This window comes from Variovorax robiniae, assembly GCF_037889955.1.
Taxonomy (GTDB): domain Bacteria; phylum Pseudomonadota; class Gammaproteobacteria; order Burkholderiales; family Burkholderiaceae_C; genus Variovorax; species Variovorax robiniae.
In genome coordinates this window covers 615772-838523 of sequence record NZ_JBBKZS010000002.1, presented here as the reverse complement: position 1 = coordinate 838523, position 222752 = coordinate 615772, and the positions used below count along the sequence as shown (strand labels likewise).

At 66.1% G+C, this 222752-nt stretch carries 215 protein-coding genes, 2 tRNA genes and 1 pseudogene (1 of these 218 running past the window's edge); 119 read left to right on the top strand and 99 right to left on the bottom strand.

Annotation, left to right across the window (positions count from 1 at the left end; all coding sequences use genetic code 11):
- Nucleotides 1-480, top strand: a 480-nt coding sequence (locus tag WKW79_RS08205) for a hypothetical protein (RefSeq protein WP_340334605.1), incomplete at its 5' end; no start/stop codon positions are given.
- Complete coding sequence (locus WKW79_RS08200) at nt 389-1066, top strand: SMP-30/gluconolactonase/LRE family protein (RefSeq protein ID WP_340334604.1); 678 nt, start codon at nt 389-391, stop codon at nt 1064-1066. The genes WKW79_RS08205 and WKW79_RS08200, both read left to right, overlap by 92 nt.
- Here WKW79_RS08200 and WKW79_RS08195 read toward each other — a convergent pair.
- Nucleotides 1063-1899 (bottom strand): IclR family transcriptional regulator, encoded by an 837-nt coding sequence (locus tag WKW79_RS08195; RefSeq protein WP_340334603.1) that lies wholly within the window; start codon nt 1897-1899, stop codon nt 1063-1065. The genes WKW79_RS08200 and WKW79_RS08195 overlap by 4 nt on opposite strands.
- A 110-nt stretch (nt 1900-2009) precedes the next feature.
- Here WKW79_RS08195 and WKW79_RS08190 point away from each other — a divergent pair, with 110 nt between their 5' ends.
- From WKW79_RS08190 to WKW79_RS08175, 4 genes are all read left to right on the top strand, one after another.
- On the top strand, nt 2010-2690 hold the full coding sequence (locus WKW79_RS08190; RefSeq protein ID WP_340334602.1) for a hypothetical protein: 681 nt from the start codon (nt 2010-2012) through the stop codon (nt 2688-2690).
- A 62-nt stretch (nt 2691-2752) separates the two neighbouring features.
- Nucleotides 2753-3763: a TRAP transporter substrate-binding protein gene (locus WKW79_RS08185; RefSeq protein ID WP_340334601.1), complete on the top strand. Its 1011-nt coding sequence runs from the start codon at nt 2753-2755 to the stop codon at nt 3761-3763.
- 48 nt (nt 3764-3811) lie between these two features.
- Entirely contained in the window at nt 3812-4447 is a 636-nt protein-coding gene (locus WKW79_RS08180; protein ID WP_340334600.1) for a GDSL-type esterase/lipase family protein, read from the top strand.
- Between the two features lie 120 nt (nt 4448-4567).
- Nucleotides 4568-5425, top strand: coding sequence for a TauD/TfdA dioxygenase family protein (locus WKW79_RS08175; RefSeq protein ID WP_340334599.1), 858 nt, complete (start codon nt 4568-4570; stop codon nt 5423-5425).
- Between the two features lie 15 nt (nt 5426-5440).
- Here the strand turns inward: WKW79_RS08175 and WKW79_RS08170 are convergent, their stop codons facing one another.
- The 5 genes from WKW79_RS08170 to WKW79_RS08150 all read right to left on the bottom strand — a co-directional run bounded on the left by WKW79_RS08170 (nt 5441) and on the right by WKW79_RS08150 (nt 10195).
- A complete protein-coding gene (locus WKW79_RS08170; protein WP_340334598.1) occupies nt 5441-6433 on the bottom strand; it encodes a Bug family tripartite tricarboxylate transporter substrate binding protein in 993 nt (330 codons plus the stop codon).
- Nucleotides 6434-6787: 354 nt separating this feature from the next.
- Entirely contained in the window at nt 6788-7840 is a 1053-nt protein-coding gene (locus tag WKW79_RS08165) for a ketopantoate reductase family protein (protein WP_340334597.1), read from the bottom strand.
- A gap of 12 nt (nt 7841-7852) precedes the next feature.
- Nucleotides 7853-8668, bottom strand: a complete 816-nt coding sequence (locus tag WKW79_RS08160) for an IclR family transcriptional regulator (protein WP_340334596.1) — start codon at nt 8666-8668, stop codon at nt 7853-7855.
- Nucleotides 8669-8705: 37 nt separating this feature from the next.
- Nucleotides 8706-9578 (bottom strand): amidohydrolase family protein, encoded by an 873-nt coding sequence (locus WKW79_RS08155; RefSeq protein WP_340334594.1) that lies wholly within the window; start codon nt 9576-9578, stop codon nt 8706-8708.
- A gap of 125 nt (nt 9579-9703) precedes the next feature.
- On the bottom strand, nt 9704-10195 hold the full coding sequence (locus tag WKW79_RS08150) for an Lrp/AsnC family transcriptional regulator (RefSeq protein ID WP_340334593.1): 492 nt from the start codon (nt 10193-10195) through the stop codon (nt 9704-9706).
- A 64-nt stretch (nt 10196-10259) separates the two neighbouring features.
- Here WKW79_RS08150 and ilvB point away from each other — a divergent pair, with 64 nt between their 5' ends.
- Entirely contained in the window at nt 10260-12026 is a 1767-nt protein-coding gene (ilvB, locus tag WKW79_RS08145; protein WP_340334592.1) for a biosynthetic-type acetolactate synthase large subunit, read from the top strand.
- A gap of 90 nt (nt 12027-12116) precedes the next feature.
- On the opposite strand, the gene WKW79_RS08140 is transcribed toward ilvB, so the two are convergent.
- The 5 genes from WKW79_RS08140 to WKW79_RS08120 form a co-directional block, all read right to left on the bottom strand.
- Entirely contained in the window at nt 12117-12827 is a 711-nt protein-coding gene (locus WKW79_RS08140; protein ID WP_340334591.1) for an RraA family protein, read from the bottom strand.
- Between the two features lie 14 nt (nt 12828-12841).
- On the bottom strand, nt 12842-13729 hold the full coding sequence (locus WKW79_RS08135) for a TauD/TfdA dioxygenase family protein (RefSeq protein WP_340334590.1): 888 nt from the start codon (nt 13727-13729) through the stop codon (nt 12842-12844).
- A gap of 57 nt (nt 13730-13786) precedes the next feature.
- Entirely contained in the window at nt 13787-14752 is a 966-nt protein-coding gene (locus tag WKW79_RS08130; RefSeq protein ID WP_340334589.1) for a Bug family tripartite tricarboxylate transporter substrate binding protein, read from the bottom strand.
- Nucleotides 14749-15981, bottom strand: a complete 1233-nt coding sequence (locus WKW79_RS08125; protein WP_340334588.1) for an alpha-hydroxy acid oxidase — start codon at nt 15979-15981, stop codon at nt 14749-14751. Before WKW79_RS08125 ends, WKW79_RS08130 begins: the two co-directional genes overlap by 4 nt.
- A 115-nt stretch (nt 15982-16096) precedes the next feature.
- Nucleotides 16097-16921: an IclR family transcriptional regulator gene (locus tag WKW79_RS08120; protein ID WP_340334587.1), complete on the bottom strand. Its 825-nt coding sequence runs from the start codon at nt 16919-16921 to the stop codon at nt 16097-16099.
- Nucleotides 16922-17107: 186 nt separating this feature from the next.
- On the opposite strand from WKW79_RS08120, the gene WKW79_RS08115 reads away from it, so the two are divergent.
- Nucleotides 17108-17863, top strand: coding sequence for an IclR family transcriptional regulator (locus WKW79_RS08115; RefSeq protein ID WP_340334586.1), 756 nt, complete (start codon nt 17108-17110; stop codon nt 17861-17863).
- A 2-nt stretch (nt 17864-17865) separates the two neighbouring features.
- Here the strand turns inward: WKW79_RS08115 and WKW79_RS08110 are convergent, their stop codons facing one another.
- From WKW79_RS08110 to WKW79_RS08080, 7 genes and pseudogenes are all read right to left on the bottom strand, one after another.
- Nucleotides 17866-18288 carry a universal stress protein gene (locus WKW79_RS08110; RefSeq protein WP_340334648.1) on the bottom strand — a complete coding sequence of 141 codons (423 nt, stop codon included), beginning with the start codon at nt 18286-18288 and terminating at the stop codon, nt 17866-17868.
- Nucleotides 18289-18357: 69 nt separating this feature from the next.
- A pseudogene (locus tag WKW79_RS08105) lies at nt 18358-19023 on the bottom strand (TerC family protein); the annotation flags it as partial.
- 40 nt (nt 19024-19063) lie between these two features.
- Nucleotides 19064-20194, bottom strand: a complete 1131-nt coding sequence (locus WKW79_RS08100; protein ID WP_340334585.1) for an ABC transporter substrate-binding protein — start codon at nt 20192-20194, stop codon at nt 19064-19066.
- Entirely contained in the window at nt 20191-20700 is a 510-nt protein-coding gene (locus tag WKW79_RS08095) for a universal stress protein (RefSeq protein WP_340334584.1), read from the bottom strand. The genes WKW79_RS08100 and WKW79_RS08095 overlap by 4 nt, the downstream gene beginning before the upstream one ends.
- Before the next feature lie 13 nt (nt 20701-20713).
- Nucleotides 20714-22027 (bottom strand): CitMHS family transporter, encoded by a 1314-nt coding sequence (locus WKW79_RS08090; RefSeq protein WP_340334583.1) that lies wholly within the window; start codon nt 22025-22027, stop codon nt 20714-20716.
- Between the two features lie 19 nt (nt 22028-22046).
- A complete protein-coding gene (locus WKW79_RS08085; protein WP_340334582.1) occupies nt 22047-24767 on the bottom strand; it encodes a CoA-binding protein in 2721 nt (906 codons plus the stop codon).
- 14 nt (nt 24768-24781) lie between these two features.
- Nucleotides 24782-26092 (bottom strand): ATP citrate lyase citrate-binding domain-containing protein, encoded by a 1311-nt coding sequence (locus WKW79_RS08080; protein ID WP_340334581.1) that lies wholly within the window; start codon nt 26090-26092, stop codon nt 24782-24784.
- Between the two features lie 254 nt (nt 26093-26346).
- Here WKW79_RS08080 and WKW79_RS08075 point away from each other — a divergent pair, with 254 nt between their 5' ends.
- Together WKW79_RS08075 and WKW79_RS08070 are read left to right on the top strand one after the other, a co-directional pair.
- The gene (locus tag WKW79_RS08075) at nt 26347-27600 is read left to right on the top strand and encodes a papain-like cysteine protease family protein (protein WP_340334580.1); all 1254 of its coding nucleotides are present in this window, start codon (nt 26347-26349) and stop codon (nt 27598-27600) included.
- Nucleotides 27601-27621: 21 nt separating this feature from the next.
- Entirely contained in the window at nt 27622-28275 is a 654-nt protein-coding gene (locus WKW79_RS08070) for a hypothetical protein (protein WP_340334579.1), read from the top strand.
- A gap of 82 nt (nt 28276-28357) precedes the next feature.
- Here WKW79_RS08070 and WKW79_RS08065 read toward each other — a convergent pair whose 3' ends face one another.
- From WKW79_RS08065 to WKW79_RS08045, 5 genes are read right to left on the bottom strand one after another with little or no spacing between them, the layout of a single operon-like run.
- On the bottom strand, nt 28358-29317 hold the full coding sequence (locus tag WKW79_RS08065; RefSeq protein ID WP_340334578.1) for a Bug family tripartite tricarboxylate transporter substrate binding protein: 960 nt from the start codon (nt 29315-29317) through the stop codon (nt 28358-28360).
- 19 nt (nt 29318-29336) lie between these two features.
- Complete coding sequence (locus WKW79_RS08060; protein ID WP_340334577.1) at nt 29337-30212, bottom strand: amidohydrolase family protein; 876 nt, start codon at nt 30210-30212, stop codon at nt 29337-29339.
- On the bottom strand, nt 30212-31408 hold the full coding sequence (locus WKW79_RS08055) for a CoA transferase (RefSeq protein WP_340334576.1): 1197 nt from the start codon (nt 31406-31408) through the stop codon (nt 30212-30214). The genes WKW79_RS08060 and WKW79_RS08055 overlap by 1 nt, the downstream gene beginning before the upstream one ends.
- 8 nt (nt 31409-31416) lie before the next feature.
- The gene (locus WKW79_RS08050; RefSeq protein WP_340334575.1) at nt 31417-32394 is read right to left on the bottom strand and encodes a tripartite tricarboxylate transporter substrate binding protein; all 978 of its coding nucleotides are present in this window, start codon (nt 32392-32394) and stop codon (nt 31417-31419) included.
- Between the two features lie 31 nt (nt 32395-32425).
- Nucleotides 32426-33292, bottom strand: coding sequence for an HpcH/HpaI aldolase/citrate lyase family protein (locus tag WKW79_RS08045; protein ID WP_340334574.1), 867 nt, complete (start codon nt 33290-33292; stop codon nt 32426-32428).
- A gap of 76 nt (nt 33293-33368) precedes the next feature.
- On the opposite strand from WKW79_RS08045, the gene WKW79_RS08040 reads away from it, so the two are divergent.
- A complete protein-coding gene (locus WKW79_RS08040; protein WP_340334573.1) occupies nt 33369-34256 on the top strand; it encodes a LysR family transcriptional regulator in 888 nt (295 codons plus the stop codon).
- Here the strand turns inward: WKW79_RS08040 and WKW79_RS08035 are convergent.
- The 3 genes from WKW79_RS08035 to WKW79_RS08025 form a co-directional block, all read right to left on the bottom strand.
- Complete coding sequence (locus WKW79_RS08035; protein ID WP_340334572.1) at nt 34228-34593, bottom strand: hypothetical protein; 366 nt, start codon at nt 34591-34593, stop codon at nt 34228-34230. The two genes, WKW79_RS08040 and WKW79_RS08035, sit on opposite strands and share 29 nt — an antisense overlap.
- A 136-nt stretch (nt 34594-34729) precedes the next feature.
- A complete protein-coding gene (locus WKW79_RS08030; RefSeq protein ID WP_340334571.1) occupies nt 34730-35017 on the bottom strand; it encodes an acylphosphatase in 288 nt (95 codons plus the stop codon).
- A gap of 16 nt (nt 35018-35033) precedes the next feature.
- Nucleotides 35034-35888 (bottom strand): helix-turn-helix transcriptional regulator, encoded by an 855-nt coding sequence (locus tag WKW79_RS08025; protein WP_340334570.1) that lies wholly within the window; start codon nt 35886-35888, stop codon nt 35034-35036.
- A gap of 162 nt (nt 35889-36050) precedes the next feature.
- Here WKW79_RS08025 and iaaH point away from each other — a divergent pair, with 162 nt between their 5' ends.
- The 8 genes from iaaH to WKW79_RS07985 all read left to right on the top strand — a co-directional run bounded on the left by iaaH (nt 36051) and on the right by WKW79_RS07985 (nt 45455).
- Nucleotides 36051-37454: an indoleacetamide hydrolase gene (gene iaaH, locus WKW79_RS08020; protein WP_340334569.1), complete on the top strand. Its 1404-nt coding sequence runs from the start codon at nt 36051-36053 to the stop codon at nt 37452-37454.
- 38 nt (nt 37455-37492) lie between these two features.
- Nucleotides 37493-38644 carry a substrate-binding domain-containing protein gene (locus WKW79_RS08015; RefSeq protein ID WP_340334568.1) on the top strand — a complete coding sequence of 384 codons (1152 nt, stop codon included), beginning with the start codon at nt 37493-37495 and terminating at the stop codon, nt 38642-38644.
- 9 nt (nt 38645-38653) lie between these two features.
- A complete protein-coding gene (locus WKW79_RS08010; protein WP_340334567.1) occupies nt 38654-39508 on the top strand; it encodes a branched-chain amino acid ABC transporter permease in 855 nt (284 codons plus the stop codon).
- A complete protein-coding gene (locus WKW79_RS08005) occupies nt 39486-41282 on the top strand; it encodes a branched-chain amino acid ABC transporter ATP-binding protein/permease (protein WP_340334566.1) in 1797 nt (598 codons plus the stop codon). Before WKW79_RS08010 ends, WKW79_RS08005 begins: the two co-directional genes overlap by 23 nt.
- Nucleotides 41279-41974: an ABC transporter ATP-binding protein gene (locus WKW79_RS08000; RefSeq protein ID WP_340334565.1), complete on the top strand. Its 696-nt coding sequence runs from the start codon at nt 41279-41281 to the stop codon at nt 41972-41974. The genes WKW79_RS08005 and WKW79_RS08000 overlap by 4 nt, the downstream gene beginning before the upstream one ends.
- A 57-nt stretch (nt 41975-42031) precedes the next feature.
- The gene (locus tag WKW79_RS07995; protein ID WP_340334564.1) at nt 42032-42361 is read left to right on the top strand and encodes an NIPSNAP family protein; all 330 of its coding nucleotides are present in this window, start codon (nt 42032-42034) and stop codon (nt 42359-42361) included.
- Between the two features lie 104 nt (nt 42362-42465).
- Complete coding sequence (locus WKW79_RS07990) at nt 42466-44256, top strand: protein kinase domain-containing protein (protein WP_340334563.1); 1791 nt, start codon at nt 42466-42468, stop codon at nt 44254-44256.
- Entirely contained in the window at nt 44253-45455 is a 1203-nt protein-coding gene (locus WKW79_RS07985) for an OmpA family protein (protein ID WP_340334562.1), read from the top strand. The genes WKW79_RS07990 and WKW79_RS07985 overlap by 4 nt, the downstream gene beginning before the upstream one ends.
- Nucleotides 45456-45582: 127 nt before the next feature.
- Here the strand turns inward: WKW79_RS07985 and WKW79_RS07980 are convergent, their stop codons facing one another.
- The 4 genes from WKW79_RS07980 to WKW79_RS07965 form a co-directional block, all read right to left on the bottom strand.
- On the bottom strand, nt 45583-46149 hold the full coding sequence (locus tag WKW79_RS07980) for a hypothetical protein (protein ID WP_340334561.1): 567 nt from the start codon (nt 46147-46149) through the stop codon (nt 45583-45585).
- 134 nt (nt 46150-46283) lie between these two features.
- The gene (locus WKW79_RS07975) at nt 46284-46673 is read right to left on the bottom strand and encodes a hypothetical protein (protein WP_340334560.1); all 390 of its coding nucleotides are present in this window, start codon (nt 46671-46673) and stop codon (nt 46284-46286) included.
- Between the two features lie 137 nt (nt 46674-46810).
- The gene (cphA, locus tag WKW79_RS07970; protein WP_340334559.1) at nt 46811-49378 is read right to left on the bottom strand and encodes a cyanophycin synthetase; all 2568 of its coding nucleotides are present in this window, start codon (nt 49376-49378) and stop codon (nt 46811-46813) included.
- A gap of 4 nt (nt 49379-49382) precedes the next feature.
- Nucleotides 49383-51623 (bottom strand): cyanophycin synthetase, encoded by a 2241-nt coding sequence (locus tag WKW79_RS07965; RefSeq protein ID WP_340334558.1) that lies wholly within the window; start codon nt 51621-51623, stop codon nt 49383-49385.
- A 126-nt stretch (nt 51624-51749) separates the two neighbouring features.
- Here WKW79_RS07965 and WKW79_RS07960 point away from each other — a divergent pair, with 126 nt between their 5' ends.
- Nucleotides 51750-54023, top strand: coding sequence for a cyanophycin metabolism-associated ABC transporter (locus tag WKW79_RS07960; RefSeq protein ID WP_340334557.1), 2274 nt, complete (start codon nt 51750-51752; stop codon nt 54021-54023).
- Nucleotides 54024-54110: 87 nt separating this feature from the next.
- A complete protein-coding gene (locus WKW79_RS07955) occupies nt 54111-54575 on the top strand; it encodes a cyanophycin metabolism-associated DUF1854 family protein (protein ID WP_340334556.1) in 465 nt (154 codons plus the stop codon).
- A gap of 153 nt (nt 54576-54728) precedes the next feature.
- On the opposite strand, the gene WKW79_RS07950 is transcribed toward WKW79_RS07955, so the two are convergent.
- From WKW79_RS07950 to WKW79_RS07935, 4 genes are read right to left on the bottom strand one after another with little or no spacing between them, the layout of a single operon-like run.
- Nucleotides 54729-55703 (bottom strand): Bug family tripartite tricarboxylate transporter substrate binding protein, encoded by a 975-nt coding sequence (locus WKW79_RS07950; protein WP_340334555.1) that lies wholly within the window; start codon nt 55701-55703, stop codon nt 54729-54731.
- Nucleotides 55704-55741: 38 nt separating this feature from the next.
- Nucleotides 55742-56506 (bottom strand): SDR family oxidoreductase, encoded by a 765-nt coding sequence (locus tag WKW79_RS07945; protein ID WP_340334553.1) that lies wholly within the window; start codon nt 56504-56506, stop codon nt 55742-55744.
- Nucleotides 56503-57228, bottom strand: coding sequence for a fumarylacetoacetate hydrolase family protein (locus tag WKW79_RS07940; RefSeq protein ID WP_340334552.1), 726 nt, complete (start codon nt 57226-57228; stop codon nt 56503-56505). The genes WKW79_RS07945 and WKW79_RS07940 overlap by 4 nt, the downstream gene beginning before the upstream one ends.
- Before the next feature lie 8 nt (nt 57229-57236).
- Nucleotides 57237-58190 (bottom strand): 2-hydroxyacid dehydrogenase, encoded by a 954-nt coding sequence (locus WKW79_RS07935; RefSeq protein ID WP_340334551.1) that lies wholly within the window; start codon nt 58188-58190, stop codon nt 57237-57239.
- Nucleotides 58191-58298: 108 nt separating this feature from the next.
- Between WKW79_RS07935 and WKW79_RS07930 the strand changes: the two genes are divergently transcribed.
- The 3 genes from WKW79_RS07930 (at nt 58299) to WKW79_RS07920 (ending at nt 60211) form a co-directional block, all read left to right on the top strand.
- Nucleotides 58299-59462, top strand: coding sequence for a citrate synthase family protein (locus WKW79_RS07930; protein WP_340334550.1), 1164 nt, complete (start codon nt 58299-58301; stop codon nt 59460-59462).
- 81 nt (nt 59463-59543) lie between these two features.
- Nucleotides 59544-59771, top strand: coding sequence for a hypothetical protein (locus tag WKW79_RS07925; protein ID WP_340334549.1), 228 nt, complete (start codon nt 59544-59546; stop codon nt 59769-59771).
- A complete protein-coding gene (locus tag WKW79_RS07920; RefSeq protein WP_340334548.1) occupies nt 59768-60211 on the top strand; it encodes a TA system VapC family ribonuclease toxin in 444 nt (147 codons plus the stop codon). Before WKW79_RS07925 ends, WKW79_RS07920 begins: the two co-directional genes overlap by 4 nt.
- Before the next feature lie 91 nt (nt 60212-60302).
- Here WKW79_RS07920 and WKW79_RS07915 read toward each other — a convergent pair whose 3' ends face one another.
- Complete coding sequence (locus WKW79_RS07915) at nt 60303-61511, bottom strand: AGE family epimerase/isomerase (protein ID WP_340334547.1); 1209 nt, start codon at nt 61509-61511, stop codon at nt 60303-60305.
- A 123-nt stretch (nt 61512-61634) separates the two neighbouring features.
- Between WKW79_RS07915 and queC the strand changes: the two genes are divergently transcribed.
- The gene (gene queC, locus WKW79_RS07910) at nt 61635-62354 is read left to right on the top strand and encodes a 7-cyano-7-deazaguanine synthase QueC (RefSeq protein WP_340334546.1); all 720 of its coding nucleotides are present in this window, start codon (nt 61635-61637) and stop codon (nt 62352-62354) included.
- Here the strand turns inward: queC and WKW79_RS07905 are convergent.
- The 5 genes from WKW79_RS07905 to gspF form a co-directional block, all read right to left on the bottom strand.
- Nucleotides 62315-62656, bottom strand: a complete 342-nt coding sequence (locus WKW79_RS07905; protein ID WP_340334545.1) for an antibiotic biosynthesis monooxygenase family protein — start codon at nt 62654-62656, stop codon at nt 62315-62317. The two genes, queC and WKW79_RS07905, sit on opposite strands and share 40 nt — an antisense overlap.
- On the bottom strand, nt 62653-64407 hold the full coding sequence (locus tag WKW79_RS07900) for an ABC transporter ATP-binding protein/permease (protein ID WP_340334544.1): 1755 nt from the start codon (nt 64405-64407) through the stop codon (nt 62653-62655). Before WKW79_RS07900 ends, WKW79_RS07905 begins: the two co-directional genes overlap by 4 nt.
- A 146-nt stretch (nt 64408-64553) precedes the next feature.
- Nucleotides 64554-65882, bottom strand: a complete 1329-nt coding sequence (gene argG / locus WKW79_RS07895; protein WP_340334543.1) for an argininosuccinate synthase — start codon at nt 65880-65882, stop codon at nt 64554-64556.
- Nucleotides 65883-66002: 120 nt separating this feature from the next.
- Nucleotides 66003-66902 (bottom strand): 5'-nucleotidase, encoded by a 900-nt coding sequence (locus WKW79_RS07890; RefSeq protein WP_340334542.1) that lies wholly within the window; start codon nt 66900-66902, stop codon nt 66003-66005.
- A 6-nt stretch (nt 66903-66908) separates the two neighbouring features.
- Nucleotides 66909-68144, bottom strand: coding sequence for a type II secretion system inner membrane protein GspF (gspF, locus tag WKW79_RS07885; RefSeq protein WP_340334541.1), 1236 nt, complete (start codon nt 68142-68144; stop codon nt 66909-66911).
- A gap of 101 nt (nt 68145-68245) precedes the next feature.
- Here gspF and WKW79_RS07880 point away from each other — a divergent pair, with 101 nt between their 5' ends.
- Nucleotides 68246-68812 carry a hypothetical protein gene (locus tag WKW79_RS07880; RefSeq protein WP_340334540.1) on the top strand — a complete coding sequence of 189 codons (567 nt, stop codon included), beginning with the start codon at nt 68246-68248 and terminating at the stop codon, nt 68810-68812.
- Here the strand turns inward: WKW79_RS07880 and WKW79_RS07875 are convergent, their stop codons facing one another.
- The 10 genes from WKW79_RS07875 to gspG all read right to left on the bottom strand — a co-directional run bounded on the left by WKW79_RS07875 (nt 68813) and on the right by gspG (nt 78475).
- Nucleotides 68813-70204 carry a GspE/PulE family protein gene (locus tag WKW79_RS07875; RefSeq protein ID WP_340334539.1) on the bottom strand — a complete coding sequence of 464 codons (1392 nt, stop codon included), beginning with the start codon at nt 70202-70204 and terminating at the stop codon, nt 68813-68815.
- Nucleotides 70205-70228: 24 nt separating this feature from the next.
- Nucleotides 70229-72532, bottom strand: a complete 2304-nt coding sequence (gspD, locus tag WKW79_RS07870; protein WP_340334538.1) for a type II secretion system secretin GspD — start codon at nt 72530-72532, stop codon at nt 70229-70231.
- A gap of 7 nt (nt 72533-72539) precedes the next feature.
- Nucleotides 72540-73340 (bottom strand): type II secretion system protein N, encoded by an 801-nt coding sequence (gene gspN, locus WKW79_RS07865; protein ID WP_340334537.1) that lies wholly within the window; start codon nt 73338-73340, stop codon nt 72540-72542.
- Between the two features lie 7 nt (nt 73341-73347).
- Nucleotides 73348-73974 (bottom strand): type II secretion system protein GspM, encoded by a 627-nt coding sequence (gspM, locus tag WKW79_RS07860; RefSeq protein ID WP_340334536.1) that lies wholly within the window; start codon nt 73972-73974, stop codon nt 73348-73350.
- Nucleotides 73971-75182 (bottom strand): type II secretion system protein GspL, encoded by a 1212-nt coding sequence (gene gspL / locus WKW79_RS07855; protein ID WP_340334535.1) that lies wholly within the window; start codon nt 75180-75182, stop codon nt 73971-73973. Before gspL ends, gspM begins: the two co-directional genes overlap by 4 nt.
- Nucleotides 75183-75309: 127 nt before the next feature.
- A complete protein-coding gene (gene gspK / locus WKW79_RS07850) occupies nt 75310-76446 on the bottom strand; it encodes a type II secretion system minor pseudopilin GspK (protein ID WP_340334534.1) in 1137 nt (378 codons plus the stop codon).
- Nucleotides 76443-77147 carry a PulJ/GspJ family protein gene (locus tag WKW79_RS07845; protein ID WP_340334533.1) on the bottom strand — a complete coding sequence of 235 codons (705 nt, stop codon included), beginning with the start codon at nt 77145-77147 and terminating at the stop codon, nt 76443-76445. The genes gspK and WKW79_RS07845 overlap by 4 nt, the downstream gene beginning before the upstream one ends.
- Before the next feature lie 2 nt (nt 77148-77149).
- Entirely contained in the window at nt 77150-77542 is a 393-nt protein-coding gene (gspI, locus tag WKW79_RS07840; RefSeq protein ID WP_340334647.1) for a type II secretion system minor pseudopilin GspI, read from the bottom strand.
- Nucleotides 77543-77571: 29 nt separating this feature from the next.
- On the bottom strand, nt 77572-78060 hold the full coding sequence (locus tag WKW79_RS07835; protein ID WP_340334532.1) for a prepilin-type N-terminal cleavage/methylation domain-containing protein: 489 nt from the start codon (nt 78058-78060) through the stop codon (nt 77572-77574).
- On the bottom strand, nt 78035-78475 hold the full coding sequence (gspG, locus tag WKW79_RS07830; protein WP_340334531.1) for a type II secretion system major pseudopilin GspG: 441 nt from the start codon (nt 78473-78475) through the stop codon (nt 78035-78037). Before gspG ends, WKW79_RS07835 begins: the two co-directional genes overlap by 26 nt.
- A 102-nt stretch (nt 78476-78577) precedes the next feature.
- Here gspG and WKW79_RS07825 point away from each other — a divergent pair, with 102 nt between their 5' ends.
- Nucleotides 78578-79162: a type II secretion system protein N gene (locus tag WKW79_RS07825; RefSeq protein WP_340334530.1), complete on the top strand. Its 585-nt coding sequence runs from the start codon at nt 78578-78580 to the stop codon at nt 79160-79162.
- Nucleotides 79163-79213: 51 nt separating this feature from the next.
- Here WKW79_RS07825 and ilvA read toward each other — a convergent pair whose 3' ends face one another.
- Nucleotides 79214-80758 (bottom strand): threonine ammonia-lyase, biosynthetic, encoded by a 1545-nt coding sequence (ilvA, locus tag WKW79_RS07820; RefSeq protein WP_340334529.1) that lies wholly within the window; start codon nt 80756-80758, stop codon nt 79214-79216.
- A 253-nt stretch (nt 80759-81011) separates the two neighbouring features.
- On the opposite strand from ilvA, the gene WKW79_RS07815 reads away from it, so the two are divergent.
- Complete coding sequence (locus WKW79_RS07815) at nt 81012-81461, top strand: OsmC family protein (RefSeq protein ID WP_340334528.1); 450 nt, start codon at nt 81012-81014, stop codon at nt 81459-81461.
- 82 nt (nt 81462-81543) lie between these two features.
- Here the strand turns inward: WKW79_RS07815 and coq7 are convergent, their stop codons facing one another.
- Nucleotides 81544-82173, bottom strand: coding sequence for a 2-polyprenyl-3-methyl-6-methoxy-1,4-benzoquinone monooxygenase (gene coq7, locus WKW79_RS07810; protein ID WP_340334527.1), 630 nt, complete (start codon nt 82171-82173; stop codon nt 81544-81546).
- Nucleotides 82174-82458: 285 nt separating this feature from the next.
- Between coq7 and WKW79_RS07805 the strand changes: the two genes are divergently transcribed.
- The 7 genes from WKW79_RS07805 to WKW79_RS07775 all read left to right on the top strand — a co-directional run bounded on the left by WKW79_RS07805 (nt 82459) and on the right by WKW79_RS07775 (nt 90970).
- Nucleotides 82459-83757, top strand: a complete 1299-nt coding sequence (locus WKW79_RS07805; RefSeq protein WP_340334526.1) for a porin — start codon at nt 82459-82461, stop codon at nt 83755-83757.
- A gap of 137 nt (nt 83758-83894) precedes the next feature.
- Nucleotides 83895-84875: an ABC transporter permease gene (locus tag WKW79_RS07800; protein WP_340334525.1), complete on the top strand. Its 981-nt coding sequence runs from the start codon at nt 83895-83897 to the stop codon at nt 84873-84875.
- Nucleotides 84875-86128: a M20 aminoacylase family protein gene (locus tag WKW79_RS07795; RefSeq protein WP_340334524.1), complete on the top strand. Its 1254-nt coding sequence runs from the start codon at nt 84875-84877 to the stop codon at nt 86126-86128. Before WKW79_RS07800 ends, WKW79_RS07795 begins: the two co-directional genes overlap by 1 nt.
- Nucleotides 86129-86219: 91 nt before the next feature.
- Entirely contained in the window at nt 86220-87815 is a 1596-nt protein-coding gene (locus WKW79_RS07790; protein ID WP_340334523.1) for an ABC transporter substrate-binding protein, read from the top strand.
- Nucleotides 87816-88032: 217 nt separating this feature from the next.
- Nucleotides 88033-88944 carry an ABC transporter permease gene (locus WKW79_RS07785; RefSeq protein ID WP_340334522.1) on the top strand — a complete coding sequence of 304 codons (912 nt, stop codon included), beginning with the start codon at nt 88033-88035 and terminating at the stop codon, nt 88942-88944.
- Nucleotides 88941-89933: an ABC transporter ATP-binding protein gene (locus WKW79_RS07780; RefSeq protein WP_340334521.1), complete on the top strand. Its 993-nt coding sequence runs from the start codon at nt 88941-88943 to the stop codon at nt 89931-89933. The genes WKW79_RS07785 and WKW79_RS07780 overlap by 4 nt, the downstream gene beginning before the upstream one ends.
- A complete protein-coding gene (locus WKW79_RS07775; protein ID WP_340334520.1) occupies nt 89930-90970 on the top strand; it encodes an ABC transporter ATP-binding protein in 1041 nt (346 codons plus the stop codon). Before WKW79_RS07780 ends, WKW79_RS07775 begins: the two co-directional genes overlap by 4 nt.
- A gap of 45 nt (nt 90971-91015) precedes the next feature.
- Here WKW79_RS07775 and zwf read toward each other — a convergent pair whose 3' ends face one another.
- Entirely contained in the window at nt 91016-92491 is a 1476-nt protein-coding gene (gene zwf, locus WKW79_RS07770; RefSeq protein WP_340334519.1) for a glucose-6-phosphate dehydrogenase, read from the bottom strand.
- 138 nt (nt 92492-92629) lie between these two features.
- On the opposite strand from zwf, the gene WKW79_RS07765 reads away from it, so the two are divergent.
- The 3 genes from WKW79_RS07765 to WKW79_RS07755 are packed head-to-tail and all read left to right on the top strand — an operon-like array spanning nt 92630 to nt 96945.
- Entirely contained in the window at nt 92630-93640 is a 1011-nt protein-coding gene (locus WKW79_RS07765; protein ID WP_340334518.1) for an ABC transporter substrate-binding protein, read from the top strand.
- 11 nt (nt 93641-93651) lie between these two features.
- Complete coding sequence (locus WKW79_RS07760) at nt 93652-95871, top strand: ABC transporter permease (protein WP_340334517.1); 2220 nt, start codon at nt 93652-93654, stop codon at nt 95869-95871.
- A gap of 24 nt (nt 95872-95895) precedes the next feature.
- Nucleotides 95896-96945: an ABC transporter ATP-binding protein gene (locus tag WKW79_RS07755; RefSeq protein ID WP_340334516.1), complete on the top strand. Its 1050-nt coding sequence runs from the start codon at nt 95896-95898 to the stop codon at nt 96943-96945.
- Here the strand turns inward: WKW79_RS07755 and WKW79_RS07750 are convergent, their stop codons facing one another.
- The 4 genes from WKW79_RS07750 to WKW79_RS07735 are packed head-to-tail and all read right to left on the bottom strand — an operon-like array spanning nt 96946 to nt 101307.
- Nucleotides 96946-97935 (bottom strand): oxidoreductase, encoded by a 990-nt coding sequence (locus tag WKW79_RS07750; protein WP_340334515.1) that lies wholly within the window; start codon nt 97933-97935, stop codon nt 96946-96948.
- 23 nt (nt 97936-97958) lie between these two features.
- Nucleotides 97959-99137 carry an acyl-CoA dehydrogenase family protein gene (locus WKW79_RS07745; RefSeq protein WP_340334514.1) on the bottom strand — a complete coding sequence of 393 codons (1179 nt, stop codon included), beginning with the start codon at nt 99135-99137 and terminating at the stop codon, nt 97959-97961.
- Nucleotides 99134-100108 (bottom strand): Bug family tripartite tricarboxylate transporter substrate binding protein, encoded by a 975-nt coding sequence (locus WKW79_RS07740; protein ID WP_340334513.1) that lies wholly within the window; start codon nt 100106-100108, stop codon nt 99134-99136. The genes WKW79_RS07745 and WKW79_RS07740 overlap by 4 nt, the downstream gene beginning before the upstream one ends.
- A gap of 35 nt (nt 100109-100143) precedes the next feature.
- The gene (locus tag WKW79_RS07735; RefSeq protein WP_340334512.1) at nt 100144-101307 is read right to left on the bottom strand and encodes an acyl-CoA dehydrogenase family protein; all 1164 of its coding nucleotides are present in this window, start codon (nt 101305-101307) and stop codon (nt 100144-100146) included.
- Nucleotides 101308-101408: 101 nt separating this feature from the next.
- Here WKW79_RS07735 and WKW79_RS07730 point away from each other — a divergent pair, with 101 nt between their 5' ends.
- The 4 genes from WKW79_RS07730 (at nt 101409) to WKW79_RS07715 (ending at nt 103821) form a co-directional block, all read left to right on the top strand.
- Nucleotides 101409-102206: an IclR family transcriptional regulator gene (locus tag WKW79_RS07730; RefSeq protein WP_340334511.1), complete on the top strand. Its 798-nt coding sequence runs from the start codon at nt 101409-101411 to the stop codon at nt 102204-102206.
- Entirely contained in the window at nt 102203-102487 is a 285-nt protein-coding gene (locus tag WKW79_RS07725) for a helix-turn-helix domain-containing protein (protein ID WP_340334510.1), read from the top strand. The genes WKW79_RS07730 and WKW79_RS07725 overlap by 4 nt, the downstream gene beginning before the upstream one ends.
- A complete protein-coding gene (locus tag WKW79_RS07720) occupies nt 102484-102981 on the top strand; it encodes an IclR family transcriptional regulator domain-containing protein (RefSeq protein WP_340334509.1) in 498 nt (165 codons plus the stop codon). Before WKW79_RS07725 ends, WKW79_RS07720 begins: the two co-directional genes overlap by 4 nt.
- A gap of 165 nt (nt 102982-103146) precedes the next feature.
- Complete coding sequence (locus WKW79_RS07715) at nt 103147-103821, top strand: hypothetical protein (RefSeq protein ID WP_340334508.1); 675 nt, start codon at nt 103147-103149, stop codon at nt 103819-103821.
- 34 nt (nt 103822-103855) lie between these two features.
- Here the strand turns inward: WKW79_RS07715 and WKW79_RS07710 are convergent, their stop codons facing one another.
- From WKW79_RS07710 to WKW79_RS07700, 3 genes are all read right to left on the bottom strand, one after another.
- The gene (locus tag WKW79_RS07710) at nt 103856-104251 is read right to left on the bottom strand and encodes a hypothetical protein (RefSeq protein WP_340334507.1); all 396 of its coding nucleotides are present in this window, start codon (nt 104249-104251) and stop codon (nt 103856-103858) included.
- Between the two features lie 243 nt (nt 104252-104494).
- On the bottom strand, nt 104495-105709 hold the full coding sequence (locus WKW79_RS07705) for a CaiB/BaiF CoA transferase family protein (RefSeq protein ID WP_340334506.1): 1215 nt from the start codon (nt 105707-105709) through the stop codon (nt 104495-104497).
- A gap of 86 nt (nt 105710-105795) precedes the next feature.
- Nucleotides 105796-106509 carry a lipocalin family protein gene (locus WKW79_RS07700; RefSeq protein ID WP_340334505.1) on the bottom strand — a complete coding sequence of 238 codons (714 nt, stop codon included), beginning with the start codon at nt 106507-106509 and terminating at the stop codon, nt 105796-105798.
- Between the two features lie 180 nt (nt 106510-106689).
- Between WKW79_RS07700 and tal the strand changes: the two genes are divergently transcribed.
- From tal to WKW79_RS07630, 14 genes are all read left to right on the top strand, one after another.
- Nucleotides 106690-107640 (top strand): transaldolase, encoded by a 951-nt coding sequence (gene tal / locus WKW79_RS07695; protein WP_340334504.1) that lies wholly within the window; start codon nt 106690-106692, stop codon nt 107638-107640.
- Nucleotides 107637-109184, top strand: a complete 1548-nt coding sequence (gene pgi, locus WKW79_RS07690) for a glucose-6-phosphate isomerase (protein ID WP_340334503.1) — start codon at nt 107637-107639, stop codon at nt 109182-109184. Before tal ends, pgi begins: the two co-directional genes overlap by 4 nt.
- Before the next feature lie 108 nt (nt 109185-109292).
- Nucleotides 109293-109640, top strand: coding sequence for a TA system antitoxin ParD family protein (locus tag WKW79_RS07685; protein WP_340334502.1), 348 nt, complete (start codon nt 109293-109295; stop codon nt 109638-109640).
- Nucleotides 109640-110437 (top strand): hypothetical protein, encoded by a 798-nt coding sequence (locus tag WKW79_RS07680; RefSeq protein ID WP_340334501.1) that lies wholly within the window; start codon nt 109640-109642, stop codon nt 110435-110437. Before WKW79_RS07685 ends, WKW79_RS07680 begins: the two co-directional genes overlap by 1 nt.
- Before the next feature lie 106 nt (nt 110438-110543).
- Nucleotides 110544-110876 (top strand): DUF805 domain-containing protein, encoded by a 333-nt coding sequence (locus tag WKW79_RS07675; protein WP_340334500.1) that lies wholly within the window; start codon nt 110544-110546, stop codon nt 110874-110876.
- Between the two features lie 222 nt (nt 110877-111098).
- A complete protein-coding gene (locus tag WKW79_RS07670; protein ID WP_340334499.1) occupies nt 111099-112406 on the top strand; it encodes an ABC transporter substrate-binding protein in 1308 nt (435 codons plus the stop codon).
- Between the two features lie 155 nt (nt 112407-112561).
- Entirely contained in the window at nt 112562-113419 is an 858-nt protein-coding gene (locus tag WKW79_RS07665) for a carbohydrate ABC transporter permease (RefSeq protein ID WP_340334498.1), read from the top strand.
- A 13-nt stretch (nt 113420-113432) separates the two neighbouring features.
- Nucleotides 113433-114254, top strand: coding sequence for a carbohydrate ABC transporter permease (locus tag WKW79_RS07660; protein ID WP_340334497.1), 822 nt, complete (start codon nt 113433-113435; stop codon nt 114252-114254).
- A gap of 167 nt (nt 114255-114421) precedes the next feature.
- Nucleotides 114422-115453: an ABC transporter ATP-binding protein gene (locus tag WKW79_RS07655; protein ID WP_340334496.1), complete on the top strand. Its 1032-nt coding sequence runs from the start codon at nt 114422-114424 to the stop codon at nt 115451-115453.
- A complete protein-coding gene (gene dalD / locus WKW79_RS07650; protein WP_340334495.1) occupies nt 115453-116880 on the top strand; it encodes a D-arabinitol 4-dehydrogenase in 1428 nt (475 codons plus the stop codon). Before WKW79_RS07655 ends, dalD begins: the two co-directional genes overlap by 1 nt.
- A gap of 5 nt (nt 116881-116885) precedes the next feature.
- A complete protein-coding gene (locus tag WKW79_RS07645) occupies nt 116886-117839 on the top strand; it encodes a carbohydrate kinase family protein (RefSeq protein WP_340334494.1) in 954 nt (317 codons plus the stop codon).
- Nucleotides 117840-117849: 10 nt separating this feature from the next.
- Nucleotides 117850-118788 carry an AraC family transcriptional regulator gene (locus WKW79_RS07640; protein ID WP_340334493.1) on the top strand — a complete coding sequence of 313 codons (939 nt, stop codon included), beginning with the start codon at nt 117850-117852 and terminating at the stop codon, nt 118786-118788.
- Nucleotides 118789-118964: 176 nt separating this feature from the next.
- The gene (gene xylB, locus WKW79_RS07635) at nt 118965-120422 is read left to right on the top strand and encodes a xylulokinase (RefSeq protein ID WP_340334492.1); all 1458 of its coding nucleotides are present in this window, start codon (nt 118965-118967) and stop codon (nt 120420-120422) included.
- 461 nt (nt 120423-120883) lie between these two features.
- Nucleotides 120884-121264: a hypothetical protein gene (locus WKW79_RS07630; RefSeq protein WP_340334491.1), complete on the top strand. Its 381-nt coding sequence runs from the start codon at nt 120884-120886 to the stop codon at nt 121262-121264.
- 141 nt (nt 121265-121405) lie between these two features.
- On the opposite strand, the gene msrA is transcribed toward WKW79_RS07630, so the two are convergent.
- The 4 genes from msrA to WKW79_RS07610 all read right to left on the bottom strand — a co-directional run bounded on the left by msrA (nt 121406) and on the right by WKW79_RS07610 (nt 125655).
- Nucleotides 121406-122089: a peptide-methionine (S)-S-oxide reductase MsrA gene (msrA, locus tag WKW79_RS07625; RefSeq protein ID WP_340334490.1), complete on the bottom strand. Its 684-nt coding sequence runs from the start codon at nt 122087-122089 to the stop codon at nt 121406-121408.
- Nucleotides 122090-122336: 247 nt separating this feature from the next.
- Nucleotides 122337-123989, bottom strand: a complete 1653-nt coding sequence (gene groL, locus WKW79_RS07620; protein WP_340334489.1) for a chaperonin GroEL — start codon at nt 123987-123989, stop codon at nt 122337-122339.
- Between the two features lie 30 nt (nt 123990-124019).
- Nucleotides 124020-124310: a co-chaperone GroES gene (locus WKW79_RS07615; protein ID WP_340334488.1), complete on the bottom strand. Its 291-nt coding sequence runs from the start codon at nt 124308-124310 to the stop codon at nt 124020-124022.
- Between the two features lie 190 nt (nt 124311-124500).
- Nucleotides 124501-125655 carry a DUF5624 domain-containing protein gene (locus WKW79_RS07610; protein ID WP_340334487.1) on the bottom strand — a complete coding sequence of 385 codons (1155 nt, stop codon included), beginning with the start codon at nt 125653-125655 and terminating at the stop codon, nt 124501-124503.
- A gap of 158 nt (nt 125656-125813) precedes the next feature.
- Here WKW79_RS07610 and WKW79_RS07605 point away from each other — a divergent pair, with 158 nt between their 5' ends.
- Nucleotides 125814-126803 carry an ABC transporter substrate-binding protein gene (locus WKW79_RS07605; protein WP_340334486.1) on the top strand — a complete coding sequence of 330 codons (990 nt, stop codon included), beginning with the start codon at nt 125814-125816 and terminating at the stop codon, nt 126801-126803.
- Nucleotides 126804-126818: 15 nt separating this feature from the next.
- Here the strand turns inward: WKW79_RS07605 and WKW79_RS07600 are convergent, their stop codons facing one another.
- The 10 genes from WKW79_RS07600 to WKW79_RS07555 form a co-directional block, all read right to left on the bottom strand.
- Nucleotides 126819-128366 carry a M20/M25/M40 family metallo-hydrolase gene (locus WKW79_RS07600; RefSeq protein ID WP_422823833.1) on the bottom strand — a complete coding sequence of 516 codons (1548 nt, stop codon included), beginning with the start codon at nt 128364-128366 and terminating at the stop codon, nt 126819-126821.
- A gap of 67 nt (nt 128367-128433) precedes the next feature.
- Entirely contained in the window at nt 128434-129135 is a 702-nt protein-coding gene (locus tag WKW79_RS07595; protein WP_340334485.1) for a phosphatase PAP2 family protein, read from the bottom strand.
- Between the two features lie 126 nt (nt 129136-129261).
- Nucleotides 129262-130944, bottom strand: a complete 1683-nt coding sequence (locus tag WKW79_RS07590; RefSeq protein WP_340334484.1) for a hypothetical protein — start codon at nt 130942-130944, stop codon at nt 129262-129264.
- Between the two features lie 112 nt (nt 130945-131056).
- Nucleotides 131057-131959 carry a polysaccharide deacetylase family protein gene (locus tag WKW79_RS07585; RefSeq protein WP_340334483.1) on the bottom strand — a complete coding sequence of 301 codons (903 nt, stop codon included), beginning with the start codon at nt 131957-131959 and terminating at the stop codon, nt 131057-131059.
- Between the two features lie 8 nt (nt 131960-131967).
- Nucleotides 131968-133011: a bifunctional UDP-4-keto-pentose/UDP-xylose synthase gene (locus WKW79_RS07580; RefSeq protein WP_340334482.1), complete on the bottom strand. Its 1044-nt coding sequence runs from the start codon at nt 133009-133011 to the stop codon at nt 131968-131970.
- Between the two features lie 24 nt (nt 133012-133035).
- Nucleotides 133036-133986 carry a formyltransferase gene (locus WKW79_RS07575; protein ID WP_340334481.1) on the bottom strand — a complete coding sequence of 317 codons (951 nt, stop codon included), beginning with the start codon at nt 133984-133986 and terminating at the stop codon, nt 133036-133038.
- On the bottom strand, nt 133983-134975 hold the full coding sequence (locus tag WKW79_RS07570) for a glycosyltransferase (protein WP_340334480.1): 993 nt from the start codon (nt 134973-134975) through the stop codon (nt 133983-133985). The genes WKW79_RS07575 and WKW79_RS07570 overlap by 4 nt, the downstream gene beginning before the upstream one ends.
- Nucleotides 134976-135060: 85 nt before the next feature.
- Nucleotides 135061-136200, bottom strand: a complete 1140-nt coding sequence (locus tag WKW79_RS07565) for a DegT/DnrJ/EryC1/StrS family aminotransferase (RefSeq protein WP_340334479.1) — start codon at nt 136198-136200, stop codon at nt 135061-135063.
- On the bottom strand, nt 136197-136586 hold the full coding sequence (locus WKW79_RS07560) for an SMR family transporter (protein ID WP_340334478.1): 390 nt from the start codon (nt 136584-136586) through the stop codon (nt 136197-136199). The genes WKW79_RS07565 and WKW79_RS07560 overlap by 4 nt, the downstream gene beginning before the upstream one ends.
- The gene (locus tag WKW79_RS07555) at nt 136583-138235 is read right to left on the bottom strand and encodes a glycosyltransferase family 39 protein (RefSeq protein WP_340334477.1); all 1653 of its coding nucleotides are present in this window, start codon (nt 138233-138235) and stop codon (nt 136583-136585) included. Before WKW79_RS07555 ends, WKW79_RS07560 begins: the two co-directional genes overlap by 4 nt.
- Nucleotides 138236-138461: 226 nt before the next feature.
- Here WKW79_RS07555 and WKW79_RS07550 point away from each other — a divergent pair, with 226 nt between their 5' ends.
- On the top strand, nt 138462-138806 hold the full coding sequence (locus WKW79_RS07550) for a hypothetical protein (RefSeq protein WP_340334476.1): 345 nt from the start codon (nt 138462-138464) through the stop codon (nt 138804-138806).
- 50 nt (nt 138807-138856) lie between these two features.
- Here the strand turns inward: WKW79_RS07550 and WKW79_RS07545 are convergent, their stop codons facing one another.
- Nucleotides 138857-139138 (bottom strand): hypothetical protein, encoded by a 282-nt coding sequence (locus WKW79_RS07545; RefSeq protein WP_340334475.1) that lies wholly within the window; start codon nt 139136-139138, stop codon nt 138857-138859.
- Between the two features lie 222 nt (nt 139139-139360).
- On the opposite strand from WKW79_RS07545, the gene WKW79_RS07540 reads away from it, so the two are divergent.
- Nucleotides 139361-141475: a TonB-dependent receptor domain-containing protein gene (locus tag WKW79_RS07540; RefSeq protein WP_340334474.1), complete on the top strand. Its 2115-nt coding sequence runs from the start codon at nt 139361-139363 to the stop codon at nt 141473-141475.
- Between the two features lie 134 nt (nt 141476-141609).
- On the opposite strand, the gene metK is transcribed toward WKW79_RS07540, so the two are convergent.
- Nucleotides 141610-142836 (bottom strand): methionine adenosyltransferase, encoded by a 1227-nt coding sequence (metK, locus tag WKW79_RS07535; protein WP_340334473.1) that lies wholly within the window; start codon nt 142834-142836, stop codon nt 141610-141612.
- 182 nt (nt 142837-143018) lie between these two features.
- Between metK and WKW79_RS07530 the strand changes: the two genes are divergently transcribed.
- Both WKW79_RS07530 and WKW79_RS07525 read left to right on the top strand, forming a co-directional pair.
- The gene (locus tag WKW79_RS07530; RefSeq protein ID WP_340334472.1) at nt 143019-143891 is read left to right on the top strand and encodes a lysophospholipid acyltransferase family protein; all 873 of its coding nucleotides are present in this window, start codon (nt 143019-143021) and stop codon (nt 143889-143891) included.
- Nucleotides 143892-143952: 61 nt separating this feature from the next.
- Complete coding sequence (locus tag WKW79_RS07525; RefSeq protein ID WP_340334471.1) at nt 143953-144837, top strand: lysophospholipid acyltransferase family protein; 885 nt, start codon at nt 143953-143955, stop codon at nt 144835-144837.
- A 9-nt stretch (nt 144838-144846) separates the two neighbouring features.
- Here the strand turns inward: WKW79_RS07525 and WKW79_RS07520 are convergent, their stop codons facing one another.
- Nucleotides 144847-145758: an alpha/beta fold hydrolase gene (locus tag WKW79_RS07520; RefSeq protein WP_340334470.1), complete on the bottom strand. Its 912-nt coding sequence runs from the start codon at nt 145756-145758 to the stop codon at nt 144847-144849.
- Between the two features lie 70 nt (nt 145759-145828).
- On the bottom strand, nt 145829-146548 hold the full coding sequence (gene yihA / locus WKW79_RS07515; protein WP_340334469.1) for a ribosome biogenesis GTP-binding protein YihA/YsxC: 720 nt from the start codon (nt 146546-146548) through the stop codon (nt 145829-145831).
- A gap of 76 nt (nt 146549-146624) precedes the next feature.
- Between yihA and WKW79_RS07510 the strand changes: the two genes are divergently transcribed.
- From WKW79_RS07510 to WKW79_RS07490, 5 genes are all read left to right on the top strand, one after another.
- The gene (locus tag WKW79_RS07510; protein ID WP_340334468.1) at nt 146625-147284 is read left to right on the top strand and encodes a c-type cytochrome; all 660 of its coding nucleotides are present in this window, start codon (nt 146625-146627) and stop codon (nt 147282-147284) included.
- Nucleotides 147285-147393: 109 nt separating this feature from the next.
- A complete protein-coding gene (locus WKW79_RS07505) occupies nt 147394-149550 on the top strand; it encodes a cytochrome c biogenesis protein ResB (RefSeq protein ID WP_340334467.1) in 2157 nt (718 codons plus the stop codon).
- Nucleotides 149547-150863 (top strand): c-type cytochrome biogenesis protein CcsB, encoded by a 1317-nt coding sequence (gene ccsB / locus WKW79_RS07500; protein ID WP_340334466.1) that lies wholly within the window; start codon nt 149547-149549, stop codon nt 150861-150863. Before WKW79_RS07505 ends, ccsB begins: the two co-directional genes overlap by 4 nt.
- 325 nt (nt 150864-151188) lie before the next feature.
- Nucleotides 151189-152187, top strand: a complete 999-nt coding sequence (gene msrP, locus WKW79_RS07495) for a protein-methionine-sulfoxide reductase catalytic subunit MsrP (RefSeq protein WP_340334465.1) — start codon at nt 151189-151191, stop codon at nt 152185-152187.
- Nucleotides 152188-152195: 8 nt separating this feature from the next.
- On the top strand, nt 152196-152840 hold the full coding sequence (locus WKW79_RS07490) for a protein-methionine-sulfoxide reductase heme-binding subunit MsrQ (RefSeq protein ID WP_340334464.1): 645 nt from the start codon (nt 152196-152198) through the stop codon (nt 152838-152840).
- Between the two features lie 35 nt (nt 152841-152875).
- Here the strand turns inward: WKW79_RS07490 and lysA are convergent, their stop codons facing one another.
- The gene (gene lysA / locus WKW79_RS07485; RefSeq protein ID WP_422823832.1) at nt 152876-154147 is read right to left on the bottom strand and encodes a diaminopimelate decarboxylase; all 1272 of its coding nucleotides are present in this window, start codon (nt 154145-154147) and stop codon (nt 152876-152878) included.
- Nucleotides 154144-154407: an LPS translocon maturation chaperone LptM gene (lptM, locus tag WKW79_RS07480; RefSeq protein ID WP_340334463.1), complete on the bottom strand. Its 264-nt coding sequence runs from the start codon at nt 154405-154407 to the stop codon at nt 154144-154146. Before lptM ends, lysA begins: the two co-directional genes overlap by 4 nt.
- Before the next feature lie 12 nt (nt 154408-154419).
- Here lptM and cyaY point away from each other — a divergent pair, with 12 nt between their 5' ends.
- A complete protein-coding gene (cyaY, locus tag WKW79_RS07475) occupies nt 154420-154758 on the top strand; it encodes an iron donor protein CyaY (RefSeq protein WP_340334462.1) in 339 nt (112 codons plus the stop codon).
- On the opposite strand, the gene WKW79_RS07470 is transcribed toward cyaY, so the two are convergent.
- Nucleotides 154748-157165: a penicillin-binding protein 1A gene (locus WKW79_RS07470; protein ID WP_340334461.1), complete on the bottom strand. Its 2418-nt coding sequence runs from the start codon at nt 157163-157165 to the stop codon at nt 154748-154750. The two genes, cyaY and WKW79_RS07470, sit on opposite strands and share 11 nt — an antisense overlap.
- A 242-nt stretch (nt 157166-157407) precedes the next feature.
- Here WKW79_RS07470 and WKW79_RS07465 point away from each other — a divergent pair, with 242 nt between their 5' ends.
- From WKW79_RS07465 to hisA, 31 genes are all read left to right on the top strand, one after another.
- Entirely contained in the window at nt 157408-158487 is a 1080-nt protein-coding gene (locus tag WKW79_RS07465; RefSeq protein WP_340334460.1) for a pilus assembly protein PilM, read from the top strand.
- Complete coding sequence (locus WKW79_RS07460) at nt 158484-159110, top strand: PilN domain-containing protein (RefSeq protein WP_340334459.1); 627 nt, start codon at nt 158484-158486, stop codon at nt 159108-159110. The genes WKW79_RS07465 and WKW79_RS07460 overlap by 4 nt, the downstream gene beginning before the upstream one ends.
- A gap of 5 nt (nt 159111-159115) precedes the next feature.
- Entirely contained in the window at nt 159116-159796 is a 681-nt protein-coding gene (locus tag WKW79_RS07455) for a type IV pilus inner membrane component PilO (protein ID WP_340334458.1), read from the top strand.
- Nucleotides 159793-160335 (top strand): pilus assembly protein PilP, encoded by a 543-nt coding sequence (locus WKW79_RS07450; protein ID WP_340334457.1) that lies wholly within the window; start codon nt 159793-159795, stop codon nt 160333-160335. The genes WKW79_RS07455 and WKW79_RS07450 overlap by 4 nt, the downstream gene beginning before the upstream one ends.
- Nucleotides 160332-162464 carry a type IV pilus secretin PilQ gene (locus WKW79_RS07445; protein ID WP_340334456.1) on the top strand — a complete coding sequence of 711 codons (2133 nt, stop codon included), beginning with the start codon at nt 160332-160334 and terminating at the stop codon, nt 162462-162464. Before WKW79_RS07450 ends, WKW79_RS07445 begins: the two co-directional genes overlap by 4 nt.
- A gap of 22 nt (nt 162465-162486) precedes the next feature.
- A complete protein-coding gene (locus tag WKW79_RS07440; protein ID WP_340334455.1) occupies nt 162487-163047 on the top strand; it encodes a shikimate kinase in 561 nt (186 codons plus the stop codon).
- Nucleotides 163048-163078: 31 nt separating this feature from the next.
- A complete protein-coding gene (gene aroB, locus WKW79_RS07435) occupies nt 163079-164179 on the top strand; it encodes a 3-dehydroquinate synthase (protein ID WP_340334454.1) in 1101 nt (366 codons plus the stop codon).
- A 46-nt stretch (nt 164180-164225) separates the two neighbouring features.
- Nucleotides 164226-165362 carry a deoxyguanosinetriphosphate triphosphohydrolase gene (locus WKW79_RS07430; protein ID WP_340334453.1) on the top strand — a complete coding sequence of 379 codons (1137 nt, stop codon included), beginning with the start codon at nt 164226-164228 and terminating at the stop codon, nt 165360-165362.
- Nucleotides 165359-166582 carry an MFS transporter gene (locus tag WKW79_RS07425; RefSeq protein WP_340334452.1) on the top strand — a complete coding sequence of 408 codons (1224 nt, stop codon included), beginning with the start codon at nt 165359-165361 and terminating at the stop codon, nt 166580-166582. Before WKW79_RS07430 ends, WKW79_RS07425 begins: the two co-directional genes overlap by 4 nt.
- A 19-nt stretch (nt 166583-166601) precedes the next feature.
- A complete protein-coding gene (locus tag WKW79_RS07420; RefSeq protein ID WP_340334451.1) occupies nt 166602-167162 on the top strand; it encodes a DUF1415 domain-containing protein in 561 nt (186 codons plus the stop codon).
- On the top strand, nt 167159-168058 hold the full coding sequence (locus WKW79_RS07415; RefSeq protein WP_340334450.1) for a class I SAM-dependent methyltransferase: 900 nt from the start codon (nt 167159-167161) through the stop codon (nt 168056-168058). Before WKW79_RS07420 ends, WKW79_RS07415 begins: the two co-directional genes overlap by 4 nt.
- Nucleotides 168059-168067: 9 nt before the next feature.
- Nucleotides 168068-168769 (top strand): transposase, encoded by a 702-nt coding sequence (locus tag WKW79_RS07410; RefSeq protein ID WP_340334449.1) that lies wholly within the window; start codon nt 168068-168070, stop codon nt 168767-168769.
- 184 nt (nt 168770-168953) lie between these two features.
- Nucleotides 168954-173693 (top strand): glutamate synthase-related protein, encoded by a 4740-nt coding sequence (locus WKW79_RS07405; protein WP_340334448.1) that lies wholly within the window; start codon nt 168954-168956, stop codon nt 173691-173693.
- Between the two features lie 186 nt (nt 173694-173879).
- Entirely contained in the window at nt 173880-175358 is a 1479-nt protein-coding gene (locus WKW79_RS07400; RefSeq protein WP_340334447.1) for a glutamate synthase subunit beta, read from the top strand.
- A gap of 88 nt (nt 175359-175446) precedes the next feature.
- Nucleotides 175447-176268 carry an ABC transporter ATP-binding protein gene (locus WKW79_RS07395; protein ID WP_340334446.1) on the top strand — a complete coding sequence of 274 codons (822 nt, stop codon included), beginning with the start codon at nt 175447-175449 and terminating at the stop codon, nt 176266-176268.
- Nucleotides 176265-177047 (top strand): lipid asymmetry maintenance ABC transporter permease subunit MlaE, encoded by a 783-nt coding sequence (gene mlaE, locus WKW79_RS07390; RefSeq protein ID WP_340334445.1) that lies wholly within the window; start codon nt 176265-176267, stop codon nt 177045-177047. Before WKW79_RS07395 ends, mlaE begins: the two co-directional genes overlap by 4 nt.
- 14 nt (nt 177048-177061) lie before the next feature.
- Nucleotides 177062-177550 (top strand): outer membrane lipid asymmetry maintenance protein MlaD, encoded by a 489-nt coding sequence (gene mlaD, locus WKW79_RS07385; protein WP_340334444.1) that lies wholly within the window; start codon nt 177062-177064, stop codon nt 177548-177550.
- Nucleotides 177551-177585: 35 nt separating this feature from the next.
- Entirely contained in the window at nt 177586-178299 is a 714-nt protein-coding gene (locus WKW79_RS07380) for an MlaA family lipoprotein (RefSeq protein WP_340334443.1), read from the top strand.
- Nucleotides 178300-178417: 118 nt separating this feature from the next.
- Complete coding sequence (locus tag WKW79_RS07375; protein ID WP_340334442.1) at nt 178418-179080, top strand: MlaC/ttg2D family ABC transporter substrate-binding protein; 663 nt, start codon at nt 178418-178420, stop codon at nt 179078-179080.
- 5 nt (nt 179081-179085) lie between these two features.
- The gene (locus WKW79_RS07370) at nt 179086-179358 is read left to right on the top strand and encodes an STAS domain-containing protein (protein ID WP_340334441.1); all 273 of its coding nucleotides are present in this window, start codon (nt 179086-179088) and stop codon (nt 179356-179358) included.
- Between the two features lie 34 nt (nt 179359-179392).
- Nucleotides 179393-180340, top strand: a complete 948-nt coding sequence (locus WKW79_RS07365; RefSeq protein WP_340334440.1) for an ABC transporter ATP-binding protein — start codon at nt 179393-179395, stop codon at nt 180338-180340.
- 82 nt (nt 180341-180422) lie between these two features.
- Nucleotides 180423-181187 (top strand): ABC transporter permease, encoded by a 765-nt coding sequence (locus WKW79_RS07360; protein ID WP_340334439.1) that lies wholly within the window; start codon nt 180423-180425, stop codon nt 181185-181187.
- Nucleotides 181188-181306: 119 nt separating this feature from the next.
- On the top strand, nt 181307-181546 hold the full coding sequence (locus tag WKW79_RS07355; protein WP_340334438.1) for a BolA family protein: 240 nt from the start codon (nt 181307-181309) through the stop codon (nt 181544-181546).
- A gap of 38 nt (nt 181547-181584) precedes the next feature.
- Nucleotides 181585-182865 (top strand): UDP-N-acetylglucosamine 1-carboxyvinyltransferase, encoded by a 1281-nt coding sequence (murA, locus tag WKW79_RS07350; RefSeq protein ID WP_340334437.1) that lies wholly within the window; start codon nt 181585-181587, stop codon nt 182863-182865.
- Nucleotides 182862-183506: an ATP phosphoribosyltransferase gene (gene hisG, locus WKW79_RS07345; protein WP_340334436.1), complete on the top strand. Its 645-nt coding sequence runs from the start codon at nt 182862-182864 to the stop codon at nt 183504-183506. Before murA ends, hisG begins: the two co-directional genes overlap by 4 nt.
- Before the next feature lie 4 nt (nt 183507-183510).
- Nucleotides 183511-184899 (top strand): histidinol dehydrogenase, encoded by a 1389-nt coding sequence (gene hisD / locus WKW79_RS07340; protein ID WP_340334435.1) that lies wholly within the window; start codon nt 183511-183513, stop codon nt 184897-184899.
- A 65-nt stretch (nt 184900-184964) separates the two neighbouring features.
- The gene (locus tag WKW79_RS07335) at nt 184965-185354 is read left to right on the top strand and encodes a hypothetical protein (RefSeq protein WP_340334434.1); all 390 of its coding nucleotides are present in this window, start codon (nt 184965-184967) and stop codon (nt 185352-185354) included.
- A gap of 8 nt (nt 185355-185362) precedes the next feature.
- Nucleotides 185363-186451 (top strand): histidinol-phosphate transaminase, encoded by a 1089-nt coding sequence (hisC, locus tag WKW79_RS07330; RefSeq protein ID WP_340334433.1) that lies wholly within the window; start codon nt 185363-185365, stop codon nt 186449-186451.
- Nucleotides 186448-187077 carry an imidazoleglycerol-phosphate dehydratase HisB gene (hisB, locus tag WKW79_RS07325; RefSeq protein WP_340334432.1) on the top strand — a complete coding sequence of 210 codons (630 nt, stop codon included), beginning with the start codon at nt 186448-186450 and terminating at the stop codon, nt 187075-187077. The genes hisC and hisB overlap by 4 nt, the downstream gene beginning before the upstream one ends.
- Nucleotides 187078-187126: 49 nt before the next feature.
- Nucleotides 187127-187783 carry an imidazole glycerol phosphate synthase subunit HisH gene (hisH, locus tag WKW79_RS07320; protein WP_340334431.1) on the top strand — a complete coding sequence of 219 codons (657 nt, stop codon included), beginning with the start codon at nt 187127-187129 and terminating at the stop codon, nt 187781-187783.
- Between the two features lie 25 nt (nt 187784-187808).
- A complete protein-coding gene (gene hisA, locus WKW79_RS07315) occupies nt 187809-188555 on the top strand; it encodes a 1-(5-phosphoribosyl)-5-[(5-phosphoribosylamino)methylideneamino]imidazole-4-carboxamide isomerase (RefSeq protein WP_340334430.1) in 747 nt (248 codons plus the stop codon).
- 86 nt (nt 188556-188641) lie between these two features.
- On the opposite strand, the gene WKW79_RS07310 is transcribed toward hisA, so the two are convergent.
- The 4 genes from WKW79_RS07310 to WKW79_RS07295 all read right to left on the bottom strand — a co-directional run bounded on the left by WKW79_RS07310 (nt 188642) and on the right by WKW79_RS07295 (nt 193410).
- Nucleotides 188642-189589, bottom strand: a complete 948-nt coding sequence (locus WKW79_RS07310; RefSeq protein WP_340334644.1) for an amino acid ABC transporter substrate-binding protein — start codon at nt 189587-189589, stop codon at nt 188642-188644.
- 8 nt (nt 189590-189597) lie between these two features.
- On the bottom strand, nt 189598-190905 hold the full coding sequence (locus tag WKW79_RS07305; RefSeq protein WP_340334429.1) for a dicarboxylate/amino acid:cation symporter: 1308 nt from the start codon (nt 190903-190905) through the stop codon (nt 189598-189600).
- 262 nt (nt 190906-191167) lie between these two features.
- On the bottom strand, nt 191168-192028 hold the full coding sequence (locus WKW79_RS07300; protein WP_340334643.1) for an amino acid ABC transporter substrate-binding protein: 861 nt from the start codon (nt 192026-192028) through the stop codon (nt 191168-191170).
- Nucleotides 192029-192102: 74 nt separating this feature from the next.
- Nucleotides 192103-193410 (bottom strand): dicarboxylate/amino acid:cation symporter, encoded by a 1308-nt coding sequence (locus tag WKW79_RS07295; RefSeq protein ID WP_340334428.1) that lies wholly within the window; start codon nt 193408-193410, stop codon nt 192103-192105.
- A 226-nt stretch (nt 193411-193636) separates the two neighbouring features.
- Here WKW79_RS07295 and WKW79_RS07290 point away from each other — a divergent pair, with 226 nt between their 5' ends.
- From WKW79_RS07290 to tatC, 9 genes are all read left to right on the top strand, one after another.
- Nucleotides 193637-194467, top strand: a complete 831-nt coding sequence (locus WKW79_RS07290; protein ID WP_340334427.1) for a D-hexose-6-phosphate mutarotase — start codon at nt 193637-193639, stop codon at nt 194465-194467.
- A gap of 11 nt (nt 194468-194478) precedes the next feature.
- Nucleotides 194479-195279, top strand: coding sequence for an imidazole glycerol phosphate synthase subunit HisF (gene hisF, locus WKW79_RS07285; RefSeq protein ID WP_340334426.1), 801 nt, complete (start codon nt 194479-194481; stop codon nt 195277-195279).
- An 84-nt stretch (nt 195280-195363) separates the two neighbouring features.
- Nucleotides 195364-195753 carry a phosphoribosyl-AMP cyclohydrolase gene (gene hisI / locus WKW79_RS07280; RefSeq protein WP_340334425.1) on the top strand — a complete coding sequence of 130 codons (390 nt, stop codon included), beginning with the start codon at nt 195364-195366 and terminating at the stop codon, nt 195751-195753.
- A gap of 8 nt (nt 195754-195761) precedes the next feature.
- Nucleotides 195762-196127 (top strand): phosphoribosyl-ATP diphosphatase, encoded by a 366-nt coding sequence (locus WKW79_RS07275; RefSeq protein WP_422823830.1) that lies wholly within the window; start codon nt 195762-195764, stop codon nt 196125-196127.
- 14 nt (nt 196128-196141) lie between these two features.
- The gene (locus tag WKW79_RS07270) at nt 196142-196531 is read left to right on the top strand and encodes a DUF4870 family protein (protein ID WP_340334423.1); all 390 of its coding nucleotides are present in this window, start codon (nt 196142-196144) and stop codon (nt 196529-196531) included.
- A complete protein-coding gene (locus WKW79_RS07265) occupies nt 196521-196880 on the top strand; it encodes a histidine triad nucleotide-binding protein (protein WP_213953164.1) in 360 nt (119 codons plus the stop codon). The genes WKW79_RS07270 and WKW79_RS07265 overlap by 11 nt, the downstream gene beginning before the upstream one ends.
- Before the next feature lie 46 nt (nt 196881-196926).
- Nucleotides 196927-197169: a Sec-independent protein translocase subunit TatA gene (gene tatA, locus WKW79_RS07260; RefSeq protein ID WP_340334422.1), complete on the top strand. Its 243-nt coding sequence runs from the start codon at nt 196927-196929 to the stop codon at nt 197167-197169.
- Between the two features lie 6 nt (nt 197170-197175).
- On the top strand, nt 197176-197631 hold the full coding sequence (gene tatB, locus WKW79_RS07255) for a Sec-independent protein translocase protein TatB (protein WP_340334421.1): 456 nt from the start codon (nt 197176-197178) through the stop codon (nt 197629-197631).
- Between the two features lie 53 nt (nt 197632-197684).
- Nucleotides 197685-198479, top strand: coding sequence for a twin-arginine translocase subunit TatC (gene tatC / locus WKW79_RS07250; protein WP_340334420.1), 795 nt, complete (start codon nt 197685-197687; stop codon nt 198477-198479).
- 12 nt (nt 198480-198491) lie between these two features.
- On the opposite strand, the gene WKW79_RS07245 is transcribed toward tatC, so the two are convergent.
- Nucleotides 198492-199655 (bottom strand): S1C family serine protease, encoded by a 1164-nt coding sequence (locus tag WKW79_RS07245; protein WP_340334419.1) that lies wholly within the window; start codon nt 199653-199655, stop codon nt 198492-198494.
- Nucleotides 199656-199796: 141 nt separating this feature from the next.
- On the opposite strand from WKW79_RS07245, the gene WKW79_RS07240 reads away from it, so the two are divergent.
- Entirely contained in the window at nt 199797-200570 is a 774-nt protein-coding gene (locus WKW79_RS07240; protein WP_340334418.1) for a Nif3-like dinuclear metal center hexameric protein, read from the top strand.
- Nucleotides 200567-201598, top strand: a complete 1032-nt coding sequence (gene pdxA / locus WKW79_RS07235) for a 4-hydroxythreonine-4-phosphate dehydrogenase PdxA (protein ID WP_340334417.1) — start codon at nt 200567-200569, stop codon at nt 201596-201598. The genes WKW79_RS07240 and pdxA overlap by 4 nt, the downstream gene beginning before the upstream one ends.
- On the opposite strand, the gene mscL is transcribed toward pdxA, so the two are convergent.
- Nucleotides 201585-202016, bottom strand: a complete 432-nt coding sequence (mscL, locus tag WKW79_RS07230) for a large conductance mechanosensitive channel protein MscL (protein WP_340334416.1) — start codon at nt 202014-202016, stop codon at nt 201585-201587. The genes pdxA and mscL overlap by 14 nt on opposite strands.
- 161 nt (nt 202017-202177) lie before the next feature.
- On the opposite strand from mscL, the gene petA reads away from it, so the two are divergent.
- From petA to WKW79_RS07200, 6 genes are all read left to right on the top strand, one after another.
- Nucleotides 202178-202792, top strand: coding sequence for a ubiquinol-cytochrome c reductase iron-sulfur subunit (gene petA / locus WKW79_RS07225; protein ID WP_340334415.1), 615 nt, complete (start codon nt 202178-202180; stop codon nt 202790-202792).
- Between the two features lie 14 nt (nt 202793-202806).
- Entirely contained in the window at nt 202807-204243 is a 1437-nt protein-coding gene (locus WKW79_RS07220; RefSeq protein WP_340334414.1) for a cytochrome b, read from the top strand.
- A gap of 17 nt (nt 204244-204260) precedes the next feature.
- Nucleotides 204261-205016: a cytochrome c1 gene (locus tag WKW79_RS07215; RefSeq protein WP_340334413.1), complete on the top strand. Its 756-nt coding sequence runs from the start codon at nt 204261-204263 to the stop codon at nt 205014-205016.
- A gap of 90 nt (nt 205017-205106) precedes the next feature.
- On the top strand, nt 205107-205718 hold the full coding sequence (locus WKW79_RS07210) for a glutathione S-transferase N-terminal domain-containing protein (protein WP_057596959.1): 612 nt from the start codon (nt 205107-205109) through the stop codon (nt 205716-205718).
- Nucleotides 205719-205749: 31 nt separating this feature from the next.
- On the top strand, nt 205750-206307 hold the full coding sequence (locus tag WKW79_RS07205; protein ID WP_340334412.1) for a ClpXP protease specificity-enhancing factor: 558 nt from the start codon (nt 205750-205752) through the stop codon (nt 206305-206307).
- Between the two features lie 49 nt (nt 206308-206356).
- A tRNA-Thr gene (locus WKW79_RS07200) sits at nt 206357-206432 on the top strand.
- A 124-nt stretch (nt 206433-206556) separates the two neighbouring features.
- On the opposite strand, the gene WKW79_RS07195 is transcribed toward WKW79_RS07200, so the two are convergent.
- Nucleotides 206557-206862, bottom strand: coding sequence for a hypothetical protein (locus WKW79_RS07195; protein WP_340334411.1), 306 nt, complete (start codon nt 206860-206862; stop codon nt 206557-206559).
- Between the two features lie 179 nt (nt 206863-207041).
- On the opposite strand from WKW79_RS07195, the gene secA reads away from it, so the two are divergent.
- The 4 genes from secA (at nt 207042) to WKW79_RS07175 (ending at nt 212495) form a co-directional block, all read left to right on the top strand.
- Nucleotides 207042-209822 carry a preprotein translocase subunit SecA gene (gene secA, locus WKW79_RS07190; protein ID WP_340334410.1) on the top strand — a complete coding sequence of 927 codons (2781 nt, stop codon included), beginning with the start codon at nt 207042-207044 and terminating at the stop codon, nt 209820-209822.
- Nucleotides 209823-209961: 139 nt separating this feature from the next.
- Nucleotides 209962-211191, top strand: coding sequence for a bifunctional glutamate N-acetyltransferase/amino-acid acetyltransferase ArgJ (gene argJ, locus WKW79_RS07185; RefSeq protein ID WP_340334409.1), 1230 nt, complete (start codon nt 209962-209964; stop codon nt 211189-211191).
- 15 nt (nt 211192-211206) lie between these two features.
- The gene (locus WKW79_RS07180) at nt 211207-212082 is read left to right on the top strand and encodes an ATP-binding protein (RefSeq protein WP_340334408.1); all 876 of its coding nucleotides are present in this window, start codon (nt 211207-211209) and stop codon (nt 212080-212082) included.
- A complete protein-coding gene (locus WKW79_RS07175; protein WP_340334407.1) occupies nt 212079-212495 on the top strand; it encodes an NUDIX domain-containing protein in 417 nt (138 codons plus the stop codon). Before WKW79_RS07180 ends, WKW79_RS07175 begins: the two co-directional genes overlap by 4 nt.
- Nucleotides 212496-212499: 4 nt before the next feature.
- On the opposite strand, the gene WKW79_RS07170 is transcribed toward WKW79_RS07175, so the two are convergent.
- From WKW79_RS07170 to WKW79_RS07120, 11 genes are all read right to left on the bottom strand, one after another.
- Nucleotides 212500-212709, bottom strand: coding sequence for a DNA gyrase inhibitor YacG (locus tag WKW79_RS07170; RefSeq protein ID WP_340334406.1), 210 nt, complete (start codon nt 212707-212709; stop codon nt 212500-212502).
- Nucleotides 212706-213461, bottom strand: a complete 756-nt coding sequence (gene zapD / locus WKW79_RS07165; protein ID WP_340334405.1) for a cell division protein ZapD — start codon at nt 213459-213461, stop codon at nt 212706-212708. Before zapD ends, WKW79_RS07170 begins: the two co-directional genes overlap by 4 nt.
- A 47-nt stretch (nt 213462-213508) precedes the next feature.
- Complete coding sequence (locus WKW79_RS07160) at nt 213509-214558, bottom strand: alginate O-acetyltransferase AlgX-related protein (protein ID WP_340334404.1); 1050 nt, start codon at nt 214556-214558, stop codon at nt 213509-213511.
- Nucleotides 214559-214571: 13 nt separating this feature from the next.
- Entirely contained in the window at nt 214572-215594 is a 1023-nt protein-coding gene (locus WKW79_RS07155; protein ID WP_340334403.1) for an alginate O-acetyltransferase AlgX-related protein, read from the bottom strand.
- 57 nt (nt 215595-215651) lie between these two features.
- Nucleotides 215652-217142 (bottom strand): MBOAT family O-acyltransferase, encoded by a 1491-nt coding sequence (locus WKW79_RS07150; RefSeq protein WP_340334402.1) that lies wholly within the window; start codon nt 217140-217142, stop codon nt 215652-215654.
- Between the two features lie 85 nt (nt 217143-217227).
- Nucleotides 217228-217833 (bottom strand): dephospho-CoA kinase, encoded by a 606-nt coding sequence (gene coaE / locus WKW79_RS07145; RefSeq protein WP_340334401.1) that lies wholly within the window; start codon nt 217831-217833, stop codon nt 217228-217230.
- Between the two features lie 11 nt (nt 217834-217844).
- Nucleotides 217845-218807, bottom strand: coding sequence for a prepilin peptidase (locus WKW79_RS07140; protein WP_340334400.1), 963 nt, complete (start codon nt 218805-218807; stop codon nt 217845-217847).
- The gene (locus WKW79_RS07135) at nt 218807-220027 is read right to left on the bottom strand and encodes a type II secretion system F family protein (protein ID WP_340334399.1); all 1221 of its coding nucleotides are present in this window, start codon (nt 220025-220027) and stop codon (nt 218807-218809) included. The genes WKW79_RS07140 and WKW79_RS07135 overlap by 1 nt, the downstream gene beginning before the upstream one ends.
- 20 nt (nt 220028-220047) lie before the next feature.
- Nucleotides 220048-221775, bottom strand: a complete 1728-nt coding sequence (pilB, locus tag WKW79_RS07130; protein ID WP_340334398.1) for a type IV-A pilus assembly ATPase PilB — start codon at nt 221773-221775, stop codon at nt 220048-220050.
- Between the two features lie 128 nt (nt 221776-221903).
- A tRNA-Pro gene (locus tag WKW79_RS07125) sits at nt 221904-221980 on the bottom strand.
- Between the two features lie 49 nt (nt 221981-222029).
- Nucleotides 222030-222752, bottom strand: the 3' portion of a protein-coding gene (locus WKW79_RS07120; protein ID WP_340334642.1) for a polyprenyl synthetase family protein. Its footprint extends 207 nt past the window's final position; 723 of the gene's 930 nt are visible here — the last part of the coding sequence; its start codon lies off the right edge, out of view; it ends in the stop codon at nt 222030-222032.

The following is a 222752-nucleotide window of genomic DNA, read 5'->3' as shown; positions in this document are numbered from 1 at the left end:
TTGATGGTCCAGGCGGCCATCGACGTCAACGGCATGGGCCAGGAACAGAAGGTGCGCTTGGCCGACGAGATCTTCGCTCAGCAGCCCAACATGCTCGCCTCGATCCTTGCGTTGCCACGCATGGGAGTCGGCATGGTGGAACTGGAGGTGCCGCTGCACATCCTGTTGGTGACGTTCCAAGCGATGAAGCGCAGCGGCCACGAGTGGCCGATCGTCTCGGAGGACGTACAGGACAGTTGCATGCAGCGATTGACGGCCCGCGCGCGCTTCAATGAGGGCTTGCCGGGCGCCTTGGCGAACCAGGTCATCCAGCAGTTCTGCGACGAACACCTCGAGCGCTACCTGCTCGCGTTCGTCTACGGATACTTGGGCGACCACGACTTGCTGCGTGTGCGCACCGAAGCCGAAAAATACCTACTACTGGCCGCCCTCAACCTCGTGGAGTGCGTCGCCTTCGTTGGATCCACGATCTCATCCTGATGTCACCGGCACGAAGCCGGGTCAAGGTGGAACGGCCGGACGCTCACTGTGGATCGGCACCATGGACGCCGCCATCCAGCAACCGCTGGGCAGCTTCTATCGCGTGGCGCCTTCCGGGGCCGTGCAACGGCTGTTCGACGACATCATCGTGACCAACTCGGTGGCCACGTCGCCCGACGACCGCACGCTCTACATGTCCGACACGCGGCGCTTCAAGATCTGGGCCTTCGACCTGGATCCCGACGACGGCGTGCTGACGAATCGCCGCGTCTTCGCCGACTACTCGAACGGCAAGGGCCGGCCCGACGGCGCCGTGGTGGATAGCGACGGATGCCTGTGGAACGCCGTGTTCGCAGGGCATCGGGTGATTCGCTACACGCCCGCCGGCAAGGTCGATCGGGTGATCGAAGTGCCGGTGACCAACCCCACGTGCGTGTGCTTTGGCGGGCCGGACTTGCGGACCCTCTACATCACGACGGCCACGAAGATGATTGCGCCCGACGTGCTTGCGCAGGAAACCCTCGCCGGCGCCTTGCTGGCGCTCGACGTGGGCGTGCAGGGACTGCCGGAGCCGATGTTCGGTTAGCGTCCCACCCTGGGTGCGCGCCGCTTGACCGCGACGTTGCCCCACGTGCCGACGTTCGCCGACTTCAGCAGTGCGGATGAATTCCCGGACACCTTCAGTTCCTCCGCCGCCGACAGCAGGGCCGGCCCGAACTGCACCATGCGCTTCATCGTGAGACGCGCCGACGGGCCGGCAATGATGACCACCCCCGTGGTCTGCTCGTTCACGCGCTGGATGGGCGCGGCCATGGAACTCATGCCGGGCGCGTACGCGTCCTGGATGATGCTGAAGCGCCGCTTGCGGTGCTCGTCCAGGACCTTCAGCAGCGCCTTCATGCTGGTCGGTGCATTGGGGCCGAAGTCCTTCGGCTCGCCGATGCCCTGTCGCGACACGTACTCGATGGCCACGTCTTCCGGCAAGGTCATGAGCCAGGCCTGCCCGGCCGCGCTGCATGACAGGCGCAGGTCGATGCCCATGTCCGGGTCGTAGAGAAGGCCGGATTTGGCGCCCTGTGCCTTGGCGACGAGGGTGAGCCGGTCGCCGTCCACGATGGCCAGTCGCACCAGTTCGCCGGTGGCCTTGGCCAGGCGGTCGATCACTGGCTGGGCGATGTCGAGCACGCCGGACTTGCTCAGGAAGCTGAGGCCCATCGACGCCATCTTGGTGGTGAGCGCGTAGTCGCCGCGCTGCGGCATCTGGCGGACATAGCCGTAGCGAATGAGTTCCTGCAAGGCGCGGTGGCAGCCGCTGCGCACCTGGTTGAGGTCCGTGGCGATCTGGACCAGCGCCACGCCGTCGGGGTAGTCCGTCAGGTATTCAAGGATGTCCAGCGATTTCTCGAGTGCTCCGCTCATGACTTTCCGCGTTGGTTCATTCAAATTTTGAATGGTATAGAAAATTTGAATGCCATTCAACTTTCTGAGATCATCCGGCGCATTCAACAGCAGGCGATGCGGGAACACGGATGGCTTTACCTGGAAATGCGGCACTCGCCATGTGGTGGGACATGGCGCCCGAGATGCGCCCGGAGTTCGAGCACTGGCACTCGCACGAGCACTTTCCGGAACGCCTGGCCATTCCCGGCTTTCGCCGCAGTTCCCGCTGGACCAGTGCAACCGGAGGCGAGGGGATCTTCGTGATGTACGAACTGGAAAGCTACGAGGTGCTGTCCTCGCACGGCTACCTGGCGAGCCTCAACGCACCCAGCCCATGGTCCACGAAGATGATGCCGCACCACCGCAACATGGTGCGCTGCCAGTCGCGCGTGCTGGCATCGCGCGGCGGTGCGGTGGCGCGCCAGGCGCTGACTGTGCGCCTGTCGCCCGCGCCCGGCCGCAGCGAGGAACTTCGCGCAACGCTGCGCCGGCTGACCGACGCGCTGCCCCTGCAACCCGGACTCACCGGCGCGCACCTGATGCAGCACGAGACGCCACCCATCGCGCAGACCACCGAGCAGAAGATTCGCGGCAGCGACCAGGTGGCCGACTGGGTCTTCGTCGCCATGGGCTATGACGCGACCGCGCTGGACGCACTGGCGCAAGCGGAACTGTCGGAAGCGTCGCTGGTCGCCCAGGGCGCTGCGCCGGGCGCCTTCAGCGGGCGGTATGCGTTGTCGTACTCGGCCATTCCGGGGGACATGCAATAGATGCCTCACAACACTTTCCCAACGGCCTGACCGGCCTTCTTCGTGCAGACAGGAGACATCCCTTGAAAGCAATCCGCAGCCTCTTCACTCTCGCAGTTCTCGTCGCGGCCTGCGCCGGCGTCACGGCGCAGGCACAGGAGCAGACCATTCGATTCGGCCACGTCGTGCAGGCCGGCCATCCCATCTCGCTGGCCACCCAGAAGCTCGCCGAGATCGTGGCCGCGAAGAGCGGTGGCCGCATGAAGATCCAGGAACTGGGCGGCGGGTCCGTCGGTGGCGAGCAGCAACAGTTGAGCGCCGTGCAAGGCGGCGTGCAGGACATGACGCTGCCCTCGGCCACCGTGATGGGTGCGGTGGTCAGGGAGTTCACGCTGTTCGACGTGCCCTTTTCCTTCAGCAAGGCGGAGCAGGTCGATGCGCTGGTGGCGAGTCCGTTCGGCCAGGCACTGATGGCCAAGCTGCCGGAGAAGGGACTGGTCGGCCTCGGCTTCTGGGAAACGGGCTTTCGCAACTTCACCAACAGCAAGAAGCCCATCGTCAACGTCGAGGACCTGAAGGGACTGAAGCTGCGCGTCATCCCCAATCCGCTCTTCATCGAGAGCTTCAGCGCGCTGGGCACCAACCCCGTGCCGATGCCTTTCCCCGAGTTGTACGGCGCGCTGGAGTCCAAGGCGATGGACGCGCAGGAGAACCCGTTCAGCGTGGTGCTGACCAGCAAGTTCTATGAAGTGCAGAAGTACATGAGCGTGACCAACCACGTGTACACGGCCAACCCGGTGGTCATCAGCAAGAAGGTGTGGGACAAGATGTCGCCCGCCGACCAGAAGATCATCCAGGAAGCCGTGGCCGAAGCCGGCGCCTACCAGCGCAAGCTGAGCCGAGATGCATCGTCGGGTGCGCGCAAGGAACTGGAAGTCAAGGGCATGCTCATCAACGACGTGCCGCAGGCCACGCTGACGAAGATGCGCGAACTGACCAAGCCGGTGGCGGACAAGTTCGCGGCTTCGTATGACCCGACGCTGGTGCAGAGTTACCGGACCGAACTGGCCAAGGTGCAGGCTGCGATCCAATAGCCTGTCGCTGCGTCAGGTGATCGGGCACGCGTGCTAACTTCGCGCCCGATGAACCGACGACACCTCCTCCTGCTGGGCGGCCTGACGCCGGCCTTTTCGCTTGTGGCCTGTGGAAAGGGCAAGCCTTCTATCGCTCCGCTGAAGTCCGATGCGCGTGTGCTGGCGCTGGGCGACAGCCTGACCGCGGGCTACGGTGCCTCTCCCGAGCAAGCCTGGCCTTCGGTGTTGGCGCAGTTGACGGGTTGGCAGATCGACAACCAGGGCGTGAATGGCGATACCTCGGCGGGAGCGCTGGAGCGCCTGCAAGCATTGCTTGCGGCCAACAGCTACGACGCGATCCTGGTGGGCATCGGCGGCAATGACATGCTGCGCGGCGTGTCGCAGCAGGCGACGAGGGAGAACGTGGCAGCCATCGTCCGCGCCGCGCTCGCGAAGACGAAGTACGTTGCGCTGATCGCCACGCCGGCACCGGACGCGCTGCGGGCAACCGTTGGTTCGTTGAGCGATGCCGGCTTCTACAAGGAAGTGGCTTCCGTTGAGAAGGTGCTCCTGGTTCCGGATGTGTATGCCAACGTGCTGTCGGATGCGGCCTTGCGCTCGGATCGCATCCATGCCAATGCGCAGGGCTACGCGGTGATCGCGCAGAAGCTTGCGGACCAGTTCAAGGCTGCGGGCTGGCGCTGAGTTGCGGATGAGGCGGCCCATCCGCAACCAGTCGTTTGCCGCGAAGTTCGATGTTTGAAAATTGCCTGTTCGTTCGAAATACGGAACCATTTTTCTCGATGCCGAACCTAGCATTCGGTCATGAGCACAACACATGACACACGAACGCATGCCCTCCAAGCCCGGAAAGTCGCCGGCGCCCTGGGTGCCGAACTCACCGGCTTCGATCTCGCCGAGGGACTCGATCCAGCACAGGCCTCTCAAGTCCGCGAGGCGTTGCTGGAGCACCAGGTCATCTTCTTCCGCAACCAGGATCTGACCCCTGCGCAGTTCATGCGCTTCGCAGAAGCCATGGGCGAGCCGATCGAGTACCCGTTCGTGAGCGGCATCGAGGGCTACCCCTGCATCATCGAAGTCAAGAAGCTCGAGCATGAGCGGGTCAACTTCGGCGGCGTGTGGCATTCCGACACGACCTACCTCGAGGAGCCGCCTATGGGCTCCATGCTGCTGGCCCGCGAGATTCCGCCGTATGGCGGCGACACCCTGTTCGCCAACCAGTACCTGGCCTACGAGACGCTCTCCACCGAGATGAAGCGGATCGTCGACCCGTTGATCGGCATCTCCTCCTCGGCCCAGGCCGATGTCAGCAAGACCCGCGAGGATCGCATCAAGAGCGATGGCAAGTCGGACAAGGCGCAGCAGTTCATCGCGGAGCATCCGGTGGTACGCACGCACCCCGAGACGGGACGCAAGGCCTTGTACGTGAACGCGGCGCACACGGCGGGCTTCAAGGGGATGACCGAGGCCGAGAGCAAGCCCCTACTGCAGTTCCTGTTCCAGCACCAGGTCAAGCCCGAATTCACGTGTCGGTTCGTGTGGGAGGCGAACTCCATCGCGTTCTGGGACAACCGCTGCACGCAACACAACCCGGTCAACGACTACCACGGCTTTCGGCGGGTGATGCAGCGCATCACGCTCAAGGGCGACCGGCCGAGATGATCGGCGGAAGGCCGGCTATTCGAGCTGGATCTCCGCCGCCTTCACCAGCGCATCCCACCGCGCTTCTTCCGCCACGATATGCGCGCCGACCTGCGCTGGCGTCTGCGGTTTGGAAAGCTCCACGCCGCCGACGGACTTGACCTTGCTGTAGAAGGCGTCGCTCACGATCACCTTGTTGGCCGCGGCGTTGAGCCTGGCTTGCGTGTCTGCAGGCATCTGCTTCGGGCCCACGAGCACGAAGTTGACCGTGGCCTTGAAGTTGCGCAGGCCGCCTTCCTCCAGGGTCGGCAGATCGGGCCAGGCCGCGTCCCGCTTGTCGGACGCGAGGCCGAAGGTCTTGATCTTGCCGGCGCGCACGAATTCCATCGAGCCCGTGGGCAGGAAGGCATAGGTGATGCGATCGCTGACCAGGTCCATCTGCACCTGGTTGCCGCCCTTGTACGGCACATGCAGTGTCTTGACGCCGATCTCCTTGTTGAACATCTCGGCCATCAGGTGGATGGGCGTGGAGATGCCCGAGGAGCCATACGAATACTTCGACGGGTCGGCCTTCAACATCGCCACGAACTCCTTGAGATTCGTCGCCGGCACGCTGGGCGAGGTGACCAGGATGAAGCCGATGGTCATGACATCGGAGACGGGCGCGAAGTCGCGCAGCGCGGTGTAGGGCAGCTTGCTCAGCAACGAAGGCGCGACCACCGCGGGCAGGTTGGCGAACAGCAAGGTGTAGCCATCGGCCGGCGCACGCGCGACGAAGGAGCCTGCCACCGTCTGGCTCGCGCCCGGCTTGTTGTCGATGATGACCGGTGTGCCGAGCGCGGCGCCGAAGTCGTCCGCGAAGGCGCGTGCGACCACGTCGGTCGGGCTGCCGGCGGCGAAGGGCACGACGATGCTGATGGCCTTGTTCGGGAAGCCCTCGGCCTGCGTTGCCGTGGACAAGGCCAGCAAGGCGAATGTGCCTGCCAAGCCGCGAATGAAAGCTCTCTTGCTCGGCTTGGGGAAGTGCATGTTGTCTCCGGAGAAGTTGTTGGCGTTGTCTCTCTTTCTCAGGATAGGAGCCGCTTGCACGGGTGCCCAGAGGGCCGCGCGCCGGAGTTTCATCGCATGAACTTCTCGATAGTCGAGGTCGGCGTTGCCACCTCGACCTATCACCGGCGAGGGCAGGCGCATCCGGCCCTGGGCCTGTGAAGGTGTGAAGATTTCGTAGCGAGGGCGCCGAGGTCGGGTCTGTGGCGCGGAACCGCACTCTCGTGCGGTGACAACGAAGTTGTGGCGAGGCTGACAACTGCGCGAAGCGCTTGTCATGCCGGAGCCAACACCGCAGGCCCGAGATCGGTGGCCGCAGTAGAAAGATTCGCGCCTTCAGCCCGCGATCTGTTCCAGCAGCGCCGGGTGCGGTGCGAACTCGCCCTTCTCGATGCGCTTGATGATCTCGTTGACCTGGCGGTGGCAGGTGACGTCGACGCCGACTTCCGCCCCGCGCCGCGCGACCAGTCCGTTGATGTAGTCGGTCTCCGTGCGGCGGCCCTTGCGGATGTCCTGTCCCATGGAAGGCCGCTGCGCGTCGCTGCGGGAGTTCGCCACCGCCATGATCATTTGGGTGATCGCCTCGCGCGCAGCGCCGTCGTCCTCGGCCCGCGCGAGCAGGTCCAGATCGAGGCCGCCGACCGGCTCCAGCGACAGGCCCAGTGCACGGCCCACGCGCACGCAGGAACTGCCCAGTCGGATGGTCAGCTCGCGCGCCCTGTCGTTCGTGTCGCGCTGCTTGCCGGTCATGCCGGTCAGCGCGCACACGCCGTTGCGCATCGCGTTGATGGTCAGCTTCGACCAGCGCTCGCCCCAGAGATTCGGCGTGACCTTGCAGGTGTCGCCATGCGCCAGCAGGCCGGCAATCATTTCCGCGCGCGGCGTGATCTGTCCGTGCAGCTCGCCGATGCGGATGCCGGCCTTCTTGTCGTCGCCGAGCGGCGAGTTGCGCACGATGCGCCCCGGCTCGACCAGCTCCGCAGCCAGCGCGCTCACGGAGCAGCCCAGCGTGCGCTCCCAGCCGGCAATCGCGGCAATCGCGTGCTCGTTGATCCCGTTCTGCAGTGAAACGACGCAGCCGGTCGGGGCGAGGTACGGAAGAATCATTTGCGTGGCCCACTCGGTGTCGTAGGCCTTCACGGCGACGAACGCCACGTCGAAGGGCTGCTCCCGCACGAGCTGCGGCACGTCGCCGACGTGCAGCACACGCACCGGGGTCTGCACCGAGCCCGCCCCGTTCATGCCCTCGACTTTCAGGCCCTTGTCGCGCATGTGCACGACGTGCTCCGGCCATGCGTCCACGAAGGTGGTGTCGATGCCCGCCCGGGTCATGTGTGCGCCGACATAGCCCCCGACCGCGCCGGCACCGACGATGCATACCCTTGTCATTCCATGGTTCCTTCAAAGGTTGAACTTGCGTGCATCGGCGGCGAGTGCCTCCGCGGCTTCGAACAATTGCGTGCGCAACTCCGGCAGTCGCTCCTCGGGGTAGAGCTCGGGCGAACCCAGCAGGCACAACGCCGCGATCGCATCCCCGTCCACGCCGCGCAACGGCGCACCGAATGCATGCACGCCCGGGACGACGTCGCCAAGGTTGACGCCGAAGCCATGCCGGTCGGATCGCTCGCGCATCTTCTGCAGCGAGGCTAGGCGGCCGGTGCCGCAACGCGCGATCTCCTGCGCCACGTTCTCGCGCAGCACCGCACGCGCCTCGTCGGCCGGCAGCGTCTGCAGGATCGCCACGCCGCCCGCGGCGGTGAACAGTGGCCGGCGATTGCCCGGGAACAGCACCGATCCGGACAGCGCGACCGTGCCCGCGCGCACGCTGCAGACGTACTCATTGCCGCTGCGCAGCAGCAGCACCGCGATGCCGGCCATGCGGCATGCGAAGGCGTTCACCATCACTTCGGCACGGCGCTGGAACTGGAGGTGGTCGGGCAACGCGAGTCCCAGTTCGAACATCAGCGGGCCGGGCAGGTAGTGCCGGTCGCTGGCACGCTGTGCCACCAGTCTTTCCTCCACCAGGAAGGCGAGCATGCGGTGCACCGTGGCACGGTCGAGATTGCAGGCGGCCGAGAGGTCCGACAGGCGCCAGCCGAACTGCGGCCGCGAGGCCACCATGCGCATCACCTTGATGACCCGGCCGAGGCTGCGCGTCCCGGGGCGTTCGGCTTCCGGCGGGGCGGGGTGCGGGCGCAGAAGAGCGTCGAGATCCATGATGGCGTTCCTTGATGCCAGAGATTGCGGCGCCCGTTCAGGCGTCGAAGCCGTAGAGCCGGCGCGGGTTGTCGACGAGGATCTTTCGTAGCGTGGCGGCATCGGGCGCCCACGATGCCAGGGCGTTCAATGTCTTGCCGAGGTCGACCTCGAACGGCGGGCAGACATCCGAGGCATTCGGCCGCGCGCCGGGCTGCGGGTGCGGCCAGTCGCTGCCCCACAGCATGCGATCCGGGTTGCGGTCGATCAGCAGCCGGGTCAGCGGCTCCTGGCTTTGAAGCGCGTCAGGGCTTGCACAGCGATACGGCGCGGAGAGCTTCACATAGGCGCATCCGCTCTCCACGAGCTTCAGCACTTCGGCCAGCCCTTCCTGCTGCAAGCCAAGTTGCGCCTGCGCGCCTGCGTAGTGGTCGAACACCAGCGGAACGGGCAGGCTGCCGAGCATGTCCGCGCATGCGCCCAGAAGCGAAAGGCTTGCATAGAGCTGCACATGCCAGCCGAGCGGCGCCACGCGCTCGACCGTGCGGCGCAACCATTGGGTCGCCTTTTGCGCGTCCCGCTCCCCGTCGACTTCGAGATTGACGCGAACGCCGCGAATGCCAGCGTCTGCCATCGCGGCCAGTTCCGCATCGGAGGTGTGATCGTCGATGACCGCGACGCCGCGGGCTCGGCCCTGGCCCAACGTCCGCAGCGCATGGAGCGTGGCGGCGTTGTCGGAGCCGTACACGCTGGGTTGCACGATCACGACGCGCTCGACGCCCAGCCTGTCGTGCAAGGCGGTCAGCGCTTCGATCGATGCCGGCGGTGGCGTGTAGCGGCGCGCGGCCCAGAGGGGAAACTTCGCCTCGTCCAGGAAGACATGCGTGTGGCAGTCGCATGTGCCTGGCGGAAGCTGCGGGGAGCTTTTCATGGATCGGGGATTCACGCTCACCGGGGCGAGCGGCCTGTTTTGTCTCTGCGCAAACCATAGCGGCTTACCCCCGAACGAGCGCGCAGTTGCCACCCGCAAGTTTCATGGGTTGAACTTTTCCCCTTTCAGAGCGGCACGCTGGCCTCCTTCAAGACGCGCAGCACGAAGCTCGACTTGCTGTGCCGGATGCCGGGGATCTTGTAGAGCTTCTCGCGCAGCAGCCGCTCGTAGTCGCGCGTGTCGCGCACGGCGATGCGGATGTAGTAGTCGTAGTCGCCCGACACCAGGTAGGCCTCCTGGATCTCCGGAATGGTGGCCAGCACGCGGCCGAACTCGTAGAGCGTCTCGTCCGTGTGGCTCTCCAGCGTGAGCTGCACGATCACGAAGTCGTTGTAGCCGAGCTTCGCAGGGTCGAGGTCGACGGTGTAGCGCTTGATCACGCCCTGCGACTCCAGCTTCTTGATACGCGTCCAGCAACTCGTGGGCGAGAGGCCGACCATCGCGCCGATCTCCTGCAGCGTGTGGCGCGAGTCCTCGCGCAGCACGCGCAGGATGGCGAGATCGATCGGGTCCGTGGATTCTTCGGCTGGATTGGGTGTTTGGCGATTGCTTTTCATCATTCGGCCCAAATGAGACGGAAATATGAAGCCTATTCTGCGCCAAAGGGCGAAGAATAAAGGCATGGAACTCCTCGCACCCGAACGTCTTTCCCCGGCCACGCCGGCCCGCCTGCGCAATGGCGCCGTCGCCCTGCTCGACACCCTGATCGAATGCGGCGTCGACACCATCTTCGGCTACCCCGGCGGCGCCGCCTTGCCGCTCTATGACGCGCTGCATGGCGAACCGCGGCTGCGCCACGTGCTGGTGCGGCACGAGCAGGCGGCGGTGCATGCGGCGGAGGGCTATGCCCGCACCACCGGACGCGTCGGCGTGGTGCTGGTGACCTCGGGGCCGGGCGTGGGCAACACCATCACAGGCATGCTCGATGCGATGAGCGACTCCGTGCCGGTGCTGTGCATCAGCGGGCAGGTCGCCACCGCCGTGATCGGCACCAATGCGTTCCAGGAGAGCGATGCGCTCGGCATGTCGCGGCCGGTGACCAAGTGGAACCACCAGGCGCGCGTGGCCGACGAGATCCCCAACGTGATCCGCAAGGCACTCGACATCGCCGCGTCGGGTCGGCCGGGGCCGGTGCTGGTCGATGTGCCGAAGGACGTGCAACTGACTCCGCTGCGCAATGCGCCTGTCGCCGTCTCGAAACGCTCGCGCACGCTGCGTGCGTCGATGCCGCCCGCTGCGATGCTGCAACGCGCCTCGGACCTGCTGTCGACCGCGCGCCGTCCCGTCTTGTACGGCGGCGGTGGCCTGGTCAACTCCGGCGCCTCCGCGTGCGAAGCCTTCACGCGCCTCGTGCAAAAACTCGACGCGCCGTGCACGCTCACGCTGATGGGCCTCGGCGCCTTCCCCGCGTCCGATCCGCGTTTCATCGGCATGCTCGGCATGCACGGCGCGCTGGAGGCCAACCTCGCGATGCATGAGGCCGACCTGGTGGTCTGCGTCGGCGCGCGCTTCGACGATCGTGTCACCGGCAAGCTCGACGAGTTCTGCCCGCATGCGCGCAAGATCCACATCGACATCGACCCGAGCAGCATCAACAACGTGGTGAAGGTCGACGTGCCGATGGTCGGCGACTGCGGCGCGGTGCTCGACGCACTGCTCGCGATGCCGCAACTCGACAGCCTCGCGCCGCAGCGCCTGGTGCCCTGGTGGCAGCGCATCGATCGCTGGCGCGGCGAGCGTTGCTTCGACTTCGCGCCGCGCGCGGGCGAGATCCTGCCGCAGCAGCTCATGGCTAGCTTGCAGCAGGCCGTGCAGGGCCGCGACGCGATCGTCTCCACCGACGTCGGCCAGCACCAGATGTGGGCCGCGCAATACCTGCGCTTCGAGCGGCCGGGTCGCTGGCTCACCTCGGGCGGTGCCGGCACGATGGGCTACGGGCTGCCCGCGGCCATCGGCGCGCAGGTCGCGCATCCGGACGCGCTGGTCGTCTGCGTGAGTGGCGATGCCTCGGTGCTCATGAACATCCAGGAACTGTCGACCGCCTCGCAGCATCGCACGCCCGTGAAGCTGGTGCTGTCGAACAACGGCTACATGGGCATGGTGCGCCAGTGGCAGGAGCTCAATCACGGCAATCGCCTGAGCCACAGCTGGAACGAGGCGCTGCCGGATTTCGTGGCGCTGGCGAAGGCCTTCGGCTGGGGTGCGCGGCGCGTGTCTGATCCTGCCGAGCTGGAAGACGCATTGGCCGAATGCCTTGCGTATGACGGGCCGTTCTTCCTGGATGTGCAGGTGGCGGCGCAGGAGAACTGCTTTCCGATGATGCCCTCGGGGCATGGGCATCACCGTGTGATGCTGGCCAAGGACCGGTGGTACGAAGAAAAGACGTAAGGGCTCTCGAACTCGCTGAGCCTTCGCAAACTACAAAGCCCTGTGCATCGGCACAGGGCTTTTCATTTTGTCTTGCGGTGAGTAGGTGGCTCAGTGATCGTCGAACGCGGCGTCGATCTCTTCGATGTTCTTCATCGCGGCGTAACTGGCCGCCGCGCCGCCCAGGTCCCAGATGGCTTCGCCACGCTCGATCGCCTTCGCCATGTCTTCTTCCCTGCGCATGCGGGCCAGCGCACCCGCGACGACCGTTGAAGCCTCCTGCCTCGCGATGCAGATCACACCGTCCCCATCGGCCACGATCAGGTCGCCGGGGTTCACCGTCACGCCATCGCAGACGATGGGCGCGTTGACCATGCCGTGTCCGCACTTCTCGGAATGGATCGATCGAACCTGTGTGGCCCAGACCGCGCAGCCCAGCGCCTCGACCGTGTCGGTGTCGCGTGCGCTGCCTTGCACCACCACACCCGCGAGCCCCTTCTTCATCGCATAGCGCGTCGCCATGTCGCCCCATTGCGCGCCGGCGTTCTCGCCATCGACCACCACGACCAGCACGTCGCCGGGCTGCGCCAGGTAGAGCGCGCGATGCATCATGAGGTTGTCGCCGGGGGCGCAGAAGGCCGTCACGGCGGGGCCGGCGATCTTGCGGCCCTTCTGCAATGGACGCATGCGGCTGGACATCAGTCCGCCGCGCCCGTTCAGCCATGCGGCTTCATGCAGGTCCGACACCGTGGCTTCGAGCGCTTGCGCACAAAGCGCGGCGTCGACGCGGTTCACGCGCAGATAGACCTTGGAACTGTTCAAGGTGCCTTGCTCCTTCAGTGGGGCACGCAGTGCGCGTCGGCGGACAGGCGGAAGGTGGTCCGCTTCATGAGCCGAGGCTGGTCCACGCTCATCTCGTCGCGGCGGTGCATGGTGCAGCCGTTGTCCCAGAACATCAGGTCGCCGTTGCGCACCTTGTGGCGGTAGACGAAGGCCGGGTTGCCGCCGGCCTTGAACAGGATGGGCAGCACACGCGCGTTCTCTTCCTCGCTCAGGCCATCGATGGACACCAGCGTGGTCGGGTCGGCATAGAGCGCCTTGCGGCCCGTCACGGGATGGGTCAGCACCACAGGATGCTGCACCGGCGGCAGGGCCGCCATCTTCTTGCCCTGTTCCGTGTTCTTGAGTTCCGGCGCGTTCAGGATCGCGAAGCGCTTGGCATAGTGGAAGGTGCCGGTGCGGCCTTCGACCAGTGCCTGGATGTCGGCCGGCAGGCTCTCCCAGGCGGCATATTGGTCGGCCCAGTAGATGTCGCCGCCGCCCTTGGGCACTTCGACGCCGTACAGGATGGCGCCGGTGGCGGGCCGGCCGATGAAGGTCTGGTCCGAATGCCAGTCCACGTCGTCCCCGCCCGCGAAGCCGCCGACGAAGCGGCCATCGGCATAGCGCAGGGTGCTGAAGTAGATGATCTCCTCGTGGTACGGCGACTGGATGTCCTTGCGGTTGGCCGTCTCGCACTTGCCGAACATGCCGGTGAAGCGCACCTGGTCGGCTTCCTCCAGGCATTGGCGCGGGAAGATGATCAGCGGCGAGGTCTGCCACAGCTGGCGGATCTGGTCGATCGCATCGGCGTCGTTCATGATTTCATCGATGCGCTCATCGATCTCGATGGCGAAGTCGGAATGCAGCGCGCGGACTTTCAATTCGGTGGCGATGTCGGACATGGTGTGTCTCCTTGGAGGGGGTGTCTGTGGGATGTCTTTGCGAGAGTGAGTGCCGAGTCAATCAGCCTTCATGTTCGCAGTGCGAATGGTTGTGGCGGCATTGGTGCGCTCGGAGCGCAGCCACGCGACGAGTTCCTTGTGATCCATCGGCGGCGCCGGCTCGAAGCCAAGATCCTGCAGCGCCTTCAGCGTCTCGGGCAGCGCGAGGATCTTGCGCATTTCCGTCTCGAGCCGATCACGGATCTCGACCGGGATCCCGCGCGGCGCCATCAGCGCATTCCACGCAACGATGTTGAAGCCGTCCAGGCCCTGCTGCGAGACGGTCTTGAGCTCGGGCAACGCGCTCATCGGCTTGGCCGAGGTCACGGCGAGCGGCTTGATCTTCCCGAACTGTGCGCGCGACGCCGCCACGGTGTCGATCAGCACCGGCACCTGGTTGCCGAGCAGCGCTGTCATGGCCTCGCCCGAGCCCTTGTACTTGATGGCGAACAGCGGCACCTTCTGCAGCTTGATCGTCTCCAGCACCAGTTGCGCGGTCACGCTCGGCACCGCGACATCGATCTTGTCCGGCTTGGTCCTGGCCATCTGGATGAGCTCGGACAGCGAGTTGATGTTGGCCGACGGGTTCGTCGAGATGACCATCGGGATGAAGGCCGTGGCCGCGATCGGCTCGAAGTCCTTGTCTGCGTCGAAGCCGGTGTTGTCGTACAGCGCAGGGTTCAGCGCGTGCGTGCCGGAGGCGCCCATGATGAGCGTGTAGCCGTCGGGCGTGGCACGCGCCGCATAGGCCGTGCCGATGTTGCCGAAGGCGCCGGCGCGGTTCTCGACGACCACGCCCTGATTCAGCGCGGTGGACAGCTTGGCGGCGAAGTAGCGCGTCGCAATGTCGGTGCTCTGGCCCGGCGGATAGGCCACGATGATGCGCAGCGGCCTGTCGGGATACACATCGGCCATGGCGGTGCCGGCGAGCACCAGGGCCATCGGTATCGCAGCGAGCCAGCGCCTGAGCCTGGAAGAAGTCATCGTTGTTGTCTCCTTATCGTTGGAATGTGCTGTTCGACGGCGGCCCGGTTCAGCTCGGAACCCCATTCGGGGCCGGCGCCTTCGGTGCGCAGGTAGCGTTCGTCCAGCGCGTCGAAGGAACTGCAGCCGATCTGCGCCATGACCATGTCGATCTCGTTGCGCACGATCTGCAGTGCGCGTGCGATGCCGCGTGCACCACCTGCGGCGGCGCCGAACAACGTGGGCCGTCCGAAGGTCGTGAAGCGCGCGCCGAGGCAGCGCGCAATGACGATGTCGGAGCCGCGCCGCACGCCGCTGTCCAGCATCAGCTCGACCTTGTCGCCGACGGCCGCGCGGATGGCCGGCAGCATCTCTAGCGGCGAGGGCGCCGCGTCGAGCTGGCGTCCGCCGTGGTTGGAGACGATGAGCGCATCGACGCCCATGGCCGCGGCCTGACGCGCGTCCTCGGGGTGCAGCAGGCCCTTCACCACCAGCGGGCCCTTCCACTCGGCGCGGATGCGCTCCAGCGTCTGCCACTTGATCATCGGCGCGGGCGTCAGCGTGCCGTACAGGTCGGCCACCTCGGCGGCCGACGCGCCGGCATGGCCGTAGGGCGTCCAGTTGCTCATCATCGGGATGCCGCCGGTACGCAGGTAGCGCAGCACCCAGGCCGGGTGGCCGAGCGCCTCCAGCACGACCGGCGGCGTCATGCGGAAAGGGCGCGAGAAGCCGTTGCGGCGATTGCGCTCGCGGTTCGAATTGACGGGCACGTCGACCGACACCACCAGCGTGCTCACGCCGACATCGCGTGCGCGCTTCACGAGGTCGGTGTTGATGCGCTCGTCGCGCGTGCCGTAGATCTGGAACCAGACATGGTCGGGCGCAAGCTTCGCCACCACTTCGATCGAGGCATTGCTCGCGCTTGAAAGGAGGAAGGGAATGTTGGCGACCTTGGCCGCCTGTGCGAGCAACTCGTCGGCCCCCGGGTAGAACAGGCCAGCCAGGCCGGTCGGCGAAATGCCGAAGGGGCTGGCATAGCGACGGCCCAGCAGCTCGGTTGACTGGTCACGCCTGGACACGTCGACGAGGTAGCGCGGCACCAGCTGGTAGCGACGGAAGGCCTCGCGGTTGCGGCGCATGCAGTCTTCATCGTCGACACCGCCGTCGATGAAATCGAAGGCGATGCGCGGGAGCTTGCGTCGGGCCATCAGCCGCAGATCCTCGAGGTTGACGGCGCGGTCGACGTTCATGGGTTCTCGTTCAGAAGGTGTCTCTGATTTCGAGAATATCGACCGTCCCTTGGGCTGCCCATAGGGCTCGGCATCCGAGTTTCAATATGTGAACTTCTCGGCGGGGCCGCTTTTTCTAGTTGGGCGATGCCACCTTCATCACCGAGCCAAGCAGTTGCCGTGCGTCGTCTTCCACGCCTTCCGCGACCTCGCTGAGCAGCTTGCGGATCTCCGGGATGCGCGCCTCGCTGAGCTGTTCGGGCAGGCCGGTGAGACACACCGCCGCGACCGCATGACCGTTGTCGCCGCACACGGGCACCGCGAACGCATGCACGCCGGGCGCCACGTCGCCAAGGTTGACGCCGAAGCCATGGCGCTGCGAGCGTTCGCGCATCTTGCGCAGCGCTTCCAGGCGGCCAGTGCCGCGCGTCGCGGTTTCCTGTTGCGCGTTGTCGTGCAGGATGTCCTCGGCTTCCAGCGACGGCAGCGTCTGCAGGATCGCGACGCCGCCGACCGACGTGAACAGGGGCCGTCGCGTACCGACATGCACCATCAACCCGCGCAGTTCCAGCTCGCCCTCGCGTACCGCGCAGACGTACTCGTTGCCGCTGCGCAGGATCATCCAGGCGATGGACTCGGTCTGCGCGGCGAACCGGGCCAGGCGACGCTCGCAGGCTTGCTGGAAGGCGGCATGGCCGGGCAGCGACAGGCTCAGCTCGTAAAGCATCGGGCCGGGAAAGTAATGCTTGTCCACCGCGCTCTGCTGCACGAAGCGCTCGCGCATCAGGCATGACAGCACGCGGTGCGCCGTGCCCTTGTCGATATCGCAACGCGCTGCCAGATCCGACAGGCGCCAGCCAAATTCGCCGCGCGCGGCGAGTTCGCGCAGGATGCGCAGCGCGCGCTCAATGCTCTGGGTGCCGCTGCGATTGGGCGCGGGCGCCTTGCGCGAGGTTTTCACGTGAGCAGTTCCTTCTGAAATGCCCGCCGTCGTCCACAAGTGACAAGTGCGCGGGCAGGCGGCGAGTTTACGTATTCCTGGGAAAGAACAGGCGTTCCGTATTTCGAAAATATTGCCGATACTCGGGCGATTGGATGCCGCGCCTTCCGCGCCAGTTCAACCCGTTTATTGCCACAAGGAATGTCCATGACCGCAGCCGCCAGTGTCGTCTCCGTCGAACGCGTCATCGACATCTTCGAAGCCTTCCAGGCCAGCCAGCGGCCGCTGTCGCTCACAGACCTGGCCGATGCGGTGAACATCCCGAAGAGCACATGCCATGCGATCGTCGCGACGCTGACCGCGCGCGGCTACCTGTACTCGCTGGCCCGGCCGCGTTCGCTCTATCCGACCCAGCGCATGTACGACGTGACGCGCGCCATCCTCGACAAGGATCCGTTCGTCGAGCGCATCACGCCCATGCTCGAACAGTTGCGCGATGCCACGCGCGAGACGGTGATCCTCGGCAAGCGCCAGGGCGACAGCGTGGTCTACCTGCAGGTCGCGGAAAGCGCGCACTCGATCCGCTATTCGGCCCGGCCGGGCGACATCAAGCCGCTGCATTCGAGTTCGATCGGCAAGGCATTGCTGGGCGCACTCAAGGAGCCAGACTTGCGTGCTTGGTTCGCGGGCAGGACGCTGCCAGCCGTGACGCCCGCGACGATTACAGACCCCGAGGCACTGATCGCCAACATCCTGAAGAGTCGTCGCGCCGGCTATTTCCAGACGCGAGGGGAAAACGTCAGCGACGTCTGGGCCGTGGCTGCCTTCTTCGCCGTCCACAACGAGACCCTCGCCATCGCGGTGGCCGGGCCGAGGCATCGCATGGAGGCGAGCCTGAAGGCGTGCGCGCAACAACTCGTCGCGACCTGCAGCGCCATTTCGCGGCAGTTCCAGCCAGGGTAGGGCTACTTCACCACCATCACCGGCACGGCCGAAAGCTCGATCGTGCTGCGCGCCACCGAGCCGAGCGGCGCACCGGTGTGCGTTCCGATGCCACGCGCGCCCATCAGGATCAGGTCGCAGGCCTCAGTGCGCGCCAACTCGGCGATGACGGTGCCGGGATCGCCGACGCGTTGATGGTCCGCATGCTTGATTCCCGCGGCGTCGAGCAGCGCACGCGCCGGCATCAGCGCCTGCTCGCTGCGCTCCCGGTGGTAGTCCTCCAGCGTGCCGCTGGCGACGAAGCGTGACACGTCGCCCGAGACGGGGCGCTGCACGTTGAGCAGATGCACGTTCAGCGTGGTGCCCTCGCGCAGGTCGTCGCGCAGTGCAACGAGCCGCTGCGCGGCTTGCAAGGCGCCTTCCGAGCCGTCCGATGCGAGAAGCACGTTCTGCAGGCCCGGGGCGCCGGCAGCCCTCGCGACCGGCGCATGCGCCGCCTCCACGACGGCCGGGGCCTTGCGCGCCGCGAGCCACTTGCCGACCAGCACCACCCCGATCGCACACACCGCCGGCGCACCCCAATGCAGGAAGGCGGCGTTCAAGTCGACCCAGGGCTTGTCGATCGGGTCGGTGACCGCCATGTCGCCCGCCACCCAGCCGAGCAGTGCGGCGCCGAGCGTGATGATGATCGGAAAGCGATCCATCAGGGTCAGCAGCAGGCGGCTCGCAAACACCACCAGGGGAATCGAGATCGCCAGGCCGACGACCAGCAGCACCGTGTTGCCCTTGGCCGCCGCCGCCACCGCGATGACGTTGTCCAGGCTCATGACCAGGTCAGCGAGCAGGATGGTCTTGATCGCGGCCGCCAGGCTGGTGCCTCCGCCGCCATGGCCTTCGCCTTCTTCCTCGGGGACGAGCAACTGCACCGCGATCCACAGAAGCAGCGCCGCGCCGACGAGCTTGAGGTAGGGCAGCCGCAGAAGTTCGACGGCGACGATCGTCAGGCCGATCCGCATCACCACCGCCGCGGCGCTGCCCCACAGGATCGCGCGCTTCTGCTGGTCCACCGGCAAGCCGCGGGCCGCCAGCGCGATCACCACCGCGTTGTCGCCCGACAGCACGATGTTCACGCCGATGATCTGCAGCAGCGCGATCCAGAACTCAGGACTTGCGTAGTTCATTTGTTATTCCTGTTGGTTGACGCAATAAATCCACTCACCGTCATCTGCCGGCCGCATTCTCGGTCGCTTTGCGCCACTGGACAATGAAGTCGCGGTAGTTCTGGTTGTTGAGGTAGCCGATGAGGCTCGGCCCCACCGCGATGGCGCGAAGGCTGCCGCCCAGCGTCTGCGTCAGGCGGGCGGCCGTCGTCTCGCCGCTCACGTCCGCACGCACGGAGTAGAGACCCGCCTGGTTGGCGATCACCGTCTGCCCGCGCTGCGAGAGGATGTAGTCGACCCACAGCCGTGCGGCATTCGGATGCGCCGCCTTCCTGTTGATGAGCTGCAGGCGCGACATCACCAGCGTGTAGTCCGAAGGAAAGACGTAGCCGATGTTCGCGTCCTTGCGCGCCTGTGCCACGGCATAGGAGCCGAGCACGTTGTAGGCGATCGTTGCCTTGCCCGATGCGACTTGCCTGAGCATGGCGTCGGTGGTCGCGGCGAAGCGCACGTCGACCTTGCCGAAGCCCTGGGCGATGTCCCAGAACACGGGTGCGACGCCCACATCCTGCGTGGCCAGGAAGAAGCCGAGGCCCGACTTCTCGATGTCGTAGCTCATGACCTTGCCCTTGAAGCGATCGGCCGACCCATTCAGGAGTTTCGCCAGGTCGGCATGCGTGCGCGGCACCTCGGCGGCAGGCAACAGGGCCTTGTTGTAGGCGATGGCGATCGGCTCGAAGGTCGTGGCCCAGGCTTGGCCCTTCCACTTGGCCCATGCGGGCAAGCCCGCGGCCTCGGGCGACTCGTAGGTTTGCGCATAGCCGAGGCTGACGAGGTTCGACTGCAAGTCCATCGAGGAACTCCAGACCACGTCGGCCGAGCCGCCGCCCAACTGCGTCTCGGCGACGAAGCGGTAGTGCAGTTCGGTGCTGGTCAGGTCCTCGTACTCGATGGTGATGCGCGGATACATCGCCTTGAAGTCGTCGATCAGCGGTTGGGCGACGGCCGTGTCGGTGGTGGCGTAGACCACCAGCCTGCCTTCGTCCTCGGCGGCCCGGATCGTCGCGGCATACGTTGCCGGGTAGCCGCGCGGCACCTGCGCACGCGGCGCGTAGCTCATGAGTTCTTCCGGGTCTTGTGCGGCGGCCAGCGAGGCCAGCAGCGCAAGTCCCAGGCACATCCGGCGCTTCATGGCTGCGCTCCGGCTTCCGCGTCTTCACGGATCGGCACCAACAGCAGCGGCACCGGGCTCTTCCGGGTGACTTCGTTGACCACTGAGCCGAACAGCAGGCCCATCAGCAGCCCCTCGCCGCGAGAAGCCATCAGGATCAGGTCGGCCGATCCCGTGCGGGCTTCGTCGAGGATCAACTCGGCGACGTCGTCGCCCTCGTTCACGATGATCTCGGCGATGGGCCGCCGGGGCGTCTTGTCGGCGCGCACGGCGTAGAAGGCCGCCACCTGGGCCTCGATGTGCTGCCGGACCCGCAGGGCCCGCGCATCGTGGTACTGGTCGAGCATGTCCTGTGGCACGTGCGAGTCGACTTCGATGAGGGACTTCTCGCGCTGGTCCGGTATGACGGTCAGCACCTGCAGGCTGGCGCCCAGGCGGTTCGCCATGTCGATGGCGTAGGCCAGCACGCGCTCGGAATCGTCGCCGAGGTCGGCAGCGTAGAGGATGGTCTTGATCTGGTTGGTCATGGCGCGCCTCCGGCTATCCAACATGACCCATGATCGGGACCACACCCAGGACGATGGTCGCCAGCAGCATCACCAGCGCCGCGGAAAGCGCCCAGAGCAGGGTGTAGCGCTGGTGGTCGCCGAACTCGACCTCCGCCAGGCCGACCAGCAGGTAGGTCGAAGCCACCAGCGGACTCAACAGGTGCACCTGCTGGCCGATCAGCGATGCGCGTCCGATCTCCACCGCGCCGATGCCGTACACCGCAGCGGCCTTGGCCAGGATCGGCAGGATGCCGAAGTAGAACGCGTCGTTGGAGATGAAGAAGGTGAAGGGCACGCTCAACACCGCCGTCACGATCGCCAGGTAGGGGCCCATCCAGTCCGGCACGGCGCTGATGACGCTGGCGGCAATCGCGTCGACCATCTTCGTGCCCGAGAGGATGCCGACGAAGATGCCCGCGGCGAAGATCAGCGACACCACCGGCACGATGTTGGCGGCATGCGCGGTCAGCCGCTCCTTCTGGTCCTGGAGGCTCGGGTAGTTGATCATGAGTGCGATCGCGGACGCGACCATGAACAGCACCTGCAAGGGGAAGGTGCCGAGGATCAGCAGCACCATCAGCCCGACGGTCAGCAGGAAGTTGACCCAGAGCAGCTTGGGCCTGGCGATGCTCGGATCGCCCGCGTTGACCTCCGGCAAGGGCTCGCCCGGCGCGGTCGCCGACAGCGCAAGGCCCCCCAGCCGGGTGCGTTCACGCCGTCCGAGGATGTAGGCGACGAAGACCCCCCACGCGCCGGTGATGACCATCGGCAGGATCATCGGCACGAAGATCTGCCCCACGTCCACACCCAGCGCACTGGCAGCCCGCGCCGTCGGGCCGCCCCATGGCAGGATGTTCATGAGCCCGCCCGCCATCATGATCACGCACGCCAGCACCAGCCGGCTGATGCCCAGTCGCTTGTAGAGCGGGAGCATCGCCGCGCAGGTGATCATGTAGGTGGTCGAGCCGTCCCCGTCCAGCGAGACGAACACCGCCAGCACGAAGGTGCCGACCACGATCTTCATCGGGTCGCCGCCGACCACCTTGAGGATCGCACGCACGGCCGGATCGAACAGCCCCGCGTCGATCATCACGCCGAAGTAGAGGATGGCGAACATCAGCATGACGCCCGTCGGCGCGAGCTTCTTGATGCCGTCCAGCATCATCGGGCCCAGCCCCAGTCCGAATCCTCCGATCAGGCCGAACACGATCGGCACCAGGATCAGCGCGACCATCGCGGACAGCCGCTTGGCCATGATCAGCGCCATGAAGACGATGATCATCAGGTAGGCGAGTGCGGTCAGCATCGTGGGGCTCCAGACTTGGTCAGGCCACGAACTTGCAGCTGGAAGCCACCGTGCGCGTGTCCATGTTGCGGCCGCGGTTCAGGTGGTCGTCGATCTCGGCGGCGCAGCCCAGCATGCGCGGGTACAGGAAGATGGTGAAGGCGGCCGTCTCCAGTTCGCGCTCGCCGATCGTGCCGGCCTGCAAGGGCTTCCACAGCATCTTGAGCAGCAAGGCGGCGATCACCGCATCGATGTTCACGCAGTAGACGTTGCGCGACACGCCGGCCTCATAGAGTTGCTGCACCAGCGCACGGTAGAACTGGTGGAACACGTTGGTCTCTCCGCGCGCCTCGAACAGCTGGGCGATGAACACCTCGCGCGGGTCGTGGTTGACCGGCTTGTCCTTGAACACCGGATGGTTGACGCCCGGCAGCTTGGCAATGTCGAGGCTGCCGAGCGTCTTCTTCTGCGTCTTGTACTGCGCGTACTGCTCGACCGCCTTCACCGCCAGCGCCTGCAGGTCGATGCCGTGATCGGTGCGGCTCGGATCCTTCAGCCCGCTGTCCTTGAACTGGTCGACCAGGTAGGCAATGCCCTCGTAGCCGTTGCCGCCGTGCGCATAGCCGGTGTGCGTGAGGAAGCCGATCAGCGCCTTGTTGAGCTGCACGCGATCGGGCTGCTCCGGTCCGTCGGCCGAGACCGCGCCCTTGGCGCCCTGCGCGGAGATCGCACCGGGGCCGTTGGTCAGCAGCAGGCCGACCAGCGTCTGGAAGGCGAACAGGTCGTCTTCGCCCGGCGTGTGGCCCAGCAGCGCCGCGAAGGCGATCTCGCCCAAGCTCAGGCGCCCCAGCAACTGTTGCTGCTCGATGCCGCAGAAGCGACCCGGCTCGTGCTTGCTTGCGTCGGCCGACGCGCCGATCAGCGTGCCGAAGAGTTGCAGCCACCACGGGAAGCTCTCGGCCGTGGCGCGCGAGATGCGCTTGCGTGACAACGGGCCCCAGGCCAGGGTGGCCGAGATCGCGGCCAGCACGGCCGCTTCGGTCGGGTGGCCGGGCAGGCTCTTGAGCCAGCGCAGGAACACCGAGCGGCCACCACGCGCCTTGACGCCTTCGATCAAGGCCTGGGCGCGAGCGTCCGGCGTGTCGCTGGTCAGGCCGGCGCCGGCATCGACCTTGGAGACGTCGAAGTCCTCGCTGAGCGAGGCGCCGAACTCCATGCCCAGTCCGGCCGCGTGGAAGCGCTCGATCATGAACTTGAGTGCCGCACGCGCCGCTTCCTGGCGCTGCGGCCCGACGATGCCGGCGGCCGTCGCCAGCACCGCATTGGGCGCATTGCCGGCCTCGCGGCTGGCTTGCGCCGCGGCCAGTTCGGGCTGGCCGTAGAGGTTGACGTAGGCAGCAACGGCCGGCGCGATCAGCTTGCGGTCGTTCTCGCCACCGGCATCGTGCACCAGCGCCAGCGCCACGTTCGATTCCAGCGAGAAGGTCGCGGCGTTCAGCATGGTGGTCCCATGCAGGCTGCTGACCTGCGTCCTCGGGTCCATCTGCGAGGCGCCCGAGGCGTCCTTCATGGTCTGGCGCGGCACCACGCCGCCGATCTGCGTGTTGAGCAGCGCGACCTGCTCGTTGTAGGGCGTCAGTGCCTCCACCACGGGTAGGCGGAGCTCCGCGGGCAGGTCCAGTCCTTCGTCCGAACCGAACCACGGCTTGAGCGCCAGGTTCCCTTCGGCCGCAAAGTCCGGCATGGTGGCGTTGGCGCGCATCACCGCCGTCAGCGCGGCAGGGATGTGGGCGATGTTGGTCACCACCGCGCCCTTGGCCGAGACCACGGGGTTGTCCGGCGTGAAGAGCGCATCGACGCCGAACTTGTTCATGAACCAGCGTTCCTTGGCCTGCGCGTCGTCGTTGCCGCCGGCCATGGCGCCGGCGTGGCCAACGGCGCGCGTCAGCTTGCTCTTCCAGCGGCCGACCACGCAGGCCACGACGGGCTTGGTGAAGTTCGCGTCGTCCTCGTAGTAGCCGCCGGGTTCGCAGTACAGCACGGCCGCCTTGCTGCGCGCATCGTTGGCCAGCGCGAAGGCGAACTCGGGCGCCGCGTAGTGGATGTAGACATCCTTGCCGCTGGAGATGACCGTGGTGGTGCCCCAGCCCGCCATGCGCAGATATTGCGCGATGGTGGTGGAGAAGCCGCCCGAGTTGGAGAAGATGGCGATCGAGCCCGGGCGCAGCGAGTCGCCCGGCTTGTCGCCACCCAGCGCGCCACCGATGCGCACCTGGTTCCATGAGTCGGCCACGCCCAGGCCGTTGGCGCCGAAGATGTCGATGCCGTTCTGCTGGCCCATGGCGCGGATCTCGCGCGCGTCGTGCACCGAGATCTTCTCGGTGATGATGAAGATCTTGCGCAGCTCCGGGTTGACGCGGATCAGCTCGGCCACGCCGTCACGCGCCGCCGAGGGCGGCAGGTAGACCACGCCGCAGTTGAAGCGGTGGCCCGCGGCCAGCGCCTCGCGCACGTTGTTGTAGACGGGGATGTTGCCGATGCTGGTCTCGAGCACCGCGCCGCCCTTGCCGGGCGCGGTGCCGCAGACCACGTTGCCGCCCGAGTAGACGTGGCTCACCGGCGTCACTTCGCTCGATTCGCCGCCCAGGATGTTGAGCACGCAGACGCGGTCGTCGCGCGATGCGACCTGGGTGAGCGAGCTGACGCCCACGTGGTACTTGAAGCCGCCGACGGTCTGGCGCTGGAAGGATGTGGCTTGCATGACGTGTGTTCTCCTCAGGCTGCTGCGATTTCGGCGACGGGGGCTTCGACGACGGGACCCAACCCCAGGCGCTTCGCGATCTGCTCGCGGCCGCCATCGCGCATCCACAGGTCGACCTTCTTGGCGAACTGGATCACCTCGCTCATGTCGGAGTCGAAGCCGAACAGGCGATAGGGCAGGCCCAGCGCATCGCAGGTGTCGCGCAGCGCGCCCATGCCGCGCACCAGGTTCGGTCCGCCGCGGCCCACCACCACGTAGAGCGGCGTCGGCCCATGCGCGCTGAAGTGCTCGCGCAGCGCATCGGCCATCGCGCGCAGGGTCTCGAAGATGTCGGTGTTGTTGCTCTTGCCGCCGATGATGAACAGCACGTTGGCCTGCTTGAGCCAATGCTTGAAGCAGATGCGCGCCACCTCCTTCATCTTTTCGTAGGGCGGGTTGCCGCCGAAATCGGAGCTGATGATGGCCGCGTCACCCAGCATCTCGGTCACCAGCGAGTTGGCGCCGCCGCCGAAGGTCGGTGCCAGCACCGTGCCCTTGTCGTTGATCACGTAGACGTCGCTCTGGCCCTGGTGGGTGCGCAGCGTGTTGATCTCCTGCTCGAAGTTCGAGTAGTCGGCCGCGAACAGGTGCGGCGGCAGCTTCAGGCGAGCCCAGCGCGGATCGTCGCGGTCGAAGCCGCACTTGAAGTCGCAGGCCACCGGCGTGAGCCGGCCCTTCTTGTCCTCGCGCATGCGGATCGGATTGAGCTCCAGGGTGGTCATGCCGAAGTTGTGGAACAGCTCCCACAGCTTGGGCAACTGTTGCACCAGGGGGGAAATGATTTCCTTGGGCGCGCCGATCTCGGTGAGCGCGTTGGCCACCACGAAGGCCTTCAGCCCCGTGAGCGGATCGAAGGGCACCATCGCGACCTGGCTCTTGTCGAGCTCCTCGATGTCCATGCCGCCCATGTGCGTGAGCGTCATTGTCGGTGCGCGAAAGTGGGTCGAATCGCTGATCGAGAAGTAGACCTCGTGCTTGGCCGGCACGCCGGCCTCGAAGGTCACGCCGTTGGCCTTGGCCTTGACGTGGCCGACCTGATGCTCGGCGAAGTAGAGGCGCTCTTTTTCCGCGAGCGCGGTTTGCAAGTCCTTCGCGCGGCCGAGCAGGCCCGCCTTGCCCTTCTTGCCGATGCCGCCCTTGAACACGGGCTTGATGAAGATCAGGCCGTGCTTGTCGAGCATGGCCTTGATCTCCTCTTCGCTGGCCGCGGGGCCAAGCACTTCGGTGGTGGGAAAGCCTGCGAATTCGAGCAGGCGCGCGCCGTGAAGCATTCCGGTGATTTGCATTTCAAGGTCTCCAGGTAGTTGCTGATCTGGCGCCGCTGAGCGGCCGTTGCCTTGATGCTAGAAATCGAAACTGTCGATCCGCCGTCACGTCATTCAGGGTATGCCCGGGGGGTGTGGCCAATGGATCGCTGTCGTGTATTTCTGGGCGCGATGCGAGCAGCCACTTCGTCCCAAATCGTGATGACGACAGCATTGGGTGCTTGCGAGAAGATCCGTTGCACTGCACGCATCGCCGCAGACAAGGAGGTATTGAGATGACAGTACGGGCTCTCTTCGTCGCATCCTGGGAACAAGCCGGTGGCACCTGCGTCGCCCGGCACGGAATGACCGCTGCCCAATACCAGACCGCTTTCGACCAGAACGCGAGCCAGGGCTTTCGGCTGCGCAATGTCAGCGGCTACAAGGTCGGTACGACGACGCGCTACACGGCCATCTGGGACAAGGTGTCAGGGCCTGCCTGGACGGCGCGCCACGGTCTCACCGCCGCGCAGTACCAGCAAGCCTTTGATGAGAATGCCAAGCAAGGCTACCGCCTGAAGATGGTGAACGGGTACTCGGTGGGCACGAGCCCGCGCTTCGCCGCGCTGTGGGACAAGTCGACCGGGCCCGCATGGACCGCGCGCCATGGCTTGACCAGCGCGCAATACCAGCAGACCTTCGATGAACTCAAGGCGCAGGGCTATCGCCTGCGCTGGGTCTCGACCTATGCCCAGGGTGGCGCGGCGCGCTACGCCGCCATCTGGGACAAGTCGACCGGGGCCGCCTGGGTGGCGCGCCATGGCCTGGAAGAAGCAGCGTTTCGCACCGCGGCGCAGGGCTATGTCGCCGACGGGTATGACCTCATCTGCGGCAACGCCGTGACGCTGGGCGGCAAGGACTACTACGCCGCCTTGTGGGAGAAGAAGGCGGTGGCGAGCGTGATGCACCACGGCATGACCGCGCCGACCTATCAGATCAAGTTCGACGACCTGGTGGCGCAGGGATGGCGGCCGGTCTACGTGGCCGGCTATGCGGGCGAAGACCCGGTCGACGTGGTGCTGCGCTTTCCCGTCCAGGCGCAGCTGCAGAGCCAATGGTGCTGGGCCGCCGTGGCCGCCAGCGTGTCGCGCTACTACGTCCCGGCCACGACCTGGACCCAGTGCAGGGTGGCCAATGTTCAATGGGGGCGCACCGATTGCTGCGGCACGGGCGCCTCGGGCCCCTGCAACAACCCCTCGGTCCTCGGCACTGCGCTGACCACCGTGGGCCATTTCGATCATCAGACCTCGGTGCAGGAATCCTTGCAGACGCTGGAGAACGAACTCGTGGTGGGCCGTCCGCTCTGCATCCGCATAGGATGGTCGGGCGGCGGCGGGCACTTCATCGTGGCATCGGGCGTCGAGGACGACAGTTTCGTGTGGGTGTCGGACGTGGGCGGCGGCACCACTGCGCTGGTGGCGTACGACACCTTGCGCACCAACTACCGGGGGTCCGGCACCTGGACCCACAGTTATTTCACCCATGCCTGACCCGGCAACAGGAGAGCAGCCGTGCCCATCGAAATCCCCGACATGCCGCCCGCCATCGCCAAGGCACTGCAAGCGGGCCTGCGCAAGTTCGCGGTGCCCGCCAGCCCCGCGACGCCGGACGCAACGGCGCCCATGTCCGTGAAGCCCAGCATCGCGCGCAACAGCCGCGTGATCTCGCGCTCCATCGAGGCGGCCCTGGCCGCCGACAAGCCGGCCGGCGTCGGCGCATCGACGATCGTGCTGGGCCTGGACGAACTGGCTGCGACCAACTCGATTCGCAAGTCGAAAGCCAAGCTGTGGCTGCAACTGTTGCCCACCGGGGAGAGTGGCGAGGCGGCCATGGCCGAACTCGACAAGGCGGCCGCGAAGCTCACCTCCATTGCCGAGGGTCCGGAAGTGAAGTCACTGGCGAAACGCATCGACGGCGTGGTCGCCCAGCGGACGCGCTCGGCCGTGCGGCAGGAGCTGACGCTGATCCGTGTCCCTGCGCTGCACCTCACCGCGATATGGCTGAAGGGCGCCGATGGTGAGGCCGACGATGTGGTGATTCCGAACGATGGGCCGATCGCACCGCTCGTCCCTGGCCAGCGCTACGCGCTGGCGGAGTTCCAGCGCATCGTCGCGGAAATGGCGGCCGAGCGGCTGGCGAAGACGAGCGACGAGATGGGCGGGTGAATCGGCTGCTGCAGAGCCGCAGACAGTGCTTCAGCACGGCAAGGCAACCCAACGCAGTCATGCGGTTGAAGGCGAAGTCGTATCAATCCACCTGGATGTTGCGTGCCTTGACCAGTGCGCTCACCCGCGCGCTTTCGTCCTGTACGAACTTCGCGAACGATTCGGGTGACGTGCCCGCAGGCACCAGTCCCAACTGCAGCAGCTTGTCGTTGACCTTCGGATCGTTCACCGCGGCCTGCACGGCCTTGCCCAGCTTCTGCACGATCTCCGGCGGCGTGCCCTTGGGCAGGAACACGCCGTTCCATTCGACCACGTTGTAGCCCGGCAGGCCCGATTCGGCGAGCGTCGGCGTGTCGGGCAGGCTCGGCACCCGCTTCGCTGAACTGACGGCCAGCGCACGCAGCTTGCCGGACTTGACGTAGCTGGAGGTCGACGCGACGTTGCCGAAGTAGACCGAAACCTGCTGGCCCATCACGTCGGTCAGTGCCGGTGCGCCGCCCTTGTACGGCACATGCAGCAGGTTGATCTTCGCCTGCTCGTTCAGCGCCTCGCCCGCCAGGTGCGAGCCGGTGCCGCCGCCCGCCGATGCGAAGGTCAGCTTGCCCGGGTTCTTGCGCGCGAAGTCGAGGAACTCCGCGACGTTCTTGTACGGCGCGCTCTCGGGCACCACGAGGATCTGCGGCGCCGTGGCGACCAGCGAAACCGGGATGAAGTCCTTCGCGGCATCGAAGGGCAGCTTGCGCAACGACGGATTGACCGAGAAGGCCGAGGCGTCGTAGAGCACGGTGTAGCCGTCGGCGGCTGCCTTCGCCACGTTGTCGGCACCGATCACGCCACCTGCGCCGGGCTTGTTGTCGATGATGATCTGCTGGCCCAGCGCGGCGCTCATCTGCTGCGCGACGATGCGCGCGGTGTTGTCCGCGCCGCCGCCCGCCGCATAGGGGACGACCATGCGGATGGGCTTGTCGGGCCAGGCTGCCGCGGCCAGCAGGGGGACGCAGGCCGCGAGGGCCACGACGGACTTCAGGAGATGCTTCTTCATGGGATGTCTCGGTGTGGGTTCAGGAAAATTGGTAGAGCTGCGCGGGGTTCTCGACCAGCACACGGTGGCGCGTGGCTTCGTCGGGAACCCATCGCGCGAGCAGATCGAACAGCGCCGCGTCGTCGGGCTTGTTCATCGGCTCGGTCGGGTGCGGCCAGTCGCTGCCCCAGACCAGGCGCTCGGGTGCCTGTGCGACCCAGCGGTGGGCGACCGCGTCGGTGTCCGCATAGCTGCCTGCGGCGCCGACGGCCGAGTTGAGGTACGCGCCGGACAGCTTGATCCAGGTGCGCCCGTTGTCCAGCAGGCGGCGCACGATCGCAAACGCGGGATGCGCCAGCGGGTCCGGTTGCGGCAGGCGGGCCAGATGGTCGAACACCAGGGTGCAGGGCAGGCGCTGCAGCAAGGCGGCGTGTTCGGCAACCTGGTCCGCGCTCCAGTGCAGTTGCACATTCCAGCCGAGCGCATGCACCCGGTGTGCCAGTGGCTCGACCATCGAGAAGTCGACGGCCGCATGCGTGGCCGTGTAGAGCGTGAACCGGATGCCACGGATGCCGCCGGCGTGCAATCGCTGAAGTTCGTCGTCGGTCACATCGGGTCGCACCACCGCGATGCCGCGCGCATGCTGCAGCCCGAGCGACTGGATGGCCGCCAGCGTGACCGCGTTGTCCGTGCCATGCACGCGCGGCTGCACGACCACCGTGCGCCGCGTGCCGATGCGTCGCTGCAGCCGTCGGTAATCGTCGACGGTCGCATGCTCGACCAGCGCAGCCGGTGCGCCGATGGTGGCGAAGCGAGGGTCGTAGATGTGCATGTGCGCATCGCAGGCGCCGTCGGGCACAGCGGTGCGCGGCGTGTGCGTTCCGCTGCTGTTGGGGACTTGCGCTTGCAGGTTCATCAGGCGCCTGCGACGCAGTCCTGCTTTTGCGCGGCGACCACCAGGTCCGTGTGCTGCCCGAGGGTCGGCGCGGCAAAGGGCAGCGGACCGGGCGTGCGGTCGAACTTGATCGGCCGCGTGAAGCCGCGGTAGGAGCCCAGCGTCGGGTGTTCGAAGGTCGCCACCATGTCTTCCGCCAGCACCTGCTCGTTGTCGAACATGTCCTCGACGGTGCGCGCTGCGGCACAGGGCACCTCTTCGCCGAAGAGCGCCTCCCATTCGAGCGCCGTGCGCGAAGCCAGCGCCTGGTGGAGCTTCGGCACGATCTCGGCGAAGTGCTGGGCCCGCTTGCGCACGCTGTCGTAGCGTTCGTCGGCGGCCAGTCCGGGCAGGCCCACCTTGTCGCACAGCGCCTTCCAGAAATGCGGCGTGTTGGCGGAGATGTAGATGTGGCCTTCCTTCGTCGGATGGATGCCGGTGATGCCGCCGGAGCGCATGTCGCGCCCGACATCCTTCGCCTCGCCTTCGGCCCACACCATGCGGGCCGATTGCATGGTGAGCGCCGCGCGCAGCAGCGACACGCCGACGAACTGCCCCTGGCCGCTCTTCTCGCGCTCATACAGCGCGGAAGCGACGCCACCTGCGACCAATGCGGCGGCGTAGTAGTCGACCACCGAGCCATAGAGGATCTCCGGCGGCTCGCCGCGCTTGCCCTGCAGGGTGCACATGCCGGTCATGGTCTGCAGCACCTGGTCGTAGCCGGCCTTGTCCTTCATCGGGCCGGTTTCGCCGTAGCCGGTGACGCTGCAATAGATCAGCCGCGGGTTGATGGCCTTGAGCTGTTCGTAGGCGATGCCGAGGCGTGGCGGCACCGAGGGCCGGAAGTTGTGTACCAGCACGTCCGCGCTGCGCACCAGCGCCATCAGGGCCGCATGGTCCTCCGGCGCCTTCAGGTCCAGCACCACGCCCAGCTTGCTGCGGTTGACGCCGACGAAGGCGCGGCTCTCGGCCTCCAGCGTCGAAGGGTACTTGCGCAGGTTGTCGCCTGCGGGCGGTTCGATCTTGATGACCTCGGCGCCCTGGTCGGCCAGCAGCGAGCAGCCATAGGGGCCTGCGATGTAGGCGCTCAGGTCGATCACGCGCAGCCCGGAGAGCGGGCCCTGAGGTCCGGTGCGTGGCGGCAGGCTCATGTCGTCGAGGTCGGCGTGGGCGTTCATGATGGTCCTCAATCCGCGGTGATGTTCTGCTGGATGGCCAACTTTTTCCAACGCGCCACGTCGTCGGTGATGACCTTGCCGAACTGGTCGGGCGACATCGGCGTGGCGATCGCGCCCTCCTTGAGGAAGTTGGCGGCCAGCGCCGGCTTGGCCAGCGCCTTGTTGACGGCGACATTGAGCTTGTTGACGATGTCCGGCGGGGTGCCTGCGGGTGCTAGCAGTCCCCACCACAGCTCGAATTCGTAGCCGGGCACGGCCGTCGAAATCGGTGTCAGGTCCGGCGCAATCGGGCTGGGCTTCAGGCTCGTGATGCCGACCGCGCGCAACTTGCCGGCGCGCACCATCGGCAGTAGCGACGGGCCGCTTGAGATCAGCAACTGGGTCTGCCCGCCAACCAGGTCGGTCACGGCCGGGCCCATGCCCTTGTACGGGATGTGCGTGATCTCCAGCTTGCCGACCTGCGCCTTGAGCAACTCGGTGCCGAACTGGTTCACGCTGCCCGAGCCCGAGGAGGCGTAGTTGTACTGGTTGGGCTTGGCCTTGATGGCGGTGATCAGTTCGGCCGGCGTCTTCGCGGGAAACTCGTTGTTCACCGCCACGATGAACGGGCCCTTGGCGAACATTGCCACCGGCGCAAAGCTCTTGCCGGGGTCGTAGGGCAGCTTGGCTTGAACCGCCGCATTGGTCGTCATGCTCGACGACACGGCCACCAGCGTGTAGCCGTCCGGCGCGGCCTTGGCGACCTGGCCGGTGCCGGTGTTGCCGCTGGCGCCAGGACGGTTGTCGATGATCACCGACTGCTTCAATTCATCGCCCAGTTCCTTGGCGACCTGGCGGGCAAAGGTGTCATTCGATCCGCCGGCAGGGTAGGGCACGACGATGGTGATCAGCTTCGTCGGGTAAGCACCCTGCGCGAAGGCGAGCGTGGGGAGGAGGCAGCAGGCCAGCGCGATCTTGCGCAGGGGCGATGAAGTGAGCTTGGGCATGGTGTGTCTCTGAGGGGTTTGAAGGAGGAATTCAGGCGGCCAGCAGGCCGAGGCTGCGCGCGCTGGCGACGATGGCGTGGGCGCGGCGCACGAAGGGGATGTCGATCATCTTTCCGTCGACCACGTAGGCGCCGACGCCCCGGGCATCGGCGTCGCGTGTGGCCTCGATCACCTTGACCGCGTGCGCGATCTCGTCATCGGTGGGGCGGAATACTTCGTTGGCAATGGCGACCTGGCTGGGATGGATGCAGGTCTTGCCGAGGAAGCCCATGCGCCGCGACAGCATGGCCTCGGCGCGGAAGCCCTCGGCATCGCGGATGTCGGCGAAGGCGCTGTCATAGGCGTAGATGCCGGCCTCGCCCGCCGCCACGCGTGTTGCGAACATGGCCTGCTGGATGGCGGCGGATTCGCGACGGGCGATGCCCAGCGGCTCGAACAGGTCGCCGAGGCCGAGCTGCAAGCCGACCACGCGAGCGTCGGCCGAGGCCAGCGCCGCTGCGGTCCGCAACGCCACAGGCGTTTCGATGTTTAGCAGCAGGCCCAAGGGCTTGTCGACGCCGTTGGCCTTTTCGGCGCGTTCGATCGCCGCAACGGCGCTGCGCACATGCTCGGCGCTCTCGGGCTTGGGCAGGTTGATCAGGTGCACGCCGGGCCGCACCACGGCCTTCACGTCCTGCGCGAAGTGCAGCGTGTCCATGGCATTGACGCGGACGATCACGGTCTTGCCGTGGTGGGTTGTGTTGCCTTGCAACAGTTGCTTCACCGCGCGGCGGGCTTCTTCCTTGCGCGACTCGGAGACGGCGTCTTCCAGGTCCAGGCAGATGCCGTCGGCGTCGCTGGCCAGCGCCTTGGTGAACAGCTCGGGACGGGTGCCCGGTACGAACAGTTTGCTTCTCATGGCGGCAAGTGTCTGCCGCCGGTGAAGAAAGAAAAACACATGCTTCGTATGATCAGATCATAGAAAATCTATCTTCATGGAAACGGCCTACCTGCAGAGCTTTCTTCTTGTGGTCGAGTGCGGCTCGATGTCCGAGGCGGCGCGCCGTCTCGACCTCACGCCGGCCGCGGTGGCGCAACAGATCCGCACGCTGGAGCGTGAACTCAAGGCACCTCTGCTGGCACGCGCCGGCCGCACGGTGCAGCCGACCGAGGCCGGCCATCAGCTCGTGCAACGGGCGCGCGGCGTGCTGCGCGAGGTGAGCGACATCAAGGCGCTTCTGGGCAGCGAGGCGGCCGGCGGGGAACTGCAGATCGGGACCATCAACACGGCGCTGCACAGCGTGCTGCCGGACATCCTCGCGCACTTCGTGAAGGCGCATCCGGGCGTCAAGGTGTTCCTGCAATCGGGCGCTACCGCAACGCTGCACAAGGCGGTGCAGCAGGGTGAACTGGATGCGGCGGTGTGCCTGTACCCCAACTTCGCGTTGTCCAAGACCTTCGGCTGGTCCTTGCTGCGCGAAGAACCCCTGGTGCTGCTGGCGCCAAGCCGGCTCGCACGGCGCGACCCGCACGAGCTGCTGCGCACGTCGCCCCTGATCCGCTACGACCGGAACCTGGGCGGCGGCAAGCAGGCCGATCGCTACCTGCGCACCGCGGGCATCGTGCCGCAGGAGCGCTTCGAGCTGAGTTCGCTGCTGGCCATCGCGATGATGGTGAACCGCGGGCTGGGCGTATCGATCGTGCCGGACATCGCCTCGCCGCTGCTGGATGGGCTGCTTGTTGCGAAGATCGCGCTGCCGCTCGGTTCGGAGGCGCGCCGCTTCGGCATCCTGTGGTTGCGCTCGTCGCCGCGGCTGCGGCTGATCCAGGGGCTGGTGGCCAGCGCGAACGCGGTCACTTCGCCGGTGCCGGCACGGTCGTGACCGTTTCCCGGATGACCCCGCCGCCCATCACGCTGCCGCTGGTCGTGGTGGTGCCGCTGCCGGTGCCCTGCATGCGCGCCTCGCAGTCGGCGCGCTCATTGGCGGGCAGGACCTCGCAGCGCGCGGATGCGTTCTGGTTGGCTGCCGCGCCGGGCTGCGTCAGGCCGCCACGCGCCGCCTCCTGGCGTGCCGCGCCGGCCTCGCGCAGGCAGGCCGCCGTGTCCTGGCGGGCATCGCAATTGGCCGCGTTGCTTGCCTGCGACCAGGCCGCGCCGGAGGCGAGGACGCCGGCCACCGTGAACAGGATCGAGGCTGCGGACGAGCGAAGAGTTTTCACTTGGTTCTCCTTGAAGTGCCGATGCAGCATGCGCCGATCTTCACGGCTGGCTGTCAGCGCGAGACGCGACTTCCGAGAAGTGTTCAGCGGATCCTGGACGGACAGGGGGAGTGCCAAGGGAACTGCTCCCGGCCGATCAAAGCGTCTCGCGTGCCTCGAATCCCTCGAACGCCTCTTCTGGCGAAGGTGCCTCCGCCAGGTCCACGCGCTCGACATGCGCATCCAGCGGGCCTTGCCGGGCCCACGCGACCAGGGCCTCCACGGCGTCTGCGTCGCCCCAGGCCATCGCCTCCACTGTGCCATTGCGCCGGTTGCGCACCCATCCCTGCACGCCCAACCGCTCGGCAGCCTGCACCATGGACCAGCGATAGCCCACGCCCTGGACCCGGCCATGCACAGTGAGATGCCTGTGAACGGTGGTCACAACTTTGCACCGGTCGTCAAGCCGCTGCGGGGCACTGCGGGCTGTGCGTCGGCGGCAGGGGACTGGCAGGCGGCACAAGCGCAGTGGCGCCCAGCGCCGGCGCATCGCTGACCAGCGCCTGCACCCTCGCCGCAAGCTGCGTCCGGTTCTCCACCCGCAGCTTGCGGAATGCATTCGCGAGGTGAAAGCGAACGGTCGGCAGGCCAACGGCCATGCGCTTGGCAATGAGCTTGTCGGGGCAGCCGGAGAGCACCAGCGACGCTGCCTCCGCCTCGCGCATGCTGAGTGCGGACTTGCGTTGCAGCAGTTCGGTCACGCTCTCGCAGGCCACCGGTGACATGAGCGGTTCGGATTCCCAGCGAAGGCGCGCCAGCGCCGCCGCGAAGGCGGGCTCGACCAGGCGCAGCGCATCGATCTCGTTGGCATCGAAGTTGCCGCGTTCCCGCTGCCGCCAGATGCGCATGTCGCCGGTGCAGGCGCCCTGCGAGAACACATACAGGTTGACACCCCAGTGCATGTGGTCGCGCGCCAGGAAGTCGTTGAAGAACTCGGTGCGCGACAGGTCGCTCTGGCACAGGATCTGGGTCGCGAGCGTGGGATGGCGGCGCTCCATCATCGGGAAGGTGAGCGGGTCGACGAAGCGGTAGTACTCGTCCCAGGTGCGCAGGTTGTCCAGCGACATGTTGACCGCCTTGACCCGGTCGAAGCGATGGGTGGCGGTGTTCCAGGTGAAGGAGACGTAGGTGTCGGCCTGCAGCAGGTCGAGCATCGGCAATGCGAGGTCGCCGCGCAGCGCGTCGGCGTCGGTCGCCTCGGCCAGCAGGCGCATGACGTCACCGAGCGCGCGGGTCTGCGACGTGTTGAGGTGCATGGTGTGGTTGAAGCAAGGACCGTGCAGGGTCGTGTCTGGCGGCCATGCTAGTCCTGGTGACTGCCTCGGGAATCGGTGGCGACCCGTAGGCCCCCTATCTATCGTGATAGGTGTGCGGCCAATTGCCCGTTCCTACGATGCGTTGGACATTCGGAGAAAAGCATGAACCTGACCCAAGCGGGCGTCGTCGAACTGCGGCGCCAGATCCAGGAGCGATCCGTGACCAGCGCGGCGCTGGTCGAGGCACTGATCGAGCGAACGCAGGCGCAGGCCGCGCTGAATGGCTACGTGGCCTTCGATGCCGATGCCCTGCGCGCACAGGCCCGCGCGGCCGATGCGCGCGTCGCGGCGGGAGAAGACCTGCCGCTGCTCGGCGTGCCGATCGCGCTCAAGGACAACATCGATTCCGTCGGCCTGCCGAGCTCCGCCGGCACCGGCGCGCTGAAGGGCAAGGTGCCCGGTGAAGACGCCGAAGTGGTGCGCCGCCTGCGTGCGGCCGGGGCGCTCATCGCGGGCAAGGCCAACATGCATGAGCTGGCCTTTGGCATCACCAACAACAACGCGGTCACCGGCGCGGCGCACAACCCGTGGGACGCGACACGCATTCCGGGGGGCAGCAGCGGCGGCTCCGGCGTGGTGGTCGCGGCCGGGTGGGTGCCGGCCGCGCTGGGCACCGACACCGGCGGATCGGTGCGCGTGCCGGCTGCGCTGTGCGGCCTGGTGGGACTGCGGCCGACGGTGGGGCGGGTGTCGGGGCGGGGCATCGCGCCGATCTCCACCACGCGCGATACGGCTGGGCCGATCGCCCGTAGCGTCGTGGATTGCGCCTTGCTCGACGGCGTGCTCACCGGCGACAACAAGCCGCTTGCCGTCGTATCGCTCAAGGGTGTGCGCCTGGGTTTGCCCAAGCCGTACTGGGACCCGATCGAACCGGGCGTTCGTGAGGTCATGAACGCGGCCGTCGATCGCCTGCGCGCGGCGGGCGCCGAGTTCGTCGAGCTGCCGATGCCCAGGCTGTTCGAACTCGCGGGCGGCGTCGGATTCCCGGTCGCCCTGTTCGAGTTCGTGCGCGACATGACCGACTACCTGCGCTATGCGAATCGCGGCATCGACTTCAAGCAGTTGGTCGCAGGCACCGGCAGCCCCGATGTCTCTGGACTTGCACAGTCGCTGCTTGGCGCCGGGGCGGTGCCAGAAGCGGTCTACCAGGAGGCGCTGAAGACGCGCGTTCAGTTGCAGGCGCTCTACGCCGAGACCTTCTCGTCCACCGGTGTGCAGGCCCTGCTGTTCCCGACCACACCCCTGACGGCCGCGCCGATCGGGCAGGACGAGACGGTGCTGTTCAACGGCCAGCAGAGCCCGACCTTCACCACTTTCATCCGCAACACCGACCCCGGCAGCAACGCCGGCATCCCCGGCGTCACGGTGCCGGCCGGCCTGTCCGGCGGCTTGCCGGTGGGCCTCGCGCTGGACGGGCCGGCCGGCAGCGACCGCGCCTTGCTCGCGCTCGCCGCGGCCATCGAAGCGGTGCTGCCGCCGCTGTCGTCCGCCCCCTGGCAACGCTGATCGCGCCGCCTCCACAACATCACCACAGAGGAGCTTCCATGAACCGTCGTACCTTTCTTCATGGCGCTGCCGCCGCCGCGGCAGCGATCAGCGCGCCGGCCGTGCGCGCCGCATCGCCGCTGAAGGTGGCCGTGATGCTGCCCCTGAGCGGACCCGCCGGCCTGTTCGGGCCATCCTCCAAGGCCTGCACCGAACTCGCGGTGGAGACCCTCAACGCCCGCGGTGGCGTGCTCGGCCGCACGCTCGAGGTGTCCTTCGGCGATGCCGGCCTGCCGCCCGCGGAAGCCTCGCAGGCCGCGCTCAAGCTCTGGAAGGGCGGCGGCGCGCAGGTGGTGATCGGCATGCATGACAGCGCGGTGCGCGGCGCGCTGGTCGGCCTGTTCAAGGGCCAGGTGCCGTACTTCTACACGCCGGTCTACGAGGGCGGCGAATGCGCGAAAGGCACCTACGTCAACGGCGAGACGCCGGCGCAGCAGCTCGCGCCCGTCATCCCCTGGATCGCCGCGGAACGCAAGCCGAAGAAGTGGTACATGATCGGCAACGACTACATCTGGGGCCGCAACACCAACGCCGCCGCCAAGGACTACATCACCAAGACCGGCGCGCAGGTCGTGGGCGACGAGTACCTGCCCTTCACCGTCGACAACTTCGATTCGAGCCTGACCCGCATCCGCGACAGCGGCGCCGATGCAGTGCTGGTGTCGTTGGTGGGTGGTGCGTCGGTGACCTTCAACAAGGCCTTCGCTAGCTTTGGCCTCGCCGACAAGGCGCTGCGCCTGGGCACCTTGATCGAGGAGAACACGCTGGCCGGCATCGGCCTGGCCAACGCGAAAAACCTCTACTCGAGCGCCGGCTATTTCGCCAACATCCAGACGCCCGCCGCCAAGGCCTTCTCCGACGCGTACTTCAAGAAGTTCGGGCCGCAAGCCCCCGCACTCAACGGCTTGGCCGAGTCGGTCTACGAAGGCTTCCTGATGCTGGATGCGATCGCGGCCAAGGCCAAGTCGCTGGACGTGGCGAAGATGGACCCGGCCAGCGAAGGCGCCAGCTACAACGGCCCGCGCGGCGCGGTCACGATGCGCTCGCGGCATGTGGAGCAGGACGTCTACGTGGCCGATGTGGATGACAAGGGCTTCCGCGTGGTGAAGACCTTCCCGCGCGTCGCATCAGGTCAAAGCTGCAAGGTCTGAAAAGACGACATGGATTCGAGCTGGCTGCTGCACGGCCTGAACCTCCTCTACGCGCTCTCGACGCTGGCCCTGACCACGCTGGGCCTGGCGGTGGTCTTCGGCCTGCTCGGCGTCATGAACATGGCGCATGGCGAGTTCGTGATGCTGGGCGCGTATTCGGTCGTGACGGTGCAGTCCTGGGGCTGGCCGATCGCGACCGCGATGCCGCTGGCCATCGTCGTGTGCGGGCTGCTCGGCTACGTGGTGGAGCGCTGGCTGATCCGGCCGTTGTACTCGCGGCCCTTCGACACGCTGCTGGCGACCTGGGGCCTGGCGATGGTGCTGCGCAAGCTGGTCGAGGCGGTGTATGGGCGCGGCTATCGCAACATCGAGAGCAACCTGTCGATGCCGGTCACGCTGGGCGGCGTGCAGTACCCGGGGTATCGGCTGGCGCTGATCGGCTTCGCGATCGTCGTGATGATCGGACTGGCCTTCTGGTATCGCCGCAGCGCCATGGGCCTGCGCGTGCGCGCGATGACGGGCAATCCGCTGCTGGCGCAGGCGCTGGGCATCGACACGCGCCGCCTGGCTTCGCAGACCTTCGTGATCGGCGTGGTGCTGGCCGGCGCGGCCGGCGTGCTGTTGGCGCCGCTGGTGCGCATCGAGCCCGGCATCGGCGTGGACTACCTGCTCGATTCCTTCTTCGTGCTGGTGGTGGGCGGCTTGGGGACGCTGGGCGGCTTCGGCGGCGGCGTGGGGCTGATCGGCGGCACGCAGTCGATCGTCAGCAGCCTGGTCGGCCAGACCAGCGGCTATGCGGTGGTGCTGATCCTGTCGATGCTCTTTCTGTGGCTGAAGCCGAATGGACTCCTTGGACGCCGCTGAACTTCCCCGCAAAGCCGCATCGCGCACCGGCGTCCGCAAGTGGCGGATGCCGGCCCTCGAGCCCGTGCTGCTGGCGATAGCGCTGGTGGCGCTGCCCTTCGTCACGAACGATTTCGTCGCGTACCAGATCGCGCTCTTCCTCATCTACGGCATCGCGACCCAGGGTGTCGCCTTGTGCTGGGGACGGCTGGGCTTCCTGCCGCTGGGGCATGCGCTGTTCTTCGGCCTTGGAGCCTACCTGGCGGGTGGTGCGCTCAAGGCGGCGCAGCAGCAACCAGGCTGGTGGCTCGCACTGCCGCTCGCGCTGTTGCTGCCCGCTGGACTGGCCTTCATCGTTGCGCGGCTGGTGTTTGCGCGCAGCCACCGGAGCGGGCCCTTCTTCTCGCTCATCACGCTCGCGATGACGATGCTCGGCTTCCTTGCCGCGCAGCAGTGGAGCGCCGTCACCGGCGGCTTCAACGGCATGGCCGACATTCCCGAGTTTCCAGGGACCGACCGCTACGGCACCTACTACTGGGTCGTGGCCGCCTGCGCCGTCGGCAGCACGACGCTGCTGGGCATCGCCTTGCGCCGGCCGCTGGGCCTGCTGTGGAGCGCGGTGGCGCAGAACGAAGACCGGCTGCAGTTGTTTGGCTACGCGACCGATCGCATCAAGGCCTTTGCCTTCGCCTGCTCCGCGCTGCTGGCGGCCGGTGCAGGCGCGCTGTTCGCCATGCACCAGGGCATCGTCACGCCGCTCACGATGGGCTTCGTGCTGTCGACGGAGTTCGTCATCTGGGCGGCGGTCGGCGGCAAGGCGAGCCCGCTGGGTGCGCTGCTCGGGGCGGTGTTCGTCGGCTATGCGTCCTCCGAATTGCGCGACCACTTCGCGTACTGGGAGGTGGGGGTGGGCGTGATCTTCATCGCGGTGGTGCGCTTCCTGCCGGAGGGGCTGGCCGGGCTGGGCAGGCGGCTGAACCTGGGTCGATTCGACACGTCGCCCGTGACGACGACGCCTGCGCCGCCTGTCGCCTCGCAGGCGCGCGATATCGGCCTGGCTTTCGAGGAGGTCGAGGTTTCGCAAGGCGGCGTGCGGATCCTCGGCGGTCTTTCATTCAGCCTGGAGGGGCCGGGCTTGCGTTGCGTGATCGGCCCCAACGGTGCGGGCAAGACTTCCGCCTTCAACGTGATGACCGGTCGGCTGCCGCTGCGCGCGGGTCGCATCGTGCTCGATGGCGCCGACGTCTCCGGTGCATCGGCATGGCGCGTGGCGCGGCGTGGCGTCGGGCGCAAGCTGCAGATTCCCTCGGTCTTTCCCGAGTTGAGCGTGAGCCAGAACCTCGACATCGCCTTGTGGGCCGGCCGGCTGGGCCTGCTCGCGTCGATGACACGCGCGCCGTTGGGCTGGACCAGCGCCTTGCGCAACGAATTGCTGGACCTGTTCCCGGCGCTGCGCGAGCAGTTGGACCAGCGCGCGGGCAGCCTGTCGCAGGGACACCGCCAGGCGCTGGAGTTCGTGATGACGGTGCTGCCCCAGCCGCGCCTGGTGCTGCTGGACGAACCTTGCGCCGGCCTGTCGCCCGCGGAGACGCACCACATGATCGAGGCCATCAAGACCGTCGTCGGCAAGCTGGGCGCGGCGGCGCTGGTCATCGAGCACGACATCAGCGCGGTGGCTGCCATCGGTGGCGATGTGTACGTGCTGCACCAGGGACGCTTGCTGACGCAGGGCACGCTGGCGCAGATCCAGGCCGACCCGGCAGTGCGGGCGGTGTATGCAGGGGCGAGGAAGTGAGCGCGCCGTTGCTGGCCTTCGACGACGTCGTCTGCGGCTACGCCGATGCGATGGTCCTGCGTGGCCTCAGCGGCGCGGTCGCCGGCGGACGCGTGCTCGGCGTGCTGGGCCGCAACGGCGTCGGCAAGACCACGCTCATGCGGGCGCTGGCCGGCTTCCTGCCGCTGCGGCAAGGCACGGTCCGCCTGGATGGCCGCGACCTCGCGCGGGTGCCGCCGCACCAGCGACTGGCGCTCGGCATGGCCTACGCCCCGCAGGAAGACATCGTCTTCGGCGACCTGAGCGTGCAGGAAAACCTGTGGCTGCACCTGCCCGACCGCGATGCCGGCCGCTATGCCGCCTGCCTCGAAGCCTTTCCGCGCCTGGTCGAACGCATGAACCAGCGCGCCGGCTCGCTCAGCGGCGGCGAGCGCAAGCTCCTGTCCTTCACGCGCACCCTGGGACTGCGCGCCACGCTCAGCATCCTCGACGAGCCCAGCGAAGGCGTGCAGCCCGAGAACATCGACCGCATGACGCAACTGTTGCGTGCACGCAAGGCGCAGGGTGCGGCCTTCGTCATCGTCGAGCAGAACCTGGAGTTCCTGCAGGCGGTGGCGGACGACCTCATCGCCATCGACCATGGCGAGTGCCTGCTCGCCGGCGAGGCCGCCGCCTTTTCAAGGGAAACCCTGGAGGCGCACCTGATGGTATGAACCTGGCGATTGGCCGAAGATGCACGCCCACCTTCACCACCATCTCTGGAGCCCTGGATGATCTACGAACTGCGGATCTATCGCACGCTGCCCGGCCGCATGCCCAACCTGCTGGCCCGCTTCAACGATCACACCATCCACATCTGGGCCCGGCTCGGCATCCAGACGGTCGGCTTCTGGACCACGCTCGTGGGCGATTCGGAACTCAACGTGCTGACCTACCTGATGGCCTGGGAATCGCTGGCCGATCGCGAGGCGAAGTGGCCGGTGTTCCTGGCCGACCCCGAGTGGCTGCGCGTGAGGGCGGAAAGCGAGAAGGACGGACCGATCGTCGCCAACATCACCAACGAGTTGCTGACGCCGACGAAATTCTCGAAGCTGCAATAGCATCGACCTCGGCAAACCGGCGCAGGCCCCCGACGCCGATGGCGTGACGGCCGATGGCCAAACGGTCATCGCCACGGCGGCCGGCCTGTGCAATGCTTCGTGCCATGACTTCGCGCCCGCCGCCAGACGACGATGAGCGCACCGTGTGGCCGGGTGCGCCGCACCCTGCTGGCTCCGCGGACGCCGGCCATGCCTTGCCGGCCGGCGCGCTGATCGAGGGCTATCGCATCACGCACGTGCTCGGCGAAGGCGGCTTCGGCATCGTCTACCTGGCCTGGGATGTGGCGCTGGATCGCCCCGTTGCGATCAAGGAGTACATGCCCTCCGCGCTGGCGGTGCGGACCCATGCCTCCTTCGGCGTGTCGGCGCGCTCGGAGCAATACCGCGACACCTTCGAGGCCGGGCTGAAGAGCTTCCTCAACGAGGCCCGCCTGCTCGCACGCTTCGACCATCCTGCGCTGGTCAAGGTGTTCCGCTTCTGGGAGGCCAATCGCACCGCATACATGGTCATGCCCTACTACGAAGGGCCGACGCTCAAGGCCGCGCTGGCAAAGATCGGCGGACCCGTGCCCGAGGCCCAATTGCGCGAATGGCTGAAACCCCTGCTCGACGCGCTGGCGGTGATCCATCGCGAGCAGTGCTACCACCGCGACGTCTCGCCGGACAACATCCTGCTCACCGACGGCGGCCCGCTGCTGCTGGATTTCGGCGCGGCCCGGCGCGTGATCAGCGACATGACGCAGGCGCTGACGGCCGTGCTCAAGCCCGGCTACGCGCCCATCGAGCAATACGGCGGCGCCACGGCGCAGGGGCCGTGGACCGATCTCTACGCGCTCGCCGGCGTGGTGCACTTCGCCATCACCGGGCGACCGCCCCTGCCGTCGGTGGAGCGCGTGGTCAATGACACCCAACCGCTCCTGGCTACCACCCATGCCGGCCACTACGGAGACAGCTTCCTTCGCGCGATCGACACGGCGCTGTCGATGCGACCCGAGGCCCGGCCGCAGGACGTGGCGCAGTTCGTCGCGATGCTGGACGTGGCACCGTCGCCAGCCGCGTCGCCAGTCTCGTCGCCCGCGCCAGTGGTTGAGGCGCCGAAGACGACGTCGGTGTTCCGGCGTGCGAGCAAGGCGGTCACGGAGCGCCTGTCCCGGACACGCAACCTGACGCGCACCCGCGCTAGTATCCCCACGCCCGGGCAGCCGCCCATCGCCGGCCCTGCGTCCCGGCCGGCGACGGTGAAGGCAGCACCGAAGGCAAAGGCGACCCTGGCTGCGAAGGCCACCGCGACGGCGCAGCGCCAGGCCGCACCGGCGCGCGGGACGGGCAAGGCCATCCTGGCATTCGCAGCCGCGGCCTTGTTGCTGGCGGGTGGGGCGGCATGGTGGTGGAAGATGCGCATTTCTTCTCCGCCCGCAGCATCGGTGCCCGCCGCGCCGGAAGCCGTGGCGCCGACAGAGCCAGCGCCCGAGCCGCAGCCAACGCCCGCCGCCATCGCGGCACCGCCAGCGCCTGCGACGGCACCGCCCCCGGCAGCCGAACGTCCGGCGGCCCCGCCCCCGGTCGCCGAGCGCCCGTCCACCCCGGAGCCGGCGCCCGCACCCACGCCTTCGCAAGCGCCGGTGGCGGAACCACCCGTTGCCAGCCAGGCCCCGGCATCCGCCGCGCGCTCGCGCCCCGCCAGGCCGCCCGCAGCCGCGGTCGAGCGATCGAGGCCCGTCGCCAGCGGTCGCGCGGTCGCCGAATCCCGACCCGTCCCTCCGTCCGAAAGCCCATCCACCACTACACCCAACGTGGGACGCAGGCCCGCAAGGTGCAGTGATATCGTCCTGAAATCGTCGATGGAATCGCTCAGCCCGGAAGAAGTCGCTTTCTTGAAGAGGGAATGCAGATGACACGCACCAGAATCCTTTCGATCACCGGACTCTGGCTCGGCGCGGCGCTGGCCTTGCTCCTGCAGGGCTGCGGAACGCCGACCGCCACCTCCAGCAGCAACGCGCTGCCCTTCGAAGAGGCCATCGCCGTGGCCACCGACGGGCTGGTGCAGCAGACCCGCAGGATTCCCGGCATGCCCGCCTTCCTGGCCAAGGTCGAAGCCAAGGTGAACAAGCATCCCATCGTGCTCGACCCGACGCTCGATGCCGGCACCGGCCAGCAGACCGCCGCGACACAGCAACTCGACCGTGCCGTCACCGAGCGCATGACGAAGAACTTCGAGCAGATCGAGGTGCTGCCGTTCCGTGCCGCCAACCTGGCCAAGGCCGAGTACCTGCTGACCGGCACGTTGGCGCGCGTGCAATCGGCCTACCGCCTGAACCTGGCGCTGGTCGACATCAAGGCCGGCACGGTGGTGGCCCAGTCTTCCGCGCTGGCGCGGGCGGACACGGTCGACATGAAGCCCTTGCCCTACTACCGGGACAGCCCCGTGCTGATCAAGGACCCGGTCATCGATGGCTATGTGCGCACCAGCGCCCTGACGCCGGGCCAGCAGGCCGATCGGACCTACCTCGACCGCATCGCCACCGCGACCGTCATCAACGACGCCACCAACCTCTACAACAACGCGCAATACCAGGAGGCCCTGGGCCAGTACCGCAGTGCGCTGGCAACACCGGCGGGCGAGCAGATCCGGGTGCTCAACGGCATCTACCTCAGCTACGTCAAGCTGGGCCAGATGCAGGAAGCGGAGACGGCCTTCGGGCGCGTGGTGGCCTTCGGCATCGTCTACAACCAGCTGGGCGTGAAGTTCCTGTTCAATCCCGGCAGCACCGAGTTCTGGTCCGACCCCAACATCAGCAGCGGCTACAACATGTGGTTGCGGCAGATCGCGAAGGAAAGCGGCGCCGCGAAGGTCTGCATGAACATCATCGGCCACACCAGCAAGACCGGCTCCGAGCAAGTCAACGACGCCCTGTCGCTGCGGCGCGCCACCTACATCAAGCAGCGGCTCACCACCGAGTCGCCGGAGGTCGGCAACCGGACCCGCCCGCTGGGCATGGGGTTCAAGGAAAACATCGTCGGCAGCGGGACGGACGACCTGGTCGATGCGCCGGATCGGCGCGTGGAATTCAAGATCCGCGACTGCAGAACTTGACCCACCCCCGATGCGCCTGCGGCGCCTCCCCCTCAAGGGGGCGCACCCAGCGGCCCGGCAAAGCCGGTTCCGCGGGTGCCCATGAACAGACAGTGCTCTTGTTCATTTTGCGGGTTACGCGAGTCATTTACGCCGTCTCGCGCCCGGTGACCCACTGGCGAATGGCGCCGAGCACCTTCGATCGCTCGGGTGTGCTGGAGCCGATCGGCCGCTTACGGTATAGCGCGCGCTCCTCCTCCAGCACCTGCTTCAGCGCGGCCAGGTTCTGTTCGCTGTACGCCCAAACGCCGGAGACCACGAAATGGCCCGGCAGGGCGTTCGGCTTGGGACGGATCCGCACGTTGATGGCGCCGATGCGCTCCATCGACTCGGCGCGCCGCATCGCTTGCTGTTCGCCTCCGCCAAGGATGTCGACGCGGCGCGACAAGGCGAAATTGATGGCCTGGATCTGGGGGAAGCGCTCGGAAATGAAGGCGCAGATCTCCAGGAAGATCAGCCGGCCCACATGCCGGTAGTCCTGGCGCACGAGGTGGGTCGGGTTGAAGGCTTCGACGTGGATCTCGGTGCCGCTGTTGAGCAGGGGGACGGGTTCCAGCGTGGCCAGCAGCAGGTTCCGGTCGTAGACAAACATCGGCTGGTCCAGCGCATAGGGCTGCGCGCCGGGGCCGGTGATCCGGAGTTTTCGGAAGTGCATGGACGACGGTGTCGGGCGCCACGCAACAGTTGCCAGGAAGCAACCCGCCGCGATGCGCGTACTAACTCCCTGGACCGTCGATTATTGCCCGGGCGCCAGGAAGGCGTCTGGTTTCCCGACGGATGGCCCGGGGCTTAGTTGACAGGCGTCACCGTCTCGCGGATGACCCCGCCGCCCAGCACGCTGCCGTCGATGCTGCTCACGCCGGTGCCCATCACACGCTGCTCGCAGGCGGTGCGGTCAGCCGGCGGCTGCAACTGGCAACGGGCCAGCGCGTTCTGCTGGTAGTCGATCGGCGCGGCGCTGGTCAGTCCGTTCCGGCGTGCCTCGTAGCGCGCTGCGCCGGCCTCGCGGATGCAGGCTGCACGGTCTTGCTGAATGGTGTTGCAAACGGCCAGTTCGTTTTGATAACGGGCGTCGGACCCCGGGCCTCTCGCTGGCGGTGCGGCGAAGGCGGCGGCGCTGGCGAGCGTCGCGGTCATCGCCAGCGTCAGCAGTCGGGTACGTGAAAGGATGGCAGTCATGTGAACACTCCTGTGGGGTGGGTCCGACCGAAGGATCGAACCGGTGCGCACAGCATCGCTTGCGCACCATCACATCACTGTCGGACGAGACGCCCCGCCACCGGCACTGGCGCGGGAATGCCCGTCGGACAAATCCTTCAGCCGGCTGCGATGCGCTTCGCCAGATGAGCAAGCGCCTCTTCGACCTGGTCGACCAGGATCAAGGACAAGTCCCCCGGCTGCAGGCGTTCCAGCGCCAGGTCGATCGCGATGAATTCCCCGCGGATCTCCTCGATGAAACGGGTGCGCCCCGCACCCACCAGCCCCTGCCGCAGCAGCGCCATCACCTCGCCATCGGCACGGCCGCGCTGGGCCGCGTCCTGGTAGAGGATCACGTCGTCGAAGGCTTCGCCGAGGATGGCCGTCTGGTCGCGGATGTCGCTGTCGCGCCGGTCGCCCGCGCCGCTGATGACCACCGAGCGGGTCTTCGCCGGCATGGTGTCGACGGCGGCCACCAGCGCCTTCATGGCGTCGGTGTTGTGGCCGTAGTCGGCGATCACGGTCGCGCCGCGGTATTCCATGACGTTGAAGCGCCCGGGTACGCCGGCCGCGTCGTTCTTGAAGCTCGCCAGGCCGCCGCGGATGGTGTCCCAGTCCATGCCGATCGACCATGCCGCACCCACCGCCGCCATCACGTTCTCGACCTGGAAGGGCAGCGTGCCGTTGCGGGTGATCGGCACGTCGCGCAGCGGCACGCGCTCGCGCCAGGAGCCTTCGGCCGCGACCAGCGTGTCCTGGTCGACGTACACGGTGCGCTTGCCCTGTGCGCGGTGCGTGGCCATCACCGGATGCTGCCGGTCGGCCGTGAAGAACACGATGCTGCCGGGGCAGCCGGCCGCCATGGCCGCCACGTTGGGATCGGCCGCGTTCAGCACGGCGTAGCCCTTGGGCGCCACGTTGCGCACGATCACGCGCTTGAGCACGGCCAGGTCTTCCACCGTGGTGATGTAGTTGAGCCCGAGGTGGTCGCCACTGCCGACGTTGGTTACCACCGCCACTTGGCAACGGTCGAAGCCGAGGCCTTCGCGCAGCACGCCGCCGCGCGCCACCTCGAACACCGCCGCATCCACGTCGGGATGCAGCAGCACGTTGCGCGCGCTCTTGGGACCGCTGCAATCGCCGCTGTCGGTCTGCCGGCCGTCGACGTAGACGCCGTCGGTGTTGGTCATGCCGGTGCGCAGGCCGCTGGAGGCGAGCAGGTGGTTGATGAGCCGCGCCGTGGTGGTCTTGCCGTTGGTGCCGGTCACGGCGACGACCGGGATGCGGCCGTCGTCGCCGGGCGCGAACATGGTGTTGATGACGGCCTCGCCGACCGCGCGGCCCCGGCCGAACGATGGCGAGATGTGCATGCGCAGCCCCGGCGCTGCATTGACCTCGACCACGCCGCCATGCTGCTCCTCGAGCGGGCTCAGCACGTTCTCGCAGACCATGTCGACGCCGCAGATGTGCAGGCCGACCATCTGCGCCGCATCGACCGCGCGCGCGGCGACCTCGGGGTGCACGGTGTCGGTCACGTCGGTGGCGCTGCCGCCCGTGGAGAGGTTGGCGTTGTTGCGCAGCACCACGCGCTGGCCGCGTGTGGGCACGCTGTCGGGCGTCAGGCCCTGTGCTTCCAGCCGGCCGATGGCGATGTCGTCGAGACGAATCTTGGTGAGCGAGGTGGCATGGCCTTCGCCGCGACGCGGGTCGAGGTTCACGGTGGCCACGAGATGGCGCACCGTGGACGTGCCGTCGCCGATCACCTGCGGCGGATCGCGGCGGGCCGCGGCCACGAGCTTGTCGCCGACCACCAGCAGGCGGAAGTCGAAGCCGGGCAGGAATTTCTCGACCATCACCTCGCCGTACTCGGCCGCCGATGCGAAGGCCGCATCGAGCTGCTCGCGCGAGGTGATGTTGACCGTGACGCCCTTGCCCTGGTTGCCGTCCTGCGGCTTGACCACCACCGGCAGGCCGACCTCCTGTGCTGCCGCCCAGGCATCGTCCGGATCGGCCACGGGGCGGCCCAGCGGCACCGGCACGCCGGCCGCGTTCAGCAGTTGCTTGGTGAGTTCCTTGTCCTGCGCGATCGACTCGGCCACGCCGCTGGTGCTGTCGACCTCGGCGGCCTGGATGCGCCGTTGCTTGGAGCCCCAGCCGAACTGCACCAGGCTGCCCGTGGTGAGCCGACGGTACGGAATGCCGCGCGCCACTGCCGCATCGACGATGGAGCCGGTGCTGGGGCCGAGGCGTTCCGACTCGTCAAGGTCGCGCAATTCGGCGATCGCGGCCTTGGCATCGAAGGCGGTGTCGTCGAGCGTGGCCTGGATCAGTTGCTCGGCCTGCTTGAAGGCGAGTCGGCCCACTTCCTCTTCCGTGTACTGCACCGTGACCTGGTAGATGCCGGCCTCGGTGGTCGGCGCGGTGTGGCCGAAGCTCACCTGGCAACCGGCCTGCGTCTGCAAGGCGATGGCCGCGTTTTCCAGCACATGGGCCAGGGCCAGCGGATGGCCGTGGACGATCGGATGCAGTTCACCGATGTCCGGGAACAGTGCGCGCAGGCGGGTCTCAAAGCCGGGCAGTTTCTCGATCGCGTTTTCGTCGCCGGGACAGGCCACGATGGCTTCGATGGCGGTGTGGCGACTCCAGAGGTTCGGTCCGCGCAGGGCGCGAGTGCGTGTGACTTCCATGGGGTCAGGCGTGTTGTTTTTCTTGAGGGAAAGCGGTCTGCGACAGCTGCAACGATGCGAGCGCGGCCTGCAGGTCGGACTCGAAGGCTTCGACGCCGGCGCCGATGAGGTTGAGCGGAATGCCCAGCGCCCAGGCCGCCGCCACCGCGGCCAGCAGGCTGTCGATGCTCACGCCAGCGTGGCTGGCGCGCCAGAGGGTCAGGCGGCCCAGGCCGGGCAGAAAAGATTCACTGCTGCCGGTGGCCAGCACCACGCGGTCCTGCCGCACGATGACCGACTTGCCGCCCGCCTCGCGATGAGCGGCCAGCGGCTCGGCCCCCGGATCGGTGGCGTAGAGGATCACGGCGCCATCGCACAGCGGCGCCAGGCCGGCCACGCGCGGATCGGCGGCATTGAGCACCGCCGTGCCCTCAGGCAGCACCACGTCGACCTGCGTGCGCAGCACCTTGACCATCTGCTCGCTCTCGGTGATGTCGTAGTCGGCCAGCGTTTCGGCGCCTTCCAGGTCGGTCACGATGCCGATGTGGCAGCGGTCATAGGCGAGGCCATCGCGCAGGATGGTCTCGGCGCCGCTTTCGATCACCACGGCCTGCACCGCGCGATTGACCAGCAGGCGATGCCCGGCTTCCCAGTTGGCGCTGTCGCGCGCATCGACGCGGCGCCGCGCGAGGAACAGGCCGTCGCGGCAGGCCAGGCCGGTGTGCCGTCCACCCAGGTCGATCAGCCAGGCCACCAGGCGTGCCAGCACGGCGGTGTCCTGCGAGCCGGTGACGCCGACGACCGGAATGCGGCCGGCCGCATCGTCCGGGAACAGGTGGTCGCAGATCGCGCGGCCCACCGGGCGCGGCGAGCCGACGGCCGGCTTCAGGTGCATCAGCAATCCGGGGCCGGCATTGACCTCGACGATGGCGCCGCCCTGCGCGGCCAGCGGGCGCGAGATGTCCTGCGCGACCATGTCGATGCCCGCGATGTCCAGGCCAACCACGCGTGCCGCCAGCGTGGCCGCATGCGCCACTTCCGGATGGACCTGGTCGGTGCAATCCACGCCGAGGTTGCCGTTGCGCTGGATCACGACCACGCGCCCGGCCTCGGGCACGGACTTGGCGTCGAGCTTCTGGCGTTGCAGTTCGAGCAGCAGCTTGGAGTCTGTGTTGACGTCGATGTAGTCGAGCGGGTATTCCTCCTCGACGCCGCGGCGAGGGTCGCTGTTGAGCTGGGTGTCGATCAGCGACGCCACGTTCGCCTGGCCATCGCCGGTCACCGTGATGATCTCGCCGCGCGCCGCCGCCACGACCTGGCCGCCGACCACCAGCAGCCGGTGCTCCGAGCCGCGGATGAAGCGCTCGACCATCACGTCGCTGCCTTCGGGCTCGGCCACCGCGAATGCCGCCTCGACTTCTTCGCGCGTGGTCAGGTCGAGCGACACGCCGCGGCCATGGTTGGCATCCGATGGCTTGACCACCACCGGCAGGCCGATGTCTTCCGCGGCCTCCCAGGCCTCGGCCGCATCGGCCACGACCTGGCCTTCTGGCACCGGCACGCCGCAGCTCGCGAGCAGCGACTTGGTCAGTTCCTTGTCGCTGGCGATCGATTCGCCGATAGCACTGGTGTAGTCGGTCTCGGCCGTCCAGATGCGCTGCTGCGCCGAGCCGTAGCCCAGCTGCACCAGGTTGCCGCTGTTGAGCCGGATGTGCGGGATGCCCCGGTCGGTGGCCGCGCCGACGATGCAGGCGGTGCTCGGGCCGAGGTAGCAGTCCTCGACCTTGCCCTTGACCACGTCGACGCAGGCCTGCACCTCGGCGGCGCCGAAGGGGTCGTCGTTGATCGCGGCCATCAAGAGTCGATGACCCTCGGCCAGCGCGGCGCGCGCCACTTCCTCGTCACGGGCGCGGAACACCATGCGGTAGACGCCGGTCTTCGAGGTGCTGCGGGTCTGGCCGAAGCCGGTCGGCATGCCGGCCAGGTTGAGCAGCTCGATCACCACATGCTCCAGCACATGGCCGGCCCAGGTGCCTTCGACCAGGCGCTGGATGAAACCGCCGCGTTCGCCCACGCCGCAGTGGTGCTCGATGAGGGCGGGCAGCAGGGCGGTCAGGCGGTCGGTGAAACCGGGGATCAGGTTGGACGGAAAGTCTTCCAATCGGCCCAGATCGAGCCACACTTCGAGCACGGGACGGTAGGTCCAGAGATTGGGACCGCGCAAATAGCGGATGCGGGGCAGCTGGATGTCGTCGAAACGGGTCATGAAAACGTTCGATGTGTTTGTTCTATTGCGGGGGCGCTTTCAGGCGCGTCCTTCGCGATGGGTCAGAATCGGCGCCCATCTGGCGCCATGATGCGGCCTGCTGCGGGCCAGGGATACGAAATCACAATGCAACATCACGATCCAGTCGGCACCCCGGAGGGCGAAGCAGGAGCGGCTTTGAAAAGTCGGCTCACAGCCGCGGAAAACGTTCTGGCCACGCTCACGGTTGACCTCGACGGCGAACTCCGCTTCGGCAACGGCCTGCTCGCGCTGACCGATTCACGCCTGCTCGCACGCGACCCCGATGGTAGCTGGCGCGAGTGGGCTTTGGCAGACACCGGCCAGGTCCTCCATCTGACCGACCATGCCGGCGTCGGCACGCTCGACTTCCTTGACGACCATGCCTTGTTAGGTCGTTGGCGTTACACGCTGGCCCATCAGGTGGCGGCGTTGCGCCTGCTCAAGCTGTTCGAGCAACGCGCCGCCAGTGCCGCCCAGGTCAGCGCCGCCGCCGCCGAAGCCGCCGAGCGCGACGACATCGCCGCCGGCGAGACCGAGGCGCAGAAGCCGCCGTCGACCTGGGTGCTGCTGCGGCTGGGCCGCTTTGCCAAGCCCTATCGCAAGCAGCTCATCATCGGCTTCCTGCTGACGCTGGCCTCCACCGCGGCCACGCTGGTGCCGCCTTACCTGACCATCCCGCTGATGGACGACATCCTGATCCCGTTCCAGAACGGGCAGCAGATCGCGGTGGCGAAGGTGGTCATGTTCCTCGGGGCGCTGCTGTTGTCGGCGCTGGCCGGCTGGGCCTTGGGCTGGGCGCGCACCTACCTGCTGGCTTTGGTGTCGGAGCGCATCGGCGCCGACTTGCGCACCACCACCTACGAGCACTTGCTGACCCTGCCGCTGGACTACTTTGGGGGCAAGCGAACGGGCGACCTGATGGCGCGCATCGGCTCCGAAACCGACCGCATCAACGTTTTCCTCTCGTTGCATGCGCTGGACTTCCTGACCGACGTGCTGATGATCGCGATGACGGCCGTCATCCTGGTGTCGATCAATCCGCTGCTGGCGGTGGTCACGCTGGTGCCGCTGCCCTTCATCGCGTGGATGATCCACGTCGTGCGCGATCGCCTGCGCACCGGCTTCGAGAAGATCGACCGCGTGTGGAGCGAGGTCACCAACGTGCTGGCCGACACCATCCCCGGCATCCGCGTGGTCAAGGCTTTTGCGCAGGAAAAGCGCGAGGCCGATCGTTTTCGCGAGGCCAACAAGTACAACCTCCAGGTCAACGACAAGCTCAACAAGACCTGGTCGCTGTTCACGCCGAGCGTGTCGCTGCTGACCGAGATCGGGCTGCTGGTGGTCTGGGGCTTCGGCATCTGGCAGGTGGCGCGCGGCAGCATCACGGTGGGTGTGCTGACGGCCTTCATCGCGTACATCGGGCGCTTCTACACGCGGCTGGATTCGATGAGCCGCATCGTCTCGGTCACGCAGAAGGCCGCCGCCGGGGCCAAGCGCATCTTCGACATCCTGGACCATGTGAGCAATGTGCCGGAGCCGGCCAACCCGGTGAAGGTCGACCGGATCAAGGGGCAGATCGAGATGAAGGGGCTGGGCTTCCGCTACGGCTCACGTGCGGTGATCCGCGACCTGGAGCTGGTGATCGAGCCGGGCGAGATGATCGGGCTGGTGGGACACAGCGGCTCGGGCAAGAGCACGCTGGTCAACCTGATCTGCCGCTTCTACGACGTGACCGATGGGGCGATCAAGGTCGATGGCACGGACATCCGGCGCTTTGCGGTGGCCGACTATCGGCGGCATGTGGGGCTGGTGCTGCAGGAGCCCTTCCTGTTCTTCGGAACCATCGCGCAGAACATCGCCTACGGCAAGCCGGATGCGACGCGCGAGGAGATCGTGGCGGCGGCACGAGCGGCGCATGCGCATGACTTCATCCTGCGGTTGGCGCATGGCTACGACTCGCTGGTGGGCGAGCGCGGGCAGGGCCTGTCGGGTGGCGAGCGGCAGCGCATCAGCATTGCGCGTGCGTTGTTGATCGACCCGCGCATCCTGATCCTCGACGAGGCGACATCGGCGGTGGATACCGAGACCGAGAAGGAAATCCAGAAGGCGCTGGACAACCTCGTGAAAGGCCGCACCACCATCGCCATCGCGCACCGTTTGTCGACGCTGCGCAAGGCCGATCGACTGGTGGTGATGGACCGCGGCGAAGTCGTCGAGGTCGGGCCGCATGATGCGTTGATGGAGAAGCAGGGCGCCTACTGGCGGCTGTACCAGGCGCAACTGCGGCAGGCCGATGACGAGGAAGAAGCGCAGGAGCAACGCAGCGAAGTTTCCGCCGTGCTGCACACGCACGCGGCGCACCCGGCGGGGCAGGCATGAGGCCGGTACGTTCGAGTTTCTCCCTCTCCCCCCGGGAGAGGGCAGGGGTGAGGGCACGCCGTCGTCATCAGATGCAGGAGAACTGACGTGCTGGACATTCAACTGAATCGGGATTCTTTCGGGCGCCTGGTACTGACCGACCTCGATGGCGAGCGCCACGTCGGCATCGTGCCGGTGCGTGCATTTCCGCTGACGGCGCCGGACCACGGCATTTCGCTGGTCGGCAGCGACGGCCGCGAGCAGGTGTGGATCGACAACATCGACGACCTGCCGGCCGCAACGCGCGCGCTGCTTCAGGAAGACCTCGCCGCACGCGACTTCGCGCCCACGCTGCTGAAGCTGCACCGCGTGTCCACCTTCGGCGTGCCGAGCACCTGGCACATCTCCACCGACCGCGGCGAGACCAGCTTCGTGCTGAAGGCCGAGGAAGACATCCGCCGGCTCGAAGGCGGCGCCTTGCTGATCGGCAGCGCGCAGGGCGTGCAGTTCCGCATCAACGATGTGAAGGCGCTGGACCGGGCTTCCAAGAAGTTGCTGGAGCGGTTCCTGTAAATTCGGGATCGGACTTCCGGACGCAGAGGACGCGAAGGTTTCGCGAAGGACGCTAAAGAACATCCGAAATTTCTTTGGACTTCGTTTGCGACCTTTGCGTCTCTTCGCGCCCTTCGCGTCCGGTCAAGTCCGCATTGCCTGCTTGGCCTTCACTTACTCCGCATCGATCCCCGCCGACTTCACGACCTTCTGCCACTTCGCCAGGTCGGACTTGATCAGTGCCGCGTACTCCTGCGGCGTCCCGCCCTGGATCTCGATGCCGGCGGCTTCCAGCTTGCTGCGCACGTCGGGCATCTTCAGGGCCGCGTTGATCTCGGCATTGAGCTTGTTGATGATCGGCTTGGGCGTACCGGCCGGCGCGAGGAAGCCGCCGTTGGTGTTGGCGTCATAGCCCTTGAGGCCTTGCTCCTCCGCGGTCGGCACATCCGGCAGCGATGAGGCGCGCTTGCGCGTCGTCACCGCGACGGCGCGCACGTTGCCGCCCTTCACCTGCGACTGGATGGCGCTGACCGTGTCGATGTAGAGCGCAGTGCGACCGGCGATCAGGTCCGGCTGCGCGGCGGAAGAGCCCTTGTAGGGCACCAGCAGCATCTGCGTGCCGCTCGCCAGGCGGAACATCTCGGCGGCCATTTCCTGCGCGCTGCCGCGGCCCGAGGTCGCGACCTTGGCCTGGTCCGGATGCGCCTTCATCCATGCGATGAACTCGGGCAGGGTCTTGGCGGGAATCTGCGGATAGATCGCGAACACGAGCGGCACCTCGTGCGTGTAGACGATGGGCTCGAAGCTCTTCTCCGGGTCCCAGCCCAGGTTCTTGAACAGGAACTTGTTGGTGTTGTGGCTGCCGCCGACGATGCCGATGGTGTAGCCGTCGGGCGGCGACTTGGCGAGGGCATCGGTGCCCAGGTTGTTGGAAGCGCCGGGCTTGTTCTCGACGACCACGGGTTGGCCCAGCGAGTGCGTGAGCTTTTCGCCGACGACGCGGGCGATGGTGTCGATGGCGCCGCCCGGCGGGGCGGGCACGATGATCTTGATGGGGCGGGTCGGATAGTCCTGGGCCGATGCCAGGGTGGACGCCACGGCCAGGGCGGCCGAGAGGGTCACGAGCTTGAACAGTGATTTGAATTGCATGGTGGAAGTCTCCTCTGGGGGTGGATGGTGGGAGGCGCTCAGCCGCGCCCGACGAAGGGCATGGCACTGGCCATCACGGTCATGTTCAGCACGTTGGCCGCGAGCGGCAGCGCGGCGATATGGCGCACCGCATCGGCGACGTGGGTCGCGTCCATCATGGGTTCGGGCGCGGTGCTGCCGTTGGCCTGCAAGACGCCGCGCGTCATGCGCTCGGACAACTCGGTGAGCGCATTGCCGATGTCGATCTGGCTGGCCACGATGTTGAAGGCCCGGCCGTCCAGTGCCAGTGCCTTGGTGATGCCGCTGACCGCGTGCTTGCTGGCGGTGTAGGGGGCGGTGAAGGGCCGCGGCGTGTGCGCCGAGATGGAGCCGTTGTTGATGATGCGACCGCCCTGCGGCGACTGGCGGCGCATGAGCCCGAAAGCCGCTCGCGCGCACAGGAACACGCCGGTCACGTTGGTGTTGATGACGTTGAACCACTTTTCCAGCGGCAGTTCGTCCATCGGCACGGCCGGAGCGTTCACGCCCGCGTTGTTGAAGAGCATGTCGAGCCGGCCGAAGCTGCGCTCGATGGTGTCGAACAGCGCTTGCACGCTGTCGGGGTCGGTCACGTCGGTGGGCACGGCCAGTGCCTGCTTGCCATCGCGCTCGGCCTCGGCGGCCAGTGACTGCAAGGGTTCCGCGCGCCGGCCTGCGAGCACGACGGTCCAGCCGTCCTTCAGCAGGCCGAGGGCGACGGCGCGGCCGATGCCGCTGCCTGCGCCGGTGACCAGCGCGATTCTTGTCGAGGGGGTTGCGTTCAAGAGCTTGTCTCCAGTGATGGTTGTTGTCGAGTGGCGGGGATGCCCACGGTCATCGAGAACGCGCCGATGCCCGACACGCCCCCGCTGACCACGTCCCCCGGTTGCAAGGAGCCGACGCCTACGGGCGTGCCGGTGAAGACCAGGTCGCCGGGCGCGAGCGCCACCGAGCGCGACAGCATCGCCACCAGTTCGTTCACGGGCCACAGCAGGTCGGCCACGTCGGCACGCTGCCGGTCGATGCCGTTGACCGAGAGCCAGATCGCACCGGTCCGCGGATGCCCGCAGTCGGCAGCGGGCACGATGGGCGAGCACGGCGCGGAACGGTCGAAGGCCTTCGCAGGTTCCCAGGGTCCGCCGACGCGCTTGGCTTGCTGTTGCAGGTCGCGCAGCGTGAGGTCCAGGCCGGCGGCGTATCCCCAGATGTGGTGCGCCTCGACGCGCGCCGGGTCGATGTCCCGCCCGCCGCGTCCGATGGCAACGACCAGTTCGATCTCATGGCAGAAGTCGCGGGTGCCGGGCGGATACGCCAGGGCGCCATGCGCCGGCACCACCGCATTGGCGGGCTTCATGAACCAGGCGGGCAGTTCGCGAGGCGCGGGTTCGTTCGCGTCCCATCGGTAGTTGCGGCCGATGCAAAAAACGCGGCCCACCGGGAAGCGCGACGCGCTGCCGGCCACGGCAAGGGCGGTGGGCGCCGGTACGGGGATGACGAAGTCGGTCATGCAGGCGCTCAGGTCGTCAGGCTCATCGACGGGCGTTCGCCGGCCAGGGCCTGCGCGAGGCTGTCCAGCACCATCTCGGCCATCGCGGTCCGGGTCTCCCAGGTGGCGCTGGCGCGGTGCGCCTGCAGCGTCACGCTGTCCGACTGGCGCAGGGCAGGGGGAACGCGGGGCTCGTCGACGAACACGTCCAGGCCCGCGCCCGCAATGCGGCCGGCGGCCAGCGCGTCGGTCAGGTCGGCCTCGTTGACGAGCCGGCCACGGGCCACGTTGACCAGGAAGCCGCGCGGGCCGAGCGCGTCGAGCACGGCTGCGTTGACGATGCCTTCGGCCTTGTCCGCCGCCGCGCACAGCACCAGCGCGTCGGACTCGCGCGCCAACTCGACCAGGTCAGCCACGAAGCGGTGCGGCACATCGTTCATCTGCTGCAGGTCGGTGTAGCTGATCGGGCAGCCGAAGGCTGCGGCGCGCACCGCGACGGCGCGGCCCACGCGCCCCATGCCGACGATGCCGACGCGCATGCCGCTGAAGCGCCGCGCCAGCGGAATCGCGCTGGGCTGCGGACGCAGTTCCCATTCGCCGTCGCGCACAAAGCGATCACCAGCGCACAGGTTGCGGCAGGCCGCGATCAGCAGGCCGATGGCCAGGTCGGCCACGTCCTCGGTCAGCGCGCCCAGGGTCGCGGTGACGGGCACGCCGCGGCCGCGGCAGTAGGCCAGGTCCACCGCGTCGGTGCCGACGCCGTTGACGGCCACGACCTTGATGCCGGGCAATTGTTCCAACATCCCCCGCGAAATGCCGGTGTGGCCGCCGGTGATCACGGCATCGATGGAGGCGCCGTGCTCACGCAGCCAGGCCTCCGGGTCGGCGATCTCGAAGTGCTTGTGAACGGTGTAGAGCGATGCGAGCTTGTCGTTGATCGCGGGGATCAGGATCGGGTTGAGTTGGAGGACGCTGGGTTTCATGTCTGTTTGTTGATAAGGGGCGGGGTGGGCGCATGGTATGAATGCATTGATGAAATCGTCAATATTGATGTATAAAATCAATATAAATTGACTCCCCACCCGCAAACCATGGCTTCCTGGATCTCGATGGACGAGGCTTGCCGCCTCCTCGGCGTGCGCCCGCAAACGGTCTATGCCTACGTGAGCCGCGGCAAGCTGGAGGTCGCGCCCGATCCGGCCGATTCGCGCCGCAGCCTGTACCGCGCCGAGGATGTCGCCGGCCTGGCCAAGCGCAAGCAGGCCGGCCGCAAGCACGAGACGCTGGCCGCCAACACGCTGTTCGGCGCTGAGCCCAGTGTGCCGACGGCCCTGTGCGCCTTCGTTCGCGGGCGGCCGTACTACCGGGGCCAGGATGCGGTGGGCCTGGCCCGGTCGGCGAGCATGGAGGAGGTCGCACGACTGCTGTGGGCGGCCGAGCAACCCGTCGACTTCTCATGCGCGACGCCGTTGCGCACGCGCACGCCCGGGCGAGAAGCCGCATTCACGGCGCTGGCCAGCCTGGCGGCCACCGGCCATTCCACGCGCGGACGCCTGACCCGGGTGCTGCACTCCGAGTGCCAGGACCTGGTTGGCCGGGTGGCTGGTGCGTTTGGCGCCCGGCAGGGCAGCGAGCCGCTGCATCTGCGTTTCGCCCAAGGCTGGAAGCAGTCGGCCGAGGTGGCGGAGTTGTTGCGAACGGCCATGGTCCTGCTGGTCGACCACGAGCTGACGAGTTCGGCCTTTGTCACGCGCATCGCGGCGTCCACCGGCGCCTCCTTGCCGGCCTGTCTGCTGGCCGGGTTGACCACGCTGTCAGGCCCCTTGCACGGCGATGCCTCGGGCCGCGTCCAGGCGCTGTTCAGCGAAGTGGAGCGCTTGGGCGAGGACCAGGTGCTGGCCCACTACCTGTCGACCGGCCTTCCCCTGGCCGGCTTCGGCCACCACCTCTACCCAGATGGCGATCCGCGCGCTGCGGCCTTGCTGGCGCTGTTCGAGCCGCCGGAGGCGATCGCCCGCTTTGTGTGGAAGGTGACCGAACAGACCGGCATGCAGCCCAACATCGACGTGGCCCTGGCCGCGCTGGTGGCGCATTACCGGCTGCCGGCGGATGCGGCCTTTGGCCTGTTCGCCACGGCGCGCAGTGTCGGGCTGCTGGCGCACGGGCTGGAGCAGTTGGGGGAGACGCAGGTGATCCGCCCACGGGGGCGCTATGTGGGCCCGTTGCCCGAGATGCCGCAGGGGCTCAGGACGTAGGCATTCGTGCGTCGCATTCAATCGCCGTGCGACGCGATCAAATCCGATAAACTGCATCAGTTTCACAAAAGTGCATCAATCATGCGAACCACGATCACTCTCGAGGATGACGCGTTTGGACTGGCGCAAAGCTATGCGCAGGCGCGAGCGCTCAAGTTGGGCCAGGCCATCTCCGAATTGATTCGACGGGGCAGCGGAGAGCGCCTCCCGATGCGCAAGGTGGCGGGTGCCTGGGTCTTCGATCTGCCGGCTGACACTCCCAAGGTGACCGAGCGCCAGGTCAAGAACTTGTTGGATGAAGCTCCTTGAGTTGGTTGCTGGACGCGAATGCGCTGATCGCCTTGGGTTGGCCGGCGCACGAACATCACGAGCGGATGATCCGCTGGTTCAAGTCGCATGCGCGGCAAGGCTGGTCGACCTGTGCGTTGACGCAGGCAGCATTCCTGCGTGTCATCTGCCAGCCAGCGTTTGCCGGTCGACTCGTGGAAGTCGCTGAAGTGGCCGAACTCCTTGCGCGCAACACCGCCCATCCTCGTCACCAGTTCCTGCCGTTGGATTTCGGGTTCGAAGAGGTCCTTGGCCATTGCACTGGCGGGGTGCGGGGGCATCGCCAGATCACGGACGCCTGGTTGCTGACGCTCGCGGCACGGAACGGCATGAAATTGCTGACCTTCGACACGGCGATTTCTCAATTGCTTGCCAGCTCTGCCGAGCGGGAGCGATATCTGAGCACTCCGGCGGCGGACTGAGCCCGGCTCGCCCGCCACGGAGGTCAAATCGAGCAACGAGAAGACAACGCCACATCGACGAGATTGCGTGCCCACGCAGGCTGCATGAGAGTCAACGCAATCCCAGCCCGCGCAGCACGTCGTAGCAAGCCCCCATCGTGTGATAGTCGGTCTTGCCGGCGGGGCTCTTGTGGTCCGACAGCGCGCGGTTGTCGTTGCCGCGCTTGAAGTACCAGGCGCCGTGCTCGTGGTCGATCATGTGGGCCCAGCTGTAGGCCCAGATGCGGTCGTACCAGTCCCAGTACGCCGGCTCGCCGGTGCGCACCGCCATCAAGGCCGCGGCGGCAAGGCTCTCGGCCTGCACCCAGAAGTACTTCTCGCCGTCGCACACCTGGCCGTCGGGCGCGCTTCCGTAGACCAGGCCGCCGTGCACTGCGTCCCAGCCGCGCTGCATGGCGATGTGGAAAAAATGGCGGGCAGTCGGCAGCAGCCATGCGGGGCGCTGGCCTTCGGGCAATCGTGCCTCCAGCTGCAGCAGTAGCTTGGTCCATTCGGTGAGATGGCCGATCTGGTAGCCCCAGGGGCGGAAGATGTTGGTGTTGTCGTGGCGGTTGTAGTCCCAGTCGACCGACCAGTCGCTGCGGTAGTGCTCCCAGACCAGGCCACCGGCCAGCGTGGCCTGGCGTTGGGCGATGTGTTCGGCCAGCGTCACGGCGCGGGCCAGGAAGGCTTCGTCGCCGGTCGCTTCGTGGGCCGCGAGCATCGCTTCACAGCCGTGCATGTTGGCGTTCTGGCCGCGGTAGTCGCTGAGCTGCCAATCGGGCGTGGCATCGTCGGCGTAGAGGCCGTGGGGCGGTTCCCAGAAGCGTTGCTCCATCAGCGCGAAGGTTGCATCCAGTCCTGCGCGTGCCTCGCTCGCGCCGGCCATCAAAGCATGCGCATGGGCCAGCAGCACGAAAGCGAGGCCGTAGCAATGCTGAGTGCCGTCCTTCACTGTGGCGCGCTGGCCGTCCCAATCGATCATCCAGGCATAGCCGCCCTGCGGCTGGGCGTGCGCCTGTTGCAGGAAGCGCAGGCCGTGCCGCACGGCTTCCAGGTCGTTCGGTCGTTCTGACGCACCGAATTGCCGCAGCGCCATCGCATGGTTGAACACGAAGCGCGTGCTGCTGACCAGATGCCGCGAGCGTGCGTCGAACACGTGGCCGTCGTCGCGAAAGTAGTGAAAGTACCCGCCGCTCGGGTCGATGTCGCGACCGTCGTAGAAGGCCAGCGTGTGGCGGATGTGGTCCAGCAGGAAGGCGGGCGATCTGAAGTCGGGCATGGTGGGACTCGGTGCTGTCTGGCGCCAGTGTCCTCGAATCTCCGCGCGTCGAGCGGTGGGATTCACGCGATGCTGCGAAACTTGCGCGCTCGGCCTGCAGCGCTTCATCGGGAGATTCTCAAGATGCACACCACCGCACTCGTCCTGTTCTCCGGCGGCCAGGATTCCACCACCTGCCTTGCGCAGGCGTTGTCGAAGTACGAGCGCGTCGAGACGCTGGGCTTCGACTACGGCCAGCGACATCACATCGAGATGGACACGCGCCGTGTGGTGCTCGCCAACCTGCGCGAGCGATTCCCGCAATGGGCGCCGCACATGGGCGAGGACCATGTGCTGACGCTGGCGGCCCTGCAGCAACTCGGCGGTTCCTCGCTCACCGACGAGGTGGCCTTTGCGATGCAGGCGGATGGCCTGCCCAATACCTTCGTGCCGGGGCGCAACCTGCTGTTCCTCACGCTGGCCGGCGCGCTGGCGTATCGACGCGGTTTGCAGGTGATCGTCACGGGCGTCTGCGAGACCGACTTCTCCGGCTACCCCGACTGCCGCGACGACACCATGAAGGCGATGCAGATCGCGCTGTCGCTCGGACTGGAACGCAGGCTGCTGATCGAGACGCCGCTGATGTGGATCGACAAGGCCGACACCTGGGCGCTGGCCCATTCACTCGGTGGACAGGCCCTGGTCGACCTGATCATCGAGGACACGCACACCTGCTACCTCGGCGATCGCGTGCACCGCAACGCCTGGGGCTATGGCTGCGGCACCTGCCCGGCTTGCGAACTGCGCCAGCGCGGGTGGGCGCGCTATTCGGCGCGCGATGCGAACGCGTCGTCAAGTCCGTAGTCGCGCTCGACCTTGCAGATGCGCGTCTTGTAGTCGCTGTACCAGGTGCTGCGGCCGGTCTCTTGCGCGATGCGGTGCTCGGCATTGGCCTTCCACGCGCGGATCGATTCGAGGTCGCGCCAGTAGCTCACCGTGATGCCAAGCTCCTCGCGCGCAGACTCGATGCCGAGGTAGCCCGGCTGCTGCGCCGCGAGTTCGTCCATGCGATCGGCCATCGCGCCGTAGCCGTTGTCGCCGTCTGTGCGCAACGACGTGAAGATGACCGCGTAGTAGGGCGGCTTGGGTGTGTTCGCGATGGTCATGCCGGTGCCCTCTGCGTGACCAGACGATAGCGCGACGCGTCGCCCTCGGCTTGCGGCGCAAGCGTCCAACGCTGCCGATGATGGTCGCCGACGGCCGCGCGGTGGGCAATCGACACCATCGCGCCGCCGGCTTGCTGCACCGTCGCGGCAAGCCGCTGATACAGCGTGCGCTCGGCCTCGGCATCGAGCGCGCTGGTGGCCTCGTCAGCGAACAGCCAGGCCGGCTTCTTCAGCAGCACGCGCGCAATCGCAAGGCGTTGCTGCTCGCCGCCGGACAGCTTCTGGCTCCACGCATCGCTGTCGTCCAGCCGACTCGCCAGTTGCGGCAGCAGCGCATCGTCGAGCGCCTTGCGCAAGGCTTCGTCGCTGTAGTCGGCGGCGGGGTTCGGATAGGCCAGCGCGTCGCGCAAGGTGCCATCTGGAACATAGGGCCGTTGCGGAATGAACATCGCGTTGTCCGGCACGTTCACATGCCCGCGCGCGAACGGCCAGATGCCGGCGAAGGCGCGGAACAAGGTGGACTTGCCGCTGCCCGACGGGCCTTGCAGCAGCACGCTGTCGCCCGGTTGCACGCTGAGCGCGGCATTGGCCAACAGTTGCGTACCGTTGGGCAGTGCCACGCTGAGGTCGTCGGTGTGCAGCGACGATGCGCCCTGTTCGCGGGCCAGCGCCTCGTTGCGTGTCGAATGGGCGCGCATGGCGTCGTCGAAGGTGGTGAGACGGTCGGCGGTGGCGCGCCAGACGGCCACGCGGTCGTAGTTGTCGACGAACCACGAGAGCGCGTCCTGCACCGTGTTGAAGGTGCGCGAGACCTGCATCAGTTCGCCGAACTGGATTGCGCCGCTGAAGAAGCGCGGCGCGGCCAGGAAGAAGGGGAACACCACGGACAACTGCGCGAAGGACGCGGTGAAGGCCACCAGGTTCTTCTGTTGCTTGATCAGCGACAGGTAGTTGCGCAGCACGCTGCTGAAGCGCATGTCGAGCTGGCCGTGCTCGACCTTTTCGCCGCGGTCGAGCGCGATCGCCTCGCTGTTCTCGCGCACGCGGATCAGGTGGTGCCGAAAGTCGGCTTCGTAACGCTGCTGGTTGAAGTTGAGCCGGATCAGCGGGCGCCCGATGTAGTGCGTGAGGGTCGTGCCGATCACGCAATAGATCACCGCCACCCAGACCATGTAGCCCGGTATGGTGAAGTCATGGCCACCGAGCGCGAACGAGAACGCCCCCGACAGGCCCCACAGGATGCCGATGAAGGTGACCAGCGTCACGACCGAGTTCAGGATGCCCATCGACAGCGTCACCGTGTAGTCGGTGAAGAGCTGCATGTCTTCCTGCAGGCGCTGGTCGGGGTTGTCAGCAGTGGCGAGGCCGTTGCCGGCGGACGCCGTGTATCGCGCGAGTTCCAGCCGGTAGAAGGTGCGGTTCTTGAGCCAGCGCGTCATGTAGCTGCGCGTCATCCAGGCACGCCAGCGCATCTGCAACAGTTGCGTGAGGTAGTACTTGAAGACTGCCACCAGGATGCCGCCCATCGCCAGATAGGTGAAGCGCAACAGTTGCTGCCAGAACACTGTCTGGTCCTTGGCCTGCAGCGCGTCGTAGAAGACGCGGCTCCAGTCGTTGATGAGCACCGTGACGTAGACCGTGCCGAGGTTCAGCGCGACCACCGCAATGAGCAGGGCGCGCGCCTTCCATTTCTCCTCGGACTGGAAGTACGGTGCCGCGAGCCGGCCGATGCGGCGCAGGGCACCGATCATCGAGGTGCGAGGGGTGGGGGGAGGAGCAGTATTAGTGGCTGTGGGAGACATGGACCGCCATCGTTGTGTGCACGCGGGCGCGTGCGATGGCGGTCATCCTAACGGGGGCTGCAGGGCCTGTCTTAGGCGGCCCTGAAGGCTCGCCCTCAATCGGCCTTGGGTTTCGGCAACACCGGCGTCGAGCCCGGTGCGAGCAAACCAGTGCGCGTGTACGTCATGAGCTTGTCGCGCGTGTCGACGATGTCCAGGTTGCGCATCGTCAGCTGGCCGATCCGGTCCTGCGGCGAGAACGCGCCCGCCACCTTCTCCATGCTCAGGCGTTCCGGCTTGTAGGTGAGGTTCGGCGAATCGGTGTTCAGCAGCGAGTAGTCGTTGCCGCGGCGCAGTTCCAGCGTCACCTCGCCGGTGACGGCGCTCGCCACCCAGCGCTGGGCCGTCTCGCGCAGCATGATGGCTTGCGGGTCGAACCAGCGGCCCTGGTACAGCAGGCGACCCAGCTTCAGGCCGTTCATGCGGTACTGCTCGATGGTGTCCTCGTTGTGGATGCCGGTCACGAGGCGCTCGTAGGCGATGTGAAGCAGCGCCAGGCCAGGGGCCTCATAGATGCCGCGGCTCTTGGCCTCGATGATGCGGTTCTCGATCTGGTCGCTCATGCCCAGGCCGTGGCGGCCGCCGATGCGGTTGGCTTCCATCATCAGGTCGACCGGATTGGCGAAAGTCTTGCCGTTCAGCGCGACCGGCATGCCTTCCTCGAAGCGCACCGTCACTTCTTCGGCCTTGACGACCACGTCGTCCTTCCAGAAGGCCACGCCCATGATCGGATTGACGATCTTGATGCCGCTGTTGAGGTGCTCCAGGTCCTTGGCTTCGTGCGTGGCGCCGAGCATGTTGGAGTCGGTGGAGTAGGCCTTCTCTGCCGACATCTTGTAGCCGAAGCCGTGCTGCGTCATGAACGCCGACATCTCGGCGCGGCCGCCCAGTTCGTCGATGAACAACTGGTCCAGCCAGGGCTTGTAGATGCGCAGCGACGGGTTGGTCAGCAGGCCGTAGCGGTAGAAGCGCTCGATGTCATTACCCTTGTAGGTGCTGCCGTCGCCCCAGATGTTGACGTCGTCTTCCTTCATCGCCGCCACCAGCATGGTGCCGGTCACGGCGCGGCCGATGGGGGTGGTGTTGAAGTAGGTGATGCCGGCCGTGGAGATATGGAAGGCGCCGGCCTGCAGCGCGGCGATGCCTTCGGCGACGAGCTGGCTGCGGCAGTCGATCAGGCGCGCTTGCTTTGCGCCGTATTCCATCGCCTTGCGCGGGATTTCGTCATAGTCCGGCTCGTCGGGCTGGCCGAGGTTGGCGGTGTAGGCATAGGGCACGGCGCCCTTTTGCTTCATCCAGAGCAGCGCCGCGCTGGTGTCGAGGCCGCCGGAGAACGCGATGCCGACCTTCTGGCCGACGGGAATGGATTGGAGGATGGTGGACATGGGCAAATGGTGGGCTCTGGCGAGCCGTTGTGGGCCGTGCGACCACGGCGCAGTGGGAAAAATCGGGAACCGCGTATTTTCTGCGCTTTTTGGGGCGCCGCCGAAAACGCGCCTTCCGGGTCAGCCCACGTTGCTGATCCCGCTTGCCACATGCCCCGACGGCACATGCTGCGCAGCCGAGTTCACGTGCCCGGTCTGGTCGTCGAAGAAGAAGTCCGGCTCGAACTCGCGCAGGAACTCGCCCTTGGGCAGCCCGCCGAGGAACATCGCCTCGTCCACCTTGATGTTCCAGTTCATCAGGGTGCGGATCGCGCGCTCGTGCGCCGGCGCGCTGCGCGCGGTGACCAGGGCGGTGCGGATGCGCATGTTCGCATTGCCGGCCTTCTGCAGCCGGTGCAGCGCGGCCAGCAGCGGCTTGAACGGGCCGCCGGGCAGCGGCAGGGTGGCCTTGCTCAACTCATGCGCCTGGAACGCGTCCAGCCCCTGGCTCTGGAACACGCGCTCGGCCTCGTCGCTGAACAGCACCGCGTCACCGTCGAAGGCGATGCGGACTTCATTCGGCCAGGCGTCGCTGGCCTTGACCGATTCGACCAGCACCCGCGCCGCCGGGAAGCCCGCGTTCAAGGCTTCGCGCACATCCTCCGCATTCACCGACAGGAACAGATGCGCCCCCAGCGGCCGCAGATAACCATACGGCGGCCGCCCCTGCGTGAACACGCCGCGCTGCAGCTTGATGCCGGCCGCGCCGCCCGAGCGGAACACGCGCATGCCCGACACCGGATCGTTGCGCGAGAGGATCACGACCTCGACCCGCTCATTGCCGTCATCGTTGAAGCGCAACAGCTTCTGCACCAGCTGGTATGCGATGCCCGGTTGCGCCGGCACGTCGAGCCGCTCGAATTGCAGCCGCATGTAGCCCTCGGAATCGCCCGACTCGAACAGGCGGTTCTCTTCCTCGAGGTTGAAAAGCGCGCGCGATGAAATCGCTACGACCAGCTTGTCGCCAAGGCTTGCGGGCATGTCAGATCACTTCACGAACTGGTTGAGCTGGATGATCGGCAGCAGCACCGCCAGCACGATCAGCATCACGACCGCGCCCATCGCCACGATCAAGAGCGGCTCCAGGATCGTCGCCAGGTGCATCGCGCGGCGCTGCACGTCTGCGCCGAGCTGATTGGCGGCTCGCTGCAGCATCTGCGGCAGCTGGCCGGTCTGTTCGCCGAGCCGCGCAAACATCGGCACGATGCCGGGAAAGCGCTTCTTCTGCGCCAGCGCCGAGGCCAGCGGCGCGCCTTCGCGCACCAGCACTAAGGCATCGAGCGCGTCGGCCCGCATCGCGTGATTGCCCAGCGTTTCCGCCGCCGCCTGCAAGGCACGCAGGATCGGCACGCCGGCCATCGCGAGCATCGCCAGCGTGCTGGAGAAACGTGCCGCGTTGTAGCCGCGCGAGAGCTTGCCGACCAGCGGTAGCTTGAGCCACGCGGCATCGAACCGGAGCCGCAGCTCGGGTCGGGCCAGCGCCACGCGCACGCCGATGCCGATCAGCACCAGCGCGATCAGCATCACCCAGCCGTATTCGCGCACGAAGCCGCTGATGGCGAGCATCGCGGAGGTCAGCATCGGCAGCGCGCGCTTGGTGCCGGTGAACACGTTGGCCACCTGCGGCACCACGTAGGTCACGAGGAAGATCACGATCACGATCGCCACCAGCGTCACGATGGCCGGATACAGCGCGGCGCCCACCAGCTTCTGCTGCAGGGCCTGGCGTTGCTCCAGGTCGTCGGCCAGGCGTTCCAGCACCAGCCCGAGGTTTCCGGTCTGCTCGCCAGCCGTGATCACCGACGAATAGATGAGCGAGAACTCGCGCGGATGACGGGTCAGCGCGCGCCCGAAAGAGGAGCCCGCATTCACCTCGGCCCGCAGCGATGCATTGAGATTGCGCTCGGGCTCGGTCTCCGATTCCTCCATCAAGGCCGTGAGCGCGCGTTCCAGCGTGAGGCCGGAAGACACCAGCCCGGCCAGTTGCCGCGTCCACACGGCCAGGCCGCTGGCGCTGAACACCCGCGCACCGCCGAACCAGCGTGACAAGCCGCCCGGGCTGGCCGAGCCGGCGGCGCCCTGGCTGGCGACGGAAGTCACCTCGATCGGGATCAGCTTCTGGGCGCGAAGCAGCCCACGCGCCGCGCGCGCGGTGTCGGCCTCCAGGACGCCCTTGCGGGACTGTCCCTGAGGGTCTATGGCTTCGAAAGAATAGGCGGGCATGGTCGTTGTCGGCAAAATGCGCGAAGCCGCATTGTCGATGCTTGGCACACCCCGGCGCTTTCGCAATGCACCCTGCAACCGCGATCCAAGGAGTATTTGTCATGTTGCTTCGATCCCTCGCCGGCGCCGCCCTGCTCGGCACGCTCTCGCTGGCGGCGCATGCCCAGGAGACATTCGACGGATTCCTTTGCTGCAATTTGCGCACGGACGGCAGCTGGATGAGCGACGCCAACTACGCGGAAAGCGGCAAGCGCGTCGTCCCCGCCGGCACGCCGGTCCGCGTGACGGGCTACGGCCGCCAGCGCGTGCTGGTGGAAATCAACGGCGGCAAGCAGGCCATCGGCAACGACTACAGCCGCGACCTCGACCTCCCCACCTTTGCCCGACGCTGGGTGGTCAAGGACGACCCCAACGTCAAGATCGCCAGCTACCCGCCCAAGATCCGCGAAGCCATCAAGTCCGCCCGCATCACCAAGGGCATGACCCGCGAACAGGTCGCCATGGCCGTCGGCTGGCCGATCACGAGCGAGAACCCGAACCTCGACGTCGCGCTGTGGCGCATGTGGATCAGCAGCTTCGGCGGGTACAGCGTGATGTTCGACAAGGCCGGCAAGGTGACCGGCGTGGATACCGACCCGCAGACCAAGGTGCTGGTGTACGTGGATTGATCAGTCCCGCGTCACCCGCAACAACTCCGCGCGTGACGTCACCCCCGCCTGCACCAGCCGCTCGCCATCCTCGCGCATCGAGCGCAGACCGGCCTTTTCGGCGGCCACGAACAGCTGACTTTCCGCCGCGCGGTTGTGGATCAGCGATTGCACGGTCTCATCGGCCACCAGCAATTCGAAGATGCCGGTGCGACCCTGGTAGCCGGTCTGGCCGCAGGACTCGCAGCCGGTGCCGCTGCACACCGGGCACACCTTGCGCACCAGCCGCTGGGCCAGCACCCCGAGCAATGACGAACTCAGCAGGAAGGGCTCCACGCCCATATCGGTGAGCCGCGTCACGGCGCTCACCGAATCGTTGGTGTGCAGCGTCGCCAGCACCAAATGCCCGGTGAGCGAGGCCTGGATGGCGATCTGGGCGGTCTCGAAGTCGCGGATCTCGCCGATCATGATCACGTCCGGGTCCTGCCGCAGGATCGCGCGCAGAGCCTTCGCGAAAGTCAGGTCGATCTTGGAATTGACCTGCGTCTGGCCCACGCCGGCCAGCTCGTATTCAATCGGGTCTTCCACCGTCATGATGTTGCTGCGCGCCGCGTCGAGCCGGGCCAGTGCCGCGTAGAGCGTGGTCGTCTTGCCCGAGCCCGTGGGCCCGGTCACGAGGATGATTCCGTGCGGCTGGCCGATCAGGCTCTCGAAGCGTGCCAGCGTGTCGCCCTGCATGCCCACGGCTTCCAGCGTGAGCTTGCTCTCGCTTTTGTCCAGCAGCCGCAGCACCGCGCGTTCGCCGTGCGCAGAAGGCAGCGTCGACACCCGCACGTCGACCGCGCGCGTGCCGATGCGCAAGCTGATGCGCCCGTCCTGCGGCAGCCGCTTCTCGGCGATGTCCAGGTCGGCCATGATCTTCAGCCGCGAGATCAGCGCGGCATGCAGCGCGCGATTGGGTTGCACCACCTCGCGCAGCGTGCCGTCGATCCGAAAGCGCACCGAAGACGTCCGCTCGTAGGGCTCGATGTGGATGTCGCTGGCGCCGTCGCGCGCGGCCTGCGTCAGCAGCGCGTTCAGCATGCGGATGATCGGCGCGTCGCCGGCGTTCTCCAGCAGGTCCTCCACGGCCGGAAGCTCCTGCATCATGCGCGCCAGGTCGGCATCGCCCTGCACCTCGGTGACCACCGCCGCGGCGCTCGATTCGCCCTTCGCATAGGCCGCGCTGATGCGCTGCGCCAGCTCATTCGGCGCGAGCGGCTCGAAGGCCGTCACGGCGTACTTGCGCACCACCTCGCCGAGCGCACTGCGCGGTGGGTTCTGCGGCATCCACAGCGTCGCGCTGCCGTCGTCGGCCTGCTCCAGCAACAGTTGCTGGCTGCGCGCGAATGCGTAGGGGAGGGGGTAGCGCATGCTCGGGCTCGTTCCGTTGGGCGCCTAGGGGAGTTCGCGCGACGAAGCCGGGTCGGCCGTGGGGGGCAGCGCGCCCCGCAGCGGGCCGCTGTCCAGGCGGCGGCCGTTGTACGGCGCCATGGGCGGTGGCACCAGCCGTGTGCCATCGATGCGTTGCTGCGCGGGCACGTCTGGCGTCGGCGACGTCGAATTCAGCGGCGGGATGATGGCCGACTGGTCGACCGAGTCCAGCGGGAAGTTGCGTTCGGGCTGGTTGCCCTGCTGCAGCGACCGGATGTTGTTGTACCGGTCGGCCGAGAACGCGTCGGTGCTCGCGGCGTCGCGCATCACCGTAGGCCGCAGGAAGACCATCAGGTTGGTTTTGTTGCGGCTGCGCTTCTCGCTCTTGAACAGGCTGCCGAGCACTGGGATGTCGCCGGCCAGCGGCACCTTGTCGGTGTTGTTGGAATAGTCGTCCTGCAGCATGCCGCCGAGCATCACGACGCTGCCGTCTTCCACCAGCACGTTGGACTCGATGCTGCGCTTGTTGGTGGTGGGGCCATTCGGGTCGGCCAGGGTGCCGGGGGCGACGCTCGACACCTCCTGGAAGATCGTCATCTTGACGGTGCCGTTCTCGTTGATCGTCGGTCGCACGCGCATGGTCAGGCCCACGTCCTTGCGCTCGACGGTGGTGAAGGGGTTGACGGTGGAGGCGACACCGTTGGTGCTGGCGTAGGAGCCCGTCGGGAAGGGCACGTTCTGGCCGACCACGATCTTGGCTTCCTCGTTGTCCAGCGTCAGCAGGTTGGGTGTGGACAGCACGTTGCCGGAGCCGTCGCTGGCCAGGAAGCTGGCGATGAAGCCCAGGATGTACTGGCCCGCCGTCATGTGCGCGACGCCAAAATTCAGGCCGGCGCTCAGCTGGCTCACGGCATTGGCGGGGGTGGTGCCGGCGAGCGCAGCGGACAGTGCCAGGATGTTGGCGCCCGCCACGCTGGAATTGGTGCCGATCACGCCCACGTTGGTGTCGCCCTTGCGTCCCAGCGCGCTTTGCCACTGCACGCCGAACTGCGCCGCCTTGGTCGCGTTGACCTCGACGATCAGGGCTTCGATCATGACCTGCGCACGCCGCCCGTCGAGCCGGTCGACCACTGCGCGGATCTGCCGGTACTGCGGTTCGCTGGCCGTGATGATCAGCGAATTGGTGGCCGGATCGGCCTGGATCTGCCCGCCCGTGGAGGGCTGGTTGGCGTTGTTGAGCGGCGAGGTGGCTGGCGTCGCGCCCTGCTGCAGGCCGGTCTGGTTCGCAGCTACGTTGGCCGCGGCGGCGCCCGCGCCGGTGAGCCCGCCGCTGCCGCCGCGTGCGTCACTCGCGATGGCGGCGCGCAAGGTGGTCGCGAGCTTCACGGCATCGGCGTTCTTCAGGTAGATCACGTAGATGTTGCCGGCCGCCCCGTTGGTGGTGTCGATCGGCGCGCGGTCGAGCCGGTCGACCAGCGTGCGCACCAGTTGCGCACGTGCCGGGTTGGCCGCACGCAGGATCAGCGAGTTGCTGCGCGGCTCCGCGATCAGCGTCGTACGGAATGCGGTGTCCGCCGACCCGGGCGCCGCGCCGGCGCCACCGCCGGCCACGTTCGCCGCGCCGCCGCCGTCGACGAGGCGCTGCACCAGCGGCACCAGGTCGGTCGCCACCGAATGCTTCAGCGGGATCACCTCGATGTCGGACGCATTCGGCACGTCCAGCGCCGCGATGATGCGGGCGATTCGCCGCATGTTGTCCGCATAGTCGGTGATCACCAGCGAGTTGTTGCCGGCGTTCACGTTGATCGTGTTGTTCGGCGGGATCAGCGGGCGCAGCACCGGCAGCAGATTGTTCGGCGATTCGTAGTTGAGGCGGAACACCTGCGTCACGATCGAGCTGCCGCCGGCACGGGCCGTGGCGCTGGTCGAGGTGGTCACGTTGCTGGCCAGCAGCTTGGCATCCGCTTCCGGCACCACCTTGTAGAGGCCCTCGGTCTCGACCACCGCAAAGCCCTGCAGCCGCAGCGCCGCGGCGAACTGGTTGAAGGCGGTGGCGGGCGCGATGGCGCGATCGGTCTGCAGCGTGATGGTGCCCTTCACGCGCGGGTCGACCACCACGTCGCGCCCGGTCACCACAGCCATCGTGCGGGCCACCGATTCGATCTCTGCATTGGTGAAGTTCAGCGTGATCGGCTCGCCGCGGCGAGGCGCGTCGGGATTCAGCGGCTGCGGCTGCGCGAACGCGAGGGGCATGCAGGTGGCGAACAGCAGATGCGCGGCGAGTGCGACGATGCCGATGCGAGCGCCGTGTCGGAACGGGTGCTTCATGGTTGGATCAACCCAGTGTGATGAGCGAGCGGGCGCCATCGCGCCGCCCGATGATGTTCAGGAGATTGGAAAGCGCGTCTTCGCGTCCGGGCGCGGCACGGGCTTCACCGTCGAATCGCAGCGCGCGGCCGTTCCACTGGCCGTTGCCGCTCAGTTCCAGGCTGCCTTCCTGCGTGGCCAGCAGCAGCGTGGGTTGCGCGCCGCCTTCCATCGTCAGGCGGTAGCTGCCCAGCGGCTTGAGCGTGGAGAGTGCTGTCGAGATGTCCATCGCGTTGAGCGCGGCACGCCCGTTCAAGGCGAGTTGGGGGCCGCTCCAGCGCATCGAGAAGGCTTGCGTGGTGATGTCGAGCATGCCCTCGGGCTTGAGCGAGTTCCACGGCGCGCCGAGGCCGGTCAGCATCGCGGCCGGCCAGCGCGACTGGCCGTCGCGCCAGTTGAGTTCCAGGCCGTCGGCATGCGGCAGGGCGTCGAATTCGAGCGGCTTGGTCGCGCAGCAGGGCACCGTGAGCGCGGCCTGCACGCCATTCCACGCGGGGCGCAGCCGCCAGTCGACCGTGCCCGGCAGCGACACCGGCTGGGCGCCGCCCGGTCCGCTCGCGAACACCACGCCGGCGGTGCCGTTCCAGACCGTGCCCTGGGCGTTCACGAGGAGCAGGCGGCCGTTGGTGGCTTCGCGCAGCGCCTGCGCCAGCCAGCGCGCGGGTGCATAGGCCGCCAGCGCGACCAGTGCGCCCAGCAAGGCGCCCAACACGGCCCAGCGCCAGCCGGAGGCGGGGCGCTTGGAGAGGGCGTGGGCGCGGGCGATCATCGGCGGGTCAGCGCGGGGCGGCGGGCAGGGTCATGACCAGCGTGCCGTCCCAGCGCGGGCGGGTGTCGTCGGAGGTGTCGGCTGCGGCGGCGCTGTTGCCTGCACCGGCGCGGGCGCCAGGCTGCAGCGGGCCGCCTGGCGTCCTCGACAGGCCGGGCAGCGCCGGGCTTGGGGAAGCGGCGGAACCGCCGCCCGTGGCCGTGGCGCGCGTCAGGTGCGCCTCGCGCGGCACCGCGCGCGCATTGTTCCGGGCCTGCGCCAGCCATTGCGCCAAGGCCTCGGCCGGTGCGGCGCGCATCATCACGTTGGCAGCGTCACCGGCATTGACGACCTGGGCGCTGCTGCCCAGGGACTGGCGCACGGAGGTCTCCAGCGCCCGCAGGGATTCGTCGCGGTTGGCGCGCGGCTGCGACTGCAGCGCCTTGGCCTGCGCCTGGAGCGTGCTCATCCGCTGCAATTGGGCGTCGAGCCGCTTGTGCTCCTCGCGCGCGGCCGACAACGTATTCAATGCGGGCGCCAGCGCCACCCACCACACGAGGGCCAGCAGCACCAGCGCCACGGCCACCGTCACCAGCCGACGCTCGCGCGTGTCCATTTCGGCCCAGCGCGCCTGCATGACTTCGCGGAACTTCATCGCTTCGCCTCCGCCTGCACCAGCAGCAAGTCGCCTTCGCCGCGCGCCGTGTAGCCGCGCGCGGCCATCGTGTTGGTCAATGAGCCGATTTCCGTGGCCGAGAGATTGAGCCCGCGCAGCCGCAACTGGCCGGCGCTGTAGTCGAGCGCGGTCGGCACCCGGCCGGGTGGCAGGCTTGCGCCGAGGGCAGCCAGCATCGGTTCCAGGTCGAGCGTGGCCACGCCGCCGGTGGACTGCTGCAGCGCGGCCACTTCACTCGCCATCTGCAGCGGCGCATCGAGCACCACCTTCACGGACGGAAAGGTCTGCACCAGGATCGCATTGATGCCGGCGCGCTTGGCCTCCAGCGCATTGCGCTCCTTCCAGGCCCAGGCATTGAGGCCGACCAGTTGCGCCAGCACCAGCACCGCCGCGCCCCAGCGGGCGGCACGCCATTGCGGCGCATGGCGCAGCGCATTCAGCAGCGCGCCGAACTTCTTGCCGGCCCGTGCGCGGCCGCTGCTGGCCAGGTCGAACTGGCCCAGGTCCCAGGAACTGCGCGCCGCCTGCAGCCAGCGCTCGGGCGTCTGGACGATCGGCAGGCGCTGGCCCAGCAGGGCCTCCGCCTGGGCCGCGACGGCGGGCTCCGCGCTGGCCACCGCGGTGTCGAGCGGGGCGCTGTCGACCAGCGCCAGGCTGGCCGGGCTGAGCGGAAGCGTGGCCACGCCGTTGGCGTCGCAGACCGTGAGTTGCGCGGACTCGGGCTCGCCGGTGGCGAACAGCATGGCCGGGGCTTCCGCGGGCTGCGGTGCGAACTCCGGGACGATGCGCGTCACGCGCCGCCCGGCGGATTCGAGTGCCTGGACCGCCGCGCGCAACTCGATGCGCTGGCTGGCTGCCACCCATACGGTTGCACCGGGCTTGGCACCGGGTTCCAGCGCGAAGTGCAGCGACTCGGGCTCGTCCAGCAGGCGCTCTTCGAGCAGGCCATCGAGCACCGAGCGCAGCCGCGCCGCGCCGCCGAGGTTGCCCGGCGGCAAGGCCACCGCGTGCCAGGACAAGGCGGTGCCCGGCACCAGCAGGGTGACGTCGTTGCCCGCCGGCAACAGCGCCAACGGTGCGCTGCCATGCGAGAGCAGCGTGCGCCCGTCATCGGCCGCCAGCACCCAGCCGTGCTCAGCGCCGCCATGGGCGCGCGACAACGGTGGACAAACGATCAGTTCAGGCATGGGCGATCCGGGAAAGGGGGGTCATTGTAGAAGGGCGTCCGGCCTCGCTATTTTTTTGATAGCGCGGGTTGCAGGCAGGACGGGCACTTCACAAAAGTACTAAAAATAGACGCCATCGCATCCCCGATCAACGCGGGGCCGCGGTCAACGTTGCGCCTGCGCCACGCTCGCGCCACAGGACGGTGACGTTGATGCCGTTGCGGTTGAGCAGCGAATGCTCCTCGACGAAGGTGTTGTCGAGTCGCAACTTGCCCTCGACCTCAAAGTAGCTGGTGCCGACGCTGTGGCGTTGGTCGGTGAACGCATCGGCCTGGTCGCGCAGCACGCTGTCGGCTTCCTTGACGGCGGTGAAGGACTTGAGCGTGCGCCGCGCCACCACCTGCTTGGCGGTGGCCATGTCCATCTCGGGCACGCTGGCATAGATCGCCTCCGCGCTGGCAGTGTTGATGTTCAGCCTGGTATTCGCTGCAGGCAGCACCGTGACGTAAGGCTCCAGCGCGGCCACCGTCTGCGGCGACAGGCCGAGCCAGACCAGTTGCGAGGTGCGAACCGGCATCAGCGGCACGCTGGGCGCCTGGCCGTCGTCACCTGCTGACGTGCTCGTGGTCACCGTGGTGGTCGTGGTTGTCGTCGTGGTCGCCGGTGTCGTGCTCGTGTCGGTTGCCGCGCCGGCCGTGGTGGGCGCGGGCGTCGTGGTGGTGACCGTCGTGATCCCGGCCGTCGCGCGCTGCACGCCGCTGGCAAGCAGGTCCACCTCGCCGACCGGCAGGCCGAGCAGGGCGAACAGCTTCTTGAAGGAAGCCAGCGCCGCCGGGTCCGGCTTGTTGTTGGCGCCCACCAGGTTTCGCACGTTGAGCTTCGATTGCGCATCGACGATGCGGCCCGACAGCAGCGCATCGGGCAGGCCTTCGAGATCCGCGCTCGAGACGTTCTTCTGGGCCGACAGGAAGCTCGACAAGCGCGCCTCCTCCAGCGGAAAGGCCCAGACTTCGGTCAGGGTGTCCGGCCCGCCGGTGCGGCCGTCCTCCCGCAGGATCAGGCGCGACCAGTCGAGCCCGCCGATCAGTATCCAGGCCGACTGCATGCGCGCGCGCTCGGCCTCCTCCACCTCGACCGCGCGCCACTGCTGCCACAGGGCCGCCGCGGCGAGGGTGGCCACCAGCGTCACGGTCAGCATCGCGGCCAGCAGCGCCGCGCCGGCCTGGCGGGCCTTCGGCCGCGCGGATCGCTTGTTGAAGCGGGGGAAGGGATTGCGCGGCGTCATGTCTTCGGAATGCTCGAGGAGGGCCGCACCCAGTCGCGCGACAGCAGGCCGGTCAATGCCGGGCCCGGCGGCAGGTTCAGCACCAGTCGCACGCCGTCGGGCAAGGCGCCGGCGTTGGGGTTGGCACCGGAAAGTGCATCGGTGCCCACGGCAGGGCTCCAGGTGTCGTTGCGGAAGTAATAGAGCTGCCAACTGTCGACCGGCATCAGGCGCACGTCGACGCCACCCGCGGAGGAGCCGGAGGCGTCGCCCTGCGCCCAGCTGGCGGCGCCGCGCCAGGCTGCCTGCCATTCGTCGCGCCGCGTCAGCGGGGCCGATTGCCAGCGGCTCCAGTAGCTGCCTTCGGCCTGGGTGCGCAGCGTCCAGGCGACCACGTAGACCACCGGCCGCAGGTCGTCGGTGCCGCGCCGCGTGACCCGCAGCAACCGACCGTCCCAGTCGATGGTGCTGGTGCCGGCCAACTGGGTCATGGCGTCGAGGTCGGCGGTCCATTGCGACAGCGTGGTCTGCAACGTCAGCACCGCATCGCCGCGGGCGCGGTTGTGCTCCTGCGCGCGCGCCATGCCATCGATGCCGCGCCAACTCATCAGGGCCAGCATCGCCATGACGGCGATGGCCACCATGAGCTCGATCAGCGTGAAGCCGCGCTGGCCTTTCTTGGGGAGCGGCGAGGACACGACGTGCCGGACGTGGGGGCGCATGGTCAGAAGCGGCCCACGACGGTCGACACGCGCAGGATCGGTGCATCCTGCGCGTCACGCACCTGCACGTCGACGCGGCGGAAGGCGGGATTCAGCGTGGGGGTGGTCGACACGCCCACGCTGAAGTTGTTGCCGGCCTGCGTGCACACCGACGCGCTGTCGCCCACCGCCGGCATCGCACGCGCCAGCCGGACCTTGGCCAGCTCGTTCTCGGCGCAGATCTGGGCCAGCATCGCATCGGACTGGCGCTGCGCGTTGCGGGTCAGCGCACTGGTGGCCTGCGAGCCGGCCATGAGCGCGATCGCGACGATGCCGAGCGCGACCAGCACTTCGATCAGCGTGAAGCCTTGGTCGGCAGAGCGGCGCTGGTGCGCGGCGCCTGCGCGTCTTCGCAGCGCTTGCCCGGAGCGGCCCGGCGCCGCGCTCACGGCGACACCACCGCGAATGGCCGCAAGCCATCCGTCGCGATGCGAAGACTGCGTGCGGGCGGACCCTCCGTCGTCAGCACGACCTGCTGCGCCGCGATGATCGGATCGGGTCCGAGCAGCAGTGCCGGGGTGGTCTGCCCGTTGGCCAAGGAGGGTTGCGCGGTGACGCCGTTCTCGAGCCACGTGCCCGGCAGCGCATTGGGCGGCAGGCCATCGAAGGTGAAGCCTTCGGGCGTCGTGCGCCACCGCACCGTCGCGCCGCTGGCGCGTGACTGGGCGCGCGCCGCGTCGAGCAACACCGACAGCCGTTCGCCTTCGCGTTCGAGCGAGCTTTGCCCGCTGTCGCGCATTGCGAAGCCGAGGCCGGCCGTGGCGATCGCGATGATGGCGACCACCACCATCAACTCGAGCAGCGAGAAGCCACTCGCGTGGCGGGAGCTACCGAGCGGAACGCAAGGCCTACTGCCAGCTGCCGATGTCGGCATTGTTGCCTTCGCCACCCGGCTGGCCGTCGGCGCCGAACGAGAACACGTCGATCTCGCCCTTGATGCCGGGGTTCAGGTACTGGTAGGGCTTGCCCCAGGGGTCGTTCGGAAGCTTGTCGATGTTGGGCTTCCAGTTGGGTGCGGCGGGGCCGGAGGTGGGCTGCGCGACCAGCGCCTGGAGGCCTTGCTCGGCCGTGGGATAGCGCTGGTTGTCGAGCTTGTAGCGCTTGAGCGCCTGCATCAGGTTGGCGATGTCGGTGCGCGCGCTCTGCACGCGGGCTTCGTCGACGCGGCCGATGACGTTGGGCACGATCAGCGCGGCCAGCACGCCGATGATGACCAGCACCACCATCAACTCGATCAGGGTGAAGCCGCGTTGCAGGGAGGCACGCATTGGGCGGGGCGAAGGTGTCATGGGGAAGTCGGGCTTGGTTCGTGCGGCGCTGCATGATAATCCGCCCACATGTCGGTCCCGTCCACTCTCCAGGCCCCGTTTGCCACATCTTTACGCTGGCCTGTGGCCGTTGTCACGCTACTGCTGTGGGGGGTGGCCGCCGCGAGCATCGTGTTCTGGGGCCTGCGCCTGTCTGCACCGGCCGACTCCGCCCCGCCGCCAGCGGTGGCCAGCGCGCCGGTGGCGGTCGACGCGGCCTCGGTCGCACGCTTCCTGGGCGCCGTCAACACACCGGTCGCTGCGGCGGCCACGCCCGACGCGGCCAGCCGCTTCGTGCTGCAAGGCGTGATCGCCGACACCGATGGGCAGGGCGCCGCATTGATCGCCGTCGATGGCAAGCCGGCGCGCCCGTTCCGCGTGGGCGCCAGCATCGGCGACAGCTACGTGTTGCAGTCGGTCGGAGCGCGCGCCGCATCGCTCGGCACTGGGGCGCGCGGGCCGGTCGCCTTCACGCTCAAACTGCCTGATCGCCCATTGGCCATCCCTGGCGTCGCTGGTCCGGCCAGCCCCGTATCCGCCAGCCCTGCCAGCTTTCCCAGCCCGGCGAACCCTGCCGGGTTCCCCGCGCCCGGCAACCCCGCCGGATTCGCGAATCCCGGCAACGCGGCCGGACTCGTCAACCAGGCCAATCCCACCCGCGGGCCCTGAGCCGGACAGCCATCTTGGCCGAGGCTCCGTCGCGGGTAGCGGCCTGGTTTCCTACGCCTTCAGGAACAACTGGTAGACGGGATTCGCGGTCTCCTCGACATACGGATAGCCCAGCGTCTTCAGAAAGTCGTCGAAGGTCGCATGGTCGGCCGCCGGCACCTGCACGCCGACCAGGATGCGTCCGTAGTCGGCGCCCTGGTTGCGGTAGTGGAACAGGCTGATGTTCCAGCTGGGCTGCATCAGGCTCAGGAACTTCAGCAACGCGCCCGGCCGTTCCGGAAAGACGAAGCGCAGCAGGCGTTCGTCATGCGCCAGCCCGGTGCGCCCGCCCACCATGTGGCGGATGTGTTCCTTGGCCAGTTCGTCATGCGTCAGGTCCAGCGCGCCGAAGCCGTGCTCGACGAAGGTGTTGGCAATCGTCGTCGACTCGCCGCGCGTCGAGGTGGTGAGGCCGACGAAGACATGGGCCTCGGCCGTGTCGCTGATGCGGTAGTTGAACTCGGTCACGTTGCGCGAGGCACCCGGCAGCTCGCCGACCAGTTCGCAGAAGCGGCGGAAGCTGCCGCGCTCCTCGGGAATGGTCACCGCGAACAGCGCCTCGCGCTCCTCGCCGACCTCGGCCCGCTCGGCGACGAAGCGCAGCCGGTCGAAGTTCATGTTGGCGCCGCAGAGGATCGCCGCGTAGGTTTCGCCGCGCGTGCCGTGCTGCTCCACGTACTGCTTGATCGCGGCCACCGCCAGCGCGCCGGCCGGCTCGACGATGCTGCGCGTGTCGACGAAGATGTCCTTGATGCCGGCGCAGACGGCATCGGTGTCGACGGTGATGTACTCGTCGACCAGTTCGCGTGCGATGCGGAAGGTTTCCTCGCCGACCAGCTTGACGGCGGTGCCGTCGGAGAACAGGCCCACGTCGGGTAGCGTGACGCGCTCCTTCGCGCTGACCGATTGCATCATCGCGTCGGAGTCGTTCATCTGCACGCCGATCACCTTGATCTCGGGCCGCACGGCCTTGATGTAATTGGCCACGCCGGAGATCAATCCACCGCCGCCGATGGCGACGAAGACCGCGTCGAGCCGGCCCTGGTGCTGGCGCAGGATTTCCATGGCGATGGTGCCCTGGCCCGCGATCACGTCGGGATCGTCGAAGGGGTGCACGAAGGTCAGGCCTTGCGCGGCCTGCAGTTCGAGCGCGTGGCCGTAGGCGTCGGAGTAGCTTTCACCGAACAGGGCGACCTCGCCGCCGAGTGCGCGCACGGCGTCGATCTTGAGCTGCGGCGTGGTCACCGGCATCACGATCACGGCGCGCGTGCCGAGCGTGCGGGCGCTGAGCGCAACGCCCTGCGCATGGTTGCCGGCCGAGGCGCAGATCACGCCCTTGCCCAGTTGCTCCGCGCTCAGGTGCGCCATCTTGTTGTACGCGCCGCGCAGCTTGAAGCTGAACACCGCCTGCTGGTCCTCGCGTTTGAGCAGCACTGTGTTGCCCAGGCGCTGGCCCAAGGCGCGTGCTGGTTCGAGCGCGGATTCCACGGCCACGTCGTAGACACGGGCGGTGAGGATTTTCTTGAGGTAGTCGGCGGGAGTGAGCGGGCTGGGCATAGGGCCGCGATCATAGGTGGCCCGGCGGGCTGGCCGCCCCGACGCATAAAAAAGCCCCGAGTCTTGCGACTCGGGGCTAAATCCACCAATTGGGAGGGTGGAGGAGACAACCGGGGCACAAACTTTGTTGTGCGATGAAATAAAGTATATCGACTGTTTGTTGCAACGCAACACGCAATAGTGTTTTTCCCCACACAAACTGTCGGCTGCGTGACTTTTTTCGCGGTCGCCTTCAACCGGAGTAAGTCTTTCGATGGAATGCACAGTGAGTTGGACCGGCGCGGCCGGAACGCGGTCGCCGATGGGCTTTGTCGCGGAGACCGGCAGCGGCCACGTTTTGACCATGGACGGCGCCCCGGACGAGGCCAAGCCGGAGAACGGCGGCCGCAACCAGGCGCCCCGGCCGATGGAGACCCTGCTGGCCGGCACCGGCGGTTGCACCGCCTATGACGTGGTGCTGATCCTCAAGCGCGGTCGACACAAGGTCGAGCGTTGCAGCGTCAAGCTCACCAGTGAGCGGGCGGAGAAGGACCCGAAGGTCTTCACCAAGATCCACATGCATTTCACGGTGGCCGGCAAGGGCATCCCGGAGGCGGCTGTCGCCCGCGCCGTCGCGCTGAGCCACGAGACCTACTGTTCCGCCACGATCATGCTGGGCAAGACGGCGGAGATCACGACCAGCTTCGAATTGCTGGAGACCTGAAGAAGGCAAGAATCTTTCTACTGCGGCCACCGATCTCGGCGCCCCTGCTACGAAATCTTCATGCCTTCTGTCCGCGGGGCGGTCAGATGCGGTGCGCCACGGTCGTCATGACCTTGGCGGCCAGGCGCATCGCCGCGCGTGCGGGTTCCGGCAATTCCATGGCGCCCGCACTGCGGGCCTGCGCGCCGTGGCGTGCTTCGTCATCCTTCATGCGCGCCACGACCGCGCGCGAGGCGGAGTCGGCCGCCGGGATGCGATCGAGGTGGCCATCGAGATGCGCCTCGACCTGGCGTTCCGTCTCGGCCACGAAGCCCAGGCTCAAGGCATCGCCAAGCCGCCCCGCCACCAGACCCAGTCCGAACGCGCCTGCATACCAGAGCGGATTGAGCAGCGAGGCGCGTGCGCCCAACTCGTCCATGCGCTGCTGCGTCCAGGCGAGATGGTCGGTTTCCTCGTGGGCAGCTTCCAGGAGCTGCTCGCGCAAGGCCGGGTCGCGCGCGACGGCGGCCTGCGCGGTGTAGAGCGCCTGGGCGCAGATCTCGCCGACATGGTTCACGCGCATCAAGGCGCCGGTCTCGCGGCGTTCGGCTGCCGTCAACTGCCCGGGCGGGGTTTCCGGGGTCGGCGCCGGCCGCGTCGCGCGGGGGCGTGTGAACAAGGTGCGCAGAGCCGCATCCGCCGCGGTCAGGAAGGGGTCGAGTGAACGGGTCATGGCGCCATTGGAACGCAACTTGCCGTGTGGCGAAGGCAAGCGCGTCATCGTTTCACATCGTGAATTGGACGGCGCCCGGACCCTTTGTTGCACTGGTGCAACGAAACGCGGAAGCCAGCCGCGATTTAGGCCGAATTCTTTTGCCCTGATGCGGCGCGTCTGGTGCAATAGCGACAACTTCCCAAAAGGAGGTTGGCCCGGGGTCCGGTGGGAGCACAGAAAAGTGCCCAGTCACGGTGAGCCCTCTGCACCGGAGCCCTATGTTTAACCTTGGAGAAACTTGCAATGAAAAAATCCCTAGTTGCTCTGGCTGCCCTGGCTGTTGCTGGTGTTGCCTCGGCTCAGTCGTCTGTCACGTTGTTCGGCGTGGTTGACGCCGCTGTCAGCTACTACCAAACCAACAGCAAATTCGTCGGCTTCGCCGGCACCCCCGTGCTCAACGCAGTTGGCACCGGTGACCTGAAGCAAAGCCAATGGGCTCTGACCAACTCGGGTTACAACTCGAGCCGCATCGGCTTCCGTGGCACGGAAGACCTCGGCGGTGGCTTGGCTGCAAGCTTCTGGCTCGAATCGCCGATCACCAACGACGACGGCGCTACGGGTGCTTCGACCTTCGCACGTCGCTCGACCGTGAGCCTGTCGGGTGGTTTCGGTGAAATCCGTCTTGGCCGTGACTACACGCCCACGTTCTGGAACGACACCGTGTTCGATCCGTTCGGCACGAACGGCGTCGGTACCAACCTGATCTTCACGTTGAACGCTGGCCCGCGCTCGCTGGTCCTGAACAACGGCGTGCAAGTCAACCGCGGCCTGTTCTCGAACACCAACTACGTTCGCGCCAGCAACTCGGTCGGCTACTTCCTGCCGCCGAACCTGGGTGGCTTCTACGGTCAAGTCCAGTACGCCTTCAACGAAGCCATCAAGTACGATCCGGGCACCACGACCCCGAACGTCCTGAACAGCCAACGCGCTGGTCGTTACGTCGGCGGCCGTTTCGGCTACGCCAACGGCGGCCTGGACGTTGCAGCTTCGTACGGCGAAAGCACGACGGGCGACGACTTCTACGCTGGCTCGACGACCACCGTCAAGATCGCCAACCTGGGCGCTTCGTATGACTTCGGCGTCGTCAAGCTCTTCGGCGAAATCTCGCGCACCAAGAACGACATCGAAGTTGACAGCTTCATCACGCCGGCTTTCGGCACGGGTTCGTTCAAGGGTGACGGCTACCTGCTCGGCGCTACCGTGCCGGTCGGTCCTGGCCTGATCCGCCTGGCCTACTCGTCGGTCAAGCTGAACTACACGTCGACCCCGACCCTGGCTGCATTCGCGCTGTCCACGAACACGGACAAGCCGAAGGCTGACAAGTTCGCGATCGGCTACGTGCACAACCTGTCGAAGCGCACCGCCCTGTACGCAACGGCAGCTTTCGTGAAGAACAAGAATGGCCTGAACCTGACCGCCAACAGCGCGTTCAACTCGACGACCAGCCCGCAGTTCACGAACACCTTCCTGCTGACCCCCACCGGTGGTTACCAAGCAGACAAGGCCTACGGCTACGACTTCGGTATCCGTCACGCTTTCTGATCTGACGCTGGCTACCGCCAGTTGAAGTTGAAAGACTCAAAAAGCCACTCGATGAAAGTCGAGTGGCTTTTTTCATGGTTAGTCCTCTGGCAGGCACGCGGATTGCTCTGCTACTGTAGGTAACAAATAGTTTCTCGATGCTGGTTTTCGTACTGCGCCGTCTTATTCAAGCCGTGATCGTGATGGTCGCGGTGGCATTCATCGCGTTCCTTTTGTTCCAGTACGTGGGGGACCCGGTGGTGTTCCTGCTGGGCCAGGACGCCAAGCCAGAACAGATCCAGCAACTGCGCATCGACCTGGGGCTGGACCAGCCTTTCGTCGTCCAGTTCTGGCATTTCATCGTCAATGCGGCGCAAGGCGAGTTCGGCCTGAGCCTGAGGCAAGGCGCCAAGGTGTCGCGCCTGATCGGTGAGCGCCTGCCGGCGACGCTCGAGCTGTCGGTGATGGCGGCCCTGTTGGCGCTGGCCGTGGGCCTGCCCATGGGCGTCTATGCGGCCTTGAAGCGTGGCTCGGTGGGCAGCCAGACGGTGATGGCGCTGTCGCTGCTGGGCGTGTCGCTGCCGACCTTCCTGATCGGCATCCTGCTGATCCTGGTGTTCTCGGTCTGGCTGGGCTGGTTGCCGAGCTTCGGACGCGGCGAGGTGGTCAAGCTCGGGTGGTGGAGCAGCGGCCTGTTCACGCGTGACGGCTGGAGCCACCTGGTGCTTCCGACCGTGACGCTAGCGATCTTCCAGCTCACGCTGATCATGCGGCTGGTGCGCTCGGAGATGCTGGAAGTGCTGCGCACCGACTACATCAAGTTCGCCCGCGCGCGCGGCCTGTCGGACCGCGCCATCCATTTCGGGCACGCGCTGCGCAACACGATGGTGCCTGTCATCACCATCACGGGGCTGCAGCTGGGCTCGCTGATTGCGTTCGCGATCATCACCGAGAAGGTCTTCCAGTGGCCCGGCATGGGCCTGCTGTTCATCGAGGCCGTGACCTTTGCCGACATTCCGATCATGTCGGCCTACCTCTGCCTCATCGCATTGATTTTCGTGACGATCAACCTCGTGGTGGACCTGCTGTATTTCGCGGTCGATCCGAGGCTGCGGGTTTCAACAACAGGGGGGCATTGATGGGTTCGGTACGTTGGCAGGTGGCGGGGAGGGCGTTTGCACACATCGCCCGGTTTCATCCGGAAATCACGGCATTGCGGCGCGATTTGCATGCGCATCCGGAATTGGGTTTCGAGGAGGTCTACACCGCCGGGCGGGTGCAGGAGTCCTTGCGGGCCTGCGGTGTCGACGAAATTCACACGGGCATCGGCAAGACCGGTGTGGTCGGTGTGATCCGCGGCCGCTCCACGGCGAGCCGCCGCATGATCGGCCTTCGTGCCGACATGGATGCGCTGCCGATGTGCGAGGACAACGGCTTCGACTGGCGTTCGGGCAAAAAGGGCCTGATGCATGGCTGCGGCCATGACGGGCACACGGCCATGCTGGTCGGTGCGGCGCGCTACCTGGCGGAGACACGCAATTTCGACGGCACGGCGGTGCTGATCTTCCAGCCCGGCGAGGAAGGCTTTGCCGGCGCGCGCGTGATGATCGAGGACGGGCTGTTCGATCGCTTTCCGGTGCAGTCGGTGTTCGCGATGCACAACTGGCCGGGAATGCAGCCCGGCACGATCGGGCTGAACAACGGGGCAATGATGGCGGCGGCCGACCGCATCACGATCGAGGTCACGGGCAAGGGCGGCCACGGCGCGCATGCCTACCAGACCATCGACCCGGTGCTGGTGTCGGCGCACATCATCACGGCGGTGCAGAGCATCGTCTCGCGCAATGTGCGGCCGATCGACGCGGCCGTGATCAGCATCTGCGCGGTGCAGGCCGGCGACCTGGGCGCGATGAGCGTGGTGCCGGGCAAGGCCACGCTGGTGGGCACCGTGCGCACCTTCAGCGACGCGGTGCAGGAGCAGGTCGAGCAGCGGCTGGCGGAGTTGTGCGCCGCTGTCGCTACGGGCTTTGGCGCCACGGCCACGGTCCGCTTCGAGCGCATCTATCCCGCGACCATCAATACCGCCACCGAGGCACTGTTTGCCGGCGACGTGGCGCAGGGGCTGGTGGGCGCGCGCAACGTCGAGCGCAACATGGAGCCGAGCATGGGCGCCGAGGATTTCTCCTTCATGCTGCAGAAGAAGCCGGGCGCCTACATGCGCATCGGCCAGGGCGTGAAGGACGGGGCCTTCCTGCACAACAGCCGCTACGACTTCAATGACGAGATCCTGCCGCTCGGCGCCGCCATGCATGCGAGCCTGGTCGAGCAGGGCATGCCGCTGCAAGTCACCGCCGCGCCCAAGGAAAACGCCAAGGCCCGCGCCTTGCAATAGACCGCATCATCGGGCTGTGCGCTGCATCGGCCGCGCGCTTGCGCAGCCATCCCAAGAGTCTCTGTTTCAACCCACCGAGGAGTGCCTTCCCATGAGTTTCAAGTCCAAAGTGCTGACCGCCGCTGTCCTGGCGGCGCTGGGCGCGACAAGTCTGCTGGCCAATGCGCAGACGATCCGCATTGCCAACCAGGGTGACGCGCTCTCGCTGGACCCGCACTCGCTCAACGAGTCGCTCCAGCTCAGCACCGATGCGAATGCGTATGAGCCGCTGGTCGGGCGCAACAAGGACCTGAGCCTGGCGCCCTTGCTGGCCACGAGCTGGAAGCAGAGCACGCCGACTGTCTGGACTTTCGAACTGCGCAAGAACGTCAAGTTTCACGACGGCACGCCCTTCACCGCCGACGACGTGATCTTCAGCTTTGCGCGCGCTTCCGGTGAGGGCTCGGACGTGAAGACCAACACCGCCGACATCAAGGAGGTGCGCAAGGTCAACGACTTCGCCATCGAGATCGAGACCAAGGGCCCGTTCCCGATCCTGCCGGACGTGATCTCGCAGCTCATGATCATGAGCAAGAAGTGGTGCGAGGAGAACAAGGCCACGATGCCGGTGGACCGCCGCAAGGGCATCGAGAACACGGCCTCGTTCAAGGCCAACGGCACCGGGCCGTTCCGCGTGCGCGAGCGCCAGCCAAACGTGCGCACCGTGTTCACGCGCAACCCGACCTACTGGGGCAAGATCGAGGGCAATGCGCAGGAAGTGATCTTCACGCCGATTTCCAATCCGGCGACGCGCGTGGCGGCCCTGCTCTCCGGCGAGATCGACGTGATGGAGCCGGTGCCGGTGCAAGACATCGAGCGCATCAACAAGAGCGCCAACGCGCGCGTGATCAGCGGGCCGGAGCTTCGCACGATCTTCCTGGGCATGGACCAGAAGCGCGACGAGTTGCTCTACTCCAGCGTGAAGGGCAAGAACCCGTTCAAGGACAAGCGCGTGCGCCAGGCCTTCTACCAGGCGATCGACATCGTGGGCATCCAGAAGACGGTGATGCGCGGCGCCTCGCGACCGACCGGGCTGATGGTGGGGCCGGGCATCAACGGCTGGACGGATGCGCAGGACAAGCGCCCTGCGTATGACGTGGAGGCCGCGAAGAAGCTGCTGGCCGAGGCCGGCTATCCGAACGGCTTCGAAGTGACCATGAACTGCCCGAACGACCGCTACGTGAACGACAGCCAGATCTGCCAGAGCGTGGCGGCCAACCTGGCGAAGATCGGCGTGAAGATCAACCTGGCCGCCGAGACAAAGGGCACCTACTTTCCGAAGATCCTGCGTCGCGACACCAGCTTCTACATGCTCGGCTGGACGCCGACCACCTATGACTCGCACAACGCACTGAGCGCCTTGATGGCCTGCCCGGACGACAAGACCGGCACGGGGCAGTTCAACCTGGGTGCGTACTGCAATTTGAAGCTGGACGACCTGACCAAGAAGATCCAGTCGGAGACCGACAAGCCCAAGCGCGACGCGATGATCAAGGAGGCGTTTGCGATCCATATCGACGACATCGGCCACCTGCCGCTGCACCAGCAGACGCTGGCTTGGGGTGTGAGCAAGAAGGTGGAGCTGACGCAGATGGCGGACAACTACATGCCGTTCAAGTGGATGAGCGTCAAGCAGGTCGCTCCGTAAGCTCGCTGCGTACACTCCTCCGCGCCCCCTGCCAGGGGTGACAGCGGCCGGAAAGCTCCCAGGCTCCGTGCACTGAGCGCGCAGCCGGGGAGGACGCACCCGGGGGCCGGCCACGCCGGTTCCTCGGTGTCTCTGGAATGGGGCTGTTGAGGAAGGATCAGGTGGGGCAGGTTTGCGGGAGTGGCGTGAACCTTGCGGTGTCTGGTTGAAACCTACGATGAAAAAAATACTGTTCCGCTGGTTCGACGGCGATGTGGGCTACAGCTTCCGGCATTCGCCAATGGCGATCGCCGCGGCGGTGGTGGCGTTCGTCTGCATCTTCTGCGCGGTGTTCGCGGGCTGGGTGGCGCCGCATGATCCGCACGACCTCGCGACGCTCGAACTCGGCGACGCGCGCCTGCCGCCGGTGTGGATGGAGCAGGGCACGTCCAAGTACCTGCTGGGCACGGATGAGCAAGGGCGCGACATCCTGTCGGCGTTGATGTATGGCTCTCGGGTGTCGCTGGTGGTCGGCTTCGTGTCGGTGCTGCTGTCGATGCTGATCGGTGTGACGCTGGGCTTGCTGGCGGGCTTTCGCGGTGGCTGGTTGGACGCCTTCCTGATGCGGCTGTGCGATGTGGTGCTGTCCTTTCCGGCGATCCTGGTGGCGTTGTTGATCGCGGGCGTGGGGCGGGCGCTGTTTCCGAACGCGCCCAACTCGGTGGCCTTTGGCGTGCTGATCCTGGCGATCACGCTGACCAAGTGGGTCGACTACGCGCGCACGGTGCGTGGCTCCACGCTGGTGGAGCGAAACAAGGAATACGTGCAGGCGGCGCGCGTGACGGGCGTGTCCTCGCTGCGCATCATGCGCAAGCACGTGCTGCCGAATGTGCTGGGGCCGGTGTTCGTGATCGCGACGGTGCAGGTCGCGACGGCGATCATCACCGAGGCCACGCTGTCCTTCCTGGGCGTGGGTGTGCCACCGACTTCGCCGTCGCTGGGCACGCTGATCAGCAACGGCAACCAGTTCCTGTTCAGCGGCGAATGGTGGGGCGTGGTGTTCCCTGGCGTGATGCTGGTGCTGATCGCGCTGAGCGTGAACCTGCTGGGCGACTGGCTGCGCGATGCGCTGAATCCGAGGTTGGGATGACGAAGCAAGCGTTGCTGCAGGTGCAGAACCTGGTGGTCGAGTTTCCGGGGCGGCGCGGCACGCTGCGGGCGCTCGACGACATTTCCTTTTCGATCGCGCCGGGTGAGATCCTGGGCGTGGTGGGCGAATCGGGCGCGGGCAAGTCGCTCACCGGCGCGGCCATCATCGGCCTGCTGGAGCCGCCGGGCCGCATCGCGGGTGGGCAGATCCTGCTGCAGGGCGAGCGCATCGACAACCTCGATCATTCGAAGATGCGGCACATCCGGGGGCGGCGCATCGGCGCCATCTTCCAGGACCCGCTGACCTCGCTGAACCCGCTCTACACGATCGGGCGGCAACTGACCGAAACGATTCGCACGCACCTGCCGGTGACCGAGGCCGAAGCGCGCAAGCGGGCCATCGGGCTGCTGGAGGACACCGGCATTCCCGGCGCGGCACAGCGCATCGACCACTATCCGCACCAGTTCTCGGGCGGCATGCGGCAGCGCGTGGTGATTGCGCTGGCGCTGGCGGCCGAGCCGATGCTGATCGTGGCGGACGAGCCGACCACCGCGCTGGACGTGTCGATCCAGGCGCAGATCATCACGTTGCTCAAGCGGCTGTGCCACGAGCGCGGTGCGGCGGTGATGCTCATCACGCACGACATGGGCGTGATCGCAGAGACCTGCGACCGCGTGGCCGTGCTGTATGCGGGGCGCGTCGCGGAGATCGGGCCGGTGCACGAGGTGATCCATGCGCCGGCGCATCCGTACACCGGCGGGCTGATGGCGGCGATTCCGGACATGGCGATCGAGCGCGAGCGGCTGAACCAGATCGACGGGGCGATGCCGCGGCTCAATGCCATTCCCGACGGGTGCGCATACAACCCGCGCTGTCCGCGAGCGTTCGACCGCTGCAAGCGCGAGCGGCCTGAGCTCATCGACGCCGGTGCCACGCGGGCGGCTTGTTGGCTGCACGATGCGACGCAAGTTGCGGGAGCCGTGCAATGACTTCCACCGCTGTCGAGCACATCGACCTCGCCGTGCCGCCCGAAAACAAACCCCTCGTCGTGGCCCATGACATCGCCCGGACCTTCGACGTGTCCGCGCCATGGCTCAACCGTGTGATCGAGCGCCAGCCGCGGCTGCTGCTGCATGCGGTCGATGGCGTCAGCTTCACCATTCCGCGCGGGCAGACGCTGGCGCTGGTCGGCGAATCCGGCTGCGGCAAGAGCACCGTGGCGCGCGTTCTGGTCGGGCTCTACAAGCCGAGCCGGGGCCATGTCCACTTCGCGGGCAAGGACGTGCACGAGACCTTTGCGTCGCCGCCGGGCCGGGCCTTGCGGCAGCACATCCAGATGATCTTCCAGGACCCGTATGCGAGCCTGAACCCGCGCTGGAAGGTCGAGGGCATCGTCGGCGAGCCGCTGGTGGAGCATGGCCTGGTGACGGAGAAAGGTGCGTTGCGCGACCGCGTGGGCGAGTTGCTGCAATCGGTGGGGCTGAGCCCGCACGACATGGTGAAGTATCCGCACCAGTTCTCGGGCGGCCAGCGCCAGCGCATCTCGATCGCGCGCGCGCTGGCGACCGCGCCGGAATTCCTGGTCTGCGACGAGCCGACCTCCGCGCTCGACGTGAGCGTGCAGGCCCAGGTGCTCAACATCATGAAGGACCTGCAGCGCGAGCGCGGGCTGACCTACCTGTTCATCTCGCACAACCTCGCGGTGGTGCGCCATGTGAGCGACCAGGTCGGCGTGATGTACCTGGGCCGGCTGGTCGAGGTCGCAGACAAACGCACGCTGTTCGCGACGCCCCGGCACCCGTACACGCGCATGCTGCTCGATGCGATCCCGCAGATGCATGCGACCGGGCGCGCGCGCACTCCCGTGCAAGGCGAGGTGCCGAATCCGCTGTCACCGCCGACGGGCTGCGCCTTCCATCCGCGCTGCCCGCATGCGAATGCGAGGTGCTCGGCGGAGCGGCCGAAGCTGCAGACCTTCGAGGGGATCCAGGTGGCTTGCCACGCTGTTGAAGAGCGGCGGATTTGAAGCCTTGAATCCGGCAGCCGATTTCGGCTGTTCGGTCCCGCGCTTCTACTGCTCCTCGCCCCAGGCAAACCCATCCCGCGCAATCATCGCGCTCGACGCACTCGGCCCCCAGGTGCCCGCTGCATAGGGCCGCGGCCCGCCGTCCATGCCCCAGCTGTCGATCAGCGGCTCGACCCAGTGCCAGGCGGCTTCCTGCTCGTCGCTGCGCACGAACAGGTTCAAGCGGCCCTCGATCACGTCGAGCAGCAGACGCTCGTAGGCTCCGACGCGCTCGGTGCCGAAGCGCTTGTCGAAGTCGAGGTCGAGCTGCACCGGCGCCAGCGGCAGCATGCCGGCGCGGACGCCGGCCTTGGTGCTGACGCGCTGGTCCTGCGCTTGCGCGAGCAGGTGCAGTTCCAGGCCGTCCTTGGGTTGCAGGTTGATGACGAGCTTGTTCGCCACGCCGGCGGGCGAGCGGAAGATGGCATGTGGCGCGGGGCGGAAGTTGATCTCGATGCGTGCGTCGCGCGAAGCCAGGCGCTTGCCGGTGCGGATGTAGATCGGCACGCCGGCCCAGCGCCAGTTCTCGATCTCGGTGCGCAGGGCGACGAAGGTCTCGGTGCGGCTCTCGGGATCGACGCCGGGCTCTTCCTTGTAGCCTTGCACGCGCTCGCCGTAGGCAGTGCCGGCGGTGTACTGGCCGCGCACGGAATGCAGGCCCAGTGAATCGGGCGTCCAGCGCTTCAGCGAACGCAGCACCTTCAGCTTCTCGTCGCGGATCGCGTCGGCATGCGCGTTGATCGGCGGCTCCATGGCGATCGCGCAGACCAGTTGCAGCGCATGGTTCTGCACCATGTCGCGCAGCGCGCCGGTCTGGTCGTAGAAGGCACCGCGCTTCTCGACGCCGAGGTCTTCGGCAATCGTGATCTGGATGTTGGCGATGTGTTCGCGGCGCCATATCGGTTCGAACAGCGCATTGCCGAAGCGCATCGCGAACAGGTTCTGCACCGAGGGCTTGCCGAGGTAGTGGTCGATGCGGAAGACCTGGTTCTCCTTCAGCACCTTGCCCACCGCCTCGTTGATGGCGCGGTTGGAGGCGAGGTCGTGGCCCAGCGGCTTCTCGAGCACCACGCGCGTCTTCGGTCCATTGAGGCCGGCGACCGCGATCTGCTCGACCGTCTGCGTGAAAAGTGCCGGTGCCGTTGCGACATACATGATGATGCTGTCGGCATTGCGCGTGTTGAGCAGGTCGGCGAGGCGCTTGTAGTCGGCCGGCTTGGACAGGTCGAGCCGCAGGTAGTGCAGCATCGAGGCGAAGGCCTTGAACTCTTCTTCGGTGGGGCGCTTGGCGCCTTCGACCGCCTTGAAGCGCGACTGGATCAGCTCGCGGTACTGGTCATCCGACAGGTCGTCGCGGGCCACGCCGATGATGCGGCCGTTGGCGGGAAGGCTGCCGTGGCGGAAGGCCTGGAACAACGCCGGCATCAGCTTGCGCCATGCCAGGTCACCGGTGCCGCCGAACAGAACGAGATCGAAACTCATGAGGTTTTCCGTGAGGTGGGGAAGCCGATACTTGCCACTGACTTTAATGGTAGTTGTACGGATGACTGATACGTTCAGGCGCTACTAAGCTGGTTTTTCGCCAGGGGAGGCGCTTCTCTTTCCAAAGTCATTCATCATATGAAAAAGCTCCTGTTCACGGCTGCGCTCCTGGGCGTGTCATCGATGGCTTCGGCGCAGCAGGTCAACGTGATCTGCTCGGTGCAGGCCGACTGGTGCAACATGATCGCCACCGTCTATGCGCGCACCACCGGCGTCAAGATCAACCTGGCGCTCAAGGGCTCGGGCGAGGCGCTCGCGCAACTCATGGCCGAGAAGGAGAACCCGAAGACCGACGTGTGGTTTGGCGGCACGGGTGACCCGCACTTGCAGGCGGCTGAACTGGGCCTGACACTCGAATACAAGTCGCCGACGTTGATGCAGCTCTATCCGTGGGCGCAGGAGCAGGCGCAGCAGTCGGGCTACAAGACGGTGGGCATCTATTCGGGGCCGCTGGGCTTTGGCTACAACACCGAGTTGATCAAGAAGAAAAAGCTCGACATCCCGCGCAGCTGGGCCGACCTGCTGAAGCCCGAGTACAAGGGCGACATCCAGGTGGCGAACCCCGCATCGAGCGGCACGGCCTACACGATGATCGCGACGCTGGTGCAACTGATGGGCGAGGAGAAGGCCTTCGACTATCTCAAGGCACTGCACAAGAACGTCGGCCAGTACACGCGCACGGGCGTCGGCCCGATCAAGGCGGTGGCGCGAGGCGAGACGGCGGTGTCGATCAGCTTCATCCACGATGCGCCGCAGGAGCGCATGGCGGGCTTTCCGGTCGAGACGGTGACGCCCTCCGAAGGGACCGGCGCGGAGATCGGCTCGATGAGCATCGTGAAGGGCGCGCGCAACCTGGCCGAGGCGAAGAAGTTCTATGAATGGGCGCTGACGCCGCAGGCGCAGACCTTTGGCGCCAATGCCAAGCAGTACCAGTTGCCGTCGAACAAGGCGACGCCGGTCGATGCCAACGTGCCGGACTTCAAGAAGATCAAGATGATCAACTACGACTACGCGAAGTACGGCAAGAGCGAGGAGCGTCGGCGCCTCATCGGGCGCTGGGAGAAGGAAGTCAACTCGCTGCCGCGATAGGCACCGGCCTTGTGACACGCAAGCCCAACGCCGCGATCGCCTTCTGCGTTGCGGCGGGCCTCGTCGGCTATCTGCTGCTTCCCTGGTATGCGATCCAGGATACGAGCTGGTATGAGGCCTTGCCGCGCATCTTCAGCGACGGGGATGCGGCGAATGGGTTGCTGCAGGCGCTGACGCAGGGGCGGGGCTGGTTGTTGGTGGGTTTGATCGGGCTGGTGCTGTGTGGCGTCGGTGCGATGTCAGCGCCGGGGCGGGCGCAGGGGCGCTGGCTGCTGATCGGCGGGCTGATTGGCGCGCTGGGGTTGGCGGTGACCGGCTTCACCATCGGCGCGCGGGGGTGGAGCGTGGCGGCGCTCAACGGCGTGTTCGGCGAGCTGTCGGTCAACCAGTTCGGCATCGGGGCCGGGGGCTTCGTGGCGATCGCGGCGCTGGTGCTGCTCTTCGCGTTTGGCTTGGCGCGGCTGGGGTACTTCAAGGGTGACCTGTTCGTCGCGGGTGCGGTGATCGGCTGTGGCGTGACGATGGCGCTGTTCATCGCCTATCCGGTGAGCAAGGCGCTGTCCGGAGCGTTCTTCGACGAGGACGGGAAGTGGTCGCTGGCCGCGTTTGCGGCGCGTGTGTTCACGGAGAGGATCTGGGGCCTCGGCTGCCTCGCCGGCGGCGTGCGCTGCGGCGTCGCGTGGAACACGCTGGTACTGGCCTTGCTGACGGCGGCAGGGACCACCTTGCTGGGCACGCTGATGGCACTGATGGCGGAGCGCGGCGGCAAGCGCTGGCAGACGCCGTTGCGCGTGCTGGCGTTGCTGCCGATCATCACGCCGCCCTTCGTGGTGGGGCTGGGACTGATCCTGTTGTTCGGGCGCGCGGGCGTGGTGAACCAGTTGCTTGAATCCTTCTTCGGCATCGAGCCGACGCGCTGGTTCTACGGCATGCTGGGTGTGCTGGTGGCGCAGCTGTTCGCCTTCACGCCGATCGCCTTCATGATCATGCGCGGCGTTGTGCAGGGCATCGCGCCGAGCATGGAAGAAGCCGCGCAGATGCTGCATGCGGACCGGCGCCAGACCTTCTTCACGATCACGTTGCCGCTGATGAAGCCGGGGCTGGCGAATGCCTTCCTGGTCGGCTTCATCGAGAGCATCGCGGACTTCGGCAATCCGGTGGTGGTGGGCGGGCAGTTCTCGGTGCTGTCGACGGACATCTTCTTTGCGATCGTCGGCGCGCAGTACGACCAGGGGCGCGCGGCGTCGCTGGCCTGGGTGCTGACGATCTTTGCGCTGGGCGTGTTCGCCTTGCAGCGCGGCGTGTTGGGCAGGAAGAACTACACGACGGTGAGTGGCAAGGGCGATGCGGGCATTGCGATGGCGCTGCCGGATGGCGTGCGGCGCACGGTCTATGCGATTGCGTTTCCGTGGATCGTGTTCACGCTGGTGGTGTATCTCTTTGCGTTCGCGGGTGGGTTCGTGCAGACGTGGGGGCGGGACTACAGCCTGACCTTGAACCACTTCAAGACGGCGTTTGCGCTGGAGTGGGGGCAGTTCGGGCTGGTGTGGGCGGGCACGGCTTGGAACTCGTTGCTGACCACCTTGAAGTTGGCGGGCATTTCGGCGCCGATCACGGCGGCGTTGGGGTTGTTGATTGCGTGGCTGTTGGCGCGCAACGAGTTCAAGGGGCAAGGTGCCTTCGAGTTCGGGGCGCTGTTGGCCTTTGCGATACCGGGTACCGTGCTGGGGGTGAGCTACATCCTGGCTTTCAACGTGCCGCCGTTCGAGTTGACGGGCACGGGGCTGATCATCGTGCTGTGCTTCATGTTCCGGAACTTGCCAGTGGGCGTGCGGGCGGGTACTGCCGCGTTCAAGCAACTGGATCGGTCGCTGGATGAGGCGTCGTTGATGCTGCGTGCGTCGACATCGCAGACGCTCTTCCGAGTCGTGCTGCCGCTGTTGAAGCCCGCACTGGTGGCGGCGCTGGTCTACAGCTTCGTGCGTGCGATGACGACGGTGAGCGCGGTGATCTTCCTGGTGACGGCCGAGAACGAACTGGCGACCACGTACATCATCGGGCGCGTGGGCAATGGCGACTACGGCGTGGCGCTGGCTTACTGCACGGTGCTGATCGTGCTGATGTCGGCGGCGATCGCGCTGATCCAGTTCGTGGTGGGCGAGCGCAAGCTGGGGCGGCGCAGGGCGACGGTCGGGCATCAAGGACATCACAAGATGGAGCCGCTGGCCTGAGCAGGAAGGCCGCTGGAAAAACGCATGAGCAAGGGCATCGAATTTCGCAACGTCACCAAGCGCTACGGCAGCGACCCTTCCGCACCGCTGGCGGTGAAGGGCATCAGCTTCGAGGTGCCGGTGGGGACGCTGACCACCATCCTCGGGCCGTCGGGCTGCGGGAAGACGACCACGCTGCGGATGATCGCGGGGCTGGAGTCGCCGACCTCGGGCGCGATCTTGATGGGTGGGCGCGATGTCACCACGCTCGGGCCGGCCGAACGCAACGTGAGCATGATGTTCCAGAGCTATGCGCTGTTCCCGCACATGAACGTGATCGAGAACGTGGGCTACGGGCTGAAGATGAGCGGCGTGAAGAAGGACGAGATTGCACGACGTGCGCGGGAGACGCTCGCGAGCGTGGGCCTGGTCGACTTCGACGAGCGCTTGCCGAGTGAGTTGTCGGGCGGGCAGCAGCAACGCGTGGCGTTGGCGCGCGCGCTGGTGCTGGAGCCGGCGGTGCTGCTGTTCGACGAGCCGCTGTCGAACCTCGATGCGCGCCTGCGTCGCGAGATGCGCGAGGAGATCCGCGGGTTGCAGCAGCGGATGGGCCTGACGGTGGCCTATGTGACGCACGACCAGAGCGAAGCGCTCGCGGTGAGCGACCAGATCATCGTGATGGACCACGGCGTGATTGCGCAGACCGGCACGCCGGAGCAGCTCTACAGCCGGCCCGGGAGCGAGTTCGTCGCGGGCTTCATGGGGGAGGCGTCGGTGTTTCCGGCGGTGGCGCAGGCGGATGGGCGGGTGGTGCTCGGGCCGCTGATGCTGGCGCCGCGTCATGTGGCGGCAGAGGGGCCGGTGAAGGTGGCGGTGCGGCCGGAGGCATGGGTGATCGGCGAGCCGGGTGGGCTGCCGGCCACCTTGCGCAAGGCGGCGTATCTGGGCGGCTACTACGAGTATGGATTCGATACGGCGCTGGGGCCGGTGTTCGTGGTGTCGAACGACCTGGCGCGCAAGTTCAGCGTGGGGGCGGAGACGACGCTGACGCTGGGCACGCACGGGGTGTCCGTGGTGCCCGTCGGCACGCCGTAGTTACCGGCGCATATCGATCACGGTGCGCCCTCGCACCTTCCCTTCCAGGGTGCGGTCCAGCCACTCCGGCAGTTCCTCCAGCCCGATCACATGGGCAATCTGCGCAAGATGCGCGGGCCGGTACTCATTCGCCATCTTCTGCCATACCACTTCGCGCAGCGGCATCGGCGAGTTGGCGTTGATGCCGAGCAGGCTCACGCCGCGCAGGATGAACGGCAGCACGGTGGTGTTAAGTTCCGCGCCGCCCGCGTTGCCGAAGGCCGCGATCACGCCGCCGGGCAGCATCGTGCGGGTCAGCCAGGCCAGCGTGTCGCCGCCGACCGAATCCACCGCGCCGGCCCATTGGCCCTTCTCCAGTGGCTTGGGCTTGGCCTGCGCATCGATGCGGCCGATGACCTCGCTGGCGCCCAGCGATTGGAGGTAGGGCATGGCTTCCGGCTTGCCGCTCATCGCGGTCACCTTGTAGCCGCGCCGCGTAAGCATGTCGATGGCCACGCTGGCCACACCGCCCGTCGCGCCGGTCACCAGCACCGGGCCTTGTTCGGGCGCGAGGCCGTTGAGTTCCATGAGGTGCAGCGAGTAGCCCGCGGTGTAGCCGGCCGCGCCCAGCACCGCGGCATCGAAGAGGCTGAAGCCGTTCGGAATGCGCATGCACCAGTCGCCCGACACGCGCGCCCTCTGCGCATGCCCGCCGTCATGGTCGACGCCGATGCCGAAGCCATGCACCACCACTTCGTCGCCTGCTCTCCAGCGCGCGTCGGCTGATTCCAGCACCGTGCCGGTCAGGTCGATGCCGCCGATGCGCGGCCAGTTGCGGATGATGCCGTTGAGGCCCCTGGAAGCCAGCGCGTCCTTGTAATTGATGCTGGAGTACGCGACCTCGATGAGGACGTCGCCGGGGCTCAGGTCTTCCGTCGTGAGTTCGCTGATGCTGCGCACCGGCGCGGGATCGCCGGCCAGCAGGCGAAGGGCATTGAATGTGTGTGCCATGTCGTTGGTTTTCAGTGAGGTGTTCAGGCGCGCAAATTGCCCTTGAGGATGCGTCGCGCCAGCGTGGCCCGATGGAGTTCGGTGGCGCCGTCGTAGATGCGGAAGGGCCGGAGTTCGTTGAAGATCAGCGCGACAGGCGTGTCTTCCGACATGCCCAGCGCGCCCATCATCTGCGCGGCGCGGTCGGCCACGCGAAAGACCGCCTCGGATACGAAGACCTTGGTCATCGCCGATTCATGGCGGACCGATTCGCCCGCGTCCATCAACGCGGCCGTGTGCCAGGTCATGAGGCGGCAGGCATGCAGGTCGATGTGCGAGTCGGCCACCATGGCCTGGATCTGCTGCTGGTCGGCCAGCCGCTCGCCGAAGGAGATGCGTGTGTTGACGTAGTCCTGCGCGATGCTCATGGCGCGCGAGGCGCGGCCGATGTAGCGCATGCAGTGCGACAGCCGGGCCGGCTCCAGGCGCACTTGCGCATCGACCAGGCCCTGGCCCACTTCGCCCAGCACCGCGTCGTCGCCGACCTCGCAGTTGTCGAAGCGGATCTCGCCGTGCCCGCCAAGCTGGAAGCCGCCGAGGCCCGGGATGTTGCGCACCAGCCGGTAGCCGGGGTTGTCGGTGTCGACGATGAAGGTGGTGGCGCCTTCGTCGGTCTGGGCCAGCACGAGCGCGAAGGCCGCGCCCACCGCGCCGCTGATGAACCACTTGTGGCCGTCGATGACCCAGCCGCCGCCTCTGCGTCGCCGGGCACGCGTGCGCAGCATCGAAGGATCGGAGCCTGCGCCGGGCGCGGGCTCGGTCATGGCGAAGCAGGAGCGGACGTCGCCGCGGATCAACGGGGCGAGGTACTTGTCCTTCTGCGCCGTGGTGCCGTGGCGCAGCAGGTTGATCATGTTGGGCTGGTCGGGTGGCGCGCAGTTCATCGCGGCCGGCGCCAGGAAGCTGCGGCCGGCTTCCTCCAGCACCACGGCGCGCTCGCGCCAGGTCAGGCCGAGACCGCCCAGGTCCACCGGCACCTGCGGCGCGTAGATGCCAGCGCTGCGGGCGAGCGGGCGCAGCGTGCGCATCACTTCATCCAGCGCCTCGACGTCATGCGCAAGCGCGGGGCTCTCGCGCGGAATGCACTCGCGCTCGACGAACTCGCGCACCCGGTCGCGCAGCTCGGCCATGCGGACGGTCAGCGCGAAAGGGTTGGTGGTCATTCCAGGACGGCGCCGGTGGACTTGACCAGCGCGCTCCACTTCCTTGTCTCGGCCTGGATGAACTGGCCGAACTGTTCCGGCGTGGTGCCGGCCGGCTCGGCGCCGAGGTCGATCATGCGCTTCTGCACGTCGGGCATGGCCAGCACCTTGACCACCGCGGCATGCAGCTTGTCGATGACGGGGCGGGGCGTGCCGGCGGGTGCCATCAGGCCTTTCCATGCCGTCACCACGTAGCCGGGCAGGCCGGCTTCCGAGACGGTCGGGATGTCGGGCGCCGCCGCGGTGCGGCGCTCGCTGGCCACAGCCAGCGCGTTCAGCTTGCCGGCCTTCACGTGGGGCATGTAGGCCGGCATGTTGTCGATGGCGACCGTCACGTTGCCGGCCAGCAGGTCCGTGATGGCGGGGGCGGTGCCCTTGTACGGGACGTGCACCATCTTCAGGCCGGCCATCTGGTTCATCAGCTCGCCGGCCAGGTGCGCGGGCGAGCCGTTGCCGGGCGATGCGAAGGTCACCTTGTCGGGATGGGTCTTGGCATAGGTGATGAACTCCGCGAGGTTCTTCACCCCGATGCCGGGCGTGGCCACCATCAGGTTGGCCTCGTTCTGCACCAGCGAGACGGGTGCGAGGTCCTTGACGGGGTTGAAGGACATCTTCGGATAGAGCGCCGGGTTGATGACGATCTGGGCCGTCGACGCCATGAGCAGGGTGTAGCCGTCAGCGGGGGCGCGCGCCACGGCCTCGGCGCCGATGTTGCCGCCGGCACCGGCGCGGTTCTCCACGATGATGGGCTGCTTGAGCTCGGTGCCGAGCTTTTCAGCCATCAGGCGCGCCGAGATGTCGGCCGAGCCGCCCGGCGCGAAGCCGACGATGATCTTGATCGGCTTGCTGGGGTAGGCGTCCTGCGCGAAGGCAAGGCCGGAAGAGGCCAGGAGCGTGGTGGCGACGGCGGCGATCAGGGTTCTGCGGTGCATGGTGCTTGTCTCTTTCTGTTCTGGTTGTCTTGGTCTCAGGCGCGCAAGTCGTGGCCAGCCGCGGCGTAGGTGCGCTTGGCGATGTTGAGCTGGTGGATCTGGCTGGTGCCTTCGTACAGGCGGAACAGCCGCACGTCACGGTAGAAGCGCTCGATGCTGTTGTCGGCGATGAAGCCGTAGCCGCCCAGCATCTGCACGCAGCGGTCGGCCACGCGACCGCACATCTCGGAGGCGAAGTACTTGCAGATCGAGGCTTCCATCGTCACGTCCAGCCCCTGGTCGCGCTTGCGTGCGGTCTCCAGCACCAGCGCGCGTGCGGCGTGGATCTCGGTCTGGCAGTCGGCCACCAGCGCCTGCACCAACTGGAAGGCGCCCACGGGCTGGCCGAACTGTTGGCGGTTGGCGGTGTGCGCGACGGCGTCGTCCAGCATGCGGATGGCGGGGCCGATGCACAGCGCGGCCAAGTGGATGCGCTGCTTGTTGAGCACCCGCATCGCGATGCGGAAGCCTTCGCCCTCGGCGCCGATGCGCTGGCCGACCGGAACCCGGCAGTTGTCGAAGTGCACTTCCGACACCGGTGAACCGGCCTGGCCCATCTTGGCGTAGGGCGCGCCGGTGCTGAGCCCCGGCGTGGCGCGCTCGACCAGGAAGGCCGACACGCCGGCGGCGCCGGGCTTGGACTTGTCGGTGCGCGCCATCACGGTGAACAGGCCGGCGATGGGCGCGTTGGTGATGAAGCACTTGGTGCCGTTGAGCACATAGTGGTCGCCGTCGAGCACGGCGGTGGACTGCAGCGCCACGGCATCGGAGCCGGCGCCGGGCTCGGTGAGGGCAAAGCAGCCGGTGAGTTCGCCGGAGGCCATCGAGGGCAGGTAGCGCCGCTTCTGTTCCTCGTTGCCGTCGACCACCAGCGCCTCGGAGCCGATGCCGGTGTTGGTGCCGACGCGTGCGCGGAAAGCCACCGAGCACTGCGACAGTTCCATCGCCGCGCAGACCAGTTCCTCGGTCGTCATGCCGGCGCCGCCATAGGCCTCGGGGATCGAATAGCCGAACAGGCCCTGCGCGGCCATCTCGGCGACCAGGTCGGCCGGTACCTCATCGTTGCGGGCCACCTCGGCCTCGCGCGGGATCAGGCGTTCGCGGCAGAAGCGGCGCAGGTTGGCGAGGTAGGCCTCGAAGCCCTGGGGGTCACGGATCACTGGCTGTCTCCTGTTGATGCCGTCATTGGGTGCGCACGGCTTGGATTCAGTCTAGGGATAGGCGTGTTTCGCCGGAATGCTTGTTTTGCTAGATTAAACAGATGCCTCCCGCCCCGGCCGATCGCCCGCACCAGATGTTTGCCACCAGCCTGGCCAATGGGCTGCGGCTGCTGGCCAGCTTTGAGATGGGCGAGCCGGCGCTGGGCAACCGGGACCTGGCGGAGCGCACCGGGCTTTCCAAGGCATCGGTTTCGCGGCTGACCTACACGCTGTGCGAGCTGGGCTTCCTCAAGTACGACGCACAGGCACGGCGCTACCGGTTGGGCTCGGCGACGCTGGCGGCGGGCTATCCGCTGTTGGCCAGCCTTTCGATCCGGCAAGTGGCGCGGCCTTTCATGCAGGCCTTGGCGAGCGAGGCGGGTGGCTCTGTGTCATTGGGGCTGCGCGACCGCACGCACATGGTCTACGTCGAGACCTGCCGCGGGCATGAGGGAATGGCGTTTCGGCCGGACATCGGGGGCGCCATGCCGGTCTGGGCCACGTCGATCGGGCGGGCCTGGCTGGCTGGCGCGGCGGCGGACTTGCGCGAGGAAGTGCTGCACCGCATCCGCACCGACCATGCCACCGCATGGAAGGCGCAACGTGGTGCGGTGCTTGCCGAGTTGGAGGCATTTCCGCGCCGGGGCTTTTGCCTCGGCCTGGGCGACTGGCAGAGGGACGTGCATGCGGTCGGCGTGCCGATGCGCGTGCCCGTGGATGGCGAGACGCTGGTGTTCAACTGCGGCGTGCCGGCGGTGCAGTTGGGTCCGCGGACCATGGAGGAGGTCATCGGGCCGCGCCTCGTGCGAATGGTGCGCGAGGTGGAGCAGGCCTGGCTTGCGGGGGCCGGTCTTTCATGAACGCTGCTGCGCAAGACAAGCAATTCGCCAACACCCTGGCGCGTGGGCTCGAACTGCTGATGTGCTTCACACCCGAGCAGAGCGTGCTCGGCAACAAGGAGTTCGTCGCGCGCACCGGGCTGGACAAGGCGACCGTCTCGCGCCTGGCCTACACGTTGGCGCAACTCGGCTACCTGCGGCACGACAAGGCGATCGGCAAATACCGTCTCGGCGCGCCGGTGCTGTCGATGGGCTATCCGCTGCTGGCCAGCATGAGCTGCGCCAGCTCGTGCGGCCCATGATCAAGCAACTGGCCGACGAGGTGCGCGGCATGGTCGGCATCAGCATCCGCGACCGCACCAGCATGGTCTACATGGAGACCTGCCGCTCCGAGGACGACAGCGCGCCGCCCATCGACATCGGCGCCGCCTTTCCGATCATGGTCAGCGCCAACGGCCGCGCCTGGCTGGCCCGCGCCGCGCCCGAGGAGCGCGACAAGGCGCTCAACCAGATCAAGGTGCTCTATCCAAAGCTGCATGCCGAGCGTATTGCGGAAGTGCGACACGCACTGCGCGACTTCGTGCAACTCGGCTATTGCACCAGCCCGGGCATCCTGCGGCCCGACCGGCTCGCGCTGGCGGTGCCGATGGCGCGGCCAGTCAATGCGGAGATCGTGGTGTTCAACTGCACCGTGGCGCTGCGCGGGCGCGCTGTGCCGCCGTTGCGGGCGGAGATTGCGGGGCGGTTGGTGACGCTGGTGCGTGAGGTGGAGGCGGCGATGGGGGCGGGTGCGTAGTGTTTGCTTCGAGTCAGTGAACTTGAACGCCGAGCGCCGTGGGCGCCTCCAGCGTGGAGCTTGCATCGCTGCGCCGGCGCCGCTGCTGCAATCGGGGTAGCCAATTCCTTGGCAAGCGGGGATACTGCGGCGAGCCTCCTCATTGGAGGCTTGCAGGGGTGCGTCATGCGTACGAAGTTCTGTGCAAACGCTTGGCAAGTGGCTTTAAGCTGCGGCCTTGCCGCCGGCGCATTGCTGGCATGCCCATTGGTCAGAGGCGCTCCCCCAAAATCCACAGCGCCATCGAGCGCAGCCGCCGCGGCGCCCGAACCGCCCGCGGGCTACACGCGCTTCAAGGCTGACTCGTACTCTCTTGATCATCCCACTGCCTGGACATACCAAAAGACGGAGCAAGGTGGGCGAGTCAACCACATGTTTCAAGGCGAGCCTGATCAAAATGCCATGCCTTACTGCATGTCATCTCAGCAAAAACCAGCGCCTGGTGCTCCCGGAAACAAGATGAGTCGCAAGGAGCGCATTGACTATTTCATGAAAAATTCTGACGAGGATTTGCTGTTCAGATCCCTGAACACACTGGCCTCTGCCCAGGCTTTCAGGCTCGTGCACATGCAGGCATCTACCGTTGGAACTGAGATGCCAGGATTCATGGCGGACTTCTTCTTCAGAGTGCCGCAGGGGTTCGTGTACCGGGTGCGCGTGCACTACACGTTCTGGCGATCTGGAGTCTTTCTTTTATGGTGCGCTGCCGCGGCGAAGAATGAGCGAGACGCGGATTCGGGGTTTCTGCGAAACTTGGCAGCCTTCCAGACCGTTGCCACGAGCGTTCGCATCCGCGAGTGATGTGCTTGCCCTTGGATTCTGATCTGGGCGCCAGCTATCGCGCGGCCGGGCGCCGGATGCGCGCTCCGAGCTCTTGCGCGTACAAGAAGGCCCCTGTGGTGATGCGTCCCTTTGGGTTCTCCGAGCAGTACCGCTTCAGATAGGGCTCCATGCCCTCGAAACTCGAGATCTGGGACTTGATGGCCGCGTTGTACGCATTGACGCCCGTGAGATAGCCGTTTGTCCAGAACCGAACAGCTTGGGCCAGTTGTGGCTGGCTTTTGGAGTCCAGATAGTCCGTACAGTCGTCTATGGGTGGAGACATGACGATGGTGCCTGCTTCGGGATACTTGAGGGTCACATCCGTCTGCGCTTTTTCGCACCCCGCAAGCAAAGCGGCAAGCGCGAGCAGCACGGCGGATGGGTATGGCCTGGTTCCAAAAGTCGTCATGATTACCTCCTGGGCCCGAAGGGTATTGCACTGGCTGCGATCGCGAAACAGGAATATCGCAAGACCAAGCCACCCGCGATGCTCGCATCGCGCCACCCGTGCTTGAACAACAAGAACGCCCCCGCCCGAGGCCAAACTTGGAGTCGGCAAGCTGATGCCCCGGGACGCAAACGTCCCATGCGAGGACGGCCGGCCGACGTGGTGATGCGTCACGCATTGGCCGTCACCTTGTCGAGGTCTCGTTCAGATGACCCCATCAGCTTCCAGCGCCCGCAGTTCATCGTCACTCAAACCCGCCTCGGAAAACACCGCACGATTGTGTTGCCCCGTCGCGGGTCCCGTGCGCGGCGCTTCCTCGCTGCATCCCGAGAAGCGCGGCACGACACACGGCGCGGGTACGCTGCCCAGTTCTTCATCCGGCAGCCGGATGATCGCCCCGCGCGCCTGGAAGTGCGGATCGGCCAGCACATCGTCGATGCCGTAGACCTTGCTGAAAGGCACCTCGTGCCGCTGCAACGCGGCGGAGAGCGATGCGAAGTCCAGCGTGCCGCACCAGGCCGAGACAAGGCCATCGATCTCGTCCAGATTTCGCACGCGCGCCGGGTTGGTGGCAAAGCGCGGATCGCCCGGCAACTCGGGGCGCCCCATGGCCTCGCAGATGCGGCGGAAGATGGCATCGGAAGAGCCGACCACCGTCACCCACACGCCGTCGGCGCTCTTGTACATGTTGGACGGCGCCGTATAGGTGGCGCGTGAGCCGGCGCGCTGGCGCACCTGGCCCAATTGCTCATGCTCGACCGCCAGCGTTTCCAGCACGCGCATCAGCGCCTCGGTCGCGGACAGGTCGATCTCCCGCCCGGCGCGCTCGGGGTGCTGGCGCGTTTCCACCATCGCCGATGCAATCGAGAAGGCGCCGAACAGGCCCGCGACCGCATCGCCGACCGGGTAGTTCATGTGCTGCGGGCTGCCATCGGGCTCGCCGGTGAGATGCGCAAAGCCGCTCATCGCCTCGAAGATGCGCGCGAAGCCGGGTCGTCCCGCGTAGGGCCCCGTCTGCCCGAAGCCGGTGAGCCGCAACACCGTGAGCCGCGGGTTGGCTGCATGCAGCGTCTCCATGTCCAGGCCCCAGCGGTCCAGCGTGCCGGTGCGGAAGTTCTCCACCAGCACGTCGAACTTTGGCAACAGGCGCAGGAACAGCTCGCGCCCCTGCGGCTTGCGCACATCGAGCGAGATGCCGCGCTTGCCGCGATTGGTCACCTTCCAGTGCAGGGCATGCTCGTCCTTCACCGGCGCCAGGCCGCGCAGTGCATCGCTGCCGTCGGGCAGTTCCAGCTTGACCACGTCCGCGCCCAGGTCGGCGCACAGCGTGGCGGAGAAGGGCGCGGCGATGACCGTGGCCATGTCGAGGATGCGGACGCCGGCCAAGGGGCCGGAGCGGGGCAGGGTGGTGCTGTTCATGGGTGCGAGCATCCCGCACCCGGGCTGCGCACTACAACGCCAGTTTTGGCATGTTAATCAACGTCGCCGTTGCGGGGGCACAGCGTTCAAGCGGGCGCGGTGTCCAGGACCGGCAGCGCCTGGCCGGTGCGAACCACCTTGTCCACGTCGAAGCCGAGCGTGCGTGCGTATTCGAGTTCCGCCTCCAGCGTGGCCGCGTTGAGTTGCGGCACGCGCGACAACACCCAGAGATATTCGCGGTTGGGCGTGCCGACCAGCGCCACCTGGTAGTCGCGGTCGAGCTTGAGGATCCAGTAGTCGCCCCAGACCATCGGCAGCCACGACAGCCATTCGGGCGCGAAGCGCACTTCAAGGCGTCCCGCGCCGGGCTGTCCAGCCACCGGGACGACGCGGGCCGTGCCGATCGATTCATCGAAGGTGCCGTCGGCCAGTTCGCAACGATTGCGCACCTCGACGCTGCCATCGTCAAGCAGCGTGTATTCGGCGGTGACCGGCCCGTCGCACTGCTTTTCGAAGCGGTTCGGCAGCCGGGCCTGTTCATGCCAGAGGCCGGCATAGCGGATCAGGTCGACCGGCGCCACCACTTGCAGCGGCGCGCGCATCAGCGGCGCGCCGTCAGCCGGACCGGCGGGCGGGCCGATGCGCGCATTGCGCGCCTTGTTGAATGCGTACAGGGTCAATGCGCCGCCCACGCAAAACGCAGCGGCCAGCGTGCCGATGGATGAACTGGTGGCCTGGTCATCGAAGGGTGCGGGCGCCGCGGGCAGGGACGCGCGGCGGCGCGCGGAACGATAGGACATGGGGTGGCTCCTCGGAAGTCGAATCGCTCATGTTCCGCGCCTGCGCGAGGCGCACCGTCAGCGGTGGACCACAGCCTTTGTCGGCGCGCTGGCCGCATCGACTCGCAATCAGCCGGAAAGCGCAAGGCCGCGGGCATGAACGTACATGTGGACTGCATACGGAGGTTTCATAATGGCCCGATGAACCAACTCGATGCCCTCCGCCAATGGACCACCGTTGTCGCCGACTCCGGTGATTTCAAGCAACTCAGCGCCAGCAAGCCGCAGGATGCGACGACCAATCCGTCGCTGATCCTCAAGGCGGTGCAGAAGCCGGAATACCGGCCGCTGCTCGACGAAGCCGTCAAGAAGCATGCCGGCAAGCCGATCGACGAGGTCATCGACCGCCTGCTGGTGCGCTTCGGCACCGAGATCCTGACGCTGATCCCGGGCCGCGTGTCCACCGAAGTCGATGCGCGCATCTCCTTCGACACCGCCGCGACCATCGCGCGCGCCGAGCGCATCGTCGCGATGTACCGCGCCGAAGGCATCGACACCGGGAAGCGTCTGCTGGTCAAGGTGGCCTCGACCTGGGAAGGCATCCAGGCCGCCAAGGCACTGGAGCAGAAGGGCATCCACACCAACCTGACGCTGCTGTTCTCCTTCGCCCAGGCGGTCGCTTGCGGCGAAGCGGGCGTCAAGCTGATCTCGCCCTTCGTCGGTCGCATCTACGACTGGTACAAGAAGTCGGCCGGCGCCAAGTGGGACGAGGCCGCCAATGCCGGCGCCAACGACCCGGGCGTGAAGTCGGTGACCGAGATCTTCAACTACTACAAGCACTTCGGCATCCAGACCGAGGTGATGGGCGCGAGCTTCCGCAACACCGGCCAGATCGCTGCGCTGGCGGGCTGCGACCTGCTGACGATCAGCCCCGAACTGCTGGCCGAACTGGCCGCGAGCAATGAACCGCTGAAGCATGCGCTCGATGCCAGCGCCGCGAAGTCGCTCGACATTCCCAAGAAGAGCTTCGACGAAGCGAGCTTCCGCTTCGCGCTGAACGAAGACGCGATGGCCACCGAGAAGCTGGCCGAGGGCATCCGCGCATTTGCCGCCGATGCGGTCAAGCTTGAAAAGCTCATGGGTGCCGCATGAGCGCCCGTCTTCGGTGTGACAAGGCCCCGTCGTGGGCCAAGCTGCAAGCGCACTACGACAGCAAGGGCCGCAGCCTCGACCTGCGCGAAGCCTTTGCCAGCGACGCCGACCGCTTCGCCACCCTGAGCCAGGAAGCGCCATACGTCTTCGGCGACCTGTCGAAGAACCTTATCGATGCGCCCACCGAGGCCTTGCTGATGTCGCTGGCCCGCGAATGCGGCCTCGAAGCCCATCGCGCCGCGATGTTCGCCGGCGAGCACATCAACAACACCGAAGACCGCGCCGTGCTGCACACGCTGCTGCGCGCGCCGGCCGATGCATCCAGCACCGACGACAAGCTGCGCGACGTGCACGCCACGCTCGACGCGATGCTCAAGTACGCCGACCAGGTGCGCGCCGACCACACCATCACCGACGTGGTCAACATCGGCATCGGCGGCTCCGACCTCGGCCCGCAGATGGCGGTGCTGGCGCTGGAGGAGTTCGTCGCGCGCGGCAAGCGCTTCCACTTCGTCTCCAACGTCGACGGCCACGAACTGGCAGGCGTGCTCAAGGGCCTCGCGCCGGAGCACACGCTGTTCCTCATCGCCTCGAAGACTTTCACCACGGCCGAGACGATGACCAATGCGATCTCGGCCAAGCGCTGGTTCCAGCAGTCCAGCCGGCTCGACGTCGCGAAGCATTTCGCGGCGCTCACCACCAACGTCAAGGCGGCCAAGGACTTCGGCATCGACACCACCTTCGGCTTCTGGGACTGGGTGGGCGGGCGCTATTCGCTGTGGTCGGCCATCGGCCTGCCGATCGCGCTGGCCATCGGCTCGGACGGCTTCCGCCGCCTGCTGGCCGGCGCCCATGCGATGGACGAGCACTTCCGCACCGCGCCGCTCGAGCAGAACCTGCCGGTGCGCCTCGGCCTGCTCGACGTCTGGTATCGCAACTTCCACCGCTTCACCACGCGCAGCATCGCGCCGTACCACAGTGCGTTGAAGCGTGTGCCGGCCTACCTGCAACAGCTCGAGATGGAAAGCAACGGCAAGCAGGTCGATGCCAACGGCCAGCCGCTGCCTTACGGCACCTCGCCTGTGCTGTGGGGCGAGCCCGGCACCAACGGCCAGCATGCCTACTTCCAGATGCTGCACCAGGGCACCGACGTGACGCCGCTCGAATTCGTGGCCGTGCGCGACGCCTCGCACGACCTGGAAGGCCATCACAACAAGCTGCTGGCCAACGCGCTGGCGCAGGCCCAGGCGCTGATGCAGGGGAAGGCCGACGCGGGCGGACACAAGAACTTCCCGGGCAACCGGCCCAGCACCTTCTTCGTGTTCGAGAAGCTCACGCCGGAGGCGCTGGGCGCCTTCCTCGCGATGTACGAGCACCGCGTGTTCACCAGCGGTGCGCTGTGGGGCATCAACAGCTTCGACCAGTGGGGCGTGGAATTGGGCAAGGTGCTGGCGAAGGACATCGAGCCGCGGTTGGCGTCGGGGGATGCGAGCGGGCTGGATGCGTCGACGGCGGGACTCCTGGAGCGCCTCCGGCCCGTGTGAGCGGGACAGCTTGGTCTTGCGACGGCCGAGCGTCCGGCGAGTTCTTCAAGACGCGCATTCGCTTGTTGGCGGTGGTAAATTGCTGCAACTTGCCACAGTGAGGTTGCGATGTCCTCGAATTCGATTCGCGTCGGGTCAGTTCTCTTCGCCTCTGCTCAGCAGAAGGGCGGCCTGATGTCTCGCTCGGCTGCACAGCAGATCGAGCATTGGGCGCGGCTTGGGAAGGCGCTGGAAGATGCAGGCCTGTCCGTGCCGCAGATGGTCTCCATGTTGCAAGACCAACATTCCTCCACGGGAACGAGCGAAACGACCGAGCAACAGCTCTGGCAATTCAAGCGGGCCAATCAAGCGCGCGACCTGGAGAATGTGCGCGCCGGTCGCATCCCCGGCGAGCGAATGAGCTGGTTCTCGGGCGGCAGGGCCAAGGCGGCGAAGTTGATCGACTCGCCGTACTGATGATGGCCACGCGCCCCTCACTGCCCGCTGACGAAGAGCCTCTCGACGCCGCAACCGTTGATCTGCTGCTTTCGAACCTGGGGACCGACATGGTGCTGGTCGGCGGCCAGGCCTTGGCCTTCTGGATGGATCGCTACGGGATTGGTTCGGGCGGCGCGGACATCTCGAATGACGGCGACGTGCTTGGAAATGTTGGGCGGGCGCACGACCTGGCCGAAGCCCTGCGAGCCAGGTTGATCGTGCCCCCAGCGACGGCCCGTACGGCGATCGTGGGTCAGATTCGACTTCCAACGGATGAAGGAAAGGCTCGAAACATAGACGTGCTGCACAAGCTCTTCACCAACAGCGGCCTCAGGAAGTCCTCGGAATTCACGAAACGCGTGATCCAGGATGCCGTGGAAGTGGAGTGGCGGCGTGGGAAATTCATTCGGGTCATGGACCCCTTCGATGTGTTGCAGTCCCGAGTGGAAAACGCCGTGGGGCTGATCGACGACAAGGGCCTCCATGTCCTCACACAGGCCGTGTGGGCCATTGCCGTAGCGCGCGCTGCGCTGCTCAAGTTGGCCAGTCACCCCCAGGTGGGCGACAGGCTCGGTAAACGGATCCAGAGCATCTACGGGCTCGCGACCAGCCAGGTCGGAAAGCGCCTGCTGGACGAACACGACATCGAGGTGCTCGACGCCGTCGATGTCGATGCACTTCGAGCCATTGCGCCCTCGCACGACAGGCAACTCGACAACGTTCAATCCGCACGACTGAAGCGACAGGGCAAGCGAAGCAAGCGGTCGAAGCCTTGAGCAATCGCGCCTCCAGAAGCGACTGCGACCGCTCTGAATAGTCAACAAAATGTTTCCGTCCCTCGATAAGATCCCCGCGGGGAAATCCAACATCGAGGAGTTGTTCATGAATTTCATGCAGGCGGTTCAGGTTTGCCTGAGCAAGTACGTCGACTTCAGTGGCCGGGCACGCCGCTCGGAGTTCTGGTGGTTCGCTCTTTTCCAGGTCATCGTCTCCCTGGTCGCGTCCTTCCTGGGCGACATCGTCTCGGCGATCGCGGGGCTGGCCTTGCTGCTGCCGGCGTTCGCTGTGGGAGCCAGGCGACTGCATGACATCGGCAAGTCCGGCTGGCTGCAGCTGATTGCGCTGATCCCCTTGATCGGCATCGTGGTGCTGATCTACTTCTGGGTGCAGCCCGGGACGAGCGAGGCCAACGCACACGGCGAACTCGTGGCCTGATTCGGCCGCCTCCACTCTGCCAAGGGGCCGCGATTCGCGGCCCTTTTTCATGCCCCTTTGTGCCGCTTCGTTACATCCTGTATTGCTTCGCTTAGGGATTCCACTAGGCGATCTGTGCATCAGGGTATCAATCGATACAAATCAAGTACCAAGCACGCATGAGTGCGTCTCCAGAATTCGGGTCAGGCCGCGGGGGCCATCCAACCCAAAAGGAGACACACCATGAAGCGTTTTATCCAGACTGGTCTCGTCGTTGCGCTGGCCAGTGCCGGCCTCGCGCAGGCGGCCACCGAGCTCGTCATCGCCACCGTCAACAACGGCCACATGATCGAGATGCAGAAGCTGACGCCGGTCTTCGAGAAGGCCAATCCGGACATCAAGCTCAAGTGGGTCACGCTGGAAGAGGGCACCCTGCGCCAGCGCGTGACGACCGACATCGCCACTAAGGGCGGCCAGTTCGACGTGATGACCATCGGCCTCTATGAAACGCCGATCTGGTCCAAGAAGGGCTGGCTCAAGCCCATCGCCACCGATGCCGCCTACGACGTGGACGACATCCTGCCCGCCATCCGCAGCGGTCTGTCGATGGACGGCAAGCTCTACGCGGCGCCCTTCTACGGTGAAAGCTCGATGCTCATGTACCGCAAGGACCTGGCCGACAAGGTCGGCATCAAGATCCCCGACCAGCCCACCTGGGCCCAGGTCAAGGAATTCGCCGACAAGGCCAACGACCCCAAGGCCGGCGTGTTCGGCATGTGCCTGCGCGGCAAGCCGGGCTGGGGCGACAACATGGCCTTCCTGACCACGCTGGTCAACACCAACGGCGGCCAGTGGTTCGACATGAAGTGGCAGCCGCAGATCGACACCAAGCCCTGGAAGGACGCCATCACCTTCTACGTCGACATGATGAAGAAGGACGGCCCGCCCGGCGCCTCGGCCAACAGCTTCAACGAGAACCTGGCGCTCTTCAACGAAGGCAAGTGCGCGGCCTGGGTCGATGCGACCATCGCCGCCTCCTTCATCTCGGATCCCAAGCAGTCGAAGGTCGCCGACAAGGTGGCCTACGCGCAGGCACCGGTTGCTGTCACGCCCAAGGGTGCGAACTGGCTGTGGTCGTGGAACCTCGCGATCCCGGCCAGTTCCACCAAGGACGACGCGGCGCAGAAGTTCATCAAGTGGGCCACGTCGAAGGAATACATCCAGCTCGTCGCCAAGGAAACCGGCTGGAACACGGTGCCCACCGGCACGCGCAAGTCGACCTATGCGAACCCGGAATTCCAGAAGGTCGCGAAGTTCGCCGAGGCCGAGAAGAAGGCCATCGACTCGGCCAACCCGAACGACAGCACGCTGCCCAAGTCGCCGTACGTGGGCGTGCAGTACGCGGCGATCCCGGAGTTCCAGGCGATCGGCGTGGCGGTGGGCCAGCAGATGAGCGCGGCGCTGTCGGGCAAGGTCACGGTGGAGCAGGCGCTGAAGACCTCGCAGACGGCGGCCGAGCGTGAGATGAAGAAGGGCGGCTACTACAAGTAGTCCTGCCTTTCTCCCTCCCCCGCTGGGGGAGGGCCCGGGTGGGGCACGCTGCGCTCCCACCCTCACACACACCACCGCGATCACAGGGAGCCCCCATCCCTGCCTTCCCCCAGCGGGGGAAGGAGTCAGAGACGACCACCCAAAGGGACCGAACAATGACAAGACTCCTGCCCCGGGCGCTGATGGCGCCGGCCGTGATCACGCTGCTGGCGTGGTCGATCGTGCCTCTCGTGATGACGTTGTACTTCTCCTTCGTGACGTACAACCTCATGCAGCCTGGCGACCGGCCCTTTGCCGGCCTCGAGAACTTCCACTACTTCATCACCGACCCGGACTTCTGGCCGGCCGTGGCCAACACCATGACGCTGATCGGCAGCGTCATCCTGATCACGGTGATCATGGGCGTGCTGCTGGCGCTGCTGGTCAACGAGCCCTTCCCGGGACGCGGCATCGTGCGGGTGCTGCTGATCTCGCCCTTCTTCGTCATGCCCACGGTGAATGCGCTGCTGTGGAAGCACATGATGATGAACCCGATCTACGGCGTGCTGGCCGACCTGTGGCGCTTCTTCGGCGCCGAGCCCATCGACTGGCTCACCGACCTGCCGTTGTTCTCCGTGATCATCATGGTGGCCTGGCAATGGTTGCCCTTTGCCTGCCTGATCTTCATCACCTCGCTGCAATCGCTCGATCGTGAGCAGATGGAAGCGGCGCGCATGGACGGCGCGAATGCCTTCCAGCGCTTCTTCTACCTCACGGTGCCGCACCTGGGCCGGCCGATGGCGGTGGTGATCATGATCGAGATGATCTTCTTGCTGAGCGTGTTCGCGGAGATCGCCATCACCACCAACGGCGGTCCGGGCAACGAGAGCACCAACCTCACGTACATGATCTTCAAGCAGTCGCTGATGAACTTCGACGTGGGCGTGGCCTCGGCCGGTGCGCTGTTCGCGGTGATCCTGGCCAACATCGTGGCGGCCTTCCTGGTGCGAATCATCGGCAAGAACCTGGACTGAGGGAGAAAAAGACATGCAACCCAATCCCCTGTTCATCGTCCTGCGCACCGTCGGTGCCTGGGCCATCGCACTGCTCTTGTTCTTCCCGCTGGGCTGGCTGTTCCTCACCGCGTTCAAGACCGAATTGCAGGCCATCCACGTGCCGCCGCTCTTCATCTTCGAGCCGACGATGGAGAACTTCAGCGAAGTGCAGCGCCGCAGCGACTACTTGCTCTATGCGCGCAACTCGCTCATCACCAGCGTGGGCTCGACCATCCTGGGCCTCCTGATCGCGGCGCCCGCGGCGTACTCGATGGCCTTCTTCCGTACCAAGCGAACGCGCGACATCCTCATGTGGATGCTGTCGACCAAGATGATGCCGGCCGTCGGCGCGCTGGTGCCGATCTACGTGCTGGCGCAGACCGCCGGCATGCTGGATTCGATCCCCGCGCTGATCATCGTGTTCACGCTGTCGAACCTGCCGATCATGGTCTGGATGCTCTACACGAGTTACAAGGACATCCCCAACGAGATCCTGGAAGCGGCGCGCATGGACGGCGCCAGCATCTGGACCGAGTTCCGTCATGTGGTGATGCCGCTGTCGGTGGGTGGTCTTGCATCGTGCGGCCTGCTGTGCCTGGTGCTGAGCTGGAACGAGGCCTTCTGGGCCTTGAACCTGGTGTCGGCCAAGGCGGGCACGCTGGCCACGCTGATCTCGCAGTACTCCAGCCCTGAAGGCCTGTTCTGGGCCAAGTTGTCGGCCGCTTCGTTGATGGCCATCGCGCCCATCGTCGTCTTCGGCTGGTTCTCGCAAAAGCAACTCGTCCAAGGCCTCACCTTCGGCGCCGTGAAATGAAGCCCACCCCCGTTGCTTGCTCACTTCGTGTAGCCGCCTCCCCCCCTCGAGGGGGCAACACCAGCGGCCCGGCAAAGCCGGTTCCGCGGTGTTTCACGAATGGGTCTTGTCGTGCTTGCCGCCCAGGCTCGCGTTTGAAAAGTTATCGATTCAAGGAGAAACAAAAAGTGGCTTACCTCGAACTCCGCAACATCAAGAAGAGCTTCGGCGACGCGCACATCATCAAGGGCGTCAACCTCGAGATCGAAAAGGGCGAGTTCATCGTCTTCGTTGGCCCTTCGGGCTGCGGCAAGTCGACGCTGCTGCGCCTCATCGCCGGGCTGGAGCCGACCACCAGCGGGCAACTGATGCTCGATGGCCGCGACATCACCAACCTGGCCTCCGGCAAGCGCGACCTGGCGATGGTGTTCCAGAGCTACGCGCTCTATCCGCACATGAGCGTGGCCGACAACATGTCCTTCGCGCTCAAGCTGGCCAACGTGCCCAAGGACGAGATCCGCAAGAAGGTCGACTATGCGGCGAAGCAGCTGAACCTCACGCAGTACCTGGACCGCACGCCCAAGGAACTCTCGGGCGGCCAGCGCCAGCGCGTGGCCATCGGCCGGGCCATCGTGCGTGCGCCCAAGGTCTTCCTGTTCGATGAGCCGCTGTCCAACCTCGACGCGGCCCTGCGCGGCAACACGCGCGTCGAGATCCACAAGCTTCACGTCGCGCTCGGCGCCACCAGCATCTACGTGACGCACGACCAGGTCGAAGCCATGACGCTGGCCGACCGCGTGGTGGTGCTCAAGGACGGCCTGATCGAACAGGTCGGCACGCCGATGGAGCTGTACGACCATCCGGTGAACAAGTTCGTCGCGCAGTTCATCGGCATGCCGTCGATGAACATGGTGCCGGCGGCGGCCATCCCGACCTTCTCGGCGGCCACCGGCGGCAGGCTGCCGAGCGACGGTTTTCTCGGCGTGCGGCCGGAGGGCCTGCAGGTGCATCCGGGCATGGGCGCAGGGGTGCCGGGCAAGGTCGACCTGATCGAGGCGCTGGGCTCCGACACGCTGATCCACGTCGACGTGGGCGGCGTGCCGCTGATCGCGCGGCAGAACGAGCGCACGCCGCTGCGCGTGGGCGACGACGTGGGCGTGGAACTCGACCCGCGGGTGCTGCACCTGTTCAATCGCGAAGGCCAGGCGGTCGCTGCGTGATGGCCCTCGCACCCGTTCCGGACTGCACGTCCGTCATCCTCCACCTGGGCCTCGGCTCCTTCCATCGCGCGCACCAGGCCGTCTACGTCCAGGCGCTGCGCGACACCGGCGACAAGGCCTATGCGATCTCTGCCGCCAACCTGCGGCCGGATTCGCCAGAGGTACTGGCCGCGTTGCGTGCGCAAGGTGGCGCCTACATGCTGGAAACCGTGTCGCCCGCCGGCGAGTACCGCTACCAGGAGATCCAGTCGATCCGCGAGGTGCTGCCCTACGAGGCCGACCTTGCGAGCGTGATCGAGCGTGGCGCCGATCCGGCCACGCGCATCATCTCCTTCACCGTGACCGAGGCCGGCTACTACCTCGATGCCAAGGACAAGCTGGACCTGTCCTTCGCCGACCTGGCCTCCGACATCGAGCGCGCGCGCAACGGCGAGCCGGGCAGCACGATCTACGGCGCGGTCTGCGCGATCCTGCGCGCCCGCAAGACCGGTGGCGGCGGGCCGGTCACGCTGCTCAATTGCGACAACCTGCGCCACAACGGCGACCGCTTCCGCAAAGGCCTGCTGGAATTCATCGAGCGCAGCGGCGACGTGTCGCTCCAGGCCTGGGTGCAGATCAACACGACTTGCCCCAACGCGATGGTCGACCGCATCACGCCGCGTCCGCCGCCGGAGCTGCGTGAGCGCGTGCTCAAGGCCACCGGCCACGCCGACGCCGCGCCCATCACCGGCGAGAGCTTCATCCAGTGGGTCATCGAAGACAACTTCATCCAGGGACGACGGCCTGCGTGGGAACGCGTGGGCGTGGAGATGGTGGAGTCGGTGCAGCCCTACGAGGAAGCGAAGATTCGCCTGCTCAACGCCACCCACAGTTGCATCGCCTGGGCCGGTACGCTGATCGGCCTGCAATTCATCCACGAGGGCACGCACACGCCGGCGATCCGCAAGATGGCCTTCGACTACGTCACCGACGACGTGATCCCCTGCCTGAGCCGGCCCGGCACGCCGAGCCCGGTCGACCTGCCGGCCTACCGCGACGTGGTGCTGGACCGCTTCGGCAATCCGTCCATCCGCGACACCAATCAGCGCGTGGCGATGGATGGTTTCTCGAAGATCCCCGGCTTCATCGCGCCGACTGTGCGCGAGCGCCTGGGACGCAATGAAAGCATCGACAGCGTGGCCATGCTGCCGGCGTTGTTCCTCGCCTTCCTGCAGCGCTGGCATCGCGGTGAGATTCCGTACACCTACCAGGACCAGGTCATGGATCCGGCGGTGGGCCATGCAATCTGCGAGGCCGCGGACCCGGTGCTGGCTTTCTGTTCCGACACATCGCTGTGGGGACCGCTGGCCGGTGATACTCGGCTGGTGGATGCCGTGCGCAGCGCCGGCGTCCGAGTCCAGGCTTTTGTGGCGGCGACACCGTCCTGATCACTATGCGAATCGCACTGGCGGGCGAGGCCCTGATCGACTTCACTTGCAGCTCGGGCCTGAGCTTCGAGGGCCACGAGGGCGGGGCGCTGACCAACAGCGCCATCGCCGCCGCGCGGCTGGGACAGCCGACCGGGTTCATCACCCAGCTCTCGACCGACATGTTCGGCGAGCGCCTGCTGCAGCACCTGCAAGGCAACGGCGTCGACACGCAGTTCGTGCTGCGCAGCGCGGCCCCGTCCACGCTGGCCTTCGTCGCGCGCACGCCCACCACCAACCACTACGCCTTCTATACCAAGGGCACCGCCGACACGCTGTGGGCGCCCGCGGAACTGCCCGCGCTGCCCGACAGTTGCCGCTTCCTGCACTTCGGCGGCATCTCCATCCTCACCGAGCCGGCCGCCACGCGCATCACCGAGCTGGTCGAGGCGCAGCGCGGCAAGCGCATCGTGCTGTTCGACCCGAACGTGCGCCCCAGCCTGATTCCCGACATGGACGCCTACCGCGCCAAGCAGCCGCGCTGGCTGGCTGCGAGCGACGTGCTCAAGTTCAGCGATGAAGACGCGGCCTACCTCGCGCCGGGCAAGAGCTTGGCCGAAGCCGCTGCGATGTTCCTGGCGCCGCATGCAGCGGGAGGGCAGGGGCCGCGCGCCGTGGTCGTCACCCGGGGCGGCGACAGCGCTGGCGTATACCGCGCAGGCCGCGCAGTGCTGGAAGTGAAGCCGCCGAAGATCACGGTGGCCGACACCATCGGCGCGGGCGACACCTTCGCCGCCGGCATCTCAGTTGCGCTGCTGGAGCAAGGCGTCGAGCATGCCGCCCAACTCGACACACTGTCCGACGAGGCTTGGCGCGAAGTCCTGCGCTTCGCCGCCACCGCCGCCGCACTCAACTGCACCCGAGAGGGCTGCGACCCGCCAACCCGCGCGGAGCTGCGATCCGCGCTGTCCGTCCCCTGAGGGCCTGACCATGCCGACGACTCGATCCCGCCAAACCCCACGCCAGCGCCAACCGGAGCTGGAGCACGATTTCGCCCGCTCCCCCGCGCTCGGCTATGAAAAGCCCGAAGAAGCCGGCTGGGTCCGCTGCCTCGCCCACGGCTATCCGAGCCAATTGGCGCGCTGGCACTGCCACGACGAGTACGAGCTGCACCTGATCACCGCCACCTCCGGCAAGGCTTTCGTCGGCGACTGGATCGGCCCCTTCCAGCCAGGGCACCTGGTGCTGTGCGGCCCGCGCCTGCCGCACAACTGGATCTCGCTCGATGCGCCCGCCGATGGCGTGAGCACGCGCGACCTGGTGATCCAGTTCCGCCATGAGCCCTTCGCGCAGGCCGCCTCGGAGATCCCGGAGATCGCCGAGGTCATGCAACTGCTGGAGCGCGCCCGACGCGGCATCGAGTTCTTCGGCCTGTCGGAGCGTGCCGAGCGCCATTGGCGCGCTGTCAAGGCCGCACACGGCCTGCGCCGGCTCGGCGCCTTCTGCGACTACCTGGCCGACCTCGCCGAATGCACCGACTACCGCCTCCTGTCCAGCGTGCAGATCAAGGGCGCCGAGGGCGATGCCGAAGGCGACCAGATCAACGCCATTGTCAACCGCATCACCGACAACGTGGCCGAGCCCATCGCCATGGCTGAAGTGGCGGCAGAACTCGGAATGAGCGAAAGCCGCTTCAGCCGCTTCTTCCGCAAGTCCACCGGCAACAGCTTCACCGACTTCGTGAACCAGGTCCGCATCAACAACGCCTGCCACCTGCTGATGCAGACCGACCACTACGTGACCGACATCTGCTATCAGGTCGGCTTCAACAACGTCGCCAACTTCAACCGCCGCTTCCTCGAAATCAAGGGCATGACCCCCAGCGAATTCCGCCGCCAGGCGGACAGCCGCTTTGGCGGGGCGCACTGACGACTCGGCGCAGGCAGCCGAATACGGACAGCCGAACGCAGAAGTCGCAAAGGTGTCGCAGAAGTCGCAAAAGGAATTCAAAAGATTCTTTGGTTTTCTTCTGCGACTTCTGCGCTCTTTTGTCTTCCTTCTGCGTTCGGCTGTCCGCTCCCGTATTCATTCCCGACTGACCCATCATGTACCTCGGACTTGACCTCGGCACCTCCGAACTGAAGGCGCTGCTGCTCGCCGACGACCATCGCATCGTCGGTGTCGCGCGCTCTGCGCTGACCGTGAGCCGGCCGCAACCGCTGTGGTCGGAGCAGGCGCCATCGCAATGGTGGGAGGCGCTCGAATCGGTCATGACGCAACTGCGTGCTGCGCATGCAGATGCGCTGTCGGCGGTGCGCGCCATCGGACTCTCGGGACAGATGCACGGCGCGGTGCTGCTCGACGACAAGGACCAAGTCCTGCGACCCGCCATCCTGTGGAACGACGGGCGCAGCGCCGCGCAATGCGAGCAACTCGCTGCGGCTGTCCCGCGGCTCGGGGAGATCGCCGGCAACCTGGCCATGCCCGGTTTCACCGCACCCAAGCTGCTCTGGGTGCGCGAACACGAGCCCGATGTGTTCACGCGGACACGTCGCGTGCTGCTGCCCAAGGACTGGTTGCGCCTGATGCTCAGCGGCGAGGCGGTGAGCGACATGTCCGATGCCTCCGGCACGCTGTGGCTCGATGTCGGCAAGCGCGACTGGTCCGACGAACTGCTGGCCGCCACCGGACTCACGCGGGCGCACATGCCGCGCCTGGTCGAAGGCAGCGAAGCCTCGGCGACGTTCAAGCCGGAACTCGCTGTGCGCTGGGGCATGCCGCGAGCGGTGCGCATCGCCGGTGGCGCCGGAGACAACGCCGCCAGCGCTGTCGGCATGGGCCTGGTCGCGCCGGGCGAAGGCTTCGTTTCGCTGGGCACGTCCGGCGTGATCTTCGTGTCGGGCGCCGCGTTCGCGCCGAACCCTGCGCAGGCCGTGCATGCCTTCTGCCACGCGCTGCCGGGGCGCTGGCACCAGATGTCGGTGATGCTGTCGGCAGCCAGCGCCGTGAGCTGGGCGTCGCGCACCTTCGGCTTCGGCGATGAGGCAAGCCTGTTGGCCGCTGCGGCCACGCTGGCGCCGGATGCGCGCCAACGTGCGCCGATCTTCCTGCCCTACCTGTCCGGTGAACGGTCCCCGCACAACAACGCGCAGGCCCAAGGTGTCATGTTCGGCCTGACCCAGGCCCATGCGCCCGCTGACATCGCCTATGCCGTCGTCGAAGGCGTGAGCTTCGGATTGCGCGACGGACTCCACACGCTGGATCGCCCCTCGGGCGACCTGTCACTGGTCGGCGGCGGCGCACGCAGCGCATGGTGGGCACAACTGCTGTCCGACATTCTCGAAGTGCCGCTGGCCTTTGGGGAGGGCGGCGAGGCGGGCGGGGCACTCGGTGCCGCGCGCTTGGGCTGGCTGGCCGATGGCGGGGGTGTCGCAACGGTTTGCCGGCGGCCGGCGCTGAAGCAGCGCTTCGTGCCCGACATGTCGCAGGGCGACGCGAATCGCACGCGGCATGGGCGTTTCCAAGTCCTCTACCAAGCGCTCAGGTCGCAGTTCGTGGCCTGAATCGGAGCCTCGGTCCGCTTGCACTGGCTGATCGCCGGAGCGGCCCTCGAAGGTGGCTTATTGCCGAAGGGCTGAGCTTCGGTCAATTGCGCTAACGCGTGCTCAACCTGCTGCGCGCTTCGGCCCGGTGCTCGGGCCCTCCCGATCCCTGTTTCAGTACCTATTGAGCGTTCAGCTGCCCGCAGGGTGGTCGCGATGCGGAGGTGACTGATTTTCAGTGGAAATCTATTGTGAGATGTGCTTTTGCATATTTGATTCACCAAATGTCAAAAGATTGCAAATTTCCAACGGTATCCCAAATTGAGGGGAGGAATTCAAATTGATGCTTCCCAGAGGTGTGCCGGAACATGGCAAACTGATCAAGATTGACCAGTGAAAAGGAGGAAATATCGAAGGGTCTTATTTTTCTCGCTTTCGAGAGAACTGGTTGCGTTTCCACATGTTATTCAAGGGAATAAAAAATGAAATCTACTTTTCCAAAATTCGTTGCTGCATCGCTGGTGCTCGTCGGAGGGGCCGCGTCTGCGGACATCCTGGCAGGAATTGGCTGGGCGGCCAATCAGGCAGCGGTGGTTTGCTATGTATTCAACGCCGGAAGTGGTCCTGTCGACATCACTTCCAAGGCCATCGTCAATGAGGTGACGGGCAATGCGTATCCAGCCGCGGGCAGTTGCACCAATTCGCTGGCGAGCGGAAGAACTTGTGCGCTTACAGCAGCTGTGCAAGCCAATGGTGCAAACACTTGCAAGTTTGTCCTGTCCCCGAGCGGCGCCGATGTCCGGGGGCAAATGGAAGTCAGAAATTCCACGGGAACCATCCTGAACAGCATCGGGCTCCGCTGAGATCAGTCTTGGCAATTGCCCACTTCGCCCATTGCAAGGGATAGGCAAGTTCTATTGCCCGCGGTCTCACATTCGCGAGGAAACAGAAACAAATCAGGTCGCAAATGCGACTTGATTCATTTTTCCGCAACAGGATCGCAATCAGGCCCCGTTCTTGACCAGTACGGGCCGCGTCGAATAGCGGTCCGGGAACAGCTTCCTCAAGTTGTCGATCTTCGGCAGGTCGTTGTAGACGATGTATTCGTCGGCCGGATGCAGCGTCAGGTAGTCCTGGTGGTACGCCTCTGCCGGGTAGAAGCGCTTCTGCAATTCGATGGTGGTCACGATCGGCTTGCTGCCGAAGGTCTTCGCCTGGGTCAGCTGCGCGATGTAGGCCTGCGCGATGCGCGCCTGCTCGACGTTCTGCGCAAAGATGGTCGAGCGGTATTGCGTGCCGGTGTCCGGTCCTTGCCGGTTCAACTGCGTCGGGTCGTGCGCCACCGAGAAGTAGATCTGCAGGATGCGTGCATAGCTGATCTGGCGTGGGTCGTAGCTGATGCGCACCGATTCGGCGTGGCCGGTACGGCCGGAGCCAATCGTTTCATAGTTCGCCGTGCTTTCTTCGCCGCCGGCATAGCCGGACACCGCGTTGGTCACGCCCTTGACGTGCTGGAACACGCCCTGCACGCCCCAGAAGCAACCGCCTGCGAGCACGGCGGTGGCACTGGTGTCGCCGGTCGCCGGATCGGTCGACGGCGCGGGCACGACGACGGCTGCTTCCGCCGCGTGGGCGGCCGGCCGAAGCCAGAGTGCGCCTGACACGATCGCTGCGGACGTGGCGAGCATCGATCGGCGTGTGGCGAGTGAAGAACTTTGGGTGTTCATGGGGGCAGTGGGGCTGGAGAAGATGACCTCGCCAGTGTCCTTCAACGCGCCGCCATTGCCCATGGCAGGGTCATCCGGCCGCCTGACGAGCCGCCGCCGAAGAGACCCGAACAAGCAAAAAAAGAGGCCGCCGAAGCGACCTCTTTCCATTTTTCGCGAGACCCCAGGGAACCGGCTTGGCCGGACCGCTGGTGTCAGCAGCGAGCAATTACATGCCCATGCCGCCCATGCCGCCCATGCCACCCATGTCGGGCATGCCGCCGCCAGCGCCGGCTTCTTCCTTCGGTGCGTCGGCGACCATGGCTTCGGTCGTCAGCAGCAGCGAGGCAACCGATGCAGCGTTTTGCAGCGCGGTGCGGGTGACCTTCGTCGGGTCCAGGATGCCCAGCTCGAGCATGTCGCCGTACGAATCGTTGGCTGCGTTGAAGCCGAAGTTGCCCTTGCCGGCCAACACGGCGTTCACCACCACCGAGGCTTCGCCGCCGGCGTTGTTCACGATCTCGCGCAGGGGCGCTTCGATGGCCTTGAGCACCAGCTTCACGCCAGCGTCCTGGTCAGCGTTGTCACCCTTGATGGAGGCGCCAACGGCTTGCTTGGCACGCAGCAGGGCCACGCCGCCGCCAGCCACAACGCCTTCTTCCACTGCAGCGCGGGTGGCGTGCAGGGCGTCTTCGACGCGAGCCTTCTTTTCCTTCATTTCGACTTCGGTGGCCGCGCCAACCTTGATCACGGCAACACCGCCGGCCAGCTTGGCCACGCGCTCTTGCAGCTTTTCACGGTCGTAGTCGCTGGTCGCTTCTTCGATCTGGACGCGCACTTGCTTGACGCGGGCTTCGATGTCACCAGCAGCGCCAGCGCCGTCGATGATGATCGTGTTTTCCTTGCCCACTTCGATGCGAGCGGCTTGGCCGAGGTCGGCCAGCGTGACCTTCTCGAGCGTCAGGCCGACTTCTTCAGCGATGACCTTGCCGCCCGTCAGGATGGCGATGTCTTCCAGCATGGCCTTGCGGCGGTCGCCGAAGCCAGGCGCCTTGACAGCCACGACCTTCAGGATGCCGCGGATCGTGTTCACGACCAAGGTAGCGAGGGCTTCGCCTTCGACTTCTTCGGCAATGATCAGCAGCGGACGGCCAGCCTTGGCGACTTGTTCCAGCGTCGGGAGCAGGTCACGGATGTTGCTGATCTTCTTGTCGAAGAGCAGGACAAACGGGTTTTCCAGGATCGCCGATTGCTTTTCCGGGTTGTTGATGAAGTAGGGCGACAGGTAGCCGCGGTCGAATTGCATGCCTTCGACGACGTCCAGTTCGCTTTCCAGCGACTTGCCGTCTTCCACGGTGATCACGCCTTCCTTGCCGACCTTGTCCATCGCGTCAGCGATGAGTTGGCCGATGGTGTCGTCGCTGTTGGCCGAGATGGAGCCGACTTGCGCGATTTCCTTGGAGGTGGTGGTGGCCTTCGAAGCCTTCTTCAGCTCGGCGACCAGGGCCGTGACGGCCTTGTCGATGCCGCGCTTCAGGTCCATCGGGTTCATGCCCGCTGCGACCAGCTTGAAGCCTTCGCGAACGATGGCTTGTGCCAGGACCGTGGCGGTCGTGGTGCCGTCACCAGCGTTGTCGCTGGTCTTGGAGGCCACTTCCTTCACGAGCTGGGCGCCCATGTTCTGGAGCTTGTCCTTGAGTTCGATTTCCTTGGCGACGGACACTCCGTCCTTGGTCACCGTGGGGGCGCCGAACGAACGTTCGAGCACCACATTGCGGCCCTTGGGGCCCAGGGTCACCTTGACTGCGTTGGCCAGGATGTTGACACCCTCGACCATGCGTGCGCGGGCTTCGCCGCCGAAGACTACGTCTTTTGCTGCCATGTTGATTTACTCCGTTGAGGATGAGTTGATTTACTTTTCGACGACTGCGAACAGGTCGTCTTCCTTCATGACCAGCAGTTCGTCGCCATCGACCTTGACGGTCTGGCCGCTGTACTTGCCGAACAGGACGCGGTCGCCGACCTTGACGGTCAGGGCCGAGAGTTCGCCCTTGTCGTTGCGCTTGCCCGGGCCGACGGCCAGGATTTCGCCCTGATCGGGCTTTTCTGCGGCTGCGTCGGGGATGACGATGCCGGAAGCGGTCTTGGTTTCGCTTTCAATGCGCTTGACGATCACGCGATCGGCCAAAGGACGAAGTTTCAATTGCATCTCCTGAAGATATGAGAGTCGGGGTTGAATCCGGGCGCCAGCGAGGTTGCCGGCTGCCTATCGACCCAAGGCGGTGCTGTTAGCACTCGGCTTGAGCGAGTGCTAATGATAAGGGCAAATCTGGAGGATTCAAGGGCCGGGAAGGGGTTTCGGGGCCCGACGGGCGCGCGGAGCGCCGCTTTCTCTACGCGGATCCGGTACCCGCGCGCGGCGGGTAGGTTACACCCGTCAGTCCTGGGATCGGCACATCCTCCGGCTTCGTCCCGCCAGCGAGCTGGCCGATCACATAGGACGCGACGACGCTGGAGAGGAGCTGCGTCGGGTCTTCCATGACGAAGCGCAGCCGCGCGACGAAGCTCCACAGGTCCCCGGCGCTCGCGACGCGTGGCGGTGCGCTCACCGTGCGCGTCGCTGGGGTGGCGGTGCATTCGGGGCACTCGCCCGGCGCGAAGCGCGGATAGCCCGGGAACATGCGCCCGGCGAGTTGCGTACGCGCATAAGTGGTCGCCCACAGCCCGCGCAGCCTGGCCTCGCTCGCGGCCCAATCGGCTGGCTGGGTGGAGGTTGGCGCCGTCGGGATGATGAACATGCGGTCTTGCCGCACGGCCCCGCGCGATGCGACGATGAGCGCGTCCACCAGATGGTTGGTGCAACGGGTCAGCGCCGCGGTCGCCCCGCCGTTGCCGGCGGTCAGCACCACCAGCGCCTGGGCCCAGTCGATCCGCAGCCCGCGCAGGAACGAGAGTGTGCTCTGCGTGCCGTTCAGGGCCGTGAGGCAGAAGGTGGCGAGCATCACGTGATTGAAGGGCACCGGGAAGCGCTCGCTGCGGACCTCGAGGACGTCGCCGACGAGCGCGTCGAACGTGCACCGCGAGGGATCGCCTTCCAGGGACGCGAGCCAGGAGAGCGTGAGATCGCACGCATAGGCGACCATGCGCTGGAGGCCTTCGAGGTGCGGCGCCCACGACGGCACGCCAACGCCCGCCCAGAAAGCGACCGTGTTGGCCTCCTGCACGGCCGCAATCTGCGCGGCGAGCCGCTGCGCGTCGCCTTGCCAGGTGGCATTGCCGGCCTCCGCCATGGCGACGATCGAGCCCAGCGCCGGCCCGATGTGCGAGATCCCTGCGAGCTCCGTGAAGCCCCGGGCGCCAAACCGGGTGTCCAGCAGTTCCGGCGGCTGCCCGTTGCCGCGGAACAGGGCGATGGTGGTGCCCGTGACGAGGACGAGCGGCGCGGCGGCGGCCTCGGCCGCCACCTGCCGCGAGAGGTGCGCGCCGATGCTGTCGCCCTGGCCCGCATAGGCCGTGAAGAGTTGGACGAAGGGGGAGGGTGTGTCCATCGGGCGAGGATGTCACCGATCTCGCGCTGCCGCAGTAACGAGGTGAAATCCAGGAGCCAGGCGACCACCGCGCAAATGACTGCGCATGACATGGCGCCTCTCGCACCCTCCGTGGCATGATGGCCGAGCGCTCCCCCTACCCCGGAAAGGCGGTGCTCATGCTCGACAGACGCGAATGTGCCAAGGCGGCATTTTGGGTGATCGCCCTGGGCGTGCCGCTGGTCAGCGCATCGCAATCCGAAGAGCAAGTCCGGCGCGTCGGCTTCCTGTCCGGTGGCCCTCGGCCCGCCGATGGCGCTGTTCCGGCACCCTTGCGAAACGCACTGGACTCCGCGAGCGGCGCCGACGGGCGGCGGATCGTCTACGAAGGCCGCTGGTCCCAGGGCCATCCCGAGCAGTTGCCGGGCCTGGCCGCCGAGTTGATCGCGCTCAAGGTCGACGCCATCGTGACAGTCGGCGGACCTCCCGCAGGCGTGGTCAAGCAGACCACGAAGGTGGTGCCCCTGGTCGTCATCAACGCTGGCGACGTTGTTGAGACAGGCCTGGTCGCCAGCCTGGCGCATCCAGGCGGCAACATCACCGGCATCGACGATCCGGCGGCCGTGCTGAGCGCCAAGCGGCTCGAGTTCGTGAAGGAGCTTGTTCCCCGCGCCCAGCAGGTTGCCGTTCTCTGGAACGCCAGCGACAGCGCGATGACGCTGCGCTTCCACGCGATCGAGAAAGCCGCGCCGGTGCTGGGCGTGACGATCGACCCCCTGCCGGTGCGTGAGCCGGACGACTTCGCAGTGGCGTTGGCCGCCATGAACAAGACAAGGCCCGACGCCGTGATGATGATCACCGACGCCCTCACGATCCTGAACCGCCAGCGCGTCATTGACTACGCGGCCATGCAGCGCATCCCCGCCGTCTACGAATACGCCGCCGAAGTCCGCGCGGGCGGCCTGCTGTCATATGGCGCGGACGCGGCCGAGAACATGGCGCTCGCGGCGGACTACGTGTACCGCATCATCAAGGGCGCCAAGCCCGCCGACCTGCCCGTGGCGCAGCCCAAGCGCTACCACCTGACGATCAACATGTCGACCGCCAGGAGCCTCGGCCTCGTAATTCCCGCCTCTCTCCTGATTCGCGCGGACGAGGTGATCCCATAGCGGCAGCGCAGCGCGCTATCGTCCTCCGAACGGATGCGTGATCAGGCTGTAGATCGTCCGCGTCCCGTCGATGTAGTTGCCCATGCGCATGTTCTCGTTGCTCGCGTGCTGGTTGTTGTCCGCATTGACCAGCGGCACGATCGCGAAGGGCACCTTCAGCGCCTCGACGATCTCGGCCGTGGGTACAGTGCCGCCCATCATGCGGATGCGCACGGGCTCCGGCTTGGCGCCGAAGGCATCGACCATCGCCGTGTAGGCCCACTGGCCGACGGCGGAATCCATCGGCGTGCCGGCCGCGTCGCCGCCTTCGGTCTGCATGTCGAAGCTGGCCAGCTTGTCGTAGCGGGCGCGGTCCTCGTCGGTGGGCTTGCCCTTGACGATGTGATAGCCCTGCTTCTGGATGTGGGCCTCGACCAGCTTGCCAAGGTAGGCGGCGGTGGAATCGGGCGTGGTCCGCACATCGATCTCGGCCACTGCGGTGTCGGGCACGATGTTGGCCGCCTTGTCGCCCACTGCCGCCGACTGCATGCCGCGCACGTTGAGCGAGGGGTACTGCATCGCCTCCTGGTAGTTGGCACCGACCGCATCCGTCTTCGCGATGCCGAGGCGCTTCTTCAGCGCGCCTTCGTCGTCGGGCACCGCGGCCATGATCTTGCGCTCCGCATCGCCGAGCTTCACGTGGTCGTAGTAGCCGGCCACGGTGACGCGCCCCTGCTCGTCCTTCATCGAGGCCAGCAGGGTGGCCAGGCGTTGCGCCGGGTTGGGCGAGTAGTTGCCGTAGTGGCCGCTGTGCAGCGACACCCTGGCGCCGTAAACGGTGAGCCGGGCCATCGCCGCGCCGCGATTGCCGAAGATCAGCGTGGGCCGGTTGGTGGCATGCATCGGGCCGTCGTGGATGACGATGGCGTCGTTGCGCAGCAGGTCGCGGTGCGCGAGCATGACCTTGCCGATCGAGGGCGAGCCCTTTTCCTCCTCGCTGTCGAGCACCACCTTGACGTTGACGCCGGGCTTGTCGCCGCTGGCCTTCAGCGCGTCGATGGCGGCCAGGAACATCATGATCGGCGCCTTGTCATCCGCCGACGAGCGGCCGAACACACGCCACTCCGGATCGACCGGGCCGCTGAAGAGCGGCGCCGAGTCGATTTCTTCCCAGTCGCCCTTCGCGTTCTTGCGCTTGAGCACGGGGACCCACGGGCTCTTCTGCTGCCACTGCTCGGCGATGACCGGCTGGCCGTCGAGGTGCATGTAGAAGAGCACCGTCTTGCGGCTCGGGTCGGCGCCGGGCCATTCGGCGAAGAGCATCGGCTTGCCGTCGTTGGGCAGTTGCTGCGTCGTGAAGCCACGCTTGCGGAAGGCGGCTTCGAGCCAATCGACGTTCTTGCGGATGTCGGCCGGCACGATGGCGTCGTTGGGCAGCGCGAGGAGTTCGAAGTACTCGCGGAAGGTGGCCTGGGCGTACTGCGTCGCCGAGGCGGGCGAGAGTTCTGCGGCGGGCACGTGGGTCGCGCCGAGGGTGGCGACGAGCGTGGCAACGAGGGAGAGATGGCGCATGGTCTTGGTCATGCGCTCGAAGATAACGCGTCCGGCGGCTTGTGCGTGAAGCCGTGGCTCCGTTCCAGGGTCGACCGGGTCAGCGCCAGTTCATCAATGTCGCGCCTAACCGCGGTCGCGCCGCCTGGTGGGCGCGCGTGCGCGAGCCGCGCCATGCGATCACCAGGGCCAGCCAGCAGATGCCTTCCAGGCCAGCGGCAATGACGTCGCTGAAGTAGTGCGCGCCGAGGTAGACCCGGCTGAAGCCGACCAGCAGGATCATCGCGGCGCAGGCCGCCGCGGCAAGCCGCCGCGTTGGCGTCGGCGTTCCGGACAGCAGCGCGCAGATCAGCACGCCGTAGACCAGCATGGCGCCCGAGGTGTGGCCGCTCGGGAAGCTGTAGCCGCTGAAGGTCTGTTGCACGAGGCCGAACGAGGGCCGCGGCCGCGTGAACACATGCTTGATCGCAAAGTTCAGCAGCATTCCCGACGGGATCGCGCAGAACGCCACCAGGCTCCAGAAGTACCTGCGCGTCGCGAACAGCCACCAGGCCAGCGCCATGCCGTACACCCCGATGGCGATCTCGTTGTTGAGCAGGCTCACGATCGTCATGGCGCGCGTTCCGAGCGAGGAACTGTTCGTGGCAAACCACATGCCGATCGCGGTGTCCCACTGGACGAGACCGCTCCCGGTCCGGACCGCGATCGCGACCATGACCAAGGCGAATGCGGCCATCGCGGCGACGAACAGCGGCGCCCGGGACGGGGCGTTCACACGAAGAGGCAGGGGAGGCGTCGGCATCGGGAATTCAGGAATCAGCGCAGTGGATGTCTACCTGGAGCATCCTCGGGGCAACTGACCAGAAGCTTTTCCGACACCGGAACAGGGGAGGCGGCGCGTGCCAAATTTCCGCAATTCGGTCGCCACTCAATCGAAATGCACCGTGGTGCTGCTCTTGCTATCGACCGGACCGGTACAGCCGACGATCACCGGATAGTTGAGATGGGACGACATCCTGGCGGGCGCCTTGAAATCGCATTCGACGAACGCGAGCAGGTTGTCTGCCCGGAAGGGTTGGAGGTCCACGCTCGCCTGCGTGTTGTCGAAGACGCAGCGGTACGCCATCACCTTGTCCGCGTAGGAGATCGACTCATGATCGCCATCTCCTCGCCGGATCGCGCGATGGATCCAGCCCGCCGGGCCGTCGAAGGTACAGTGATCGAGCAACCCCTGGTCGAAGGCATACGCATCCTTGTCGAGAAGGATTCCCGCCTCGCGCTGGTCCTGGAAGAGGATGTTCGCCCAGGTAAAGCCGGTGAGTTGAAGGTTGACCTGATTGTGCAGGACGCCAACCCGGCCGCCCACGAGCGCCAGGTCGACCATGTCGAAAGGGGCCGTCACCCGTTCAGTGATCATCGCCCCCACGAATTGGACCTCGAGGACCGGTTGCGACGGATCGCGCTGCACGATGGCATGCCCGTTACCGACGATGATCACCTTCCGCCGCACGCGCAGGGGCTTGCGGATGCTCACGTCGCGATCGAGCTCGATCACCATCGGCCCGTCGTCCAGCCTGCGTTGCAGCGTGCCATCGTCTTCCGTCGCCCGGCTGGCATCCACGCGCGGCAATCGCACCACGGGCTGGCGGCGCTGCCACCGGGGCCAGGCCGGGGGGCGTTCCCGCACGAACGGACGCCCGTTGTCGAGGATGTTTTCCTGGCCGGTTTCCAGCTCCGAGCGCCAGTAGTACGTCTTGGCCGCGTCGCTGTCGACCCCCTGTGCCTCGTGCGCAAAGCCGCCGACTCCGGCGAGCAGCACTTCGCCGCTCTTGCGGATCTTGATGACGGGTGCCTTCACCTTTCGCTTCAGGTAGCTCTCCTCGTCCAGGCCGTAGACGCTGAAGTTCTTCTGCCCTTCGATCCACAGCCCGCCGTTGCGGGGGTCGAGGGCATTGAAGGCCACGACGGCGTTCCCTTCGCCCTGGCCGGTCACGATCAAGGCCGGCAAGGTGTTGTTCCAGCCGCCGTTGTGGGTCTGCGGGCGCACCCAGCGTATGTTGCGGGTCTTGGTGTTGCGGAAATCCTGCTGCGATTGGTACATCGACACCAGGTCGATGTCCTTCAGTTCCGCGCCGTTGGCAAGAACGCCGCCGCGCATGTCGCGCAGCAAGCCTGGACCGACCGGCATGCCTGCCTCGATTCGCAAGGCCTCCTCGACCTCGATGCCGCGAATTTCGAAGTCCCTCGCACCCTTTTGCACGGTGATGCGCTCGAGCTTAGTATGCCCGCCGGGCAGGCCCACCAGCGTCTGGCCGGTGCGGATGATGACGCTGCCGTAGTAGCCGGCACCCAGGCGCACGGACTTGTGCTTGTCGAGCATTGCCTGGAGGTCAGCTCCGGAGTCGACCTGCACCGATCCGGACGGAAAGTAGCTTGCGCGGGGAGCGGCAGGGGCTGCGATGGCCGTCGATGCCGGGGCGATCGCGACAAGCCCTGCACCGAACGCGATACCGCAAAACTCTCGCCTGTTGGACAAGGGCGCCGTGCCTGGCCGCAAGAGCGTGCGCAGGAAGGCTTCCGCAGTACCCGGTTCGTCGTTCGTTCTCGTCATCCGTCGAAACTCCTGGTGAGGCAAGCTTGAAATCCGCATGTGTGCAGCGACACATCCGAAACCTCAAGTACGGTGAGAAATCAATCCGAAAGTTCAGTCTTGCGGCGAACTGCTAGACCGGTTCCTGCACCGCCAGCAAGCCCGAGCGGCCTTCCACGGTCCCTTGCGCGATGCGGCGCCGCGGCAGCGTGCGGATGTCCGTCGCCGCATGAAGATCGCCCATCGACACCAGCCTGTGGCCCTGCGCCTTCCAGCCGGCCAGCAAGCGCTCGAACACGGGCATCAGCTTCTGGCCTTCCAGTTCCGCGTGCAGCGTGTAGACCTGGTCGAGATCCGTCCCGGCGGTCATCCGCAGGATGTGTTCCGCCACGTTGTCGACCGTGATGGCGTCCACGCCGATGAGTTCGTCGAGCGTGGGCAGCGTGGTCGGGTATTGCGGCGGGCCGATCACGGCTCCGGCAGCATCGACTGGCAGGAAGGGCCGGCCGCCACGGGTGTCCGATGCGTGGGTGATGCCCAACTTCATCTCGGCCCTTGCTGCATCGTCGTTGAACTGCCATCCCGCCGCACCGTGGTGTCGTGGCGGCGTGCCGAACACCTCGGCAAAGCGTTGTGTCGCGCGCTGCATTTCGCGCTCCGCCCAGGCGGCATCGTGCTTGAGCAGCTTGTCCTGCCAGCGCACATGGTCCCAGCAATGCACGCCCACTTCGAAGCCGGCGTCGCGCACCGCGCGCAAGGTGCCCGCCTCGCGCTTGCCGATGTCCGGGCCGGGCAGGGCGACGCCGTACATCAGCGTCTTCACGCCGTAGTGCTCGACCACCGAGGTGCGCGAGACCTTCTTCAGGAAGCCGGGCCGCAGCGCACGGAAGATCGCACGCCCCGTGTGGTCCGGCCCCAGGCTGAACAGGTACGTGCCGCCAGCGCCGGCCTGCTTCATGGCGCGCACCAGCGCCGGCACGCCTTCGCGGGTGCCGCGCCAGGTGTCGACGTCGACCTTGAGTGCAATGCGGGCCATGATCGCGCTCAGAGTTCCAGGTCGGCAGCCGCGGCGGCGTGGTCCTGGTAGTAGTCGAACAGCTTCGCCAGCGCGTCGCGCATGTCGACGGTCGGCGCCCAGTCGAGGTCCTTCATGGTGGCCCGGATGTCGGGCACGCGGCGCGTCACGTCCTGGTAGCCGCCGCCGTAGTACTCGGCCGAGGCGACTTCCACCAGCTTTACGCGCGCGGCGGCGTCCTTGTAGTCGGGCAGCGTCGCGGCCAGTTCCAGCATCATCTCGGCCAGTGCGCGGATCGAATGGTTGTTGGCCGGGTTGCCGATGTTGTAGATCTTGCTGTCGGCCACCCCGTCCTTGTTGGCGATGATCTTCACCAGCGCCGCGATGCCGTCCTCCACGTAGGTGAAGGCGCGCTGCTGGCTGCCGCCGTCGACCAGCTTGATCGGCTCGCCGCGCACGATGTGGCCGAGGAACTGCGTGATCACGCGGCTCGAACCTTCCTTCGGCGCATGCAGGCTGTCGAGGCCGGGGCCGATCCAGTTGAAGGGGCGGAACAGCGTGTAGCGCAGGCCTTCCTGCTGGCCGTAGGCGGCGATCACGCGGTCCATCAACTGCTTGGAGCAGGCGTAGATCCAGCGCGGCTTGTTGATCGGGCCGTAGACCAGGTTGGAGGTCTCGGGGTCGAAGCCTTCATCGGTGCACATGCCGTAGACCTCGCTGGTCGAGGGGAACACCACGCGCTTGTTGTACTTGAGGCACTGCCGCACGATGGGCAGGTTGGCCTCGAAATCGAGTTCGAACACGCGCAGCGGCTCGCGCACGTAGGTCGACGGCGTGGCGATGGCGACCAGCGGCAGCACCACGTCGCATTTCTTCACGTGGTACTCGATCCACTCCTTGTTGATGGTGATGTCACCCTCGAAGAAGTGGAAGCGCGGATGGTCCATCCAGGGCGCGACGCGGTCGGACTGCATGTCCATGCCGTAGACGACCCAGTCGGTGTTGTCGATGATGTGGCGCGTCAGGTGGTGGCCGATGAAGCCGTTGACGCCGAGGATGAGGACTTTGAGCATGGGATGTATCTTTGTGGGAGGAGGTCAGGTGTCGACGGAAACGCTGCTGCGGCCGCCAAAGCGGCGCGCGAATCCGGCGGAGTCGATGGGACCGTCGCCATCGTGCGCGGCCAGGACTTGGAGCATGCCGCCGTCCGCGGCATGCAGCCACAGGGCGTCGTCGCGGCACAGCAGGCGCAGCGCGCCATCGGTGTTGGCTTCCGATGCGCCGAAAAGCCGGGTGCGGTCGAAGATGATCTCGCGCCCGCCGAAACCGCAGAACGCGCCGGGATAGGGCGCCGCCAGGGCACGCACCAGGTTGTGGATCTGCGGTGCGCCTGCCCCGGAAGGAATCCGTCCGTCTTCAGGCTTGCGCCCGCCGTAGTAGCGGCCTTGCGAGAGGTCCTGCACACGCTCCGTGGCCGTGCCATCGATCATGCGCGGCAGGCTGCGCGCCAGAACGATCTCCGCGGCTGTCACGACTTTGCCGAACACTTCCGAGGCCGTGTCGTCGCCCAGGATCGGCACTGCGCACTGGTCGACGATGGCGCCGTTGTCGGGCTTCTCGTTCATGCGATGCAAGGTGGCGCCGGTCTCGCGTGCGCCTTCGATGATGGCCCAGTTCACCGGCACCCGGCCGCGGTACTGCGGGAGCATCGAGCCGTGCATGTTGAAGGCGCCGCGGCTCGGCACGTTGAGCCAGGCGGCCTTGAGCATGTGCCGGTAATAGAACGAGAACAGGAAGTCGGGCTTCGACGCAGCCGCCTCGGCCAGCAACTCGGGCGTGTGCGCATCAGATGGTGCGACGCAACGCAGGCCGTGCTCGGCCGCCACCTGCGCCACGCTTGCGAACCAGATGTTCTCGCCGGGCGAGTCTTCATGGGTGATGACCAGCGGCACTTCCACGCCCGCATCGAGCAGCACGCGCAGGCAGCGCACGCCCACGTCGTGGTACGCGAACACGATGGCGCTTGCGGGTGGATTCGCCATCGTCATTCGCGCTCGCGCTCCAGCACGGCGGTGATCACGTAGCGTGGCCGGGCGCGCACTTCCTGGTAGATGCGGCCGATGTATTCGCCCAGCAGGCCGATGCCGAACAACGCCAGCCCCATCAGCAGGAACAGCAGCGCGAACAGCGTGAAGACGCCGCCCTCTTCGGGGCCGAAGATGAGCCGTCGGCCCGCCAGGATCACGAACAGCAACCCCGACAGCAACGACACCACGATCCCCAGCATCGAGAACGCCTGCAGCGGAATCAGCGAGAAGCCCGTCACCAGGTCGAAGTTGAGCCGCACCAGGCTGTAGAACGAGTACTTGGACTCGCCCGCGTGCCGTTCCTCATGCCCAGTGACCACTTCGGTCGGGTTGCGCGCGAACTGCAGCGCCAGCGCCGGGATGAAAGTGTTCATCTCGTTGCACTGGTTGATCAGCTGGATCACGTTGCGGCTGTAGGCCCGCAGCATCGAGCCGTGGTCGGTCATCTCGATGCCGGTCAGGCGCAGGCGCAGGCGGTTCATCGCGCGGGACGCCCAGCGCCGCCATGCCGAGTCCTGCCGGTCGCGGCGGATCGAGCCGACGCAGTCGTGGCCCTTGTCCATCGCCTCGAGCAGCAGGTGAATGTCCTCGGGCGGGTTCTGCAGGTCCGCGTCCAGCGTCACGACGCGGTCGCCCCGGCAATGCTCGAAGCCCGCGAGGATCGCGCGATGCTGGCCGAAGTTGCCGTTGAACAGGATCACGCGGGTCACATCGGGCCGGCGCTCGAACTGCTCGGCCAGCAGGGCGGCCGAGCGGTCGCGGCTGCCGTCGTTGATGAAGATGATCTCGTAGTCGACGCCCAGGGCATCGAGCGCCGGATAGATGCGCGCGAACAAGGCGGCGAGGCCTTGCTCCTCGTTGTAGACGGGAATGACGACGCTCAGCGCGCGCTGCTCGCCGCGCTCGATCGACTGGAAGCCGCTGTTGGGAACCTTGTAGCTTGCGCTCATGAATGTTGCCCCCACGCTCGGCACTTCGTGTCCTCGCTGCCCCCCAAGGGGGTGCGAGCTTGCTTGGGGCGGCCCGGCGCGGCGCTCATTTCGCTCCCCGCAACTCGGCCACCACCTCCGCCACCGCGCCACACACGCGATCGACGTCCACATCGTCCATCGCCGGAAACAGCGGCAGCGTGACAGTGCGCCGTCCGATGTCCTCGGCCACGGGGAAGTCGCCGGGTGCATGTCCCATCGCGCGGAACATCGAGAACAGATGCATGGCCGGATAGTGCACGCCCACGCCGATGCCTCGCGCCTTCATGCCTTCCATGAAGTCGGCGCGCCGTCCGGCCAGATCGCGCGGCAGCAGCGGCTGGAACATGTGCCAGTTGCCGTTGTTTTCCAGGTCTTGCGGTGGCAGGTCGAAGCCGAGCGCGTCATCCCACAGTTCGAAATAGCGCCGAGCCAGTTCGCCCCGCCGCGCCGTCGCTTCGTCGATGGTCCGCAACTGGCCCAGGCCGATCGCCGCGGCGATGTCGGTCATGTTGGCCTTGGCGCCCCATGCCTCGACTTCCAGCTCACCGCCGGCCAGGCGCGCCACGCCCTGCAGGCGCAGCAGTTCGAAGCGGCGCGCTTCCTCGGCATTGTTCAGGACAAGGCAACCGCCTTCGCCCGTGGTGAGGTTCTTGTTGGGATGGAAGCTGAACGACACCAGGTCGCCGAAGCTGCCGATGGCGCGTCCGTTCCATTGCGCGCCAAAGGATTGCGCAGCGTCTTCCACCACGCGCAGGCGATGCTTCGTGGCCAGCGCATCGAGGCGATCGCGGTCGACCGGTAGGCCCGCCAGGTCCACCGGGATCAATGCGCGCGTGCGCGGCGTGATGGCCTGTTCGATGCGATCCAGGTCGATGTTGCGTGTCACCGGCTCGGCATCGACGAACACCGGCTTGGCACCCACCGCCAACACCACGTTCGCGGTCGCCACCCAGCTCATCGGCGTGGTGATGACTTCGTCGCCCGGGCCGATGCCGCAGAGGCGCAAGCCCAGCTCCAGCGTCGCCGTGCCGGAATTCGCCAGGCGCACGGGGCGGCCACCGAATCGTTCGGACAGCGCGGCTTCCAGGGCCTGGCACTTCGGGCCGGTGGTGAGCCAGCCGGAGCGCAATACATCGCCGACTTCGGCGATCGTGCGCTCGTCGACGGAGGGCCGCGTGAACGGCAGGAACGGCGCAGCGCTCACGAATTGCTCCCGCTGCGTGCCACCAGGATCACCCCGATGATGATCACGCCGATGCCCAGCCAGCGCTGCGCATTGACCTGTTCGCCAAAGAGCCACCAGGCCAGCGCCGCATTGACCACATAGCCGATCGACAGCATCGGGTACGCGATGCTCACGTCCACGCGCGACAGCGCGACGATCCACACCACCACGCTGATCGCGTAACAGGCCAGGCCGCCGAGGATGCCGGGATGCAGCGCGAGCCCGGTGGCCGTGCGCCAGAGCGCGGCGGCGCCGGCCGACATCGAGATCTCGCCCGCGGCGCTGGCGCCTGCCTTGAGCAGCAACTGCGCCGCCGCGTTGAGCAGCACGCCGCTCAGCACCCACAAAAAATCTAGAACTTTCATTGCCTGGATACCACTATTCGTCGTTGGTCCTGGTAGAGGACCCGCATGGGAAGTCCGCGCCGGTGCATGTCAACGTAGGTCACGATATCCATGTAGGCCGCGGCCTGGGGAAGCGATTGCCAACGTTGCGCGAACTCGTCGAGCGACTGGATCGAGCGCCCGGGTTCCTTCAACTGGCCCATCGCGAATTCGTCGGTGTAATCCACGAGGATGACGTCCTGGCGAAGGTAGAAGGGCAGCGTCTGGTCATAGCCTCCTACCGAGAACACGGGCGCCCCGGATTGTATGAGCGGCTGCAACAGGCCCACGTACGGCGTGGCGCTCTTGAGTCGCCCGAAGGGTTCGTGCGCCGCCAGCGCGACCGCGAATCCCACGACATGCGCGAGCGCCAGCGTCATGATCGCCAGCGTGTTGCGATTCCTGCGCAGCCACCACCATGCCAGCGCCGCGCCGCCGAGGAACAGCAGCGCGCCGGTTCGCAAGTCCGCGCCCATCTGCGCGAACACCTCGGGCGGCGCCGAGTTGGATACCACGCGCGCGCTCTGCGTCGACGCAATCAGCGCGATCGTCCAGAGCAGCACCGGCACCAGGAGGTGCAGCCGCAGCGTCTTCGCCGGAACCGCCACGAGACGCAGCCCGAACAGCAGCGCAATGGCCGGGAACATCGGCAGGATGTACGACGGCAGCTTCGACCCGCTGGCGCTGAAGAACAGCAGCACGAATGCCGAATAGGTGATGAGCACGTCCGTGGCCGAGATCGCCCGCTTCTGCGGCGGCGATACATTGCGCTTCAGGAGCCATGGCAGCCCGCCAACCCAGGGCAGCAGGCCACCGAGCAGGAAGGGAAGGTAGTACCACCATGCGCCTTCGCGCTGATGCACCTTGGTCAGGTAGCGCGCAAAGTGCTCATGGATGAAGAAGAACTCGGCGAAGCCAGGGTTGCGCAGGGACACCAGCACGAACCACGGCGCGGCCAGCGCGAAGAAGATCAACAGGCCCGAGACCCAGTGCATGCCGCGCCACAGCGACAGGTCCCGGCGCCAGATCGCCGTGATGACCAGCGTCGCCCCCGGTATCACGATGCCGATCAGTCCCTTGCTGAGGACCGCGCCGGCCATGGCCGCCCAGGCCAGCCAGATCCAGCCGCGCCGGGCCTCCGGCGTGGCCGCGGCATAGCGCGCGATCAGCACCGCGCACAAGGAGATCGTCAGGAACAGCGTCAGCCCCGCATCCAGCGTCAGGAAATGCGCGTTGCCGAAGACCCATGTCATCGAGGCCGCAATGGCCAGGCTGCGCAGCCCCGCTTCCCTTCCCCACAGGCGATGCGCCGTGACGCCGACCATCAGCACCGTGAGGAAGCCCGCCAACGCAGGCCACAGCCGCGCGGCAAACGCGTTGATGCCGAACAGCTTCATGAAGATCGCGCCCAGCCAGTACTGCAGCGGCGGCTTTTCGAAGTAGAGGATGCCGTTGAGCCGCGGCGTGACCCAGTCGCCGGTGCGCAGCATCTCCCAGGACAGCGTGGCATAGCGCCCCTCGTCGGGGCTGATCAGCGACCGGGTGGCCAGCGACCCGAACCAGACGAGAGCCAGCAGGGCGAGGAAGAGGGGAAGCGCCGCGCGCAGCTGCGGGTCTTTGCTTTGATTCATGGAGGGTGATTTTTCAACACATTGGGAAGCACCGGCGAGACCTTCCCGCGCGGGCTTCCGGCACAGCCGATTCAGATTGGTTCACAAGTGTCCCTCCTACGGGCAATACATCACACGGGGGATGGCGGTGCCCTTGTAAGACAGGCTTACTATCCAGAGCGCGCACGGAGGCGCAGTCAACGGAGGCAAATTGAGAACGCGAAATGTAATCGGGTCGATCCTTTCCATGGCCGTGCTCGGCATGGGAACTGGGAGCCCGTCGATGGCTGGGGCGACGGAGACGCCGTCGATCAGTCCGGAACAGCAGGAAGCGGACTACCGCGTCATTGCCGCGCGCTGCGGCACGCCTGGCTTTGAGCGCCGCTTCTTCCACCAGTCCAAGGCCGCGGTCGCCGCCGGCCTTGTGTCCACCAATCGCGACACCGCCGCCGTCGAGAAGACGATCACATCGCTGCGGCGCAGCCCCTTCGTGCTGGTCGCCGCCTCGGCCGATTGCAAGGCGCAGATGGCGCAACTCGAGGCCCTGCAGAAGCAGCGCAGCAGCCTGGTCAGGATTTCGAAGAGCAAATAGAAAACGGGGCGAAAGCCCCGTTCTTGTTGATGCGCTTCACGCGCAAAGCTTCACGCGCGATGCGATGGCCGCCGGGCGTGCGAGAAGCCCGCGGAAAGCTGCCGCAAGGCCTGCAACTGGCGCGCTTCCTCGGCATCGCGCAAGCTCTTGGCGGCGCGCGCGGCGGCGTAGGTCACGAACACCACGTTCACTGTCGCTGCCCATGCCTCTGCGGTGAGGGCGGGTTCGGCCGTGGACGAAGCGCCGTTTTCGAGCGGGTGCTCGTCAGGTCCGGGCGGGACAGGAATCCCCGCCTTGCGAAGGATGTTGGCTTTCTGGGCAACCGTCAGCATGTCTCTGTCTCAATGTCTTCGATGTCTTGGCGTCAGCGTATCCCGCACCCCCTACGGAAGCCATTGGCTGTAAGTCCTATGTACGCGTAGTCCATTGCCAACTGCTTCCGCTTTTCCCAAGGATTTATGGCCGACGCCCGAATTCGCAAGGCGCCAGACCGCGACCGACCATCGGGTTCGCCAGAGTTACCGTGTGCCCGCATCCCCCGAGAATCGAATCAAATGAAACGCCTGCACACCTTTGCTGTCCCCCTGATCCTTCTCGCGCCCTGGGTGGCACGGGCGCAGGAGGCCGCGCCCGCCACCCTCAAGGAAATCACCGTCACGACCCCGAGCGGACAGGTCCGGCCCTTCGACGCCGCCGGGTCGGTCGACCGTGTCGAGGGCGAGGACATGCGCGATGCGCGGCTGCAGGTCAACCTCTCGGAAAGCCTCGGCCCGGTGCCGGGCCTGCAGGTGCAGAACCGCCAGAACTATGCGCAGGACCTGCAGATCTCGATCCGCGGCTTCGGCGCGCGCTCGACCTTCGGCGTGCGTGGCGTGCGTCTGTACGTCGACGGCATCCCGGCCACGCTGCCGGACGGGCAGGGCCAGACGTCGAACATCGACATCGGCTCGGCCGACCGCGTCGAGGTGCTGCGCGGGCCGTTCTCGGCGCTCTACGGCAATTCCTCGGGCGGGGTGCTCCAGGTGTTCACCCAGCGCGGCGAGGGCGCACCGAAGGTCGACTATTCGCTGGCGGGCGGCAGCTACGGCACCCTGCGCCAGAGCGTCAAGGCCTCAGGCTCCAGCGGCGCGGTCGACTACCTGCTCAGCGGCAGCTACTTCCACACCGACGGCTATCGCGACCACAGCGAGGCGCGCCGCAGCATCGAGAACGCGAAGCTCGGCATCCAGCTCGACAACGACAGCCGCCTGACCGTGGTGGTCAACAGCGTGCAGATGCATGCGCAGGATCCGCTGGGCCTCACCGCGGAACAGGTCCGCATCAACCCGCGCGGCGCAGCGCTCGCGGACCAGTACGACACCCGCAAGACGGTGGAACAGACGCAGGCCGGCCTGGTCTACGAACGGCGCATCAATGCGGACAACGACCTGCGTCTGCTGGTCTACGGCGGCCAGCGCGAGACCACCCAGTTCCAGGCCATCCCGCCTTCCGCGCAAGTCAATCCGCAGCAGTCCGGTGGCGTGATCGACCTGTCGCGCAACTACAGCGGCCTCGACGCGCGCTGGACCACGCGCACGCAACTTGCCGCAATGCCGCTCGAGATCGTCACCGGCCTGGCCTATGACACCCTGCGCGAACAGCGCCGCGGCTACGAGAACTACCTTGGCAGCGTCAGCGCGCCCATCCTCGGTGTGCAGGGGCGATTGCGCCGCAATGAAACCAACGAGGTCTACAACGTCGACCCGTATGTGCAAGGCACCCTGCACCTGTCCGATCGCTGGACCCTGGAAGCCGGCGTGCGCCACAGCAGCGTGCGCTTCAACTCGTCCGACCACTACATCACTCGCGGCAACGGCGACGACAGCGGCGCCGCCGACTACAGCAAGACCTTGCCGGTGATGGCGCTGCGCTATGCCGCCACGAAGGACCTGAGCCTCTACGTCACCGCGGGTCGTGGCTTCGAGACGCCGACACTGAATGAACTGGCCTATCGCCCCGATGGTCGCGGTGGCCTCAACTTCGCGCTGCAGCCGGCGGTCAACCAGAGCGTCGAGGTCGGCGCCAAGGCACGGCTCGGCGGCGGCCTGCTGACGGCAGCCTTGTTCCAGACCCGCACTTCCGACGAGATCGTGACCGCCACCAACGTCGGTGGTCGCGCCACCTACCAGAATGCCGGCGACACCAAGCGTGACGGCTTCGAGTTGAGCTGGTTTCACGAGACCCAGAGCCATTGGCGCACGCAGGTCGCCTACACCTGGCTCAACGCGCGCTACAGCGATGCCTTCTGCGCCTCGTCACCTTGCACGCTGCCGGCCATCGTGCGCGCAGGCAATCGGATCCCGGGCATTGCGCAACAGTCGTTCTATGCGTCCTTCGGCTACGTGCCGGAACAGGGCTGGCGCGCCGGGGTGGAGGCGCGCGCGCTGGGGAACATCCAGGCCAACGACGCCAACACGGCGAAGGCGCCGGGCTACGCCATTGCGTCGCTGTACGCAAGCTATGTGAAGCGCCTCGCCAACTGGGAGTTGAACGCCTTCGCGCGCATCGACAACCTGTTCGACAAACGCTACATCGGCTCGGTGATCGTCAACGAGGGCAATGCACGGTACTACGAGCCCGCGCCAGGCCGCAGCTGGCTGGTGGGGGCGGGCGCGAGCTACCGGTTCTGACCAGGAACTGCGGCGTCTCGGTTGCTGGCCGATCCTGCAATCCGGCCAAAAACCTCGGAGCGTCACCTCGGACGACGCCAGCGGGGTCCGCAGGTTCACGCAGCCCGCAGCGTTGCCGCGGGCTGGCCTTTTGACTAGGCCGAAGCGTCGGCCAGTTGCTTCGCAGCGCCGGCCGGGCCCTTCAGCCCCGCCGCAGCCCGCAGCGTCGCCGCGGCCTTGGTCGATTCCCAGGTGAACTCCGGCTCCTCGCGGCCGAAGTGGCCGTAGGCCGCGGTCTTCTGGTAGATCGGGCGCAGCAGGTCGAGCATCTGGATGATGCCCTTCGGACGCAGGTCGAAATGCTCGCGCACCAGCGCGGCGATCGCCTCGTCGGGGATCACGCCGGTGCCTTCGGTGTAGACCGTGATGTTCATCGGCTGGGCTACGCCGATCGCGTAGGCGACCTGGATCTGGCACTGGCGCGCCAGGCCGGCGGCGACGATGTTCTTGGCCACGTAGCGCGCGGCATAGGCGGCCGAGCGGTCGACCTTCGACGGGTCCTTGCCCGAGAACGCGCCGCCACCGTGCGGGCAGGCGCCGCCATAGGTGTCGACGATGATCTTGCGCCCGGTCAGGCCGCAGTCGCCTTGCGGCCCGCCGATGACGAAGCGGCCGGTCGGGTTGATCAGGTAGCGCGTGTCCTTCAGCCATTCCTTCGGCAGCACGGGCTTGATGATCTCCTCGATGATGGCTTCGTTGAACGAGGCCTTCATCTTGGTCGGTGTCTCGCTCTGGTCGGGGTGGTGCTGGGTCGAGAGCACCACGGTGTCGATGCTGTGCGGCTTGCCGTCGACATAGCGCATCGTGACCTGGCTCTTGGCGTCCGGACGCAGGAAGGGCAGGCGGCCGTCCTTGCGCAGCTGCGCCTGGCGTTCCACGAGGCGGTGCGCGTAGTAGATCGGCGCGGGCATGAGCTCGGGCGTCTCGTCGCAGGCATAGCCGAACATCAGGCCCTGGTCGCCGGCGCCGGTGTTGAGGTGGTCGTCGGACGCGTGGTCCACGCCTTGGGCGATGTCGTTGGACTGCTTGTCGTAGCAGACCATCACGGCGCAACCCTTGTAGTCGATGCCGTACTCGGTGTTGTCGTAGCCGATGCGCTTGATGGTGTCGCGCGCGACCTGGATGTAGTCGACGTGCGCGTTGGTGGTGATTTCACCCGCCAGCACCACGAGGCCGGTGTTGGTCAGCGTCTCGGCGGCCACGCGGCTGCGGGGGTCCTGCGCGAAGATCGCGTCGAGAATTGCGTCCGAGATCTGGTCGGCGACCTTGTCGGGGTGGCCTTCGGAGACGGATTCGGAAGTGAAGAGGAAGTCGTTCGCCATATTTGATTAACTCCAGTTGGTTCAATTGGCGCGTTGCCAACCCGGGGGGAGTTCTGGCGAACGCTTTAGCAGTAGTGTTTAACGTCGCCCTGCAAGTAGTTCTGTAACTCAGCGACAATTTGGATTCTATTCGAGCCGCGTGAAAACTTGCGCGCGCGTCAGGTATTACTCCCAAAGTCGTAATGACCGCATTGTTCCGATTGCTTGCCCGTGTCCCGCTGCCTTTGATGCATGCGCTCGGCATCGCGCTCGGCTGGCTGGTCTGGTGGTGTGCGCCGGACTACCGGCGCCGCTTCAAGGAGAACGCCAAGAACGCCGGCTTCACGCCTGCGCAATACCGCCCGGCCATCGGCGCGGCCGGCGCCATGGCGGCCGAACTGCCCTGGCTCTGGTGTCGCCCCAAGGGCGAGAGCGTGCTGCCGAAGGTCAAGCGCTGGGACGGCATCGAGGCCTTCGAGGCCGCGCTCGACGAGCGCAAGGGCGTGATCCTCCTGACCCCGCACATCGGCAGCTGGGAACTCTTCGGCCAAGCCGTCGGCGAGCGCTTCATGAACTCTCACGGGCCGATCACCGCGCTCTACCGGCCGCCTCGCAAGGCCTTCATGGCCGGACTGATGGACGGCTCGCGCGACCGACCCGGATTGCAGACCTTGCCGACCACGGTCGCTGGCGTGCGCGGCCTCATGCGCGCGCTGCGCGGCGGCGGGTACACCGGCATCCTGCCTGACCAGGTGCCGCCGGAAGGGCAGGGGGCCTGGGCGCCGTTCTTCGGCAAGCCCGCGTACACGATCACCTTGCCGGGAAGGCTGGCACAGCAGACCGGCGCCCATGTGTTCCTTGGCGTCTGCGAGCGCTTGCCGCATGGCAGGGGTTATGCGATCCGCTTCGAGGCCTTCGACGGCACGGCCTTCAGCGACCGCAAGGCCACGCCCGAGGCCGCGGCGGCGGCGCTCAACGTGGGCATCGAGGGGTTGATCCGCAGCCTGCCCGGCCAGTATGTGTGGGACTACGCGCGCTACAAGCAGCCGCGTGCCGAGCAGGAAACCGCGCAATGAAGTCGGTTGGGAACCGTGCGAGGCCGATGCGCCTCGCGCATGCCGGTGCGAGGAGGCCAGGATGAGCGTTTCCGCCCGCCTCGGCATCGGCTTCATGAAGGCGCTGTCGCATGTGCCGCTGCCGGCGATCCGCGGCTTGGGCTATGTGCTGGGCCGCATCCTGCACACGGCCGCGGTGCCGCGCCGACGCGTGGTCGACCGGAACCTCGAACTGTGCTTCCCTGGCAAGTCGCTCGCCGAGCGCAAGCGCATTTCGCGGGACACCTTCATCTACGTCGCCCAATCCTGGCTCGACCGCGCCTGGCTCTGGCACGCGCCGCGCGAGGTGGTGGAGCGCCGCACCACGGTGATGGGGGCGCAGGTCGACATCGACGAGGTGCTGGCCGGCACCACGCCGCTGATCCTGTTCGCGCCGCATTTCTATGGCCTCGATGCCGCGGCCACCGGCCTGACCATGCGCTCGCCGCGCGAGTCGACCACGATCTACACCACGCAGCGCGATCCGATGCTGGACGAATGGGTGTGCAAGGGCCGCGAGCGCTTCGGCAACGTGAAGACGCTGAACCGCGTCGACGGCATCAAGCCGATCGTGGCGGCGCTGCGCAAGGGCGGGTTGCTCTACCTGTTGCCCGACATGGACTTCGGTCGCGACCAGTCGATCTTCGTTCCCTTCTTCGGCGTGCAGGCGGCGACGATGCCCTCGCTGTCGCGCTTTGCGCGGCTGGGTCGTGCCAAAGTGATTCCGGTCATCACGCGGGTCGTGAAACAGGGCTACGAGATCGAGATCCTGCCCGAGTGGAAGGATTTCCCAAGCGACGACGCGGTGGCCGACACCGCGCTCATGAACCAGCGGCTGGAACGCCTGATCGAGGCGATGCCGTCCCAGTACTACTGGGTGCACCGCCGCTTCAAGACGCGGCCCGAGGGCGAGCCGCCGGTGTATTGAGCTCGACGCTCAGTTGCGCCCGATGAACGCTTCGATCTCGCGCGCCACGTTTTCAGGCTGCTCATGCACGATCCAGTGCGTGGCATTCGGCACCTTCTTGATCTCCAGCTTCGGCACGTAGTCCTCCAGCCCTTCGAGCAGGCCGGGCAGCAGGGCCGCATCGTCGAGCGCCCAGAACACGAAGGTCGGGACGTTGATGACGAGCCGTTCGCGCGGCAGCATCGGGATCTGCGCCGCGGGCTGGCCGGGCACGGCGGGCTTCATCGGCGTCACGCGGTAGAGGTTGCAGGCGCCGGTGAGGCCGGCATTCCACACTTCGCGGTACTGGTCCTTCACCGCGTCGGTGAGCCAGCCGAAGCCATCGGCGCCGGCCTTCATCAGCAGGAAGAAGGGCCACATGCGCTTGTAGTCGTCTTCCGCGAGCATGGCCTCGGCCTTCGGGTGGGCCAGGAAGTTCATGTACGCGCTGGCCTTTTGCTGCTCGGCGCTGTTCGTCAGCTCGCGCGCGAAGGTGCCGGGGTGCGGCGAATTGATGATCACCAGCTTGCCGAGCTGCCCTGGCAAGGCATTGGCGAAGCCCCAGGCGAAGGCGCCGCCCCAGTCGTGCGCGACGAGGGTGTCGATCTTGCCGCTGGCGCTTTCGGTGGCGGCCAGTTGCGCGATGTCCTGGATCATCAGGGGCGCCTTGTAGGCTTCCACCTCGGTCGGCGCGCTGGACTTCTCGAAGCCGCGCAGGTTCGGCGCGATGCAGCGGTAGCCGCCGTGCTCAGGCTGCGCGAAGTATTCGAGCAACGGGTCCCAGATGAACGCCGCCTCGGGAAAGCCGTGCAGGAACACCATCAACGGCCGGCCGGGCTCGCCGGTGGCGCGGCAACTCAGGGTGATGCCGTTGGGCAGCGTGCGCTGGAAGGTCTGGACCATGCGATGTGTCTCCTGTTGCTTGTCGTCATCGAACGCGCCGATTTGAAGGCCGGGCGCCTGCGGCCGGGAATCACTCGGACGCGGGCTGCGCCTCGGTCGCTGGATGCACCCAGTCCCAGAGTAGTTCGGCGGCTTCGTCCACGCCCTGCTTCTTCAGGGCCGAGAACAGTTTCACCTCGCCGCCGCCGGCCTGCAGTCGCGTGATCGACAGCACCTTGGCGCCTTCGGAGCGGGTGAGCTTGTCGGCCTTGGTCAGCAGCACGAGGAACTTGAGCCCCTCGGCCACGCGCGGACGGATCACGTCGAGCAGGATCTCGTCGAGCTCGGTCATGCCGTGGCGCGGATCGCACATCAGCACCACGCCGCGCAGCGTCTCGCGCGTCATGAGGTAGTTGCCCATGACGCGTTGCCAGCGCAGCTTGGCCTCCTTCGGCACGGCCGCGTAGCCGTAGCCGGGCAGGTCGGCCAGCACGGCGTCGTCGACCTTCTGCTTGCCGACGCCGAACAGGTTGATGTGCTGCGTGCGCCCCGGCGTCTTGGAGGCGAAGGCCAGCCGCGTCTGCTGCGTGAGCGTGTTGATCGCGGTGGACTTGCCGGCGTTGGAGCGGCCGACGAAGGCGATCTCCGGCAGGTCGAGCGTGGGCAGGTGTTCGAGCTGCGGCGCGCTCGTGAGGAAGTGCGCGGTGTGCAGCCAACCCATGGCGACACGGCCGCGTTCGGCCTTGGCGGGGTCGACCACGGCAGGTGGACGCGAGGAAACGGGGGCCTGCTTGCGCGGCGGGGAGGTCATCAGCGGGCTTTCGGAGCGGGGGTGCATTGTAGAATTACCGGGTTTTGCGCCAACGAATCGAATCAAACCCCCCGATATGAAGTTGTTCGTCCCTTTCCTGCTCGCTGCCCTGCTGGGCGCCACCGGCACTTCCAGCTTCGCGGCTGACGAGCACGCCGCAGCCCCCGCTGCCGCGGCACCGGCCAAACCCGCCAAGCCGGACCTGGCAAAGGGCGACGCGGCCTACAACGCGAAGGCGTGCGTCGCGTGCCACAACGCGGATGGCAACTCGGCGGTCCCGGCCAATCCCAAGCTGGCGCAGCAACATCCGGAATACATCCTCAAGCAGCTGGAAGAATTCAAGTCCGGCAAGCGCAAGAGTCCCATCATGTCGCCGTTGGCGGCGACCCTGAACGAACAGGAAATGCGCGACATCTCCTGGTTCCTCGGCTCGAAGACCCAGAAGCCCGGCTTCGCCAAGGACAAGAACACGGTCGAACTGGGTGAACGCATCTACCGCGGCGGCATTGCCGACCGCCAGGTTCCGGCCTGCGCCGGCTGCCACAGCCCGAACGGCGCCGGCATCCCGGCCCAGTACCCGCGCCTGGGCGGCCAGCATGCCGACTACCTGGTCACGCAACTCGTCGCCTTCCGCGACGGTGGCCGCACCAACGCGCCGATGATGACCGGCGTGGCAGCCAAGCTGAACGACCGCGAAATCAAGGCGGTCTCCGATTACATTGCCGGTTTGCGCTGAAATCACGCATTCCGGCTGAACCAAACGCCGAGACACAAACCCAACCAAGGCGGGACCGTCCAATCGGATGGCCCGCCTTTGTCTTTGGCACCAGCGCATTCCAATTTCCATGTCCGTCTCCGTCTCCACCCACGGCCTTCGCCTGAAACGCGGCTCGCATGCCTGGCGCGCCACGGTGGAGTTGCTGTCGTCGATGCGCTTCGCAATCGCGCTGCTCACGGTGATCTGCATCGCCTCGATCATCGGCACCGTGCTCAAGCAGCACGAACCGGTCGGCAACTACGTCAACCAGTTCGGGCCGTTCTGGGCGCAGGTGTTTCGGGCGGCGCTGCTCGACTCGGTCTACAGCGCCTGGTGGTTCCTGCTGATCCTGTTGTTCCTGGTGATCAGCACCTCGCTTTGCGTGGCGCGCAACACGCCGCGCATCCTGGCTGACTTCAAGGTCTACAAGGAAGACATCCGGGCCCAGAGCCTGAAGGCCTTCGGCCAGCGCGCCGAGACGGTGCTCACCGAGTCGCCCGACATGGCGGCCAACCGCATCGGCCAGTTGCTGTCGGGCGGCGGCTGGAAGGTCAAGCTGCAGCGGCGTGACCTCGCAGGCAAGGAAGGCGGCTGGATGGTGGCCGCCCGCGCCGGCGGCGCGCACAAGCTCGGCTACATCGCGGCGCACAGCGCCATCGTGCTGGTGTGCATCGGCGGCCTGCTCGACGGCGACCTGATCGTGAAGGCGCAGACCTGGTTCGCCGGCAAGAGCGTCTACACGGGCGGCGGCATGATCGCCGACGTGCCGGCACAGCATCGGCTCTCGCCCGACAACCCGACCTTCCGCGGCAACATCCTGGTGCCCGAGGGCGGCCAGGCCGGCGTGGCCATCCTGAACCAGTCGACCGGCGTGCTGCTGCAGGAACTGCCCTTCTCGATCGAACTGAAGAAGTTCATCGTCGACTACTACTCGACCGGCATGCCCAAGCTGTTCGCCAGCGAAGTGGTGCTGCACGACCGCAAGACCGGCGAGGCGAAGGACGCGCGCATCGAGGTGAACCATCCGGCGAGCTGGAAGGGCATCGAGATCTACCAGTCCAGCTTCGACGACGGCGGCTCGACTGTGACGCTCAAGTCGGTGCCCATGGCCGCGGCGGCCAAGCCCTTCGAGATCGAGGGCACCATCGGCAGCAGCGCGCAGCTCACCAACGGCAGCGACAAGCTCACCCTTGAATACACCGCGCTGCGTCTCATCAACGTCGAGAACTTCGCGGATGGGACCAGCGGCAGCGGCGCCGACGTGCGCAAGGTCGACCTGGTGCATGACATGCAGTCCCGGCTCGGCGCGGCCAACAAGGTCGACAAGCCGAAGACGCTGCGCAACATCGGGCCGAGCATCAGCTACAAGCTGCGCGACGCCTCCGGCCAGGCGCGTGAATTCCAGAACTACATGGCGCCGGTCGATGCCGGCGACGGCATGCCGGTGTTCCTGCTGGGCGTGCGCGAAAAACCCGAGGAGCCCTTCCGCTACCTGCGCGTCCCGGCCGACGACAAGGGCACGATGGACGGATTCCTTCAGATGCGCACTGCCCTGGCGGACGCCACACTGCGCGAGAAGGCGATCGACCGATACATCGCCCGGGTGAGCGATGCGAAGCGACCTGAACTGGCGGAGCAACTGCGCGTGTCCGCCGCGCGTGCGCTCGGCCTGTTTGCCGGCGTCGAGCGCGTCAAGCCGGACAGCCCGAAGACCGGCGGCTGGCAGGCCATCGCCGACTTCATGGAAGTCAACGTGCCGCAAGGCGAGCGCGAGCGCGCCGGCACGGTGCTGGTCCGTATCCTGAACGACGTGCTGTTCGAGGTGCTCAACCTCAGCCGCGAAAAGGCCGGCCTGGCCGACCTGCCGCCGGACCAGAAGTCGCAGGCCTTCCTCACGCAATCGGTGCTGGCCATCAGCGACGCCGCCTTTTATCCGGCGCCGATGGCGCTGATGCTCACCGACTTCAAGCAGGTCCAGGCCAGCGTGTTCCAGGTCGCGCGTGCCCCTGGCAAGAACATCGTCTACCTGGGCTGCCTGTTGCTCATCATCGGCATTTTTGCCATGCTGTACGTTCGTGAGCGCAGGCTCTGGGTCTGGCTCACGCCTGACGGCGTGCGCGCCGGCGACACGGCGGCCACCATGGCGTTCTCGGTCAATCGCAAGACCATGGACAGCGACCGCGAATTCGAGCACCTCAAAGCAAGGCTGCTCGCCATTGAAGACAAAAAGGAGACGGTGTCATGACGACCACCACCCTCACACTCAACGACAGCTGGCTGTCACGCCGCAACGCCTTCGACTGGGTCTTCGCCGTGCTGGTGCTGGCCGGCGGCGCGTTCGTGTTCTCGCGCTATTCGGCCTCGATGGATTCGTACGAGAAGCCGATCCTGGTCGCCGCGATGGCGGCCGGCATTTCGCTCGGCTGGTTCTGGCGCCCGCTGCGCGTGCTGGCGCTGGTGGTCGCGGCCGCCTCGCTGCTGGCGATCTCGTCCTACCAGGGCGACCTGGCGCGCGCCGACACGGTGTTCCAGCTCAAGTATTTCCTGTCGAGCCAATCGGCCATCCTCTGGATGAGCGTGCTGTTCTTCATGAGCACGCTGTTCTATTGGCTGGGCCTGTTCGGCGGCAAGCAGGGCGACACGATGGAGCTCATCGGCTCGCGCATCGCCTGGGCGGCGGTGACGATGGCGCTGATCGGCACCATGGTCCGCTGGTACGAAAGCCATCAGCTCGGACCGGACATCGGCCACATCCCGGTCAGCAATCTCTACGAAGTGTTCGTGCTCTTCTGCTGGATCACGACGGCGTTCTACCTGTTCTTCGAATCGCGCTACAAGACGCGCTCGCTCGGCGCCTTCGTCATGCTGGTGGTCAGCGCGGCCGTGGGCTTCCTGCTCTGGTACACGCTGGTGCGGCAGGCGCATGAGATCCAACCGCTGGTGCCCGCGCTGCAAAGCTGGTGGATGAAGCTGCATGTGCCGGCCAACTTCATCGGCTACGGCACCTTCGCGCTGGCGGCGATGGTCGCGTTTGCCTACCTCATCAAGCAGCAGGCCGACGAAACCCGCTGGTACAAGCTCACGCCGATCTGGCTCTTCGGCATCGCGCTGTGCTTCGTGCCGGTGGCCTTCCGCCAGCGCGTGCAGGAGGCAGGCGGCAGCTACTGGCTGGCCTACGCGGCCATCTCGGCCGTGATCGCGGCCGGCATCCTGATGGGGCGCAGGCGCATTGCCTCGCGGCTGCCGGCGCCTGAAGTGCTGGACGACGTGATGTACAAGTCGATCACCGTCGGCTTCGCTTTCTTCACCATCGCCACCGTGCTGGGCGCGCTCTGGGCGGCGGATGCCTGGGGCGGTTACTGGAGCTGGGACCCGAAGGAAACCTGGGCGCTGATCGTCTGGCTCAATTACGCGGCCTGGCTGCACATGCGGCTGGTCAAGGGGTTGCGCGGCACCGTGGCCGCCTGGTGGGCACTGGGCGGCCTGGCGGTGACCACGTTCGCCTTCCTGGGCGTGAACATGTTCCTGAGTGGCCTGCACAGCTACGGCACGCTTTGACGGAAGGCGTGAATCTTTCTACTGTGGCCGCCGATCTCGGGCCTGCGGTGTTGGCTCCGGCACAACAAGCGCTTCGCGCAATTGTTAGCCTCTGCCGCAACTTCGTTGTCACCGCACGAGAGTGCGGTTCCGCTCATCAACCCGACCTCGGCGCCCTCGCTACGAAATCTTCACACCTTCCGGCCGCCCGCTCGCACCTGCAATCTCCCAGTGCCGCTGGCGGCATTTTTTGACGGTTGAAACCGATCGGGGCGCCGACGCGTAACCTGATGGTCGTTCGGTACGAACTACCCGGTGAGTACAACGACACAAGCGAAAGGCACTCATGCTGATCAAGAACCGTCAAGACGGATTCAACCACCCGGTTCCGAGCGATATCACCCCGCGCGATGTCTACGAGGGCCGCCGCGACATGCTCAAGCTGCTGGCCGGCGGCGCGGCGGGTGCGGTGCTCTCCTCGTGGGCCGCGCGCGATGCCATGGCGCAGACAGCCGCTCCCGGCAAGCTGGCCGCGCTGGTGGGCGCCAAGTCGTCGGTGGCCGGCGCGATGACCACCGAAAAGGTGAGCGACTACAAGGACGCCACCACCTATAACAACTACTACGAGTTCGGCACCGACAAGGCCGACCCAGCGAAGAACGCCGGCACGCTGAAGACGCGCCCCTGGACCGTCGAAGTCGAAGGACTGGTCAAGAAGCCGGGCAAGTACGGCATCGAGGACCTGATCAAGCTGAGCGCCCAGGAAGAGCGCATCTACCGCCTGCGCTGCGTCGAAGGCTGGTCGATGGTGATTCCGTGGGTCGGCTACTCGCTGGCCGAGCTCATCAAGAAGGTCGAGCCGCAGGGCAATGCCAAATTCGTCGAGTTCGTGACGCTGGCCGATCCGAAGACGATGCCTTTCGTCGGCTCACGCGTGCTCGACTGGCCCTACGTCGAAGGCCTGCGCATGGACGAGGCGATGCACCCGCTGACACTGCTGACCTTCGGCATGTATGGCGAAGTGCTGCCGAACCAGAACGGTGCGCCGGTGCGCATCGTGGTGCCATGGAAGTACGGCTTCAAGAGTGCCAAGTCGATCGTCAAGATCCGCTTCGTCGAGAAGGAGCCGGGCACGGCGTGGAACAAGGCCGCGGCCAACGAGTACGGCTTCTATTCGAACGTGAATCCGAACGTCGATCATCCGCGCTGGAGCCAGGCGACCGAGCGTCGCATCGGCGACGGCGGCGGGCTGTTCGCCAAGCGCCGCAAGACGGAGATGTTCAACGGCTACGAAGCCCAGGTCGGCCAGCTCTATGCGGGCCTGGACCTGAAGAAGAACTACTGAGCGCGGCCATGAACAAGCTGCTGCTGCATCCGGCGGCGAAGCCGCTGATCTTCGTGCTGTGCCTGCTGCCCTTCGCATGGATGGTCTACGGGGCCTTCACCAATGGGCTGGGCGCGAATCCGGCGGAATACCTCATCCGCAAGAACGGTGACTGGACCCTGCGCTTCATCTGCATCGTGCTGGCGGTGACGCCGCTGCGCGTGATGACCAAATGGAACGGGCTCGCGCGGTTTCGCCGGATGCTGGGCTTGTTCGCGTACTTCTACGTGGTGCTGCACCTGCTGAGCTACAGCTGGTTCGACATGGGCTTCGAGCTCGGCGACATCGCGAAGGACATTGCCAAGCGGCCATTCATCCTGGTGGGTTTCACCGGCTTCCTGCTGCTGACGCCGCTGGCCGCAACATCGTTCAATCGCGCGATCAAGGCGATGGGTGCGAAGCGCTGGCAACTGTTGCACAAGCTGGTCTATGTGATCTCCGGGCTCGGCCTGCTGCACTTCTTCTGGATGCGCGCGGGCAAGAACAACTTCAATGAAGTGTTCATCTATGCCGCGATCATCGGTGTGCTGCTCGCGTGGCGCGTATGGAACTACGCAAGCAAGAAGATCGGCGCGGCGCCGCCGGCGGGGCGGCCGCAGTTGTCGAAGCGATAGTGGCAGCTCGCGTTGGCGCGCAGCCGGGACGCGCGCTAGATTTTCTCGCTGATCAGCTGGTCTTCGACCGACTCGCGACGCCGGATCAGCTTCGCGCTGTCGCCACTGACCAGCACCTCTGCCGCGCGGCCTCGCGTGTTGTAGTTGCTGGCCATGCTCATGCAATAGGCCCCCGCAGACAGCACGGCCAGCAGGTCGCCCGCCTCGACTGCCAGCGCGCGATCACGGCCGAGCCAGTCGCCGCTCTCGCACACTGGGCCGACCACGTCGTAGATCGTCGCGTCGGTCGAACGCTCGTGCACCGGAACGATGGCATGAAAGGCCTGGTACATCGCAGGGCGCGGCAGGTCGTTCATGGCCGCATCGATGATGCAGAAGTTCTTGTCTTCGCCGGGCTTGGTGTAGATCACCTCGGTCACGCAGACGCCGGCGTTGCCGACCAGCGAACGGCCGGGCTCGATGATGAACTTGCGGTCGCCAAAACCGCGTGCGTCGACGCGGGCCAGCAACTGTTTCCAGAGGGCGTCGGCCGCGGGCGGCGTATCACCCTGGTAATTGATGCCCAAGCCGCCGCCGAAGTCGATGTGGTGCAACCGGATGCCGTCCCGCTCCACGGTTTCCACGAGGTCCAGGATCCGGTCCATGGCGTCGAGGTACGGCGAGGCGTCGGTGATTTGCGAGCCAATGTGGCAGTCGACGCCCACCACCTCCAGGCCAGGCAGCGAGGCGGCATGCCGGTAGGCGGCGGCTGCGTGGTCGTGCGCAATGCCGAACTTGTTGCCCTTCAGGCCGGTGGAGATGTAGGGGTGCGTCTTCGGGTCGACGTTCGGGTTGATGCGCAGGCTGATCGGGGCGCGCTTGCCCATCGACAGGGCCACATCGTTCAGCACGTCGAGTTCGGCTTCGCTTTCGACGTTGAAGCAGCCGATGTTGGCTTCCAGGCCCTGGCGCATTTCCGCACGCGTCTTGCCGACGCCGGAAAAGATGATCTTCGCGGGATCGGCGCCAACGGCCAGCGCGCGTGACAGTTCTCCGCCGGACACCAGGTCGAAGCCGCAGCCGGCTTCGGCAAACACGCGCAGCACGCCCAGCGACGAATTCGCCTTCATGGCGTAGCAGACGAGTGCATTGCGGCCGGCAAAGCCGCGCTGGTAGGCGGCCAGCGCATCGAGCATCCACTGCTTCGAATAGACGAACAGGGGCGTGCCATGTTCGCGCGCCAAGGCTTCGAGCGACACGCCTTCGACGTGCAGTTGGCCATCGCGCTGGGCGACGTGGGGATGGCCGGGCAGGGGAGAGATGATCACTTGGCAGGTTCCGTGGACTTTTCGGTGGATTCTGTTGCCGCGTCGGTTGCGGCGGGGACGGTAGCTGCGGGGGCGGGCGTTGGCGACGCGGCGGGGGCCTTTCGCGAACCTGGGATCACCAGTTCGGGCAGGGTGGCGCGGTTCGCAGCGGCCGGCTCGGTCGGCAGGTAAAGGCTGCCACGCTGGCCGCAGCCGCTGATGCCAACCACTAGCGATGAAAGGCCAAGCGCGATCACTAGAATTTGAGAGACTTTCAACATCGTGAAATTGTAATGACCGACCCTGAGTACCTCGACCGCGCGGAAGCAGCGCTCGCCGCCATCGAACAGGGCTGCGACCGCATCAACGACGCGACCGACGCGGACATCGACAACCAGCGCGTGGGCGGGATGATCACCATCACCTTCCCCAACAAGAGCCAGCTGATCGTGAACCTGCAGCCGCCCCTGCAGGAGATCTGGCTGGCGGCGCGCTCAGGTGGCTATCACTACCGGCAGGTCGATGGTGCCTGGCGCGATACCAAGACCGGCGAGGAACTGTTCGCCAACCTCTCGCGCGAGGCAACGGCGCAATCGGGTCAGCCCTTGCAGTTCAGCGCGCTCAGTTCCTGAACAGGTCGAGGATGCGATTGCGCTCCTCGGGCTGTGCCGGCGGCGCGACGGGCGCGCCAGTCAACGACTCGGCCGCAGGCGCGGAGCCAGAGCCACTGGTGTCCACGCCCAGGCTGGCGACGCCGCGGCCCGGCGCATAGTCGTCGAAGTACCACTCGCCGCCCACTTGGACCACGCCCGACGGCGCCGGCAGTTCAGCCACCGGCACGCCCTTGAGCGCGGTTTCCATGAATGAGATCCAGATCGGCAGGCTCAGGCCGCCGCCGGTCTCCTTGTCGCCCAGCTTGCGCGGCGTGTCGTAGCCCATCCAGGCGATGGCCGTCATGGTGGGCTGGAAGCCGGCAAACCAGGCGTCGAGCGAGTCGTTGGTGGTGCCGGTCTTGCCGTAGAGATCGGTGCGCTTCAGCGTGGCCTGTGCCTTGGCGGCGGTGCCGCCGCTGGCGACCGATTGCAGCAGGCTGTCCATGATCCAGGCGTTGCGGGCCGGGATGGCACGCATGCTTTCGTTCAGCACGGGTGGCTGCCGGTCGACCAGGACCTTGTCCTTGTGATCGGTCACGCGCGTCACGAGGACCGGTGCGACCCGGTAGCCGCCGTTGGCGAAGACCGAATAGGCGCTGGCCATCTGCATCGGCGTGACCGAGCCGGCGCCCAGCGCCATCGGCAGGTAGGCGGGGTGCTTGTCGCGGTCGAAGCCGAAATTGGTGACCCAGTCTTGCGCGTAGTGCGTGCCGATCGATTGCAGGATCCGGATCGATACCATGTTCTTCGACTTCATCAGCGCGCGCCGCATCGACATGGGGCCTTCGAAGCCGCCGTCGTAGTTCTTGGGCTCCCAGGGTTGGCCGCCGGTGGTGCCCGCGTCGAAGAACAGCGGCGCATCGTTGATGACCGTGGCGGGCGAGAAGCCCTTTTCAAGTGCCGCCGAGTAGATGAATGGCTTGAAGCTCGAACCCGGCTGGCGCCAGGCCTGCGTCACATGGTTGAACTTGTTCTTGTCGAAGTCGAAGCCGCCGATCAGCGCCTTGATGGCGCCGTCGCGCGGGTCCATGGCGACAAAGGCACCCTCGACTTCCGGCAACTGGGTGATCTCCCAGGTGTTCTTCGGCGTCTTGGCGACCCGGATCACCGCGCCGCGGCGGATGCGGATGTTGGGCGCCGCCTTGTCGGCCAGGCCGGACTGGGCCGGGCGCAGGCCGTCGCCGCTGATGGTCAGCGTTTCGCCGTTGCCGCGCACGGCCGTCACTTCCTTGGGCGAGGCCTTGAGGACCACGGCCGACATCACGTCGCCGTTGTCCGGATGGTCGGAAAGCGCGTCGTCGACCGCGTCGTCCAGTTCCTTGGGGTTCTGGGGCAGGTCGACGAACTTCTCGGGGCCACGGTAGATCTGGCGCCGCTCGTAGTCCATGATGCCCTTGCGCAGCGCCTTGTAGGCGGCGGCCTGGTCGGCCGCCACCAGCGTGGTGTAGACCTTGAGGCCGCGCGTGTAGGTGGTGTCGCCGTACTGGGCGTACATGAGCTGTCGCACGGTCTCGGCCACGTATTCCGCATGCAGGCGGTTCGGGTCCTGGGCATCGCGCAGCACGGGTTCTTCCTTGCGGGCCTCGTCCGCCTGTTCCGCGGTGATGAAGCCGGCGTCCTGCATGCGGTCGATCACGTAGAGCTGGCGGCCGCGGGCGCGCGTGGGGTTGTTGACCGGGTTGTTGGCACCGGGCGCCTTGGGCAGGCCGGCGAGCATCGCGGCCTGGGCGATGGTGATGTCCTTCAACGGCTTGCCGAAGTAGGCTTCCGACGCCGCGGCAAAGCCGTAGGCGCGGTTGCCGAGGTAGATCTGGTTCAGGTAGATCTCGAGGATCTGGTCCTTGGTGAGCAGGTGCTCCAGCTTGAAGGTCAGCAGGATCTCGTAGATCTTGCGCGTCAGCGTCTTCTCGGAACTCAGGTAGACGTTGCGCGCCACCTGCATCGTGATGGTCGAGGCGCCCTGGCTCTTGACCTTGTTGAGGTTGGCCAGGCCGGCGCGCAGCATGCCCTTGTAGTCGACGCCGCCATGGCTGTAGAAGCGGGCGTCCTCGGCGGCCAGCACCGCGTCCTTCATGACCTTGGGAATGGTGTCGATCGGTGTCAGATTGCGACGCTCTTCGCCGAACTCGCCAATCTGGATGCCTTCCGATGAAAATACGCGCAGCGGAAGCTTCGGCCGGTAGTCAGCCAGTTCGGATATGTCGGGGAGATTGGGATACGCCACCGCCAGCGCCACCGCGACCACGAACAGGATCGACAGCACGCCCGCCATGGCGAGGCCGGCCGTCCACAAGAAGAATCTCAACAGCCAGGTGATCCACGTGGGTCGCTTTGGTCGAGCAGGAGCGGTCTTGGCAGGCCCGGAGGCTTTTGTTTTTTCGGGCATGGAAGGTGGCGGAGTCAGCCGGACATTATAAAAAGGCGCCCTCTCTTCGGCCGGGCGAATTGCACGCTTAATACAGACGGATTCAATCCGTGATCTAAGTTGCAGAAGCGAAGATTACCGTCTACTTTTGACAACGAACTGTTTCTGATTCAGGGTTGGGCGCTTTGATGGCTGCGCTGCTTACTGCTAGCATGCAACCACTCGCAAATATTTCCAATCGTTACAAGCGGATGGGATTCAACTTGACTGCACTGGGATCGTTGTTTCGTCGTCAGCCCGCTCCCCTGCTTGGGTTGGACGTCAGTTCGTCCAGCGTCAAGTTGGTCGAGCTAGGCCGCGACGCTGCCGGAAAGTTGGTGCTGGAACGCTGCGCCATCGAGCCGCTGGAACGTGGATGGATCACCGACGGCAACGTCGAGAAATTCGACGAAGTGGCCGAAGCGGTGCGCCGCGTGGTCCGCAAGAGCGGCACGCGCACCAAGAACGCGGCGCTGGCATTGCCGCCTTCGGCCGTGATCACCAAGAAGATCGTTCTGCCGGGTGGCATGAGCGAACAGGAACTCGAGATCCAGGTCGAGTCCGAAGCCAACCAATACATCCCCTTCTCGCTCGACGAAGTTAGCCTGGACTTCTGCGTGATCGGCCAGAACGCGAGTTCGGCGGGTGATGTCGAGGTCCTGATTGCCGCCTCGCGCAAGGAGAAGGTCCAGGACCGGCAAGGGCTGGCCGAAGCGGCCGGGCTCAAGGCCCTGATCCTGGATGTGGAGTCCTATGCCTCTCGCCTGGCGACGGCGCGGCTCATCGAGCAATTGCCGGCGCAGGGTCGTGATGCCGTGGTCGCGCTGTTCGAGGTGGGTGCCTACACCACCAGCATGCAGGTGTTGCGCAACCAGGAAGTGTTGTATGACCGCGACCAAGCCTTCGGCGGCGCGCAACTGACGCAACTGATCGTTCGCCAGTACGGCTTTTCCGCGGAAGAGGCCGAGACCAAGAAGCGCAGCGGCGACCTGCCGGACGACTACAGCGCCGGCGTGCTCAAGCCCTTCGTGGCCAGCATCGCGCAGGAAATCGCGCGGGCCTTGCAGTTCTTCTTCACCAGCACGCCGCACAACCGTGTCGACTACGTGCTGCTGGCGGGCGGTTCCGCTGCCTTGCCGGGGTTGACCAGCGCCGTCACGCGGCAGACTTCGTTCGCCTGTTCGCTCCTGAATCCCTTCGACGGCATGGAGATGGGCCCTGGCATCCGCGAAAAGAAGGTGCGTCGCGAAGCGCCGTCCTACCTGACGTCCTGTGGCTTGGCCATGCGGAGGTTCGTGCAGTGATCCTCATCAATTTGCTCCCTCACCGGGAGGCGGCGCGAAAGCGTCGTCGCGAGACCTTCTATGCGTCGCTCGGCGCCGCCGCGCTGGCGGGCGGCTTGATCGCGGGCGGTGCCTATGTCTGGTTCGAGGCGCAGATCTCCGCGCAGCAGGACAAGAACGCCTACCTGCAGTCCGAGATCACCAAGCTCGAGGCCGAGATCAAGGAAATCTCCACGCTGCAGGCCGAGATCGCCGCACTGCGCGCCCGGCAGCAGGCCGTGGAAGACCTGCAGGGCGACCGCAACCTGCCCGTGCACTTGATGAACGAGTTGGTGCGACAACTGCCCGACGGCGTCTACCTCATCAACATGAAGCAGGACAACCAGGCCGTGACCTTGCAGGGCGTGGCCCAGTCGAACGAGCGCGTGTCGGAACTGCTGCGCAACCTGGGCAACAACAGCCCGTGGCTGGTCAAGCCGGAACTGGTTGAGATCACCGCCGGAACCGTGGCGCTGAGCCCGCGCGATACGCGTCGCGTTTCCAACTTCACCATGAAGATCGGTCTCAAGCGGCCGACCGATGCGCAGAAGCCGGCGGACGGTGCGATCCCGCCCGCGGCGCCTGCGACACCGGTGAAAGGATAGGCGCCATGGCAACACGACGCTCCGCCCCGAATATCGACGTCTCCGCCTCGCTGCGCCGCTTCGGTGACCAGTTCCGCGGCCTGAATCCCAACGATCCTTCCGTCTGGCCGGCGGTGCCGCGCTACGCGCTGTGCGTGCTGGTGACTGTGCTGGTGCTGGTGGCGCTCTGGTTCGTCTGGCTCACCAACTCCAACGACACGCTCGAGGCCGAGCGCGCGAAGGAAGTGACGCTGCGCGCCGACTACCAGAAGAAGGTCGTCTTGGCCGCGAATCTTGACATGCTTAAAAAGCAGCGCGAGCAGGTCCAACAGTACGTCACGTTGCTGGAAAAGCAATTGCCCAGCAAGGCCGAAATGGACGCATTGCTGTCGGACATCAACCAGGCCGGCCTAGGACGCAGCCTACAGTTCGAGCTGTTCCGCCCGGGCACCGTGGTGGTCAAGGACTACTACGCGGAACTGCCCATCGCCGTCCGCGTCACCGGCCGCTATCACGACATGGGATCGTTCGCGGCGGACATCGCGAACCTCTCGCGCATCGTGACCCTGAACAACATCGCGTTGGCGCCGGCGAAAGACGGCAACCTGACCATGGATGCCACCGCACGCACCTTCCGCTACCTCGATGCGGAAGAGCAGAACATGCAGAAGAAGGCGGCCGCGGCGGCAGCGGGGGCGAAGAAATGAAGTGGCTGCACGCAATGCTGATGGCGGTGGCGGTCGCGAGCCTGGCCGGATGCGGCAACTCCGGTCGCGAAGAATTGCAACAGTGGATGGTCGAGCAGCGGGCCCAGGTGAAGCCCACCGTCACGCCCATCTCCGAGCCGAAGAAGTTCACCCCGCAGGCCTACACGGAAGTCGGCGCGACGGAACCCTTCGACATCCAGAAACTGACCCAGGCGCTGCGGCGCGATTCGGCCCAGCCCAGCACCTCGGGACTCATCGGGCCTGAACTGGCACGGCGCAAGGAGGCGCTGGAAGCCTTCCCGCTGGACTCGATGGCGATGGTCGGCAGCCTGAACCGCAACGGCAAGCCCGTGGCGCTGATCAGTGTCGACAAGCTGCTCTACCAGGTGCGCGTCGGCGAGCACCTGGGACTCAACTACGGGCTCATCACCCGCATCACAGAAACCGAACTCGGCTTGCGTGAAATCGTGCAGGACGCCGCCGGTGAATGGATTGAACGCGTGGCGACGCTGCAACTGCAAGAGAGGCCGACCAAATGAAGCAAGTACAAAACACCGCCGCCAAGTGGCTCCGAGCGGCCGGCATGACGCTGGTGGCGCTCGGCGCCGCCGCGGTCGTCCATGCGCAGAATGCCATCGAGTCCGTGACCAGCTCGATGCAGTCGGGTGCGGAAGTCATCCGCATCGACCTGACGCAGCCCCTCACGGCGCCGCCGACCGGCTTCGCGATCCAGACGCCGGCGCGCATCGCGCTCGATTTCCCCGGCGTGACAAACGGCATCGGCCGCTCGGCCATCGAAGTGAACCAGGGCAACCTGCGCTCGGTCAATGTCGTCCAGGCCGGTGAACGCACCCGCCTGGTGTTGAACCTCAAGCAGGCCACCGCCTACAAGACCGAGATCCAGGGCAAGTCGCTGCTGGTGTCGCTGGAACCGGTCGTCGGCCCGGCGCTGGTCGCATCGCAACAAAGCGCGTTCGCGGAGAACCGCAACCGCGACATGCTGCCGATCAAGGACGTGGACTTCCGCCTCGGCCCGGACCGCACCGGCCGCGTGATCGTCGACCTGCAGAACAACCAGGTGGGTGTGGACATCCGCCAGCAGGGCAAGAACCTGGTGGTGGAGTTCACCAAGTCGACGCTGCCTGAAGGCCTGCGCCGCCGCCTCGACGTGGCCGATTTCGGCACGCCGGTGCAACTGATCACCACGCAGCAATCGGGCGACCGCGTGCGCATGGTCATCGAGCCGACCGGCGAGTGGGAGCACAGCGCCTACCAGAGCGAGAACCAGTTCGTGGTCGAGGTCCGTGCCCGCAAGATCGACCCGACCAAGCTGACGCGCGGCCCTGGCTACTCCGGTGAAAAGCTGTCGCTGAACTTCCAGAACATCGAGATCCGCTCGCTGCTGCAAGTCATCGCCGATTTCACGAACTTCAACATCGTGACCTCCGACTCGGTGACCGGTTCGCTGACGCTGCGCCTGAAGGACGTGCCCTGGGACCAGGCGCTCGACATCATCATGCAGGCCAAGAACCTCGGCATGCGCAAGAACGGCAGCGTGCTGTGGATCGCGCCGAAGGATGAGATCAACGCCAAGGAAAAGGTCGAGTTCGAGGCGGCTGCCGCGATCGAGACGCTGGAGCCGCTGCGCACGCAGTCGTACCAGCTCAACTACACGAAGGCTGCGATCGTGCAGCAGCAATTGGGCGGTGGGGCCGGCGGCGGTGGCGGCACGACGACAACTCGCCTGTTGAGCGCTCGGGGTTCGGTGATCGCCGAAACGCGTACCAACCAGATCTTCGTGTCGGACATTCCCTCGCGCCTCGCGCAAGTGACCGAGATGATCCAGAAGCTCGACGTGCCGGTTCGCCAGGTGCTGATCGAGGCGCGCATCGTCGAGGCGTCGGACACCTTCGGCAAGTCGCTGGGTGTGAAGTTGGGTGGTGGCGCCGTGTACAGCAACAGCAGCTTCGGCACGCAACCGGTGATCACTTCCGGGGTGCGGACCGGGTCCACGGCCACCACGCCCGTCCTGTACACCCCCAATACATCGACGGCCAGCTTTGCCAACAGCAACTTCATCAACCTGCCGGCAGCCTTGGCCAGCGGTTCGCAGCCCGGTGCTTTCGCGCTGTCCCTGTTCAGCTCGAGCCTGTCGCGCATCCTGAACCTCGAGATCTCGGCGCTGGAAGAAGACGGCAAGGGCAAGGTGGTGTCCAGTCCGCGTGTGGTGACGGCCGACCAGACCAAGGCGCTGATCGAGCAAGGTACCGAACTGCCCTACCAGGTAGCGACCTCCAGCGGTGCGACGTCCATCGCCTTCCGCAAGGCCAACCTGAAGCTGGAAGTGACGCCGCAGATCACGCCGGAAGGCAACATCATCCTGACGCTCGACGTCAACAAGGACACGGTCGGCCAGGCCACGACGGCTGGCTTCGCGATCAACACCAAGCACGTGCAGACCGAGGTGCTGGTGGAGAACGGCGGTACGGTGGTCATCGGTGGTATCTTCGAACTCACCGAAACCACAGACGATACGCGCGTCCCGGTGCTGGGCGAGGTGCCATACGTCGGCGCCCTGTTCCGTTCCAAAAATCGCGTTGCCAACAAGACTGAAATGCTGATCTTCATTACCCCGAAAATGATCACTGACCGCAACGCCGCGCGCTGATGCGCGGCCGTTGCTGAACCGCATGGCGGTCGCACTCGTCGGCTTGCCCGGCGCCGGAAAATCCGCAGTGGGCAGGCGCTTGGGGCAGCGCCTGCAATTGCCTTTCATCGACAGTGACAACGTGATCGAGCAGCGCATCGGCTGCTCGATCCGCGATTACTTCGAGCGTGAAGGCGAGGCCAGCTTTCGCGACATCGAGCAGCAGGTCATCGCCGACCTGGCCCAGACCGCCACCGGCGTGGTGGCCACGGGCGGCGGCTCGGTGCTGCGCGAGGCCAACCGGGCCATGCTGCGCACCCAATTCCATGTGATCTACCTGCGCTCCTCGCCGGAAGACCTGTTTCGGCGGCTGCGCCACGACGTGAAGCGTCCGTTGCTGCAGGTGGCCGATCCGCTGGGGCGCCTGCGCGAACTGCACGGCACCCGGGATCCGCTGTACCGGGAGACCGCGCACGACATCGTGGAAACCGGACGGCCCTCGGTGGCGATGCTGGTCAACATCATCGTGATGCAGCTGGAACTGGCGGGCATCGTGGTTCCACCGGCACCACCTGAACTTCCATCGGTTGACCCTCACGCCTGATCCGGCAGTCACCAGCGCCTAAACTCGCGGGATGCCTTTGACCGCGACCCTGGAACGCGTCGAGATTGACCTCGGCGACCGCAGCTACCAAATCCTGATTGGCGACGACCTGCTCGACGATGCGTCGCACCATGCCGGCCTGCCGGCGTCGGCCAGCGCGCTGATCGTCAGCAATACGACGGTGGCGCCCCTGTATGCACAGCGCCTGCGCGCCGTTCTGGCGCCGCGATTCCGCGCGGTGCACCTGCTGGAATTGCCCGACGGCGAGGTCTACAAGGACTGGCCCACGCTCAACCTGATCTTCGACGCGCTGCTCGGCCATGGTTGCGACCGCAAGACCGTGTTGTTCGCGCTGGGCGGCGGCGTGGTGGGCGACATGACCGGGTTCGCCGCGGCCAGCTACATGCGCGGCGTGCCTTTCGTCCAGGTGCCGACGACGCTGCTGGCGCAAGTCGACTCCTCGGTCGGTGGCAAGACGGCCATCAACCATCCGCTCGGCAAGAACATGATCGGCGCCTTCTACCAGCCGCAACTGGTGCTGTGCGACCTGGGCACGCTGAAGACGCTGCCGCCGCGCGAACTGAGCGCAGGCCTGGCCGAGGTCATCAAGTACGGGCCGATCTACGACATGGCGTTCTTCGATTGGATCGAAGCCCACATCGATGCGCTGGTGGCCCGTGACGGTGCAGCGCTGGCCCATGCGGTGAAGCGCAGTTGCGAGATCAAGGCCGAGGTGGTGGGCCAGGACGAACGTGAATCGGGGCTGCGCGCCATCCTCAACTTCGGCCATACCTTCGGCCATGCGATCGAATCGGGCCTCGGGTACGGGGAGTGGCTGCACGGCGAGGCCGTGGGTTGCGGCATGGTGATGGCGGCGCACCTGTCGCAGCGCCTGGGTGGCGTGGATGCGGCCTACGTGGCGAGGCTAATGCGGCTCATCGAACGCGCCGGCCTGCCCACCGTCGGGCCAGCCCTGGGAGCGGAGCGCTACCTGGAACTAATGCGCGTGGACAAGAAGTCCGAGGGCGGCGAGATCCGCTTCGTGCTGCTGGACCGGCCCGGCTCCGCCGTCATGCGCGCCGCACCCGAAGCCTTGGTGCGGGAAGTGCTGGCACAGTGCTGCCAAGGCTGAAGCTGTTCCCCATCCCAGGCGTTGCTTGCCTCGCCCCTGAAGCGGAATGACGCCGTCGCTTGCCCGCTATGCCTGCGATCCCGCGCATTCGCGTGGCCGGCGCTATCCGGAACCAGCGGCGCCCACGCGCAACGCCTTCCAGCGTGACCGTGACCGCATCGTCCATTCGACCGCCTTCCGCCGCCTGGTCTACAAGACGCAGGTCTTCCTGAATCATGAAGGTGACCTGTTCCGCACGCGGCTCACGCATTCTCTGGAGGTGGCGCAACTCGGGCGCTCCATTGCACGTGCGCTGGGGCTCAATGAAGACCTGGTCGAAGCCATTGCCCTGGCGCATGACCTCGGCCACACGCCCTTCGGCCACGCGGGCCAGGATGCGCTCGATGCCTGCATGGCGGACCACGGCGGCTTCGAGCACAACCTGCAGAGCCTGCGCGTTGTCGATGAACTGGAGCACCGCTATCCGCAGTACGACGGCATCAACCTGAGCTTCGAGACGCGGGAGGGCATCCTCAAGCACTGCTCGCGCGTGAATGCGGAGCGGCTCGAAAGGCAGGAGCCCAATGGCGTCGCCCGCCGGTTTATCGACCGCGTGCAACCCTCGCTGGAAGCGCAACTCTGCAACCTGGCCGACGAAATCGCCTACAACGCGCACGACATCGATGATGGGGTGCGCTCCGGGCTGATCCGCATCGAGGATCTGGCAGGGGTCGGCCTGTTCGAGCGCTATCGGGCGCAGGCGCTGGCCGAATACCCGCATCTCCAGGGGCGCCGCGTGCTCTACGAGGCGATCCGTCGCATGCTGAGCGCGCAGGTTTACGACGTGATCGACACCACGCGCGCGGCCCTGGCCGCCGCCGCGCCTGCGGATGCCCAGGTGGCGCGGCGCGGCGGGCCGCTGGTGCTGTTCAGCGATGCGATGCGGGTCGAGTCGGCCGCGCTCAAGCGCTTTCTGCTGCGCAACCTCTATCGGCACCCGCAGGTCATGCAGACGACTGATCAGGCCAAGGGCGTCGTGGCCGGGCTGTTCGCGGCCTACCTCGACAAGCCCGCGGAGATGCCCGATTCCTTCGCCGAACGCACCGACAAGGAACGCGCCGTGGCCGACTACATCGCCGGCATGACGGACCGGTTCGCGATGCGCGAGCATGAGCGGCTGACAGGGAAGCGGTGGGCTGGATGACCGTGCGCGTGCCGATTGCCGCACTCGCCGTGGTGGCCGCCGGCGTGAGCGTGGCCTTGCACCTCGGCAAACTGCCGCCAGCGATCCCCGCCTTGCAAGCCACGCTGGGACTCTCGCTGGTGGAGGCGGGCTTCATGCTGTCGCTGGTCCAGCTGGCGGGCATGACGCTGGGTCTCGTGGTCGGGCTGGCGGCCGATGTGATTGGCTTGCGGCGCAGCATGCTGATCGGTCTCGCGATCACGACCGCGGCGAGCCTGCTGGGTGGTGTCGCCGGCCAGTTCGTATCCCCTGGGGTCGTCGTCTGGCTGCTGGTGTTGCGTGCGCTCGAAGGCCTGGGATTCCTGCTCGCGGTGATGCCGGCGCCGGGGCTCATCCGTGCCATGACCCCGCCCGGCGCCGAGAAGGCAGTCATGGGCATGTGGGGTGCCTACATGCCGCTGGGCGTGGCCCTGGCACTGCTGTGCGGCCCCGGGCTTATCGCGTGGGCGGGCTGGCCCGGCTGGTGGTGGGTGCTCGCGCTGCTGTCGGGTGGCGCCGCCTTGTGGGTGGCCCGCGTGGTTCCGGCGGATGCCCGACGCGGTCCGGTCGCGGCGGACTGGCGCAATCGCCTGACGACCACGCTCACGGCGCCCGGGCCATGGTTCGTGGCGCTGGCCTTTGCCGTTTACTCCTCGCAGTGGATGGCGGTGATCGGATTCCTGCCCTCGATCTATGCGGAGGCCGGCGTGCCCGCAGGATGGAGCGCCGTGCTCACCGCAACCGCGGCGGCGATGAACATCGTCGGCAATGTCGTCGGCGGGCGATGGTCGCAGCGGGGTCTTGCGCCCGCGCGGCTGTTGCGCATCGGCTTTGGCGTCATGGCGCTGGGTAGCATCGCTGCCTTTGCGCAATGGGGCCAGGGCGCCGACGCGGCGGCTCTGCCGCCGGCCTTGCGCTATGCCGCGGTCTGCGTCTTTTCGCTGTTCGGCGGCGCGGTGCCGGCGACGCTGTTCATGCTCGCCGTGCGCCTCGCGCCCGGGCCTTCCACTGTGTCCACGACGGTGGGCATGATGCAGCAGGCCTCGGCGCTGGGCCAATTCATCGCGCCGCCGCTGGTCGCCTGGATCGCGCATCGCGTGGGTGGCTGGCAGTGGACGTGGGTGGTGACCGCGGCCTGCTCGATGGCGGGTATCGCCCTGGCCTCGCGCCTGCCTGCCGTGGCCCGGCGCGCGGCTGCATGAAGTCGACAGGAGGACTGCGATGATCGATGAAGCACAAGCCGTCTCCGACACCCGCCGCTGGCTGGAGCGCGCGGTGATCGGGCTCAATCTCTGTCCGTTTGCCAAGGCGGTGCACGTCAAGGAGCAGATCCACTGGGCGGTCTACCTGCCTGAGAGCGAGGGCGGATTGATCGACGCGCTCTTGTCCGAAGCGGCGGCGCTGGTCGCGCACGTGGCCGCGGTGCGCGACACTACGCTTTTGATCGCGCCCAACACCTTGCCTGACTTCCTCGACTTCAACGACTTCACGGCGCGTGCCGAGCGCCGGCTGGCGCGTGCCGGCTACGAAGGCGTGCTGCAACTCGCAACCTTCCATCCCCGATTCCAGTTCGGCGGCACGGAGCCCGACGACATCGGCAACGCGACGAATCGCGCGCCGTACCCGACCTTGCACCTGCTGCGCGAAGACAGCGTGACCCGCGCGGTCGATGCCTTCCCTGAAGCGGAGGAGATCTTCGAACGCAACATCGGAACGTTGGAGAAGCTCGGCACCGAAGGTTGGGCCGCGCTCGATGTCGGTCCCGGGGCGGCCACACCATGAAAGCCACCGCGAAAGCGCTCAAGGCCGAGGCCGAACTGGCCGACGCCGTCCGTCCCGGCCAGTCGATCGAACTGCTGAAGGAACTGCACATCCTCACGCGCGAGGGCCGGCTGAACCAGGATTCGCGCCGCAAGCTCAAGCAGGTCTACCACCTGTTCCAGTTCATCGAGAAGCTGTTGCGCGAACTGCCGGGCGAGGGCGCGGGCGCGACGCTGGCCGACCATGGCGCGGGCAAGTCGTACCTGGGCTTCATCATCTACGACCTGTTCTTCAAGGCGCTGGGCGGCGGACATGTCTACGGGATCGAGACCCGCGCCGAGCTGGTCGCGAGGTCGAAGGCGTTGGCGAAGCAGCTCGGCTTCGATCGCATGTCCTTCCTGAACCTCAGCGTGGCCGAGTCGGCGCATTCGACGGAACTTCCCGAACGGATCGATGTGGTCACCGCGCTGCATGCCTGCGACACGGCCACCGACGATGCGATCGCCTTCGGCCTCGCGAAGAATGCGCGCTACATGGTGCTGGTGCCCTGCTGCCAGGCCGAACTGGCGGCCAGCCTGCGCGAGAGCAAGGCCCTTGCGCTTTCGCGTACCCCGTTGGCTGAACTGTGGCGGCATCCGTTGCATACGCGCGAGATCGGTAGCCAGCTCACCAACGTACTGCGTTGCCTGCTGCTGGAGGCGCACGGCTACCAGGTCACGGTGACCGAATTGGTGGGCTGGGAGCACAGCATGAAGAACGAGCTGATCATTGCGAAGCGCACCGGCCATCGGAAGGCCAGTGCGGCGCAGCGCCTGCGCGAGCTGCTGGCGCAATTTGGACTCGATGCATTGCAGCCGACGCGTTTTCCGCTGCCCGAGGCCCCGCAATCGCCGGAGCCGGTCGCCACACCCGCCTGAGTCGCTGCCATGGCCCGCCTGCCCCGCCTGACGCTCGCGGACCAGCCGCACCATGTGATCCAGCGCGGCAACAACCGGCAGCCGATCTTCCTCGACACCGAGGACCACGAGCGCATGCTGGCCCTTTTCGCGGAGAACGCGCCGCGCTTCGGCGTGGCGCTGCATGCCTATGTGCTCATGGACAACCACTTCCACCTGCTGGCCACGCCCGCGACCGTGGAAGGGTTGCCGAAGTTCATGCAGGGTGTCGGTCGCAGCTATGTGCGCTGGTTCAACGATCGGCATGGGCGCAGCGGCACCCTGTGGGAAGGGCGCTACCGCTCCACGCTGATCCAGGCGGACCGGTACTTGCTGCCCTGCATGGCCTATATCGACCTGAATCCGGTCCGCGATGGCCTGACGCGGGAGGCGCGCGACTATCCATGGTCGAGTCACAACCACTACGCAGGCTTGCGCACCGATCGCCTGCTGACGCCGCACCCGCTTTACTGGACGCTGGGAAACACCCCGTTCGCGCGCGAAGCGGCCTATGCTGATTTGGTGCACGCGGGGGTCTCGGCGCGAGACCTGATGCTGCTCACCGATTCGACTTTGCAAGGCTGGGCAGCGGGCGACGCAGCGTTCGTCGAGAAACTGCAAGCGGCCACACCGCGCCGTGTGACAAAGGCACGCGCCGGAAGACGGCCACAAACGCTGAAATCAATCGGCTGAATTCGGGTGATGGCCGCATGATCGCTCAGGTCCGTGCTATCGAATTTGATGTGTCCCCAATTAATAGTTGACTATCTAATTCGACAATTAATAAGACTCTGACCCCCATTAAAGTTCTTGGCACTGTTTGTGCAATGCAATATTCTCCGTTTCCCCCGCGAAAAATTGAAGAAGGAGTGCGCCCATGACCACGGATGCAGAAATCAAGCACCTGGAAGAACACGGACTGTATTCGTCCGCCAACGAACATGACGCATGCGGCCTCGGCTTCGTTGCCCACATCAAGGGTGAAAAGCGCCACGACATCGTCACGCAAGCACTCAAGATCCTCGAGAACATCGACCATCGCGGCGCCGTGGGCGCCGACAAGCTGATGGGCGACGGCGCCGGCATCCTGATCCAGATTCCCGATGCGCTGTACCGCGAGGAAATGGCCAAGCAAGGCGTGGACCTCCCGCCTTATGGCGAGTATGGCGTCGGCATGATCTTCCTGCCCAAGGAACATGCCTCGCGCATGGCCTGCGAGCAGGAAATGGAACGCGCCATCAAGGCCGAAGGCCAGGTGCTGCTCGGCTGGCGCGACGTCCCCGTCGACAGCGACATGCCTATGTCGCCCGTCGTCAAGAAGATGGAGCCCATCCTGCGCCAGGTCTTCATCGGCCGCGGCAATGACGTGATCGTGCAGGACGCGCTGGAACGCAAGCTCTACGTCATCCGCAAGACCGCCAGCGCCAACATCCAGAACCTCGCGCTCAAGCACAGCAAGGAATACTACGTTCCGAGCATGTCCAGCCGCACGGTGGTCTACAAGGGCCTGCTGCTGGCCGACCAGGTCGGCGTGTACTACAAGGACCTGTCGGACGAGCGTTGCGTCTCGGCGCTGGGCCTGGTGCACCAACGCTTCTCGACCAACACGTTCCCCAAGTGGCCACTGGCCCACCCGTACCGCTACGTCGCCCACAACGGCGAAATCAACACGGTGCGCGGCAACTACAACTGGATGCTGGCCCGCGAAGGCGTGATGTCCTCGCCCGTGCTCGCGGCCGACCTCAAGAAGCTGTATCCGATCAGCTTCGCCGGCCAGTCCGACACCGCCACCTTCGACAACTGCCTCGAACTCATGACCATGGCCGGCTACCCGATCAGCCAGGCCGTGATGATGATGATCCCCGAGCCGTGGGAGCAGCACGGCAACATGGACGAGCGCCGCCGCGCCTTCTACGAATACCACGCCGCGATGATGGAACCGTGGGACGGCCCGGCCTCGATCGTGTTCACCGACGGCCGCCAGATCGGCGCCACGCTGGACCGCAACGGCCTGCGCCCCTCGCGCTACTGCGTGACCGATGACGACCTGGTCATCATGGCTTCGGAATCCGGCGTGCTGCCCGTGCCCGAGCACAAGATCGTGCGCAAGTGGCGCCTGCAACCCGGCAAGATGTTCCTCATCGACCTGGAACAGGGCCGCATGATCGACGACGAGGAGCTCAAGGCCAACGTCGTCAACACCAAGCCCTACAAGCAGTGGATCGAGAACCTGCGCATCAAGCTCGACGATGTGAAGGCACCGAAGGCAGAAGCGCTCGACAGCGACGTCTCGCTGCTCGACCGCCAGCAGGCTTTCGGCTACACGCAGGAAGACATCAAGTTCCTCATGAGCCCGATGGCGCAGGCTGGCGAAGAGGGCATCGGCTCGATGGGCAACGACAGCCCGCTGGCCGTGTTGTCGAGCAAGAACAAGACGCTCTACAACTACTTCCGCCAGATGTTCGCGCAGGTGACGAACCCGCCGATCGACCCCATCCGCGAAGCGATCGTGATGTCGCTCAACAGCTTCATCGGCCCCAAGCCGAACCTGCTGGACATCAACCAGGTCAACCCGCCGATGCGGCTGGAAGTCACGCAGCCGATCCTCGACTTCACCGACATGGCGAAGCTGCGCGACATCGAGAAGCACACGCAGGGCAAGTTCAAGAGCAGCACGCTCGACATCTGCTACCCCGCCGACTGGGGCCGCGAAGGCATCGAAGCCAAGCTGGCCTCGCTGTGCGCTGAAGCCGTTGACGCGATCAAGGGCGGCAGCAACATCCTGATCGTCAGCGACCGCGGCATGAGCGCGACCCGCGTGGCGATCCCGGCCTTGCTCGCGTCGAGCGCGATCCACCAGCATCTCGTGCGTGAAGGTCTGCGCACCACGGCCGGCCTGGTCGTCGAGACCGGCAGCGCCCGCGAAGTGCATCACTTCGGCGTGCTGGCCGGCTACGGCGCGGAAGCCGTGCACCCCTACCTGGCGATGGAAACGCTGGCCTCGATGCATGCCGACCTGCCGGGCGACCTGTCGGCCGACAAGGCGATCTACAACTACGTGAAGGCGATCGGCAAGGGCCTGTCGAAGATCATGTCCAAGATGGGCGTGAGCACCTACATGAGCTACTGCGGCGCCCAACTGTTCGAAGCCATCGGCCTGAACAGCGACACCGTCAACAAGTACTTCACCGGCACGGCCAGCCGCGTCGAGGGCATTGGCGTGTTCGAGATCGCCGAGGAAACCCTGCGCACCCACGCCGCCGCCTTCAGCGACGACCCGGTGCTGGCCCACATGCTCGACGCCGGCGGCGAATACGCCTGGCGCACCCGCGGAGAAGACCACATGTGGACGCCCGACGCGATCGCCAAGCTGCAGCACAGCACGCGCGCCAACAACTGGAGCACCTACAAGGAATACGCGCAGATCATCAACGACCAAAGCCGTCGCCACATGACCCTGCGAGGCCTGTTCGAGTTCAAGCTCGATCCGGCCAAGGCGATTCCCGTGGAGGAGGTCGAAGCCGCGGCCGAGATCGTCAAGCGCTTCGCCACCGGCGCGATGTCGCTCGGCTCGATCTCGACCGAGGCGCATGCGACGCTGGCCGTGGCGATGAACCGCATTGGTGGCAAGAGCAACACGGGTGAGGGCGGTGAAGATCCTTCGCGTTATCGCAACGAACTCAAGGGCATCCCGATCAAGCTCGGTGATTCGCTCAAGAGCGTCGTGGGCGAAGCCAACGTGGAAGTCGACCTGCCGCTGAAGGCCGGCGATTCGCTGCGCTCGAAGATCAAGCAGGTGGCGTCCGGCCGCTTCGGCGTCACGGCCGAGTACCTGACTTCGGCCGACCAGATCCAGATCAAGATGGCACAGGGCGCGAAGCCCGGCGAGGGCGGCCAGCTGCCCGGCGGCAAGGTGTCGAACTACATCGGCGCGCTGCGTTACTCGGTGCCGGGCGTGGGCCTCATCAGCCCGCCGCCGCACCACGACATCTACTCGATCGAGGATTTGGCACAGCTCATCCACGACCTGAAGAACGTCGCGCCGCATGCCAGCATCAGCACCAAGCTGGTCAGCGAAGTGGGCGTGGGCACAGTGGCCGCGGGCGTGACCAAGTGCAAGAGCGACCACATCGTGATCGCGGGCCATGACGGCGGAACGGGCGCATCGCCCTGGTCGTCGATCAAGCACGCGGGCGGTCCGTGGGAAATCGGCCTGGCCGAGACCCAGCAGACGCTGGTGCTGAACCGCTTGCGCGGCCGCGTGCGCGTGCAGGCCGACGGCCAGATGAAGACCGGCCGCGACGTCGCCATCGGCGCGCTGCTGGGCGCGGACGAGTTCGGCTTCGCCACGGCGCCGCTGATCGTCGAAGGCTGCATCATGATGCGCAAGTGCCACCTCAACACCTGCCCGGTGGGCGTGGCCACGCAGGACCCGATCCTGCGCAAGAAGTTCTCCGGCAAGCCCGAACACGTCGTCAACTACTTCTTCTTCATCGCCGAGGAGGTGCGCCAGATCATGGCGCAACTGGGCATCCGCAAGTTCGACGACATGATCGGCCGCGCCGACCTGCTCGACATGAAGAAGGGCATCCAGCACTGGAAGGCCAGCGGGCTGGACTTCAGCCGCCTGTTCGCGCTGCCGGAAGTGCCAGCCGACGTGCCGCGCTTCCATGTCGAGAACCAGGACCACGGCCTGGAGCACAACCTCGACACCAAGCTCATCGAGAAGTCGCGTGCGGCCATCGACAAGGGCGAGAAGGTGCAGTTCATCGAGGTGGCGCGCAACGTCAACCGCACCGTCGGCGCCAAGCTGTCGGGCGCGCTGACCCGCGTGCATCCGGAAGGCCTGCCGGACGATTCCATCCGCATCCAGCTCGAAGGCACGGGCGGCCAGTCCTTCGGCGCCTTCCTGGCGCGCGGCATCACGCTGTACCTGATCGGCGATGCCAACGACTACACCGGCAAGGGCCTGTCGGGCGGCCGCATCGTGGTGCGCCCGAGCCTGGATTTCCGCGGCGAAGCGGCACGCAACACCATCGTGGGCAACACCGTCATGTACGGCGCGACCACCGGTGAAGCGTACTTCTGCGGCGTGGCGGGCGAGCGCTTTGCTGTGCGCCTGTCGGGCGCGACGGCGGTGGTCGAAGGCACGGGCGACCACGGTTGCGAATACATGACCGGCGGCACGGTCGCGGTGCTGGGCAAGACCGGTCGCAACTTCGCGGCCGGCATGAGCGGCGGCGTGGCCTTCGTCTATGACGAGGACGGCCAGTTCGCCTCGCGCTGCAACCTGTCGATGGTCTCGCTCGACAAGGTGCTGACCAGCGCCGAGCAGACCGCGAGCATGCACAAGAAGATCTGGCACACCGGCCAGACCGACGAGGCGCAACTGCGCAAGCTGCTGGAAGACCACCACCGCTGGACCGGCAGCAAGCGCGCCCGCGAACTGCTGGACGACTGGCCGACCGCGCGCACCAAGTTCGTGAAGGTGTTCCCGAACGAATACAAGCGCGCCCTCGCCGAGATCCACGACCGCCAGGTCGAACTCGCCAGCAGCGGCAACGATGCGCATGCCGGGCTGGAGCCGCATGCCACGCGCAAGCCGGCCAAGGTCTGACTGTTCCAGCTTCTGCTTTTGAAGATCAACTAAACAAACAACCCCGCGACTTGCATCCGATGCAACTGCTTCGACCCCTTAGGGAAACACCACGGAACCGGCTTTGCCGGGCCGTTGGTGTTGCCCCCTTGAGGGGGGGGCGGCTACACGAAGTGAGCAAGCAACGGGGGTGTAAAAGGACTCACGATGGGAAAAATCACCGGCTTCATGGAGCATGAGCGCATCGAGGAGGGCTACAAGCCTGTCGACGAGCGCGTCAAGCACTACAAGGAATTCGTCGTCGGCCTGACGCCGGCGCAAGCCAAGATCCAGGGCGCGCGCTGCATGGACTGCGGCACGCCGTTCTGCAACAGCGGCTGCCCGGTCAACAACATCATTCCGGACTTCAACGACCTGGTCTACCGCGACGACTGGCAAAGCGCCTTCGCGGTGCTGGACTCCACCAATAACTTCCCCGAGTTCACCGGCCGCATCTGCCCCGCGCCTTGCGAGGCAGCCTGCGTGCTGAACGTGAACGACGACGCCATCGGCATCAAGTCGATCGAGCACGCGATCATCGACCGCGCCTGGGACGAGGGCTGGGTCGCGGCGCGTCCGGCGAAGCACAAGACCGGCAAGAAGGTCGCGGTGGTCGGCTCCGGCCCGGCCGGCATGGCGGCAGCGCAGCAACTCGCGCGCGTCGGCCATGACGTGACGCTGTTCGAGAAGAACGACCGCGTCGGCGGCCTGCTGCGCTACGGCATCCCCGACTTCAAGATGGAGAAGTCGCACATCGATCGCCGTGTCGAGCAGATGAAGGCCGAGGGTGTGACCTTCCGCCTCGGCGTGATGGTCGGTGCTGCGAAGGACCCGCTCGGCAAGGGCTCCAAGGTCACGAACTGGGCCAAGGAAATCGTCACGCCCGAGCAGCTCGACAAGGAATTCGACGCGGTGCTGCTGACCGGCGGCGCCGAGCAGTCGCGCGACCTGCCGGTGCCGGGCCGTGACCTCGACGGCATCCATTTCGCGATGGAATTCCTGCCGCAGCAGAACAAGATCAACGCCGGTGACAAGGTCAAGGGCCAACTGCGCGCCGACGGCAAGCACGTCATCGTGATCGGCGGCGGCGACACCGGCTCCGACTGCGTGGGCACCAGCAACCGCCACGGCGCCGTCAGCGTCACGCAGTTCGAGGTGATGCCGCAGCCGCCGGAAGAAGAGAACCGCCCGCTGACCTGGCCCTACTGGCCGATCAAGTTGCGCACCAGCTCCAGCCACGAAGAGGGCTGCGAGCGTGAGTTCGCCATCTCGACCAAGGAATTCATCGGCGAGAAGGGCAAGGTCACCGGCCTGAAGACCGTTCGCGTCGAATGGAAGGACGGCAAGATGGTCGAGGTCGCCGGCAGCGAGCAGACGCTCAAGGCCGACATGGTGCTGCTGGCGATGGGCTTCGTGAGCCCGGTCGCGAGCGTGCTGGAAGCCTTCGGCGTCGAGAAGGATGCGCGCGGCAATGCCAAGGCCACGGTGGAATTCACCGGTGGCTATGCGACCAACGTGCCCAAGGTGTTCGCAGCCGGCGATATCCGCCGCGGCCAGTCGCTGGTAGTCTGGGCCATCCGCGAAGGGCGCCAAGGCGCGCGGGCGGTGGACGAGTTCCTCATGGGGTACAGCGACCTGCCACGTTGACACGGTTGGAAGGCCACCCCCTGGTTCATTTATCATAGGGGGACCGCTGAGCCGGGATGCCTGAAAGGGTTCCCGGCTTTTCTGTTTCATGAGCACCACATCCCCTCCACTGGTCGAATTCAAGGACGTCACGTTCGGCTATGGCGCGCGCGACATCCTGAGCCGGGTGTCCTTCAGCGTGCCACGCGGCAAGGTAACCGCGCTCATGGGCGCCTCCGGTGGCGGCAAGACGACCGTGCTGCGCCTTGTCGGTGGACAACAGCGAGCGCAGCATGGCCAGGTGCTGTTCGATGGCCAGGACGTCGGCAAGATGGCGCCCGCCGCGCTGTACACGGCGCGGCGTCGCATGGGCATGCTGTTCCAGTTCGGCGCCTTGTTCACCGACATGAGCGTGCTGGACAACGTGGCCTTTCCGTTGCGCGAGCATACGAAGCTGCCAGAGGCGCTGGTGCGCGACATCGTGCTCATGAAGCTCGACGCGGTGGGGCTCCGCGGCGCGCGCGACCTGATGCCGAGCGAGGTGTCGGGCGGCATGGCGCGGCGCGTGGCGCTGGCCCGCGCGATCGCGCTCGACCCGGACCTCGTCATGTACGACGAGCCGTTCGCCGGCCTCGACCCGATCTCCCTCGGCACTGCCGCACGACTGATCCGCCAATTGAACGACACACTGGGGCTGACCAGCATCATCGTGTCGCACGACCTCGAAGAGACATTCCGCATCGCCGACCACGTGATCGTGCTGGCCAACGGCGGCATCGCCGCACAGGGACGGCCCGAGGACGTACGCAAGAGCACTGATCCGCTGGTGCACCAGTTCGTGAATGCGTTGCCGGACGGGCCGGTTCGCTTTCACTACCCGGGCGTGAGCGTGGCGGACGACTTCGGCAACTCGCAAGGTGGTCGTGCATGAGTTGGTGGCGACCCTCCGACATCGGCTTCGCCGTACGAAGCAAGCTTGCCGACATCGGCCATGCGGCCGGGCTGTTCGTGCGGCTGCTCGGCCCTGGCGCCCGGACCTTTGGCCGATTCGGCTTGGTGCGGGACCAGATCCATTTCCTCGGCAACTATTCGCTCGCGATCATTGCCGTGTCCGGCCTGTTCGTCGGCTTTGTGCTGGGACTGCAGGGCTACTACACCTTGCAGCGCTACGGATCGGCCGAAGCCCTTGGCCTGCTGGTCGCACTGGGCCTGGTGCGTGAACTCGGTCCGGTCGTGGCCGCGCTGCTGTTCGCGGGCCGCGCAGGCACCTCGCTCACGGCCGAGATCGGCCTCATGAAGGCCGGCGAACAACTCAGCGCCATGGAGATGATGGCCGTCGATCCCGTGGTGCGCATCCTCGCGCCGCGCTTCTGGGCCGGTGTCATCACCATGCCGCTGCTGGCGGCGGTGTTCAGCGCGGTCGGCGTGATTGGCGGCTACATCGTCGGCGTGGTCATGTTGGGCGTCGATGCCGGCTCCTTCTGGGGCCAGATGCAGGGCGGCGTGGACGTGTGGCGTGACGTCGGCAATGGCGTCATCAAGAGCATCGTGTTCGGCTTCACCGTCACTTTCATCGCATTGCTGCAGGGCTACGAGGCCCAGCCGACGCCCGAGGGCGTCTCGCGTGCCACCACACGGACCGTGGTGATGGCGTCGCTCACCGTACTGGGGCTGGATTTCCTGCTCACCGCGATGATGTTCAACATTTGAGTAGAGGGACGACCATGCAACGCTCCAACAAAGACATCTGGGTCGGCCTGTTCGTGCTGATCGGCGCGGCCGCATTGCTGTTCCTCGCCTTGCAATCGGCCAACCTTCTGAGCCTCAATTTCCAGAAGACGTATGCCATCAAGGCTCGCTTCGACAACATCGGCGGCCTCAAGCCGCAGACCGCAATCAAGAGCGCAGGCGTGGTCGTGGGCCGGGTCGAGTCCATTTCCTTCGATGACAAGACTTACCAGGCCAGCGTCACGCTCGCCTTGCAATCCCGCTACAGTTTCCCGAAGGACAGCTCGCTCAAGATCCTGACCAGTGGCTTGCTCGGCGAGCAATACATCGGGATCGAGGCGGGCGCCGATGAAAAGAACCTGCAGCCGGGTGACACGATCACGGCCACGCAGTCGGCCGTCGTGCTGGAGAACCTGATCAGCCAGTTCCTCTACAGCAAGGCCGCCGAAGGCAGTTCGCAGCAGAACAACAACAGCAAGAAATGAAACGCAGTCCCTCCCCACGCGGCGCCATCAGGAAAATGGCCCGAAGCATTCGCATGGCCGGCGCCGCCGTCGGCTTCGCATTGATCGCCGGCCACGCCGGCGCACAGGCCTCCAACCCGGTCGATCCGTTCGAGCCCGTCAACCGTGCGGTCTTCCGCTTCAACGACACGCTCGACGAAAACGTGCTCATCCCCACGGCCAAGGCCTATCGCGCCGCGGTGCCACAGCCCGTCCGGACCGGCGTCGGCAATTTCTTCAACAACATTGGCGACGTCTGGAACTTCGCCAACAGCGTGATGCAGTTGCGCGCGCAGAACAGCGCCCAGACCTTCATGCGGCTGAACGTCAACACCGTGTTCGGGCTGGGCGGCATCCTCGACGTGGCCACCGAACTCGGCATCGAGCGGCACAAGGAAGACTTCGGCCAGACGCTGGGCCGCTGGGGCGTGCCGTCCGGTCCCTTCGTCATGCTGCCCGTGCTCGGGCCATCGACGGTGCGCGATACCGCGGCGCTGATCGTGGACCTCAATGGCGACGGCGTTGCGGCCATCAAGCCGGTGGCGGCGCGCGACATCAGCTACATCCTGCGCGTGGTGGACGCGCGCGCGCAGTTCCTGCGCGCCAGCCAGTTCCTGGGCGAGGCCGCGCTCGACAAGTATTCGTTCATGCGCGATATCTACCTCCAGCGCCGCCAGGCCGACGTGGATGACGGCAAGCCGCAGAAGGACGATGACGGCGGCGGCCGTTGATCACACTTCGCTTGCATTTGGTTTCGGGCGTGTAAAGCCTTCGGGAACCGTGTGCGCCGCGCGTCGCTCTGACGCGTTAGGGCCCTTGTGGCCCGTTTTGATAGGAAGGACTAACTCGATGAACCAGATTCTGAAACGCCGCGCATTCGGTCGTATTGCCATGGCGAGTGCGCTGCTGTTCAGCGGCGCGGCCGTCTACATGACCCCCGCCCGCGCTGCGGACGAAGCGCCCGACGCGCTGGTCAAGCGCCTGACCACCGAGACGCTCGACACCATCCGCAACGACAAGTCGATCAAGGCCGGCGACATCAACAAGATCATGGCGCTGGTCGATGCCAAGGTCATGCCGAACCTGAACTTCCAGCGCATGACGGCCTCGACCGTCGGCCCGGCATGGCGCACGGCCACCCCCGAGCAGCAAAAGCGGCTGCAAGAGGAATTCAAGCTGCTGCTCGTGCGCACCTATGCCGGCGCGCTCGACCAGGTGACCGACCAGGCCGTGACCGTGAAGCCCTACCGCGGTTCACCGGACGACAAGGACGCGCTGGTGCGCACCGAGGTTCGTGGCGCCAGCGGCGGCGAGCCGATCCAGCTCGATTACCGGCTCGAAAAGACCCCCGGCGACGGCAGCGGCTGGAAGATCTACAACCTGAACGTGATGGGCATCTGGCTGGTCGATACCTACCGCACCCAGTTTGCGCAGGAGATCAACGCCAAGGGCATCGACGGCCTGATCGCCGTGCTGGCCGCCCGCAACAAGGGCAACAGCGCCAAGAGCTGACGACCATGCTGGTGCTGCCGACCCGCCTCCTGCACGACGATGCCCCCGCCTGCCTGCGCATGCTGCAGCAGGGGCAGGCGGCCACCCATGAGTCGGTGACGGTGGTGGATGCCAGCGCGCTGAAGCAATTCGATTCGTCGGCCATCGCGGTGCTGCTCGAATGCCGCCGCGAGGCCAGTGCCGCGGGGCGTGGCTTCGCGGTCAAGGGCCTGCCGCCGAGGCTGCGCGAGCTCGCCGCGCTGTACGGTGTTGCGGGCCTTTTGCCGGCCGCACCCTGAGAAAACCCGGCCCGGCATAAAATCGTGGGCTCCCATGCCCGCGATCTCGTTCCAATCGGTCTCCAAGACCTATCCCCCCTCACGTCAGCAACGGGCCCAAGGCAAGACGGGTCTGCGCGCGGTCGATGAGGTTTCCTTCCAGATCGAAGAGGGCGAATTCTTCGGCCTGCTCGGCCCCAATGGCGCCGGCAAGACCACCCTCATCAGCATGCTCGCCGGCCTGTCCCGGCCCACGGCGGGCAGCATCAGCGTGCACGGCTTCGACGTGCAGCGCGACTATGCGCAGGCGCGGCGGCAACTCGGCATCGTGCCGCAGGAGCTGGTGTTCGACCCGTTTTTCAACGTGCGCGAGTCGCTGCGCATCCAGTCCGGCTACTTCGGCATCCGCAACAACGAAGCCTGGATCGACGAGTTGCTGCAGAGCCTCGGCCTGACCGACAAGGCTTCGGCCAACATGCGCCAGCTTTCCGGCGGCATGAAGCGGCGCGTGTTGGTGGCGCAAGCGCTGGTGCACAAGCCGCCGGTGATCGTGCTGGACGAGCCCACCGCCGGCGTCGACGTCGAGCTGCGCCAGACGCTGTGGCAGTTCGTCGCCAAGCTCAACAAGCAGGGCAGCACGGTGCTGCTGACCACGCATTACCTCGAAGAAGCCGAGGCGCTGTGCAACCGCATCGCCATGCTGAAGCTGGGCCGCGTGATTGCGCTCGACAGCACCAGTGCCTTGCTGAGCGGCGCCCACAGCAACGTGCTGCGCTTCAAGACCGATGCCGACCTGCCCTGGGCCATCGCGCAACATGCGCGCATCACCGGCCGCATCGTGCAACTTCCGGCGCGCAATGCTTTGGAGGTCGAGCAATTGCTGGCCTCGATCCGAGAGGCTGGGGTGGCCGTGGAAGACGTCGAAATGCGCAAGGCGGATCTGGAAGATGTGTTCATCGACCTGATGGCGGGCGAGCAGACGCCGTTGGAGGTGGCGCGATGAGCGGCGCCGGGCCGTCCCAAGCCGCGAACGTCCCCTCGGGGGGCAGCGAGGACACGCCGGTGCCGAGCGTGGGGGTACTTCAATGATCGCTGTCACGGGGTGGCGCGCGCTGCTCTACAAGGAAACGCTGCGCTTCTGGAAGGTCGGCTTCCAGACCGTAGGCGCGCCGGTGCTGACGGCCTTGCTGTACCTCATGGTGTTCGGCCATGTACTGGAAGGCCGCGTGACGGTCTACGGCACGGTCGGCTACACGGCCTTCCTGGTGCCGGGCCTGGTGATGATGAGCGTGTTGCAGAACGCCTTCGCCAACAGTTCGTCCTCCATCATCCAGAGCAAGATCATGGGCAATCTCGTGTTCGTGCTGCTCACGCCGCTGTCGCACTGGGGCTGGTTCCTGGCCTATGTCGGTTCGTCGATCATCCGCGGGCTGGCGGTCGGTGTCGGCGTGTTCGCGGTGACCATGTTCTTCGCGATGCCGGATTTCGTTGCGCCGCTGTGGATCGTCGTCTTTGCCTTCCTGGGCGCCGCGATGCTCGGCACGCTGGGCCTCATCGCCGGGCTCTGGGCCGAGAAGTTCGACCAGATGGCCGTGTTCCAGAATTTCCTGATCATGCCGATGACCTTCCTGTCCGGCGTGTTCTATTCGATCGGCTCGCTGCCGCCGTTCTGGCAGAAGGTCAGCCACCTGAATCCGTTCTTCTACATGATCGACGGCTTCCGCTACGGGTTCTTCGGCGTGAGCGACGCGTCGCCGTGGCTGAGCTTCGGCATCGTGGGCACGGCCTGGCTGTTCGTCAGCGCGGTGGCCGTTCATCTGCTGCGGATCGGCTACAAAATCCGTGGCTGAACATGTCTGTCTCCCCGGTCGCTGCGCACTTTGTGCGTGACTCCCACCCCTCTCTGAGGGCGCACACGCGGCCCGGAAGAGTCGGTCCCGCGGTGCTTCCCAAATGACCACGTATCACCATGACCGCTGAAGAACTCAAAGCCATCATTGCCGCCGGACTGCCGTGCGAACACCTGACGCTGGAGGGCGATGGCCGGCATTGGTTCGCGACCATCGTGTCGGCGGAGTTCGAGGGGCAGCGCGCGATCAAGCGACACCAGAAGGTGTACGCCACCCTCGGTGCGAAAATGCACACCGACGAAGTGCATGCGCTCTCGATGAAAACCTACACGCCGGCCGAATGGTCGGCGCAGAAATAGACAGAACCGGGCCCCTTCGGCCACTCCCTGGATTCCTGATGGACAAATTGTTGATTCGCGGCGGGCGCAAGCTCAGCGGCGAGGTGCTGATTTCAGGCGCCAAGAATGCCGCGCTGCCCGAACTGTGCGCCGCGCTGCTGACCGACGAGCCGGTCACGCTGCACAACGTGCCGCGCCTGCAGGACGTGACCACGATGCTGAAGCTGCTGCGCAACATGGGCGTGGCGGCCGAGCGCGATGACAACGGCACGGTCCGCATCGATGCCGGCCCACTGCACAACCCCGAGGCGCCCTACGAACTGGTCAAGACCATGCGCGCCTCCGTGCTCGCCCTCGGCCCGCTGCTGGCGCGCTTCGGCAAGGCCCGGGTCTCCTTGCCGGGTGGCTGCGCGATCGGCTCGCGCCCGGTGGACCAGCACATCAAGGGCCTGCAGGCCATGGGCGCCGACATCTCGGTCGAGCACGGCTACATGGTGGCCGGCGTGCGAGGCGGCGGCAGGCGCCTGCACGGCGCGCGCATCACGACCGACATGGTCACGGTCACCGGCACCGAGAACTTCCTCATGGCCGCCGTGCTGGCCGAGGGCGAGACGGTGCTCGAGAACGCCGCACAGGAGCCGGAGATCCCCGACCTGGCCGAGATGCTCATCTCGATGGGCGCGCAGATCGAAGGCCACGGCAGCAGCCGCATCCACATCCAGGGCGTCGAGCGCCTGCACGGCTGCACGCACCGCGTGGTGGCCGACCGGATCGAGGCCGGCACCTTCCTCTGCGCGGTGGCCGCGGCCGGCGGCGACGTGCTGCTGCGCCATGCGCGGGCCGACCACATGGACGCGGTGGTCGAGAAGCTGATCGAAGCCGGTGCGACGGTGACGGCAGTGGAAGGCGGCGTGCGCGTGAAAGCTTCCGGTCGCCTCAGGGCGCAGAGCTTCCGCACCACCGAATACCCCGGCTTCCCCACCGACATGCAGGCGCAGTTCATGGCGCTCAACGCCATCTCGACCGGTACCTCGACGGTGACGGAAACCATCTTCGAAAACCGCTTCATGCACGTCGACGAAATGCTGCGCCTCGGCGCTCGCATCCAGCACGACGGCAAGGTGGCCGTGGTCGAAGGCGTGGAGCAGTTGTCCGGCGCGACCGTGATGGCCACCGACCTGCGTGCCTCCGCCAGCCTGGTCATCGCCGGCCTGGTGGCCGACGGCGAGACGCTGGTGGACCGCATCTACCACCTCGACCGTGGCTACGACCGCATGGAAGCCAAGCTGCGCGGCATCGGCGCGGACATCGAGCGCATCAGCGAAAGAGTCACCGCATGACCATCACGATCGCCCTGTCCAAGGGCCGCATCTTCGACGAGACGCTGCCGCTGCTGTCAGCCGCCGGCATCGAGGTCACCGAGGACCCCGAGAAGTCGCGCAAGCTGATCCTGCCGACCTCGCAGCCCGACGTGCGGGTCCTGCTGGTGCGCGCCTCCGACGTGCCGACCTACGTGCAGTGGGGCGGCGCCGACCTTGGCGTGACCGGCCTCGACACCATGATCGAGCACGGCACCGCCGGCCTCTACCTGCCGCTGGACCTCAAGATCGCCGCCTGCCGCATGAGCGTGGCCGCGCGCGAGGACTTCGACTATGCCCACGCCGTGCGCCAGGGCGCGCGCCTGAAGATCGCGACCAAGTTCGTCGCCATCGCGCGCGACCACTTCGCCACCAAGGGCGTGCACGTCGACCTGATCAAGCTCTACGGCAGCATGGAACTCGCGCCGCTCACCGGCTTGGCCGACGCCATCGTCGACATCGTCTCGACCGGCAACACGCTGCGGGCCAACCACCTGGTCGAGGTCGAGCGCATCATGGACATCAGCGCCCGCCTGGTGGTCAACCAGGCCGCGCTCAAGCTCAAGCGCGAGCCGATCCGCCGCATCATCGACGCCTTCGCGTCCGCCATCCAGCCCTCCTGACGCCATGACCCTGACCGCCGCACCTCTCCGTCTTTCCACGACTTCGGCCAGCTTCGAGGCCGAATTCAATGCACGGCTGCATTGGTCCGCGGATGCCGACGCGGCCATCGAGAAGGTGGTCGCCGACGTGCTGGCCGACGTGCAGAAGCGTGGCGACGCGGCGGTGCTCGAGTACACGCGCCGCTTCGATGGTCTCGAGGCGGCGACGGTGCGCGACCTGGAACTCACGCAGGCCGATTTCAAGGAAGCCTTCGATTCGCTGCCGCAGGCGCAGCGCGATGCCTTGCAGGCGGCGGCGGCGCGCGTGCGCAGCTACCACGAGGCCCAGAAGAAGGCGAGCGGCGAGAGCTGGACCTACCGCGACGCCGACGGCACGCTGCTGGGCCAGAAGGTGACGCCGCTCGACCGCGTCGGCATCTACGTGCCGGGCGGCAAGGCAGCCTATCCATCTAGCCTGCTGATGAACGCGATCCCGGCGCACGTGGCCGGCGTCGGCGAGATCATCATGGTGGTGCCGACGCCCGCCAAGGGCAGTGTGGCGACCGGCGGTTCCGGCGCTGGTGCATCTTCCAAGGGCGAGCGCAACGTCTTGGTGTTGGCCGCGGCCTACGTGGCGGGCGTGACGCGGGCCTTCACCATCGGTGGCGCGCAGGCGGTTGCCGCGCTGGCCTACGGCACCGAAACCATTCCGGCCGTCGACAAGATCACCGGCCCCGGAAACGCCTACGTGGCTGCGGCCAAGCGCCGCGTGTTCGGCACCGTGGGCATCGACATGATCGCCGGCCCGAGCGAAATCCTGGTCTTGGCCGACGGCAGCACGCCGCCCGACTGGGTGGCCATGGACCTGTTCAGCCAGGCCGAGCACGATGAACTGGCGCAGAGCATCCTGCTGTGCCCCGACGCAGCCTACATCGACGCGGTGCATGCTTCCATCGACAAGCTGCTGCCGCAGATGCCGCGCGCCGACATCATCGTCGCCTCGCTCAACGGCCGCGGCGCGCTGATCCAGACGCGCGACATGGAAGAGGCCTGCGCCATCAGCAACCGCATCGCGCCGGAGCACCTGGAAGTCAGCAGCCAGGAGCCACACCGCTGGGAACCGCTGCTCAAGCACGCCGGCGCGATTTTCCTCGGCGCCTTCACCAGCGAAAGCCTAGGCGACTACTGCGCGGGCCCGAACCACGTGCTGCCGACCTCCGGCACGGCGCGCTTCTCGTCGCCGCTGGGTGTCTACGACTTCCAGAAGCGCTCCAGCCTGATCGAGGTCAGCGCGCAGGGCGCGAAGGTGCTGGGTCCGATCGCGGCGGAACTGGCTTACGGCGAGGGGCTTCAGGCACACGCGCGCGCGGCGGAAATGCGGCTGGAGTCGGTGCCGCCGTCCGCAACGGAATAGGCGCAAGGCATTGCCGCCTCGCCAGCGAAACTGATCCGGCCCATCCAGAATCCGATCGAACGTTCATGAGCACCCTTGCCCGCGCCTTATTCGCTCGCAGCCGTCCGGCACTTCGCGCAGCCGTCCTGTGCGCGCTGCTGGCGGGCGGGGCCCTGACGCACGCCATGTCGATCCGCGAAATGCGCACGCTCGAAGCGACGGAGAAGGACGGCAAGGCCTACGCCGGCTACTACCTCGTCGGCGTCCTCGAAGGCCTGCGCGAAGCCAGCGACACCGAACAGCGCAGCGGCCGGAAGCCCCTGTTCTGCGTCGAAGGCCGCCGCCTGGAGCCGGCCATGGCCCGCTCCCTCTATCAGGGCGAACTCACCCGCAACGCCGACAGCTACGAGGCCGACATGCCGGTGCAACTGGTCATGTCGAATGCACTGCAAAGCAGCTACCGCTGCACCCACTGAACAACCCCATGAACGCTCCCCAGACCCATGCCGGCGCGCTCGGCCGCATCCGTGCCGACGTCCAATCGATGCACGCCTATGCCGTGCAGGACGCCCGCGGAATGCTCAAGCTCGACGCGATGGAAAACCCCTTCGGCCTGCCGCCCGCGCTGCAGGCCGAACTGGGCCAGCGCCTCGGCGCCCTCGCGCTCAACCGCTATCCCGGCGACCGCGGCAACGACCTGCGTCGTGCGCTCGCCGCCCACGCAGGCATGCCCGAAGGCTTCGACCTGATGCTGGGCAATGGCTCGGACGAGTTGATCTCCCTGCTGGCCATCGCCTGCGACCTGCCGGGCGCCACCGTCCTGGCACCGGTGCCGGGTTTCGTGATGTACGCGATGAGCGCACAGTTGCAGGGCCTGAATTTTGTCGGCGTGCCGCTCACGGCCGATTTCGAACTCGACGAGTCCGCCATGCTCGCCGCCATCGCGCAGGAAAAGCCGGCCATCGTCTACCTCGCGTACCCGAACAACCCGACCGCCAACCTCTGGGACGAAGCCGCGATCGACCGCGTCATCGCGGCGCAAGGCGAGCAGGGCGGCCTGGTCGTCATCGACGAGGCCTACCAGCCCTTCGCCGGCAAGAGCTACATCGACAAGGCCGCGCAGCACAGCCATGTGTTGCTGATGCGCACGCTGAGCAAGTTCGGCCTGGCAGGCGTGCGGCTGGGCTACCTCATGGGGCCGGCCGCGCTCATCGCCGAGATCGACAAGGTGCGCCCGCCCTACAACATCAGCGTGCTCAACTGCGAGTGCGCGCTGTTCGCGCTGGAGCATGCCGATGTGTTCGATGCGCAGGCCGCGCAGATCCGCGCGGAGCGTGCGCGCATCTTGCAAACACTGGACCGGACAGGCGTCAAGCACTGGCCCAGCGACGCCAACATGGTGCTGATCCGTGTGCCCGACGCAGCAAAGACCTTTGACGGAATGAAGGCACGCGGCGTGCTTGTCAAGAACGTTTCTAGAATGCACCCCTTGCTGGCCAACTGCCTGCGCCTGACGGTCGGGACTTCCGACGAAAATGCGCGCATGCTGGCAGCACTTGAAGCATCCCTATGAATACCCCCACGGCACCCGAAGCAGTCGTCGCGGCCGGCGCGCGCACTGCGACCGTCAACCGCAACACCGCCGAAACCAAAATCACCGTCAGCGTCAATCTGGACGGCACCGGCAAGGCCAGGCTCTCCACGGGCATCGGCTTCTTCGACCACATGCTCGACCAGATCGCCCGTCACGGCCTGATCGACCTCGACATCGACTGTGAGGGCGACCTGCACATCGACGGCCATCACACGGTCGAGGACGTCGGCATCACGCTGGGCCAAGCCGTCTTCAAGGCGGTTGGCGACAAGAAGGGCATCCGCCGCTACGGCCATGCCTACGTGCCGCTCGACGAGGCGCTCAGCCGCGTGGTCATCGATTTCTCCGGCCGCCCGGGCCTGGAAATGCACGTGCCCTTCACCAGCGGCATGATCGGCACCTTCGACAGCCAACTCACCTACGAGTTCTTCCAGGGCTTTGCCAACCATGCCCTGGTCACGCTGCACATCGACAACCTCAAGGGCGTGAACGCGCACCACCAGTGCGAAACCGTCTTCAAGGCCTTTGCACGCGCCCTGCGCGCTGCGCTCGAACTCGATCCGCGTTCCGCCGGCGTCATTCCCTCGACCAAGGGCTCCCTCTGAAAGCCAGCTTGTTCGGATTGCGGCTGCCATCCTGTCCGCGCATCACGCTATGAATTCGATAGCTAACACCGTCGCGGTCGTGGACTACGGCATGGGCAACCTGCGTTCCGTTTCGCAGGCCGTGCAGCATGCGGCCGACCAGGTCGGCGTGCAGGTCTTCGTCACCTCAGATCCCGAAGTGGTGCGCAAGGCCACCCGCGTGGTGCTGCCGGGGCAGGGCGCCATGCCCGATTGCATGCGCGAACTGCGCGATTCCGGCTTGCAAGAGTCTGTGCTCGAGGCCGCGGCCAGCAAGCCTTTGTTCGGCGTCTGCGTCGGCATGCAGATGCTGCTGTCGTCCAGCGACGAAGGGCCGACCGACGGCCTCGGGCTGATCCCGGGCCGCGTCGTCAAGTTCGATCTCGCCGGCCGCACCCAGCCCGATGGCAGCCGCTTCAAGGTGCCCCAGATGGGCTGGAACCAGGTCGTGCAGGCGCAGCCGCACCCGGTCTGGGCGGGCGTGCCCGACAACAGCTACTTCTATTTCGTGCACAGCTTCTACGCACGCCCCGCCGACGCGAAGCACAGCGTCGGCGAGGCGGACTATGGTTCGCGCTTTACGGCGGCCATTGCACGCGATAATATTTTTGCGACCCAGTTCCACCCTGAAAAGAGTGCCGACCACGGGTTGCAGCTCTACCGCAACTTCCTCCACTGGAACCCTTGAAGCCTCCCCTCCGGGTTGCCTTGCCATGCTGCTGATTCCCGCCATCGATCTCAAGGACGGTCACTGTGTTCGCCTCAAGCAGGGCGACATGGACCAGTCCACCATCTTCAGTGAAGACCCGGCCGCGATGGCGCGCAAGTGGCTCGAAGCCGGCGCGCGCCGCCTGCACCTGGTCGACCTGAACGGCGCCTTCGCGGGCAAGCCGCAGAACCACGGCGCCATCCGCGCCATCCTCCGCGCCGTCGGTGACGAAATCCCGGTGCAACTCGGCGGCGGCATCCGCGACCTCGACACCATCGAGCGCTACATCGACGACGGCCTGCGCTACGTGATCATCGGCACCGCCGCGGTCAAGAACCCCGGCTTTTTGAAGGACGCCTGCAGCGCCTTCGGCGGGCACATCATCGTCGGGCTCGATGCCAAGGACGGCAAGGTCGCGACCGATGGCTGGAGCAAGCTCACCGGCCACGAAGTCTCCGACCTCGGCAAGAAGTTCGAGGACTACGGCGTCGAGTCGATCATCTACACCGACATCGGCCGCGACGGCATGCTCTCGGGCATCAACATCGAGGCCACGGTGCGGCTGGCGCAGGCGCTGACCATCCCGGTGATTGCCTCGGGCGGGCTGTCGAACATGGAAGACATCGAAAAGCTCTGCGCCGTCGAACCGGACGGCGTCGAAGGCGTGATCTGCGGCCGTGCGATCTATTCGGGCGACCTGGATTTCTCGGCGGCCCAGGCGCGCGCCGACGAGCTGGCCGACGCGGCCTGAACGCGGCGCCGTCCAGGCGTCAAAAAAAGGCCCGCAACCGTTTCCGGCGCGGGCCGCGTGTGACAGCGTTCAGGTAGCTTCTACTTTTATTCCGGTTTGACCGCCATGGTCTGGAGAATCGTCTCCAACTGCGGGCTCATGGCCAGGTCGAGGCTGATGCCCGAGGGGAGCTTGCGCAGGAACCAGCGCTTGTACTGGCGATCGATCTCGCCGTCCTGCGCCAGCGCTTCGAAGGACTCGTTGACCACCCGCGCCATCTGCGGGTCGTTCTTGCGGTACATCACGCCGTACGGGTCGTACGATAGGAAGTCGCCCACCACCTGGTAGTCGCTCTGGCCCTTGGCGGCCGCCTTGTCCTCCGCGATCAGGCCGTAGAGCAGCACGTCATCGGTGGCGAACGCATCGGCCTTGCCAGCTTTCACCAGCGCGAACGATTCGGCATGATCCGCAGACACCACGATGTTGAGGTTGAGCTTGAAGCGCTCCGACAGCTCCCGCATCGTCTTTTCGTTGGTCGTGCCCGCGGTCACCGCCACCGACTTGCCGACCAGGTCGCGATAGCCCTGCACCGGTGAGCCTTTCTTTACCAGCAACTTGGTGCCGGAGACGAAGATCGTCGGCGAGAACGCCACGCGCTTCTGGCGCTCGACGTTGCTCGTGGTCGAGCCGCATTCGAGGTCGACCTGACCGTTGGCCACTGCGTCGATGCGCGAGGCGGCCGTCACCGGCACCCACTTGATCGCCAGCGTCTTGTTGACCGCATCGCCGATCGAATCGACCAGTTGCTTGCACAGTTCGATCGAATAGCCGATGGGTTCCTTGCGGGCGTTGAGGTAGGAGAACGGGATCGACGATTCGCGGTAGCCGATGGTCACGGCGCCTGAGTTGCGCACCTTGGCCAGCGTGCCGGTGAGCAGCGCGGGCTCTGTCTGCGCATGCGCGCTGGCAATGCCGATACTCACCGCGGAGGCTGCCAGCAGTCCCGTGGCTGCCGACCCCCTCGCCAGCCTCCATGCCTTGCATGCGAAGTTCATCATCATGCTCACGCGTGCACTGGATGTGCCAACGTGGCGGCTGCTTCGGCGTCCAGTTGCTTGGCGTTCTCCGCGGCTTCGGCTTCCGGCAGCAGTTCGCCTTCCCATTTGGCGACCACGGCCGTGGCAAGCGAATTGCCGACTGCGTTGGTGGCCGAGCGACCCATGTCGAGGAAGGTGTCCACGCCCAGGATCAGCAGCAGCCCGGCCTCGGGGATGTTGAACTGGTTCAGCGTCGCGGCAATCACCACCAGCGAGGCGCGCGGCACGCCCGCCATGCCCTTGGACGTGAGCATCAGGATCATCAGCATCGTGACTTGCGTGCCCAACGACAACTCGATGTTGTAGGCCTGCGCGATGAACAGCACGGCGAAGGTGCAATACATCATCGAGCCGTCCAGGTTGAACGAGTAGCCCATCGGCATCACGAAACTGGAGATCTTGCGCTTGACGCCAAAGCGGTCGAGTGCGTCCAGGATCTTCGGATAGGCCGCCTCGGAACTCGCCGTGGCGAAGGACAGCAGGAAGGCCTCCTTGATGAGCACCAGCAGCTTGAACACGCGCGGGCCGAGGAACAGGAGACCGGCGCCGATCAACACCGCCCACAGCACAAACAGGCCCAGGTAGAAGTCCCGCATGAACACGGCGAACTTCAGCAGGATCTCCAGGCCGTTGACCGACACGGTAGCTGCCATCGCGGCCATCACCGCCAGCGGGGCCAGCTTCATCACGTAGCCGGTGATCTTGAGCATGGCGTGCGAGAGTTCGTCGATCGCGTTGATCAGCGTCCTGGCCTTTTCGCCGAGAGAGGCCAGCGCCACGCCGAAGAACATCGAGAAGACGACGATCTGCAGGATCTCGTTGTGGGCCATGGCCTCGGCGAAGGACTTCGGCACCAGATGGCTGACGAAATCCTTCAGCGTGAACTTGGAGGTGGCCAGGTTGGCCGAGGCGCCGATGTCCGGCAGCGGCAGTCCCAGGTTGATGCCCGGCTTCAGCAGGTTGGCCATGACTAGGCCCAGCACCAGCGAGATCAGCGATGCGGTCACGAACCAGCCCAGCGCCTTGCCGAACACCCGTCCGACCGAGGATGCGTCGCCCATGTGCGCGATGCCCACCACCAGTGTCGAGAACACCAGCGGGCCGATCAGCATCTTGATCAGCCGCAGGAACACATCCGACATGATCGAGATGTAGCCCGCGATTTCAGCGGCGGCCTTCTTGTCCGGAAAGCTCTTGAAAACCATGTAGCCCAGCACGATCCCGATCACCATGGCGATCAGGATCCATATGGCCGCAGGAATCTTTTTCTTCATTCGTCCTCCCTCTGTTTGCTTGTACTAAACCCGGACGTGACAGTCCGGCAGCGATTTCATGCCAAAACACTGCCCTCGCCAACAGGCAGCCATGCAAATCATGCCTGTGGTTATGCAGCCCGCAACGAAATGCGGCCCTTGGCGCTACAGGATTCGGGTAAACGACGACGAGCGTTCATGCTGCCTTGCAACGTGGACACGATCTTGCAAGTAATGCAAACCGGCCTCGGCCAAAGTCGCGGCGCCAGCGCGAAGCTCGCGGCTATTCCGACTTCACTGCCATCGTCTGGAGGATGGTCTCCAACTGCGGGCTCATCGCGAGGTCCAGGCTGATGCCCGAGGGCAGCTTGCGCAGGAACCAGCGCTTGTACTGGCGCTCGATCTCGCCATCCTGCGCCAGCACCTGGAAGGACTCGTTGACCAGCCGCGCCATCTGCGGATCGTCCTTTCGGTACATCACGCCATAGGGGTCGTACGAGAGGAAGTCGCCCACCACCTGGTAGTCGCTCTGGCCCTTGGTGGCGGCCTTGTCTTCCGCGATGAAGCCAAACAGCAGCACGTCGTCGGTGGCAAACGCATCGGCCTTGCCCGCCTTCACCAGCCCGAAAGACTCGGCATGGTCGGCGGACGACACGATGTTCATGTCGAGCTTGAAGCGTACCGCCAGGTCCTTCATCGTCTTCTCGTTGGTGGTGCCCGCGGTCACCGCCACCGTCTTGCCGGCGAGGTCGCGGTACTCCTTTACCGGCGACCCCTTCTTCACCAGCAGCTTGGTGCCCGAGACGAAGATCGTCGGCGAGAAGGCCACACGCTTCTGGCGCTCGAGGTTGCTGGTCGTCGAGCCGCATTCGAGGTCCACCTGTCCATTGGCCACGGCATCGATACGCGAGGCCGCTGTCACCGGCACCCACTTGATCGCGAGCGTCTTGTGCACGGCTTCGCTGACCATGTCGACCAGTTGCTTGCACAGTTCCACCGAGTAGCCGATGGGTTCCTTGCGGGCATTGAGGTACGAGAAGGGGATTGACGATTCGCGGTAGCCGATGGTCACGGCGCCCGCGTTGCGCACCTTGGCCAGCGTGCCGGTCAGCTCCACCTCCGTTTGCGCTTGGGCGCTTGCCATCCCAAGCACCCAGGCCACTCCTATCGCGGCCGCCAGCCGCATGCATGCGGTGTTCATGGCGTGTCTCATTTGCATCAGGCGTGAACCGGATGCGCCAGCGTCGCCGCGCTCTCGATGTCCAGCTTGCGCGCGTTGGCCTCGGCCTCGGCTTCGGGGAGCAACTCGCCTTCCCACTTGGCGACCACGGCGGTGGCGATCGAATTGCCGACCGCGTTGGTGGCCGAGCGCCCCATGTCGAGGAAGGTGTCCACGCCCAGGATCAGCAACAGGCCCGCCTCGGGGATGTTGAACTGGTTCAGCGTCGCGGCAATCACCACCAGCGAGGCACGCGGCACACCCGCCATGCCCTTCGACGTCAGCATCAGGATCAGCAGCATCGTGAACTGCGTGCCGAGCGACAGATGGATATTGTAGGCCTGGGCGATGAACAGCACCGCGAAGGTGCAATACATCATCGAACCGTCCAGGTTGAATGAATAGCCCATCGGCATCACGAAGCTGGAGATCTTGCGCTTGACGCCAAAACGGTCGAGCGCATCGAGGATCTTCGGATAGGCGGCTTCGGAACTCGCGGTGGCAAAGGACAGCAGGAAGGCCTCCTTGATCAACACCAGCAGCTTGAACAAGCGCGGGCCGAGGAACAGGAACCCGGCAGCGATCAGCACGCCCCACAGCACGAACAGGCCCAGGTAGAAATCCCCCATGAACACTGCGAACTTCAGCAGGATTTCCAGCCCATTCACCGCCACCGTCGCCGCCATGGCCGCAAACACCGCCACCGGGGCCAGCTTCATCACGTAGCCGGTGATCTTGAGCATGGCGTGCGAAAGCTCGTCGATCGCGTTCACCAGCGTCTTCGCCTTGTCCCCCAACGACGCCAGCGCCACGCCGAAGAACATCGAGAACACCACGATCTGCAGGATCTCGTTGTTGGCCATGGCCTCGGCAAAGGACTTCGGCACCAGGTGGCTCACGAAGTCCTTCAGCGTGAACTTGGAGGTGGCCAGGTTGGCCGAGGCGCCGATGTCCGGCAACGGCAGCCCCAGGTTGACGCCCGGCTGGAGCAGGTTGGCCATCACCAGCCCGATCACCAGCGAGATCAGCGAGGCGGTGATAAACCACCCCAACGCCTTGCCGAACACCCGCCCGACCGAGGCCGCATCCCCCATGTGCGCGATGCCCACCACCAGCGTCGAGAACACCAGCGGTCCGATCAACATCTTGATCAGCCGCAGGAACACATCCGACATGATCGAGATGTAGCCCGCGATCTCCGTGGCCGTCTTCTTGTCCGGGAAGCTCTTGAAGATCATGTAGCCGACCAGGATGCCGACCACCATGGCGATCAGGATCGTGATGGCCGGAGGGAACTTCTTTTTCATGCTGCGAACCCCTTCATCGAGATGAAAATTCGGGATGGGTCGTCCGCCGGCGGTTCCAGGGGGAAGCCGTGCCGGCGCCGACTGCCTGGCATTCAATTCCGCCCTGAAGCGTGCAGTCTGCACCGAACGGCCGGTGAGTGCCAACTATTGCGAGCGCTGAACATACCCGCATGCCATACCCGCATGCCCCGGATCGCAACACGGCAGCCTCCCTAGAATCGGCAGCATGCCCATCCAATCCCTCCAGTTCCGCGGCCAGCCGGCATTGGCGCTCGACCTGCCCGCCGGCGACCGTGTTGTCGTGGCGATACACGGTGCGCACCTGCTCTCCTGGACCACCGCTGACGGCGTGGAGCGCATCTACCTGAGCCCTGATGCGCTGTTCGACGGCAAGAGCGCCATCCGTGGGGGCATCCCGGTCTGCTGGCCCCAGTTCAACGTGCGCGGGCCGCTGCCCAAGCACGGCTTTGCGCGCAACCTGCCCTGGCAGGCGATGCCGTCGGCCGACGGGCAACTGGTGATGGCGCTGAACGACGACGAGGCGACGCGCGCCCTCTGGCCGCATGCCTTCAGCCTCCGACTCACCGTGGCCCTCGCGCCGCGGCAACTGCGCGTCACGCTGGACGTGAGAAACACCGATGCGGCGCCCATCAGCTTTGCGCTGGCGCTGCACAGCTACCTGAAGGTCGACGACATCGCGCAAGCCAGTCTCGAGGGACTGCAGGGCGCCCCGTGCTGGGATTCCTTGCGTGACGAGCGATTTGCCGAGCCAGCCCAGGCCTTGCGCTTCACCGCCGAGTTCGACAGCGTCTACGGCGCTCCGTCTGCACCGCTGAAACTCGTCCAGCCCACGGGCACCTTGCAGATCGCCCAGAGCGCCACCTGCACCGAAACCGTGGTCTGGAATCCCGGCCCCATCCTCAGCGAAAAGCTCGCCGACATGCCCGACGACGGCTATCGCCACATGCTGTGCGTGGAGGCGGCCCGCATCGACGAAAACATCACCCTCCCGCCCGGCGCCCAATGGCAGGCGTGGCAGGAACTCACCGTCCTCTGAATCCCCGACCCATGCTTGCCAAACGCATCATTCCCTGCCTCGACGTGACCGGCGGCCGCGTCGTGAAGGGCGTCAACTTCCTCGAACTGCGCGATGCCGGAGACCCGGTCGAGATCGCCGCGCGCTACAACGCGCAGGGCGCCGACGAATTGACCTTCCTCGACATCACCGCCACCAGCGACGGCCGCGACCTGATCCTGCCGATCATCGAAGCCGTGGCCTCGCAGGTGTTCATCCCGCTGACGGTGGGCGGCGGCGTGCGCACCGTGGCCGACGTGCGGCGCCTGCTCAACGCCGGTGCCGACAAGACCAGCTTCAACTCGGCCGCCATCGCCGACCCGAGCGTGATCGACGCCGCCTCGCACAAATATGGCGCCCAGTGCATCGTGGTCGCCATCGACGCCAAGCGCCGCACTGCCGAGGAGGAAACCCGCATCGGCGTCGGCGGCAAGGCGGCCGGACCGGGCTGGGATGTCTACAGCCACGGCGGCCGCAAGAACACCGGCCTGGACGCCGTCCAGTGGGCATCTGAAATGGCACGCCGCGGGGCTGGCGAGATCCTCCTGACCAGCATGGACCGCGACGGCACCAAGAGCGGCTTCGACCTGGCCTTGACGCGCGCCGTGGCTGACGCCGTCAGCGTGCCGGTGATCGCATCCGGCGGTGTCGGCAATCTCGATCACCTGGCCGACGGCGTGCAGCAGGGCGGCGCCGATGCCGTGCTGGCGGCCAGCATCTTCCACTATGGCGAGCACACGGTCGGCGAGGCCAAGCAGCGCATGGCGGCGCGCGGTATTCCCGTTCGGCTCTGACCGGCCGCCGGCTCGCTCGCCCCACGCCGCGCCTCCACATCCCGTCTGAAATTCCAGCCTTTTCCAATCACCGACAATCCGCTGATGAATTGGCTTGATCAAGTGAAATGGGATGCGAGCGGCCTGGTGCCGGTGATCGCGCAGGAGCAGGGCAGCAACGACGTGCTGATGTTCGCCTGGATGAATCGCGAGGCGCTCGGCAAGACGGCCGAGCTGGGCCGCGCCGTGTACTTCAGCCGCTCCCGCAACAAGCTGTGGTTCAAGGGCGAGGAATCCGGCCACGTGCAGACCGTGCACGAGATCCGGCTCGATTGCGACAACGACGTGGTGCTGCTGAAAGTCACCCAACTCGGCCATGAACCCGGCATCGCCTGCCACACCGGCCGCCACAGCTGCTTCTTCAGCAAGCTCGAAGACGGCCAATGGTCGGCGGTGGAGCCGGTCTTGAAAGACCCGGAATCGATCTACAAGTAATGGACAGCATGAACACCGACAGCCTGGACCGCCTCGCCGCCGTCATCGAGAGCCGCCTGCCCGCGCGCGGCGGCGATCCGGACAAAAGCTACGTGGCCCGCCTCTTGCACCGAGGCCCCGACAGTTTCCTGAAGAAGATTGGCGAAGAAGCCACCGAGGTTGTCATGGCGGCCAAAGATGCCGACCATGGCGGGGACCGCTCGAAAATAGTGAACGAAGTGGCCGACTTGTGGTTCCACAGCATGGTGGCGCTGGCGCACTACGGCCTGTCGCCGCGCGATGTCGTTGCCGAGCTGATGCGCCGGGAAGGCACCAGCGGCATCGAGGAAAAGGCCCTGCGCAAGGCGCAGGATCGAGAGGCGACCAACGATTGATGAAAGGACTCGCCATGGCCAATGAAGTCGTGCAGGTACCCGCCAACGATTCGCTCAAGACGATCGGCTGGATCAGCTATTTCATGCACCTGATCGTGGCGGTCGGGGCGGTCTTTCCAGGGGCGCAGGCATCGATCGGCTTGCTGCTGCTCGCGCTGATCATTGACCTGGTCAAGCGCGACGAGGCGGTCGGCACCTGGCAGGAATCGCACTTCGCCTGGCGCATCCGCTCGGTGCTGTGGGCCGGGCTGGCCTACCTGGTGACATCGCCGCTCTGGCTGTTGCTGCTGGTGCCCGGCTGGATCGCCTGGGCACTGATTTCGCTGTGGTTCCTGTACCGCATCATCAAGGGGATGGTGCGCATGAACGCCGGTCAACCCATGGAGACAACGAGTGTCGTCTGATCCCAATTGCATCTTCTGCAAAATCATCGAAGGCAAGATCCCGTCGCGCAAGATGTACGAGGACGACGACCTGTTCGGCTTCCATGACATCGCGCCGTGGGCGCCGGTCCATTTCATGCTGGTGCCCAAGCGCCACATCCCCTCGATGGCGCAACTCACGCCGGAAGATTCGGCGCTGATGGGCAAGATCATGACGCTCGCGCCCAAGCTGGCGGTCGAGGCAGGGTGCAATCCGTATCCGAAGGGCGGTTTCCGCGTGGTGGTCAATACCGGCGCGGAGGGGGGGCAGGAGGTTCATCATCTCCATGTTCACGTCATGGGCGGTCCACGCCCATGGCTCAGGGGCTGAACCGCCAGCCCGCTTAAAATTAGTCACAAATTTCAGGAGTCATTCAATGGGTTCATTTTCAATCTGGCACTGGCTGATCGTGCTGCTGATCGTCGTGATGGTGTTCGGCACCAAGAAGCTTCGCAACATGGGCAGCGACCTTGGTGGCGCGGTCAAGGGTTTCAAGGACGGCATGAAGGACGGTTCCGCTGCCGCTGACCCGGCCGCAACGCCCGCCGCGCAAGTGACGACCAACGCCGCCGCTGCCGACAAGCCGACGATCGACGTCGAAGCCCGTCAAAAGTCCTGATCCCGCGTGCTCGACCTCGGCATCGAAAAGATGGCGCTGATCGGCGTGGTGGCGCTGATCGTCATCGGGCCCGAAAAGCTGCCGCGCGTGGCACGCACTGTCGGCACCTTGCTCGGCAAGGCGCAACGCTACGTCAATGACGTCAAGCAGGAGGTCAATCGCTCGATGGAGCTGGATGAACTCCGCAAGATGAAGAGCACCGTCGAGGACGCCGCACGCGACGTGGAGCACAGCATCCACAGCGAGGCGAACGCGATCGAGAAGAGCTTCAAGGAGATCGAGGCTGAATCGGCTGCGTCCGAAGTCGCCCAGGTCTTCCCCGAGTACAAGCACCCCCGCAAGAACTGGCGCCTGAAGCAGGGCGCCACGCCGCAGTGGTACAAGTCGCGCAACGGCGTGCGCACCAAGGCACTCTCTGGCGCGGCGCGCGTGGCGCGTTTCCGTCCGCACAAGATCAGCTGATTCCATCCCGCGCCCGCGCGCCGGACGACGCACCGGTCAATGCAAATTTCCCAATGGCCGAACCCACGAACAACAAAGAAGACGAACTCGCAGGCACCGAACAGCCGTTCGTGCAGCACCTGATCGAGCTTCGCGATCGCCTCCTTTATTGCTGCTATGGCCTCGCGGTCGCGGCGGCATTGCTGGCCATCTGGCCCGGCCCGAGCGGGCTGATCGATTTCATCGCGATCCCGATCCGCGCTCACATGCCCGAGGGCGCGAAGCTCATCGCCATTGGCGTGTTCTCGCCATTCTTCGTGCCGCTCAAGGTGCTGGGCATGACCGCGGTGCTGCTGGCGCTGCCGTGGCTCATGTACCAGATCTGGATGTTCGTGGCGCCTGGTCTCTACAGCCACGAGAAGCGCTTTGCCCTGCCGCTGATCTTCTTCGGCAGCCTGCTGGCCTATGCCGGCATCGCATTCGTGCAGTTCTTTGTGCTGGACAAGATGTTCATCTTCATCCAGCGCTTCGCGCCGGCGGCGGTGCAGGCCACGCCGGACATCGCCTCGTACGTCGAAGCGATCCTGTCGCTCTACATCGCCTTTGGCGTGGCGTTCCAGGTGCCCATCGTGGTCATGCTGCTGGTGCGCTTCGAAATGGTCACGATCGAGAAGTTGAGGTCATTCCGCGGCTATTTCATCGTCATCGCGTTCGTCGTGGCGGCCGTGCTGACGCCGCCCGACGTGGTGTCGCAACTGGCGCTGGCCATACCGATGTGCCTGCTCTACGAAGTCGGCATCATCAGCGCCAAGTACTTTGTGAAGCATTCCAAGGCGCCTGACGAGCGCGCCGACGCACCGACGCCCTGATCCGCGTCTGGCTTATTCCTGTTCCCGTTGCGGAACGCGGCGCGGCGAGGTCTTGGGCCGCTGGCCCGAGGTCACATCGACGTCCAGCTTGTCGCTGCCGCGCTGCAGCGCAAAGCGCGCCACAGTGCCGGGCTTGAGCCCGGCCACGGCGGTCAGCAGTTCCTGCACGTTGTCGATCTTCTTCTCGCCCACGCCGGTGATCACGTCACCCGGCCGGATGCCGGCCCTGGCCGCCGGGCCGGCCTGCAGCACCCCGGTGATGATCACGCCCTTGGAGGCCTTCACGCCGAAGGTTTCCGCCAGTTCGGGCGACAGTTCGTTCGGCTCCACGCCGATCCAGCCGCGCGTGACCTTGCCGTCGCGCACGATGTCTTCCAGCACCAGCTTGGCGGTGGAGACCGGAATGGCAAATCCGATGCCCATGCTGCCGCCCGAGCGCGAATAGATCGCGGTGTTGATGCCTTCCAGGTTGCCCGCGACATCCACCAGCGCGCCGCCCGAATTGCCGGGGTTGATGGCGGCATCCGTCTGGATGAAGTTCTCGAAGGTGTTGATGCCCAGTTGATTGCGCCCGAGCGCCGACACGATGCCGCTGGTCACGGTCTGGCCGACGCCGAAGGGATTGCCGATGGCCAGCACCTGGTCGCCGACCTGGAGCGCGTCGGAATTGCCGAGGACGATCACGGGGAGCTTGTCGAGGTCGACCTTCAGCACAGCGAGATCGGTGTCCGGATCGGTACCGACCACCTTGGCGGGAACGTGCCGGCTGTCATTGAGCGTGACCTCGATTTCGTCGGCTCCCTCGACGACGTGGTTGTTGGTGAGGATGTAGCCGTCGCCGCTGACGATCACGCCGCTGCCGAGCCCCACTTGTGGCTGCTCGTCGCTCTGGTCGCCGAAGAAAAAGCGATACCACGGGTCGTTGCTGCGCGGATGGCGCTGGGCTGCCTTGCTGGTGTTGATGCTCACCACGGCCGGCGACGCCTTCTTTGCGGCGGCGCTGAGGCTGCCGGGCGCGATGGCCTGCGGGAGCCCGACCGGCGCCTCGATCACGGAAACCTGCCCGCCCAGCGAGGCGCGCCGGTTCAGCCACTCGGGCTTGAGCGTGGCGACGACAAAGTAGGCCGCCAGCAGGACGGTCACGGTTTGGGCAAAGAGAAGCCAGGTTCGTTTCATTGAAAAAGCGGGGCGGACAGGATTGCGCGGAGGTCGCCGGCAGCGCCGGCACACGGATTCGTCATTGTCCCCCAACAGCTTGCCCGCGAAGAGCTGCCGGCATTGCTGCACACGGGGGCAAGACGGCGCCACAATCGCGTCATGAGCACCACTCGCCACGAACTGCTGCACGCGCTGGACATCTTGCTGGCGCCGAGTCGATTCAAGGACTACGCGCCGAACGGCCTGCAGGTCGAAGGACGCACCACGGTGCGCAAGATCGTCTCCGGCGTCACCGCGAGTCGTGCGCTGATCGAGGCGGCGATCCACGCGGATGCCGATGCGATCTTCGTGCACCACGGCCTGTTCTGGCGCGGCCAGGACGGCCGCGTGACGGGCTGGATGCGTCAGCGGCTCGGCCTGCTGCTGGGGGACGACGTCAACCTGTTCGCCTACCACCTGCCGCTCGACGCGCATCCGGAACTGGGCAACAACGCGCAGCTCGGCATGCAGCTCGGATTGATCGCGCACGCCGGGTCGGCGGGGCGCTTCGGCGAGCAGGACCTTGGCTTCCTCGGCGGGCGCACCAATGGCGAAGGCTTCTCGAGCGCCACGGCCTTGTCGCTGCACATCGAGAAAGTGCTCAAGCGGCCGGTGGCGCTGATCGACCCGACCCATCGCCCCATCAAGAACATCGCCTGGTGCACCGGCGGCGCCCAGAGCTACTTCGAAGCAGCCATCGCCGCCGGCGCGGACGCCTTCATCACCGGCGAGATCTCGGAGCCGCAGGCGCACTACGCTCGCGAAATGGGTGTCGCCTTCCTGGCTTGCGGACACCATGCGACCGAACGCTTCGGCGCACCGGCGGTTGGCGCGCACGTGGCCGCCACGCTGGGCCTGAAGCACGAGTTCATCGACATCGACAACCCCGCGTGAAGCCGATCGCCATCACGCAGGGCGACCCGGCCGGCATCGGACCGGAGATCATTGCCAAGGCATTTCGCGACGAGGCCGATCTCACGCGTGCCTGCTTCGTCGTCGGCGACCTCGCCATGATGCGGCAGGCCAGCCAATCGCTCGCGGCATTCGGTCGTCCCGCCGTGCCGGTGGCGCTCATCGAATCCATCGAAGAGGCTGGCAGCGTGCCGCCGAGGTGCATCCCGGTGCTGCAAGCCATCGCGCCGCCGCTTGGCGTCGTTCCAGGCCAGGTCGGCGCCGCTGCGGGCCGTGCGGCTGGTGATGCGGTTGTGTGGGCCGCGCGTGCGGCACTGCGCGGCGACGTTGCCGCGATCGTGACGGCGCCACTCCACAAGGAGTCGTTGCATGCCGCCGGCTTCACCTTCCCCGGTCACACCGAGTTGTTGCAGGCCGAATCCGCCGCGCACCTGGGCCGTCCTGTGTCGGATGTCCCGGTACGCATGATGCTGGCCAATGAGGAACTGCGCACGGTGCTGGTCAGCATCCACATGTCGCTGCGCCACGCGATCGAGGCGGTGCGCTTCGACGGCGTGCTCCAGACCTTGCGCATCACGCATGCAGCACTTGGCGCTGCCCTGGGAAAGGCCCCCAGGATCGCCGTGGCCGGCCTCAACCCGCACGCGGGGGAGGGCGGACTGTTCGGCTCCGAGGAGCGGGAGATCATCGCGCCCGCCATTGCGGCGTCGTGCGCGGAGGGAATCGATGCCCATGGCCCCTATGCGCCAGACACCGTGTTCATGCGAGCGCGCACCGGCGAGTTCGATGTCGTGGTCGCGATGTACCACGACCAGGGCCTGATCCCGGTGAAGTACCTCGGCGTGGAGCAGGGCGTGAACGTGACGCTGGGACTGCCGCTGGTGCGTACCAGCCCGGATCACGGTACCGCCTTCGACATTGCCGGCAAGGGCATCGCCGATCCGGCCAGCCTGCTCGCGGCCATTCGCATGGCCCGAGCGCTGGCGTCCGCCCAGGTCAGCGGCGGTTGAGGCTGTCGCGGATCTCGCGCAGCAGGATGACGTCTTCGGGTGTCGCTGGAGGCGCTTCGGGTGCCGGTGGTTCTGTGTTGCGCAGCCGGTTGATCTGCTTGACCATCATGAAGATGATGAAGGCCAGGATGACAAAGTTCACCGCGATGGTGATGAAGTTCCCGTAGGCCAGTACCGGCACGCCGGCCTTCTTCAAGTCGGCCAGCGTGTTGGCCACGCCCGCGGGCGGCGTACCGAGCACGATAAAGAGATTCGAGAAGTCCAGCTTGCCGAACACCAGGCCCACCAAGGGCATGATGATGTCGGCCACAAGCGAGTCGACGATCTTTCCGAAGGCCCCGCCAATGATCACGCCGACGGCGAGATCAATGACATTTCCCTTCACCGCAAACTCGCGGAATTCCTTCAAAACGCTCATGTGGACTGTCCTCTCTACTGGTTATTGAAACTGGCCGAATACTAGGCGCAATGCGGCGCGCGCACCACCCACTCAACGCTTTTGTATCGTTGAATCGGCCTCTAACGCTCCGCTACAATCCCGGGTTGACCGAAGCATCCCGCGAAGATTTGAGGACCCCCATGAGTGACATCCCCGTCGGCAGCCCCAGGGTCGACACCAGCAAGCGGACATGGTTGATCGCATCCGGCTGCGCAGGCGCCGTGGGCGGCGTGGCCACTGCAATTCCGTTCGTCAGCACCTTCGAACCCTCGGAAAAAGCCAAGGCGGCTGGTGCTCCGGTCGAAGTCGATATCAGTGCCTTGAAGGCCGGCGAGAAGATGACGGTCGAATGGCGCGGCAAGCCGGTCTGGATCCTCAAGCGCACGCCCGCGCAAGTCGCTGAACTGCCCAAGCTCGATGGGCAATTGGCCGACCCTCAATCCAAGCGTCATCCCGACGAATTCACGCCCAAGTACGCGCAGAACGAACACCGCTCGATCAAGCCGGAAGTGCTGGTCGTGGTCGGTATCTGCACCCACCTCGGCTGCTCGCCGGTCGACCGCCTCCAGGCCGGCCCGCAACCCTCGCTGCCCAATGACTGGGAAGGCGGCTTCCTGTGCCCCTGCCATGGCTCGACCTTCGACCTGGCCGGCCGTGTGTTCAAGAACAAGCCAGCGCCCGACAACCTGCCGGTGCCGCCGCACATGTATCTCTCGGACACGCGCCTGCTGATCGGCGAAGACAAGAAAGCCTGAGGCACAAGAAGAACATGGCTGAATTCAAGGAAATCTCCCCCAACGCGCCTGGCAGCGCCAAGCTCCTGAACTGGGTCGACAACCGTTTCCCGCTGTCGAAGCTCTACAACGAGCACATGGGCGAGTACTTCGCGCCCAAGAACTTCAACTTCTGGTACATCTTCGGCTCGCTCGCGATGCTGGTGCTCGTGATCCAGATCGTCACCGGCATCTTCCTGGTGATGCACTACAAGCCCGATGCCAACCTCGCGTTCGCCTCGGTCGAGTACATCATGCGCGACGTGCCCTGGGGCTGGCTGATCCGCTACATCCATTCGACGGGCGCATCGGCCTTCTTCATCGTCGTGTACCTGCACATGTTCCGCGGGCTCATCTACGGCAGCTACCGCAAGCCACGCGAGCTGATCTGGGTGTTCGGCTGCGCGATCTTCCTGTGCCTGATGGCCGAAGCCTTCATGGGCTACCTGCTGCCCTGGGGCCAGATGAGCTACTGGGGCGCGCAGGTGATCGTGAACCTGTTCGCTGCCGTGCCCTTCGTCGGTCCTGACCTGGCCCTGCTGATCCGCGGTGACTACGTGGTGAGCGATGCCACGCTGAACCGCTTCTTCAGTTTCCACGTCATCGCCGTGCCTCTGGTGCTGCTGGGCCTGGTGGTCGCACACTTGATCGCCCTGCACGAAGTGGGTTCCAACAACCCGGACGGCGTCGAGATCAAGGCGAAGCGCGGCCCCGACGGCCATCCGCTCGATGGCATCCCGTTCCATCCGTACTACACGGTGCACGACATCTTCGGCGTGGTGGTGTTCCTGACGGTCTTCTCGGCGGTGATCTTCTTCGCGCCCGAGGCCGGCGGCTACTTCCTGGAGTACAACAACTTCATCCCGGCCGACTCGCTGAAGACGCCGAACCACATCGCTCCGGTCTGGTACTTCACGCCCTTCTATTCGATGCTGCGTGCCACCACCGACGACATGATCAAGGTGTTCTCGTTGATCGTGGCGTTGGCCGCGGTCTACGCCTTCGTCAAGGGCAAGATGGGCATGGGCCTCAAGATCGCTGCCGCCGTCGTCGCGGTTGTTGTCATCTACCTGCTCAACGTCTTCGACGCCAAGTTCTGGGGCGTGGTCGTGATGGGCGGTTCGGTCATCATCCTGTTCTTCCTGCCCTGGCTGGACAAGAGTGCGGTCAAGTCGATCCGCTATCGCCCGAGCTGGCACAAGTATGTGTATGGCACCTTCGTGTTCTTCTTCCTGATCCTGGGCTACCTGGGGATCAAGGCGCCGGGTGTCTGGGGTACCTTGCCGCCGTGGCTGTTCTCGCTCGACATCGCGCAGACGGTCTCGCAGATCGGCACGCTGCTGTACTTCGGCTTCTTCCTGCTGATGCCGGTGTGGAGCCGCCTGGGTGAATTCAAGCCTGTCCCTGACCGCGTGGTCTTTCACGCGCACTGAGGCAGGAGAGCAAAAGAATGAAGAAACTGATCCTCACGCTGGTGGCTGCGTTCGCCCTGATGGGTGGCGCACATGCGAATGAAGAAGGCATTGCCTGGGACAAGGCGCCGAACAAGACCAACGACGTTGCGTCGCTGCAGAACGGCGCCAAGCTGTTCGTCAACTATTGCCTCAATTGCCACTCCGCGGCGTTCATGCGCTACAACCGCCTGCAGGACATCGGCATCACCGAACAGCAGATCAAGGACAACCTGCTGTTCACGACCGAGAAGGTCGGCGAGACGATGAAGGCCAACATCGATCCGCGCCAGGCCAAGGAATGGTTCGGCGCGAATCCGCCCGACCTGACGCTGGTGGCGCGTTCGCGCGCCGGCCATGGCGGCACGGGCGCGGACTACCTCTACACCTACCTGCGCACCTTCTACCGCGACGACACCAAGGCCACCGGCTGGAACAACCTCGCATTCCCGAGCGTCGCGATGCCGCACGTGATGTGGGAATTGCAAGGTGACCGTCGCCCTGTCTACGAGAAGATGAGCGCGCACGGCCACGAGACGGAAGTGTTCAAGGGCTGGGAGCAAGTGACGCCCGGCAAGATGACTCCGCTGCAGTTCGACGAGGCCGTCGGCGATCTGGTGAACTACCTGCAATGGATGGCCGAGCCCGCGCAGAACACGCGCGTGCGCGTGGGCGTCTGGGTGCTGCTGTTCCTGCTGATGTCCGTGGTCTTCACCTGGCGCCTCAATGCGTCGTACTGGAAAGACGTCAAGTAGTCCAACGCCGATCGGGTGCACCGCACCCGGTCCCGCAGAGTGGGTTGCCAACGCGACCCACTCTTTTTGATTTTTAGGAGGCCTTTCGCCATGATGGTTTTGTATTCAGGCACGACCTGCCCTTTTTCCCATCGTTGCCGCTTCGTGTTGTTCGAAAAAGGCATGGACTTCGAAATCCGTGACGTCGATCTCTACAACAAGCCCGAAGACATCAGTGTGATGAACCCGTACGGCCAGGTGCCGATCTTGGTCGAGCGCGACCTGATCCTGTACGAGTCGAACATCATCAACGAGTACATCGACGAGCGCTTCCCGCATCCGCAATTGATGCCCGGCGACCCGGTCGACCGCGCCCGCGTGCGCCTGTTCCTGCTCAACTTCGAGAAGGAACTGTTCGTGCACGTCTCGACGCTCGAGAACCGCACCGCCAAGGGCAATGAGAAGGCGCTGGAAAAGGCCCGCTCGCACATCCGCGACCGCCTGACGCAGCTCGCGCCGGTGTTCCTGAAGAACAAGTACATGCTGGGCGACAATTTCTCGATGCTCGACGTCGCGATCGCACCGCTGCTGTGGCGCCTCGACTACTACGGCATCGATCTCAGCAAGAACGCCGCGCCGCTGCTCAAGTACGCCGAGCGGATTTTTTCACGCCCGGCCTATATCGAAGCATTGACGCCGTCCGAAAAGGTGATGCGCAAGTAGAGTTTGCAAATTTAGGCAAACTACGCTTTAAATGATCAACGCCCTCGAATCGACTTCCACCCGTCCCTATCTGATCCGGGCCCTCTATGAGTGGTGCACGGACAATGGGTACACGCCCTATGTGGCGGTGCAGGTCGACGATTCGGTGCAGGTGCCGCGCGAGTATGTGAAGAACGGCGAGATCGTCCTGAACATCAGCTTCGACGCGACCAGTTCGCTCAAGCTCGGGAACGATTTCATTGAGTTCAAGGCGCGCTTCGCCGGTACGGCACGTGAAATCAGTGTCCCGGTCGGCCGGGTGATCGCGATCTATGCACGGGAAAACGGGCAAGGCATGGCGTTTCCGGCGCCGGCTCCCGCGGAACCGGCCCCCGCGATGACCGGCATGCCGGCATTGCCCGTTCCGAATCCCGCTTCGCGCACGCCGCTGAGGGATACGGCACGCGGCGGCGAGGGCGATGCGAGCAAGGTCGTGCATCTCGTGTCTGACGAAGGTGTTGGCACGGTCACCGGTCCAGCGGATCTTGACGAGCCTCCGCGTCCACCGGGCAGCGGCGGTGCGCGTCCGTCCCTCAAGCGCATCAAGTAAGGCATCGCGGCCGGGCGCCAGCGCGCAGGCCGCTAAAATTCGCAGTTGCGCCGCTTTAGCTCAGTTGGTAGAGCACCCGCCTTGTAAGCGGAAGGTCGTCAGTTCGATTCCGACAAGCGGCACCACATCCAGGCCCGGAAACGTCAAGCGTTTCCGGGCTTTTTCGTTGGGTCAACGCAGCGTCGCTGTTGCGTCAGTTGAACTCACCCGGGTCTGAGTGCCACAGCGAATCCGCCGCGCAGGCTAACTTCAACGCTTCGTCCGCACTTTGATGCGGATCGTGGCGTCGTCCCATCCCTTGCTTCGCAGCCGGCTCTGCAGCATCGGCACCAGTTGGCGCAGCTTGGCAGCTGCGGCGCTGCCCTGCACCAGCACGCACCACACGCCGTCCTCCACCGGCCCCGCCTGGATCGCGGAGCGCATCTCCTGCGGGATCAAGTCGAGCACCGCGCGCAGGCGCTCGTTCGTGTCGCGCACGCGGGCCGCCAGGCTCGCAAGGGTGGGCGAGGCTTCGGTTGCTTGCTGCAGGGTGACGGCGTTGTATCGAGTGCTCATGGCGTGTGGTGATGGGGATGCGGCAAGCGGGCTAAAATCCGCGGTTGGCTGGCGTTCGCGCTGGCCGGGCGAGCCTGCATTCTTGCAATTGCGCAAAGCGCGCCCACTTGCATTCACCATATCTTAGGGATTTCGGCCGCAGTGCCTGGCGCTGTCGGGCACCCGTCCATCCTCCACTCATGGCCACCAACTTCCTGACCCAACTTTTCGGCAGTCGCAATGACCGTCTACTCAAGCAGTATCGCAAGACGGTCGATCGCATCAACGCGCTGGAGCCGACATTCGAAAAGCTCAGCGAAGACGCGCTGAAGGCCAAGACGCAAGAATTCAAGGACCGGATCGCGAAGGGCGAAACGCTCGACAACCTGTTGCCCGAGGCCTTTGCCACGGCGCGCGAGGCCTCCAAGCGCATCATGAAGATGCGCCATTTCGACGTTCAGTTGCTCGGCGGCATGGCCTTGCACAACGGCAAGATCTCGGAAATGCGCACGGGCGAGGGCAAGACGCTGACCGCGACCTTGCCGGTGTACCTGAATGCACTGTCCGGCAAGGGCGTGCATGTCGTCACGGTGAACGACTACCTCGCCAGCCGCGACGCGCAATGGATGGGCCGGCTCTACGGCTACCTGGGCCTGACCACCGGCATCAACCTGCCGAACATGCCGCGCGAAGCCAAGCAGGAGGCCTATCGCTGCGACATCACCTACGGTACCAACAACGAATACGGCTTCGACTACCTGCGCGACAACATGGTCTACGAGGTGGGAGACCGGGTCGCGCGCGGCCTGAACTACGCCATCGTGGACGAGGTCGACTCGATCCTGATCGACGAGGCCCGCACGCCGCTGATCATCAGCGGCCAGGCCGAGGACCACACCGACCTGTACCTCGCGATCAACAAGGTCGTGCCGCTGCTGAAGAAGCAGGAGGGCGAAGCCGACCCGCGCACCGGCGAGGGCATCATCACGCCGGGCGACTTCACGGTCGACGAGAAGACGCACCAGGTGTTCCTGACCGAGGATGGCCATGAGAAGGCCGAGCAGGTCCTGTCGGAATTCAAGCTGCTGCCGGAAGGCGCGTCGCTGTACGACCCGGCCAACATCACCTTGATGCATCACCTGAATGCAGCCCTGCGTGCGCGGCATCTCTATCATCGCGACCAGCACTATGTGGTGCAGCAGGGTGAGGTGATCATCGTCGACGAGTTCACCGGCCGCCTGATGACGGGCCGCCGCTGGAGCGATGGCCTGCACCAGGCCGTCGAGGCCAAGGAAGGCGTGGAGATCCAGGCCGAGAACCAGACGCTCGCCTCGATCACCTTCCAGAACTACTTCCGCCTCTACACCAAGCTGGCCGGCATGACCGGCACGGCCGACACCGAGGCCTACGAGTTCCAGGAGATCTACGGCCTGGAGACGGTCCTCATTCCGCCGAACCGCGTCAGCAAGCGCGATGACCAGCTCGATCGCGTCTACAAGACCACGCGCGAGAAGTACCAGGCAGCCATCGAGGACATCCGCGAGTGCTACGAGCGCGGCCAGCCGGTGCTGGTGGGCACCTCGTCGATCGAGAACTCCGAAATCATCGACGGCTTGCTGAACGAAGCGGACCTGCCGCACCAGGTGCTGAACGCCAAGCAGCACGCGCGCGAGGCCGACATCATTGCGCAGGCGGGTCGCCCGAAGATGATCACGATCGCGACCAACATGGCCGGTCGCGGCACGGACATCGTGCTCGGCGGCAACGTCGAGAAGATGATCGAGACGCTCGAGGCGAACCCGGAACTCGACGAAGCGACGCGCGAGGCCGAGGCCGAGAAGCTGCGCAGCGAATGGAGCAAGGAGCACGAGTTCGTGACCGCGCAAGGCGGCCTGCGCATCATCGCGACCGAACGCCATGAATCGCGCCGCATCGACAACCAGTTGCGCGGTCGCGCCGGCCGGCAGGGTGACAACGGTTCCTCGCGCTTCTACCTGAGCCTGGACGATCCGCTGATGCGCATCTTCGCGGGTGATCGCGTCAAGGCCATCATGGACCGGCTCAAGATGCCGGACGGCGAGGCGATCGAGGCGGGCATCGTCACGCGCAGCATCGAGAGCGCGCAGCGCAAGGTCGAGGCACGCAACTTCGACATCCGCAAGCAGTTGCTCGAGTACGACGACGTGAGCAACGACCAGCGCAAGGTGATTTACCAGCAGCGCAACGACATCCTCGACGCGGGCGACCTCACGGCCCAGATCGCGGCGCTGCGCGAAGGCTGCTTCACCGATCTGGCGCGCCAGTATGTGCCGGTCGAATCCGTTGAAGAGCAATGGGACCTGCGCGGCCTGGAGAAGGCGTTGTCTACCGAATGGGGCCTGGAGTTGCCGCTGGTGAAGGACGTCGAGGCTGCGACCGCGATCTCTGACGAGGATGTCGTCGAGAAGGTGGTGGCCGCCGCCAACGCCGCGTTTGCCGCGAAGGTGGAGCTGATCGGCGCGCACAACTTCACCCAGTTCGAACGCATGGTGCTGTTGCAGAGCATCGACACGCATTGGCGTGAACACCTGGCGTCGCTCGACTACCTGCGCCAAGGTATCCACCTGCGCGGCTATGCGCAGAAACAGCCCAAGCAGGAATACAAGCGCGAAGCCTTCGAGTTGTTCGGCCAATTGCTCGACTCGGTCAAGAACGAAGTCACGCGCCAATTGATGACGGTGCGCGTGCAGTCGAGCGAGCAACTCGACGAGGCCGCCGAAGCCATGGAAAGCCGTGCGGAGGCGATCTCGAACATCACTTACACGGCGCCTACCGAAACCGGCGAAGCGGAAGTGCGCGTCGACGAGGAAAGCATTCGGCGTGCGGCGGTGGGCGGTGGGCTCAGTGCGGGAGCTGCGGCTTTTGCGCGCGTCGGTCGCAACGACCCTTGCCCTTGCGGCAGCGGCAAGAAGTACAAGCAGTGCCACGGAAAACTGACTTGACCTTCTGAGGACACCCCAGGCTGCGTGCGCATTCGTGCGCGTGGCCAAGCTCCTTTCAAGGGGCAACACCAGCGGCCGGGCGTTGCCGGCTCCACGGTGTTTCTGGAATTGAGAACACGCGTTTCTGGAGAAACTTTTCATGCCCGTGAACCTGACCGCCCCTGATCCTGCCGCCTTGTTCGCGGTGCCCGGCATCCGCATCGGCGTGGCCGAAGCCGGCGTGCGCAAGGCCAATCGCAAGGACCTGACCGTCGTGCTCATCGACGAGGGCGCGGCCGTCAGCGGCGTCTTCACGCAAAACCGCTTCTGCGCGGCGCCGGTACAGGTGTGCCGCGAGCACCTGGCGCAGAACTTCGGCATCCGCGCGATGCTGATCAACACAGGCAATGCCAATGCCGGCACCGGCGAGGACGGCCTGGCCCGCACCCGCGCCACCTGCATTGCGCTCGCACGCCACCTGGACATCGCCCCCGAGGAGATCCTGCCGTTCTCGACCGGCGTGATCATGGAGCCCTTGCCCATCGATCGGATCGAGGCGGGCCTGCCTGCCGCGCTCGACGATGCCGCGCCCGATCATTGGGCGCGCGCCGCCGAAGGCATCATGACCACCGACACGGTCCCCAAGGCCTTCAGCCAGCGCGCACAGATCGGCGGTGCGACGGTCACGATCACCGGCATCAGCAAGGGCGCGGGGATGATCCGGCCCAACATGGCGACCATGCTGGGCTTCATGGCCACCGACGCGAAGATCGATCCCTCCCTGATCCAGCCGTTGGCAAAGCTGCTGGCCGATTCGTCCTTCAATCGCGTCACCATCGACGGCGATACATCGACCAACGATTCCTTCGTGGTCATTGCCACGCAGAAGGCCGCGCACGCCACCATCACCTCGCTGGAGTCGGCGGAGGGGCGCGCATTGGTCGAGGCGATGCGCAATGTGGCGCGCCTGCTGGCGCAGGCCATCGTGCGCGACGGCGAGGGCGCGACCAAGTTCATCACCATCCGTGTCGAAGGCGGGCGCGATTCGGCGGAGTGCCGCCAGGTGGCCTACGCGGTCGCGCATTCGCCGCTGGTCAAGACGGCATTCTTCGCCAGCGACCCGAACCTCGGGCGCATCCTGGCGGCCGTCGGCTACGCGGGTATCCAGGACCTCGACCAGACCGGCATCGACCTGCACCTCGACGACGTGCACGTCGCCGTCAAGGGCGGCCGCAACCCGTCCTACCGCGAGGAAGACGGCCAGCGTGTGATGAAGCAGAGCGAGATCACCGTGCGCATCGGCCTCGGCCGTGGCGACGCGAGCGACACGGTCTGGACCTGCGACCTGAGCCACGACTACGTGTCCATCAACGCCGACTACCGCTCCTGAGGGCGCGATCTCGACATGAATGAAGCCTTCCAGCGCCTGATCGAGCGCGCCGAACAGCTCATCACCCGCATCGAATCGGTGCTGCCGCAGCCTTTGGCGGCGCCCACGGATTGGAACGCTTCCATCGCCTGGCGTTACCGCCGCCGCAGCACGGGCCATGGCGTGCTGGAGCCGGTGCGCCACGTGGCCGCGATGGCACTCGACAACCTCAAGGAAATCGACGTCCAGAAGGAAAAGATCGAGCGCAACACGCGCCAGTTCGTTGAAGGCAAGCCGGCCAACAACGTGCTGCTCACCGGCGCGCGCGGCACCGGCAAATCCTCGCTGATCCGGGCCTGCCTGCACGCCTACGCGCCGCAGGGCCTGCGCCTGATCGAGGTCGACAAGGCCGAGCTGACCGACCTGCCCGACATCGTCGAGGTGGTGGCGAACCGCCCCGAGAAGTTCATCGTCTTCAGCGACGACCTGAGCTTCGACGAGGGCGAGCCGGGCTACAAGGCGCTGAAGTCGATCCTTGACGGCTCCATCGCCGCGTCGACCGCCAACGTCCTGATCTACGCCACGAGCAACCGGCGCCACCTGTTGCCGGAGTACATGAAGGACAACCTCAGCTACACCCACACCGAGGACGGTGAGGTGCATCCGGGCGAGGTGATCGAGGAGAAGATTTCGCTGTCGGAGCGCTTCGGCCTGTGGGTCAGCTTCTACCCGTTCAGCCAGAACGAATATCTGGCGATCGTCGCGCAGTGGTTGTCGTCCTTTGGCGTGGCACCCGCTGCGATCGAGGCGGCGCGCGCGGATGCGCTGGTCTGGGCGCTGGAGCGGGGCTCGCGCAGCGGGCGCGTGGCCTGGCAATTTGCACGCGACTACGCGGGGCGTGCCGCGGCATGACCGAAGCGCGCAAGCACACCGAAGTCGCCGTCGGCGTCCTGATCCGCGGCGACGGGGCGCTGCTGCTGTCCACGCGGCCGGAAGGCAAGGCCTACGCCGGCTACTGGGAGTTCCCGGGCGGCAAGATCGAGGCCGGCGAGACGGTCGAGCAGGCGCTGCGGCGCGAACTGCACGAGGAACTGGGCATCACGATCGGCGGCGCCCAGGTCTGGAAGGTCACCGAGCACGACTATCCCCACGCCCTGGTGCGCCTGCACTGGTGCAAGGTGCACGAATGGAGCGGCGAATTCGAGATGCGCGAAGGCCAGCGCATGTGCTGGCAACAGTTGCCGCTGGAGGTGACGCCGGTGCTGCCCGGCGCGATGCCCGTTCTGGCTTGGCTCGCGGAAGAGCGCGGCCTGCCGACGGCCTGACGGCCTACTGAAGCTTCGGGTCGCCAAAGGGCTCGTCGTCCGGCGGCGCGTCGGCCGCCACGCGAAACGATTCGCTGGCCCAGGCACCCAGGTCCAACCCTTTGCAGCGCGCGCTGCAGAACGGGCGAAAAGGATTGCGCGGCGAGTAGTAGGTGTCCTCGCCACAGCCGGGGCAGCGAACGATGCGTTCGCTGAAATTCGCCGGGTCCGTCATGCGCAGAGTGTCAGCTCAAAAGGGGCGTTTTCAGTGCTCTGGTGCAGCCGGTCGTCCTCGCCCAGCTTCATGAGCCGCACCGACACCATCAGGCGATTACCGCTGATTTCTGGCACGAGGCCCATCGTCTGATCAATGCGCATGCGCAGCAGCTGGAAGGTGCGGCCCTGCGGCAGCGTCTGCTGGAACTGCCCGTTGGCCGCGATCACCTTGTAGGGCACGTCGGCATCGCGCAGGAGCTTGAGCAGCAGGTAGATCGATTCCGCCAGTGGCGACAGTGTGGCGGCCCAGCGCTCCAGGTCGGCGCGGCGGGCCGAGGCCTTGTGATGCTGCCAGGCGTAGTAGGCCGGCAGGTCGAACTCGCAGGTGCCGCCCGGGATGCCGGCGCGGCTGCGGATGCTCATGAGCCATTCGTTCTCGGTCAGCGACTGGCCGGCCTTGCCGGGCACCGTGTTGAGCGTGTTGAAGTGGCGCTCCAGCTGGGCGATCACCTGGTCGAGCACGGTCTCGGAAATCGCCGGGTTGCCGCGATAACTGTTGAAGACGTGCTTGTGCTTCTCGAGGTCGCGCATCACGTCGGCCTTGAGGTCGGCGCGCGCTGCCACGTCCATGATCTCGAAGATCGTGACGAGCGCGTAGTGGTGCAGCAGCGCCGAGTCGGCCGGTACCAGTTCGCCGAGTCGGCGAAAGAGGTGCTCGAGGCGCAGGTAGGTCCGGATGCGCTCGTTGAAGGGGTACTCGTAGAGGATCACGCGTGTCGGGTGGCGGCTGGTGCGGGGATCATAGCTTCAACAGCCGGTCAAGGCGGAGTGCCCGTGGGCGCAGGGAGGATCTTGCGCACTTCCTGCAGCATGAATTGCCCCAGGAACACCTGGCCGTGCGTCGACAGATGCGTGTCGTTCGGGAAGTAGAGGTCGCGCATCTTGAGGCGCTCCTCGCGCATCAGGGCGAACAGGTCCGGTCCCACGCCGAGCTTGTTGAAGCCGTCGACGAATTCTCTCGAGTAGTCGGGCTTCAGGTAGGTCGTGGTCTTGTTGGGAATCACCATCCACAGATGGGGTGTGCTCTTGCGTGCGGCCGTGAAGGCCTTGAAGCGCTCCAGCGTCTTCAGCGTCAGCGGGCCGTTGTCGACATCGTCGGCGTAGAAGAGGGCGCGGTCGCAGAGACGATGGCTGAAGCGCTCGCAGCCGTCGGGCACGAGGCGCACTGTGGTTGCCCGGCTGATGAGGGTGTCCGAGGTCGCCTTCTTGGCGCGCCGGGTGTTCCGGTAGGTGATGACCCCGCTGGTCAGCCTGGCCGACCAGTTGAGTGCGAAGCCGGGCACGGCGCGGAACGGCTGGATGAAGGGGTCCGGCCTGGCGGTGAACTTGCGGCTCATCTGGCCGTTCACGCAAGCCTCCGACTTCTGCATGCGCTCGTCCAGCAGGCGCTCGACGCTCTGGAAGATGATCAGCTTGCCGTGGAAGCCGGCCTGGGCAAGCCAGGCGTCCACGTCGCCGCAGAGCGCCTCGCTGTAGGTGGCCCAGTAGGTGGTGGTCACGCGGTAGCCGGCATGCACCAGCGCGGCTTGCCACTGGTGCGTCATCGAGAAGCTGTCGCCCACGATCAGGATGTCGGCCTGGTTGACGGGCGATTCGATCAGGTCCGCGTCGATTACCGGCGGCGGTTGGATCTTCCAGCCGAATTCATGGTCGGACACGCGCCCGATGCGCGACAGGTCGCCATAGGGCGCCGGTGTCAGCAGCGTGACGACCAGCAGCGCCGAGATGACGACGAAGCCGGCGAAGAAGACACGCAGCCAGAGCTTGGCGGGGTTCGTCGGGGAGGGGCGGGGCGGGGCTGCGCTCATGTCGGAGCTCGCGCTAGTCACGGTGTTGCGGCGCCGCGGTGGACCTGGCCAGCGTTTCGCGCACGGCCTGAAGCATCATCTTTCCCATGATTTCCTGTCCGTAGGTCGACATGTGCGTGTCGTTCGGGAAATAGAAATCCTTGATCCTGGTGCGGTTCTCGGCAGCCATCGTGAAGAAGTCGGGCCCGAGATTGGCCGGCAAGTAGACGTCGCGGAAGGCCTTCGAATGGTCCTGGACGAAGTAGGTGGTGGTCTTGTCGGGGATCACCATCCACACGAAGGGGAACAGCTTCTGCTTCGCGTTGAATTCCTTCATGCGCTCGAAGTCGCCGGGGTCCAGTTCGCCGGCCTTTTGGTCCTGCTTGAAGAAGAGCACCTTGGGGCACAGCGGATTGCTGAACAGTTCGCAGCCATTTGGCACCACGCGGACCGCGGTTTCGTCGAAGCTGATGTCGCCGGGTGCTTCGCGCGCGCGCCGCGTGCGGTCCCAGGTGATGATGCCAGTGGCCAGCTTCGCGGTCGAATTGAGCGCGAAGCCGGGCTTCTCGGCCAGCGCTGTCACGGGCGGGATGAGGCGCGGCACGAAGGGTGCGGTCATGTGCGCGCACTGGGTGCTGAGCCGCATCCGTTCCTTCAGCAGGCGCTCCACGGATTCGAAGATCACCAGCTTGCCGCGGAAGCCGGCGTCGACCAGCCACTGCTGCGTGTCGGCGCACATCGTCTCGTGGTAGGAGCCCCAGTAGATCGTAGTGACCTTGAAGCCGGCGCGCACCAGTTCGGCCTGCCAGACGTGTGTCATGGAGAAGCTGTCGCCGATGACCACGATGTCGGCCTCGGCCAGTGGCACGGCGATCATGAATTGCTTTTCCGGCAGCGCAGGCGGCCGCTGCTGCCAGCCGAATTCGGCATCGGACAGGCGGGACAAGCGTGACAGATCGCCGTAGGGCACGGTGGTGAAGAGCGTGAGGAGCAGCATCGCCACGATGACGGCGAAGCCGGCGAAGAACACCCGCAGCCAAAGCTTCGCCGAACTCATCTGCACGGCCCGAATGCGGTACGCGCCTGCGGCGCGATCCAGTTGGCGGTCATCTTCCTAGAACTGGAAATAGAGGAACGGGCTGTACGAGCCGAGTTGCGACACGCAGAAGGCCAGCATCGTCACGGTCACCAGCGCGATCGTGACGGTGGCGACCGAACCTGCGCGCGGACGCGTGGCCAGGAAGACCGGCTGCGGCACCCAGCGCTCCAGCGTGATGGTCGGCGGCAGCGCCAGGCAGACCACCAGCGCCACCAGCAGCGTCTGGAAGAACTCCGGCTTGCGGTACGGCACGATGAATTCGCCGAAGGCGACGCTCGGGACGCCATGCATGCCGAGCATGCCCTTGTAGATCTCGATGGCCGCCGACATGCTTTCCGCGCGGAACACCACCCAGGCAATCATCACGCAGATGAAGGTGAGGAACCAGCCCAGCACCTTGGCAACGCGGCCCGGCGGCACGTTGCGCCGCACCTTGGCGTTCCACAGGTGGTTGACCATGAGGTAGCCGCCGTGCAGGGCGCCCCAGATCACGAAGGTCCAGGCGGCGCCGTGCCACAGCCCGCCCAGCAGCATGGTGAGGAACAGGTTGATGTAGCGCCGCGCGGGCCCCTTGCGATTGCCACCCAGCGGCACGTAGAGGTAGTCGCGCAGGAAGGTCGACAGCGAGATGTGCCAGCGGCGCCAGAACTCGATGATGTTGGTCGACTTGTAGGGCGAGTTGAAATTGAGCGGCAGCCGCACGCCAAGGCACAGCGACAGGCCCACGGCCATGTCGGAATAGCCCGAGAAGTCGAAGTAGATCTGCATCGTGTACGCGAGCACGCCGAACCACGCCGTGTAGAGCGAGGGCATGACGCCGCTGTGCACGCCGTTGAACACCATGTCCGCGTACTCGCCCATCTTGTCGCCGATGAGCAGCTTCTTGGCCAGGCCGAAGGTGAAGATCGCCAGGCCGAGCGCGACCTTGTCCAGGTCGACGCGGTAGGTCTTGGGATTGGCGAACTGCGGCATCATCTGCGCGTGGTGCAGCACCGGCCCCGCGATCAGGTGCGGGAAGTAGGTCACGAACAGTGCGTAGTGCACGAAGCTGCGTTCATGCACCTTGCCCTGCCAGCAGTCGACCAGGAAGGCGATCTGCGTGAAGGTGTAGAACGAGATGCCGATCGGCAATGCGATGTGCACCATCTCGATCGGTGACGCGCCGGCCGCCACCAACGCGGCGTCCACGTTCGCAATGAAGAAGTTCGCGTACTTGAAGATGCCCAGCACCACCAGGTTGACCGTCAGCGCCAGCACGAGCATGCGCTTGCGCTGCTTGTCGGAACGGCCCGGTTGCGGCGTGAGCCGCAGGCCCGACCAATAGTTGAAGCAGATCGACAGCAGCAGCAAGGGCATGGCCTTGACGCTCCACCAACCGTAGAAGAACAGCGAAGCCAGGGCCAGGAAGCCGGCCGCGGCCCGGATGTTGTGCCTGCCGATGAGGAAGAACCCGATCAGGACGATCGGGAAGTAGGCAAAGATGAACGCGTAGGAGTTGAAAAGCATCGAATCGTAGGGCGTTGCCCGAAGAGCCGGCGGGCGCGTCGCGTGAGTGCGGCAGCTCGCCGGAGCGACGCCGGCGCGACCGCGATTATCGCCGGTCGGCGGCCATCCACTGCTGCAAAAGCCCGTCGACTTCGGCTTGGAGTTGCGCGAGGTCCAGGCCTTCGTTGAAGATCACGGCGTCGGCCGCGGCGCGTCGTGCCTCGCGGCTGGCCTGCTGGGCGATCACGGCCTGCACCGCTTCGGCCGACCAACCGTTGCGCGCCATCACGCGGCTCATCTGCGTGGCTTCGGTGGCATCGACCACCAGCACACGGTCGACTCGCGCGCGCCATCGGCCCGACTCGACCAGCAATGGCACATCGAAAACGACGATGTCGCGGTCCTGTGCCTGTGCAGCCTGGTGGTCGCAGGCCATGCCGATGAGTGGATGCAGGATGGCCTCGAGTCGTCGCTTGGCACTCGCATCCTGGAACACGATCTGGCGCATGCGGTCCCGGTCCAGGGCGCCATCGGCCTGTACCAGATCCTGGCCGAACTGCGCTGCGATAGGCCCCATCGCCTGCCCGCCCGGCAGGGTGAGCGAGCGGGCAATCGCATCCGTGTCGATCAGCGCGGCGCCGCGTTGCACGAGCATGGATGCGACCGTGCTCTTGCCGCTGCCGATCCCGCCCGTCAGGCCGATGCGCTGCATGCTGCCGGACCTCAGATCGGCGGAAGGGGAAACGCGAAGGGCGCGAGCATGCGCACCGCGTCCGGCCCGAGCACGAAGCAGACGATGCCGGTACCGGCCAGGCACGGGCCGAAGGAAATCGGAATGTCCTTGTGCGCCACCTTGCCGACGATCCGCAGCACGACCCAGAGGATCACGCCAACGACTGACGACACCAGCACGATCGCCAGCAGGTAGTCGGCACCGAGCCAGGCGCCGAGTGCCGCCAGCAGCTTGAAGTCGCCGTGCCCCATGCCTTCCTTGCCGCGAAGCTTCTGGAACAACCAGGCGATCACCCAGAAGAACATGTAGCCGCAGAAAGCGGCCCAGACGGCCGAGGTGAGCGTGACCCCGGTCCAGCCCAGCGCCGCGCCGATCAGCCCCAGCCACAGCAGGGCGTAGGTGTATTCGTCTGGCAACAGTTGCGTGTCGAGGTCGATCAGGAACTGGACCACCAGCAGCGCAATGAAGGCGGCCCACAGCCCGCCCACCGGCGTGAGGCCGAAACGCCATCCCACCAGCGCAAACAGCGCCCCGACGGTCAATTCGACCAGCGGGTAGCGGATGCTGATGCCGGCCTTGCAAGCCGAGCATTTGCCCCGCAGTGCGAGGTAGCTGAGCACCGGAATGTTCTCGTACCAGCGAATTGGATGGCCACAAGCGCCGCAACGGGAACGCGGCGCCGACAAGCTCAGCGGCGCCAGGTTCTCAATCTGCGCCAGCGCCGGCGTGGCGGCAGCTTCAAGTGCGGGTGGCGTTGTCGACTTGCCGCCGAACACCAGCGTCCACAGGCTCGGCTGCTCCGGCGACGGTGTGAGGGCCGCCACCGAATCCGTCAGCCAGTCGCGATACATCATCGCCGGCTTGCGGTAGACAACCACATTGAGAAAGCTGCCGATCAACAGCCCGAGCAGGCCGGCCGCCACCGCGGCCTCAGCCCCTGCCGACATCCACATCAGACGACCTGGCCGAGCTTGAAGATGGGCAGGTACATCGACACCACGATGCCGCCGATGATCACGCCGAGGATCACGATGATGATCGGCTCCATCAGGCTCGAAAGTCCGGCGACCATGTCATCCACTTCCGATTCGTAGAAGTCGGCGGCCTTGCCGAGCATGTGATCGATCGAGCCGGATTCCTCGCCGATCGCCGTCATCTGCAGCACCATCGACGGGAAGATGTTGGCATTGGTCATCGCAGCGGTCAGGCTGGTGCCGGTCGACACTTCCTGCTGGATCTTGACCGTGGCATCGGCATACACCGAGTTGCCCGAGGCGCCGCCCACCGAGTCCAGCGCCTCCACCAGCGGCACGCCGGCGGCGAACATGGTGGCCAACGTGCGCGTCCAGCGCGCGATGCAGGACTTGTCGATCAGCGTGCCGAATATCGGCAGCTTGAGCAACAGACGGTCCATGAACTTCTGCACCCGCTCGTTGCGCTTCCAGGCCTGCATGAAGAAGTAGAGGCCGCCGCCGATCACGCCGAAGATCAGCCACCAGTAGGCCACGAAGAACTCGCTGATCGCCATCACGATCAGCGTCGGCGCGGGCAGGTCGGCGCCGAAGGAACTGAACACCTGCTTGAAGGCCGGGATCACGAAGATCATGATCACCGCGACCACCACGAAGGCCACCACGATCACCGAGGTCGGATACATCAGCGCCGACTTGATCTTGGACTTGATCGCCTCGGTCTTTTCCATGTAGGTGGCCAGGCGGTCCAGCAACTCTTCCAGGATACCGGCCGCTTCACCCGCCTCGACGAGATTGCAGTACAGGTTGTCGAAGTACTTTGGAAACTTGCGGAATGCCGCCGACAGCGAGGTGCCGGTTTCCACGTCGCCGCGGATGTCGTTGAGCAGCTTGGCCACGCTCGGATTCGCATTGCCCCGGCCGACGATGTCGAAGGCCTGCAGCAGCGGCACACCGGCCTTCATCATGGTCGCGAGCTGGCGCGTGAAGATCGCGATGTCCTTCGGCTTGATGGTCTTGCCGGCGCGCATCTTGCGCTTCTTGATCTTCGTGGCCAGCACGCCCTGGCGTCGCAGCGAGGCCTGCACCTGGTTCTCGCCCGATGCGCGCATCTCGCCGCGCACCTGCTTGCCATTGCGGTCCCGGCCTTCCCATTCGAAGACCGTTTCCTTGATGTTCCTGACGGATGTTGCAGTTGCCATTCAATCCTCGTGCGCCGTGTTTACTCGTTGGTGACCGCCACCACTTCTTCGAGTGATGTGAGTCCCTGCATGACCTTCTTCAGACCCGACTGGCGCAATGAGCGCACACCTTCGGCCTCGGCCTGCCTGGCGATGTCCAGGGCACTGCCGTCGCGCAGGATGATCTCCTGGATCTTTTCGCTGATCGGCATCACCTGGTAGATGCCGACGCGGCCCTTGTAGCCGCCGTTGCAGGCGGAGCAGCCGACGGGACGGTAAGGCTTCCAGGTGCCGTCGACATCGCGCTCCTTGAAGCCGGCGTCGATCAATGCCTTGCGCGGCACCTCATGCGCCTCGCGGCACACGGTGCAGAGGCGCCGGGCCAGGCGCTGCGCGGTGATCAGGATCACGCTGGACGCGATGTTGAAGGGCGCGATGCCCATGTTGCGCATCCGCGTCAGGGTGGTGGGCGCGTCGTTGGTGTGCAGCGTGGACAGCACCAGGTGACCCGTTTGCGCGGCCTTGATCGAGATATCGGCGGTTTCCAGGTCGCGGATTTCGCCGACCATGATGATGTCCGGATCCTGGCGCAGGAAGGCGCGCAGGGCCGTGGCGAAGGTCAGCCCAGCCTTCTCGTTCACGTTGACCTGGTTGACGCCCGGGAGGTTGATTTCCGACGGGTCTTCGGCGGTCGCGATGTTCACGCCCGGCTTGTTCAGCAGGTTCAGGCAGGTGTAGAGCGACACCGTCTTGCCGGAGCCGGTCGGGCCGGTCACCAGCACCATGCCGTAGGGGCGGGCAATGGCTGAAAGCAGGCGTTCCTTCTCGTCGGCGTCATAGCCGAGCGCATCGATGCCGAGGCGGGCGCTGCTCGGGTCCAGGATACGGATCACGATCTTCTCGCCGAACAACGTAGGCAAGGTGCTGACCCGGAAGTCGATCACGCGGTCCGGGCCGATCTTCAGCTTCATCCGGCCGTCTTGCGGGATGCGTTTTTCCGAGATGTCCAGCCGCGAGATCACCTTGATGCGCGAGGCCAGCTTGTCCTTGATGACGATGGGCGGCGTGGCAATCTCTCGCAGTTCGCCGTCGACCCGGAAGCGCACGCGGTACTGGGTCTCGTAGGGCTCGAAGTGGATGTCCGAGGCGCGCATGCTGAAGGCGTCGAGCAGCATCTTGTGCAGGAAGCGCACGACCGGTGCGTCTTCGACTTCGGCGACGGCCTGTTCGTTGGTCTCGGTCTCGGTGGCCGCGTCATCGAATTCGAACTCGGCGCCGACGATGTTGTCGATCGTCTCCGCGGCACTGACGGCGGCGGCCTCGACCATGCGCGAGAGCTTGTCGTACTCGGCGATGACCCAGTCGACGCCCATCTGCGAGGCGAACTTGATCTTTTCCGCTGCCTGTTGGTCCGACGGGTCGGCCGTGGCGACGATGAGACGGTTGCTGCGCTTGCTCAGCACCACGATGCGGTAGGCCTGGCACAGCTTGGGGTCGAGCAGGTCCTTGGGCAGGCGCTGCTGGTCGATCGCGTCGAGGTCCAGCAGGGGCGCGCCGAATGCGTTGGAGAGGGTGTGGGCCAGATCGGCGGCGGACACCGCGCCGGTGCCCGTCAACTCGGCAATGAAGCTCGTGCGGCTCGATTGCGACTTCTGGTAGATCTCTTCAGCCGTCTTTGCCGCCAGCTTGCCAGCCGAAATCAGCGCGCGAGCCAGTCCCGGCAGCGCGATGGGCGAGTGTTCTTTGGCAAGGGGATCGGCTGCGGCCATTCAACGATTGTAAAAAACGTGAAAAAGTGATTCACGATCATCGCTGATCGACCCTATGCTGTAAATCGCAGCCGTGCAACAGTGGCAACAGTCTGCGAAGCATTTGGCAATTCACAGCCACAAGTGGCTGGTCGGGGTGAGAGGATTCGAACCTCCGGCCTCTACGTCCCGAACGTAGCGCTCTACCAGGCTAAGCTACACCCCGATTGTTGCGAAAAAACAGAGAAACGACCCGCGTAAGACTTTTAGGTAACTTAGGTGCGACGCTCAAGCAACTGAGCCGCCAATTGTAGCAAACCTTGCGAGTGCGAATTCGAAGGCATGGCTTTCAACGCGTCGATTGCGCGTTGGGCCTCCGCTGCCGCAGCGGCGCGGGTGGCATCCAGCGCGCCCGTGGCGCGCACGATGGCCACGATGGCGGGCAGCTTTTCAGTGTCGCCAGCCTCGATGGCATTGCGAATGAGAGCGCTGTCTTCCGGTGTCGCGCGCTGCATGGCCAGGATGAGCGGCAGCGTGGCCTTGCCTTCGCGCAGGTCGTCCCCGAGGTTCTTGCCGGTTTCGCTGGCGTCGCCGGCATAGTCGAGCACGTCGTCGATCACCTGGAATGCCGTGCCCAGCGCCTGCCCGAAAGTGGCGCATGCTTCCTCGACGGCGGGTGTGGACCCGGCGAGCACGGCCGCCAGCCGGGTGCTGGCTTCGAACAACTTGGCCGTCTTCGAGCGGATGACGCGCAGGTAGGCCGCCTCGTCGAGCGTGGCGTCGTGCATGTTCATCAACTGCAGGACTTCGCCTTCGGCGATCACGTTGGTCGCTTCGGCCAGGATCTGCATCACGCGCATGTTGTCGGCGTCCAGCATCATCTGGAACGCGCGCGAATAGAGAAAGTCGCCAACCAGCACGCTGGCCGGATTGCCGAAGGACTCATTGGCTGTGGCGCGGCCGCGGCGCAGCGTGGACTCGTCGACCACGTCGTCGTG

Excerpts from the sequence above, each read along its gene's own strand:
- WKW79_RS08195 (WP_340334603.1), bottom strand. The coding sequence starts at position 1,899 with ATGAGCGGAGCACTCGAGAAATCGCTGGACATCCTTGAATACCTGACG.
- WKW79_RS08190 (WP_340334602.1), top strand. The coding sequence starts at position 2,010 with ATGGCTTTACCTGGAAATGCGGCACTCGCCATGTGGTGGGACATGGCG.
- WKW79_RS08180 (WP_340334600.1), top strand. The coding sequence starts at position 3,812 with ATGAACCGACGACACCTCCTCCTGCTGGGCGGCCTGACGCCGGCCTTT.
- WKW79_RS08175 (WP_340334599.1), top strand. The coding sequence starts at position 4,568 with ATGAGCACAACACATGACACACGAACGCATGCCCTCCAAGCCCGGAAA.
- WKW79_RS08170 (WP_340334598.1), bottom strand. The coding sequence starts at position 6,433 with ATGCACTTCCCCAAGCCGAGCAAGAGAGCTTTCATTCGCGGCTTGGCA.
- WKW79_RS08165 (WP_340334597.1), bottom strand. The coding sequence starts at position 7,840 with ATGACAAGGGTATGCATCGTCGGTGCCGGCGCGGTCGGGGGCTATGTC.
- WKW79_RS08160 (WP_340334596.1), bottom strand. The coding sequence starts at position 8,668 with ATGGATCTCGACGCTCTTCTGCGCCCGCACCCCGCCCCGCCGGAAGCC.
- WKW79_RS08155 (WP_340334594.1), bottom strand. The coding sequence starts at position 9,578 with ATGAAAAGCTCCCCGCAGCTTCCGCCAGGCACATGCGACTGCCACACG.
- WKW79_RS08150 (WP_340334593.1), bottom strand. The coding sequence starts at position 10,195 with ATGAAAAGCAATCGCCAAACACCCAATCCAGCCGAAGAATCCACGGAC.
- ilvB (WP_340334592.1), top strand. The coding sequence starts at position 10,260 with ATGGAACTCCTCGCACCCGAACGTCTTTCCCCGGCCACGCCGGCCCGC.
- WKW79_RS08135 (WP_340334590.1), bottom strand. The coding sequence starts at position 13,729 with ATGTCCGACATCGCCACCGAATTGAAAGTCCGCGCGCTGCATTCCGAC.
- WKW79_RS08130 (WP_340334589.1), bottom strand. The coding sequence starts at position 14,752 with ATGACTTCTTCCAGGCTCAGGCGCTGGCTCGCTGCGATACCGATGGCC.
- WKW79_RS08125 (WP_340334588.1), bottom strand. The coding sequence starts at position 15,981 with ATGAACGTCGACCGCGCCGTCAACCTCGAGGATCTGCGGCTGATGGCC.
- WKW79_RS08115 (WP_340334586.1), top strand. The coding sequence starts at position 17,108 with ATGACCGCAGCCGCCAGTGTCGTCTCCGTCGAACGCGTCATCGACATC.
- WKW79_RS08100 (WP_340334585.1), bottom strand. The coding sequence starts at position 20,194 with ATGAAGCGCCGGATGTGCCTGGGACTTGCGCTGCTGGCCTCGCTGGCC.
- WKW79_RS08095 (WP_340334584.1), bottom strand. The coding sequence starts at position 20,700 with ATGACCAACCAGATCAAGACCATCCTCTACGCTGCCGACCTCGGCGAC.
- WKW79_RS08090 (WP_340334583.1), bottom strand. The coding sequence starts at position 22,027 with ATGCTGACCGCACTCGCCTACCTGATGATCATCGTCTTCATGGCGCTG.
- WKW79_RS08085 (WP_340334582.1), bottom strand. The coding sequence starts at position 24,767 with ATGCAAGCCACATCCTTCCAGCGCCAGACCGTCGGCGGCTTCAAGTAC.
- WKW79_RS08080 (WP_340334581.1), bottom strand. The coding sequence starts at position 26,092 with ATGCAAATCACCGGAATGCTTCACGGCGCGCGCCTGCTCGAATTCGCA.
- WKW79_RS08075 (WP_340334580.1), top strand. The coding sequence starts at position 26,347 with ATGACAGTACGGGCTCTCTTCGTCGCATCCTGGGAACAAGCCGGTGGC.
- WKW79_RS08065 (WP_340334578.1), bottom strand. The coding sequence starts at position 29,317 with ATGAAGAAGCATCTCCTGAAGTCCGTCGTGGCCCTCGCGGCCTGCGTC.
- WKW79_RS08060 (WP_340334577.1), bottom strand. The coding sequence starts at position 30,212 with ATGAACCTGCAAGCGCAAGTCCCCAACAGCAGCGGAACGCACACGCCG.
- WKW79_RS08055 (WP_340334576.1), bottom strand. The coding sequence starts at position 31,408 with ATGAACGCCCACGCCGACCTCGACGACATGAGCCTGCCGCCACGCACC.
- WKW79_RS08050 (WP_340334575.1), bottom strand. The coding sequence starts at position 32,394 with ATGCCCAAGCTCACTTCATCGCCCCTGCGCAAGATCGCGCTGGCCTGC.
- WKW79_RS08045 (WP_340334574.1), bottom strand. The coding sequence starts at position 33,292 with ATGAGAAGCAAACTGTTCGTACCGGGCACCCGTCCCGAGCTGTTCACC.
- WKW79_RS08040 (WP_340334573.1), top strand. The coding sequence starts at position 33,369 with ATGGAAACGGCCTACCTGCAGAGCTTTCTTCTTGTGGTCGAGTGCGGC.
- WKW79_RS08025 (WP_340334570.1), bottom strand. The coding sequence starts at position 35,888 with ATGCACCTCAACACGTCGCAGACCCGCGCGCTCGGTGACGTCATGCGC.
- iaaH (WP_340334569.1), top strand. The coding sequence starts at position 36,051 with ATGAACCTGACCCAAGCGGGCGTCGTCGAACTGCGGCGCCAGATCCAG.
- WKW79_RS08015 (WP_340334568.1), top strand. The coding sequence starts at position 37,493 with ATGAACCGTCGTACCTTTCTTCATGGCGCTGCCGCCGCCGCGGCAGCG.
- WKW79_RS08010 (WP_340334567.1), top strand. The coding sequence starts at position 38,654 with ATGGATTCGAGCTGGCTGCTGCACGGCCTGAACCTCCTCTACGCGCTC.
- WKW79_RS08005 (WP_340334566.1), top strand. The coding sequence starts at position 39,486 with ATGGACTCCTTGGACGCCGCTGAACTTCCCCGCAAAGCCGCATCGCGC.
- WKW79_RS07995 (WP_340334564.1), top strand. The coding sequence starts at position 42,032 with ATGATCTACGAACTGCGGATCTATCGCACGCTGCCCGGCCGCATGCCC.
- WKW79_RS07990 (WP_340334563.1), top strand. The coding sequence starts at position 42,466 with ATGACTTCGCGCCCGCCGCCAGACGACGATGAGCGCACCGTGTGGCCG.
- WKW79_RS07985 (WP_340334562.1), top strand. The coding sequence starts at position 44,253 with ATGACACGCACCAGAATCCTTTCGATCACCGGACTCTGGCTCGGCGCG.
- WKW79_RS07980 (WP_340334561.1), bottom strand. The coding sequence starts at position 46,149 with ATGCACTTCCGAAAACTCCGGATCACCGGCCCCGGCGCGCAGCCCTAT.
- WKW79_RS07975 (WP_340334560.1), bottom strand. The coding sequence starts at position 46,673 with ATGACTGCCATCCTTTCACGTACCCGACTGCTGACGCTGGCGATGACC.
- cphA (WP_340334559.1), bottom strand. The coding sequence starts at position 49,378 with ATGGAAGTCACACGCACTCGCGCCCTGCGCGGACCGAACCTCTGGAGT.
- WKW79_RS07965 (WP_340334558.1), bottom strand. The coding sequence starts at position 51,623 with ATGACCCGTTTCGACGACATCCAGCTGCCCCGCATCCGCTATTTGCGC.
- WKW79_RS07960 (WP_340334557.1), top strand. The coding sequence starts at position 51,750 with ATGCAACATCACGATCCAGTCGGCACCCCGGAGGGCGAAGCAGGAGCG.
- WKW79_RS07950 (WP_340334555.1), bottom strand. The coding sequence starts at position 55,703 with ATGCAATTCAAATCACTGTTCAAGCTCGTGACCCTCTCGGCCGCCCTG.
- WKW79_RS07940 (WP_340334552.1), bottom strand. The coding sequence starts at position 57,228 with ATGACCGACTTCGTCATCCCCGTACCGGCGCCCACCGCCCTTGCCGTG.
- WKW79_RS07935 (WP_340334551.1), bottom strand. The coding sequence starts at position 58,190 with ATGAAACCCAGCGTCCTCCAACTCAACCCGATCCTGATCCCCGCGATC.
- WKW79_RS07930 (WP_340334550.1), top strand. The coding sequence starts at position 58,299 with ATGGCTTCCTGGATCTCGATGGACGAGGCTTGCCGCCTCCTCGGCGTG.
- WKW79_RS07925 (WP_340334549.1), top strand. The coding sequence starts at position 59,544 with ATGCGAACCACGATCACTCTCGAGGATGACGCGTTTGGACTGGCGCAA.
- WKW79_RS07915 (WP_340334547.1), bottom strand. The coding sequence starts at position 61,511 with ATGCCCGACTTCAGATCGCCCGCCTTCCTGCTGGACCACATCCGCCAC.
- queC (WP_340334546.1), top strand. The coding sequence starts at position 61,635 with ATGCACACCACCGCACTCGTCCTGTTCTCCGGCGGCCAGGATTCCACC.
- WKW79_RS07905 (WP_340334545.1), bottom strand. The coding sequence starts at position 62,656 with ATGACCATCGCGAACACACCCAAGCCGCCCTACTACGCGGTCATCTTC.
- WKW79_RS07900 (WP_340334544.1), bottom strand. The coding sequence starts at position 64,407 with ATGATCGGTGCCCTGCGCCGCATCGGCCGGCTCGCGGCACCGTACTTC.
- argG (WP_340334543.1), bottom strand. The coding sequence starts at position 65,882 with ATGTCCACCATCCTCCAATCCATTCCCGTCGGCCAGAAGGTCGGCATC.
- WKW79_RS07890 (WP_340334542.1), bottom strand. The coding sequence starts at position 66,902 with ATGCCCGCAAGCCTTGGCGACAAGCTGGTCGTAGCGATTTCATCGCGC.
- gspF (WP_340334541.1), bottom strand. The coding sequence starts at position 68,144 with ATGCCCGCCTATTCTTTCGAAGCCATAGACCCTCAGGGACAGTCCCGC.
- WKW79_RS07880 (WP_340334540.1), top strand. The coding sequence starts at position 68,246 with ATGTTGCTTCGATCCCTCGCCGGCGCCGCCCTGCTCGGCACGCTCTCG.
- WKW79_RS07875 (WP_340334539.1), bottom strand. The coding sequence starts at position 70,204 with ATGCGCTACCCCCTCCCCTACGCATTCGCGCGCAGCCAGCAACTGTTG.
- gspD (WP_340334538.1), bottom strand. The coding sequence starts at position 72,532 with ATGAAGCACCCGTTCCGACACGGCGCTCGCATCGGCATCGTCGCACTC.
- gspN (WP_340334537.1), bottom strand. The coding sequence starts at position 73,340 with ATGATCGCCCGCGCCCACGCCCTCTCCAAGCGCCCCGCCTCCGGCTGG.
- gspM (WP_340334536.1), bottom strand. The coding sequence starts at position 73,974 with ATGAAGTTCCGCGAAGTCATGCAGGCGCGCTGGGCCGAAATGGACACG.
- gspL (WP_340334535.1), bottom strand. The coding sequence starts at position 75,182 with ATGCCTGAACTGATCGTTTGTCCACCGTTGTCGCGCGCCCATGGCGGC.
- gspK (WP_340334534.1), bottom strand. The coding sequence starts at position 76,446 with ATGACGCCGCGCAATCCCTTCCCCCGCTTCAACAAGCGATCCGCGCGG.
- WKW79_RS07845 (WP_340334533.1), bottom strand. The coding sequence starts at position 77,147 with ATGCGCCCCCACGTCCGGCACGTCGTGTCCTCGCCGCTCCCCAAGAAA.
- WKW79_RS07835 (WP_340334532.1), bottom strand. The coding sequence starts at position 78,060 with ATGCCGACATCGGCAGCTGGCAGTAGGCCTTGCGTTCCGCTCGGTAGC.
- gspG (WP_340334531.1), bottom strand. The coding sequence starts at position 78,475 with ATGACACCTTCGCCCCGCCCAATGCGTGCCTCCCTGCAACGCGGCTTC.
- ilvA (WP_340334529.1), bottom strand. The coding sequence starts at position 80,758 with ATGCCCAGCCCGCTCACTCCCGCCGACTACCTCAAGAAAATCCTCACC.
- WKW79_RS07815 (WP_340334528.1), top strand. The coding sequence starts at position 81,012 with ATGGAATGCACAGTGAGTTGGACCGGCGCGGCCGGAACGCGGTCGCCG.
- coq7 (WP_340334527.1), bottom strand. The coding sequence starts at position 82,173 with ATGACCCGTTCACTCGACCCCTTCCTGACCGCGGCGGATGCGGCTCTG.
- WKW79_RS07805 (WP_340334526.1), top strand. The coding sequence starts at position 82,459 with ATGAAAAAATCCCTAGTTGCTCTGGCTGCCCTGGCTGTTGCTGGTGTT.
- WKW79_RS07800 (WP_340334525.1), top strand. The coding sequence starts at position 83,895 with ATGCTGGTTTTCGTACTGCGCCGTCTTATTCAAGCCGTGATCGTGATG.
- WKW79_RS07795 (WP_340334524.1), top strand. The coding sequence starts at position 84,875 with ATGGGTTCGGTACGTTGGCAGGTGGCGGGGAGGGCGTTTGCACACATC.
- WKW79_RS07790 (WP_340334523.1), top strand. The coding sequence starts at position 86,220 with ATGAGTTTCAAGTCCAAAGTGCTGACCGCCGCTGTCCTGGCGGCGCTG.
- WKW79_RS07785 (WP_340334522.1), top strand. The coding sequence starts at position 88,033 with ATGAAAAAAATACTGTTCCGCTGGTTCGACGGCGATGTGGGCTACAGC.
- WKW79_RS07780 (WP_340334521.1), top strand. The coding sequence starts at position 88,941 with ATGACGAAGCAAGCGTTGCTGCAGGTGCAGAACCTGGTGGTCGAGTTT.
- WKW79_RS07775 (WP_340334520.1), top strand. The coding sequence starts at position 89,930 with ATGACTTCCACCGCTGTCGAGCACATCGACCTCGCCGTGCCGCCCGAA.
- zwf (WP_340334519.1), bottom strand. The coding sequence starts at position 92,491 with ATGAGTTTCGATCTCGTTCTGTTCGGCGGCACCGGTGACCTGGCATGG.
- WKW79_RS07765 (WP_340334518.1), top strand. The coding sequence starts at position 92,630 with ATGAAAAAGCTCCTGTTCACGGCTGCGCTCCTGGGCGTGTCATCGATG.
- WKW79_RS07755 (WP_340334516.1), top strand. The coding sequence starts at position 95,896 with ATGAGCAAGGGCATCGAATTTCGCAACGTCACCAAGCGCTACGGCAGC.
- WKW79_RS07750 (WP_340334515.1), bottom strand. The coding sequence starts at position 97,935 with ATGGCACACACATTCAATGCCCTTCGCCTGCTGGCCGGCGATCCCGCG.
- WKW79_RS07745 (WP_340334514.1), bottom strand. The coding sequence starts at position 99,137 with ATGACCACCAACCCTTTCGCGCTGACCGTCCGCATGGCCGAGCTGCGC.
- WKW79_RS07740 (WP_340334513.1), bottom strand. The coding sequence starts at position 100,108 with ATGCACCGCAGAACCCTGATCGCCGCCGTCGCCACCACGCTCCTGGCC.
- WKW79_RS07730 (WP_340334511.1), top strand. The coding sequence starts at position 101,409 with ATGCCTCCCGCCCCGGCCGATCGCCCGCACCAGATGTTTGCCACCAGC.
- WKW79_RS07725 (WP_340334510.1), top strand. The coding sequence starts at position 102,203 with ATGAACGCTGCTGCGCAAGACAAGCAATTCGCCAACACCCTGGCGCGT.
- WKW79_RS07720 (WP_340334509.1), top strand. The coding sequence starts at position 102,484 with ATGATCAAGCAACTGGCCGACGAGGTGCGCGGCATGGTCGGCATCAGC.
- WKW79_RS07715 (WP_340334508.1), top strand. The coding sequence starts at position 103,147 with ATGCGTACGAAGTTCTGTGCAAACGCTTGGCAAGTGGCTTTAAGCTGC.
- WKW79_RS07710 (WP_340334507.1), bottom strand. The coding sequence starts at position 104,251 with ATGACGACTTTTGGAACCAGGCCATACCCATCCGCCGTGCTGCTCGCG.
- WKW79_RS07705 (WP_340334506.1), bottom strand. The coding sequence starts at position 105,709 with ATGAACAGCACCACCCTGCCCCGCTCCGGCCCCTTGGCCGGCGTCCGC.
- WKW79_RS07700 (WP_340334505.1), bottom strand. The coding sequence starts at position 106,509 with ATGTCCTATCGTTCCGCGCGCCGCCGCGCGTCCCTGCCCGCGGCGCCC.
- tal (WP_340334504.1), top strand. The coding sequence starts at position 106,690 with ATGAACCAACTCGATGCCCTCCGCCAATGGACCACCGTTGTCGCCGAC.
- pgi (WP_340334503.1), top strand. The coding sequence starts at position 107,637 with ATGAGCGCCCGTCTTCGGTGTGACAAGGCCCCGTCGTGGGCCAAGCTG.
- WKW79_RS07685 (WP_340334502.1), top strand. The coding sequence starts at position 109,293 with ATGTCCTCGAATTCGATTCGCGTCGGGTCAGTTCTCTTCGCCTCTGCT.
- WKW79_RS07680 (WP_340334501.1), top strand. The coding sequence starts at position 109,640 with ATGATGGCCACGCGCCCCTCACTGCCCGCTGACGAAGAGCCTCTCGAC.
- WKW79_RS07675 (WP_340334500.1), top strand. The coding sequence starts at position 110,544 with ATGAATTTCATGCAGGCGGTTCAGGTTTGCCTGAGCAAGTACGTCGAC.
- WKW79_RS07670 (WP_340334499.1), top strand. The coding sequence starts at position 111,099 with ATGAAGCGTTTTATCCAGACTGGTCTCGTCGTTGCGCTGGCCAGTGCC.
- WKW79_RS07665 (WP_340334498.1), top strand. The coding sequence starts at position 112,562 with ATGACAAGACTCCTGCCCCGGGCGCTGATGGCGCCGGCCGTGATCACG.
- WKW79_RS07660 (WP_340334497.1), top strand. The coding sequence starts at position 113,433 with ATGCAACCCAATCCCCTGTTCATCGTCCTGCGCACCGTCGGTGCCTGG.
- dalD (WP_340334495.1), top strand. The coding sequence starts at position 115,453 with ATGGCCCTCGCACCCGTTCCGGACTGCACGTCCGTCATCCTCCACCTG.
- WKW79_RS07645 (WP_340334494.1), top strand. The coding sequence starts at position 116,886 with ATGCGAATCGCACTGGCGGGCGAGGCCCTGATCGACTTCACTTGCAGC.
- WKW79_RS07640 (WP_340334493.1), top strand. The coding sequence starts at position 117,850 with ATGCCGACGACTCGATCCCGCCAAACCCCACGCCAGCGCCAACCGGAG.
- xylB (WP_340334492.1), top strand. The coding sequence starts at position 118,965 with ATGTACCTCGGACTTGACCTCGGCACCTCCGAACTGAAGGCGCTGCTG.
- WKW79_RS07630 (WP_340334491.1), top strand. The coding sequence starts at position 120,884 with ATGAAATCTACTTTTCCAAAATTCGTTGCTGCATCGCTGGTGCTCGTC.
- msrA (WP_340334490.1), bottom strand. The coding sequence starts at position 122,089 with ATGCTCGCCACGTCCGCAGCGATCGTGTCAGGCGCACTCTGGCTTCGG.
- groL (WP_340334489.1), bottom strand. The coding sequence starts at position 123,989 with ATGGCAGCAAAAGACGTAGTCTTCGGCGGCGAAGCCCGCGCACGCATG.
- WKW79_RS07610 (WP_340334487.1), bottom strand. The coding sequence starts at position 125,655 with ATGGACACACCCTCCCCCTTCGTCCAACTCTTCACGGCCTATGCGGGC.
- WKW79_RS07605 (WP_340334486.1), top strand. The coding sequence starts at position 125,814 with ATGCTCGACAGACGCGAATGTGCCAAGGCGGCATTTTGGGTGATCGCC.
- WKW79_RS07600 (WP_422823833.1), bottom strand. The coding sequence starts at position 128,366 with ATGACCAAGACCATGCGCCATCTCTCCCTCGTTGCCACGCTCGTCGCC.
- WKW79_RS07595 (WP_340334485.1), bottom strand. The coding sequence starts at position 129,135 with ATGCCGACGCCTCCCCTGCCTCTTCGTGTGAACGCCCCGTCCCGGGCG.
- WKW79_RS07590 (WP_340334484.1), bottom strand. The coding sequence starts at position 130,944 with ATGACGAGAACGAACGACGAACCGGGTACTGCGGAAGCCTTCCTGCGC.
- WKW79_RS07585 (WP_340334483.1), bottom strand. The coding sequence starts at position 131,959 with ATGGCCCGCATTGCACTCAAGGTCGACGTCGACACCTGGCGCGGCACC.
- WKW79_RS07580 (WP_340334482.1), bottom strand. The coding sequence starts at position 133,011 with ATGCTCAAAGTCCTCATCCTCGGCGTCAACGGCTTCATCGGCCACCAC.
- WKW79_RS07575 (WP_340334481.1), bottom strand. The coding sequence starts at position 133,986 with ATGACGATGGCGAATCCACCCGCAAGCGCCATCGTGTTCGCGTACCAC.
- WKW79_RS07570 (WP_340334480.1), bottom strand. The coding sequence starts at position 134,975 with ATGAGCGCAAGCTACAAGGTTCCCAACAGCGGCTTCCAGTCGATCGAG.
- WKW79_RS07560 (WP_340334478.1), bottom strand. The coding sequence starts at position 136,586 with ATGAAAGTTCTAGATTTTTTGTGGGTGCTGAGCGGCGTGCTGCTCAAC.
- WKW79_RS07555 (WP_340334477.1), bottom strand. The coding sequence starts at position 138,235 with ATGAATCAAAGCAAAGACCCGCAGCTGCGCGCGGCGCTTCCCCTCTTC.
- WKW79_RS07550 (WP_340334476.1), top strand. The coding sequence starts at position 138,462 with ATGGCCGTGCTCGGCATGGGAACTGGGAGCCCGTCGATGGCTGGGGCG.
- WKW79_RS07545 (WP_340334475.1), bottom strand. The coding sequence starts at position 139,138 with ATGCTGACGGTTGCCCAGAAAGCCAACATCCTTCGCAAGGCGGGGATT.
- WKW79_RS07540 (WP_340334474.1), top strand. The coding sequence starts at position 139,361 with ATGAAACGCCTGCACACCTTTGCTGTCCCCCTGATCCTTCTCGCGCCC.
- metK (WP_340334473.1), bottom strand. The coding sequence starts at position 142,836 with ATGGCGAACGACTTCCTCTTCACTTCCGAATCCGTCTCCGAAGGCCAC.
- WKW79_RS07530 (WP_340334472.1), top strand. The coding sequence starts at position 143,019 with ATGACCGCATTGTTCCGATTGCTTGCCCGTGTCCCGCTGCCTTTGATG.
- WKW79_RS07525 (WP_340334471.1), top strand. The coding sequence starts at position 143,953 with ATGAGCGTTTCCGCCCGCCTCGGCATCGGCTTCATGAAGGCGCTGTCG.
- WKW79_RS07520 (WP_340334470.1), bottom strand. The coding sequence starts at position 145,758 with ATGGTCCAGACCTTCCAGCGCACGCTGCCCAACGGCATCACCCTGAGT.
- yihA (WP_340334469.1), bottom strand. The coding sequence starts at position 146,548 with ATGACCTCCCCGCCGCGCAAGCAGGCCCCCGTTTCCTCGCGTCCACCT.
- WKW79_RS07510 (WP_340334468.1), top strand. The coding sequence starts at position 146,625 with ATGAAGTTGTTCGTCCCTTTCCTGCTCGCTGCCCTGCTGGGCGCCACC.
- WKW79_RS07505 (WP_340334467.1), top strand. The coding sequence starts at position 147,394 with ATGTCCGTCTCCGTCTCCACCCACGGCCTTCGCCTGAAACGCGGCTCG.
- ccsB (WP_340334466.1), top strand. The coding sequence starts at position 149,547 with ATGACGACCACCACCCTCACACTCAACGACAGCTGGCTGTCACGCCGC.
- msrP (WP_340334465.1), top strand. The coding sequence starts at position 151,189 with ATGCTGATCAAGAACCGTCAAGACGGATTCAACCACCCGGTTCCGAGC.
- WKW79_RS07490 (WP_340334464.1), top strand. The coding sequence starts at position 152,196 with ATGAACAAGCTGCTGCTGCATCCGGCGGCGAAGCCGCTGATCTTCGTG.
- lptM (WP_340334463.1), bottom strand. The coding sequence starts at position 154,407 with ATGTTGAAAGTCTCTCAAATTCTAGTGATCGCGCTTGGCCTTTCATCG.
- cyaY (WP_340334462.1), top strand. The coding sequence starts at position 154,420 with ATGACCGACCCTGAGTACCTCGACCGCGCGGAAGCAGCGCTCGCCGCC.
- WKW79_RS07470 (WP_340334461.1), bottom strand. The coding sequence starts at position 157,165 with ATGCCCGAAAAAACAAAAGCCTCCGGGCCTGCCAAGACCGCTCCTGCT.
- WKW79_RS07455 (WP_340334458.1), top strand. The coding sequence starts at position 159,116 with ATGGCAACACGACGCTCCGCCCCGAATATCGACGTCTCCGCCTCGCTG.
- WKW79_RS07450 (WP_340334457.1), top strand. The coding sequence starts at position 159,793 with ATGAAGTGGCTGCACGCAATGCTGATGGCGGTGGCGGTCGCGAGCCTG.
- WKW79_RS07445 (WP_340334456.1), top strand. The coding sequence starts at position 160,332 with ATGAAGCAAGTACAAAACACCGCCGCCAAGTGGCTCCGAGCGGCCGGC.
- WKW79_RS07440 (WP_340334455.1), top strand. The coding sequence starts at position 162,487 with ATGGCGGTCGCACTCGTCGGCTTGCCCGGCGCCGGAAAATCCGCAGTG.
- aroB (WP_340334454.1), top strand. The coding sequence starts at position 163,079 with ATGCCTTTGACCGCGACCCTGGAACGCGTCGAGATTGACCTCGGCGAC.
- WKW79_RS07430 (WP_340334453.1), top strand. The coding sequence starts at position 164,226 with ATGACGCCGTCGCTTGCCCGCTATGCCTGCGATCCCGCGCATTCGCGT.
- WKW79_RS07425 (WP_340334452.1), top strand. The coding sequence starts at position 165,359 with ATGACCGTGCGCGTGCCGATTGCCGCACTCGCCGTGGTGGCCGCCGGC.
- WKW79_RS07420 (WP_340334451.1), top strand. The coding sequence starts at position 166,602 with ATGATCGATGAAGCACAAGCCGTCTCCGACACCCGCCGCTGGCTGGAG.
- WKW79_RS07415 (WP_340334450.1), top strand. The coding sequence starts at position 167,159 with ATGAAAGCCACCGCGAAAGCGCTCAAGGCCGAGGCCGAACTGGCCGAC.
- WKW79_RS07410 (WP_340334449.1), top strand. The coding sequence starts at position 168,068 with ATGGCCCGCCTGCCCCGCCTGACGCTCGCGGACCAGCCGCACCATGTG.
- WKW79_RS07405 (WP_340334448.1), top strand. The coding sequence starts at position 168,954 with ATGACCACGGATGCAGAAATCAAGCACCTGGAAGAACACGGACTGTAT.
- WKW79_RS07400 (WP_340334447.1), top strand. The coding sequence starts at position 173,880 with ATGGGAAAAATCACCGGCTTCATGGAGCATGAGCGCATCGAGGAGGGC.
- WKW79_RS07395 (WP_340334446.1), top strand. The coding sequence starts at position 175,447 with ATGAGCACCACATCCCCTCCACTGGTCGAATTCAAGGACGTCACGTTC.
- mlaE (WP_340334445.1), top strand. The coding sequence starts at position 176,265 with ATGAGTTGGTGGCGACCCTCCGACATCGGCTTCGCCGTACGAAGCAAG.
- mlaD (WP_340334444.1), top strand. The coding sequence starts at position 177,062 with ATGCAACGCTCCAACAAAGACATCTGGGTCGGCCTGTTCGTGCTGATC.
- WKW79_RS07380 (WP_340334443.1), top strand. The coding sequence starts at position 177,586 with ATGGCCCGAAGCATTCGCATGGCCGGCGCCGCCGTCGGCTTCGCATTG.
- WKW79_RS07375 (WP_340334442.1), top strand. The coding sequence starts at position 178,418 with ATGAACCAGATTCTGAAACGCCGCGCATTCGGTCGTATTGCCATGGCG.
- WKW79_RS07370 (WP_340334441.1), top strand. The coding sequence starts at position 179,086 with ATGCTGGTGCTGCCGACCCGCCTCCTGCACGACGATGCCCCCGCCTGC.
- WKW79_RS07365 (WP_340334440.1), top strand. The coding sequence starts at position 179,393 with ATGCCCGCGATCTCGTTCCAATCGGTCTCCAAGACCTATCCCCCCTCA.
- WKW79_RS07360 (WP_340334439.1), top strand. The coding sequence starts at position 180,423 with ATGATCGCTGTCACGGGGTGGCGCGCGCTGCTCTACAAGGAAACGCTG.
- WKW79_RS07355 (WP_340334438.1), top strand. The coding sequence starts at position 181,307 with ATGACCGCTGAAGAACTCAAAGCCATCATTGCCGCCGGACTGCCGTGC.
- murA (WP_340334437.1), top strand. The coding sequence starts at position 181,585 with ATGGACAAATTGTTGATTCGCGGCGGGCGCAAGCTCAGCGGCGAGGTG.
- hisG (WP_340334436.1), top strand. The coding sequence starts at position 182,862 with ATGACCATCACGATCGCCCTGTCCAAGGGCCGCATCTTCGACGAGACG.
- hisD (WP_340334435.1), top strand. The coding sequence starts at position 183,511 with ATGACCCTGACCGCCGCACCTCTCCGTCTTTCCACGACTTCGGCCAGC.
- WKW79_RS07335 (WP_340334434.1), top strand. The coding sequence starts at position 184,965 with ATGAGCACCCTTGCCCGCGCCTTATTCGCTCGCAGCCGTCCGGCACTT.
- hisC (WP_340334433.1), top strand. The coding sequence starts at position 185,363 with ATGAACGCTCCCCAGACCCATGCCGGCGCGCTCGGCCGCATCCGTGCC.
- hisB (WP_340334432.1), top strand. The coding sequence starts at position 186,448 with ATGAATACCCCCACGGCACCCGAAGCAGTCGTCGCGGCCGGCGCGCGC.
- hisH (WP_340334431.1), top strand. The coding sequence starts at position 187,127 with ATGAATTCGATAGCTAACACCGTCGCGGTCGTGGACTACGGCATGGGC.
- hisA (WP_340334430.1), top strand. The coding sequence starts at position 187,809 with ATGCTGCTGATTCCCGCCATCGATCTCAAGGACGGTCACTGTGTTCGC.
- WKW79_RS07310 (WP_340334644.1), bottom strand. The coding sequence starts at position 189,589 with ATGAACTTCGCATGCAAGGCATGGAGGCTGGCGAGGGGGTCGGCAGCC.
- WKW79_RS07305 (WP_340334429.1), bottom strand. The coding sequence starts at position 190,905 with ATGAAGAAAAAGATTCCTGCGGCCATATGGATCCTGATCGCCATGGTG.
- WKW79_RS07300 (WP_340334643.1), bottom strand. The coding sequence starts at position 192,028 with ATGGCAAGCGCCCAAGCGCAAACGGAGGTGGAGCTGACCGGCACGCTG.
- WKW79_RS07295 (WP_340334428.1), bottom strand. The coding sequence starts at position 193,410 with ATGAAAAAGAAGTTCCCTCCGGCCATCACGATCCTGATCGCCATGGTG.
- WKW79_RS07290 (WP_340334427.1), top strand. The coding sequence starts at position 193,637 with ATGCCCATCCAATCCCTCCAGTTCCGCGGCCAGCCGGCATTGGCGCTC.
- hisF (WP_340334426.1), top strand. The coding sequence starts at position 194,479 with ATGCTTGCCAAACGCATCATTCCCTGCCTCGACGTGACCGGCGGCCGC.
- hisI (WP_340334425.1), top strand. The coding sequence starts at position 195,364 with ATGAATTGGCTTGATCAAGTGAAATGGGATGCGAGCGGCCTGGTGCCG.
- WKW79_RS07275 (WP_422823830.1), top strand. The coding sequence starts at position 195,762 with ATGAACACCGACAGCCTGGACCGCCTCGCCGCCGTCATCGAGAGCCGC.
- WKW79_RS07270 (WP_340334423.1), top strand. The coding sequence starts at position 196,142 with ATGGCCAATGAAGTCGTGCAGGTACCCGCCAACGATTCGCTCAAGACG.
- tatA (WP_340334422.1), top strand. The coding sequence starts at position 196,927 with ATGGGTTCATTTTCAATCTGGCACTGGCTGATCGTGCTGCTGATCGTC.
- tatC (WP_340334420.1), top strand. The coding sequence starts at position 197,685 with ATGGCCGAACCCACGAACAACAAAGAAGACGAACTCGCAGGCACCGAA.
- WKW79_RS07245 (WP_340334419.1), bottom strand. The coding sequence starts at position 199,655 with ATGAAACGAACCTGGCTTCTCTTTGCCCAAACCGTGACCGTCCTGCTG.
- WKW79_RS07240 (WP_340334418.1), top strand. The coding sequence starts at position 199,797 with ATGAGCACCACTCGCCACGAACTGCTGCACGCGCTGGACATCTTGCTG.
- mscL (WP_340334416.1), bottom strand. The coding sequence starts at position 202,016 with ATGAGCGTTTTGAAGGAATTCCGCGAGTTTGCGGTGAAGGGAAATGTC.
- petA (WP_340334415.1), top strand. The coding sequence starts at position 202,178 with ATGAGTGACATCCCCGTCGGCAGCCCCAGGGTCGACACCAGCAAGCGG.
- WKW79_RS07220 (WP_340334414.1), top strand. The coding sequence starts at position 202,807 with ATGGCTGAATTCAAGGAAATCTCCCCCAACGCGCCTGGCAGCGCCAAG.
- WKW79_RS07215 (WP_340334413.1), top strand. The coding sequence starts at position 204,261 with ATGAAGAAACTGATCCTCACGCTGGTGGCTGCGTTCGCCCTGATGGGT.
- WKW79_RS07210 (WP_057596959.1), top strand. The coding sequence starts at position 205,107 with ATGATGGTTTTGTATTCAGGCACGACCTGCCCTTTTTCCCATCGTTGC.
- WKW79_RS07205 (WP_340334412.1), top strand. The coding sequence starts at position 205,750 with ATGATCAACGCCCTCGAATCGACTTCCACCCGTCCCTATCTGATCCGG.
- WKW79_RS07195 (WP_340334411.1), bottom strand. The coding sequence starts at position 206,862 with ATGAGCACTCGATACAACGCCGTCACCCTGCAGCAAGCAACCGAAGCC.
- secA (WP_340334410.1), top strand. The coding sequence starts at position 207,042 with ATGGCCACCAACTTCCTGACCCAACTTTTCGGCAGTCGCAATGACCGT.
- argJ (WP_340334409.1), top strand. The coding sequence starts at position 209,962 with ATGCCCGTGAACCTGACCGCCCCTGATCCTGCCGCCTTGTTCGCGGTG.
- WKW79_RS07180 (WP_340334408.1), top strand. The coding sequence starts at position 211,207 with ATGAATGAAGCCTTCCAGCGCCTGATCGAGCGCGCCGAACAGCTCATC.
- WKW79_RS07175 (WP_340334407.1), top strand. The coding sequence starts at position 212,079 with ATGACCGAAGCGCGCAAGCACACCGAAGTCGCCGTCGGCGTCCTGATC.
- WKW79_RS07170 (WP_340334406.1), bottom strand. The coding sequence starts at position 212,709 with ATGACGGACCCGGCGAATTTCAGCGAACGCATCGTTCGCTGCCCCGGC.
- WKW79_RS07160 (WP_340334404.1), bottom strand. The coding sequence starts at position 214,558 with ATGAGCGCAGCCCCGCCCCGCCCCTCCCCGACGAACCCCGCCAAGCTC.
- WKW79_RS07155 (WP_340334403.1), bottom strand. The coding sequence starts at position 215,594 with ATGAGTTCGGCGAAGCTTTGGCTGCGGGTGTTCTTCGCCGGCTTCGCC.
- WKW79_RS07150 (WP_340334402.1), bottom strand. The coding sequence starts at position 217,142 with ATGCTTTTCAACTCCTACGCGTTCATCTTTGCCTACTTCCCGATCGTC.
- coaE (WP_340334401.1), bottom strand. The coding sequence starts at position 217,833 with ATGCAGCGCATCGGCCTGACGGGCGGGATCGGCAGCGGCAAGAGCACG.
- WKW79_RS07140 (WP_340334400.1), bottom strand. The coding sequence starts at position 218,807 with ATGTGGATGTCGGCAGGGGCTGAGGCCGCGGTGGCGGCCGGCCTGCTC.
- WKW79_RS07135 (WP_340334399.1), bottom strand. The coding sequence starts at position 220,027 with ATGGCAACTGCAACATCCGTCAGGAACATCAAGGAAACGGTCTTCGAA.
- pilB (WP_340334398.1), bottom strand. The coding sequence starts at position 221,775 with ATGGCCGCAGCCGATCCCCTTGCCAAAGAACACTCGCCCATCGCGCTG.